Origin of the sequence: Cognatilysobacter xinjiangensis, assembly GCF_014651995.1 — a bacterium.
Classification (GTDB): domain Bacteria; phylum Pseudomonadota; class Gammaproteobacteria; order Xanthomonadales; family Xanthomonadaceae; genus Cognatilysobacter; species Cognatilysobacter xinjiangensis.
In genome coordinates this window covers 1-229,388 of the sequence record NZ_BMXY01000001.1, presented here as the reverse complement: position 1 = coordinate 229,388, position 229,388 = coordinate 1, and the positions used below count along the sequence as shown (strand labels likewise).

General features: G+C 70.0%; 200 protein-coding genes, 1 tRNA gene, 1 other RNA gene, 2 pseudogenes and 1 riboswitch (1 of these 205 running past the window's edge). Of the genes and pseudogenes, 62 read left to right on the top strand and 142 right to left on the bottom strand.

Going from position 1 to position 229,388, the window contains the following annotated elements; all coding sequences use genetic code 11:
- The 6 genes from IE066_RS01020 to IE066_RS00995 form a co-directional block, all read left to right on the top strand.
- Nucleotides 1-59, top strand: partial view of a putative bifunctional diguanylate cyclase/phosphodiesterase gene (locus IE066_RS01020; RefSeq protein WP_189446475.1) — the 3' portion only. 2,167 nt of this gene lie to the left of the window's left edge; the window shows 59 of its 2,226 coding nt (coding positions 2,168-2,226); its start codon lies beyond the left edge, outside the window; its stop codon occupies nt 57-59.
- The gene (locus tag IE066_RS01015) at nt 52-933 is read left to right on the top strand and encodes a CheR family methyltransferase (protein WP_189446474.1); all 882 of its coding nucleotides are present in this window, start codon (nt 52-54) and stop codon (nt 931-933) included. The genes IE066_RS01020 and IE066_RS01015 overlap by 8 nt, the downstream gene beginning before the upstream one ends.
- A complete protein-coding gene (cheD, locus tag IE066_RS01010) occupies nt 933-1,544 on the top strand; it encodes a chemoreceptor glutamine deamidase CheD (RefSeq protein WP_189446473.1) in 612 nt (203 codons plus the stop codon). The genes IE066_RS01015 and cheD overlap by 1 nt, the downstream gene beginning before the upstream one ends.
- Nucleotides 1,541-2,611, top strand: coding sequence for a protein-glutamate methylesterase/protein-glutamine glutaminase (locus tag IE066_RS01005; protein ID WP_189446472.1), 1,071 nt, complete (start codon nt 1,541-1,543; stop codon nt 2,609-2,611). The genes cheD and IE066_RS01005 overlap by 4 nt, the downstream gene beginning before the upstream one ends.
- 168 nt (nt 2,612-2,779) lie before the next feature.
- Nucleotides 2,780-3,949, top strand: coding sequence for a methyl-accepting chemotaxis protein (locus tag IE066_RS01000; protein ID WP_189448696.1), 1,170 nt, complete (start codon nt 2,780-2,782; stop codon nt 3,947-3,949).
- Between the two features lie 99 nt (nt 3,950-4,048).
- Complete coding sequence (locus IE066_RS00995) at nt 4,049-5,266, top strand: ATP-binding protein (RefSeq protein ID WP_189446471.1); 1,218 nt, start codon at nt 4,049-4,051, stop codon at nt 5,264-5,266.
- Here IE066_RS00995 and IE066_RS00990 read toward each other — a convergent pair.
- From IE066_RS00990 to gap, 12 genes are all read right to left on the bottom strand, one after another.
- On the bottom strand, nt 5,255-6,076 hold the full coding sequence (locus IE066_RS00990) for a TrmH family RNA methyltransferase (RefSeq protein WP_189446470.1): 822 nt from the start codon (nt 6,074-6,076) through the stop codon (nt 5,255-5,257). The genes IE066_RS00995 and IE066_RS00990 overlap by 12 nt on opposite strands.
- Nucleotides 6,077-6,160: 84 nt before the next feature.
- Entirely contained in the window at nt 6,161-9,286 is a 3,126-nt protein-coding gene (locus IE066_RS00985; RefSeq protein ID WP_189446469.1) for an efflux RND transporter permease subunit, read from the bottom strand.
- A 106-nt stretch (nt 9,287-9,392) separates the two neighbouring features.
- Nucleotides 9,393-10,466 (bottom strand): efflux RND transporter periplasmic adaptor subunit, encoded by a 1,074-nt coding sequence (locus tag IE066_RS00980; RefSeq protein ID WP_229790615.1) that lies wholly within the window; start codon nt 10,464-10,466, stop codon nt 9,393-9,395.
- 186 nt (nt 10,467-10,652) lie between these two features.
- Entirely contained in the window at nt 10,653-11,657 is a 1,005-nt protein-coding gene (locus IE066_RS00975) for a class I fructose-bisphosphate aldolase (RefSeq protein WP_189446467.1), read from the bottom strand.
- Between the two features lie 123 nt (nt 11,658-11,780).
- The gene (locus IE066_RS00970) at nt 11,781-12,329 is read right to left on the bottom strand and encodes an energy transducer TonB (RefSeq protein ID WP_189446466.1); all 549 of its coding nucleotides are present in this window, start codon (nt 12,327-12,329) and stop codon (nt 11,781-11,783) included.
- 55 nt (nt 12,330-12,384) lie between these two features.
- On the bottom strand, nt 12,385-13,851 hold the full coding sequence (gene pyk, locus IE066_RS00965; protein WP_189446465.1) for a pyruvate kinase: 1,467 nt from the start codon (nt 13,849-13,851) through the stop codon (nt 12,385-12,387).
- Between the two features lie 67 nt (nt 13,852-13,918).
- Nucleotides 13,919-14,554 carry an HAD hydrolase-like protein gene (locus IE066_RS00960; protein WP_189446464.1) on the bottom strand — a complete coding sequence of 212 codons (636 nt, stop codon included), beginning with the start codon at nt 14,552-14,554 and terminating at the stop codon, nt 13,919-13,921.
- Nucleotides 14,554-15,729, bottom strand: a complete 1,176-nt coding sequence (locus IE066_RS00955; RefSeq protein WP_189446463.1) for a phosphoglycerate kinase — start codon at nt 15,727-15,729, stop codon at nt 14,554-14,556. Before IE066_RS00955 ends, IE066_RS00960 begins: the two co-directional genes overlap by 1 nt.
- A gap of 91 nt (nt 15,730-15,820) precedes the next feature.
- Nucleotides 15,821-17,098 carry a DUF3999 family protein gene (locus IE066_RS00950; RefSeq protein ID WP_189446462.1) on the bottom strand — a complete coding sequence of 426 codons (1,278 nt, stop codon included), beginning with the start codon at nt 17,096-17,098 and terminating at the stop codon, nt 15,821-15,823.
- Nucleotides 17,095-19,794 carry a DUF2339 domain-containing protein gene (locus tag IE066_RS00945; RefSeq protein WP_189446461.1) on the bottom strand — a complete coding sequence of 900 codons (2,700 nt, stop codon included), beginning with the start codon at nt 19,792-19,794 and terminating at the stop codon, nt 17,095-17,097. The genes IE066_RS00950 and IE066_RS00945 overlap by 4 nt, the downstream gene beginning before the upstream one ends.
- 98 nt (nt 19,795-19,892) lie before the next feature.
- Nucleotides 19,893-20,324: a hypothetical protein gene (locus IE066_RS00940; protein WP_189446460.1), complete on the bottom strand. Its 432-nt coding sequence runs from the start codon at nt 20,322-20,324 to the stop codon at nt 19,893-19,895.
- Between the two features lie 164 nt (nt 20,325-20,488).
- Nucleotides 20,489-21,490, bottom strand: coding sequence for a type I glyceraldehyde-3-phosphate dehydrogenase (gene gap / locus IE066_RS00935; protein WP_189446459.1), 1,002 nt, complete (start codon nt 21,488-21,490; stop codon nt 20,489-20,491).
- 157 nt (nt 21,491-21,647) lie between these two features.
- On the opposite strand from gap, the gene IE066_RS00930 reads away from it, so the two are divergent.
- The 4 genes from IE066_RS00930 (at nt 21,648) to IE066_RS00915 (ending at nt 25,673) form a co-directional block, all read left to right on the top strand.
- Nucleotides 21,648-22,271 (top strand): OmpW/AlkL family protein, encoded by a 624-nt coding sequence (locus IE066_RS00930; protein WP_189446458.1) that lies wholly within the window; start codon nt 21,648-21,650, stop codon nt 22,269-22,271.
- A gap of 41 nt (nt 22,272-22,312) precedes the next feature.
- On the top strand, nt 22,313-23,125 hold the full coding sequence (locus tag IE066_RS00925; protein ID WP_189446457.1) for a S1/P1 nuclease: 813 nt from the start codon (nt 22,313-22,315) through the stop codon (nt 23,123-23,125).
- A gap of 83 nt (nt 23,126-23,208) precedes the next feature.
- Complete coding sequence (locus IE066_RS00920; protein ID WP_189446456.1) at nt 23,209-24,447, top strand: HD-GYP domain-containing protein; 1,239 nt, start codon at nt 23,209-23,211, stop codon at nt 24,445-24,447.
- Complete coding sequence (locus IE066_RS00915) at nt 24,444-25,673, top strand: putative bifunctional diguanylate cyclase/phosphodiesterase (protein ID WP_189446455.1); 1,230 nt, start codon at nt 24,444-24,446, stop codon at nt 25,671-25,673. Before IE066_RS00920 ends, IE066_RS00915 begins: the two co-directional genes overlap by 4 nt.
- Nucleotides 25,674-25,739: 66 nt before the next feature.
- On the opposite strand, the gene tkt is transcribed toward IE066_RS00915, so the two are convergent.
- The 13 genes from tkt to IE066_RS00850 all read right to left on the bottom strand — a co-directional run bounded on the left by tkt (nt 25,740) and on the right by IE066_RS00850 (nt 41,092).
- Entirely contained in the window at nt 25,740-27,731 is a 1,992-nt protein-coding gene (gene tkt, locus IE066_RS00910; RefSeq protein ID WP_189446454.1) for a transketolase, read from the bottom strand.
- An 87-nt stretch (nt 27,732-27,818) separates the two neighbouring features.
- On the bottom strand, nt 27,819-29,141 hold the full coding sequence (locus tag IE066_RS00905) for a dicarboxylate/amino acid:cation symporter (RefSeq protein WP_229790614.1): 1,323 nt from the start codon (nt 29,139-29,141) through the stop codon (nt 27,819-27,821).
- A gap of 51 nt (nt 29,142-29,192) precedes the next feature.
- Nucleotides 29,193-30,929, bottom strand: coding sequence for a BatD family protein (locus IE066_RS00900; RefSeq protein ID WP_189446453.1), 1,737 nt, complete (start codon nt 30,927-30,929; stop codon nt 29,193-29,195).
- The gene (locus IE066_RS00895; protein WP_189446452.1) at nt 30,926-32,632 is read right to left on the bottom strand and encodes a VWA domain-containing protein; all 1,707 of its coding nucleotides are present in this window, start codon (nt 32,630-32,632) and stop codon (nt 30,926-30,928) included. Before IE066_RS00895 ends, IE066_RS00900 begins: the two co-directional genes overlap by 4 nt.
- On the bottom strand, nt 32,614-33,618 hold the full coding sequence (locus IE066_RS00890) for a vWA domain-containing protein (RefSeq protein ID WP_189446451.1): 1,005 nt from the start codon (nt 33,616-33,618) through the stop codon (nt 32,614-32,616). Before IE066_RS00890 ends, IE066_RS00895 begins: the two co-directional genes overlap by 19 nt.
- Nucleotides 33,615-34,064 (bottom strand): DUF4381 family protein, encoded by a 450-nt coding sequence (locus IE066_RS00885; RefSeq protein WP_425488874.1) that lies wholly within the window; start codon nt 34,062-34,064, stop codon nt 33,615-33,617. Before IE066_RS00885 ends, IE066_RS00890 begins: the two co-directional genes overlap by 4 nt.
- Nucleotides 34,064-34,975 carry a DUF58 domain-containing protein gene (locus IE066_RS00880; protein ID WP_189446450.1) on the bottom strand — a complete coding sequence of 304 codons (912 nt, stop codon included), beginning with the start codon at nt 34,973-34,975 and terminating at the stop codon, nt 34,064-34,066. The genes IE066_RS00885 and IE066_RS00880 overlap by 1 nt, the downstream gene beginning before the upstream one ends.
- Before the next feature lie 11 nt (nt 34,976-34,986).
- Complete coding sequence (locus IE066_RS00875) at nt 34,987-35,988, bottom strand: AAA family ATPase (RefSeq protein WP_229790613.1); 1,002 nt, start codon at nt 35,986-35,988, stop codon at nt 34,987-34,989.
- A 139-nt stretch (nt 35,989-36,127) separates the two neighbouring features.
- Nucleotides 36,128-38,065 (bottom strand): type IV pilus secretin PilQ, encoded by a 1,938-nt coding sequence (locus IE066_RS00870; protein ID WP_425488873.1) that lies wholly within the window; start codon nt 38,063-38,065, stop codon nt 36,128-36,130.
- Between the two features lie 19 nt (nt 38,066-38,084).
- Nucleotides 38,085-38,624, bottom strand: coding sequence for a pilus assembly protein PilP (locus tag IE066_RS00865; RefSeq protein WP_189446448.1), 540 nt, complete (start codon nt 38,622-38,624; stop codon nt 38,085-38,087).
- 1 nt (nt 38,625) lies between these two features.
- Entirely contained in the window at nt 38,626-39,318 is a 693-nt protein-coding gene (locus IE066_RS00860; protein ID WP_189446447.1) for a type IV pilus inner membrane component PilO, read from the bottom strand.
- The gene (locus IE066_RS00855; RefSeq protein ID WP_189446446.1) at nt 39,315-40,034 is read right to left on the bottom strand and encodes a PilN domain-containing protein; all 720 of its coding nucleotides are present in this window, start codon (nt 40,032-40,034) and stop codon (nt 39,315-39,317) included. The genes IE066_RS00860 and IE066_RS00855 overlap by 4 nt, the downstream gene beginning before the upstream one ends.
- Nucleotides 40,034-41,092 carry a pilus assembly protein PilM gene (locus tag IE066_RS00850; protein ID WP_189446445.1) on the bottom strand — a complete coding sequence of 353 codons (1,059 nt, stop codon included), beginning with the start codon at nt 41,090-41,092 and terminating at the stop codon, nt 40,034-40,036. Before IE066_RS00850 ends, IE066_RS00855 begins: the two co-directional genes overlap by 1 nt.
- A gap of 236 nt (nt 41,093-41,328) precedes the next feature.
- Between IE066_RS00850 and IE066_RS00845 the strand changes: the two genes are divergently transcribed.
- Both IE066_RS00845 and IE066_RS00840 read left to right on the top strand, forming a co-directional pair.
- Nucleotides 41,329-43,854, top strand: a complete 2,526-nt coding sequence (locus IE066_RS00845) for a penicillin-binding protein 1A (RefSeq protein ID WP_189446444.1) — start codon at nt 41,329-41,331, stop codon at nt 43,852-43,854.
- A gap of 115 nt (nt 43,855-43,969) precedes the next feature.
- On the top strand, nt 43,970-44,629 hold the full coding sequence (locus tag IE066_RS00840; protein WP_189446443.1) for a hypothetical protein: 660 nt from the start codon (nt 43,970-43,972) through the stop codon (nt 44,627-44,629).
- Here the strand turns inward: IE066_RS00840 and IE066_RS00835 are convergent.
- From IE066_RS00835 to IE066_RS00790, 10 genes are all read right to left on the bottom strand, one after another.
- A complete protein-coding gene (locus tag IE066_RS00835; RefSeq protein ID WP_189446442.1) occupies nt 44,626-45,213 on the bottom strand; it encodes a hypothetical protein in 588 nt (195 codons plus the stop codon). The two genes, IE066_RS00840 and IE066_RS00835, sit on opposite strands and share 4 nt — an antisense overlap.
- 2 nt (nt 45,214-45,215) lie before the next feature.
- The gene (locus tag IE066_RS00830; protein ID WP_189446441.1) at nt 45,216-46,517 is read right to left on the bottom strand and encodes a citrate synthase; all 1,302 of its coding nucleotides are present in this window, start codon (nt 46,515-46,517) and stop codon (nt 45,216-45,218) included.
- Between the two features lie 258 nt (nt 46,518-46,775).
- Nucleotides 46,776-47,021, bottom strand: a complete 246-nt coding sequence (locus IE066_RS00825) for a type B 50S ribosomal protein L31 (protein WP_189446440.1) — start codon at nt 47,019-47,021, stop codon at nt 46,776-46,778.
- A gap of 95 nt (nt 47,022-47,116) precedes the next feature.
- Nucleotides 47,117-48,049, bottom strand: coding sequence for a nucleoside hydrolase (locus tag IE066_RS00820; RefSeq protein ID WP_189446439.1), 933 nt, complete (start codon nt 48,047-48,049; stop codon nt 47,117-47,119).
- A gap of 21 nt (nt 48,050-48,070) precedes the next feature.
- Nucleotides 48,071-50,176: an ATP-dependent DNA helicase RecG gene (gene recG, locus IE066_RS00815; RefSeq protein ID WP_189446438.1), complete on the bottom strand. Its 2,106-nt coding sequence runs from the start codon at nt 50,174-50,176 to the stop codon at nt 48,071-48,073.
- A gap of 1 nt (nt 50,177) precedes the next feature.
- A complete protein-coding gene (locus IE066_RS00810) occupies nt 50,178-50,561 on the bottom strand; it encodes a RidA family protein (protein ID WP_189446437.1) in 384 nt (127 codons plus the stop codon).
- 58 nt (nt 50,562-50,619) lie between these two features.
- A complete protein-coding gene (locus IE066_RS00805) occupies nt 50,620-52,806 on the bottom strand; it encodes a RelA/SpoT family protein (protein WP_189446436.1) in 2,187 nt (728 codons plus the stop codon).
- A 158-nt stretch (nt 52,807-52,964) separates the two neighbouring features.
- On the bottom strand, nt 52,965-53,261 hold the full coding sequence (gene rpoZ, locus IE066_RS00800; RefSeq protein WP_189446435.1) for a DNA-directed RNA polymerase subunit omega: 297 nt from the start codon (nt 53,259-53,261) through the stop codon (nt 52,965-52,967).
- Nucleotides 53,262-53,382: 121 nt separating this feature from the next.
- The gene (gmk, locus tag IE066_RS00795; RefSeq protein ID WP_189446434.1) at nt 53,383-54,006 is read right to left on the bottom strand and encodes a guanylate kinase; all 624 of its coding nucleotides are present in this window, start codon (nt 54,004-54,006) and stop codon (nt 53,383-53,385) included.
- A gap of 80 nt (nt 54,007-54,086) precedes the next feature.
- Entirely contained in the window at nt 54,087-54,935 is an 849-nt protein-coding gene (locus IE066_RS00790; RefSeq protein ID WP_189448692.1) for a YicC/YloC family endoribonuclease, read from the bottom strand.
- 82 nt (nt 54,936-55,017) lie between these two features.
- Between IE066_RS00790 and rph the strand changes: the two genes are divergently transcribed.
- Genes rph through IE066_RS00760 form a run of 6 tightly spaced genes read left to right on the top strand, consistent with a single transcriptional unit; the run spans nt 55,018 to nt 60,741 of the window.
- A complete protein-coding gene (gene rph, locus IE066_RS00785; RefSeq protein WP_189446433.1) occupies nt 55,018-55,761 on the top strand; it encodes a ribonuclease PH in 744 nt (247 codons plus the stop codon).
- 40 nt (nt 55,762-55,801) lie between these two features.
- Nucleotides 55,802-56,401 (top strand): RdgB/HAM1 family non-canonical purine NTP pyrophosphatase, encoded by a 600-nt coding sequence (rdgB, locus tag IE066_RS00780; RefSeq protein ID WP_189446432.1) that lies wholly within the window; start codon nt 55,802-55,804, stop codon nt 56,399-56,401.
- Nucleotides 56,398-56,901: a hypothetical protein gene (locus IE066_RS00775; protein WP_189446431.1), complete on the top strand. Its 504-nt coding sequence runs from the start codon at nt 56,398-56,400 to the stop codon at nt 56,899-56,901. The genes rdgB and IE066_RS00775 overlap by 4 nt, the downstream gene beginning before the upstream one ends.
- Nucleotides 56,898-58,079: a radical SAM family heme chaperone HemW gene (gene hemW / locus IE066_RS00770; RefSeq protein ID WP_189446430.1), complete on the top strand. Its 1,182-nt coding sequence runs from the start codon at nt 56,898-56,900 to the stop codon at nt 58,077-58,079. Before IE066_RS00775 ends, hemW begins: the two co-directional genes overlap by 4 nt.
- Nucleotides 58,080-58,117: 38 nt before the next feature.
- Nucleotides 58,118-60,385 (top strand): DUF1631 family protein, encoded by a 2,268-nt coding sequence (locus tag IE066_RS00765; RefSeq protein WP_189446429.1) that lies wholly within the window; start codon nt 58,118-58,120, stop codon nt 60,383-60,385.
- A 2-nt stretch (nt 60,386-60,387) separates the two neighbouring features.
- Nucleotides 60,388-60,741, top strand: a complete 354-nt coding sequence (locus IE066_RS00760) for a PilZ domain-containing protein (protein WP_189448691.1) — start codon at nt 60,388-60,390, stop codon at nt 60,739-60,741.
- On the opposite strand, the gene IE066_RS00755 is transcribed toward IE066_RS00760, so the two are convergent.
- The gene (locus IE066_RS00755) at nt 60,732-63,368 is read right to left on the bottom strand and encodes a bifunctional diguanylate cyclase/phosphodiesterase (RefSeq protein WP_189446428.1); all 2,637 of its coding nucleotides are present in this window, start codon (nt 63,366-63,368) and stop codon (nt 60,732-60,734) included. The two genes, IE066_RS00760 and IE066_RS00755, sit on opposite strands and share 10 nt — an antisense overlap.
- A 25-nt stretch (nt 63,369-63,393) precedes the next feature.
- Between IE066_RS00755 and pepQ the strand changes: the two genes are divergently transcribed.
- On the top strand, nt 63,394-64,719 hold the full coding sequence (pepQ, locus tag IE066_RS00750) for a Xaa-Pro dipeptidase (RefSeq protein WP_189446427.1): 1,326 nt from the start codon (nt 63,394-63,396) through the stop codon (nt 64,717-64,719).
- Here the strand turns inward: pepQ and crcB are convergent, their stop codons facing one another.
- Together crcB and msrB are read right to left on the bottom strand one after the other, a co-directional pair.
- On the bottom strand, nt 64,720-65,100 hold the full coding sequence (gene crcB / locus IE066_RS00745; protein WP_189446426.1) for a fluoride efflux transporter CrcB: 381 nt from the start codon (nt 65,098-65,100) through the stop codon (nt 64,720-64,722).
- A gap of 1 nt (nt 65,101) precedes the next feature.
- Complete coding sequence (msrB, locus tag IE066_RS00740; protein WP_189446425.1) at nt 65,102-65,524, bottom strand: peptide-methionine (R)-S-oxide reductase MsrB; 423 nt, start codon at nt 65,522-65,524, stop codon at nt 65,102-65,104.
- Between the two features lie 109 nt (nt 65,525-65,633).
- Between msrB and lptD the strand changes: the two genes are divergently transcribed.
- From lptD to IE066_RS00710, 6 genes and pseudogenes are all read left to right on the top strand, one after another.
- Nucleotides 65,634-68,060, top strand: a complete 2,427-nt coding sequence (gene lptD, locus IE066_RS00735; RefSeq protein WP_425488871.1) for an LPS-assembly protein LptD — start codon at nt 65,634-65,636, stop codon at nt 68,058-68,060.
- 4 nt (nt 68,061-68,064) lie between these two features.
- Nucleotides 68,065-69,470: pseudogene (locus tag IE066_RS00730) on the top strand (peptidylprolyl isomerase); the annotation flags it as partial.
- Nucleotides 69,442-70,428, top strand: coding sequence for a 4-hydroxythreonine-4-phosphate dehydrogenase PdxA (gene pdxA, locus IE066_RS00725; RefSeq protein ID WP_189446422.1), 987 nt, complete (start codon nt 69,442-69,444; stop codon nt 70,426-70,428). The pseudogene IE066_RS00730 and the gene pdxA, both read left to right, overlap by 29 nt.
- 35 nt (nt 70,429-70,463) lie before the next feature.
- Nucleotides 70,464-71,258 carry a 16S rRNA (adenine(1518)-N(6)/adenine(1519)-N(6))-dimethyltransferase RsmA gene (gene rsmA / locus IE066_RS00720; RefSeq protein WP_189446421.1) on the top strand — a complete coding sequence of 265 codons (795 nt, stop codon included), beginning with the start codon at nt 70,464-70,466 and terminating at the stop codon, nt 71,256-71,258.
- Nucleotides 71,259-71,304: 46 nt separating this feature from the next.
- Nucleotides 71,305-71,688 (top strand): Co2+/Mg2+ efflux protein ApaG, encoded by a 384-nt coding sequence (apaG, locus tag IE066_RS00715; protein WP_189446420.1) that lies wholly within the window; start codon nt 71,305-71,307, stop codon nt 71,686-71,688.
- A 4-nt stretch (nt 71,689-71,692) separates the two neighbouring features.
- Nucleotides 71,693-72,619: a symmetrical bis(5'-nucleosyl)-tetraphosphatase gene (locus IE066_RS00710; protein WP_189446419.1), complete on the top strand. Its 927-nt coding sequence runs from the start codon at nt 71,693-71,695 to the stop codon at nt 72,617-72,619.
- A 6-nt stretch (nt 72,620-72,625) separates the two neighbouring features.
- Here IE066_RS00710 and IE066_RS00705 read toward each other — a convergent pair whose 3' ends face one another.
- From IE066_RS00705 to IE066_RS00660, 10 genes are all read right to left on the bottom strand, one after another.
- Nucleotides 72,626-73,276 carry a hypothetical protein gene (locus tag IE066_RS00705; protein WP_229790612.1) on the bottom strand — a complete coding sequence of 217 codons (651 nt, stop codon included), beginning with the start codon at nt 73,274-73,276 and terminating at the stop codon, nt 72,626-72,628.
- A 14-nt stretch (nt 73,277-73,290) separates the two neighbouring features.
- Nucleotides 73,291-73,785 carry a dihydrofolate reductase gene (locus tag IE066_RS00700; protein ID WP_189446417.1) on the bottom strand — a complete coding sequence of 165 codons (495 nt, stop codon included), beginning with the start codon at nt 73,783-73,785 and terminating at the stop codon, nt 73,291-73,293.
- The gene (locus tag IE066_RS00695) at nt 73,785-74,579 is read right to left on the bottom strand and encodes a thymidylate synthase (RefSeq protein ID WP_189446416.1); all 795 of its coding nucleotides are present in this window, start codon (nt 74,577-74,579) and stop codon (nt 73,785-73,787) included. The genes IE066_RS00700 and IE066_RS00695 overlap by 1 nt, the downstream gene beginning before the upstream one ends.
- Nucleotide 74,580: 1 nt before the next feature.
- Nucleotides 74,581-75,453 (bottom strand): prolipoprotein diacylglyceryl transferase, encoded by an 873-nt coding sequence (gene lgt, locus IE066_RS00690; protein WP_189446415.1) that lies wholly within the window; start codon nt 75,451-75,453, stop codon nt 74,581-74,583.
- Nucleotides 75,454-75,532: 79 nt separating this feature from the next.
- Nucleotides 75,533-76,021, bottom strand: a complete 489-nt coding sequence (locus tag IE066_RS00685; RefSeq protein WP_189446414.1) for a TPM domain-containing protein — start codon at nt 76,019-76,021, stop codon at nt 75,533-75,535.
- Nucleotides 76,021-76,914: a TPM domain-containing protein gene (locus tag IE066_RS00680; protein ID WP_189448690.1), complete on the bottom strand. Its 894-nt coding sequence runs from the start codon at nt 76,912-76,914 to the stop codon at nt 76,021-76,023. The genes IE066_RS00685 and IE066_RS00680 overlap by 1 nt, the downstream gene beginning before the upstream one ends.
- A 178-nt stretch (nt 76,915-77,092) precedes the next feature.
- On the bottom strand, nt 77,093-77,821 hold the full coding sequence (locus IE066_RS00675; protein WP_189446413.1) for a LemA family protein: 729 nt from the start codon (nt 77,819-77,821) through the stop codon (nt 77,093-77,095).
- A gap of 84 nt (nt 77,822-77,905) precedes the next feature.
- Complete coding sequence (locus IE066_RS00670) at nt 77,906-78,628, bottom strand: TerC family protein (protein ID WP_189448688.1); 723 nt, start codon at nt 78,626-78,628, stop codon at nt 77,906-77,908.
- Nucleotides 78,629-78,668: 40 nt separating this feature from the next.
- Complete coding sequence (locus IE066_RS00665) at nt 78,669-79,061, bottom strand: diacylglycerol kinase (RefSeq protein WP_189446412.1); 393 nt, start codon at nt 79,059-79,061, stop codon at nt 78,669-78,671.
- 183 nt (nt 79,062-79,244) lie between these two features.
- Nucleotides 79,245-80,288: an isoaspartyl peptidase/L-asparaginase family protein gene (locus IE066_RS00660; RefSeq protein ID WP_189446411.1), complete on the bottom strand. Its 1,044-nt coding sequence runs from the start codon at nt 80,286-80,288 to the stop codon at nt 79,245-79,247.
- 367 nt (nt 80,289-80,655) lie between these two features.
- On the opposite strand from IE066_RS00660, the gene IE066_RS00655 reads away from it, so the two are divergent.
- Nucleotides 80,656-81,843 carry a S8 family peptidase gene (locus IE066_RS00655; protein WP_189446410.1) on the top strand — a complete coding sequence of 396 codons (1,188 nt, stop codon included), beginning with the start codon at nt 80,656-80,658 and terminating at the stop codon, nt 81,841-81,843.
- Between the two features lie 67 nt (nt 81,844-81,910).
- Here IE066_RS00655 and IE066_RS00650 read toward each other — a convergent pair whose 3' ends face one another.
- The 5 genes from IE066_RS00650 to IE066_RS00630 all read right to left on the bottom strand — a co-directional run bounded on the left by IE066_RS00650 (nt 81,911) and on the right by IE066_RS00630 (nt 87,501).
- Nucleotides 81,911-83,143 carry an ABC transporter permease gene (locus tag IE066_RS00650; RefSeq protein ID WP_189446409.1) on the bottom strand — a complete coding sequence of 411 codons (1,233 nt, stop codon included), beginning with the start codon at nt 83,141-83,143 and terminating at the stop codon, nt 81,911-81,913.
- The gene (locus tag IE066_RS00645; protein ID WP_189446408.1) at nt 83,140-83,886 is read right to left on the bottom strand and encodes an ABC transporter ATP-binding protein; all 747 of its coding nucleotides are present in this window, start codon (nt 83,884-83,886) and stop codon (nt 83,140-83,142) included. The genes IE066_RS00650 and IE066_RS00645 overlap by 4 nt, the downstream gene beginning before the upstream one ends.
- A complete protein-coding gene (locus tag IE066_RS00640) occupies nt 83,883-85,430 on the bottom strand; it encodes an efflux RND transporter periplasmic adaptor subunit (RefSeq protein WP_229790611.1) in 1,548 nt (515 codons plus the stop codon). The genes IE066_RS00645 and IE066_RS00640 overlap by 4 nt, the downstream gene beginning before the upstream one ends.
- 76 nt (nt 85,431-85,506) lie before the next feature.
- Nucleotides 85,507-86,778 carry a sensor histidine kinase gene (locus IE066_RS00635; RefSeq protein ID WP_189446407.1) on the bottom strand — a complete coding sequence of 424 codons (1,272 nt, stop codon included), beginning with the start codon at nt 86,776-86,778 and terminating at the stop codon, nt 85,507-85,509.
- A 12-nt stretch (nt 86,779-86,790) separates the two neighbouring features.
- A complete protein-coding gene (locus IE066_RS00630; protein ID WP_027081995.1) occupies nt 86,791-87,501 on the bottom strand; it encodes a response regulator transcription factor in 711 nt (236 codons plus the stop codon).
- Nucleotides 87,502-87,595: 94 nt separating this feature from the next.
- Here IE066_RS00630 and IE066_RS00625 point away from each other — a divergent pair, with 94 nt between their 5' ends.
- Nucleotides 87,596-87,934 carry a DMT family protein gene (locus tag IE066_RS00625; RefSeq protein WP_189448683.1) on the top strand — a complete coding sequence of 113 codons (339 nt, stop codon included), beginning with the start codon at nt 87,596-87,598 and terminating at the stop codon, nt 87,932-87,934.
- A 12-nt stretch (nt 87,935-87,946) separates the two neighbouring features.
- On the top strand, nt 87,947-88,249 hold the full coding sequence (locus tag IE066_RS00620; protein WP_189446406.1) for an Mpo1-like protein: 303 nt from the start codon (nt 87,947-87,949) through the stop codon (nt 88,247-88,249).
- A 31-nt stretch (nt 88,250-88,280) separates the two neighbouring features.
- Here IE066_RS00620 and mazG read toward each other — a convergent pair whose 3' ends face one another.
- The 3 genes from mazG to nudE are packed head-to-tail and all read right to left on the bottom strand — an operon-like array spanning nt 88,281 to nt 90,482.
- Nucleotides 88,281-89,105: a nucleoside triphosphate pyrophosphohydrolase gene (gene mazG, locus IE066_RS00615; RefSeq protein ID WP_189448680.1), complete on the bottom strand. Its 825-nt coding sequence runs from the start codon at nt 89,103-89,105 to the stop codon at nt 88,281-88,283.
- Nucleotides 89,106-89,107: 2 nt separating this feature from the next.
- Nucleotides 89,108-89,941 carry a 3'(2'),5'-bisphosphate nucleotidase CysQ gene (gene cysQ / locus IE066_RS00610; RefSeq protein ID WP_189446405.1) on the bottom strand — a complete coding sequence of 278 codons (834 nt, stop codon included), beginning with the start codon at nt 89,939-89,941 and terminating at the stop codon, nt 89,108-89,110.
- A complete protein-coding gene (gene nudE, locus IE066_RS00605; protein ID WP_189446404.1) occupies nt 89,934-90,482 on the bottom strand; it encodes an ADP compounds hydrolase NudE in 549 nt (182 codons plus the stop codon). Before nudE ends, cysQ begins: the two co-directional genes overlap by 8 nt.
- Nucleotides 90,483-90,526: 44 nt before the next feature.
- On the opposite strand from nudE, the gene bioA reads away from it, so the two are divergent.
- Entirely contained in the window at nt 90,527-91,954 is a 1,428-nt protein-coding gene (gene bioA / locus IE066_RS00600) for an adenosylmethionine--8-amino-7-oxononanoate transaminase (protein ID WP_189446403.1), read from the top strand.
- Complete coding sequence (locus tag IE066_RS00595; RefSeq protein ID WP_189446402.1) at nt 91,945-92,682, top strand: 16S rRNA (uracil(1498)-N(3))-methyltransferase; 738 nt, start codon at nt 91,945-91,947, stop codon at nt 92,680-92,682. The genes bioA and IE066_RS00595 overlap by 10 nt, the downstream gene beginning before the upstream one ends.
- 57 nt (nt 92,683-92,739) lie before the next feature.
- Here the strand turns inward: IE066_RS00595 and IE066_RS00590 are convergent, their stop codons facing one another.
- The 7 genes from IE066_RS00590 to pilG all read right to left on the bottom strand — a co-directional run bounded on the left by IE066_RS00590 (nt 92,740) and on the right by pilG (nt 104,841).
- Nucleotides 92,740-93,462 (bottom strand): chemotaxis protein CheW, encoded by a 723-nt coding sequence (locus IE066_RS00590; protein WP_229790610.1) that lies wholly within the window; start codon nt 93,460-93,462, stop codon nt 92,740-92,742.
- Nucleotides 93,463-93,472: 10 nt separating this feature from the next.
- The gene (locus IE066_RS00585; RefSeq protein WP_189446401.1) at nt 93,473-94,969 is read right to left on the bottom strand and encodes a chemotaxis protein CheB; all 1,497 of its coding nucleotides are present in this window, start codon (nt 94,967-94,969) and stop codon (nt 93,473-93,475) included.
- Entirely contained in the window at nt 94,962-101,333 is a 6,372-nt protein-coding gene (locus tag IE066_RS00580; RefSeq protein ID WP_189446400.1) for a hybrid sensor histidine kinase/response regulator, read from the bottom strand. The genes IE066_RS00585 and IE066_RS00580 overlap by 8 nt, the downstream gene beginning before the upstream one ends.
- 119 nt (nt 101,334-101,452) lie before the next feature.
- Nucleotides 101,453-103,474: a methyl-accepting chemotaxis protein gene (locus IE066_RS00575; RefSeq protein ID WP_189446399.1), complete on the bottom strand. Its 2,022-nt coding sequence runs from the start codon at nt 103,472-103,474 to the stop codon at nt 101,453-101,455.
- A 33-nt stretch (nt 103,475-103,507) separates the two neighbouring features.
- The gene (locus IE066_RS00570; protein ID WP_189446398.1) at nt 103,508-104,044 is read right to left on the bottom strand and encodes a chemotaxis protein CheW; all 537 of its coding nucleotides are present in this window, start codon (nt 104,042-104,044) and stop codon (nt 103,508-103,510) included.
- A 14-nt stretch (nt 104,045-104,058) separates the two neighbouring features.
- On the bottom strand, nt 104,059-104,424 hold the full coding sequence (locus tag IE066_RS00565) for a response regulator (RefSeq protein WP_189446397.1): 366 nt from the start codon (nt 104,422-104,424) through the stop codon (nt 104,059-104,061).
- Nucleotides 104,425-104,442: 18 nt separating this feature from the next.
- Nucleotides 104,443-104,841: a twitching motility response regulator PilG gene (gene pilG / locus IE066_RS00560; protein ID WP_189446396.1), complete on the bottom strand. Its 399-nt coding sequence runs from the start codon at nt 104,839-104,841 to the stop codon at nt 104,443-104,445.
- 171 nt (nt 104,842-105,012) lie between these two features.
- Here pilG and gshB point away from each other — a divergent pair, with 171 nt between their 5' ends.
- Complete coding sequence (gene gshB, locus IE066_RS00555) at nt 105,013-105,960, top strand: glutathione synthase (RefSeq protein WP_189446395.1); 948 nt, start codon at nt 105,013-105,015, stop codon at nt 105,958-105,960.
- Nucleotides 105,961-105,964: 4 nt separating this feature from the next.
- Entirely contained in the window at nt 105,965-106,843 is an 879-nt protein-coding gene (locus tag IE066_RS00550) for an energy transducer TonB family protein (RefSeq protein WP_189446394.1), read from the top strand.
- Between the two features lie 75 nt (nt 106,844-106,918).
- On the opposite strand, the gene tsaB is transcribed toward IE066_RS00550, so the two are convergent.
- From tsaB to mrcB, 4 genes are read right to left on the bottom strand one after another with little or no spacing between them, the layout of a single operon-like run.
- Entirely contained in the window at nt 106,919-107,626 is a 708-nt protein-coding gene (gene tsaB / locus IE066_RS00545; RefSeq protein ID WP_189446393.1) for a tRNA (adenosine(37)-N6)-threonylcarbamoyltransferase complex dimerization subunit type 1 TsaB, read from the bottom strand.
- Nucleotides 107,627-107,644: 18 nt separating this feature from the next.
- Nucleotides 107,645-109,720, bottom strand: a complete 2,076-nt coding sequence (gene yoaA / locus IE066_RS00540) for a DNA repair helicase YoaA (RefSeq protein ID WP_189446392.1) — start codon at nt 109,718-109,720, stop codon at nt 107,645-107,647.
- 1 nt (nt 109,721) lies between these two features.
- Nucleotides 109,722-110,243, bottom strand: coding sequence for a tetratricopeptide repeat protein (locus IE066_RS00535; RefSeq protein ID WP_189446391.1), 522 nt, complete (start codon nt 110,241-110,243; stop codon nt 109,722-109,724).
- The gene (gene mrcB / locus IE066_RS00530) at nt 110,240-112,687 is read right to left on the bottom strand and encodes a penicillin-binding protein 1B (protein WP_189446390.1); all 2,448 of its coding nucleotides are present in this window, start codon (nt 112,685-112,687) and stop codon (nt 110,240-110,242) included. The genes IE066_RS00535 and mrcB overlap by 4 nt, the downstream gene beginning before the upstream one ends.
- A 124-nt stretch (nt 112,688-112,811) precedes the next feature.
- On the opposite strand from mrcB, the gene IE066_RS00525 reads away from it, so the two are divergent.
- Complete coding sequence (locus IE066_RS00525) at nt 112,812-114,914, top strand: glycosyltransferase (RefSeq protein WP_189446389.1); 2,103 nt, start codon at nt 112,812-112,814, stop codon at nt 114,912-114,914.
- On the opposite strand, the gene IE066_RS00520 is transcribed toward IE066_RS00525, so the two are convergent.
- Complete coding sequence (locus IE066_RS00520) at nt 114,911-117,079, bottom strand: RelA/SpoT family protein (protein WP_189446388.1); 2,169 nt, start codon at nt 117,077-117,079, stop codon at nt 114,911-114,913. The genes IE066_RS00525 and IE066_RS00520 overlap by 4 nt on opposite strands.
- Nucleotides 117,080-117,137: 58 nt before the next feature.
- On the opposite strand from IE066_RS00520, the gene IE066_RS00515 reads away from it, so the two are divergent.
- Both IE066_RS00515 and IE066_RS00510 read left to right on the top strand, forming a co-directional pair.
- Nucleotides 117,138-117,629 (top strand): hypothetical protein, encoded by a 492-nt coding sequence (locus IE066_RS00515; RefSeq protein ID WP_189446387.1) that lies wholly within the window; start codon nt 117,138-117,140, stop codon nt 117,627-117,629.
- 7 nt (nt 117,630-117,636) lie between these two features.
- Nucleotides 117,637-118,086: a hypothetical protein gene (locus IE066_RS00510; protein ID WP_189446386.1), complete on the top strand. Its 450-nt coding sequence runs from the start codon at nt 117,637-117,639 to the stop codon at nt 118,084-118,086.
- Here the strand turns inward: IE066_RS00510 and hrpA are convergent.
- Nucleotides 118,083-122,264: an ATP-dependent RNA helicase HrpA gene (gene hrpA / locus IE066_RS00505; protein ID WP_268244869.1), complete on the bottom strand. Its 4,182-nt coding sequence runs from the start codon at nt 122,262-122,264 to the stop codon at nt 118,083-118,085. The genes IE066_RS00510 and hrpA overlap by 4 nt on opposite strands.
- A 93-nt stretch (nt 122,265-122,357) precedes the next feature.
- On the opposite strand from hrpA, the gene IE066_RS00500 reads away from it, so the two are divergent.
- Nucleotides 122,358-122,906, top strand: a complete 549-nt coding sequence (locus IE066_RS00500; protein ID WP_189446384.1) for a Dps family protein — start codon at nt 122,358-122,360, stop codon at nt 122,904-122,906.
- Between the two features lie 529 nt (nt 122,907-123,435).
- The gene (gene recQ, locus IE066_RS00495) at nt 123,436-125,247 is read left to right on the top strand and encodes a DNA helicase RecQ (protein ID WP_189446383.1); all 1,812 of its coding nucleotides are present in this window, start codon (nt 123,436-123,438) and stop codon (nt 125,245-125,247) included.
- Between the two features lie 3 nt (nt 125,248-125,250).
- On the opposite strand, the gene IE066_RS00490 is transcribed toward recQ, so the two are convergent.
- The 23 genes from IE066_RS00490 to IE066_RS00380 form a co-directional block, all read right to left on the bottom strand.
- Nucleotides 125,251-125,493 carry a hypothetical protein gene (locus tag IE066_RS00490; RefSeq protein ID WP_189446382.1) on the bottom strand — a complete coding sequence of 81 codons (243 nt, stop codon included), beginning with the start codon at nt 125,491-125,493 and terminating at the stop codon, nt 125,251-125,253.
- A 144-nt stretch (nt 125,494-125,637) separates the two neighbouring features.
- A complete protein-coding gene (locus IE066_RS00485; protein WP_189446381.1) occupies nt 125,638-126,795 on the bottom strand; it encodes a sialidase family protein in 1,158 nt (385 codons plus the stop codon).
- Between the two features lie 304 nt (nt 126,796-127,099).
- A tRNA-Lys gene (locus IE066_RS00480) sits at nt 127,100-127,175 on the bottom strand.
- Between the two features lie 45 nt (nt 127,176-127,220).
- Nucleotides 127,221-127,931, bottom strand: a complete 711-nt coding sequence (gene queC, locus IE066_RS00475; RefSeq protein ID WP_189446380.1) for a 7-cyano-7-deazaguanine synthase QueC — start codon at nt 127,929-127,931, stop codon at nt 127,221-127,223.
- A 182-nt stretch (nt 127,932-128,113) separates the two neighbouring features.
- Entirely contained in the window at nt 128,114-128,788 is a 675-nt protein-coding gene (gene queE, locus IE066_RS00470; protein WP_189446379.1) for a 7-carboxy-7-deazaguanine synthase QueE, read from the bottom strand.
- A 62-nt stretch (nt 128,789-128,850) separates the two neighbouring features.
- Nucleotides 128,851-129,672 (bottom strand): tol-pal system protein YbgF, encoded by an 822-nt coding sequence (gene ybgF, locus IE066_RS00465; RefSeq protein WP_425488868.1) that lies wholly within the window; start codon nt 129,670-129,672, stop codon nt 128,851-128,853.
- Between the two features lie 129 nt (nt 129,673-129,801).
- Nucleotides 129,802-130,326 carry a peptidoglycan-associated lipoprotein Pal gene (pal, locus tag IE066_RS00460; RefSeq protein WP_189446378.1) on the bottom strand — a complete coding sequence of 175 codons (525 nt, stop codon included), beginning with the start codon at nt 130,324-130,326 and terminating at the stop codon, nt 129,802-129,804.
- Between the two features lie 47 nt (nt 130,327-130,373).
- Entirely contained in the window at nt 130,374-131,681 is a 1,308-nt protein-coding gene (gene tolB / locus IE066_RS00455; protein ID WP_189446377.1) for a Tol-Pal system beta propeller repeat protein TolB, read from the bottom strand.
- Between the two features lie 163 nt (nt 131,682-131,844).
- Complete coding sequence (gene tolA / locus IE066_RS00450; protein WP_189446376.1) at nt 131,845-132,789, bottom strand: cell envelope integrity protein TolA; 945 nt, start codon at nt 132,787-132,789, stop codon at nt 131,845-131,847.
- The gene (gene tolR, locus IE066_RS00445) at nt 132,786-133,223 is read right to left on the bottom strand and encodes a protein TolR (RefSeq protein WP_189446375.1); all 438 of its coding nucleotides are present in this window, start codon (nt 133,221-133,223) and stop codon (nt 132,786-132,788) included. The genes tolA and tolR overlap by 4 nt, the downstream gene beginning before the upstream one ends.
- Before the next feature lie 3 nt (nt 133,224-133,226).
- Nucleotides 133,227-134,012, bottom strand: coding sequence for a protein TolQ (tolQ, locus tag IE066_RS00440; RefSeq protein WP_425488915.1), 786 nt, complete (start codon nt 134,010-134,012; stop codon nt 133,227-133,229).
- A 107-nt stretch (nt 134,013-134,119) separates the two neighbouring features.
- A complete protein-coding gene (ybgC, locus tag IE066_RS00435; protein ID WP_189446373.1) occupies nt 134,120-134,524 on the bottom strand; it encodes a tol-pal system-associated acyl-CoA thioesterase in 405 nt (134 codons plus the stop codon).
- A gap of 109 nt (nt 134,525-134,633) precedes the next feature.
- Nucleotides 134,634-135,668: a Holliday junction branch migration DNA helicase RuvB gene (gene ruvB / locus IE066_RS00430; RefSeq protein ID WP_189446372.1), complete on the bottom strand. Its 1,035-nt coding sequence runs from the start codon at nt 135,666-135,668 to the stop codon at nt 134,634-134,636.
- 41 nt (nt 135,669-135,709) lie between these two features.
- The gene (locus IE066_RS00425) at nt 135,710-137,638 is read right to left on the bottom strand and encodes a potassium transporter Kup (RefSeq protein WP_189446371.1); all 1,929 of its coding nucleotides are present in this window, start codon (nt 137,636-137,638) and stop codon (nt 135,710-135,712) included.
- A gap of 24 nt (nt 137,639-137,662) precedes the next feature.
- Nucleotides 137,663-138,259, bottom strand: coding sequence for a Holliday junction branch migration protein RuvA (gene ruvA, locus IE066_RS00420; RefSeq protein ID WP_189446370.1), 597 nt, complete (start codon nt 138,257-138,259; stop codon nt 137,663-137,665).
- Between the two features lie 159 nt (nt 138,260-138,418).
- Nucleotides 138,419-138,946 carry a crossover junction endodeoxyribonuclease RuvC gene (ruvC, locus tag IE066_RS00415; protein ID WP_189446369.1) on the bottom strand — a complete coding sequence of 176 codons (528 nt, stop codon included), beginning with the start codon at nt 138,944-138,946 and terminating at the stop codon, nt 138,419-138,421.
- A 14-nt stretch (nt 138,947-138,960) separates the two neighbouring features.
- Nucleotides 138,961-139,692, bottom strand: a complete 732-nt coding sequence (locus IE066_RS00410) for a YebC/PmpR family DNA-binding transcriptional regulator (RefSeq protein ID WP_189446368.1) — start codon at nt 139,690-139,692, stop codon at nt 138,961-138,963.
- Between the two features lie 80 nt (nt 139,693-139,772).
- On the bottom strand, nt 139,773-140,390 hold the full coding sequence (locus IE066_RS00405; RefSeq protein WP_189446367.1) for an alpha/beta fold hydrolase: 618 nt from the start codon (nt 140,388-140,390) through the stop codon (nt 139,773-139,775).
- Between the two features lie 37 nt (nt 140,391-140,427).
- On the bottom strand, nt 140,428-140,826 hold the full coding sequence (locus IE066_RS00400; RefSeq protein WP_189446366.1) for a lysozyme inhibitor LprI family protein: 399 nt from the start codon (nt 140,824-140,826) through the stop codon (nt 140,428-140,430).
- A gap of 29 nt (nt 140,827-140,855) precedes the next feature.
- Nucleotides 140,856-141,374 (bottom strand): GNAT family N-acetyltransferase, encoded by a 519-nt coding sequence (locus IE066_RS00395; RefSeq protein ID WP_189446365.1) that lies wholly within the window; start codon nt 141,372-141,374, stop codon nt 140,856-140,858.
- A complete protein-coding gene (aspS, locus tag IE066_RS00390; RefSeq protein ID WP_189446364.1) occupies nt 141,371-143,143 on the bottom strand; it encodes an aspartate--tRNA ligase in 1,773 nt (590 codons plus the stop codon). Before aspS ends, IE066_RS00395 begins: the two co-directional genes overlap by 4 nt.
- Nucleotides 143,144-143,371: 228 nt before the next feature.
- Nucleotides 143,372-143,725, bottom strand: a complete 354-nt coding sequence (locus IE066_RS00385; protein WP_189446363.1) for an FmdB family zinc ribbon protein — start codon at nt 143,723-143,725, stop codon at nt 143,372-143,374.
- Nucleotides 143,726-143,789: 64 nt separating this feature from the next.
- A complete protein-coding gene (locus IE066_RS00380; protein WP_189446362.1) occupies nt 143,790-145,640 on the bottom strand; it encodes an ABC-F family ATP-binding cassette domain-containing protein in 1,851 nt (616 codons plus the stop codon).
- 106 nt (nt 145,641-145,746) lie between these two features.
- On the opposite strand from IE066_RS00380, the gene IE066_RS00375 reads away from it, so the two are divergent.
- The gene (locus tag IE066_RS00375; RefSeq protein ID WP_189446361.1) at nt 145,747-147,417 is read left to right on the top strand and encodes a monovalent cation:proton antiporter-2 (CPA2) family protein; all 1,671 of its coding nucleotides are present in this window, start codon (nt 145,747-145,749) and stop codon (nt 147,415-147,417) included.
- Nucleotides 147,418-147,594: 177 nt separating this feature from the next.
- The gene (locus IE066_RS00370; protein ID WP_189446360.1) at nt 147,595-150,393 is read left to right on the top strand and encodes an autotransporter outer membrane beta-barrel domain-containing protein; all 2,799 of its coding nucleotides are present in this window, start codon (nt 147,595-147,597) and stop codon (nt 150,391-150,393) included.
- Between the two features lie 81 nt (nt 150,394-150,474).
- On the opposite strand, the gene clpB is transcribed toward IE066_RS00370, so the two are convergent.
- Entirely contained in the window at nt 150,475-153,060 is a 2,586-nt protein-coding gene (gene clpB, locus IE066_RS00365; RefSeq protein ID WP_189446359.1) for an ATP-dependent chaperone ClpB, read from the bottom strand.
- A 143-nt stretch (nt 153,061-153,203) separates the two neighbouring features.
- Between clpB and otsB the strand changes: the two genes are divergently transcribed.
- The 4 genes and pseudogenes from otsB (at nt 153,204) to IE066_RS00345 (ending at nt 158,462) form a co-directional block, all read left to right on the top strand.
- Complete coding sequence (otsB, locus tag IE066_RS00360; protein WP_189446358.1) at nt 153,204-153,974, top strand: trehalose-phosphatase; 771 nt, start codon at nt 153,204-153,206, stop codon at nt 153,972-153,974.
- The gene (locus IE066_RS00355; RefSeq protein WP_189446357.1) at nt 153,971-155,743 is read left to right on the top strand and encodes a glycoside hydrolase family 15 protein; all 1,773 of its coding nucleotides are present in this window, start codon (nt 153,971-153,973) and stop codon (nt 155,741-155,743) included. Before otsB ends, IE066_RS00355 begins: the two co-directional genes overlap by 4 nt.
- A gap of 81 nt (nt 155,744-155,824) precedes the next feature.
- Nucleotides 155,825-157,186: pseudogene (gene otsA / locus IE066_RS00350) on the top strand (alpha,alpha-trehalose-phosphate synthase (UDP-forming)); the annotation flags it as partial.
- 166 nt (nt 157,187-157,352) lie between these two features.
- The gene (locus tag IE066_RS00345; RefSeq protein WP_189446355.1) at nt 157,353-158,462 is read left to right on the top strand and encodes a saccharopine dehydrogenase family protein; all 1,110 of its coding nucleotides are present in this window, start codon (nt 157,353-157,355) and stop codon (nt 158,460-158,462) included.
- Here IE066_RS00345 and IE066_RS00340 read toward each other — a convergent pair.
- The 4 genes from IE066_RS00340 to rluD are packed head-to-tail and all read right to left on the bottom strand — an operon-like array spanning nt 158,459 to nt 161,106.
- Nucleotides 158,459-158,863 carry a thiol-disulfide oxidoreductase DCC family protein gene (locus tag IE066_RS00340; protein WP_189446354.1) on the bottom strand — a complete coding sequence of 135 codons (405 nt, stop codon included), beginning with the start codon at nt 158,861-158,863 and terminating at the stop codon, nt 158,459-158,461. The two genes, IE066_RS00345 and IE066_RS00340, sit on opposite strands and share 4 nt — an antisense overlap.
- Complete coding sequence (locus tag IE066_RS00335; protein WP_229790609.1) at nt 158,853-159,380, bottom strand: DUF4166 domain-containing protein; 528 nt, start codon at nt 159,378-159,380, stop codon at nt 158,853-158,855. Before IE066_RS00335 ends, IE066_RS00340 begins: the two co-directional genes overlap by 11 nt.
- Nucleotides 159,377-160,138: a peptidoglycan editing factor PgeF gene (pgeF, locus tag IE066_RS00330; RefSeq protein ID WP_189446352.1), complete on the bottom strand. Its 762-nt coding sequence runs from the start codon at nt 160,136-160,138 to the stop codon at nt 159,377-159,379. Before pgeF ends, IE066_RS00335 begins: the two co-directional genes overlap by 4 nt.
- Complete coding sequence (gene rluD, locus IE066_RS00325; protein ID WP_189446351.1) at nt 160,135-161,106, bottom strand: 23S rRNA pseudouridine(1911/1915/1917) synthase RluD; 972 nt, start codon at nt 161,104-161,106, stop codon at nt 160,135-160,137. Before rluD ends, pgeF begins: the two co-directional genes overlap by 4 nt.
- A gap of 133 nt (nt 161,107-161,239) precedes the next feature.
- Here rluD and IE066_RS00320 point away from each other — a divergent pair, with 133 nt between their 5' ends.
- Complete coding sequence (locus tag IE066_RS00320; protein ID WP_229790608.1) at nt 161,240-162,082, top strand: outer membrane protein assembly factor BamD; 843 nt, start codon at nt 161,240-161,242, stop codon at nt 162,080-162,082.
- 66 nt (nt 162,083-162,148) lie between these two features.
- Here the strand turns inward: IE066_RS00320 and IE066_RS00315 are convergent, their stop codons facing one another.
- From IE066_RS00315 to sucC, 3 genes are all read right to left on the bottom strand, one after another.
- Nucleotides 162,149-163,774 (bottom strand): NAD+ synthase, encoded by a 1,626-nt coding sequence (locus tag IE066_RS00315; protein WP_189446349.1) that lies wholly within the window; start codon nt 163,772-163,774, stop codon nt 162,149-162,151.
- Nucleotides 163,775-163,902: 128 nt separating this feature from the next.
- Nucleotides 163,903-164,778 (bottom strand): succinate--CoA ligase subunit alpha, encoded by an 876-nt coding sequence (gene sucD / locus IE066_RS00310; protein WP_189446348.1) that lies wholly within the window; start codon nt 164,776-164,778, stop codon nt 163,903-163,905.
- 171 nt (nt 164,779-164,949) lie between these two features.
- Entirely contained in the window at nt 164,950-166,119 is a 1,170-nt protein-coding gene (sucC, locus tag IE066_RS00305; protein ID WP_189446347.1) for an ADP-forming succinate--CoA ligase subunit beta, read from the bottom strand.
- Between the two features lie 177 nt (nt 166,120-166,296).
- Here sucC and IE066_RS00300 point away from each other — a divergent pair, with 177 nt between their 5' ends.
- From IE066_RS00300 to IE066_RS00260, 9 genes are all read left to right on the top strand, one after another.
- On the top strand, nt 166,297-167,883 hold the full coding sequence (locus IE066_RS00300) for a sensor histidine kinase (protein WP_189448665.1): 1,587 nt from the start codon (nt 166,297-166,299) through the stop codon (nt 167,881-167,883).
- Between the two features lie 73 nt (nt 167,884-167,956).
- On the top strand, nt 167,957-169,390 hold the full coding sequence (locus tag IE066_RS00295; RefSeq protein WP_189446346.1) for a sigma-54-dependent transcriptional regulator: 1,434 nt from the start codon (nt 167,957-167,959) through the stop codon (nt 169,388-169,390).
- 250 nt (nt 169,391-169,640) lie between these two features.
- On the top strand, nt 169,641-170,051 hold the full coding sequence (locus tag IE066_RS00290) for a pilin (RefSeq protein ID WP_189446345.1): 411 nt from the start codon (nt 169,641-169,643) through the stop codon (nt 170,049-170,051).
- Nucleotides 170,052-170,109: 58 nt separating this feature from the next.
- A complete protein-coding gene (locus IE066_RS00285; RefSeq protein ID WP_189446344.1) occupies nt 170,110-172,008 on the top strand; it encodes a hypothetical protein in 1,899 nt (632 codons plus the stop codon).
- Nucleotides 172,001-172,459, top strand: coding sequence for a GtrA family protein (locus IE066_RS00280; protein ID WP_189446343.1), 459 nt, complete (start codon nt 172,001-172,003; stop codon nt 172,457-172,459). The genes IE066_RS00285 and IE066_RS00280 overlap by 8 nt, the downstream gene beginning before the upstream one ends.
- Nucleotides 172,456-173,997, top strand: coding sequence for an NAD(P)/FAD-dependent oxidoreductase (locus IE066_RS00275; RefSeq protein ID WP_189446342.1), 1,542 nt, complete (start codon nt 172,456-172,458; stop codon nt 173,995-173,997). Before IE066_RS00280 ends, IE066_RS00275 begins: the two co-directional genes overlap by 4 nt.
- A gap of 106 nt (nt 173,998-174,103) precedes the next feature.
- Nucleotides 174,104-175,831, top strand: a complete 1,728-nt coding sequence (gene pilB, locus IE066_RS00270) for a type IV-A pilus assembly ATPase PilB (protein ID WP_189446341.1) — start codon at nt 174,104-174,106, stop codon at nt 175,829-175,831.
- 3 nt (nt 175,832-175,834) lie between these two features.
- A complete protein-coding gene (locus tag IE066_RS00265) occupies nt 175,835-177,088 on the top strand; it encodes a type II secretion system F family protein (RefSeq protein ID WP_189446340.1) in 1,254 nt (417 codons plus the stop codon).
- 3 nt (nt 177,089-177,091) lie between these two features.
- Complete coding sequence (locus tag IE066_RS00260) at nt 177,092-177,955, top strand: prepilin peptidase (RefSeq protein ID WP_189446339.1); 864 nt, start codon at nt 177,092-177,094, stop codon at nt 177,953-177,955.
- A gap of 4 nt (nt 177,956-177,959) precedes the next feature.
- Here IE066_RS00260 and coaE read toward each other — a convergent pair whose 3' ends face one another.
- The 4 genes from coaE to IE066_RS00240 all read right to left on the bottom strand — a co-directional run bounded on the left by coaE (nt 177,960) and on the right by IE066_RS00240 (nt 183,275).
- Entirely contained in the window at nt 177,960-178,580 is a 621-nt protein-coding gene (gene coaE / locus IE066_RS00255) for a dephospho-CoA kinase (protein ID WP_189446338.1), read from the bottom strand.
- A 25-nt stretch (nt 178,581-178,605) separates the two neighbouring features.
- Nucleotides 178,606-179,559, bottom strand: a complete 954-nt coding sequence (locus IE066_RS00250; RefSeq protein WP_189446337.1) for a Nudix family hydrolase — start codon at nt 179,557-179,559, stop codon at nt 178,606-178,608.
- 49 nt (nt 179,560-179,608) lie between these two features.
- Nucleotides 179,609-182,329, bottom strand: coding sequence for a preprotein translocase subunit SecA (secA, locus tag IE066_RS00245; protein ID WP_189446336.1), 2,721 nt, complete (start codon nt 182,327-182,329; stop codon nt 179,609-179,611).
- A 145-nt stretch (nt 182,330-182,474) separates the two neighbouring features.
- Nucleotides 182,475-183,275 carry a M23 family metallopeptidase gene (locus IE066_RS00240; protein ID WP_425488914.1) on the bottom strand — a complete coding sequence of 267 codons (801 nt, stop codon included), beginning with the start codon at nt 183,273-183,275 and terminating at the stop codon, nt 182,475-182,477.
- Between the two features lie 88 nt (nt 183,276-183,363).
- Between IE066_RS00240 and IE066_RS00235 the strand changes: the two genes are divergently transcribed.
- Nucleotides 183,364-183,813 (top strand): DciA family protein, encoded by a 450-nt coding sequence (locus IE066_RS00235; RefSeq protein ID WP_425488865.1) that lies wholly within the window; start codon nt 183,364-183,366, stop codon nt 183,811-183,813.
- 238 nt (nt 183,814-184,051) lie between these two features.
- Here IE066_RS00235 and lpxC read toward each other — a convergent pair whose 3' ends face one another.
- The 17 genes from lpxC to rsmI form a co-directional block, all read right to left on the bottom strand.
- A complete protein-coding gene (lpxC, locus tag IE066_RS00230; protein WP_189446334.1) occupies nt 184,052-184,972 on the bottom strand; it encodes a UDP-3-O-acyl-N-acetylglucosamine deacetylase in 921 nt (306 codons plus the stop codon).
- A 343-nt stretch (nt 184,973-185,315) separates the two neighbouring features.
- Entirely contained in the window at nt 185,316-186,551 is a 1,236-nt protein-coding gene (ftsZ, locus tag IE066_RS00225; protein ID WP_189446333.1) for a cell division protein FtsZ, read from the bottom strand.
- A 163-nt stretch (nt 186,552-186,714) separates the two neighbouring features.
- Nucleotides 186,715-187,950 (bottom strand): cell division protein FtsA, encoded by a 1,236-nt coding sequence (gene ftsA, locus IE066_RS00220; protein WP_189446332.1) that lies wholly within the window; start codon nt 187,948-187,950, stop codon nt 186,715-186,717.
- Complete coding sequence (locus tag IE066_RS00215) at nt 187,947-188,771, bottom strand: cell division protein FtsQ/DivIB (RefSeq protein ID WP_189446331.1); 825 nt, start codon at nt 188,769-188,771, stop codon at nt 187,947-187,949. The genes ftsA and IE066_RS00215 overlap by 4 nt, the downstream gene beginning before the upstream one ends.
- Nucleotides 188,768-189,736 (bottom strand): D-alanine--D-alanine ligase, encoded by a 969-nt coding sequence (locus IE066_RS00210; protein WP_189446330.1) that lies wholly within the window; start codon nt 189,734-189,736, stop codon nt 188,768-188,770. The genes IE066_RS00215 and IE066_RS00210 overlap by 4 nt, the downstream gene beginning before the upstream one ends.
- Nucleotides 189,733-191,169 (bottom strand): UDP-N-acetylmuramate--L-alanine ligase, encoded by a 1,437-nt coding sequence (gene murC, locus IE066_RS00205; RefSeq protein WP_189446329.1) that lies wholly within the window; start codon nt 191,167-191,169, stop codon nt 189,733-189,735. The genes IE066_RS00210 and murC overlap by 4 nt, the downstream gene beginning before the upstream one ends.
- Nucleotides 191,166-192,272 carry an undecaprenyldiphospho-muramoylpentapeptide beta-N-acetylglucosaminyltransferase gene (gene murG, locus IE066_RS00200; RefSeq protein WP_229790607.1) on the bottom strand — a complete coding sequence of 369 codons (1,107 nt, stop codon included), beginning with the start codon at nt 192,270-192,272 and terminating at the stop codon, nt 191,166-191,168. The genes murC and murG overlap by 4 nt, the downstream gene beginning before the upstream one ends.
- Complete coding sequence (gene ftsW, locus IE066_RS00195) at nt 192,269-193,606, bottom strand: putative lipid II flippase FtsW (protein WP_189448661.1); 1,338 nt, start codon at nt 193,604-193,606, stop codon at nt 192,269-192,271. Before ftsW ends, murG begins: the two co-directional genes overlap by 4 nt.
- A complete protein-coding gene (gene mraY / locus IE066_RS00190; protein WP_189446328.1) occupies nt 193,603-194,703 on the bottom strand; it encodes a phospho-N-acetylmuramoyl-pentapeptide-transferase in 1,101 nt (366 codons plus the stop codon). Before mraY ends, ftsW begins: the two co-directional genes overlap by 4 nt.
- Nucleotides 194,693-196,069: a UDP-N-acetylmuramoyl-tripeptide--D-alanyl-D-alanine ligase gene (locus IE066_RS00185; protein ID WP_189446327.1), complete on the bottom strand. Its 1,377-nt coding sequence runs from the start codon at nt 196,067-196,069 to the stop codon at nt 194,693-194,695. Before IE066_RS00185 ends, mraY begins: the two co-directional genes overlap by 11 nt.
- Nucleotides 196,066-197,523, bottom strand: a complete 1,458-nt coding sequence (locus tag IE066_RS00180; protein WP_189448656.1) for a UDP-N-acetylmuramoyl-L-alanyl-D-glutamate--2,6-diaminopimelate ligase — start codon at nt 197,521-197,523, stop codon at nt 196,066-196,068. The genes IE066_RS00185 and IE066_RS00180 overlap by 4 nt, the downstream gene beginning before the upstream one ends.
- Nucleotides 197,524-197,528: 5 nt before the next feature.
- Nucleotides 197,529-199,319 carry a peptidoglycan D,D-transpeptidase FtsI family protein gene (locus IE066_RS00175; protein ID WP_229790711.1) on the bottom strand — a complete coding sequence of 597 codons (1,791 nt, stop codon included), beginning with the start codon at nt 199,317-199,319 and terminating at the stop codon, nt 197,529-197,531.
- A gap of 125 nt (nt 199,320-199,444) precedes the next feature.
- Nucleotides 199,445-199,708: a cell division protein FtsL gene (ftsL, locus tag IE066_RS00170; RefSeq protein ID WP_189448653.1), complete on the bottom strand. Its 264-nt coding sequence runs from the start codon at nt 199,706-199,708 to the stop codon at nt 199,445-199,447.
- A complete protein-coding gene (rsmH, locus tag IE066_RS00165) occupies nt 199,708-200,661 on the bottom strand; it encodes a 16S rRNA (cytosine(1402)-N(4))-methyltransferase RsmH (RefSeq protein WP_229790606.1) in 954 nt (317 codons plus the stop codon). The genes ftsL and rsmH overlap by 1 nt, the downstream gene beginning before the upstream one ends.
- A complete protein-coding gene (gene mraZ, locus IE066_RS00160; protein ID WP_189446325.1) occupies nt 200,658-201,104 on the bottom strand; it encodes a division/cell wall cluster transcriptional repressor MraZ in 447 nt (148 codons plus the stop codon). The genes rsmH and mraZ overlap by 4 nt, the downstream gene beginning before the upstream one ends.
- Nucleotides 201,105-201,456: 352 nt before the next feature.
- Nucleotides 201,457-201,807, bottom strand: an RNA gene (gene rnpB, locus IE066_RS00155) — RNase P RNA component class A.
- A gap of 103 nt (nt 201,808-201,910) precedes the next feature.
- Complete coding sequence (gene rsmI, locus IE066_RS00150; protein WP_189446324.1) at nt 201,911-202,738, bottom strand: 16S rRNA (cytidine(1402)-2'-O)-methyltransferase; 828 nt, start codon at nt 202,736-202,738, stop codon at nt 201,911-201,913.
- Between the two features lie 61 nt (nt 202,739-202,799).
- Here rsmI and IE066_RS00145 point away from each other — a divergent pair, with 61 nt between their 5' ends.
- From IE066_RS00145 to IE066_RS00125, 5 genes are all read left to right on the top strand, one after another.
- Complete coding sequence (locus IE066_RS00145) at nt 202,800-204,182, top strand: penicillin-binding protein activator (RefSeq protein WP_229790605.1); 1,383 nt, start codon at nt 202,800-202,802, stop codon at nt 204,180-204,182.
- Nucleotides 204,145-204,552, top strand: a complete 408-nt coding sequence (locus tag IE066_RS00140; RefSeq protein WP_189446322.1) for a YraN family protein — start codon at nt 204,145-204,147, stop codon at nt 204,550-204,552. Before IE066_RS00145 ends, IE066_RS00140 begins: the two co-directional genes overlap by 38 nt.
- A complete protein-coding gene (locus IE066_RS00135) occupies nt 204,549-205,928 on the top strand; it encodes an FAD-binding oxidoreductase (protein ID WP_189446321.1) in 1,380 nt (459 codons plus the stop codon). The genes IE066_RS00140 and IE066_RS00135 overlap by 4 nt, the downstream gene beginning before the upstream one ends.
- Nucleotides 205,929-205,994: 66 nt before the next feature.
- Nucleotides 205,995-206,588, top strand: a complete 594-nt coding sequence (locus IE066_RS00130) for a uracil-DNA glycosylase family protein (RefSeq protein ID WP_229790604.1) — start codon at nt 205,995-205,997, stop codon at nt 206,586-206,588.
- A gap of 10 nt (nt 206,589-206,598) precedes the next feature.
- Entirely contained in the window at nt 206,599-207,387 is a 789-nt protein-coding gene (locus tag IE066_RS00125; protein WP_189446319.1) for an SGNH/GDSL hydrolase family protein, read from the top strand.
- Here IE066_RS00125 and thiL read toward each other — a convergent pair.
- The 10 genes from thiL to glyA form a co-directional block, all read right to left on the bottom strand.
- Nucleotides 207,378-208,379: a thiamine-phosphate kinase gene (gene thiL, locus IE066_RS00120; protein WP_189446318.1), complete on the bottom strand. Its 1,002-nt coding sequence runs from the start codon at nt 208,377-208,379 to the stop codon at nt 207,378-207,380. The genes IE066_RS00125 and thiL overlap by 10 nt on opposite strands.
- A 25-nt stretch (nt 208,380-208,404) precedes the next feature.
- A complete protein-coding gene (nusB, locus tag IE066_RS00115) occupies nt 208,405-208,872 on the bottom strand; it encodes a transcription antitermination factor NusB (RefSeq protein ID WP_189446317.1) in 468 nt (155 codons plus the stop codon).
- Complete coding sequence (gene ribH, locus IE066_RS00110) at nt 208,869-209,348, bottom strand: 6,7-dimethyl-8-ribityllumazine synthase (protein ID WP_189446316.1); 480 nt, start codon at nt 209,346-209,348, stop codon at nt 208,869-208,871. Before ribH ends, nusB begins: the two co-directional genes overlap by 4 nt.
- Nucleotides 209,349-209,413: 65 nt before the next feature.
- The gene (gene ribB / locus IE066_RS00105) at nt 209,414-210,520 is read right to left on the bottom strand and encodes a 3,4-dihydroxy-2-butanone-4-phosphate synthase (protein WP_189446314.1); all 1,107 of its coding nucleotides are present in this window, start codon (nt 210,518-210,520) and stop codon (nt 209,414-209,416) included.
- Entirely contained in the window at nt 210,517-211,116 is a 600-nt protein-coding gene (locus IE066_RS00100; protein WP_189446312.1) for a riboflavin synthase, read from the bottom strand. Before IE066_RS00100 ends, ribB begins: the two co-directional genes overlap by 4 nt.
- Before the next feature lie 129 nt (nt 211,117-211,245).
- Nucleotides 211,246-211,407: riboswitch (FMN riboswitch) on the bottom strand.
- 77 nt (nt 211,408-211,484) lie between these two features.
- On the bottom strand, nt 211,485-212,240 hold the full coding sequence (locus tag IE066_RS00095) for a class I SAM-dependent methyltransferase (RefSeq protein ID WP_189446310.1): 756 nt from the start codon (nt 212,238-212,240) through the stop codon (nt 211,485-211,487).
- Nucleotides 212,237-213,334 (bottom strand): bifunctional diaminohydroxyphosphoribosylaminopyrimidine deaminase/5-amino-6-(5-phosphoribosylamino)uracil reductase RibD, encoded by a 1,098-nt coding sequence (gene ribD / locus IE066_RS00090; RefSeq protein WP_189446308.1) that lies wholly within the window; start codon nt 213,332-213,334, stop codon nt 212,237-212,239. Before ribD ends, IE066_RS00095 begins: the two co-directional genes overlap by 4 nt.
- Before the next feature lie 179 nt (nt 213,335-213,513).
- The gene (gene nrdR / locus IE066_RS00085) at nt 213,514-214,038 is read right to left on the bottom strand and encodes a transcriptional regulator NrdR (protein ID WP_189446306.1); all 525 of its coding nucleotides are present in this window, start codon (nt 214,036-214,038) and stop codon (nt 213,514-213,516) included.
- Nucleotides 214,038-214,541, bottom strand: coding sequence for a hypothetical protein (locus IE066_RS00080; protein WP_189446304.1), 504 nt, complete (start codon nt 214,539-214,541; stop codon nt 214,038-214,040). Before IE066_RS00080 ends, nrdR begins: the two co-directional genes overlap by 1 nt.
- Nucleotides 214,538-215,800: a serine hydroxymethyltransferase gene (gene glyA, locus IE066_RS00075; protein ID WP_189446302.1), complete on the bottom strand. Its 1,263-nt coding sequence runs from the start codon at nt 215,798-215,800 to the stop codon at nt 214,538-214,540. Before glyA ends, IE066_RS00080 begins: the two co-directional genes overlap by 4 nt.
- A 189-nt stretch (nt 215,801-215,989) precedes the next feature.
- On the opposite strand from glyA, the gene ettA reads away from it, so the two are divergent.
- The 3 genes from ettA to pyrF are packed head-to-tail and all read left to right on the top strand — an operon-like array spanning nt 215,990 to nt 218,968.
- Nucleotides 215,990-217,648 carry an energy-dependent translational throttle protein EttA gene (gene ettA / locus IE066_RS00070; RefSeq protein ID WP_189446300.1) on the top strand — a complete coding sequence of 553 codons (1,659 nt, stop codon included), beginning with the start codon at nt 215,990-215,992 and terminating at the stop codon, nt 217,646-217,648.
- Between the two features lie 55 nt (nt 217,649-217,703).
- Nucleotides 217,704-218,132, top strand: coding sequence for a hypothetical protein (locus IE066_RS00065; protein WP_189446299.1), 429 nt, complete (start codon nt 217,704-217,706; stop codon nt 218,130-218,132).
- A 23-nt stretch (nt 218,133-218,155) separates the two neighbouring features.
- Nucleotides 218,156-218,968, top strand: coding sequence for an orotidine-5'-phosphate decarboxylase (gene pyrF, locus IE066_RS00060; RefSeq protein WP_189446298.1), 813 nt, complete (start codon nt 218,156-218,158; stop codon nt 218,966-218,968).
- Here the strand turns inward: pyrF and pncB are convergent.
- From pncB to gspG, 11 genes are all read right to left on the bottom strand, one after another.
- Nucleotides 218,952-220,136, bottom strand: a complete 1,185-nt coding sequence (gene pncB / locus IE066_RS00055) for a nicotinate phosphoribosyltransferase (RefSeq protein ID WP_189446297.1) — start codon at nt 220,134-220,136, stop codon at nt 218,952-218,954. The two genes, pyrF and pncB, sit on opposite strands and share 17 nt — an antisense overlap.
- A 19-nt stretch (nt 220,137-220,155) precedes the next feature.
- A complete protein-coding gene (locus IE066_RS00050) occupies nt 220,156-220,992 on the bottom strand; it encodes a glycosyltransferase family 2 protein (protein ID WP_189446296.1) in 837 nt (278 codons plus the stop codon).
- A 125-nt stretch (nt 220,993-221,117) separates the two neighbouring features.
- Complete coding sequence (gene gspD / locus IE066_RS00045) at nt 221,118-223,385, bottom strand: type II secretion system secretin GspD (RefSeq protein WP_189446295.1); 2,268 nt, start codon at nt 223,383-223,385, stop codon at nt 221,118-221,120.
- Between the two features lie 17 nt (nt 223,386-223,402).
- On the bottom strand, nt 223,403-224,164 hold the full coding sequence (locus IE066_RS00040) for a general secretion pathway protein GspN (protein WP_189446294.1): 762 nt from the start codon (nt 224,162-224,164) through the stop codon (nt 223,403-223,405).
- Nucleotides 224,154-224,936, bottom strand: coding sequence for a type II secretion system protein GspM (gene gspM / locus IE066_RS00035; protein ID WP_308427400.1), 783 nt, complete (start codon nt 224,934-224,936; stop codon nt 224,154-224,156). Before gspM ends, IE066_RS00040 begins: the two co-directional genes overlap by 11 nt.
- Entirely contained in the window at nt 224,933-226,096 is a 1,164-nt protein-coding gene (locus tag IE066_RS00030; RefSeq protein ID WP_229790603.1) for a PilN domain-containing protein, read from the bottom strand. Before IE066_RS00030 ends, gspM begins: the two co-directional genes overlap by 4 nt.
- On the bottom strand, nt 226,093-226,926 hold the full coding sequence (locus IE066_RS00025) for a type II secretion system minor pseudopilin (protein WP_189448644.1): 834 nt from the start codon (nt 226,924-226,926) through the stop codon (nt 226,093-226,095). The genes IE066_RS00030 and IE066_RS00025 overlap by 4 nt, the downstream gene beginning before the upstream one ends.
- 44 nt (nt 226,927-226,970) lie before the next feature.
- Nucleotides 226,971-227,609, bottom strand: a complete 639-nt coding sequence (locus tag IE066_RS00020; protein WP_189446293.1) for a prepilin-type N-terminal cleavage/methylation domain-containing protein — start codon at nt 227,607-227,609, stop codon at nt 226,971-226,973.
- Entirely contained in the window at nt 227,606-228,013 is a 408-nt protein-coding gene (gene xpsI / locus IE066_RS00015; protein ID WP_229790602.1) for a type II secretion system protein XpsI, read from the bottom strand. The genes IE066_RS00020 and xpsI overlap by 4 nt, the downstream gene beginning before the upstream one ends.
- 8 nt (nt 228,014-228,021) lie before the next feature.
- On the bottom strand, nt 228,022-228,510 hold the full coding sequence (gene xpsH / locus IE066_RS00010; protein WP_189446291.1) for a type II secretion system protein XpsH: 489 nt from the start codon (nt 228,508-228,510) through the stop codon (nt 228,022-228,024).
- Nucleotides 228,507-228,947, bottom strand: a complete 441-nt coding sequence (gene gspG, locus IE066_RS00005; RefSeq protein WP_189446290.1) for a type II secretion system major pseudopilin GspG — start codon at nt 228,945-228,947, stop codon at nt 228,507-228,509. Before gspG ends, xpsH begins: the two co-directional genes overlap by 4 nt.
- Nucleotides 228,948-229,388: the final 441 nt, after the last annotated feature.

Below are 229,388 nucleotides of genomic sequence, written 5' to 3'. Positions count from 1 at the left end.
CGCAGACCGCCAACCCTGCCGCCGCGCCCTGGCGCAGGCTGGAGGCGCAGGATGGCTGAGGGCCTCGCCCGGCAGCGCGGCGCCGACGCACCGGTCGGCGCGAGCCTCGAGCGCGTGTTCGCGTTCGAGGATCGCGACTTCGCGCGCATCGCCCGGCTCATCCACCAGCGCGCCGGCATCTCGCTCGGCCCGCACAAGCGCGACATGGTCTATAGCCGCCTCGTGCGGCGGCTGCGCGCGGGCGGGTTCACGCGCTTCGCCGACTATCTCGACGCGCTCGAGCACAGCGGCGATGCCGAGGAATGGCAGGCCTTCGTCAACTGCCTGACCACCAACCTCACCTCGTTCTTCCGCGAGGCCTATCACTTCGAAGCGCTGATCCGGCAGCTGCGCGAGGCGCCGCGCCCGCGCGCGGACGCACCGCTGCGTATCTGGTGCGCGGCGGCGTCCACCGGCGAGGAGCCGTGGTCGCTGGCGATCACCGCCTGCGAGGCCTTCGGCACGCTCGCGCCGCCGGTGCGCATCCTCGCGACCGACATCGACACGCAGGTGCTGGAAACGGCCGAGCGCGGCGTGTACTCGGTGGAGCGCATCGCCGGCCTGTCGGACGAGCGTAAGCAGGCGTTCTTCCAGCGCGGCAGCGGGCCGCACGAGGGCCAGTGCCGCATCAAACCGGCGCTGCGCGAACTGGTCGAGTTCCGCCCGCTCAATCTGCTCGAGTCGCCCTATCCGATCGCGCCGGGGCTGGCGGCGATCTTCTGCCGCAACGTCATGATCTATTTCGACAAGCCGACGCAGTACGGCCTGCTCCAGCGCATGCGTCCGCTGCTCGGCCCGGGCGGCCTGCTGTACGCCGGCCACTCGGAAAGCTTCAGCCACGCGACCGACCTGTTCACGCCATGCGGCCGCACCATCTACCGGCCCAAACCCTGATGTCCGCCGCACTGGCCATTGCCGATCCCGGCACCTATTACGACGAGGCGCTGCAGACGCACGCCTTCCGGCTGCTGCCGGCCGAGTATCGCGTCACCGACCAGCCGATCGCGCTGGTGACGCTGCTCGGCTCCTGCGTGGCCGCCTGCCTGTACGACCCTGCGGTCGGCGTCGGCGGCATGAACCACTTCATGCTGCCCGACAGCGAGCCCGCATCGATGGCCGCGAAGTCCGACGGCAGCGCGCGCTACGGCGCGCATGCGATGGAACTGCTGATCAACGACCTGCTCAAGCGCGGCGCGCGGCGCAACCGCCTGCAGGCCAAGGTGTTCGGCGGCGGCAACGTGCTGCGCGGCTTCACCAGCGATCCGATCGGCACCCGCAACGCGCGCTTCGTGGTCGACTATCTGGAAGCCGAGCGCATCCCGATCATCGCCCGCGACCTCGGCGACGTGCATCCGCGCAAGGTCTGCTTCTTCGTGCAGACCGGCCGCGCGCTGGTGCGCCACCTGCCGGTCACGCGCGACGAGGAGATCGTCAAGGCCGAGCGCGCGCTGTACGGCCGCCTGTCGCATACGCCGGTCGCCGGCAGCGTCGAGCTGTTCTCATGAGCGCCATCGCCCGCGCGCCCCGGGAGGGCCGCCGCATCCGCGTGCTGGTGATCGACGATTCCGCGCTGATCCGCCAGCTTATGACCGAGCTGCTGTCGGCCGATCCCGGCATCGTCGTCGTCGGCACGGCGGCCGATCCGTTCATCGCGCGGGAGAAGATCAAGCAGCTACGGCCCGACGTGCTCACGCTCGACGTCGAGATGCCGCGCATGGACGGGCTGACCTTCCTGCAGAACCTCATGCGCCTTCGGCCGATGCCGGTGGTGATGGTGTCCTCGCTGACGCAGGCGGGCGCGGGCGTCACGCTCGACGCGCTCTCGCTCGGCGCCGTCGATTTCGTCACAAAGCCCTCGATCGATGTCGCCCGCGGCATGGCCGAGTACGCGTCGGTGCTGCAGCAGAAGGTGCGCGCGGCGGCGTCCGCGCGCGTGGCGCGCGTCGAAACGCGTCCACTGACGGTCGAGTCGATCTCGGCGATGAGTTATCGCACCACCGATCGCCTGCTCGCGATCGGCGCGTCCACCGGCGGCACTGAGGCGATCCGCGAGGTGCTGTCGGCGATGCCGGCCGACGCGCCCGCGATCGTGATCGCGCAGCACATCCCCGCGCAGTTCAGCACCGCCTTCGCCGAGCGCCTGGACCGCCACAGCCGCATGACGGTGATGGAGGCGCAGGACGGCCAGCAGATCATGCCGGGTCATGCCTACATCGCCCCCGGCGGCCGCCACCTGCGCGTACAGCGCAGTGGCGCGCGCTGGCATTGCCGCCTCGGCGACGACAACCCGGTGAGCGGCCACCGCCCGAGCGTGGACGTGCTGTTCGAGTCGGTGGCCGAGCATGCCGGTCGCAATGCGAGCGCCGCACTGCTGACCGGCATGGGCGACGACGGCGCGCGCGGCCTGCTGAAGCTGCGCGAGGCCGGCGCGGCCACCATCGCGCAGGACCAGGCCACCAGCGTGATCTGGGGCATGCCCGGCGCCGCTGTGGCGCGCGGTGCGGCGATGGAGGTGGCGCCGCTCGGCGAGATCGCCCCGCGCCTGCTGGCGACGACGACCGGCACGAACTGACGCGCGGCGAGTACGGCGGATCCGGCGACGCTCCATACCCCGCCGCACCTGCCCGACGCGAAAAACACGCGCGAAAACACGGCCCGCGATGCGAAACCGCGACCGCCGCCACTAAAGCCCCCCTCGCGACGGCCGTTATCGCCCATGACCCTCTTCCAGAGAGCCGCGATGGACTCCCGCGTACTAATCCGAATCGCAGCGCCGGTAGCGCTCACCTTCCTCGTCATGCTCGCCGTCGGGCTGGACTGGCCGACCGCGGTGACATGGGGTGCGCTCGTCGCCATGACCGCCGCCTGGCTCGCCTTCGCCTGGTCGGTCAGCCATTCGGGCGGCAAGCAGGTCTCGATGGTGCGCGAGCAGACGCGCGTCCTCGAGGAACTGCGCACTTTCGTCACCGCCGAGATCGGCGGTTCGAAGAACGAGCTCGACCGCACCAAGGACCTGATCCGCGAGGCCGTCGCCAAGCTCGGCACGAGCTTCGAGGCGGTGAACCGCAAGTCGCGCGAGCAGAGCCAGATCGTGGCGCGCATCGTCGACCGCACCGGCGACAACGGCGGCGGCGTGGACGTGCAGCGCTTCGCGCAGCAGGCCAGCCAGCAGATGGAGCAGCTCGTCGAGGCGCTCGAGGCCGTGTCCGGCCAGAGCAGCCACACGGTCACGCACATCGACGCCATGGCCGAGCACCTCGACGGCATCTTCGCGCTGCTCGAGGACGTCAAGTCGATCGCCGACCAGACCAACCTGCTCGCGCTCAATGCCGCGATCGAGGCGGCGCGCGCCGGCGAGGCGGGCCGCGGCTTCGCGGTCGTCGCCGACGAGGTGCGCAACCTCTCCGAGCGCAGCACCGCGTTCAACGAGCAGATCCGCAAGCTGGCCTACAGCTCCAAGGACGCGATTCACAAGGTGCGCGAAACCGTCACCAACATGGCTTCGCGCGACATGGACCGCGCCCGCTCGGCGCGCGGCGAAGCCGCCGCGATGCTCGACCGCGTCGAAGTCATCAACCGCTCGCTGTCGACCGGCATGCGCGACATCTCCGACTGCGGCCGTGCCATCGACGGCTCGGTCTCCGAGGCGGTGCGCTCGCTGCAGTTCGAGGACATCGCGACGCAGGCGCTGGGCGCGGCGAACGTGCACCTCGACCGCCTGTCGGCAATCAACCGCGAGGCCGTCGCGCTGCAGGAACTGCTGCACCGGCCGCACCATGACGCCGAAGTGCAGCGCGCGCTCGGCCAGATCGCACAGCGCATCGCCACCATGCGCGGCGAGTGGGAGCGTCCGCCGCACAAGCCGGTGATGCAGCAGTCGATGGAGGCCGGCGGCATCGAGCTGTTCTGACCGCCGTCCGCACGACCCGAGCCGGGGCCGCCACCGCGAGGTGCGCGGCCCCTTTTTTCTTGCGCGCGCTAAAACCGCGACGCATGGCACACTTCACCGATGCCGACGGACGCCCCCGAGTCTCCGGGCGGCCCGCGCCGCCAGGCCGCACTGATGCTCGCGCCGGTGCTGCTGATCGCGCTGGGCCTGCCCTATGCCCTGCACCTGCCCGCACGTGCCGCCGCGGCCGTGACGGTCGGCGTGCTCGCCGCGGCCACGCTCGCCGCCTCGTCCATGCGGCGTGCGTTCGATACGCGTGGCGGCGCGGATGCCGCGCTGCCCGTCGACCTGATCGCGGCGCTGCCGCAGGCCGCCGTTCTGCTCGTCGACGGCCGCGTGCGTGTCGCCAACGCACCCGCACAGGCGCTGCTGGGCCTGCACGACACGGACATGCACGACGCGGATCCGTCCGCCTGGTTCGGCGAGCGCGGCGCCAGCCGCACACTGCTGCATGGCCCGTCGGGCGATCACGAGGCGACGCTGGGGCGTGGGGATACGCGCATCGACATACAGGTCTGCGCACGCGAGCTCGGCGGTCGGCAGCGGCTTCTTCTCATTCGCGAAGCCGATAACGACCTCGCCGCACGCGTCGAAGCGCAGCGCGCCGAGCTGCAGACGCTCGCGCGCCGCCTGATGACGGTGCAGGAGGACGAACGCGCCGCCATCTCGCGCGAGCTGCACGACGACATCGGCCAGGCGATCACCGCCATCAAGCTCTGCGCGACCTCGCTCGCCGAAGGTCCGGAGCCGATGCGTCAGGCGGTGGTGCTGGAAATGGCGCAGGAAATCGCCACCGTCGCCGACCAGACGGTCGCAAAGCTGCGGGACCTCTCGCTGCTGCTGCGTCCACCGCAGCTCGACGCGCTGGGCCTGGAAGCCGCGCTGCGCTGGCAGGCCGGCGCGCTGTTCCGCGGCGACCTGCCGCGCATCGAACTCGACATTCCCCCGCTGGACTGCCGCCCACCGCGCGACATCGAGCTGGCCTGCTTCCGCATCGCGCAGGAAGCGCTGACCAACGTGCTGCGCCACGCGCGCGCCGGCCGCGTCGCCCTGCACCTGCGCTGCGACGACACCGACCTGCGGCTGCGCATCGAGGACGACGGCTGCGGCATCGCGGCCGGCCATCGCGCGGGGCTGGGATTGATCACGATGCGCGAACGCGCTCGCCTCGTCGGTGGCGAGCTGACCATCGATAGCCGCCCGGGCCGTACGCGCATCGATGTGGTGTTGCCGCTGCCCGAGGACGGCGACGCCCGCAGCGGCCTGCTACAGGGCTGAGCGCGCGCGTCGGCGCCATTCCGCGAGGAGCACCGCCGTCGCCGAGGCCACGTTGAGGCTTTCGACGGCGCCGCTGCCCGGGATCGACAGACGCAGGTCCAGGTTCTGGGCGAACGTGCGATCCATGCCGCCGCCTTCGGCACCCATCACGTAGACCAGTCGCGGCGGCAGCTCGGCCTCGAAGAGGTCGTCGCCGCCCTCGACGAGCGTCGCGGCCAGGCGGAAACCGGCGCCGTGCAACTGCGCGATGGAATTGTCCGCGCGTCCCAGCCGCACCAGCGGCACGGCTTCGGCGCCGCCTTCGGCCACGCGTGCTGCCGCGCCCGAAAGGGTCAGCGTCGCTTCCTTCGGCAGCAGGATCGCGCCGACGCCGAAGTGCGCGGCCGAGCGCAGGATCGCGCCGAAGTTGTGCGGATTACCCACGCCGTCGAGCCACAGCGCGCACTGCGGGCCCGCGGGCAGGTCGCGAAGCCAAGTCGACAGCGGCATCGGCGGCTCGCGCAGCACGTCCGCCACCACGCCTTCGTGGTGCGAGCTCGACGCGAGCTTCTGCAGGTCGCCCTCCTCCACCACGCGGTAGCCGACGCGATGGGCGACGCACCACTTCAGCAACGGCTGCAGCGCCGGAATGCGCGCCTCGGCGAGGTAGACCTTGCGGATGGCTTCCGGACGACGCGCGAACACCGCCCGGATCGCGTTCAGCCCGTACACGCGCAGCTCGTCGCGGGCCTCGGCCGCCGGCGCGGCATCCGGTCGCGGCGTGCGCGGGCCACGGCCATAGGGAGACGGAGGTCGGTTCATGGCGGGCATCGCGTGGGGATTCGACGCGCATTGTCGTCGAAGCGGCGCACGCGGCGCGTGGCCGCGCCGCCGGAGCGACGCGGCCACATTCGGCTACGCGTGTCCGCCGGCCTGCGGCGTCGACGCTTCCAGCGCCTCGAGCTCCTGCGACACCGCCTCCGGCGAGCGCGTGTACTTCGCCAGCAGCACGTAGAACGCCGGCACGATGAACAGCGACAGCAGCGTCGAGAACGACACGCCGAAGATGACCACCACGCCGATCGCCGCGCGGCTCGCCGAGCCCGGGCCGCCGGCAAGCACCAGCGGCACCGCGCCGACGACGGTGGCGATCGAGGTCATCAGGATCGGGCGCAGGCGCACGGCCGAGCTCTCGACGATGGCCTGGTGGATCGAGCGGCCCTCGTCGCGAAGCTGGTTGGCGAACTCGACGATCAGGATGCCGTTCTTCGCCGCCAGGCCCACCAGCATCACGATGCCGATCTGGCTGAAGAGATTCAGCGTGCCGCCGGTCATCCAGATGCCCAGCAGGGCACCGAGCACGCCCAGCGGCACCGTCAGCATGATCACCAGCGGGTGCACGAAGCTCTCGAACTGCGCGGCCAGCACCAGGAACACCACCAGCAACGCGAGCGCGAAGGTCAGCACCACGGCGCCGCCGGCCTGCTGGAACTCGCGCGATTCGCCCTTCCAGTCGATCTGCGCCTGGTCCGGCAGTTCCTCGCGCACGGTGTTCTCGAGGAAGCTGATCGCGTCGCCCATGCGATAGCCGGGCGTCAGGCCGGCGCTGAGGGTGATCGCACGCAGGCGGTTGAAGCGGTTGAGGCTGCCGGGCTCTGCGATCTCGCGCAGCGTGACCAGGTTCGACAGCGGCACCAGCGAGCCGTCCGCCGCGCGCACCTGGATCGCCTGCAGGTCGGCCGGTGAGGCGCGCGTGGCGCGGTCGGCCTGCATGATCACGTCGTATTCCTCGCCGTTCTGCACGAACGTGGTGACGCGACGGCTGCCCATCATCGTCTCCAGCGCATGGCCGATCTCGGTGACGCTCACGCCGAGGTCCGAGGCGCGCGCGCGGTCGATCTCGACGCGCATCTGCGGGCGCGTTTCCTTGTAGTCGGAATCGACGCCGAAGAAGCCCGGGTTCTGCTCCATGCGCGCCTGCAGCGCATCGCGCCACTTCACCAGCTCGGCGTAGTCCGGCCCGCCCAGCACGATGTTGATCGGCTGGCCGCGCGAACGGACGAGGCCGCCGCCCACCTGCGCCGCCGCACGCACGCCGGGCAGCTTCGCGAAGTCCTTCTTCAGGCTGTCGGCGACGTCCGCGGTGCTGCGATCGCGCTTGTCCCAGTCCTGCAGGAACACCGCGATGCGGCCGGTGTGCATCTCCTCGCTGGCACCGAAGCCGCCGGGCACGCGCGGGTTGTAGCGCGCGATCTCCTTGTCCGGCCCGGTGCGCGCCGCGATGATCTGCTCGACCTGCTTGACCTGGCCGACGGTGTAATCGAAACCCGCGCCCTCGGGGCCGGTGATGCTCACCTGGAACGAGCCGCGGTCCTCCGCGGGCGCGAGTTCCGACGGCACCGCCTTGAACAGCAGGAAGCTTGCGACCAGCGCCGCCAGCATCAGCGCGCCGAAGATCCACGGGCGTTCGACGCTGCGGTCGAGGAAGCGCCGGTAGCGGCCGCTCACCGACTCCAGCCGCGTGTTCACCCAGCGCGTGACCGGGTTGGATTTTTCCTCGCTGTGCGGACGCACCAGCTTCGACGACATCATCGGCGTGAGCGTCAGCGCGACGAAGGCCGAGAGCGCGACGGCGCCGGCGAGCGCCACCGACAGCTCGCGGAACAGGCGACCGGTATTGCCCTGCATGAAGCCGATCGGCAGGAATACCGACACCAGCACCGCGGTGGTGGCGATGACCGCGAACGCCACCTGCTTGGTGCCGCGCGAGGCCGCGACGAGACGCGGCTCGCCGAGGTCCGCACGGCGCTGGATGTTCTCCAGCACCACGATCGCGTCGTCGACCACCAGGCCGATGCAGAGCACCAGCGCGAGCAGCGTCAGCAGGTTGATGGAGTAGCCGAAGGCGTACAGCGGGATGAACGCGGCCACCAGGCAGACCGGCACTGTCACCGCCGGGATCAGCGCGGCGCGGAAGCTGCCGAGGAACAGCCAGATCACCACCAGGACCAGCACGATCGCCTCGACCAGCGTGTGGTAGACGCGCTCGACCGCGGCGTCGATGAACGTGGTGGTATCGAATGCGACGAACATGTCGGTGCCGGCCGGCAGCGACGGGCGGATGTCCTCGATCGCTTCGCGCGCCGCGCGGGCCACGTCGAGGCTGTTGGCCGTGGACGTCTTCACGATGCCCAGGCCGATGTTGTTCTCGCCGTTGCTGCGGTAGTACGCGCGCCGCTCGGCGGTGGTGAGTTCCACGCGCGCCACGTCGCCCAGGCGCACGACGTAGCCGTCGGCGCCCTTCTTCACCGGCATCTGCGCGAAGTCCTGGGGCTTCTGGTAGCCGCGGGCCACGCGCAGGGTGAAGTCGCGCGTCTCCGATTCGATGCGGCCGGCCGGCAACTCGACGTTCTCGGCGCGCATCACGCCCTCGATGTCGCCGACGGTGATGCCGCGCGCGGCCATCGCGTCGCGATCGAGCCAGACGCGCATGGCATAGCGCTGCTGGCCGCCGATGCGCACCTGCGCCACGCCTTCCAGCGACGCGAGGCGGTCGACGATGTAGCGCTCCGCGTAGTCGGACAGCTGCAGCGTGTCCATCGCGGTCGAGCTCATGTTGAGCCAGATGATCGGGTCGGAATCGCTCTCGACCTTCGCGATCTCGGGCGCGTCGGCCTCGTCGGGCATGCGGTCGACGACGCGGCTGATCGCGTCGCGCACGTCGTTGGCGGCGGCTTCGATGTCGCGCGACAGGGTGAACTCGATGCTGATCGACGCTCGCCCGTTGACGCTGCGCGACTCGATCGTCTCCACGCCCTCGATGCCCGAGAGCGCGTCCTCCAGCACCTGCGTGATGCGCGTCTCCACCACGCTGGCCGACGCGCCCGGATAGGTGACGCTCACCGAGACGATGGGCGGATCGATCGCAGGCAGTTCGCGCAGGGTAAGGCGGCTGAAGGCCATCACGCCCAAGGTGATGAGCAGCAGGCTCATCACGGTGGCGAATACGGGGCGGCGGATGGAAAGCTCGGAGAGGTTCATCGCATCGGATTCCGGCGCGGCGCCCGGAGGCACGGACTACTGGGACGGGTCGCCCGCTCCGTGGGCGTCGCCGCGAGGAGGCGGACGGCGGCCTCGGCCGCCGTCATCAGCCGGCGGTCGCGGAGTTGTTGTCGCCGCCCTGCGACTTCGCGGCGTCGACGACCTTCGCGCCCGGACGCAGCTTGCCGGTGCCGTCGACCACGATCACGTCGCCCGCGGCGATGCCCGAGGCGATCTCGACCTGGCCGCCGGCGCGCGCGCCCAGCTTCACGTCGGCGCGCTCGGCCTTGCCGTCGCGCACGCGGTACACGTAGGACTCGGTGCCCACCTGCACCACCGCGATCTCCGGCACGAGCAGCGCCGGGCGCTCGGCGCGGGCGATCTCGACCTGCAGCAGCATGCCGGGCTTCAGCAGGCGCTCGGCGTTCGGAAACCGGCCGCGCACGGTGAGCGCGCGCGTGGCGGTGTCGATGCGTGCATCGACGGTGTCGACCATGCCCTCGAAGCGCCGTCCCGGATAGGCCGCGGCGGTGCCGGCGAGGCGCTGGCCCGCGGCGATCAGCGCGAGCTGGGTTTCGGGCACGGGGAAGTCGACGAAGACGGTGGAGATATCGTCCAACGTGGTCACCACCGTGCCCGGCGTGACCAGCGAGCCGGGGCTGACCTGGCGGATGCCGAGCACGCCGGCGAACGGCGCGCGGATCACGCGCTCGGCCAGCTGCGCGCGCACCTGGGCGACGCGTGCGTTGGCGGCATCGCGCGTGGCGCGTTGCGTCTCCAGTTGCGATCGCGCGATCAGTTGCTGGCCGGCGAGCTCGCTCTGGCGGCGATAGAGGCTCTCGGCCTCGCCCGCGGCGGCCTGCGCTTCGCGCAACTGCGCCTGCTGGGCATCGCCCACCAGCGTGACCAGCGGCGCGCCGGCGCGCACGCTGTCGCCGCTATCGAAATGCACGGCCTGGACCTTTTCGGAGACGCTCGCGGTCACCGTCACCGATTCACGCGCACGCACGGTACCCAGCGCCTGCAGGGTGTCGACGAAGGGTTGCGGGCGGACGGCCTGCAGGGTGACGGGGATCGGCCGGTCACCGCCCCCGCCCTGCGGGGCGGCATCCTGCTTCTTGCCGCAGCCGGCCAATGCCAAGGCGGCGGCGAGGGTCGCGAGCACGAGATACGGTCGCATGGACATCCGGACTACAGGGGAACCGCGGATTCTATCGGCCTCGTCCGTGATGGCCCGTGTCATCGGTACCACCCCGCGTGACCGGGATCGGACCTCAGCGTTGCAGGCACGGCGTCAACCGGCGCGACCGGCGGAAACGAAAACGCCGGCGCGAGGCCGGCGTCTTCGACGGTCATGGCAGGCCGATCAGCCCTGCCACTGGCCCAGTGCGGCGAGGCCGTTGTCGCGCGCACGCGCGAACACGGTTTCCTGCGCCTTGCCGTAGTTGCCCTGCATGTCCTGCGCCCAGAGCTTGAGCGCGGCCTGCTGCATGGCACGGCCATAGGAGAACGACAGCGGCCACGGGTGCGGGCCGGCCTTGTTCATGGCGTCGAGGTGCGCGGTGGCGTCCTCGTCCGACTGGCCGCCCGACAGGAACACGATGCCCGGCAGCGTGGCCGGCACGGTCGACTTGAGGCAGCGCAGCGTCGCCGCCGCCACTTCCTCGCGCGAGGCCTTCTCGGCGCTCTCGGTGCCGTGGATGACCATCGAGGCCTTCAGGATGGTGCCCTCGAGCATCACGTTGAACTCGTACAGCGAGCCGAACAGCGAGCGCAACACGACCTCGGTCACCTCGTAGCAGGTGTCGATGTCGTGGCCGCCGTCCATGATCACCTCCGGCTCGACCATCGGCACCAGGCCCTGCTCCTGGCAGAGCGCGGCGTAGCGGGCCAGCGCATGGCTGTTGGCCTCGATCGCACTGCCGGTCGGGATGTCGTCGCCGATGTTGATCACCGCGCGCCACTTGGCGAAGCGGGCGCCGAGCTTGTAGTACTCCTCCAGGCGCGCGCGCAGGCCGTCGAGACCCTCGGTCACCACCTCGCCCGGGAAACCGGCCAGCGGCTGCGGGCCCTTGTCGACCTTGATGCCCGGGATGATGCCGTTGGCCTGCATCAGGTCGGCGAAGCGCGTGCCGTCCTTGGTGCTCTGGCGCAGCGTCTCGTCGAACAGGATCGCGCCCGAGATGTACTGGCCGAGGTTCGGCGTCGTGAGCAGCAGCTCGCGGTACGCGCGGCGGTTCTCCTCGGTGTTCTCGATGCCAACGCCCGCGAAGCGCTTGGCGATGGTGGTGGTGGACTCGTCGATCGCGATGATGCCCTTGCCCGGGGCGACCATCGCCTGGGCGGTTTCGGCAAGCTGTTCGATGCTCATGGGGTCCTTCGAGCGGCTGGGGAAAGTCCGCCATTATAGCCGCCCGCGCCTGCGATCTTTTTTCAAACAGGCACTTACGCCGACTTCACCGCGACGCCAGTATGTCGCCCGGCGAAACAGCTTTCAGCGCGTGCGGCGCTCGATGCGATTGGTATTGAGGCGCCAGCGCGCCTCGTACAGGCCCTTCAATACCTCGTCCCATTCAACGCCATTGCGCAGCGCACGCGCGACGTCGCCCGTGCCGCATTGCCCCGCGGCCGCGGAGCCCTCGACACCGAACTCGACGATGCTCGCGGTGAGCGTGCGGCGTGCTTCGCCAACCGGCGCGTAACGCCACGTCGAGGCCGCGGCCGCGGCGGCACGCGCGAAGGCCTCGATGGCCTGGCGCTTGGCCAGCGGCGAGCGGCTGCTGGCCGCGGCATCGAGCGTGCGGAACTCGGACGTCGTTCCGTCGGGCTCGATCAGGTAGGCCAGCGTCACGCAGCCGGTCACATCACGCGAGGCGAGGTCGGCCGGATAGGGCACCGGCGCCTGCGCGGCGACGGTCCAGTAGGTCGGGAGCTCCTCCGGCCCGATCATGCGCGGGGCCGGCGACACTTCCTGCGCCTGCGCCGCGCCGGCCATGCCGACGGCGAGCGCGACGAGACTGCACAGCGAGCGGATGCGATCCATGACGCTCTCCCGTGGCGATGGCCCGACTCTACGCCCGCCCACCGAGGGGCCACAACTAGAGCTCGCCGAGGCCCTCGGCCGCGCCGCCGGGGCCGATCTGCAGCAGCCGCAGCGTATTGGTCGCGCCGTGCTGGTGCATGATCTCGCCGCTCGTGAAGATGATGCGGTCGCCCTCCTCGAGCAGGCCCTGCTCGAACAGCATGCGTGCCGCGCCGCGTGCAGCGACGCCCGCGCTCATGCCGGCGCTCTCGAACGACAGCGCAGTAACGTCGCGCATCAGCGCCATGCGGCGGCGCGCGGCCTCGTCGCTCGACAACGCGATCACCTGAGCCGGCGAACGGAAGCGCGAAAGGAAACGCGGCGTGCCGCCCGATTCGGTGATAGCGACGATCGCACGCACACCGATGTGCTCGGACAGGAACATGGCCGCCATCGCGATCGCCTGGTCGGCCCGATCGAGGTTGCGCGGCGCGGCCTCGAAGTCGGTGTCGTGCGTGAACTGCCGCTCGGCGCCGAGGCAGATGCGCGCCATCGCCTCGACCGCCTTGAGCGGGTACTTACCGGCGGCGGTCTCCTGCGACAGCATCACGGCGTCGGTACCGTCGATCACCGAGTTGGCGACGTCGAGCACTTCGGCGCGCGTCGGGATCGGGCTGTCGACCATCGACTGCAGCATCTGCGTCGCGGTGATCACAATGCGATTGCGGCTCAAGGCCTCGCGGATGATCTTCTTCTGCAGGCCCGGAAGCTCGGCATCGCCGATCTCGACGCCGAGGTCGCCGCGCGCCACCATCACCACGTCGCTGGCTTCGACGATCTCGGTCAGGTTCTCGATCGCCTCGGTGCGCTCGATCTTCGACACCAGCGCCGCATGGCTGCCGGCTTCCACCGCGATGCGTCGCGCGTCGTGCATGTCCTGTGCGTTGCGGCAGAACGACACCGCGATGAAGTCGACGCCGATGCCGGCGGCGACGCGGATGAGCTCCTCGTCCTTCGGCGTCAATGCACCCAGCGATAGGCCGCCGCCTTGCTTGTTCAGGCCTTTGCGGTTGGACAAGGCGCCGTCGTTGAGCACGGTGCAGACGATGCGCTCGCCCTCCACGCGCTCCACCTCGAGCTGCATCATGCCGTCGTCGAGCAGCAGCACGTCGCCGGCCGTGACGTCGCCCGGCAGGCCGAGGTAGCTCACGCCGACCTCGCGTTCGTTGCCGGCCGGCGCGTCCTCGCGCGCGACCAGGTCGAAGCGGTCGCCCCGCTTCAGCTCGACGCGATCGTTCTCGAACTTCTCGATGCGGATCTTCGGGCCCGGCAGGTCGGCGAGGATCGCCACCTCCCGGCCCGCGCGGCGTGCCGCCTCGCGCAACGCCTCGGCGCGCGCGACCTGGGCCGACGGATCGCCGTGCGAGAAGTTCAGCCGGACGCAGTCCACGCCCGCCTTCAGCAGCGAATCGAGCACGCCCGGCGCGTCGGTGGCGGGGCCGAGCGTGGCAAGGATCTTGGTACGGCGTGTCACCTGGGTCATGCAGCGCGGGCTCCTGTGCGAAGCCGGAACCTAGCATGGCCGCGACGGCGTGCGCCGCGGTACGGCCTCAGGCCAGCAGCCGCTGCAGATCGGCCGGCGCGGCCGCCAGCGCCGATGCACCGGCGGTACGGAGTTCATCCTCCGAGCCGAAGCCCCAGAGCACGCCGATGCCGCGCATCCCGTGGTGCACGGCACCCTCCATGTCCATGCGGCGGTCGCCGATCATCGTGCACTCCGCGGGTTCCGCACCGAGGCGACGCAGCGCTTCGGCGATGAGCTGCGGCTTGTGGCTGATGCGCCCGTCGACGGTCGCGCCGACGATCTCGACGAAGCGATGGCCGAACGGCAGCGTTGCGATGATCTTGCGCGCATGCGGCTCGTTCTTCGCGGTGACCACGGCGAGGCGATGCCCCGCCGCATGCAGGGACTCGATCACGTCCGCGATGCCGGGATAGACCTCGCGCTCGAGCCAGCCGTGGTGCTCGAAGCGGTGGAGGTAGTGCCCCACCGCCTGCTCGACGCGCGCATCGTCCTTGAGGATCGGCGCGAAGCTGACGCGCAGCGAGGGGCCGATCCAGGTGCGCAGCGTCGCCTCGTCCGGCACGGGCTCGCCCATCTGCTCGAAGGCATGCGCGACGCAGCGCGTGATCCCGACGGCCGAGTCGATCAGCGTGCCGTCGAGATCGAAGAACAGCGTCGCCATCAGGCGGCGCGTTCGGCGAGCGCGGCGACCGCCGGCAGCGTCTTGCCTTCGAGGAACTCGAGGAAGGCGCCGCCACCGGTGGAGATGTAGCCGACGTCGCCGGCGATGCCGTACTTGTCCACCGCCGCCAGCGTGTCGCCACCGCCCGCGATGGAGAACGCATTGCTCGATGCGATGGCGCGCGCCAGCGCCTCGGTGCCCTTGCCGAACGCGTCGAACTCGAACACGCCGACCGGGCCGTTCCACACCACGGTGCCGGCGTTTTTCACGATTTCCGCGTAATGCGCGGCAGTCTGCGGGCCGATGTCGAGGATCATGTCGTCCTCGCCCACGGCGTCGACCGCCTTCACCGTCGCCGGCGCATCGGCTTTGAACTCCGGCGCGACGACGACGTCCACGGGCATCGGGATCTCGGCGCCGCGCGCCTTCGCCTGCTCGATGATCCGCTTCGCGGTGTCGACGAGATCACGTTCGACCAGCGACTTGCCGACGCCATGCCCCATGGCCGCGATGAACGTGTTGGCGATGCCGCCGCCGACGATCAGCTGGTCGACGCGCGAAACGAGGTTGCCCAGCAGTTCCAGCTTGGTCGACACCTTCGAGCCGGCGACGATCGCGAGCAGCGGGCGCGCGGGATGTTCGAGCGCCTTTGCGAGCGCGTCGAGTTCCGCCATCAGCAGCGGGCCGCCGCAGGCGACTTTCGCCTGGCGGATGACGCCGTGCGTGGAGGCCTGCGCGCGATGCGCGGTGCCGAAGGCGTCCATGACGAAGACGTCGCAGAGGCCGGCATAGGCCTTCGACAGCGCCTCGTCGTCCTTGCCCTCGCCGACGTTCATGCGGCAGTTCTCGAGCATCACCACCTGGCCGGGCTTGACGTCCAAGCCCGCGACCCAATCACGCACCAGCGGCACGTCGACGCCGAGCAGTTCGGAGACGCGCGCGGCGACCGGCGCGAGCGAGTCGTCCTCGCTGAACACGCCTTCCTTCGGGCGGCCCAGGTGCGACATCACCATCACCGCCGCGCCCTTCTCCAGCGCCATGCGGAGGGTCGGCAGCGCCGCGCGGATGCGCTGCTCGGAGGTGATGCGGCCCTCGCTGATCGGCACGTTCAGATCCTCGCGGATCAGCACGCGCTTGCCGGCGAGGTCGAGGTCGGACATGCGGAGGATGGCCATGGGCGGTCTCTTCGAAGGAGGAAGGAGGCGCCCGCCGCGAGCCGTCGCGACGGGCGAAGCCGCCTATTGTCGCCGCTGGGCGCGTGTGCCGTCAGTCGACGGGGCGCGCGGGCTCGCGCAGCACACGCAAGGCGAAGCCCCCAACGGCCAGCACACCGAGCGCCAGCACGGCCCACAGGCCCCAGGTCTTCCAGTCGCGGGCCGGCGACAGCGCGGCCTCGCCGGCCCGCGCGCCGGAGGCGCCAAGCTGCGCAATCGCGGGCGGGCCGGCCGCGTCGATCGCCGCCTGCACCGGGCGCGGCTCCCGCTGCACGCGCAGGCTGCCGGCCACCAGCGTGTAGGGCGCGCGCCCGCCGGCGACGAACACGAGGCGCTCGGGCACGTAGCCGAGCCGCAGCGACGGCGCGTCGCCCTCGCCCTCGGGCACCAGCCGCCAGTAGCGGTCGCGCACGGGGGTGTCGAGCACGCGTGCGGGCGAGCGGCCCGTGCCGACCCGATAGACGACCCAGTGCGAAATCCTGTCGACCCAGTGCGCCTGCGGCGTATCGCGGCTCTGCAGGCGCCAGCTGCGCGCATCGTTGCCGCCGGTGTCGAGGTCGATCCAGCGCACGGGGTAGCGGCCGTCGAGGCGGAATTCGTAGGTGCCGTCGCCATCCGCGCGCGGTGGCAGCGTGAGCCAGCGCGGCGCCATGCGCGTGTCGGTCGAGATCGCCTCCACCGAAATGATGTCCGGCAGCGCCTGCGTCGGGTCGTCGGGCACGAGGCGCAGGAAGCGCGGCGGCTTGCCGCCGCCTTCGATCGTCAGCCTTCGCAGCTGCAGCGCGCGCCCCTTCTCGCGAATGTCGACCAGCCGGCCGCGGCCCAGGCCGTACCAGTGCTCGAAGTCGTCGCTGCCCTCGATGCGGTAGCCGGCGTCGAAGCCCGTGTCGGTGCGCCAGTCGAGTTCGAGCGCATGCGGGCGCCGGTCGAGCGCGGTCGCGTCGAGCAGGAGCGTCGTCGCCGGCTGCGCGGTCTGCGACGGCAGGCGTTCGACGCGCAGATGCCCGTCGGCGTCCACTTCGGCCATGAGCTGCCAGTCGGTTCGACGGGTCGTCGCCGGCATCCGGAACCAGGGAAGCGCGCGGCGGCGCTCGCTCGACGACGATGGCGGACGCACGATGCCTGCGGGTACGGGGCGGCCGTCGGCATCGAGCACGTCGAGATCGCGCAGGTCGGCGTGCTGCACGCTCGCATAAACCTCGGGCGTCAGCTCGACGGCGTGCGAGGCGGCGCGTGCATCGGTGTCGATCGGCCATTGCCGCGCGTAATCGGCGCTCGCGGCGGCGATGCCGCACAGCGATGCCAACAGGACGAACACCATGCGCCTCATGCGGCGGCCTCCTCGTCGCGCGGCGGCACCGGCGCGAAATAGCCGACCGCCGTGCACAGCAGCCCGAAGGCGATGAACGAGCCGATGCCGAGCAGGTTGCCGAGGTACTGGCGGTCGACGAGCACCAGCTTGGCGAGCACCACGCCCATCAGCACCGCGCCGATCGTCCAGAGCGCGCGTCGCTGGCGGCGCGATCCCGCCACCCACGCGGCCATGCCGATCACGCTCCAGAGAACGGTGAGCGAGGTCTGAACCAGGCCGGTCGAGAACATCGACGGCGACCACGGCACGCCGCCCCAGTGATGCGTCGCGCGCAACACGATCGACGTGGCGAGCACGAAGGCCGCGCCCGCCAGCGGCAGGCGCAGCGACGCCGCCTCCGCGGAAACGCGCAGCGCGAGCAGCAACGCGCCGAGTTGCACCAGCTCCACCGGATCGAGCAGCGGCACGTACGGCAGCGGCGACATGCGGCCTTCGCTGCCCAGGCCGACCACGAAGAAACCAGCGAAGGCGATCGACGCGACGGCGCGGAGGTTGCCGCGCCACCGCACGAAGTCCTCGCCGAACGGCGCCGCGATGCGCGCCGGGCGCAGCCACGACGTCGCCGAAAGCGCGAGCCACGGCAAGGCTGCCGCGGCGAACCGCCAGGCCTCGCCGAGGCCCGCCTGTTGCGCAAGCCGGGGCAGCGAGAACGACAGCACGAGCGCGATCGACGCCAGCCAGCCGACATGCGTCCAGCCACGCAGGCGCGAGTCCGCGTCGCGCAGCACGGTCAGCACACGCCAGCCGACGACGAGGTCCAGCACCCAGGCCACGGCGCCGAGCCCCGCCAGCGGCTGGCCACGCTCGCCGGCCTGCGCGACCGCGAAAGCGATCGGCAACAGCAGCGCGACGGCCGCGGTGGCGTGCAGTGCCCCGGCGCGGCCCCGTCGAGCGGCCTCCGCGGCAAGCAGGCCGGTGCCCAGCGCGAAAAGCATCAGCGCGTCGACTACCTGGTGCGGCGCCACGCTGCGCTCGATCTCCCAGACGCCCGCACCGACCCACCAGGCGAGGCCCCACAGGTAACCGCCCAAGGCGATGCGGTCGTCCTGATGAGCACGACCGGCCACCGCGGTCGCGAAACCGCCGATCGCAATGAGCAGCGCGGTCATGAAACTGCCGTTGAATACCGGCATCGGATCGACCGCGCGCTCCATGCCGAGGGCGAATGCCGCCAGCGCGGCAGCCTGCAAGGCGACGCCCGCGAGCTGCGCCAGCCCACGGGACTGCCGCAGGCCCAGCCAGACCAGCCCGGCGCCTTCGAGCGCGAAGATCGCGGCGGTCGCACGCGCCGACAGGGCGAGCGGGACCGCGAGCGTGGCGAAACCGACGGCGAGCACCGCGTATGGCGCGACCAGCGCGGCGAAGGTCTCGCGCCGACGCAGCATCGCGGCGAGCACCGCATACAGCGCCCCCACGCCGAGCGCGCAGAACGCGAGCGCCATGCGGTCGCCCCGCAGCATCGCGGCCTGCAGCGCGAACGCCACCAGCGGCGTGCCGAAGATCAGGCTGCCGTCGAAGATGCGTCGCTGCGCCGGTCCCTTGGCGGCGGCATAGAGGATCGGGATCGCGACGTACATCGCGAAGAACAGCACGAGGAACGGCTCCGTGCTGCCAAAGTCCTCGGGGCGATAGCTGAGCGCGCCCCACAGCGTGCCGATGCCGAAGGTGAAGGCGAAGCCCAGCAGGTTGAGCAGTCGCCACGGGCGGCGCCAGGCGATCGCCACGATGCCCGTGTTGAGCACCGCGTAGTAGCCGAACAGCGCGACGTGATTGCCCTGCCCGGTCGACAGCCAGATCGGCGCGAGGAAACCCGCGAGCACGCCGAGTACCGCCAGCGCCAGCGCCTCCTGCCGCACCGCGAGCACGCCCAGGCCCGCGACCAGCGCGACGCTGATGCCGAATGCGGCACCCGCAGGAATGAAGTGGTAGAGCTTGAATGCCGCGAAGGTGACAAGCAGCAGCACGCCAATCGCGCCGCCCTGCACTGCCAGACCGAACGCACGCCGCGATTCGCGCTGGCGCCAGCCGAAGCCCAGCGCGGCGATCGCCGCGAGTGCGATACCGGCGAGGCGCAGTTCGACCGGCAGGTTCAACTTGCCCTGATCGACCGCGTACTTGAGCAGTGCGGCGACACCCGCGAACAGCACCAGCACGCCGACCTTCACCGGCACGTTGCCCTCGGTGAACCAGCGACGCACGGTGTCGACGAGATCGTCGAAGCGCGAGCCGACCGCATCGGCGGGTTCGTAACGGGGCGATTCGTACCGCGGCGATTCGTACGGCCGCGGCGCGGGCTGCACAGGTGCCGCAGCGCGCGGCGGCAACGGCGGCGGCGTGGCGCTGCGCTCCTGCAGCGCGGGATCGGGCGCAGGAGGTGCCGGCCTCTGGATGGGCGGCGCCTGCCCGGGCGTCGACTGCCGCAGCAGCTCCGCCAGCGTAGGCGCATCGTCGAGCGGCTGCGCCTGCGTCCCGCTCGGCGCAGGCGCAGCCGCCTGCGGCGTTGCAGCGCCGGCCGCGCGGCCGCGCAGCCAGGCCACTTCGCCTTCGAGGTTTGCGACGCGGCGCCGCAGGCCGACCGTCCAGGCCAGCAGCACGACCAGCAGCACCGGGATACCGAGCACCGCGAGTACCGCGAGCACCAACAGGTTTTCCATCGTCCCCTCCGCCTCCCCGGCCGCGCCGGCAACGTAGCACGTAGCCCCGAACGAAAAAGCCCCGCGGATGCGGGGCTTTTCCTGCATGTCCTTTCGGATCAGTCGTCGCGGTAGCCGTCTTCGCTCGCGTCGTACTCGATCTTGATCAGCACCGCCTTGCCGTCGAAGTCGGACTGGTTGGTGAAGACCAGGCGCCCGAGGCCCTTGTACGCGCATTCCTGGCGAACCTTGTCGCCACCGAAGTGGAAGGGAATGAACGACTTACCGGTGAAGTACTGGCCGCACTCCGCGTCATCCTGCACTTTCGAGCCCAGGATGTCGGTGACCTGCTTTTGCGACATGCCGATCTCGAGCTTGGTGAACGGGCTGCCCGGGATCTCGTTGCCGACGATCTCGCCTTCGACGCCCTTGCGACCGGTGACCTCGCGGCTCGGCGGCTCGTCGGAATCCTTCTTCTTCGCCTCGGCCGTGGCAGCGGCGGAAAGGGCCATCAGTGCCACCATGCAGGCGGCGATCGTCTTGCGTGACATGGATTCTCCTCGTAATCCCCGTGCGCGGTTGCGCGACGGCAGTATCGCCAGCGCCGCCATCGTCGACAAGCCGGAACATCCGCCAGGCGGATGTAGGAAATGTCCGACGACGCAAACGACGAACCCCGCCATGAGGCGGGGTTCGAGGAAGGCCGCGTTAGCGGTCAGCGCGCCACGACGCGCGCCATTTCGAGGCACTTGTTCGAGTAGCCCCACTCGTTGTCGTACCACGCGACCAGTTTGACGAAGGTCGGGTCGAGCGCGATGCCGGCTTCGGCATCGAAGATCGACGTGCGCGCGTCGCCGCGGAAGTCGGTGGCCACGACCTTGTCGGTGGTGAAACCCAGAACGCCCTTGAGCGCGCCTTCCGACTGCGCCTTCATTTCCGCGCAGATCTCCTCGTACGAGGCCGCGTTGTTGAGCTCGACGGTGAGGTCCACCACCGAGACGTCCGACGTCGGTACGCGGAAACTCATGCCGGTGAGCTTCTTGTTGAGCTCCGGGATCACCACGCCCACGGCCTTCGCCGCGCCCGTGCTCGACGGGATGATGTTCTCGAGGATGCCGCGGCCACCACGCCAATCCTTGTTGGACGGGCCATCGACCGTCTTCTGCGTCGCCGTCGCCGCGTGCACGGTGGTCATCAGGCCGCGCTTGATGCCCCACTTGTCGTTGAGCACCTTCGCGAGCGGCGCGAGACAGTTCGTGGTGCACGAGGCGTTCGAGATGATCTGCTCGCCGGCGTACTTCGCGTGGTTCACGCCGTAGACGAACATCGGCGTATCGTCCTTCGACGGCGCCGAGATGATGACCTTCTTCGCGCCGGCCTCGAGGTGCTTGCCCGCGCTGGCCTTGTCGAGGAACAGGCCGGTCGATTCGATGACGACGTCGGCGCCCACCTCGTCCCACTTGAGGTTGGCCGGGTCACGCTCCTGGGTCAGGCGGATCTTCTTGCCGTTGACGACCAGCGCACCGTCTTCCACCGACACGTCGCCCTGGAAGCGGCCGTGCACGGAGTCGTAGCGCAGCATGTAGGCGAGGTAGTCGGGCTCGAGCAGGTCGTTGATGCCGACGATCTGGATGTCGTCGCCGAAGTTCTGCACGGCCGAGCGAAGCACGTTACGGCCGATGCGGCCGAAGCCGTTGATGCCTACCTTGATCGTCATGGAAAGCTCCTGCGTGGGGTCCGGCCCGGGCCGGAATCGACGCGCATTCTAGCAATCGCGCCCTGCCACGGCTTCGCGCCCGCTGCTTTGAGAATGATCAAACGCGCGTTTGGATCGCGGGAGGAGACTTCTCGCACCCCAACCACAGGTCCTACCCATGAAGACGTACCTCGGCCTTTCCGTGCTCGCGCTCGCCCTCGTCGCCTCGGCCGCGCCGGCCCTCGCGCAGTCCCGCGGCGACTTCACCCTCGGCGTCGGCGTGCACAACGTCGAGCCCAAGTCGAACAACGGCGCGCTGGCGGGCGGCACGCTTCCGCTGGACATCGGCTCGGACGTGCGCCCGACGATCACCGGCGAATACTTCCTGCGCGACGGCCTCGGCATCGAGGTGCTGGCCGCACTGCCCTTCGAGCACGATATTTCGGTCAAGGGCGTCGGTCGCGTCGGCAGCACCAAGCACCTGCCGCCGACGGTGTCCCTGCAGTACCACTTCAACAACGGTGGCAAGGTGTCGCCGCTGCTCGGCGTCGGCCTGAACTACACGACGTTCTTCCAGGAAGACACGACCGGCGCGCTGGCCGGCACGCGCCTGGAGCTCGGGGATTCCTGGGGCGCCGCCGTGCACGCGGGCGTGGACTTCCGGATCGGAACGCGCGGTGCGCTGCGCGTCGACGCGCGCTGGATGGACATCGACACCGACGTAAGGGTCAACGGTGCCCGCATGGGCACGGCGAACATCGACCCGATCGCCTACGGCGTCTCCTACATCCACGCGTTCTGACGTTAAGCGGGAAGTCGCGCGTAGCCGCTTAAGATCGCGCGATGAACCGTCGCCTCATCGCCGCAGCGCTGCTGCTCGCCATCGCGTCCCCGGCTTTCGCTTGGGGACGCCTTGGCCACCGTCTCGTCGCCGACCTCGCGCAGGACGAACTCACCCCGAAGACGCGCGCGCAGGTCGATGCGCTGCTCGCCGCCGAGCCGGGCGCCACGCTCGCATCCATCGCGCCCTGGGCCGACGAACTGCGTGCAAAGGATCCCGCACTCGGCAAGCGCAGCGCGCCCTGGCATTACGTCACCATCCATTCGCCCGACTGCAGCTACGACGCGGCGACCGACTGCAAGGGCGACAACTGCGTCGTCGGCGCCATCGAGAAGCAGACCGCGATCCTGGCCGACCGCAGCCAGTCGCAGGATGCGCGGCGCATGGCGCTGAAGTTCGTCGTGCACTTCATCGGCGACATCCACCAGCCTCTGCATGCCGGCAACCGCCCCGACAAGGGCGGCAACCTGGTGCAGGTGCGCCTGCCGACGGCCGCGGGCGGCGAGCGGGGCACCAACCTGCACAGCACGTGGGACAGCGGGCTGATCGAACTGACCGGCCGCGACGAGGCCGCGTACCTGCAGCACCTGCGCAGCCTGCCGCTCGCCGTCGCGGTCGACCGCCCGGCGCTGCCGCCACGCGCCGGCGAATGGGCCGACCTGTCCTGCGCCATCACCGAGCGTCCGGGCCTCTACCCCGACGGCGCGCGTCTCGACGCGGGCTACGCCCGCACCTGGACGCCGGTGATCGACGAGCAGATGCGCCGCGCCGGCGCCCACCTCGCGCAGGTACTGAACGCGGCGTTGGGCGACTAACGCGGAAGCCTTTTTTGCGGACGGCCGTCACAGAGTTACTCTTGGCCGCTGGCGTCCCCACGAGGAACGCCTGCAGGGGCGCCATGCAGATCGAAGAACGCGAGATCGAAGCGGATCAGGTGCGGCTGGGGATGTTCGTCAGCCGGCTCGACCGTCCGTGGACGGAGACCCCGTTTCCGCTGCAGGGTTTCGAGGTCCGTGAGCTCGACGAGATCACCCAGTTGCGGCACTACTGCCGTCGGGTGTGGATCGACGTCGAGCTGAGTGCGCTCGGCGGACGCATGCGTCCGCAGGTGCTGGCCACGCCGACGACCGCGGCCGCGCCGCAGCCGCCCGCGCCGCGCCGCGAGCGCGCCGACACGCGCATCGGCGCGGTGCGCTACGAGGACCGCGTCGAGTTCGAGCGCGAGCTGCCTGCCGCGCGCGACGCACTGGAGTCCGCCGTTGCCACGATCGGCGGCATGGTCGACCAAGCGCGCGGGCACCAGCCGATCCTGCCGGACGTCGCGCATGCGGCCGCCTGCCCGATCGTCGACAGCGTTCTGCGCAATGCCGACGCCGTGTTCTGGCTCAACTCGCTGCGCCGCCGCGACGGCTACGCCTATTCGCACGCGCTCAACTGCGCGACGCTGGCGGCCGCGTTCGGCCGCCATCTCGGCCTCGCGCAGGATTTCCTCGTCGAGCTCGCCATCGGCGCCATGCTGATGGACATCGGCAAGACACAGGTACCCGACACGCTGCTGCAGCACCCCGGACCGCTCGACGCCATGTCGATGGCGCGCGTGCGCCGCCATGTCGAGCTCGGCACGCAGGCACTGGGCGACGGCGCGTTCAGCCAGATCGTGCGCGAGGTCGTTGCCGGCCACCACGAGCGCATCGACGGCAGCGGCTACCCGCTGCGCCGCAGCGCCCGCGATATTCCGCTGCACGTGCGCATCGCCGCCATCATCGACAGCTTCGACGCGATGACCAGTGCGCGCCCGCATGCGCCGGCAATGGCCCGCCACGTGGCGCTGCAGGAGCTCTACCGCCTGCGCGACACGCGCTACCACGCCGAGCTGATCGAGCAGTTCATCAGCTGCCTCGGCGTGTACCCGACCGGCTCGCTGGCCGAGCTCAACACCGGCGAGATCGTCGCGGTCATGTCGCAGAACGCCGCGCGGCGGCTGCGACCGCGTGTACTGGTGCTCACCGACACCGACGGCAGGATGATGCCGAGCTTCCGTACCCTGGACCTGCTCGACACATCGACCGAAATAGAGATCCGCCGCCCGCTGCCGGACCGCCATGCGGGCATCGACCTCGCGGAGCTTTATCTGTGAACCGCCGCGCGCTCGCGCGACTTCTCGGCGAGCGCATCGCGCAGGCAGGCGACGAACGCTTCGGCATCATGCTGGTGCGCGTGCAGCGGCTGCAGGAATTCCGCCTGGTGCACGGTTACGACGCCAGCGATGCCGTCGGCGAAGCGGCGCACGCGCGCCTGCGCGAGGTGCTGCGCCCGGTCGACGAACTGGTGCAGGTCGCCGAGAACGAGTTCATCGCTTTGCTGCCGGCGCTGCTCAACAACGGCCACGCGATGCTGGCGGCGAGCCGCGTCGCCCGCGCGTTCGAAACACCGCTGCTGTTCGAGCACCACTCTGTGATGACGCCCGTCGCCGTCGGCGTGAGCATCCATCCCGAGCACGGCGTTGACGCCACCACGCTGCTGCGCCGCGCCGAGATCGCCCTGCGCGACGCGAAGCGGATGAGCGAGCGTTGCGCGCTGTACTCGCCCGGCAGCGAGCGGATGATGGTGCCCTACGAATGGCTGCACGAAGCGCTGCGCACCAACCGCCTGGAAGCGCATTTCGAGCCCATCCTCGACCTGCGCCGCAACGACGTCTGCGGCTACGAGTCGCTCGCGCGCTGGAACAACGTCGAGATCGGGCCGATCCGTCCCGACGTCTTCATCCGCCTCGCCGAAGACACGGGGCTGATCGCCGAGCTCACGCGATGGAGCCTCAACGCGACGTTCCGGCACGCCGCACACATCCGTGCGAAGGACACGCGCCTGCGCTTCTCGGTCAACATCTCGCCGCGCGTGTTCGGCCAGCGCGACCTCGTGCAGCAGATCACCAGCGCGCTGTCGGTCTGGGACATGCCGGCCGACGCGGTGACGCTGGAAGTGACCGAAAGCGCGCTGATGGAGGATCCGGACGCCAGCATCTCGATGCTGCACACGCTGCGCGAGGCCGGCCTCGGCATCGCGATCGACGACTTCGGCGCCGGTTACTCGTCGCTGGCCTATCTCAAGCAGTTCCCCGCCACCGAGCTGAAGATCGACCGCAGCTTCGTGGGCGACATGCGCCACGACGTCCGCTCCGCGCGCGTGGTGCGCGCGATCATCGACCTGGGGCATCAGCTCGACCTGCAGGTCGTGGCCGAGGGCGTGGAGGACGCGGAGACGCTCGAGGTGCTGCGTGCGCTGGGCTGCGACCGCGCGCAGGGCTTCCACATCGGTCGCTCGACGCCCGCCTCGTTCCTGCTCGACCGCATCGCCACGGTCTGAGCATTCCGCGGTGTCGAAGAAGAACGGCGCCACGTGGGCGCCGTTCTTCTTCGCACCGGTCGCGGATCAGCGCAGCGAGCGCGCCGCCTCGACCACGCGCTCGACGGTGAAGCCGAAGTGCGGGAACAGCTTCTCGGCGGGCGCGCTGGCACCGAAGCCGTGCATGCCGATCACCACGCCGTCCAGGCCGACGTACTTGAACCAGTAGTCGGCGGTCGCCGCTTCGATGGCGACGCGGCGGCGCACCGCGTTCGGCAGCACCGACTCGCGGTACTCCGGCGACTGGCGGTCGAAGATCCCGGTGCAGGGCATCGACACCACGCGCACCGTGTCGCCGAGCTGCTCGGCCGCCTGCATCGCGAGGCCGACTTCCGAGCCGGTGGCGATCAGGATCAGCTCGGGGGTGCCGACCGAATCCTTCAGCACGTAGCCGCCGCGCTCGATGTCCGCCACCTGCTGCGCGGTGCGATGCTGGTGCGGCAGGTTCTGACGCGAGAATACGAGGCAGCTCGGGCCGTCGTTACGGACGATCGCATGCTTCCACGCCACGGCCGATTCGACGGCGTCGCACGGGCGCCAGACGTCGTTATGCGGGATGTAGCGCAGCGAGGCGAGGTGCTCGATCGGCTGGTGCGTTGGGCCGTCCTCGCCGAGGCCGATCGAATCATGCGTGTAGACGTGGATGACGTGCGCGCCCATAAGCGCTGACATGCGCACCGCATTGCGCGCGTAGTCGCTGAAGACGAGGAACGTGGCGTCGTACGGAATGAAGCCGCTGTGCAGCTCCAGGCCGTTGCAGATCGCGCTCATCGCGAACTCGCGCACGCCGAAGTAGATGTAGTTGGCGTTCGGGTCGTCGGTGGCGACCGACTTGCTGCCCTTCCACAGCGTGAGGTTCGAATGCGCGAGGTCGGCGCTGCCGCCGACGAGCTCGGGCAGCAGCGGCGCGAAGGTCTCGATGGCCATCTGCGAGGCCTTGCGCGAAGCGACCGTCGGCCCCTCGGCCTGCAGCTTGGCGATGTAGGCATCGGCGGCCTCGACAAAGCCGGCCGGGCGCTCGCCGCGCACGCGGCGCTCGAACTCCGCGGCATCCTCGGGGAAGCGCGCGGCATACGCCTGCAGACGACGGTTCCACTCGGCCTCGCGCAGCTGGCCGGCGTCGTTGGCACGCCAGGCCTGCGCGATCGGCGCGGGCACCTCGAACTCGCCACCAGTCCAGCCGAGCGCGGCGCGCGTGGCGACGATCTCGTCCTTGCCCAGCGGCGCGCCGTGGCTGGATTCCTTGCCGGCCTTCGCCGGCGAGCCGAAACCGATCGTGGTGCGGCAGCAGACCAGCGTGGGCCTGTCGGTCGACTTCAGCGCCTGCTCGATCGCGTCCTTGATCGATGCCGCGTCGTGCCCGTCCACGCCGCGCACGACGTTCCAGCCGTAGGCCTCGAAGCGCGCCGGCGTGTCGTCGGTGAACCAGCCGTCGGTATTGCCGTCGATCGAGATCTTGTTGTCGTCCCAGAACGCGACGAGCTTGCCCAAGCCCCACGTGCCGGCCAGCGACGCGGCCTCATGCGAGATGCCTTCCATCAGGCAGCCGTCGCCCATGAACACCCAGGTGCGGTGGTCGACGATGGCGTGGCCGTCGCGGTTGAAGCGCTGCGCGAGCAGCTTCTCGGCGAGCGCGAGGCCGACGGCGTTGGCGAAGCCCTGGCCGAGCGGGCCGGTCGTGGTCTCGACGCCCGGCGTCATGAAGTTCTCGGGGTGGCCCGGCGTCTTCGATTCGAGCTGGCGGAAATTGCGCAGGTCGTCGATCGACAGGTCGTAGCCCGCGAGATGCAGCAGTGCGTACTGCAGCATCGAGCCATGGCCGTTCGACAGGATAAAGCGGTCGCGGTTGAACCAGCCCGGGTTGTTCGGGTTGTGGCTCAGGTAATCGTTCCAGAGGACTTCCGCGATGTCGGCCATGCCCATCGGCATGCCGGGATGGCCGGAATTGGCGGCCTGGACCGCGTCGATTGCGAGGAAGCGGATGGCGTTGGCGAGGTCGCGACGGGTCGGCGTGGTCATCGGGTCGGGATTTCCGGGATCACCGGAGCGGGCGGCGGGAGTCCGCCATTGTCCCATCCCTGCGCGCCGGACGTCGCCCCGTCGCGATCAGGCGGCCGTATCGGCGGCCGCCGGCTCCACGATTTCGCCCTTCGACACCACCGTCGCGGCGACGAGATCGCCGGTGACGTTGAGCGTGGTGCGGCACATGTCGAGGAAGCGGTCGACGCCGAGGATCAGGCCGATGCCCATCGGATCGACGCCCACCATCGCGCAGATCAGCGCGACGACCGGCAGCGAGCCGGCCGGTACGCCGGCGGTGCCGATGCCGCCGAGGATGCAGACGAACATCACCGTCGCCTGCTGCATCAGCGTGAGCTCGACGCCGAAGAACTGCGCCAGGAACAGCACGGTCACGCCCTCGAACAGCGCGGTGCCGTTCTGGTTCGCGGTCGCGCCCACGGTGAGCACGAAGCGCGAGATGCGCGGCGGCAGGCCGAGGCGGTGCTCGGCCACGCGCAGCGCGGTGGGCAGCGTCGCATTGGACGAGGCCGTCGAGAACGCCATCACCATCGCTTCCTGCGAGGCGCGGAAGAAGCGCACCGGCGAGTAGCCGCCGACGAACTTCAGCGCCAGCGAATAGGTCACGAACATGTGCAGCGCGAGCGCCAGCACCACCACGCCGACGTAGGCGCCGAGCCGCGCGAGAAGATCCCAGCCGAACAGCGCCGCCAGGTTGAACATGAAGCAGAACACCGCGTAGGGCGCGAGGCGGATCACCAGCCCGATCAGCGTCATCGAGACGTCGAACAGGCCCTCGATGCCGCGCTTGAGCGCGTCGGCGGCCTCGCTGCGGGTGAGCACCAGGCCGATGCCGAGCATCAGCGCGAAGAACATCACCGCGAGGATGGTGTTGTCGGCCGCCGCCTTGATCACGTTGTCGGGAACGATGCCGAGCAGCATGTCCAAGCCGGTCGGCGAGGTACCGGTGCTACCGACGATCGCGCTCGCGCGCTCGCTGCCCTCGGCGAGCATGCGCGCCGCGACCTCGCGGTCGACGCCGGCGCCCGGCTGCAGCCAGTTCACCAACAACAGGCCGATCACCACGGCGATAGCCGACACCACCACGGTATAGGCCAGCGTCTTCCAGCCCACGCGCCCGAGCGCGCGCACGTCGCCCATCTCGGCCACGCCGACCACCAGCGCCGAGAACAGCAGGGGCAGCACGAGCATGAAGATCAGCTTGAGGAACAGCGTGCCCGCGGGCTGCGTGACGTACTTCGTCAGCATCTGCACCCAGGTCGCGTCGGCGCCGGCACCGTAGTGCGCGACGAGGCCGAGCAGCAGGCCGAGGCCGAAGCCGATGGCCATCTTCCAGTGCAGGGGCATGCGCCGGCGCCCGTCGGCGTGGGTGGTGGTGGCGTCGGACATGGCGGTTCCCCGAAAAGCGATCGCGAAGGGTAGCAAACGCGCGATGCGCGCTCAGGCGTCGGGATAGAGGGGCGGCAGCGGATCTTCGCGACGCGGCGGCGGTGCGCGCCAGCGCGGCCCGCGGGCGAAGGCGTCACGCAGCTGCGCGCGCGCAGTGGCCGGGTCGTCGCCGGCCCAGCGCGCGCGGCGCAGGCGTTCGACCGCCTCGCGCTGCGCATCGTCGTCGAGGCGCGCGATCACGCCGTCCAGATCGATGACGCCATCGCCGGCGAGGCGACGCAGGGCCGCGTCGATGTCGGCGAGGTCGCCGAACTCGAGCAGGCGCTGCAGGTTCGGCGGGGCGTCATTCGTGCGTGCCGGCGTCGGCCCGGTTGGCGCTGCCGGGCCGCCGGGGGCCGGCGTGCCGCGCACGGGGGCTGCCGTCCCCGTCGCGGTGGACGCATAGGACGTCGCCGTGGCGTCGTAGGCGGGAATGGCGTCGAGCTGTGGGGCCTTGCCCGTCCCGTTCTGCGCGTGCGTACGCCGTCGCCAGAAAAGACCCGCGACGACGAGCAGTACGGCGAAGGCAGCGATGCCGACGAACAGCGCGACCGGCGTGCGTGTGGCCGCGGGCGCGCGAGGCCGCTCGGCCGGCGCGGCACTGCGCGCCGCAGGCGTCGCGCCCCGTGCAACCTGCAGGGTGATCGGCGGCAACTGCGCGGTGCGTGCGGCTCCGGCGCGACTATCCCACCAGTCGATGCGCGGGCCCGGCAGCACCAGCCGGCCGTCGCGCGTCGGCACGATGGCGATCCGTCGCTGCACGCGCACCTGCGGACGGCCGTCGACCATCGATTCGTCCGACTGCGCGCGCTCAGGGAACAACTGCACGCCGTCGACCGGCGCAAGGCGCACCTCGGGCAGCTGCGAGGCCGTCGCGCCGTCCGCCTGCACTTCGATCACGACGTGCGCAGCCTCGCCCGCCCGTGCCTGCGCGGGCGTGGCGAGATAGCGCATGGTCAGGCCGCGCAGCGGCAGCCAGGGCTGCGGCGCATCCGCGGGAATCGGCCGCACCTGCAGCACGCGCGGACGCCCCGTGGCCTGCAGCGCCGTCTGGCCGTCGCCGAAGAGCTGGTCGAACGCGTTTCCGGTGCCGCGACCCTCGAACTTCGCAGGCGGCACCACCAGCTCGCCGCTGCGCTCGGGGATCAGCAGGTAACGGCGCTCGGTGACCACGTACGTGCGGCCACCGACGCTGCGCCGGTACTGCACGTCGTCGCCCACACGCTGCAGCCCGGCGCCCGCGGGCTCGGGCTGCTCGAGCTGGCCGGCGATCAGCGGGATCGCCGAATACAGCCGGACCACCCACCCGACCGACTGCTGGACGTACGGGTCCTGGTCGTCGGCCTCGCTCTCGATGAAGACATCCGAATTGCCGGGCGCCACCGATGGCACCGGCGCACGCGTGACCAGCAGCACCAGTGGCGCGGTCACATCGCCGCCGACGCGCAACGGCGGCAGGCGCAGCAGGCCGTCGCGACGCGGTCGCAGCGCGACGGCGTGCAGCGTGCTGCTCGACACCCGTCCGTTCACCCACTGCACCTGCTGGCGGCTGGCCTGCGCACTGAGGTCGAAGTCGCGCACCAGCGGGCCGTAGTCGGGCGCGGCGCCCGCATCGGTTTCGATGTTGAGCGTGGCGGTTTCGCCGAGTGCGATGCGGTCGCGGTCCAGCCATGCACGCGTGTTCGCGCCGGCGAGCGCGGTGAAGGCGAGCAGCACGAGCGCAACGAGAAGGCGCGCGAGCCGCGTCATCGCCGCCCCCCGAGTTGTCGGCGCTCGTGCTCGAGCCGGAACTTCTCGCGCAGCAGGCTGCCGGGCTCGTCGGGCACGCGTTGCAGCGCCGCGTCATCGGACAGGCGTCGCTCGCGCTGGCGCGGATCGACGGGCGTAGTCGACGGTTTCTGCGCGGCTTTTGCCTGCTGCAGGGCGCGCTCCATGCGTTCGCGCTGCGCGGCGTCGGCGCGTGCCTGCCGGGATGGGTCGGAAGGCTTGGGTGGCTGCGGCGCCTGCGAGCGCTGTGGCTCGTTCCGCGAAGGTGCATCGGACTGCGGCGAAGGCTGCTTCGGCTGTGATTGGCAGGACGGATCGCCGGGCTTGCACGCACGGGGCTGCTGCGATTGCTTCGACGTCCCGCCCTTCTGGCCCTGTTGCTGGCCACCCGAGGGAAGCTTTCGCTTCAGTGCATTAAGCACGGACTGCCGATTCGCGACGGCATCGGGCATGCCGGGGCGGCGGCGCAGCGCCTCGTCGTAGGCCGACACCGCCTCCTGCAGGCGCCCGGCCTTCGCCAACGCATTGCCGCGGTCGTAATGCGCATCCGCACCGTCGGCCTTGGCGAATTCCTCCGCGGCTGCCTCGAAGTCGCCACGTCGATAGCGCTCGATGCCACGCTCGATCGCTCGATGCGCCTGCTGGTCGGGGCGAAGCCATGGATCGGCCGCGAACGAGGGCCGCGGCACGAGCGCGATCGCGAGCAACGCCACCGCCGCGCGTGGGCGTCGCACCAGCACTACGAGCGCAAGCAGCACCAGCGGCGGCAACAGGCGGAAGCCTTCGTCGGCCCAGCCGCGGCCGCCGCGTCCGTTCGCGCGGCCGCCCGTGGGCACGGCGGCGAACACGGCGTCGTCGCCGCCGTCCAGCGACAGGGGCGCGTACATGCCGCCGCCGCTGCGTGCGAGCTGGCGCAACGAGGCCTCGTCCAGCGCGACAGGCACGTCGCGTCCATTGCGCATGCGCACGGCTGCGCCGTCGCTGCTGCCCAGGCCGAGCGTCGACACCACGTGGCCCGCCGCATGCGCCTCCACCGCGGCCTGCTGCGCGGCGGCATCGGCACGATCGGTGACCAGCACGATGCGACCGCGCGGATAGCCCGCACGCTCGATCAGCTCGCGCGACCATTCGATCGCGCGTGCCGGCGACTGCCCGTCGACCGGCATCACGTCGGGTTGCAGCGCATCGACGAAGAGCGCGACGTTCGCAGCGTCGTCGGTGATGGGCGCGACGGTGAACGCATCGTCCGCGAACGCGACGAGGCCGATCGGGCCTTCGGGACTCGATTGCAGCAGACGCCTCAGCCGCGCCTGCATCTGCGCGACGCGGCTCGGTGCGACGTCGGTGGCGAGCGATGCGCTCGACAGGTCGACCGCCACCACCATCGGCAGCCGCGTCTGCCACAGCGGCTGCTCGATGCGCCGCCACGCGGGCCCCGCGAGCGCCACCGTCGCGATCAGGTAAGCAAGCGCCGCCAGCCACCCGAGCCAGCGCTGCCGCGACGCACGACCGGGCTCGAGCAGGAACGGCAGCAGGTGCGGATCGACCGCGCGCCGCCAGTCCGCACCGGCGTCACCCGTGCGGCGCAGCCACAGCGCCAGCACCGGCAGCGCGAGCAGCGCCCACAGCCACTCGGGACGCAGGAAATGAAGCGGGCCGAGGTCGATCACGATCGACGCCTCCACGCGAGAACGGCCAGCAACGCGAGCACGAACGACGCGGCCAGCGGCCACGCGTAGCGCTCGATGCGCGGCCGCACCGCGCGGCCGGGTTGCGGAATCGGCTCGAGCCGGTCGATCTCGGCATAGATGCCGGCGAGCTCGCGCGTGTCGCGCGCGCGGAACGAGCGCCCGCCCGTCGACGCGGCGATCGCGCGCAGCGTCGCCTCGTCGATGGGATCGTCGCCTGCCGTCATCGGCAGGCGGAAGCCGAACAGCGACAGCCCGCCTTCGCCGCCGAAGGCGACGGTATGGATGCGCACGCCGGAATCGGCGGCGATGCGCGCGGCCTTGCGCGGATCGAGCACGCCTGCGGTGTTGACGCCATCGGTGAGCAGCACCAGCACGCGCTCGCCCTCGCGCTGGTCGCGCAGGCGCCGCACCGCGAGGCCGATCGCATCGCCGATCGCGGTTTCCTGCCCCGCAAGGCCGACCACGCTGTCTGCGAGCTGCTCGCGCACGCTGTCGCGATCGAGCGTGAACGGCGTCAGCACGTGGGCCTGCCGTCCGAACACCAGCAGGCTGAGTCGATCGCCCGCACGCCGGTCGATGAAGTCCGACAGCACCGCCTTCGCCGCGGTGAGCCGGTCGACGACGCCGCCGCCGAGTTCCATGTCGGGCTCGTTCATGCTGCCCGACAGATCGAGCGCGAGCATCAGGTCGCGGCCCTTCACCGGCGGCTGCACCGGCGGCCCGAGCTGTTGCGGTCGGGCCGCGGCGATGCACAGTAGGATCCACGCAAGCGCGGCGAGCAGGCCCACGCCGTCGTGCGTGCCGCGCGTCGCGACGGCCGGCGCCAGCTCGCGGATGCGATCGGCGATCGGCAGGCGCAGCGCCGCGCCCTCGCGACGGGGCGCGGGAACGAAGCGCCCAAGCAGCCACGGCAGCGGAATCGCCAGCAACCAGGCGGGCCACTGCAACATGTCGTACAGGTCGCGCAGCGAGGCCATCATCGACGGCGCTCCATCAGCATGACGAAGCGCTCGCGCGCGAGGTCGAGCGCCGTCTGGGTGGCGTCGTCCGCGACGTCGCGCCGGAACGCGCCGTCGACGACCAAGCGCCCGGGGCCTTCGACAAAACGCGTACGCGGCGTGTCCAGGAATTCGAGCCAGGCGTCGCCGTCGAGGCGGTCGGCGTCGTCGTGCACGCGGCGCGAGGCGCGGCGCAGCAGTTCGGACGCTTTCGCGAGCCGCGACGGCGCGTCGTCCGCGGTGGCGATGGTCGAGTCGAACAGCGCGAGCGTGCGGGCGTGACGGCGCGCGCGATGGCGTCGCCACAGCAGCACGCCGACGACCACCAGCACAACGGTGGCGGCAAGCCACCACCAGCCCGGCGCCGGCGGCCACCACGGCGGCGCCGGCGGCCGATGCACGTCGCGCAGGACCAGTGCGTCCTGCATCAGGCCACCCGGGCCGTACGGCCGTCGAGCACCGCGAGGCAGGCCTCGCTCGGCTCGGTCGTCGAAAGCGCCATCACGCGCACGCCGCGTGCGGGCAACGACTCGTTCGCCTGCCGCAATGGCGCGGCGAAACGCGCGAGCCAGCGCTGCCGCGTCGCCGCGTCGTCCAGCGGCATCTCGACCCGCGCGCCCGCCGCCGCGAACGGAAGTCGCAGCGCCGGCGGCTGAGTTTCCAGCGGGTCGTGAAGCAGCACGACGGCGACGTCGTGATGGCGTGCGAGCGCGCTCCAGCGCGTCGCGGGCACAGCGTCCATGCTCGACGGATCGGCCAGCACGAGCAGGCGCGCGCCGGGTCGCATCAGGCGCTGCGCACGATCGAGTGCGAGCACGAGGCCGCGGTCATCCGAAGGCGGTGCCGCGTACCAGCGCACGAGCGCATCGATCACGCGGAGCGCGCCGCGCGGGCCGCCGGCAGGCGGCACCGGCGGCTCGCGCGGGCTGCCGCGCAGGATCGCGACGCGGTCGCCCTCACCCACCGCGTGCCATGCCGCGACTGCTCCCGCCCGCGCGGCCTGTACCGACTTGAAGCGCACGCGCGTGCCGAAATACAGCGCCGGGCTGGTGTCGGCGACGATCAGCGTCAGCCGTTCGCGCTCGGCATGGAAGACCTTGGTATGCGCGCGCCCCGTCCGCGCGGTCAGCCGCCAGTCGATATGCCGCGCATCGTCGCCGACCGCGTATTCGCGCGACTCCGCGTACTCCATGCCGCGCCCACGCATCGGCGAAGTGGCGAGGCCCGCGGCGCGCGTGCGGACACGCCGCAGATGGCGCGGGCTCGACGCCAACGTGCGCAGTGCCACAAGCTCCTCGATCGAGGGCAGGACGCCGGGAGCGGGCGGATCGGCGCGCATGTCGGCCGCGCTCAGGGCAGCGGCACCCGCGCCAGCAACTCGGCGACCAGCCGTCCGCCGTCCCAGCCTTCGGCCGTGGCCTCGAAGCTCGGCAGCACCCGGTGGCGCAATACGTCGGGCGCCACGCTGCGGACGTCGTCCGGCGTGACGTAATCGCGACCCGCCAGCCAGGCGTGCGCGCGCGCGCATCGCTCCAGCGCGATCGATCCACGCGGACTTGCGCCCCATGCGATGCGCCGCGCGAGCGCGGCGTCGTAACGCATCGCATCGCGCGAAGCGAGCACGATCTCGACGAGGTAGCGCTCGACCGCCGGCGCCACGTGCAGCGCGAGCACCTGTCGCCGCGCGGCGAACACGTCCTCGATCGCGATAGGCTCAAGTCCATGCGCGTCGGCGGATGCCGTGCCGTCGAGCAGGTCCTGCGCACGCTCGCGCGCCAGCCGCAGGATCTCCGTCTCGACCTGCGCGTCCGGGTAGCCGATGCGCACGTGCATCAGGAAGCGGTCCAGCTGCGCCTCGGGCAGCGGAAACGTGCCTTCCTGCTCGATCGGATTCTGCGTGGCCATCACCAAGAAGAGCGCGGGCAGCGGATAGGTCGCGCGGCCCACGGTGACCTGACGCTCGCCCATCGCCTCCAGCAGCGCCGACTGGACCTTCGCCGGCGCGCGGTTGATCTCGTCGGCCAGCAACAGGTGGTGGAAGATCGGCCCGGGCTGGAACTCGAAGCGCCCGTCCTGCGGCCGCCACACTTCGGTCCCGGTAAGGTCGGCAGGCAGAAGATCGGGCGTGAACTGCACGCGCGCGAAGTCGGCGGTCAGCCGCGATGCGAGCGCGCGGATGGCGCTCGTCTTGGCGAGTCCGGGCGCACCCTCGACGAGCAGATGGCCATCGGCCAGCAACGCGACCAGAAGCCGCTCGACCAGCGTCGCCTGCCCGACGATCTCGGCCTGCAGCGCGGCTCGCAGGCCCGCGAAAAGGCCATGCAGCCGGGCCGGGTCGGAAGCGGGTTCCATCGTAAGTTCCTGCGCGGTCATGGCCCCATTCTGACCGGCATGGCGACACGGAGTTCCGACGGCGTCTTCACGCCGTCGACGCGGGCCACAAAAACGAAACGGGGCCCGAAGGCCCCGTTTGTCGAATCGTCCGTAGCAATCAGCGCTGCGCGACCTTCAGCACCTTCGGTGTCACGAAGATCAGCAGCTCGGCCTTGTCCTTGGTCTTGCCGCGCTTCTTGAACAGGTTGCCGAGGAACGGTACGTCGGCCAGGAACGGCACCTTCGAAATGTCGCTGCGCTCGGTGAACTCGTAGACGCCACCGATGACCACCGTCTGCCCGTCCTCCACCAGCACCGCGGTGTTGACCTCGCGCTTGCTGATCTGCGGCACGTCGCCGACGTCCTGCACGCGCACGTAGCCGGCCACCTCGTCCTTCTTGACCGCCATGTTCAGGAACACGCGGCCATCGTTGGTGATGGTCGGGGTCACGCGCATCTGCAGCAGCACGTCCTTGAACTGCACGCTCGGGGTCGGCACGCCGCCCGCCTGTGCCGGCTGGATCGTCACGTAGCCGACTTCCTGACCCTGCGTGATCACCGCCTCGCGCTGGTTACTGGTGACAACGCGCGGGTTGGAGATCACTTCGCCGCGGCCTTCGGTCTGCAGGGCCGACAGCTCCATATCGAGCGCATAGCCGGCATTGAGAATCGACAGCGCCACCGAGCCGGCCGGGTTGGCGACGGCGAGGTTGCTCATCAGACCCTGCTTAATCTCCCAGCGCCCGTTCCTGTTCTCGTCGAAGCGGGAGTTGTAGGAGTTCTGAGTAGCCGTATTGTCTTCGATGTTGCCATTGAAGCCGATCTTGCCGTCCCGCGTGACGCCCGAGATACCGAAGCGCGCACCCAGTTCACGCGAGAACGAGTCGCTGGCGATCACGACGCGGGCCTCGATCACCACCTGATCGACCGGACGGTCGATCACGCGGATCAGCTCCTTCATCTGCCCGACCTTCTTCGGGATGTCGCTGATCATGAGCGTGTTGGTGCGCTCGTCTGCGACGAGGCGTCCACGCGGCGAGAGGAAGCCGGTGTCGTTCTCGGTGTTCGAGCTGCCGGAACCGCTCTGGCCGCTGCCACCGCCGCCGATGCCCTTGGCCTCGGTCAGCGCCTTATAGATCGCCGCGGCGTTGTGATAGTTGATCTGCACGTACTCGGTGACGAGATCGGTGCGGTTGTCGATCGCGATGCGGGCGTCTTCCTTGTCCTGCTCGTACTTGGCGATCTCGGCCTGCGGCGCAATCCACACCACGTTGCCGCTGCGGCGCTTGTCGAGGCCCTTGGCCTGCAGGACGATGTCGAGCGCCTGGTCCCACGGCACGTTGACCAGGCGCAGGGTCACGTTGCCCTGCACGGTGTCGGACGCGACGATGTTGAGACCGGATTCCTCGGCGATCAGCTGCAGGACTGTGCGCACCGGCACGTCCTGGAAGTTGAAGGTCACCGGCTTGCCCGAGTAGCGCACCGCGGCGTTCGCCGCGCTGACCTGCGCTGCTGCCGCACGGACGTCGGCGGTGCCGCCGACGGCGCGCGAGCTGGTCGCGGCCTTGGGCGTGATCTCGACGATGTAGTCGCGGCCGGTCTGGTAGGCCATCGAGTCGAACGAGCCGCTGGTGTCGAGCACGAGCTGCGTGCCCGCACCGCTGTTGCGCGGATCGATGCGGGTCACCGGCGTGGCGAAATCGCGCACGTCGAGCGTCTTGCGCAGGCTGTCGGGAAGCTCGGCATTGCCGATGTCGACCACCACGTTTGAACCGGTCTTGCGCAGGTCAGGCGTGGCACCTTCGCCGCTGAAGCGGACGACTAGGCGACCGGCGCCGTCGTCGCTGCGCTTGAAGTCGATATCGGCGACCGAGACCGTGCCCGGCAGCTGCTTGGCCGGGTCGAGGCTGGGCGCGGGCGCGATCGGCGCAGCGGGCGCCGGCGGCGCGGCCTGCACGCTGCCGAGCGCGGCCAGCATGCCGAGGGCGAGTCCCGCCAGCCGCACCCCGATCTGGGGGCGGGCCGTCCTTGCGGATTGGGCAGTATTCGAAATCATTTTCCTCATCCCCTCAGCATCACTTGTTGTCGTCGAGTGCCAGCGTGGCCGGCCGTTCCAGCCAGCCACCCGCCCCGTCGGGCACCAGTTCCACCAGCTCGATCCGGTCGTCGTGCACCGAAGTCACGCGGCCGTCGGACTGCCCCATGTAATCGCCGATACGGACGCGGTAGGTGACCTTGTCCGGCGCCATCACCAGCGCGATCAGTCCTGCGCCGCGGCCGAGCGTGCCGACCATGTCGAGGCTGTCGAGCGGAAAGGCCTCGAGCGCCTGCTTGCGGCGCGCCGAATCCGGACGCGGGCCGCTGCCGTTACCGTCGTCGGTGAACGCACGGCTGAAGGGATCGCGCAGGCCCTGCGCCGCGTACTCGAACGTCTCGAACTGCTGCATCACGGGCAGCGGCTCCAGAGGCGGCGCCGGTCGCGCCTTGACGTCGACGACCCACTTCTCGAGGTTCGGTGCTTCGCCGGGCGTGCTGGTCACGCCGCGGCCGCAGCCGGCGAGCGCGGCGGCGAGCACGAGGGCCCGGGCGATCACGGTATGCGTGGTCGTCTTCATGTCAGCCTCCGTTCCCGGCGTTCGCGGCCGCGCCGTTGGGCTGGCCCGCGGCTTGGGCCGCTTGGCTCGCGACTTCTTCCTCGTCGAGATAGCGATACGTCTTCACCGTGCCCGACAGCTCGAGCATGCCGTTGGCGACGGTCGCGGCGGTCGCACCCTCGCCGCCGCCCTTGGGCTTCAGCGAGATGTCGTGCATGGTCATGATCACGACGCGCGGCAGCGAGGCGACGCCGCTCATGAAGGCGCCGAACTGGTGGTACGAGCCGACCATGCGCAGTGCGATCGGCTTCTCCGCGTAGAACTCGCGCGGCTGCTCGTCGCCCGGCTGGAACAGCTCGTTGGTGATGCCCGTAGCCAGAGCGGTCTGCGAGATGTCGACGATCAGGTCGGGCATCTCGTTCTTGCTCGGCAGCTGGCGCAGCATCTGCTGCAGTTGCTGCTCCATCTGCGCGAGCTGCTGCTTGAGCGGGCCGAGGTTGGCGGCTTCGCCCTGCTTCTTCTCGAAGTCGGCGCGCAGCGTTGCTTCCGTCTGCTCGAGATTCGCGAGTTCCTCGCGCTTGTCGCTGACGAAAAGCACCCAGACCAGCACGACGATCAGCAGGCCGACGATGGCGCAGAAGACCGCCTTGGCCTGGCGCGGCCAGGAGCCGATGTTGTTGAAGTCGAGGCTCTTGAGATCCATCTTGCGGCTCACGACTTGCCTCCCGGAGTAGTCGTCGCGGTGGCGGCCGCCGGTGCGGCCGGGGCCGGGGCCGGCGTCGTAGCCGGTGCGGCGGCCTGCGTGGCGCCGTCGGTCGCGGCGGGCGCGGCAGCCTCGGGCGCGGGCACCGAATCCGGCACGCCGTCGCCATCGGTATCACGCGGCGCGTTCGGGTCGGCGAGCTTGACCTGCAGGCTGAACTCGTACGGCAGACCCTTGTCCTCGCCCTTGGCCTCGATGATCGAGAGCTGCGGGTCGGTCATCCAGCCCGAGCCCTCGAGGTTGCGCATGTAGGTGCTGACGCGTGCGTTCGACTGCGAGCGCCCGGCCAGCGTCAGCGACTGGTCGTCCTGCTTGATCGAAGTCAGCACGACGCCGTCGGGGATCGTGCGCACCAGCGAGTCGAACAGGTGGACCATCTGCGAGCGGCTGGCCTGCAGCTTCTCGATGACTTCCTTGCGGGCCAGCAGGCGCGACTTGGTCTCGTTGAGCGCCTTGATCTCCTCGTTCTGCTTTTCGACCTCGGCGATCTGCTCCTGGATGTACGCGTTGCGCTCGTTCTGGCCGTCGATCTGGGCGCCGTAGAACATGTTGATGCCCATCGCGAGCACCAGGGCGCCGATCGCGGTCGCGGCCAGCATCACGCCGAATTCCTTCTGGCGCTGCTTGCGGCGTTCGGCGCGCCACGGCAGCAGGTTGATCCTTGCCATCAGTCGAAGCTCCTCAGCGCCAGGCCGCAGGCGATCATCAGCGAGGGCGCGTCCTGGGCCAGGGCATGCGGCTGCACGCGCGGCCCCAGCGTCATGTTCGCGAGCGGGTTGGCGACCATGGTCGGCACGCCGAGCTGGTCCTCGAGCATGCGGTCGATGCCGCTGATCGAGGCGCCGCCGCCGGCGATGACGAGCTGGTCGACGCGATTGAATTCGCTGCCCGCGTAGAAGAACTGCAGCAGGCGGCTGATCTGCTGGACCATCGCCTCCTTGAACGGCTCCAGCACTTCGGTCTGGTAGCCCTCGGGCAAGCCGCCCTGGCGCTTGGCCTGGCCGGCTTCCTCGTAGGACAGGCCGTAGCGGCGCATCACCTCGTCGGTGAGCTGCTTGCCGCCGAAGACCTGTTCGCGCGAGTAGATCGTGCGGCCGTTTCGCAGGACGTAGAGCGTGGTCATCGTCGCGCCCGAATCCACGAGCGCCACGAGTCCGTCGCGCGGGGTCTTGAGCTGCTCGGACAGCAGCGAGAACGCGTTCTCGATGGCGAAGCTCTCGACGTCCATCACCCGGGCCGACAGTCCGCCGAGTTCCAGCGCGGAGGCGCGGATCTCGACGTTCTCCGAGCGCGAGGCCGCCAGCAGCACCTGCACGGTGTCGGGCGTGTTCGGCATCGGGCCGAGGACCTCGAAGTCGAGGTTCACCTCGTCGATCGGGTACGGCACGTAGTTGGCCGCTTCTAGTTCGACCTGGGCCTCCAGTTCGTCCTCGTCCAGGTCCGCCGGCATCGGGATGACCTTGGTGATGACGGCCGAGCCGGCGACGGCGGCCGCGGCCCCCTTGGCGCGGCTGCCGGAGCGGCCCATGGCGCGCTTGATGGCCTCGCCGACGGCCTCGACCTCGACGATGTTCTTCTCGACAACCGCGTTCGGTGGCAACGGCTCGACCGCGTAGTGCTCGACCCGGTACCGGTTCCCGGCCCGCGACAGCTGCAGCAGCTTCACGGCAGTCGAGCTGATATCCACGCCGACCAGGGCCGGCTGGCTCTTCGTAATCACGCCCACTTCGAATCTCCCCTGCCACAGGCGTTTAGGTGCGCTTCTTGCGGCACTGCCTAGATAACGGACTTTTCACTCCGTGGCAACCGGGACCTCACGATTCGTGATCGCCTCCGACAAAAAGCCGTCACCGGCCCGACGTGCCCTCCAGCCCGCCTGCCGACGGAATTCCGGCACCCCGTCGACGTCCCCGCGAGGGGCTCCTCTATACTCGGCTTACGATTTCTTTACGCGACTTCCCCATGCCCCGTTTCCGCCGCCTGCTCCGCTGGGCGCTGTTCGCGACTGCCGGCCTGATCGTCCTCGGCCTCATCGGCGCCGGTGCGCTGTACGCGGTGATCGCCCCGAAGCTTCCGGACGTGGAGACGCTGCGCGACGTGCAGCTGCAGGAGCCGATGTACGTCTATTCGAAGGACGGCCGCCTCATGGCTCTGTTCGGCGAGACGCGCCGTTATCCGGTCGACATCGAGAAGGTGCCGGACCTGCAGAAGAAGGCATTCATCGCCATCGAGGACTCGCGCTTCTACGAGCACCACGGCGTGGACTTCAAGGGCGTCGCGCGCGCGGTCTGGCTGCTGGCCACCACCGACGACAAGCGCGTGCCGGGCGGCTCGACCATCACCCAGCAGGTCGCGCGGCAGTTCTTCCTGAGCAACGAATACAGCTACACGCGCAAGCTCGCCGAGATGATGCTGGCCATGCGCATGGAGCGCGAGCTCAGCAAGGACGAGATCTTCGAGCTCTACCTCAACGTGAGCTTCTTCGGTAACCGCGCCTACGGCCTGGCCGCGGCCGCCGAGTACTACTACGGCAAGCCGCTGGAGAAGCTCTCGCTCGACGAGATGGCCTCGCTCGCCGGCATCCCGAAGTTTCCGTCCAGCGCGAACCCGATCAGCAACCCGGAGCGCGCGAAGATCCGCCGCGATTACATCCTCGATCGCATGGCCGCGCTGAAGTACGTCAGCAGCGCCGATGCGGCCGCCGCGAAGGCGGTGCCGATGCACGCCTCGCCGCACGAGCGCCCGGTCGAGGTCTACGCGCCCTACGTCGCCGAGATGGTGCGCCTGGAGATGATCGAGCGCTACGGCCCCGAGGCGCTGACCAAGGGCTACCACGTCTACACGACGATCGACCCGGAGCTGCAGGCGGCCGCCGACGCCTCGGTGCGCGACGGCCTGCATACCTACGACCGCCGCCACGGCTGGCGCGGCGCCGAGAAGCATTTCGAACTCGCCGAGGCCGAGGACGTGGCGGCCACCGCGCGCCGCCTCGCGTCGATTCCGGCGCAGGGCGAACTGCTGCCGGCGATCGTGCTGTCCGCACGCGCCGGCTCGGCGGAGGTGCTGCTGGCCGACAAGCGCACGATCACCCTTCCGGGCTCGCGCGCCTGGCCGGGCATGAGCCTGGGTTCGCTGCGCCGTGGCGACCTGGTGCGCCTGCGCCGCGTCGTCGCCGAGGGCGACAAGAAGCCCGCGACCGATGCCGATGCCGATGCCGTGTATCGCCTCGACCAGCTGCCGCGCGCGCAGGCCGCGCTGGTGTCGATCGACGCCATGAACGGCGCGCTTCGTGCGCTCACCGGCGGCTACAGCTTCGCCGGCAACAAGTTCAACCGCGCCACGCAGGCCAAGCGCCAGCCGGGCTCGAGCTTCAAGCCGTTCGTCTATTCGGCGGCGTTCGAGCGCGGCTTCAACCCGGCCTCGATCGTTCTCGACGCGCCGGTGGTGTTCAAGGACCGCGTCGGCCACCTCTGGCGTCCGCAGAACGACACCGGCAACTTCGCGGGCCCGATGCGCCTGCGCGAGGCGATGGTGCAGTCGCGCAACCTGGTGTCGGTGCGCCTGCTCGATGCGATCGGCGTGGACTACGCGCGCAAGTTCATCAGCAACTTCGGCTTCGAGATCGATTCGCTGCCGCCGAACCTGTCGATGTCGCTGGGCACCGCCTCGCTGACGCCGCTGTCGGTCGCGCGCGGCTATGCCGTGTTCTACAACGGCGGCTACCGCGTCACGCCGTGGTTCATCGACACGGTGAAGGACCGCAACGGCGCGGTCATCTTCAAGGAGAAGCCGGTCGTGGGCTGCCACGGCTGCGCGGTGGTGGCGACGCCGAACGGTGCGCAGCCGCAGGCGGCGACCACCGTGGTCGACGGCTTCGACCTCGGCCCCGCGCCCGGTGCCGCGACGGCGCAGGCCGACGACGCGAAGGCCGCAAAGAAGCCCGACGCCGCATTGCCCGCACCGAAAAAGCCCGACATGACCGGCATGGTGCTCGCGCCGCGCGCGATCGACGAGCGTATCGGCTACCAGGTGGTGTCGATCCTGCGCGACGTCGTGCAGCGCGGCACCGGCACCGCCGCCAAGGTGCTCAAGCGCGAGGACATCGGCGGCAAGACGGGCTCGACCAACGATCACCGCGACGCGTGGTTCTCGGGCTTCGGCGGCCCATACGTCACCATCGTCTGGGTGGGCCGCGACGACTTCAAGCCGCTGGGCTACGGCGAGTACGGCGGCCGCGCCGCGCTGCCGATCTGGATCGAGTACATGCGCGTCGCGCTCAAGGACAAGCCGATCCAGCCCAACGAGCCGCCGCAGGGCATGGTCAAGGTGACCGTGGGCGCGGGTGGCCGCCTGATCCCGGGCGGCGAAGGCGGCATCACCGAATGGGTAAAGGCCGAGGACCTCGAGCGAATGCAGAGCGACGTCGACTACGGCCCGTCGGCCGAACAGCAGGACGAAGGCTCGGAAGAATCGTTCGACATCTTCTGAGCGGCTGAACCGATGTCGACGCCGCGACAACGGGCGTCGACATCCGCGTGTTAGCGTGCAGGCGCCGGCCTTCGTCGGCGGCGGTCCACCGCCTTTGCCTGCCACGGAGCCCGCCATGCGCCCTGCCCGTCAGCACGCCCATCTGCATGCCCAGTCGCGCCTGCGCGAACGCCGCGAGCGACTCGCCGGGGAGGCGGCACGGTTGATGGCCGAAAGCGGCATCGCCGACTACCACCAGGCCAAGCTCAAGGCCGCCGAACGGCTCGGCATCCACGACGACGCCTCGCTGCCGCGCAACGCGGAGATCGAAGCCGCGTTGCGCCAGTACCAGCGCCTGTTCGGACGCGACAGCGCGGGCGAGCTGCAGCGCCGCCGCGAAGCGGCGCTCGAAGCATTGCGATTCTTCCGCGCCTTCGAGCCGCGCCTGGTCGGTCCCGTGCTCGAGGGCACCGCCGACGCGCGCACGCCAGTGCTGCTGCACCTGCATGCGGACGATGCCGACGCGGTGCACCGCTTCTTCGTCGAGCACGACATTCCGGCGCAGCCACGTAGCCGCCGGCTGCGGCTGGATCGCCACCGCGACGCCGAATTCCCCGTATGGGTATTCAGTGCCGACGACCTGCCCTTCGACGTGACGGTGCTTCCGCACGACGTGCTGCGCCAGGCGCCGCTGTCGCCGGTCGACGAGAAGCCGATGCGACGCGCGAGCGCGAGCCAGTTGCGGCAGATCCTCGCGGACGCGGAGATCGAGGGTTTCGAGCGCGGCTTCGGCTAACGCCTGTCCTGCGCCTTCGAGCCCCAGCCGAAGACGTTGAGCTCGATCACCCAGAACGCGACCAGCCAGAGCGCCGCGTCCCAGGTGTCCAGCCATGCGGCGCGGGGATCGTCGCCGGCGATGCCGCCCAGCAGCCAGGTGACCAGAAAGCCGCCGAGCGCGAGGTATAGCGCGCCCGCCGCATAACGACGCAGCCGATGCGCGCGCTTGAAGCGCGACGGCAGGCGCAAGTCGACTTCCAGCAGTGCGACCACGCCCAGCCACGTCGCCTCGTTCGCGAAGTCCAGCCACTCGCGTTCCATTGCGTAGCCGACGACCGCCACGACGACGCCGATCGCCGCCAGTGCACGAACGCCGTGCAGCAACGGGCGTGCCCGGGCCGGCAGGCCCCAACCGCCCGTCTCCCATTCGAACAGCAGCACCAGCACGACCCAGGCCGCCGTATCGAGCAGTTCGGTCGCGCGCCCGTACAGTCCGAACAGCAGTACATCGAGCGCCAGCAGCGCATAGACGCACCACTTGAAAACGACGAAGCCGCGGGCGGGCCGCGGCTTCGTGTCGGTGTCCGGGGACGCCGAAACCATCGTCAGCGCTTGTCGGCGCCCACGTAGTCGCGCTGCGCGGCGCCGGTGTAGATCTGACGCGGGCGGCCGATCTTGTTCTCCGGATCGTTCTGCTGTTCCAGCCAGTGGCTGACCCAGCCGGCGGTCCGCGCGATCGCGAACATCACCGTGAACATCTCGACCGGGATGCCGAGCGCCTTGTAGATGATGCCCGAGTAGAAATCGACGTTCGGGTAGAGCTTGCGCTGCACGAAGTACTCGTCTTTCAGCGCGGCCTCTTCCAGGCGCATCGCGACTTCGAGCAGCGGGTCGTCGATGTTCAGCGCGCCCAGCACGTCGTGCGTCATCTTGCGGACCAGCGCGGCGCGCGGATCGTAGTTCTTGTAGACGCGGTGGCCGAAGCCCATCAGGCGGAAGCCCGAGTTCTTGTCCTTGGCCTTGTCGACCGCGCTGCTCACGTTCTCGGGGCGGCCGATCTCGGCGAGCATCTTCAGTACCGCCTCGTTCGCACCGCCGTGCGCCGGGCCCCACAGCGCGGCGACGCCGGCGGCGACGCAGGCATACGGATTCGCGCCGGTCGAGCCGACGAGGCGCACGGTCGAGGTCGACGCGTTCTGCTCGTGGTCGGCGTGCAGGATGAAGAGCAGGTCCAGCGCCTTGGCGGCAACCGGGTTGAGCTCCAGCGGCTCGGCCGGCACTTCCTTCATCATGTGCAGGAAGCGCGTGGTGTACTCGAGCGAGTTCTTCGGATAGCGCATCGGCCAGCCGATCGAATAGCGATGGCAGGCGGCGGCGATCGTCGGCACCTTGGCGATCAGGCGGATCGCGGCCAGGCGGCGCTGCTCCGGATCGTCGAGGTCGAGATCGTTGTGGTAGAAGCTCGCCATCGAGCCGAGCATGCCGACCAGCATCGCCATCGGATGCGCGTCGTGGCGGAAGCCGTAGAGGAACGTGCGGAAGGCCTCGTGCATCATCGTGTGATGCGTGACCTCGTGCTCGAACGCGTCGAACTCCTGCTTGCTCGGCAGTTCGCCGTTCATCAGCAGGTACGCGACCTCGAGGAAGTTCGACTTCTCGGCCAGCTGCTCGATCGGGTAGCCGCGATACAGCAGCACGCCGGCGTCGCCGTCGATGTAGGTGATGGCCGACTTGCAGCTCGCCGTGGCGGTGAAGCCGTTGTCGTAGGTGAAGCAGCCGGTTTCCTTCGGCAGCTTGCTGATGTCGATGCACGGCGCGCCCAGCACGGGGTGCAGCACGGGCAGGGTCACGTTGGCGTCGCCGGCGGTCAGGTTGACCTGCTGGAGGCCGGAATTTGTATCGGACACGAAGCGCTCCTGGGGGGCAGGCGGCAGTGACGCCGCGGCTGAAGGAGAAAGGCCATCACGGATGAACCGCAAGCCACGGATTATCGCACATACGCCTGCGAACGCAGGCTGGCCATCGGTCCAGTGGTTTTCGTCGCTGGAACGCCCTAGGCCGCGAAACGCGCGCCGACACCGGGCGTTTTCCCGGATGACGGAAACGACGACGGCCGCACGAGGCGGCCGCGATCGACTCGATGCGGGCGATGCCCGCGGCGAGGATTACTTCTTGGCGTAGCGCTGACGGAACTTGTCGACGCGACCGCCGGTGTCGATGATCTTGTTCTTGCCCGTGTAGAACGGATGCGAGGCCGACGAGATGTCGACCTTCACCAGCGGGTATTCATTGCCGTCTTCCCACTTGACCGTCTCCTTGGAGGGGATGGTCGAACGGGTCAGGAAGGAAAAGTCCGTGGTGACGTCCTGGAAGACGACTTCGCGGTACTCGGGATGGATGCCGGTCTTCATGGCATGCACCATTCAGGGATTCGGGGAGCCCGGCAGTATAGAGACCGACCGGGCTCCGTGCAAGCCGTGTGAGGACGCGGTGGGCTGGACCGGCCTCAGGCGCCCAGCGCGCGGCGCATGCGGGCCTCGAAGCGGGCCTGGTCGTAGCGCATGAGGATCCGGCAGTTGTCGCCCGCCCCGCCCTCGCGGCGCCAGTCGACCACGGTGGCACCACGACTGTGGCGACCTTCGAGTTCGACCGCGACCGGGCGCTCGACCAGCTCCGTCGCTCCCTCGGGCTCGAGCGCGTAGGCCATGGCGAGGGCGTCGGCCGCATGCCAATGGTCGCCGCGGCGGTCGCTGGACCATTCGCGCGTCTTCTTCGAGATCGAGTCGTAGAAGCGCGCGAGCGGCGCGTCGGCCTGCAGCCAGCGCTCGACTTCATCGTGCGCGAAACCGTGGGCGACGGTGGCCTCCCAGTCGGCCAGGTCGATGTGCGGGAAGCCTTCGAACACGATGCGCGCCGCCTCAGGGTCGAAGTAGATGTTGAACTCCGCGGCCGGCGTGATGTTGCCGTGGCCGGTGACCGCACCGCCCATCACCACGAAGCGGGCCACGCGCGAGGGCAGCGTCGGATCGAGCTTCAGCGCCAGCGCGACGTTGGTCAGCGGGCCCAGCGCGACCAGCATCAGGCGGCCGGCATGTTGGTGCGAGAGGCGAAGGATGGCGAGCGCGGCGTGCTCGGCCTCGGCCTGCTTGGTGGCCTTCTCGTAGCCGGTATCGCCGAAGCCGTCGCGGCCGTGCACGTAGGCGGCGTCGCGCGCCGGATGCAGCAACGGCGAGGCGCAGCCCGGGAAGACGGGTACGTCCACGCCGGCCACTTCGCAGAGCTTCAGCGCGTTGGCGACGGTGTGGTCGAGGCCTACGTTGCCGGCGGCGATGGTGAGGCCGACGACGCGATGGCGCGGGTCGTCGAAGGCCATCAGCAGGGCCAGCGCGTCGTCCACGCCGGGGTCGGTATCGATGAGGAGCGGGATCTGTTCGGTCATCGACCGATTATGCGCGCCCGCTCAGGCCGAGGCGTAGCGCACGGCGCCACCGACCCAACGCGCGACGATGCGCCCGCCGAGTTGCGGCGCGCGCTCGGCGATGCGCTCGCCGAGGAGTTGCACGCGCGGCATGAGGTCGGCATCGCGCGTGAGGTCGGCGACGCGGAATTCGGCCAGGCCGGTCTGGCGCGTGCCGAGCAGTTCGCCGGGGCCGCGCAGCTCGAGATCGCGCTCGGCGATGACGAAGCCGTCGTTGGTCTCCCGCATGGTGGCGAGCCGCTCGCGCGCCATCTGCGACAGCGGCGGCTGGTAGAGCAGCACGCAGCTCGACTGCGCACTGCCGCGCCCGACCCGCCCGCGCAACTGGTGCAGCTGCGACAGGCCGAGGCGCTCCGCGTTCTCGATGATCATCAGCGAGGCGTTTGGCACGTCGACGCCGACCTCGATCACCGTCGTCGCGACCAGCAGGTCGATGTCGCCGTTCTTGAACGCGAGCATCGCCGCCTGTTTCTCCGCGGGCCGCATGCGGCCGTGCACGAAGCCGAGGCGCAGCTCCGGCAGCTGCGCGGTGAGCTCGTCGAAGGTGGTCTGCGCGGCGCGGGCGACGACCTCGTCGCTCTCGTCGATCAGCGTGCACACCCAGTACGCCTGGCGGCCTTCCGCGCAGGCGCGACGGATGCGCTCGACGAGCTCGGGGCGACGGTCGGCGCCGAGCACCACGGTCGTCACCGGCGTGCGCCCCGGCGGCAACTCGTCGATGGTGGAGACATCGAGGTCGGCGTACGCGGCCATCGCCAGCGTGCGCGGGATCGGCGTGGCGGTCATCACCAGCTGATGCGGCACGTTGCCGCGCGCACGCGGGCCCTTGTCGACCAGCGCCAGGCGCTGGTGCACACCGAAGCGGTGCTGCTCGTCGACGATGGCCAGCGCGAGGTCGTGGAAGGCAACGCCCTCCTGCATCAGCGCATGGGTGCCGACGACGACTTGCGCCTCGCCCGAGGCGACCTCCGCCAGCACCTTCGCGCGCGCCTTGCCCGTGACCTTGCCGGCGAGCCATGCCACGCGCACGCCGAGCGGTTCCAGCCAGCCGCGCAGGTTGACCAGGTGCTGCTCGGCGAGCAGCTCGGTGGGCGCCATGAGCGCGGCCTGCTGGCCATCGCCGACCGCGAGCAGCGCCGCCATCGCAGCGACCACGGTCTTGCCCGAGCCGACGTCGCCCTGCACCAGTCGCAGCATCGGCACCGGCTGCGCGAGATCGCGCGCCACCTCGGCGAACACGCGCGCCTGCGCGCCGGTAAGGCGGAACGGCAGGCCGTCGCGCAACGCGTTCGCAAGGCGTGCATCGCGCAGTGCCGGCGCCGCATGCGCGCGATGCGCACGACGCTGACCGCGCAGGCTCAGGTGGTGCGCGAGCAGTTCCTCGAGCGCGAGCCGGCGCTGCGCGGGATGACGCCCCGACAGCAGCGCGGGAATGTCGTCGCCGGCCTGCGGGCGATGCACGGTCACCAGCGCTTCGTGCAGCGACGGCAGGCCGAGGTCGGCCCACCACTCGACGGGCAGCAGTTCGAGAGCGGCATCGGGCGGCAGGCGATCGACGGCGAGCCCGATCAGCCGCCGCAGCGTGGCGGGCGCGACGCCCTCGATCTGCGGATAGACCGGATCGAGCACGCTGCCCAGCGCCTCGTCCGGCTCGACCACGCGATAGCTCGGATGCACGATCTCCAGCCCCTGAGGGCCCAGCCGCGGCGTGCCATAACAGCGCAGGCGCGTGCCCGGCTGGAACTGCGCGACCTGCGCTGCGCGGAAGTGGAAGAAACGCAGCACCAGGGTGCCGTGCGAGTCGTCCGAGATCGCCACCTTCAGCATCGGCCGGTAGCGGAAACCCTTCTCGACCGCCTCGACCACGCCTTCGACCTGCGCCGCAGCGCCGGCCTGCAGCTCGCGGATCGGCACGATCTTCGTGCGGTCCTCGTAGCCGCGCGGCAACTGCAGCCAGAGGTCCTGCACGGTGGAGAGCCCGCGCGTGGCGAGCTTCTCCGCGAGCGCCGGCCCGCAGCCGCGCAGCGACGTCAGCGGCGCATCGCCGGCCGGCGCGAGGGCAGGCGTCGGTCGCGCCGCGCGGGGCATGTCAGCGGAGGACGAGGATCGCGTCGACCTCGAACTGCGCGCCCTTGGGCAGGCCGGACACCTGGATGGTCGAACGCGCCGGATACGGCGCCTGGAAGTAGTCGGCCATCACCGCGTTGACCGCGGCGAAGTCGCCGAGGTCGGTGAGGTAGAGGCCGAGGCGCACGACGCCGTCCAGCGAGCCGCCGGCGGCCTCGCAGACCGCGCGCAGGTTGTCGAACGCGCGGCGCGCCTGCGCGGCGATGTCGCCCGCGACGATCTCGCCGGTCGAAGGATCGAGCGGGATCTGGCCGGACAGGAACACGGTGTCGCCGGCGCGCACGGCCTGCGAGTACGGGCCGATGGCGGCGGGAGCGAGGTCGGTCTGGATCGGTTGACGGGCCATGGCGGCGAATCCGGAGAAAACCCGGAGTGTAGCGAAGCCGTTCGCGAACGCTGAGACGCTAGATACGCTGCACGCCCAGCGCGACGCTCAGTTTGCGCACCTTGCGCATGACGTCGGCGAGGTGGCGGCGATCGGACACCTCGATGCCGAAACGCAGCACCGCGACGTTCGCATCGCGCTCGATGTATTCCACGCGATCGATGTTCGCCTTCGCCTCGGCGATGCCGGCGGCGATCTGCGCAAGCGCACCGGGGCGGTTGTCGACCTCGATCTTGAGCGCGGCGTGGAAATCGCCCTGCACCTGGCGGTCCCAGCCGATCGGCACCCAGCGGTCGGGCGACTTGCGGTACTCGGCGACGTTCGGACAGTCCAGGCGATGCACCACGATGCCCTTGCCGGCGGTGTGGTAGCCCATGATCTCGTCGCCCGGCACCGGCAGGCAGCAGGCCGCGAAGGAAATCACGCCCTTCTCGTTGCCTGTGATCAGGATGCGGTCGCGCATCGCGTGGCCCGGATCCTCGGCGCGCGGCTGCAGGTTCGAGCCCTGCTCGCGCACCAGCGCCAGCGCCACCTGCTGCGGCATGCGGTTGCCGAGCGCGATGTCGGCCAGCAGCGCTTCCAGCCGCGCGTAGCGGTTGTCGCCGAGGTAGGTCTCGAGCCGCGTGGCCGGCACGCGCTCGAGCGAGGTGTCGAGCGCTTCCAGCGCGCGGTCGAGCATGCGATGGCCGATCTGCACGGCATCCTCGTGCTCCAGCTGCTTGAGCTGCTGGCGGATCGCCGTGCGGGCCTTGCCTGTGACGACGAATTCAAGCCACTGCGGTTTCGGCGTCGCCGAGCGCGCGGTGATGATGTCGACGCGATGGCCGCTCGCGAGCTTGGTGCGCAGCGGGACCAGCTTGCCGTCCACGCGCGCGGCCACCGCCGTGTTGCCGATATCGGTATGCACGGCGTAGGCGAAATCGAGCGCGGTGGAATTGCGTGGCAGCGAAAGGATGTCGCCCTTCGGCGTGAACACGTAGACCTCGTCCGGGAACAGGTCGACCTTCACGTTCTCGAGGAATTCGAGCGACGAGCCCGCCGAGCGCTGCGATTCCACCAGGTTGGTCACCCAGTGGTGCGCGCGGCTCTGAGCACCGTTGAAGCCTTCGCCGCCGAACTTGTACGACCAGTGCGCCGCGATGCCGCGCTCGGCGATGAGGTCCATCTCTTCGGTACGGATCTGGACCTCCACCGGCGAGCCGTACGGGCCGAACAGCACCGTGTGCAGCGACTGGTAGCCGTTCGCCTTGGGGATGGCGATGAAGTCGCGGAAGCGCGAATCCAGCGGCTTGTAGGTGGCATGCGCGACGCCGAGCGCGCGGTAGCAGTCGCCCACGTTGCGCACCACGACGCGGAAGCCGAACACGTCCATCACCTGGCGGAAGCTCTTCTGCTCCGAGCGCATCTTGGTGTAGATGCTCCAGGGCGACTTCACCCGGCTCACCAGCCGATGGATGAGTTTTTCCTTCGCGAGCTTCTGCGCGAGGTTGGCCTCGATCTGCACGATCAACTCGCGGCGCATCACCGGCTGGGTGCGGATGCGCTTCTCGATCACCGCGTGCCGCCACGGATGCAGCGCGCGGAAGCCGTGGTCCTGCAACTCGGCCTTGAAGAGGTTCATGCCCAGGCGCTGCGCGATCGGCGCGTAGATCTCGATCGTCTCGCGCGCGATGCGCTTGCGCGATTCGGGGCTTTGCGCGCCCAGCGTGCGCATGTTGTGCAGGCGATCGGCGAGCTTGATCAGGATGACGCGCAGGTCGCGCGACATCGCCAGCAGCATCTTGCGGAAGCTCTCGGCGGCGGCTTCCTGGCGGTCGCGGAACTGCAGCTTGTCGAGCTTGGTCACGCCGTCGACCAGCTCGGCCACGGTCTCGCCGAACTCGGCGACCAGCTGCTCGCGCGAGAGCTCGGTGTCCTCGAGCGTGTCGTGCAGGATCGCGGCGATCAGCGTCTCGGGGTCCAGTCCCTGCTCGGCCAGCACCTTGGCCACCGCGACGGGATGGGTGATGTAGGGCTCGCCGGATTTGCGCGTCTGGCCCGCATGCGCCTCGGCGCCGATGCGCCAGGCCTTGCGCAGCAGCGCGCGCTGTTCCTCGCCCAGATAGGAGGCGGCACGCTCCAGCTCGAGGACGTACTCCGGCACCTCGTCGGCGGGAACCGGGACGGAGGCGGTTTTCGGGCTGGCGACGCGATCGAACGAACTCATTGCGACCGACTATACGGGCGCGCCCCTAGGGCGCAACGGTTTATGGCGTGGCCTCCGGCCGCCGGTTCACCGCCGTCCACGATCCGTGACGGACGTGCGGAAACGAAAAGCCCCGCCGATGGCGGGGCTTTCCGGGATCGATCGGCGGGACCGGTGGATCAGTCGTCGCCCTTCGACAGGTCGTCGTCGGCGACCACCTCGGCGGCGGCCCATTCCAGCGCCTCGCGCTCCTTGCGCTCGCGCTCGGCCTTTTCGACGGCGTCGATGTAGTCGTTGTCGATGCGGCGGGCGGCGATCTCGCGCAGCGCGAGCACGGTCGGCTTGTCGTTCGCGTCGTTGTCGAGCTGGGCGTCGACGCCGGCGGCGAGCTGGCGGGCGCGCTTGGACGCCATCATGACGAGCTCGAAACGGTTGTCGACGACCTGCAGGCAGTCTTCTACGGTGATGCGGGCCATGGGGCTCCCGGCGGCCGGACGGCGCGCCACGTGATGCGAAAGGGGCGAGAAGTGTAGGCCCGCCCGCCGAACGAGGCAAGCCTTTCCTTTGGAATCAGTCAGTTAGGCCGCGCCGGCCGGATCAGGATCTGTCGTCGGCCAGCAGCGCGCTGATCAGTCGGGCATGGCGGGCGACCTGGCGGTCGCGCAGCAGGCGGCTGGAAGTGAAGATCGCGCACATCTCCGACACCGCGGTGTCGAAGTCCTCGTTGACCACGAGGTAGTCGAACTCGCCGTAGTGGCTCATTTCCTCGCGGGCGGCGTCCAGGCGCTGGCGGATCACCGCCTCGCTGTCCTGCCCGCGCTTGCGCATGCGCTCGTCGAGCGCGGCGCGCGACGGCGGGAGGATGAACACGCTGATCGCGTCCGGCACCTTGGCGCGTACCTGGCGCGCGCCCTGCCAGTCGATCTCCAGCAGCACGTCGCGGCCGGCGTTCAACTGCGGCTCGACCGACTGCCGCGCCGTACCCTTCCAGTCGCCATGCACCAGCGCGTGCTCGAAGAAGTCGCCGGCGGCGACCATGTTCTCGAACTCGGCGGCGCTGACGAAGTGGTAGTGCTCGGCGTGCCGCTCGCCCGGGCGCGGTGCGCGCGAGGTAAACGAGATCGACAGGCAGATGTTCGGATCGCGGGCGAGCACCGCGTTCACGATGCTGGATTTGCCCGCGCCGGAGGGCGCCGCGACGATGAAGAGTGTTCCGCGCATGGGCCGGTTGGTGGTCTGCGGAGGTCGGCGGGGCCGGGCTGGCGAATGCTAACCGCTTTGGCGGCCCGCCCGGCGGGACGTCACTCGATGTTCTGGACCTGCTCGCGGATCTGGTCGATCAACACCTTGAGATCGATCGCGGCGGACGAGGTGCGGCTGTCGACCGACTTGCTGCCCAGGGTGTTCGCCTCGCGGTTGAATTCCTGCAGCAGGAAGTCCAGCCGGCGGCCCACCGCCTCGCGCAGCTTGAGCACGCGGCGCGCCTCGGCGAGGTGGGCATCGAGGCGATCGAGCTCCTCGTCGACGTCGAGCTTCTGCAGCGCCATCACCAGCTCCTGCTCGATGCGACCGGGATCGACCGGCACCGGCAAGTCCGCGAGGCGCGTCTCCAGTCGCGTGCGCTGGCCTTCGCGGATCGCCGGGATGCATTCGCGCACGGTCTCGCGGATGGTCGCGATTGCGTCGAGTCGGTCGACGATCGCCTGCGCGAGCTTGGCGCCCTCGCGCTCACGCGCGGCCACGAAGTCGTCCAGCACGCGGTCCAGCAGCGCCAGCGCCTCGGCCTGCAGCGCGGCGGCATCGGTGCCCTCGCCCTTCACCACACCGGGGATCTGCAGCAGCTGCGAGAAATCGGTGCGCAGGCCCGGGAAGTCGGCTTCGAGCTCGCGCGCCAGGCGCGACAGCTCGGCCAGCCGCTCACGATCGACCTGCAGCGCGCCCGCGCCCTCGACCGCGCGAAAGCGCAGGCTGACGTCGACCTTGCCGCGGCTGATGCGCGCGCCGATACGCTCGCGCAGCGCGGGCTCGAGCACGCGCAGCTCGTCGGGCAGGCGCGTGGCGATCTCGAGGAAGCGGTGGTTCACCGACCGCAGCTCGCAGGCGAGCGTGCCCCATGGCGTGGTCGTTTCGCCGCCGGCGAAGGCGGTCATGCTGCGGATGGACATCGCGACTCCTGCCGGGACGGCGGGGTGCGGATGGTACGCTCACGCGCCGTTTCACGGATATCGCGCCATGACCGCGGCAGTTCCCGCAGCCTTCGCACGCCCCTCCGGCCGCGCGCCCGACCAGCTGCGACCGGTGCGCATCACGCGTGGCTTCACCAAGCACGCGGAAGGCTCGGTGCTGATCGAGTTCGGCGAGACGCGCGTGCTCTGCACGGCCAGCGTCGAAGCCCGCGTGCCCGGCTTCCTGCGTGGCAAGGGCGAGGGCTGGGTCACCGCCGAGTACGGCATGCTGCCGCGCTCGACCAATACCCGTAACGACCGCGAGGCCGCGCGCGGCAAGCAGGGCGGCCGCACGCTGGAGATCCAGCGCCTGATCGGCCGTTCGCTGCGCGCCTGCGTCGACCGCCGCGCGCTCGGCGAGCGTACCGTCACCCTCGACTGCGACGTGCTGCAGGCCGACGGCGGTACCCGCACCGCAGCGATCACCGGCGCCTATGTCGCGCTGGTCGACGCCATGCAGTGGCTGCGAGGGCGCGGCGAGATCAAGCGCGATCCGATCGTCGGCGCGGTGGCGGCGGTGTCGGTGGGCGTGTATCGCGGTGTGCCGGTGCTCGACCTGGACTACGCCGAGGACAGCGACTGCGACACCGACATGAACGTGGTGATGAACGACGGCGGCGGCTTCATCGAGCTGCAGGGCACGGCCGAGGGCCATGCCTTCCGCCGCGACGAGCTGAACGCGCTGACCGACCTCGCCGAGGTGGGCATCGCGCAGCTGGTGGCGTTCCAGCGCGAAGCGCTCGCGCTCTGATCCACCCCGCCTACACCGCCCCGGCGAGACGATGGCTGCCATGAAAGTGGTCGTCGCCACCGGCAACCGGGGCAAGCTCGCCGAGTTCGAGCGGCTGCTGGTCCCGCTCGGCCTGGAATGCGTGTCCCAGGGCGAGCTGGGCATCGGCGAGGTCGACGAGACGGGGCTGAGCTTCGTCGAGAACGCGCTGCTCAAGGCCCGCCACGCCTCGCGGCTGACCGGCCTGCCGGCGCTGGCCGACGACTCGGGCCTGTGCGTGGACGCGCTCGACGGCGCACCCGGGCTGTATTCGGCGCGCTACGCCGGCGCGCTGGCCGATCCCGCCGCCAACATCGACAAGCTGCTCGGCGAGCTGGACGGCCGCCTCGAGGCCGAGCGCGGCGCATATTTCCACGCCGTCATCGTGCTGCTGCGCAATGCCGAGGACCCGCGCCCGCTGATCGCCGAAGGCAGCTGGCACGGCAGCATCCTTGAGGCGCCGCGCGGCGCCGGCGGCTTCGGCTACGACCCGGTGTTCCTCGACCCGGCGCTGGGGAAATCGGCCGCCGAACTCGATCCCGATACCAAGGCGCGCATCAGCCACCGCGGCCGCGCGGTCGAGGCGCTGCGCGCGCGGCTGGCGGAGTGGAGGGCAGGATGAGCACGCTGCGCGACACGCTCGACGTCGGCTGGCAGTCGCGCCGCATCGGCATCGCGATGGTGGCGGCCACCGGCGCCATCGTCACGCTGGCGACGCTGGCGGCGTTCGGGCCGATGCCGGGATTGATCGCGCTGCTGGCCTCGTCGCTGGCGGGCATGTCGCGGCTGCAGTGGGCGCTGATCGAAGGCCCCCTGCTGCATCTTCGCGAGGCGCGCGGCGGCTTCCGCTTCCATCCCTTCTTCGCGCGCCAGGCCAGCGGGCTGCGCTTGCGCCGTTGGCCCTTGCCATGGTGCCGGCTGCGCATCGTGCAGGACGACGATGGCGCGCACGTAGTGCTGAACGCGCCGTCGGCGCGGCATGCCACCTCGCGCGCGGTGACGCTGTGGATGATCGTGCACGGCCGACGCCGCGCACGCATCGACACGCGCCTGCTCGACGCGCTGGCCTCCATGCCCGAGCATGACGACGTCCGCCAGCCGCACGACGCATCGCCCGCATGAGCCTCGTCACCCCGCCCCTCTCGCTCTACGTGCATGTGCCGTGGTGCGTGAGGAAGTGCCCGTACTGCGACTTCAACTCGCACCAGGGGCGCGGCGAGTTGCCGATGGCGGCCTACGTCGACGCGTTGCTGGCCGACCTCGACTTCGACCTGCCGCTGGTCTGGGGCCGCACGATCCGCACCGTGTTCTTCGGCGGCGGCACGCCGAGCCTGATGCCGGCCGATCTCGTCGACCGCTTCCTGCAGCAGGCGTCCTCGCGCCTTCGCTTCGCGCCGGATTGCGAGATCACGCTCGAAGCCAATCCCGGCACCGCCGAGTACGGTCGCCTCGCCGATTACCGCGCCGCCGGCGTCAACCGCCTGAGCTTCGGCGTGCAGAGCTTCGACGACGGCTGCCTCGAGCGGCTCGGCCGCATCCACGATTCGGCGCAGGCCGAAGGCGCGATCCGCGCCGCGCAGGACGCCGGCTTCGCCGAGCTCAACCTCGATCTGATGTACGCGCTGCCGGGCCAGGACCTCGCGATGGCCGAGCGCGACGTCGAGCGTGCGATCGCGCTCTCGCCTACGCACGTCAGCCACTACCAGCTCACGCTGGAGCCCAACACCGTGTTCGCGGCGCGCCCGCCCGAGCGCCTGCCCGACGACGACCTCGCCTGGGACATGCAGGAGCGCTGCCAGGCACTGCTGGCGCAGGCCGGCTTCCAGCATTACGAGACGAGTGCCTACGCACGCCCCGGCCATCGCAGCGAGCACAACCTCAACTACTGGCGTTTCGGTGACTACCTCGGCATCGGTGCCGGCGCGCACGGCAAGATCACGCTGGGCGCCGAACAGACGATCCTGCGCCGCTGGAAGCACAAGCATCCGACCAAGTATCTCGAAACCGCCGGCACGCCCGCGGCCATCGGCGGCGACGAACGCATCGAACCCGCGCGCCGGCCTTTCGAGTTCATGCTGAATGCGCTTCGCCTGCACGAGGGCTTCGCGTGGACGCAGTTCGAGGCCCGCACCGGCCTGCCGCGCGCGGCCATCGCCGCGTCGATGTCGACCGCCCGCGAACGCGGCTGGCTGCAGGACGATGGCGAACGCGTGAGCCCTACGGAAACGGGGCGTCGCTTCACCAACGACGTGCTCGAGCTGTTCCTCGATGCACCCATCGAAGCTGACATCGGGGCCTGAGCGTGTTTAGATCGTCCTGATCGGCGGGGAGATCCGAGTTGTCCGTTCCCTTTCCACCCAATAGGCGGATACCTGCCGCGGACGCCCTTGCGTCCGCGTCGCTGCCCGCGCGGGTGCGCGAGGCGCTGCTGGTCGTCCATGCCGCCGTCTACGAGCTGGTGATCGATCCGCTCGACCGGCTCATCCCGCACATCGAAGCCCGGCTGATGCACGTGCGCGACCAGGGCGCGCGGCATTCGGTGGGCATCAGCTACCTGGACCAGGCACAACTGCTCGCGCGCCGACAGCGCGCCTTCATCGAACGTTTCGCGCGCAACGTCGACGAGGAATTCGCCGGCCTGCGCGACGCCTCGCGCGAGCCCCAGCGCCCGCTCGACACGCCCGTGGCGATGCCCGCGTTCGAGGACCTGCGCCTCGTCGACGAGGACGAGGCCGACGAGCAGACCGAGGTCAAGGCGATCGCGCTGCGCCAGGAATCGCGCGCGCCGCTGCCCATCCACCTGCTCTGCCAGCGCTTCGCGGTGCTGGCCGAAAGCCCGGCCTTCGATCCCGGCCGCCTGCCCGTCGGCCCGCGACGGCTCTGCGAGCTGATGCTCGCCGCCGCCGAAGCCAGCGGCTTCAGCCTCGCGCTTCGCGTCGCGCTGCTGCGCGAGTTCGATCGCGCCGTGCTGGCCGAATACGCGGGCATCGCCGAATCGATCAACGAGGCGCTGGCGCGCCTGCGCATCATGCCCGGGCTGTCGTTCGTGCCATTGCGTGTGCGTGCGAGAGCCTCCAGCGCCGATGCCGGCGACGACGCGACGCCGCCCCAGCCCGAGGGCGAGCGCCCGCACACGGGCTGGACCGCGACGCCGCCCAGCAGCGCCGACACGCCGACGTTCCAGTTGCTGCAGGACCTGCTGGCCGCGCGGCGTTCGATGGCCGACCGCTTCCGCGGCGGCGGTTTCGCACCCGGCACCGGCGCCGCCGCGACCGGTGGCGGCCTCGCCCTCGAGGGCGTCGGCGCCCCGACCATGCCCGGCCGCCGCGAGCTGCCGACGGCGGCCGTCCTGGAGATGCTGCGCGGTGCCGGCGACGACGTCCTCGGCCTCGACATCGACGCGATCCGCCAGTGGGTGCTGCTGCAGGGCCGGCATCGCCAGGGCGAGGCCGTCGCGCTGTCGCGCGAGGACGCCGACATCTTCGAACTGCTCGGGCTGATGTACACGCAGCTGCAGCGCGACGTACGCGGCGACAGCGCGGCCGCACTGATGCTCGAGCGCCTGCGGCTTCCGCTGCTGCGCCTCGCGCTTGCCGATGCAAGCTTCTTCCTGCGCGCCGCGCATCCCGCCCGCGAGGTGCTCAACGCGGTCGCCGAATCGGGGGCGCGCTGGTACGCAGCCGACGATGTCGACCCGCAGCTCCTGCTGCAGCTCGAACGCATCGTCGACGCGATCGCGCGCGCGCCGGACGACCTCGGCGCGGCGTTCCGCGCGGGCGTCACGGCGCTGGAGAGTCAGCTGCAAGCGGTCGCGCGGCGTTCGGAAATCGCCGAACGCCGCAACGTCGAGGCCGCACGCGGCAAGGACAAGCTCGCCGTGGCGCGCCGCCGCGGTACCACGGTCATCGACCAGGCGCTCGCCACCGTGCGCGTGCCCGCCTTCCATCGCGGCATGCTGCGCCAGGCCTGGGCGGACGTGCTTACGCTCGCGCACCTTCGCAACGGCGAGGAAGGCGACGACTGGCTGGCGCTGGTGGATGCGACGCACGAGCTGGTGCGCGCTGCCGCCGGCCAGGGCGCGGCGCCCGACCTCGTATTGCTCGTCGACCAGTGGCTGGCGACGGTGGGCTACCACGCCGACGACGCCGCCCGCATCGCACGCATACTCACCGGCACCGAGGACGAGGCCGGCGACGATGCCGCCTCGCGCACCGAGCTGGCGATGCGCCTGAAGGCGCGTGCGCGGCTGGGCGAGGAGACCGCCGTCGACGATGACAGCGGTGCGGATGCGCTGCAGGGCGAGGCGCGGGTGATGGCCGAGCGCGTGCGCGCGCTGCCGCCAGGCACCTGGTTCGACCTGCCGGACGAGGGCGGCCGCAGCATGCGTCGCCGCCTCTCCTGGCTGAGCCCCGTCACCGGGACCACGCTGTTCGTGAATCCGCGCGGCCAGCGCGTGGCCGACGGTACGTTGGATCGACTCGCGCGCGACCTCGCCGACGGCCGCGCCCGCATCGTCACCGCCGACGAAGGCCGGCTGGTCGACCGCGCATGGCGCGCGGCGCTGCAGTCGCTCGGCGATGGACGTCCGCGGGAGGCGAGTCGATGAACATGGCCAACGACGAATCGCGCCGCAGCCGCCGCCGCCGCGTCGAGGAACGCGTCGACGTGGTCGATGCGATGACCGACCACACCGTCGGCCAGCTCGGCAACGTCTCCGAAAGCGGCATGCTGCTGCTGGCGAATGGCCCGCTACAGGACGACTGCCTCTACCAGCTGCGCTTCGTGCTGTCCGACCGCGCCGGCGGCCGCCATGCCTTCGAGGTCGGCGCCCACCTGCTGTGGCGCAACGAGGCGGCGGCGCCCGGCCAGGCCTGGAGCGGCTTCCGCTTCCTGTCGTTCGAGGACGGCCAGCTCGAGCGCCTGCGCGACTGGATCGCCGCGCCGGGCGCCACCTACGTCTGACGGTGCATTACCACCGGCTCCGGCCGGTGCAGCGCGAAGCCCTGCGCATGGTCGACACCGACCTCGCGCAGTGCGCGGATGATCGCCTCGCTGTCGACCCACTCCGCCACCACCTGCAGCCCGCGCTGGTGGCCGATGTCGGTCACCGCACGCACGATCGCCTGGCTCATCGGGTCGCTAGTCAGGTCCTGCACGAACGAGCCGTCGATCTTGATGACGTCGATCGGCAGGTTCTTGAGGTAGCCGAAGGACGACATGCCGACGCCGAAGTCGTCGAGCGAGATGCGGCAGCCGGCCTTGCGCAGCTCGCCCATGAAGCGCGAAACCTGTGCGAGGTTGCGCACCGCGAGCGTCTCGGTGATTTCGAAGCAGAGCCGGCGCGGGTCGACATCATGTCGGCGGATCAGCTCGAGTATGTGCTCGACGAAGGACTCGTCCTCGATCGTGCCGCCCGACAGGTTGATCGCGACGAGCCCGAGCCCTTCGGCCGCCGGATGCAGGCGATCCATGTTGGCGAGCGCGGTGTCGACGACCCAGCGATCGATCGCGGGCATCATTCCGTAGCGCTCGGCCGCGGGAATGAAGGCGCCCGGCGGCACCAGGCGGTCGTCCTCGTCGACGAGGCGCAGCAACAGCTCGATCTTGGGGCCGCCCGACAGCGCGCCCAGCGGATGCACTTCCTGGTAGTACAGGCGCAGGCGGTCTTCCTCCAGCGCCCAGCGTAGGCGGTGCGCCCATTCCATCTCGCTGCGGCGCTTCGCGGTGGCGTCGTCGCTGGCGGAGAAGAAATGCACGCGGTTGCGGCCGGCTTCCTTCGCCATGTAGCAGGCGGTGTCGGCCTGCGCGAACAGCTCCTTCAGCGAGCTCGACGGGTCCAGCAGCACGCCGCCGATGCTCGCGGTGATGCCGTAGCTCGCCCGCTCCCACACGAAGGTGTAGCCGTCGATGTGCTGGCGCAGACGCTCGGCGACGAGTCGCGCGCCGGCTTCGTCCTGCACGTTGTAGGCGAGCACGCCGAACTCGTCGCCGCCGAGGCGGGCGAGGATGTCGCCCCCGCGCAGCTGCTCGCGCATGACCTGCGCGAGCTGGGTCAGCAGCTGGTCGCCGGCGGCATGACCGGAGGTGTCGTTGATCAGCTTGAACTGGTCGAGGTCGACGTAGAGCAACGCGCAGGCCGGGGTGTCGGCGGCATGCGCGAGCGTGCGCTCGACGCGGCGCTCGAACTCGCGGCGGTTGTAGAGCTCGGTCAGCGCATCGTGCGAGGCCTGGTAGCTCAGCAGCTCGGTGAGCTGCCGCTGGTGCGAGATGTCCGAAGCCACCACGAGCCGCTTGCGCCGCCCGTTGATGCTCACGCGCGAGATCGAGACGCTTGCCCAGAAGCGGTCGCCGTTCGTGCTGCGCAGCATCGCCTCGGCGTTCTCCCAGTTGTGCTCCTCGCCGTCGAGCAGTTCGGCGCGGCGATGCGGGTCCTCGAACAGCGCGTCGAGCCGCGCGCCGTCCACGCCTTCGCCCAGGCGGATGCGCGCGGCCTGGTTGGCGTAGACGATGCGACCGTCGGCCTCGCGCGCCAGCAGAACCAGCGCGGGCAGCAGCTCGTTGACGGCGCGGAAGCGCTCCTCGCTTTCGCGGTAGCGCCGGCTCATGGCCTCGCCGACCTCCATCGCCCGGCGCCGCGAGCCGGCGAGAGCGGCCGCCCACAACGCGAACACGATGCTGCCCGCGATGCCCGCGATCAGCAGCGGCAGCCCGTCGCGCGCATCGAGCACGCCGTGCTGCGCGTCGTGCAGCGTCACCCGCCATTGCCGACCGCCGACCGCCATCAGGCGTACGTCGTGCCAGCCGTCGACGCGATCTCCCGCCTGCTCCGGGCTCGAGTCGTAGACGACGGTGCGGGAGTCGACATCGTCGATGCGAAGGTGCAACGACCTGCGCCAGTCGGGGTGGAAGGATTCGCTGGCGAGTCGCGAGATGCGGAACGACATCGCGAGCGAGCCGACGAAGCGCTGGCGACGCTCGGCGACGGTCGTCGGCATGGCGCCCGGCGAGTACGCCGGCAGGCGCAGCAGCAGGCCGTCGGGCGGGTGCGAGGGGGCGTCCTGAACCAGCCGGAACGGCGCCGAGAGCATCGGCCGGTCCGCGTCGCGGGAGATTTCCAGCGCGGCGAGGTTGGCCGGCTGCTGGCGCACGTCCAGGCCGAACACGGCCTCGTTGCCTTGGCGCGGCGCGACCAGCGTGGTCGGATACGAGGTGCCGTCGGGGCCTTCCCGGCGTTCGGAAAACACCACGGCCTGCAGGCCCGGCAGGCGGCGGGCCATCTCCAGGCCGCGGAAGATGCGCTCGAAGGTCTGCGCGTCGACGCCATGGCCCAGGAAACCGGCCTGCAGAGCGCGCAGCGCGAGTTCGTATTCCTGCATCTGCGCCTGCAGTGCACGCATCTGGCCCTCGGCGAGCGCGTCGAGCTGGCGCGCGCGGTCGTCCTCGGCGCGCCCGCGCTGCCAGCCAACCAGGGCGGCGGTCAGCGCGAGCCCCGCGAGCAGCGCGAGCAGGCTGGTTACCCAGGGCCCGGAAGCGCTGCGCGGCAGGCGGCGGCGTTCGGGCACGTCCACGCCCGATGGGTCAGAATCCATGCCGTCGTTTCCTCCCCCTCCCGACATGACCGATCACGCTCCGGCCTCCCTGTACGCCCGCCACGTCGAAGTGCTGCAGGCCCGCACCGCCATCGCGCTCGAGCGCGCCGGCCTCGACCACCTCGTCGTGCCCAGCGGCAGCCTGCACTACCAGGCGTTCGACGACCGTGACTACCCCTACGCGGTCAATCCGCAGTTCAAGGCCTGGCTGCCGCTGGTGCGGAACCCGGGCAGCTGGCTGGTGATCACGCCGGGTTATCGGCCCAAGCTCGTCTATCTGCAGCCGCGCGATTACTGGCATGTCGTTCCCCAGGCGCCCAGCGGATGGTGGGTCGAGCATTTCGACATCGTGGTGGTCCGCACCGCGGACCAGGCCCTCGCCCATCTTCCCCCTGCGGGCCGTAGCGCGGTCATCGGCGAGCCGCAGAGCGCGCTCGGCGAGTATGCCCCGAACAATCCGGCCGCGGTCATCTCGTATCTCGAATACCACCGCGCGTTCAAGACGCCCTACGAGATCGCGATGATGCGCGAGGCCTCGCGCATCGGCGTGCGCGCCCACCGTGCCGCGGAAACCGCGTTCCGCGAGGGGCTGTCCGAGTTCGACATCCACCTCGCCTACTGCGCCGCCGCGCGCCAGGACGCCAACGACCTGCCCTACGGCAACATCGTGGCGCTGAACGAGCACGGCGCCGTGCTGCACTACACCGAGCTTGATCGCGAGGCCCCGCCCGAGGCGCGCAGCTTCCTGATCGACGCCGGCGCCGGCTTCGGCGGCTACGCCTGCGATATCACCCGCACCTATGCCAGCGACACCGCGGGCGAGTTCCAGGCGCTGATCGACGCGGTCGACGCCGCCCAGCGCGGCATGTGCGCACAGGTGCGCTCGGGCGTCGACTACCGCCAAATCCACCTCGACGCGCACCTCGCCCTCGCGCGCATCCTGCGCGAGCATGGCGTGTTGAAAATCTCGCCGGAGGCCGCGGTCGAGACGGGCGTCAGCGGCACGTTCTTCCCGCACGGCATCGGCCACGGCATCGGCCTGCAGGTGCACGACGTGGCGGGCTTCGCCGCGGCCGATTCCGGCGACGCGCGCATCGACAAGCCCGAGGGCCACCCGTTCCTGCGCCTCACCCGCACGCTGGCGCCGGGCATGGTGGTCACCATCGAGCCCGGCATTTACTTCATCGACATGCTGCTCGAGGACCTGCGCGGCGGCCCACATGCCGATGCCGTGGACTGGTCGCGCGTCGACGCGTTCCGCCCCTACGGCGGCATCCGTATTGAGGACGACGTGGCCTGCACCGACGGCGATCCGCTCAACCTCACGCGCGAGGCCTTCGCCGAAGGCTGATCAGCGCGGCAGCGCGATGGCCTTCATGCCGATCCACACGGCGATCAGGCCGAGCACCAGACTCGCGGCGACATAGGCCGCCGCGAGCGCCGTGTCGCCGCGCCGCAGCATCAGCACGGTTTCGAGGCCGAACGCCGAGAACGTGGTGAAACCGCCCAGCAGGCCGGTGACCAGCAGCAGCCGCGCCGGCCCGTTGAGCGACGGAATCGCCTCGGCGAACGCGGCGAATACGCCGATCAGCGCGCAGCCCAGCACGTTCACCGCGAGCGTGCCGAACGGAAAACGCGGCTGCGTGGCGAGCCCCATCAGCCAGCCGCCCATCGCGTGCCGCGCGAGCGCACCGACGAAGCCGCCAGCGCCGACGAGGAGCAGGTCGCGCATGTCAGCCGGTGGGCTCGGACACGAAGTCCAGCGCGGCGGAGTTGATGCAGTAGCGCAGGTGCGTCGGTGGCGGCCCGTCCGGGAAGACGTGGCCGAGGTGCGAATCGCAGCAGGCGCAGCGCACCTCGATGCGGCGCATGCCATGGCTGACGTCCTCGTGCTCGGTCACCGCTTCGGGCCGGGCTGTTCGCGTATAGCTCGGCCACCCGCTGCCGGAGTCGTACTTGTCGACGGACAGGAACAGCGCGGCGCCGCAGGCCGCGCAGGTATAGGTGCCGGCCGACTTGTGGTTCCAGAACCTGCCTGTGAAGGCGCGCTCGGTGGCGGAGCACCGGCAGACCGCGTACTGCTCGGGCGTCAGGCGCGCGCGCCATTCCTCGTCGCTGCGCTGCGTCGACGCGCCGGTCCTGTCGTCTGCGCTCATGTCGCCTCCACTCCGATCACCCGATCCTGCCGCGTTGCCGCCCCTGTGGGGATACGGCAAGCTACCCGCCCGATGGCCTGAACGCCATTCATAACGACGGATGACCCGCGTGCGCACGACTCTCCGCCTGCTCCCGTTATCGCTGTGCATCGCCTTCGCCCTCCCGGCGATGGCGGCCGAGGACGAGGAGGACTGGAGCCTGTGCCCGCTGCAGGACGCCGTGCCTGCCTTCGAAGGCGTGACCACGCCGACCGCAGGCAACTCGCAGACCCGCGTGCAGCAGCCCACCGACATCGAGGGCGACGCGCTGGAAGGGTCGGAAGATGCCGACACGCTGGTGCAGGGCAACGTGCAGCTGCGCCGCGGCGACCAGTTCCTCGGCACCGACCGCCTGGTCTACAACCAGACCACGGGCCAGTACCGCGCCGACGGCAGCGTGCGCTACCAGGACTCGGGCATGCGCATCGTCGCCGACAGCGCCGAGGGCAACCAGGACACCGACTCGCACACGATCAACGACCTGCAGTACCAGCTCGTGCGCCGGCGCGGCAACGGCGGCGCCGACCGCATCTCGCTGAACGACGATCGCGGCGCGCTCTACGGCGCCACCTACTCGACCTGCGATCCCGACCAGCGCGCCTGGGAGCTTCGCGCGCGCGAGATCGACATCGACCTCGCCAAGGGCCGCGGCGTGGCGCGCAACGCCACCCTGCGCGTGGGCAAGGTGCCGGTGCTGTACGTGCCCTACTTCCCGTTCCCGACCGACGACCGCCGCCAGACGGGCCTGCTGTATCCGTCGATCTCCAGCTCCAGCCGCAACGGCTTCGACTGGAAGCAACCGATCTACCTCAACCTCGCGCCGAACTACGACGCCACGCTCTACCCGCGTTTCATGAGCAAGCGCGGCGTGCAGCTCGGTGGCGAGTTCCGCTGGCTGTACGGCCAGGGCAGCGGCACCGTCTCCGGCGCCTGGATGCCGAAGGACGACCTGCCCGGCAACCGGCCCGAGCGCTACCTGCAGGACTTCAACGGCAACCCCATTCCCGGCGCGACCCTGCCCGAGGACAACCGCGGCCAGTTCGGCCTGACGGCGATCCACAATTTCGACTCCACGTACTACGCCAGTGCGAACCTCGGCTGGGTCAGCGACACGCATTACCTCGAGGACTTCAGCAACAGCCTCTACGGCGTGTCCAGCTACTTCGTGCAGAGCGATGTCGGTGTATTCGGGCGCGGCCAGTATTGGAACGCGGGCATCGCCGCGAACCATTACCAGCTCGCCGACTACACGCTCAGCGACGCGAACCTGCCCTACGATCGCCTGCCGCGCGTGTTCGGGCACTGGGCTCAGCCTTTCGGGCGCTGGTTCGAGGCCGGCGTCGATGGTGAGCTGGTGCGCTTCCGGCACGCCAGCTATGCCGGCCAGAACACGCTCTTCGACGGCTCGCGCCTCGACGTGAAGCCCTATGTCGCCGCCAACTTCGACGGCGCCAGCTGGTTCGTGCATCCCAAGCTTGCCTGGCGTTACTCGCAATGGGAGCTCGACAACGATTGGCAGTCGCGCGCTGGCTTGACCGAGCTGTCGCCCAGCCGCAGCCTGCCGATCACTTCGGTCGATGCCGGCATGTACTTCGACCGCAACACCACCGTGCGCGGCGAGCGCTACCTGCAGACCTTCGAGCCGCGCCTGTTCTACCTGCGCGTGCCCTACCGCGACCAGAGCGGCATCCCGCTATTCGATACCGCGCCAATGACCTTCAGCTGGGGCCAACTGTTCCGCGACAACCGCTACACCGGCCCTGACCGCCAGACCGACGCCAACCAGCTCACCATCGCCGCGACCACGCGCTTCATCAGCGAGGCCGACGGCCGTGAAAAGCTCGCGGTGAGCCTCGGCCAGATCCGCTACTTCGAGGACAGCCGGGTGATCACGCCCGGCGAATCGCGGGTGGCCGAGGGCAAGTCGGCGTGGATCGTCGATGCCACCTTCGCGCCCAGCGACCGCTGGCTGATCAACGGCGCCTACCAGTGGGATCCGAAGATCCGTGGCCAGGACCTCGCCTCGCTGCGCGCGCGCTACCTCGTCGGCGACCGCGGCATCGTCAACTTCGGCTACCGCTATCGCCGCAACATCAACTTCAATCCGGCGGTGCCGGGCAGTGAACCCGACCTGATCAAACAGGCCGACATTTCCTTCCTGTATCCGATCACCGAGAACTGGAGCGTGGTCGGCCGCTACTACTACTCGCTGCTGGACAAGAAGCCGCTGGAGCAGATCGCCGGCGTGCAGTGGGAAAGCTGCTGCCTGGCCGTGCGCGCGGTGGCCCGCCGCTACCTGCGCGACCGCTCCGGCGAGCTGAACGACGCTCTCCAACTGGAAGTTGAACTGAAGGGCCTGGGGTCGGCCGGGCAGAAGACGGAACGCGTATTGCGCCGTGCTATTCTCGGTTACGACCGCGACGACCTCTATCTCGTCCCGCCGCAGACGGTGAGTCCGCCCGTCACCAGCGGCACCCCCACGACTTCCGACTCCTGAGCCCATGACGACATCCTCCCGCCCGGTGAAGACGCTGCTCGCGTGCCTGCTGACCGCTTCGCTGCTCGCACCGGCCGTCGCGCCGCTGCCTGTCCACGCGCAGCAGCAGGCGCGGGAACTCGACCGCATCGCCGCGGTGGTGAACGAGGACGTCGTCCTGCGCAGCGAACTCGACCGCGCGGTGGCCAACATCCGCGCGCAGTACGCCGACCGCGCCGGCCAGCTGCCGCCGGACGACGTGCTGGAACGCCAGGTCCTTGAGCGCCTCGTGCTGACCAAGCTGCAGGTGGCGCGCGCGCAGGAGACCGGCATCCGCGTCAACGACGAGGAGCTGGACCAGGCCATCGCCGCCATCGCACAGCAGAACGGCGCGACCGTGGCGCAGCTGCGCCAGCGCGTGACGTCCGACGGCTCGACCTTCGACGAGTTCCGCGCCTCCATTCGCGAGGAGATGCTGCTGCAGCGCCTGCGCCAGCGCTTCGCGCAGGGCCGAATCAACGTCAGCGAGGCCGAGATCGAGGCCGCGATGGCCGCGACCGCCGCCACCGGGCAGCAGTTCCACCTCGCGCACATCCTGGTCGCGCTGCCCGAGGGCGCCACGCCCGAGCAGATCGCCACCGCGCAGAAGAAGATCGAAGGCGTCAAGGCGCTGATCGACAAGGGCGAGATGGACTTCGCCGCCGCCGCCGTGCGCTATTCCGACAGTCCGAACGCGCTGGAAGGCGGCGACCTCGGCTGGCGCAGCAGCGACGAAATCCCGAGCGCGTTCGCGCGCCTCGTGCAGAACATGCAGCCGGGCCAGGTCACCGACCCGATCCGCGGCCCCAGCGGCTTCCAGCTGCTGCGCGTGGTCGAGGTGCGCGACGCCTCGCAGGCGCCGGCGCAGATGGTCACCCAGTACCACGGCCGCCACATCCTGATCCGCGTCGGTGAAGGCAAGAGCGACGACCAGGCGCGCGCCGAGGCCGAGACGCTGGCCGCGCGCCTCGCCGGCGGCGCCGATTTCGCCGAGCTGGCTCGCGCGAGCTCGCAGGACCAGAACTCCGCCGCCCGCGGCGGCGACCTCGGCTGGTTCACGCCCGAGGAGTTCGGCCCCGAGTTCGGCGCGCAGGTCACGCTGCTGCAGGACAACCAGGTGTCCAAGCCGTTCCGCACGCAGGCCGGCTGGCACGTGCTGCAGCGCCTGGGCACGCGCCAGGCGAACGTCGGCGACGCGAACAAGCGTGCGCAGGTCGCCGAGACGATCGGTCGCCGCAAGCTCGAGGACGAGTGGAACCGCTTCCTGCGCGAGCTGCGCGGCGAGGCCTATGTCGACATGCGCGTCGGCAACGCAAGCACCACGACCAACGCTCCGGCCACGCCGGCCGCCACCGGCGGCTGAGTGCGCCCGCCGCGCCTCGCGCTGGTCCCGGGCGAGCCGGCCGGCGTTGGGCCGGAACTCTGCGTGCGGCTCGCCCAGCAGCCGCGCGCGCATTCCCTGATCGCTTTCGCCGACGCGCTCGTGCTACGCGATGCCGCCGCGCGCCTCGGGCTCGCGCTCGACCTCGTCGAGGCCGATGACCCGGCCAGCGACCGTCCCGGGACGCTCGGCCTCGTCGCGATCGACGCTCCGCGTCCCGTCCAGCCCGGTCGGCTCGACGTCGCGAACGCGGCGTCCGTCATCGATGCCCTGCATGAAGCGGCCCGGGGCTGCCTCGAAGGCCGTTTCGACGGCCTGGTGACCGGCCCGGTGCACAAGGCCGTGATCAACGACGCCGGTATCGCCTACACGGGCACTACCGAACTGCTCGCCGCGCAGGCGCACTGCGACGTGGTGATGATGCTCGGCCACGACGCGCTGCGCGTCGCGCTCGTCACCACGCACCTGCCGCTGCGCGCGGTGCCGGATGCGATCACCGCCGACGCCATCGAGCGCACGTTGCGCATCGTGGGGTCCGCATTGCGACGCGACTTCGGCGTCGCCCGGGCGCGAATCGCGGTGCTCGGTCTCAATCCGCACGCGGGCGAGGACGGCCACATGGGCCGCGAGGAGATCGACGTCATCGCGCCGGTCATGGCGCGGCTGTGCGGCGAAGGCTTCGACCTCGCCGGTCCGCTGCCGGCCGACACGGCCTTCCTGCCCGCGAAGCTCGAGGGTTTCGACGCGGTGGTCGCGATGTACCACGACCAGGGCCTGCCGGTGCTCAAGTACAGCGGCTTCGAGCGCGCGGTGAACATCACGCTCGGCCTGCCCTATCCGCGCGTGGCGGTCGACCACGGCACCGCGCTCGACCTCGCCGGTACGGGCCGCGCCGATCCTTCCAGCCTGTTCGCCGCGGCGGCGCTGTGCGCGAAGCTCGCCGCGCACCGCCTCGCGTCGACGGCCTGACCACCGCCGCACGCGCGCTGCGGGATAATCCCCCGATGACGCATTCCTTCACCGAACCGCCGAAGAAGCGCCTCGGCCAGCACTTCCTGCACGAGCGCGGGATCATCTCCAAGATCGTGCAGGCGGTGGATCCGCAACCGGGCGATCGCCTCGTCGAGATCGGCCCGGGCCAGGGCGCCATCACCTTCCCGCTGCTCGAGCGCCACGGCGAACTCACCGTCATCGAGTTCGACCGCGACCTCATCGCACCGCTGATCGAGGCTGCGCAGTCGCACGGCGTGCTGCACATCATCCATTCCGACGTACTGCAGGTCGACTTCACCGCGCTCGCAGACGGCGGCACGATCCGCTTGGTCGGCAACCTGCCCTACAACCTGTCCTCGCCGATCCTGTTCCACGCGCTCGACCACGCGGCGGTGGTGCGGGACATGCACTTCATGCTGCAGAAGGAAGTCGTCGACCGCATGGCCGCGGGCCCGGGCAGCAAGGTCTACGGCCGGCTCGGCGTGATGCTGCAGGCGTACTGCCGCGTGACGCCGCTGTTCGACGTGGCGCCGGGGGCCTTCAATCCGCCGCCGAAGGTCGATTCGGCCGTGGTGCGGCTGGTGCCGCGCCCGGCGTCGGAAATCGCCGTCGAGGATCGGGCCATGTTCTCGCGCGTGGTGCGCGACGCGTTCGGCCAGCGCCGCAAGACGCTGCGCAATGCGCTGTCGAACATCTGCGACGCCGATGCGATCGCGGCGGGCGGACTGGACCCGACGCTGCGCGCGGAGCAGGTGCCGGTCGACGGCTTCGTCGCGCTCGCCAACGCGCTCGCACGCGCGGCATGAACGCGCGCGGTTTCGCGGCCCACGCGCGGCACGTAAACTCGGCCGGATGAACGAACGGCTTCCCCATGCGATCGGCGTCGATGTGCAGGCCCGCTATCTCGAAAGCGAGTCGGCACCCGAGCAGGACCGCTATGTCTTCGCCTACACCGTGCGCGTGCACAACCGCGGTGCCGTGGGCGCGCGCCTGCTCGGCCGGCATTGGATCATCACCGACGCCCGCGGCCAGGTGCGCGAGGTCGACGGCGAGGGCGTGGTGGGCGAGCAGCCGCTGATCGAGCCGGGCGAGGCGTTCGAATACACGTCGGGCGCCGTGCTGGAAACCGACCTCGGCACCATGCGCGGCAGCTACCGCATGCAGGCAGAGGACGGCACGCCTTTCGAGGCGCCCATTCCCGCGTTCACCCTGACCGTGCCGCGCACGCTGCACTGACCGCATGACCGTCTGGGCCATCGGCGACCTGCAGGGCTGCTACGAAGCGACGCAGCGCCTGCTCGAGCGCATCGCCTTCGATCCGGCGAACGACCGCCTGTGGTTCTGCGGCGACCTCGTCAACCGCGGCGGACAGTCGCTGGAAACGCTGCGCCTCGTGCACTCGCTGCGCGAGCACAGCGTCGTCGTGCTGGGCAACCACGACCTCTCGCTGCTCGCCATCGGCGAGCGTCGCGAAGAGGAGCAACGCAAGGTCAACGCCGACCTGCAGCGCATCGTCACCGCGCCCGACCGCGACGAGTTGCTGGGCTGGCTGCGCATGCAGAAGCTCATGCACGTCGACCGCGAACTGGGCTGGTCGATGCTGCACGCGGGCATCGCGCCGAAGTGGACCATCGCGATGGCCGAGCGCCACGCGCGCGAAGTCGAGAAGGTGCTACAGGGCGATCAGTACGCGCGCCTGCTCAAGCACATCTACGGCGACGCGCCGGCTTGGAACCCGCGGCTCGCGGGCATCGACCGCTGGCGTGCGATCATCAACATCTTCACCCGGATGCGCTACTGCAGCCCGCGCGGCCGCATCTCGTTCGAGGACAAGGGCCCGCCGGGCACGCAGCCGGCCGGCCTGTATCCCTGGTACGAAGTGCCGGGGCATACGCCGCGCGACACGAAGATCGTCTGCGGCCACTGGTCCGCGCTCGGCCTGTTCATCGGCCACGGCGTGCACGCGATCGACACCGGCGCGGTCTGGGGCGGCAGGCTGACCGCGATCCGCCTCGACACCGACGAGCTGCAGCTCGCGCAGGTGAAGGGCCGCGACGTGCCGGCGCAGCCGCCGAAGGCGCGCCAGTACGGTCGTGATGGCCGGCACCGGCATGGCCGCGATCGCGATCGTGGACCGCGCCGCGACGCGCCGCCCGCCAAGCCCTGACGGGCGTCAGCGCGCGTCCTGCTCCGGTGCGTCGGCGATGCGTTCGAGCTTCGACCACGTCCACATGACGCGATCGGCCTGCGGGATTTCGCCCACCGACTGATCGCCCCATTGCACCGCCGGCGCGGTGCGATGGCCGATGCGCTCGACCGTGCCGATCGCGAGCGCGCCGTCCTTCAGCCGTTGCAGGACGAAGCCCTTGGTGCCCGTCGTGCCGCGCCCCCAGTCGCGCGACACGTCGATCTCGTGCGGCTTGAACTCCAGCCGCCCGCCCGTGCATCGATAGTCGGTGACGTAGTGCTCGACGTAGCCCCATTGCCGCGCAAGCCGGCCATTCGCGGGCGCGCGGCGCGTGCGCAGCACGATGCGACTGGACTGCACGTCCACCCAGAGCTGCATCGGGACGCGGTCGACGTAGGCCGGATAGCCGTCGGCCCACGGCCTGCGATTGGACGCGAAGCCACTGGCGAACTCGCCGGCCACCGGCGGCCAGCGATACAGCCCGCCGACATCGGCGCAGCCGAACAGGCGTCGCGCGGGCCGGCCGAAATCGGAAGGCAACGGGCCGTCGTCGGCGGAGCGGCCGCAGGCGGCGAGCGCGACGCACAGGCAGGACAGCGCGACGCCGCCGGCGAGCGCACGCGACGGCATCGTCATGGCGGGACGCATGTTCAACGGCGCCGCAGGTCGACGAAGTCGAACGCGAAGGCGTGCTTCGCGTCGGCCGGATGGTGTTCGCGCGCGACGTCGATCCACTCGGTCATGTCGATTGCGGGGAAATAGGCATCGGCACGCGGCACGGCGGTGTCGACGAGGGTGAGGTGCAGGTCGGTCGCGATCGGCAGCGCCTCGGCGAATACGCCGCCGCCACCGATCACCGCGAGTTCGTCCGCGCCTTCCTCGCGCGCGATGCGCAACGCCTCGTCCACGTTTGCCACCGCGCGCATGCCCTCGAACGGCACACGGCCGCTGCGCGTGAGCACGAGGTTGCTACGACCGGGCAATGCGCGGCCCAGCGACTCGGCGGTGAGGCGCCCCATCAGGATCGGCCTGCCGAGCGTGAGCGCCTTGAAGCGCTTCAGGTCGTCGGGTAGATGCCACGGAAGCGCGTTGTCGACGCCGATCGCGCGGTTGCGGTCATGGGCGACGACGATGGAGATCCGCATCAGACGGCGACAGGCGCCTTGATCGCCGGATGCGGGTCGTAGCCTTCGACCGCGATGTCGTCGAAGGTGAAGGCGAACAGGTCGTCGACGCCGGGATCGAGCACGAGCCTCGGCAACGCGCGCGGCTCGCGCGTGAGCTGCTCGCGCGCCTGGTCGACATGGTTCGCGTACAGATGGGCGTCGCCGAGCGTATGCACGAAGTCGCCGACACCGAGCCCGCAGACCTGCGCGACCATGTGCGTGAGCAGCGCGTAGCTCGCGATGTTGAACGGCACGCCCAGGAAGATGTCGCCGCTGCGCTGGTAGAGCTGGCAGCTGAGCTTTCCGTCGGCGACGTAGAACTGGAACATCGTGTGGCAGGGCATCAGTGCCATGTGCGGCAGGTCCCCCACGTTCCACGCGCTGACGATCAGGCGGCGGGAATCGGGATTGCGGCGGATCTCCTCGACGACCCATTTGATCTGGTCGATCTCCGAGCCGTCGCTGCCGGTCCAGCGCCGCCACTGCTTGCCGTAGACGGGGCCGAGCTCGCCGTTGGCATCGGCCCACTCGTCCCAGATCGTGACCTTGTTGTCGCGCAGGTACGCGACGTTGGTCTCGCCCTTCAGGAACCACAGCAGTTCGTGGACGATCGAGCGCAGGTGCAGCTTCTTGGTGGTGACGAGCGGGAAGCCGTCGGCCAACGGGAAGCGCATCTGCCAGCCGAACACGCTGCGCGTGCCGGTGCCCGTGCGGTCGGCCTTGACCGTGCCGTGCTCGAGGACGTGCTGCAGCAGGTCGAGGTATTGCCGCATGTCAGCCGGCCTGCGGCTGCAGCGTCGGCTGGCGGCGCGACCACGCGAGCCAGAACAGGCCCAGCGCGATCAGCGGCAGGCTCAGCACCTGGCCCATCGTCAGCCAGCCGAACGCGAGGTAGCCGAGCTGCGCATCGGGCTCGCGCACGAATTCGACGAGGAAGCGGAAAAGGCCGTAGAGCAGCGCGAACAGGCCACCGATGGCATAGCGCGGCCGCGGACGGCGCGAGAACCACCACAGGACCGACGCCATGACGATGCCCTCGAGCACCGCCTGGTAGAGCTGCGACGGGTGCCGCGCGAACGCGTCGAGCGCGCCCTGCGCATGCAGCTCGCGCAGTTGCGCCATCGTCGCGTGCTCGTATGGCGTGCCGGCGAGGCCGCGCGGGAACACCACGCCCCAGCCGCCACCGGTGAACTTGCCCCACAACTCGCCGCCGATGTAATTGCCCAGCCGGCCGAAGCCCAGCCCCAGCGGCACCAGCGGCGCGACGAAATCCATCGCGTCCATGAAGTGCAGGTTCTGGCGCCGGCACCACAGCCACACGCCGGCCATCACGCCGAGCAGGCCGCCGTGAAAGCTCATGCCGCCTTCCCAGATGCGGAAGACCATCAGCGGGTTCTGCAGGAAATCGCCGAACGCGTAGAACAGGATGTAACCGAGGCGGCCACCCAGCACGACGCCGAGCATCCCGTAGAACAGCAGATCGCCGAAGCCCTGCTCGTTGACGCCGGGCAGGCGCCCGGCGCGGATGCGGCGACGGCCCAGCAGCCAGGCGGCGATGAAGCCCAGCATGTACATCACGCCGTACCAGTGCACCTGCACCGGGCCGAGGTGGAGGGCGATCGGATCGATGTCGTGCAGGATCGTCATCAGGCTCGGCCACGGCGGGACGGCCGGTATTGTGGCCTGCCGGCGTGGCCGGCGTCACATGCGGATCGTCCTGCCGGCATCAGAGCATGTGCGGGCGATCGGGCAGCTCGTTGGTATCGACATAGCCCTCGCGGCGCGGGAAATGACGTTCCAGCAGCGCGGAGATGGCGTCCACGGCGCGCAGCACGCCGGCTTCGGTGTCGCCCGCGCGCATCGCCTGCTCGAGGTCGCGGCAGATCGCGGCCCATGCCTCGGTGTCGACGCGCCCGTTGAAGCCGCGGTCGGCGACGATCTCGATCGCATGGTCGGCCAGCAGCATGTAGACCAGCACACCGTTGTTGGCCTCGGTGTCCCAGACCCGCAGCCGTGCGAACACCTCCAGGGCGCGTTCGCGCGGACGATGGTCGACCAGCGCGAGACGCAGCGGCAGCGCGGCCTCGACCGCGAAGCAGATCTCGCCCGCATGGCGCGCTTCGCTGGCCGCGATCGCCGCGGCGACGCGCCGGAGCAGCGGCTCCGGGAAAAGGCGCGCCGACGATGGCGCGAAGAGATGCCTGAGTGCGCGCATCACCAGCTCCCCGAGGCGCCGCCGCCTCCGCTCATGCCGCCTCCACCGCCCCAGCCGCCTCCACCGCCGAAGCCACCGCCACCTCCGAAACCGCCACCGCCGAATCCACCGCCGCCCCACCAGCCACCGAGGCCGACGTCGCGCGCGTAGCGGACACGCCGCCCACCGGACAGGCCGAGGAAGAAGCCGATCAGGCCACCGATCGCGCCGAACAGCAGGCCCGCCAGCAGCGCGGCCACCGCGGCGGCCGCGACCCCACCGGCGATGCCGCGGAACAATGCCGGAGCGCCGCCGAACAGCCCGCGCGCCATCTGCGCGACGAAGAAGGCCGCGATCAACGCGAGCAACGGATTGCCGCCGCGGCGCGCGCCCGAGGCCGAAGGTTGCGCCATCGGCGGCGGCAGCGGCTCCTCGTCGATCAGCTGGGTGATGACGCGCGTGGCCTCGACCAGCCCGCCCGCGTAGTCGCCCTGGCGGAAATGCGGCGTCATGTACTCGTTGATGACGCGGATGGCGGTCGCGTCGGGGATCCGGCCTTCGAGGCCGTAGCCGACCTCGATGCGCGCACGGCGGTCGTTCTTGGCGATCACCACCAGCACGCCGTCGTCGACCTTCTTGCGGCCGAGCCGGTACTGCTCGAAGGCGCGTACGGCGTACTCCTCGATCTCCTCGGGCCGCGTGGTCGGGACCATGAGGATCTGCAACTGGGCGCCCTTGCGCTGCTGCAGCGCGAGTGCCTGCTGCTCGAGCTGGCGGCGCGACTGCGCGTCCAGCGTGCCGGTGGTGTCGACCACCGGCGAGGTCAGCGGCGGCACCGGTGCGAAGCCGTCGGGCGTCTCGGCCACCGGTGCGGGCATCGTCGCCTGTGGCGATGCCGGCACGGTGGCGGGCATCGCCGCAGGTGCCGGCTGCGCCGCGGGTGTTCCGGCAGGCGTCGTCGCGGGCGCCGCGCCGCCGAGTTCGCGCGGCGCGGTGCTGGGTGCGAGCACCTGTGCGCCGATCGGCAGCGCCGTCAGCAGCGCCAGCGCGACGGCGAACAGCAGGTGCGGACCGCGACGCATCGGGACGCGGTCAGCCCTGCGTCTGCGGCGGCGTGCTGGTCGGCGGTGCGGGCGCCGGCGTGGGTGCGGTCGACGGCTGCAGCGGAGCGTTGGACGGCTGCGGCGGCGCCGTGGCGGGCGGCATGGCCGACGGAGCCTGCGGCGCGGCGGCCGGCGGCGCGCCGAAGTCCACCGTCGGCGCGCTGGAGATCTGCGCCTCGTTCTCGACGGTGAAGTTCGGGCGGGGCTTGTAGCCGAACATCTTCGCGGTGATGTTGGTCGGGAACTGGCGGATGTAGGTGTTGTAGTCCTGCACGGTGCCGATGTAGCGCTGGCGCTCCACCGCGATGCGGTTCTCGGTGCCTTCCAGCTGCGCCTGCAGCTGCAGGAAGTTCTGGTCGGCCTTGAGCTGCGGGTACTGCTCGCTGACCACCAGCAGGCGGCTCAGTGCGCCCTGCAGCTGCGTCTGCGCGGCCTGGAACTGCGCCAGCGAGTTCGGGTCGTCGGCATTGACGTTGATGCTGCCCACGCGCGCGCGGGCTTCCGTCACCTCGGTCAGCACGCGCTCCTCGTGGCTCGCGTAGCCCTTCACCGTCGCGACCAGGTTGGGCACGAGGTCCGCGCGGCGCTTGTAGACGTTGAGCACCTGCGACCAGGCGGCGTTCACCGCCTCGTCCTTCTGCTGGATGGTGTTGTAGCCGCAGCCGCTCAGCAGCGTGGCGAGCATCAGCAGCATCAGGGCGGTGAGCGTCTTGCGCATGTCGGGCCTCGGTCGTCGTTTCGGCGGTGCCGGCGCGTCAACGTACCGGCTGTACCGATAAATACGCCGTGACGGCGCGCCCCGCTACTCCGCGAGGCGACGGGCGGCGCGTCGGCGGGCGACGAGGTTCAGCACCTCGACCACCGCCGAGAAGCCCATCGCGCCGTAGATGTAGCCCTTCGAGATGTGCAGGTCGAAGCCTTCGAGCACCAGGTAGCCGCCGACCAGCACGATGAAGGCCAGCGCGAGCATCTTGATCGTCGGGTTCTCGTCGATGAATCGGCCCAGCGGCTTGGAGGCCAGCAGCATCACGCCGACGGCGAGAAGGATCGCGCTGACCATCACCGCGCGCTGGTTCGCCATACCCACGGCGGCGATCACCGAGTCGAGCGAGAACACGATGTCGATGACCGCGATCTGCGCGATGACCATGCCGAACGAGGCTGCCGGCCTGGTGTGGATGTCGTCCTCTTCCGGCTCGCCGACGATGAGGTCGCGGATTTCGCCGACGCCCTTCACGACCAGGAACAGGCCGCCCACGATCAGCACCAGGTCGCGGACCGAGACGCCCTTGCCGAACACCTGGAACAGGTCGCTGGTGAGTCCGGCGAGCCAGGCCAACGTGAGCAGCAGCGCGATACGGGTGATGCAGGCCACCGCGATGCCGAAGCGGCGCGCGCGGTCGCGCTGCGCGTACGGCAGCTTGCTGACGGCGATGGAGATGAAGACGAGATTGTCGATGCCCAGCACGATCTCGATCGCGCTCAGCGTCACCAGCGTGATCCAGGTCTGGGGGTCGAGCAGCATCTCGATCACGGTCGTATCCGCAGGTCAGGGGTCGCGCAGTTTACGCGTCCGGAGCGATCAGGCGCGGGAGGAGGATCACGCCCCACGTCAGGAGCACGTTGAGCATCATCACGAACACCGCCGCCGAGCCCATGTCCTTGGCGCGTCCGGCGAGCTCGTGGAACTCGGCGCCATAGCGCTCGATCACCGCCTCGACCGAGGAATTGAGCAGCTCGACGGCGATCACCGCGAGCATCGAGCCGATCAGCAGCACGCGCTCCACGCCCGACTGCCCGAGCCACCAGGCCAGCGGCGCCAGCACGACGAACAACCAGACCTCGAGGCGGAACGAGGACTCGTGCCGCCAGGCCGCGCACAGGCCCTGGAACGACCATTTGGCGGCCTTGACGATGCGCAGCGGGTGGCGCGGCAGGTGCCCGACGGTGTCGGCCATGGCGGTGTCTCGTGGCGACGGTCGGGCCGGGGCTCCGCCGTGTCCTGCGACTGCGGGAGGCGGCGCGGATCCCCGGTCCACGCCGTGCGGGATTGTGGCACGCGGCGTTCCCGGCGCCGCCGGTCGATCGGCCGATCCGCGACCGCGGCCCGCAATCGCGTGCCGGCCGCGTCGCAGCCTGCCTCAGCGCGTCGTGCCTTCCCCGTGGATCGCCACGCCGCGGCTGCCGTCCGGGCGGATCCAGCCACGGAACATGCTGCCGCTGTTGAAGGGCATCGCGATGTTGCCCTCGATGTCCAGTGCGATCGCGCCGCCGTCGCCGCCCATCGCCGGGATCACCTTGTTGATCACTTCGTCCGCCGCCGCCTGCAGCGTCTCGCCGCGGTATTCGACGCGGGCGCAGATGTCGCGGGCGGCGCCGGCGCGGATGTAGAACTCTCCCCAGCCCGTGCCCGAAACGCCGCAGCCGGCGTCTGCCCAGGTGCCGGCGCCGATGATCGGGGCGTCACCGACGCGGCCCCAGCGCTTGTTGGTCATGCCGCCCGTGCTGGTGCCCGCAGCGATGTGGCCGTCGCGGTCCAGCGCCACCGCGCCCACGGTGCCGAGGTAGCGTCGGCCGTCGTTGCCGTCGTCTCCGGGTGCGCGAACGGCAGCGCGCTGCGCCTGCTCCTTGCGCTGGGCCTCTTCGAGCTGTCGACGGCGGTGCGGCGTGTCGAACCAGCCGTTGGGGACGCGTTCGATGTCCTTCTGTGTATCGGCGAAGGCTTCCGCGCCCTCGCCGGCCAGCATCACGTGCGGGCTGCGCTCCATTACCGCACGCGCCAGCCGGATCGGATTGCGCACCGTGGTGACGCCCGCCACCGCGCCGGCGCGCCGGGTATGGCCTTCCATTACCGCGGCATCGAGTTCGTGCCCGCCGCGCGCATTGAACACCGCGCCCTTGCCGGCGTTGAAGCGCGGCGACTCCTCCAGCACCAGGATCGCCGCCTGCACGGCGTCCAGCGCCGGGCCGCCCTTCTGCAGCACGGCGTTGCCGGCGTCGAGCGCGCGATTGAGGGTCTCGTCGATCTCCTTGCGGTCGGCGTCGGTCAGCGATTCCTGCGGCACGAAGCCTGCGCCGCCGTGGATGACCAGCGCGGTGCGGCCCGGAGCCGCGACGGGGAGCGACTGCGCGGCGGCGGCGGCGGCGGACGCCAGAGCGAGCAGCAGAAGGGGCGCGAATCGCATCAGCTTTCCTCGGTTGGACGCCCGCCGAGCATAGCGGCCGACGCTTCGCCCCGACCTGTCGAACGGCCGCAACGCGACGGTGCACCGCAACATCGATCTTGACGGGACCATCACGTAACTGACTGATCCGAGATGACTTCCACGGGCGCCAAACTGACCGAAACTCCTTATGGATCCGTTACTTGCGGCCGGCGCTCGTGACGGAAGCCCGGTCATATAACGCATTCGGCCAGCAAACCCGGCCATCTTTTGGTTGACATCGTTCAACCATCGTTTGGATTGTCCCCCGGCGCCGTGTTCCCGCCGGCGCAACGGCCGCCCTCCAGACCGATCGGCCTACTCCCCCTCACAGACTGATGGAGCAGCAATGAACGCCAAGCACGTCCTCGCCGTCGCTATTTCCCTGTCCCTCGTTTCGACCGCTGCCAGCGCCGGCACGCTGGTCCGCGCCCAGAAGAACCGCATCGAAGGACAGTACATCGTCGTTCTGAACCCGTCGCAGCTGCCCGTGCAGGCCAGCCTCGCACGCGAGCAGGGCCTCGCCCGCGCAGCCGAGAACGCGGCGGTCGACCTGGCCGCCAAGCACGGCGGCGACGTGCGCATGGTCTACCGCAACGCGGTGCAGGGCTTCGTGGTTCGCGCCTCGGAAGCGCAGATCGCACGCATGCTCAAGGATCCGCGCATCGCGATGATCGAGGAGGACGCGACGATCTCCATCAACGCCACGCAGAGCGGCGCCACCTGGGGCATCGACCGCATCGACCAGCGCTCGCTGCCGCTCAATGGCACCTACGTGTACGACTACACCGGTTCGGGCGTGCGCGCCTACATCATCGACACCGGCATCCTCGGCACGCACTCGCAGTTCAGCGGCCGCATGCTGTCGGGCTACAGCGCGGTCAGCGACGGTCGCGGCACCACCGACTGCAATGGCCACGGCACGCACGTCGCCGGCACGGTCGGCGGCTCGACCTACGGCGTCGCCAAGTCGGTGAAGCTGGTGCCCGTGCGCGTGCTGGGCTGCAATGGCTCGGGCACCAATTCGGGCGTGATCGCGGGCATCGACTGGGTGCGCACCAACCACGTCAAGCCGGCGGTGGCCAACATGTCGCTCGGCGGCGGCGCCTCCTCGGCGGTCGACACCGCGGTGAACAATCTCGCCAACGCGGGCGTGACCGTCGTGGTGGCCGCGGGCAATGACGCCTCGAACGCCTGCAACTACTCGCCGGCGCGCGCCTCGGGTGCGATCACGGTGGGCGCCACGACCTCGACCGACGCACGCGCGTCGTACTCGAACTACGGCTCCTGCCTCGACCTGTTCGCACCGGGCAGCTCGATCAAGTCGGCCTGGTACACCAGCACCTCGGCGACCAACACCATCAGCGGCACCTCGATGGCCTCGCCGCACGTCGCCGGCGCCGCGGCGCTCTACCTGCAGCGCGCGCCCTCGGCCACGCCTTCGCAGGTGCGCAGCTGGCTCAAGACCAACGGCACCGCCAGCAAGGTGACGAGCCCGGGCAGCGGCTCGCCGAACATCCTGCTGTACTCGCGCTGATAGCGTCGTAACGAAGGAAGGCGGCCTTCGGGCCGCCTTCCTTTTTTTGCCGACCGTGCGCCTGCGCCTACTGCGAACGCAGCGCCTCGATCGGATCCAGCCGCGACGCCTTGCGCGCCGGGTAGAAGCCGAAGAACAGGCCCGTCGCGATCGAGAAACCCGCGGCCAGCAGGATCACGCTGCCGTCGAGCTTCACCGGCAGCGAGCCGAACTTCTCGACCGCGAGCGCACCGCCGATGCCGATCAGGATCCCGAGCGCGCCACCGATCAGCGAGATCAGCATCGCCTCGGCGAGGAACTGGCGCTGGATGTCGCGCGGCCCCGCACCGACCGCCATGCGCAGGCCGATCTCGCGGATGCGCTCGGTCACCGAGACCAGCATGATGTTCATGATGCCGATGCCGCCGACGATCAGCGAAATGCTCGCGACGGCACCGAGCAGCAGCGACATAAGCCGCGTCGCCTGCGTACGCGTGGCGACCACCTCGGCGATGTTGCGCACGCTGAAGTCGTCCTCCTCGCCCGGCTGGATGCGATGGCGCTGGCGCAGAAGCGCCTCGATTTCGCCCTGCGCGTAGTCGAGATCCTTCGCGTCCGCCACGCCCACCGCGATCTGCATGACCGCGCCGGCCGGCAGGCCCATCGCGCCCATCAGGCGGCGACGCGCGGTCTCCAGCGGCACCACGACCAGATCGTCCTGGTCCTGGCCGAAGCCGCCCTGTCCCTTCGACTTGAGCACGCCCGCGACCGTGAACGGCACGCGCCCGAGGCGCACGGTCTGGCCGACGGCTTCCTCGTCGCCGAACAGCTCGCGACGCACGGTCTCGCCGAGGATCACCGACTTGCCGCCCGAGTAATCCGAACCGGAAAAGCCTTCGCCACCGGCCAGCTCCCAGCCGTTGATCGCGAACCAGTCTTCCTGCACGCCCTGCCAGGACGACTGCGTGTTGTTCTCGGCGAACACCACCTGCGTGCTGCCGCGCAGCGTACCGGTGACGCGCTCGACCTCGGGCACTTCCTCGCGGATCGCGGTCGCATCGTCCTCCGTGAGCGTGAAGAACGAGCTCGACGACATGCGCACGCCGCCCATGCCGCGACCGGCGCCCGGACTGATGTCGAGCCGGTTCGAGCCCAGGCCCGACACCAGCTTGTCGATCTCCGCCTGTGTGCCCTGCCCGACGGACACCATCACGATGACCGCGGCGATGCCGATGATCACGCCGAGCGAAGTCAGCGCACTGCGCAGCCAGTTACCGCGCAGCGAGAACGTCGCGGTGCGGAGGGTTTCGGTGAACTTCATGTCGCGCCCTCCGTCCACGGGCCGGTATCGGGCGGCGCGATGTCGGGCACGCGCGTCTCGTCGGTCTGCGGATGCAGCTCGCCGTCGCGCATCACGAACACGCGGTCGGCATGCGCGGCCACTTCCGGATCGTGGGTGATCAGCACGACGGTATGGCCGTCGTCGCGCAGGCGCTTGAAAAGCGCGAGGATCTCCTCTCCGGTTTTCGTATCGAGCGCGCCTGTAGGCTCGTCGGCCAGGATCACCGGCGGGCGATTGATCAGCGCGCGCGCGATCGCCACGCGCTGCTGCTGGCCGCCCGAGAGCTCGCTGGGGCGATGGCGCACCCGTGCGCCGAGGCCGACGGCTTCCAGCGCTTCCTGTGCGCGCTTGAGGCGCTCGCTGCGGGCGATGTCCGCATAGCCGAGCGGCATCGCGACGTTCTCCAGCGCATCCAGCCGCGTAAGCAGATTGAAGCCCTGGAACACGAAGCCGATCGTGCGCAGTCGCAGCGTGGCGCGCTGCTCGGCGTCGAGCGTGGCTACGTCGACTCCGTCGCAGAGGTAGACGCCCTCCGTCGGCGTGTCCAGGCAGCCGAGCAGGTTCATCAACGTGGACTTGCCCGAACCCGACGGGCCCATGATCGCGACGAACTCGCCGCGCCCGATCGACAGCTCGACACCGCGCAGCGCGACGACCTCGGCCTCGGTGCCGGGCGAATAGACCTTGCCGAGGCCGCGCGTCTCGATGACGGCAGCGGTCATTTCGCCTTGCGCTCCACGCCGGTGATCACCGTGTCGCCCGCCTTGATGGTGCCGGAGACCTCGGTGTACGAGCCGTCGCTCGCGCCGAGGCGCACCATCACCATCTTCGGCTTGCCCGCGTCCAGCACGTACAGCGGGGCGCGGCGCGCAGCCGCCATCTCGTCGAGCCCGCGATCCCAGGCCTGCTGCTGCGCGGGATTCAGGGTGGCGCGGAACGCGGCGAACTGCTGCGCCATGCGTTCGGCCATGCGCTGGCGCATCGCGCCCACGTTCTGCCCGCCCGCGCCGCCACGCGCGCCACCGCCAGGGCCGCCCGGGCCGCCGCCAAAGAGGCGATTACCGCCTTGCGCCTGCGCGCCCGCCTGCGCCTGCCGCGCCTGCATGCGATCGCGCATCTCCTTGATCGCCGCGTCGAAAGCCTCGCGCTGCGGTGCGGTGAGATCCAGCGACGTCGCCAGCTTCTGCAGGTCGTCGGCCATGCCCATGCGGCCACCGGCGGCACCCTGCGGGGGCTGGCCGGCCTGCGCCTGCAGCGCGGCGGCTTCCTCGTCGCTGGGCTTGTAGCGCAGCGCGGCATTGGCCACGCGCAGCACGCCGCTGCGGTTGCTGACCTCGATCTCCGCGTTCGCGGTCATGCCGGGCAGCAGCTTGCCGTCCTGGTTGTCGACCTCGATCACCACCGGATAGGTCACGACGTTGTTGGTCGTCGTCGCCGACAGCCGCACCTGCGAGACCTCGCCGTTGAAGCGGCGGTCCGGGAAGGCGTCGACGGTGAACGTGGCGCGCTGGCCGACGCGCACCTGGCCGATGTCGGCCTCGTCGACGGCCAGCTCGATCTTCATCTTCGACAGGTCTTCCGCCAGCTTGAACAGCTCGGGCGCCTGCAGGCTCGCGGCCACCGTCTGGCCGGGCTCGACGGTTCGCGTCAGAACCACGCCATCGACCGGCGAGCGGATCTCGCTGCGGCCGACGTTGAGGCGCGCCGTGCGCGTGCCGGCCTGCTGCTGCGCGATCTGCGCGCGGCTGGCGATCAGCGCCGCGCGCGCGCGCTCGAGCGTTGCGCGCGCGAGGTCGACGTCGGCCTGCGCGACGAGCTTGTCGCGGCCGAGTGCGGCCTTGCGCTGGTAGTCGAGCTCGGCGTTGCGCAGCGCGGCCGCGGCTTCGACGGAATTGGCCTGCGCCGCGCCGATCGCCGCGTTGCCCTGCGCGATCTGCGCCTCATAGGTGCTGGGATCCAGGCGCGCGAGCACCTGGCCCTTGGTCACGCGGTCGTTGAAGTCGACCAGTACGTCGGTCACGCGGCCGGAGACTTCCGAACCCACCACGACGGTCGAGATCGCGCTCAGCTGGCCGGTAGAGGAGATCACCACGCGGATGTCGCCCTGCTCGACGCGCGCCGTGCGGTAGCCGCCGGCGTCGTCCGCCGCGGCCTTGTGCGATTTCCAGTACCACAGGCCGCCCAACGCGATCAGGGCAACAGCGGCGATCAGGAGGGGGCCGCGGCGGCGCGCGGGACGGGGAACGGAAGAACCGGGTCGGCTCATGCGGGATCGTCGGATTCGGAATGCGGAAATGCGTCAACGATATGAACGCACCGATGCGCGTTCCGTTGACAGGAGCTCAGCGACGGAAGCGGATGATCGCGGTGGTGCCTTCGCCGGGCGCGCTCTCGAGCTCGACCGGCCAGCCGAACCGCTCGCCCAGCCGGCGCACGATGGACAGGCCGATGCCCATGCCCTCGCCACCGCCGTCGCGGTCGTGGCGGTAGAACGCGTCGAAGGCCTTGGCCAGCGTCTCGCGGGACATACCGACGCCGGTGTCGCGCACCTCGATGCGATCCGGGGCCAGCACCACCTCGACGCGCCCGCGCTCGGTGAAGCGCACGGCGTTGCTGAGCAGGTTGCCGACCATCAGCGAGAGCACGCGGCGCGGCGCGTCGATCACGCCGCCGCCGTCGTCACGCACCGCGATCTCGACCGGCTTCGTTCCGAGGAGCGTGCGCGCAAGCTCGACCTCGTCGTCGACCACCTCGTGGATGTCGAAGCGCTCGCTCTCGGCGTCGATCTCGGCGTCGCGGGCGAGGATGAAGAAGGCGTCGATCACCGCCTGCATGTCGTGGCCCGCGCGTTGGATCCGGCCGACCGCGCGGCGCGAGCGCTCGGGGATCTCCGGGTCGCCGGCCATGATGTCGGAGGCCACGCGGATCACCGTGAGCGGCGTGCGCAGCTCGTGGCTGGCGTCGCGGGTGAAGCGGCGCTCGCGGTCGACGAACTCGCCCACGCGCGTGGCCATGCCGCGCAACGCATGCGCAAGTCGACGCACCTCCAGCCCGGAATCCACCGGCAGGTTCTGCGGCGCGAGCGCGGCGGCATCCGGCGCGAGGGGATCCCAGCGCGCGACGATCCCGGCGAGCCAGCTCACCGGCGCCACCATGCGGCGCGAGATCCGGTAGGTCATCCAGGCCGCGAGATAGGTCGCCAGCAGCGCCAGCAGCAGGCTCAGGCCGCCGGTCCAGAACACGGCGTCATCGGTGAAGCGCGGATTGAGGCTCACATAGACGGTGCCGGCGGAGCGGCGGTCGACGATTACCGCCGGGCCGCCCCACCACGGGATGTGGTAGCCCGGCGCCAGCGCTCTCAGCTGGGCCGGCAGACCCGTGACCGGCGCATCGGCGGCCACGAAGTAGCTGGACATGCGCGAGTTGTACGGCAGCGTGGCACCCGAGCCGGCTTCCTCCCAGGCGACCCGGGCCTCGTCGGCCAGGCGCTCGCGCAGCAGCACCTGCCGGACGCCGAGCTCCGTGCAGGCGATGCCGAGCGCCATCACCAGGCTCGCGATGAGAGCCTGGATGATGAACGCGACCTTGATTTTCCGGGGAAGCCCGTGCGGCATGCGGTCGCCGGATTACTCCGGCGGCTGGGAAATGTCCGCGATACGGTAACCGGCCGACTGCACCGTGTGCAGCAATTGCTTGTCGAAAGGCTTGTCGATGGTCTTGCGCAGGTTGTAGAGATGGCTGCGCAGGGTGTCGGAGTCCGGCAACCCGTTGCCCCAGATCTCGCGCTCGATCTCCTGGCGGCTCACCACGCGGGGCGATTCGCGCATCAGGATGGTCAGCAGGCGCAGGCCGATCGGCGAGAGCTGCAGCTCGACGCCGCCGCGGGTCACGCGCAGGCTGGCCGGGTCGAGGACCAGGTCGGCGACCTTCAGCACCTCGCCACCGACCTGCCGGCGCTCGCGGCGGATCAGGGCGCGCAGGCGGGCCTCCAGTTCCTGGATCGCGAACGGCTTGGTCAGGTAGTCGTCGGCGCCGGCGGACAGGCCGGTGAGCTTCTCGTCGAGCGTGTCGCGCGAGGTCAGCATCAGCACCGGGGTCGACTTGCGGGCTTCCTCACGCAGCCGCTTGCACACTTCCACGCCGTCCAGGCGCGGGAGCATGAGGTCCAGCACGAGCACGTCGTAGCTGTTCTCGGCCGCCAGGCGGTAGCCGTCGAGGCCATCGGCCGCATAGTCCACCTCGAAGCCGCGGCTTTCGAGGTATTCGCCCATCATCTCGGAAATGTTGCGGTTGTCCTCGATGATGAGGACGAGGCCGCCGTCTCGGTTGGTCTGCATCAGGGGAGCCCTCCTTCAGTTTTGTGAAAGGTGCCCGGCTGCCAGTCTATGCGCCGTGAAGACGGTCCATTTCTCTCAACTCGTCCTGATCTCGATGAACGAACGCATCCTCAGTCCCCTCCTGCTCATGGCCGCCAACGTCTTCATGACGTTCGCCTGGTACGGCCACCTCAAGTTCAAAGGCGCGCCGCTGCGCTGGGTGATCCTCGCCAGCTGGGGCATCGCGCTGTTCGAATACTGCCTGCAGGTGCCGGCCAACCGGATCGGCAGCAATGTCTACAGCGCGCCGCAGCTCAAGGGCATGCAGGAGATCATCACGCTGCTGGTCTTCGCGGTGTTCTCGACCTGGTATCTCGGCCAGCCGCTGAAGTGGAACCACTGGGCGGGCTTCGCGATGATCGTCGTCGCCGGCTGGCTGATCTTCCTCGACTGACGGAGCCGATCGATGCGTCGCTTCTCGAGCTTCCGCGAGTTCTATCCGTTCTATCTGACCGAGCACGCGCATCCGATCAGCCGGCGGCTGCATTTCGTCGGCAGCCTCGGCGTGCTCGGTTTCCTCGTCGCCGCGATCGTCACGCGCGACGCGCGCTGGCTGATCGGCGCGCCGCTGTGCGGCTACGGCTTCGCATGGGTCGGGCACTTCATCTTCGAGAAGAACCGGCCGGCCACCTTCAAGCACCCGCTCTGGTCGCTGATGGGCGACTGGGTGATGTTCAAGGACATTCTTCTCGGGCGGGTAAAGCTCTGACACGCGCACCGATGCGGCGTCATCGCATCGCTTACTTCGCCGCCTTTTCCTCGGCTTTCGCGCGGTTCCAGTAAGCGTCCTGCGCATCGAGGTCGAGCTCCGCAAGATCGATCCCGTCGGCGGCGGCGAGCCGCTCCATCGCGCGGAAGCGCCGCTCGAACTTGGCATTGGCGCGACGCAGCGCCACGCCGGGATCCACCCTTCCGTGGCGCGCGAGGTTGGCGGCGACGAACAGCAGGTCGCCGATCTCGTCCTCCAGCCGGTCGCGCGCGGCTTCGTCGCCGTCCGCGAGCGCAGCGAACTCCACGCGCACTTCCTCGATTTCCTCGTGCAGCTTCCCGATGACCGGCGCAGGGCCCGGCCAGTCGAAACCGATGGTCGCGGCGCGCTTCTGCAGCTTCACCGCGCGCTGCCATTCCGGCAGGCCGCGCGCGATGCCGGCGAGCAGCGACGTGTCGGCCTCGCCCTTCGACGCACGCTCGGCACGCTTGATCGCTTCCCAGCTCGCGGTCTGCGCTTCGGCATCCTCGAAGCTGGCATCGCCGAAGACGTGCGGATGCCGGCGCACCATCTTCTCGTTGATCGCCTGCACGACGTCGCCAAAGGCGAAGCTGCCCTGCTCTTCGGCAATGCGCGCATGGAAGACCACTTGCAGCAGCAGGTCGCCGAGTTCGCCGCGCAGGTCGTCCATATCGCCGCGATCGATCGCGTCGGCGACTTCGTAGGCCTCTTCGATCGTGTACGGCGCGATGGTGGCGAAGTTCTGCTGCAGGTCCCAAGGGCAGCCGCCGTCGGGATCGCGCAGTTTCGCCATGATCGACAGCAGCGTGGCGACGTCGCGCGGATCACCGGGCATCGTCACGATGCGACCGCCTTCTGCGCGGCCGCGGCCCAGTCGCGCCACGGCATGTGCGGATCACCGATGGCGACGAAATCGCCGTTGAGCAGCGTGTCGCGTACGTTGTAGCGCAGCGGCCGGCCGCGCGGGTCGACGACCTGCCCGCCCGCGCCTTCGAGAATCGCCTGCCCGGCGGCGGTATCCCATTCGCAGGTCGGGCCGAAGCGCGGATAGATGTCGAGCCCGCCGTCGGCGATTCGGCAGAACTTCAGCGACGAGCCGAGGTTGAGCTGCTCGACCTCGCCGCGCGCGCGCATGGCGTCGATGAAGGCCTCGCTGCGGCCGTCGCGATGCGACCGGCTGGCCGCGACCTTGGTCGGCACGCCGGCGGGCGATTGCACGCGCAGCGCGAGGTCCTCACCGTCGAGGCGTTCGCGGCGGAACGCACCGAGAGCGCCGCCCCCGTGCCAGATCGTGCCGGTTACCGGCGCCTGGATCACGCCCCAGCTGGCCACGCCGTCCTCGACCAGCGCGACGTTCACCGTGAACTCGCCGTTGCGCTTGACGAACTCGCGCGTGCCGTCGAGCGGATCGACGATCCACAGGCGCCGCCATTCGCGGCGTATCTCGGGCGCGACCTTGTGCTCGGCCTCCTCCGACAGCACCGGGATATCGGGCGTGAGCCGCGCGAGGCCGTCGGCGATGCAGCGGTGCGAGGCGAGGTCGGCCTCGGTGAGCGGCGAGGCGTCCTTCTTGCGCTCGACGTCGAAGTCGTTTTCGTACACGCCGAGGATCGCGCGGGCGGCGTCGACCGCGAGCGCGATCACCGCCTCGCGCAGGGATGCATCAATCACGTTGCGACCTCAGCCACTCGCGGGCGATGAACAGCGCCGCGATCGAGCGGCCTTCGGAAAAATCCTCGCGCAGGATCAGCTCACCCAGCGCATCGAGCTTCCACGGCACCACGTCGAGCGGCTCGGGCTCGTCGCCGGGCAGGCGCTCCTCGTAGAGGTCGCGTGCGATGACCAATTGCGCCTTGTGGCTCATGTAGGTCGGTGCCAGCGACAGCTCGCGCAGCCGCAGCAGCGAGCGCGCGCCGTAGCCGGCTTCTTCCTTCAGCTCGCGATCCGCCGCCTGCTCGGCCGTCTCGCCGGCGTCGATGCGGCCCTTCACCAACCCGAGCTCGTAACGGTGGAAACCCGCGGCGTACTCGCGCACCAGCAGCACCGTCTCGTCGTCGAGCATCGGCACCACCACCACCGCGCCATGCCCGCGCCCGTGCAGGCGCTCGAACTGGCGGCGCTCGCCGTTGCTGAACTCGAGGTCGAGCCGCTCCAGGCGGTACGGCCCGGCGTCGTGCTCGGTCACGCCATGGATGGTCGGCAGCGTCTTCATGCGGGCCTCCCCGGCGGGCCGGCGCGACGCGGGATAATGGGGGAATGAACAGGCTCGATCACGATGCGCCCATCCTAGCAGGGGGCTGCGAACGTTCCGCCGACGCATGGCGGCGGCGCGACCTCGATGTCGTCTGGCACCCGTGCACGCAGATGCGCGAGCACCCCGACGTGCTGCCGCTGCTGCCGATCCAGCGCGGCGACCGCGAATGGCTACACGGCTTCGACGGTCGCCGCTATCTCGACGCGGTGTCGAGTTGGTGGACCTGCATCCACGGCCACGCCGAGCCGCGCATCGCCGAGGCGATCGCGGCGCAGGCGCGCACGCTCGAACACGTGATCCTCGCCGGCTGCACGCACGAGCCCGCGGTGACGCTGGCCGAGAAGCTGCTGGCGATCGCGCCGCGACAGGCCGGGCGCGCGCCGCTGTCGAAGGTCTTCTATGCCGACAACGGCTCGGCCGGCGTGGAAGTCGCGCTGAAGATGGCCTTCCACTGGTTCCGCAATGCGGGCGAGGCGCAGCGCACGAAGTTCGTGGCGCTGGAGAACAGCTATCACGGCGAGACGCTGGGCGCGCTCGCGGTCGGCGACATCCCGCTGTATCGACGCGTCTACGCACCGCTGCTGGCCGAGGCGCTGTTCGCGCCGTCGCCCGACGCATTTCAGGCAGCTGCCAACGAGACAGCGGAGCAACACGCGCACCGTGCCGCCGATGCGCTGGCCGCAATGCTGGCCGAGCATGGCGAAACGGTCTGCGCGCTGATCCTCGAGCCGCTGGTGCAGTGCGCGGGCGGCATGCGCATGCATCATCCGGCCTACCTGCGCCGCGTGCGCGATCTCTGCGACGCGCACGGCATCTTCCTGATCGCCGACGAGATCGCGGTGGGTTTCGGCCGCACCGGCACGATGTTCGCGTGCGAGCAGGCCGGCATCGCGCCCGACCTGCTCTGCCTGTCCAAGGGGCTCACCGGCGGCTCGCTGCCGCTGGCGGCGGTGCTGACGTCGCAGCGCATCTACGATGGCTTCCTCGACGACTCGCGCGAGCGCGCCTTCCTGCATTCGCACAGCTACACCGGCAATCCGCTGGGCTGCGCCGCGGCGCTGGCCTCGCTCGCGATCGTCGAGAGCGACGACGTCATCGCACGCAACCGCGGCACCGCGGCGAAGATGGCCGAGCGCGCCGCCGCGTTCCGCACGAATCCGAACGTGGTCGACGTGCGCCAGACCGGCATGATCGTCGCCATCGAAATGAGCACCGGCAGCGGCAAGGACGGCACCGCCGTCGAGATCTCCGGCAACCGCGGCCTGCGCGCGTATCGCGAAGCCATCGCCCGCGGCGTGCTGCTGCGCCCGCTGGGCGACGTTCTCTACTGGTTCCCGCCCTACTGCATCGGCGACGACGCGCTCGACCTGCTCGCCGACACCACGCGGCACGCCATCGACGCCGCCTTCGGAGACCCCACGTGCGCCTGACCCGTGTGTTCGTGCCCGATGCGCTGTCGCCGGGCGCCGAGATCGCATTGCCCGACGGCGCGGCCGCGCACCTCACCCGCGTGCTGCGCCTCGGCGTGGGCGACGCCTGCATCGTGTTCAACGGCGACGGCCATGACTACACGGCGTCGATCGCCGCGGTCGGCAAGCGCGAGGCGCGGCTGCGCATCGGCGAGGCGACGCCGGTCGAGCGCGAGTCGCCGTTGCGCCTGGTGCTGCTGCAGGGCGTGGCCAAGGGCGAGAAGATGGACCTGATCCTGCAGAAGGCCACCGAGCTCGGGGTGCACGCGGTGGTGCCGGTGTGGTCGCAGCGCAGCGACGTGAAGCTCGACGGCGATCGCGCCGCCAAGCGCCTGGAGCACTGGCGCAGCGTGGTGGCCTCGGCCTGCGAGCAGTGCGGCCGCGCGGTGGTGCCGGCGGTGGCCGCGCCGGTGTCGCTGCAGTCGGCACTGTCCGCGGCGGAACTGCCTGCCACGCGCCTGCTGCTCGATCCGCAGGGCGTGCATGCGCTGCCGTCGATGAGCATCGACCCGGCGGCCGGCATCGCGATCGCCGTCGGCCCGGAGGGCGGCTGGTCACCGCTCGATCGCGAGCAGTTGCGGGCGGCGGGTTTCGAGGGCCTGCGCCTGGGCCCGCGCATCCTGCGCACGGAGACGGCCGGCCTCGCGGCCATCGCGGCCCTGCAGGCCCGCTTCGGCGACCTCGCCTGAGGCTTGACGCAAAAAGGGCCGCCCAAGGCGGCCCTTTTCGACGCGTCCGCGGTCCGATCAGGCGGCTTCGCGCAACTCCCGCAGGCGCTGCTCGACCTGAATGAGGTCTGGCAGCAGCGCGGGCTCGTCGTTGAGCCGCACGTAGGCCTGCACGCCCGACGGCAGCATGTCCTGCGATTCGACACTCAGCGCGCTGCGCGACACGGTGACCAGGCGCGGGAAGCCCTGCGTCACGATGGCGAAGAACGGCGTGCGCAGATCGCCACCGAGCGCCTTGAGCACGGTGACCTTGCTGCCCAGGCCCGGTGTGTCGTCACCGATGCCCGCCAGGCGCGAGAACGCGATCAGCGGCAACTGCCAGCCGCGCCAGCGGAACTTGCCGAGCATCCAGTCCACCCCGGAGCCATCGGCTTCCGGCTCGGCGTAGGACAGCACCTCGGCGATCGTGGCGTTCGGCAGCAACAGCCGCCCGCCGCCGACCTGGATCAACACGCCTCGGATGTCGCCGGATTCCTGCGCCGCCCAGGCGGCGGGCTGCGGCGTGGTCACGACGGCTGGCGCCATAGGCTCGATCGGCGCGTCCGGCAGGTCGTCCTCCGGCGGCTCGATGCGGGCCATCGCCGCGGCATGCGCGAGCACGGCGTCGACTACCGGTTCGACCGTGTCGGCGGGCTCGACCGTCACGCCGGACGAGTCGATGCGGTCGTTGGCGACCGGCATCACCGGGGCGTTGGCCACCGCGGGCGACGACGGACGGCGATTGCGCTTCTTTTTGGACACGGCGATCTCCTCAGCGGCCCTGGCGGCCGGCGAGCTGTGCTGCGAGTTCGGAGGGCGGTGCGGACGTCGCACCGCGGGACGCGAGCGCTGAGGCTGCCGCGGCGTCATAGCAACCTTCCGGCGCCTGCGCACCGACGAAGGCGCCCTTGCCGATCAGCATCGCGATGCCGTCGGCGAGCGTCGGGTCGGCGCCGCTGAGCACAACGACGCCGCTGCCCACCGGCGGCAGGCGGTCGACCAGGAATTCGGTATCGCCGGAGACGAATGCGCCGGCCTCGTCGAGCCCGATGTCGTCGCCGAGCACGTAGACCTGCCCCGGCTGCGGCATCTGGCCCGCGTCGGCGAGCGTCACCGGCAGCGCACTGGCGCGCTGCAGCTGTGCGACGAGCTTGTCGTAACGCGCGCCGTCGAGGCGCTGGCGGATCAGCACGGCGCGGTCGAAACGCGCGGGCAGCGCGCCGAGGAACTGGCGCACGGCGTCCGGGCCGCCGATGCCGGCGAGCACCAGCACCAGTCCGGTACGACTGTCGTCGACCAGCTCGAGCGAGGCGATGCGACGCTCGAGGTCGCCGAGGTCGTGGGTGCGCGTCGGCGCGCTCGATACGTGCAGCGGCGCGGCGTCGTCGGCAAGGCTCAGCTCGCCGAAGCTCATGGCAGGCATCGGCGGCGGGACGGCCGGGGCTGGCGCCACGTCCTCGCTGGACACCTCGTCGGCGGGCACGAAGTCCTCGACGAGGCCGCCCTGCCAGTCGGCCTCGGGAAGCGCGGATTTGGGCAGCGGCAAGTCGGGCAGCTCGGCGTCGAGTTCCGCCAGCAGCGGGTCGAAGTCGCTCGCGGCGAAATCGGGGCCGGTCACCGGCGGCAGCGCGTCGTAGTCGCCGCCTTCGAGCGTCAGGCCCGCGTCGACCGCGGGGGGCGCGTCGTCGAACGCGGTCGCCTCGAGTTCGAGGCCGCCGACAGTCAGCGAATAATCACCGGCGCTGCCCTCGGCCGACTCGGCCGCGGCGGGATCGAAGATCGAGAAATCATTGCCGCCGGTCGCGAGCTCGGGGAGCGCGTCCTGCGCCGCCGGCGGGAAGTCCGGCTCGTCGGTGCTGATCAGCTCCTCGATGCTCAGGGAGAGCGCGTCGACCGCCGGCACCAGCTCGGCGCCGGCGACCGGCGGCAGCACGTCGTCGCGATGGTGCAGCTTGGCGGCGAGGTGGCGGCGCCAGCGTGCGGCCTCCCAGCCGTCGCGCGAGGCGGCAACGTCGGCCTCCTCGAACATCACCTCGATCTGCGGATCGCCCAGCATGCTGTCGAAACGGTCCAGCGCACCTTCGCTGACCGCGTCGAGCACGATCATCAGCACCTGCGGCGAGGACTCGCGGATCGCCTCGGGCGACGTCGCGCCCGGATCCTCCTCGGCGACGATGTCGGCGCCGACCTCCAGCAGGGCGCCGCGCACGCAGTCGCGGGCGGCGCCGGGACGCGCGAGCAGGGCGACTCGACGGCTCGTATCACTCATGTGCAGGCACCCGTCCGAGCAGCTCGTTGACGTTGCGCATCAGCTCCGGCTCCTGGTACGGCTTGCCGAGGTAGCGGTTGACGCCGAGTTCGAACGCGCGCTGGCGATGCTTCTCGCCGGTACGCGAGGTGATCATCACGATCGGCACGTCGCGCAGGCGCGAGTCGCTCTTCATCGCGGCCGCGAGCTCGTAGCCGTCCATGCGCGGCATCTCGATGTCGAGCAGCATCAGGTCGGGCACGCGCTCGGCCATGCGCTCCAGCGCATCGATGCCGTCCTTCGCCGTCGCCACCTCGTAGCCGTGGCGTTCCAGCACGCGGCCGGTGACCTTGCGCATGGTGACCGAGTCGTCGACCACCATGACCAGCGGCACCGCGCGATGCTCGACGGCCGGGGCCGGCGGCTCGATGACGCCGCGAGGCAGCGTCGCCTGGCGGCGCACCAGCGGGGCGACGTCGAGGATCACGACCACGCGGCCATCGCCCATGATCGTCGCGCCGAAGATGCCCGGCACCGAGGCGACCTGCGGGCCGACCGGCTTGACCACGATTTCGCGGTTGCCGATGACCTGGTCGACGGTGACCGCCGCGCGCAGTTCGCCCGCGCGGATCAGCAGCAGCGGCACCTGCAGCAGGCCGTCGGCCTTCGCCGGCGCCTGGCCGAGCAGGCGACCCAGGTCGTGCACGGCGTAGTCCTCGCCACCGTAGCGGAAGCTGCCGCCGTCCTCGCTCTCCATCGCCTTGGCGAGTTCGTCGCGCGAGATGCGGCCCACGCCGCGCACCGAGGCGATCGGCACCGCGAACGCGGTCTCGCCGATGCGCACGAACACGGCCTGGGTGACCGCGAGCGTCTGCGGCAGGCGCAGCACGAACGTCGTGCCGCGGCCCTTGTTGGTGTGGATGTCGATCGTGCCGCCGAGCTGGCGCACTTCCGAGGCGACCACGTCCATGCCGACGCCGCGACCGGCGAGGCGGCTGACTTCGTCGGCCGTCGAGAAGCCCGGCTCGAAGATCAGCATGTCGAGGTCGGAATCGGCGATCACCGCATCGCTGCGGATCAGGCCGCGCTCGATGCCGCGACGACGGATCGCTTCGCGATCGAGGCCGCGACCGTCGTCGCCGACCTCCAGCACGACTTCCGAACCCTCGCGGCGCACCGCGATGCGGATCGTGCCCTCCTCGGGCTTGCCGGCGGCGACGCGCGCGTCGGTGGACTCGAGCCCGTGCGCCACGGCGTTGCGGAGCATGTGCTCCAGCGGCGCGGTCATGCGCTCGAGCACGTTGCGGTCCAGTTCGCCCTGCGTGCCGTCCAGGCGCAGCACGACCTGCTTGCCCATCTCGCCGGAGGCCTGGCGCACGACGCGACGCAGGCGCGGCAGCAGGCCGTCGAACGGCACCATGCGCGTGCGCATGAGGCCTTCCTGCAGCTCCGAGGACACGCGCGACTGCTGCAGCAGCAGCGTCTCGTACTGGCGGGTCAGGTCGTCGAACGTGGTCTGCAGCGAGGTCTGGTCGGCCGCGGACTCGGAGAGCGCACGGGTCAGCTGCTGCAGCGTCGAGAAGCGGTCGAGCTCCAGCGGGTCGAACGTCGCCTCCGCCACGTCCTCGCGTTGGTAGCGGGCGACGATCTGTGCCTCCGTCTCGATTTCGAGGCGGCGCAGCTGGTCGCGCATACGCGTGTTCGTCGCTTCCATTTCCGCGATCGCGGAGCGGAACGCGCCGAGCTGCTGCTCGAGGCGCGCGCGGTAGATCGCCACCTCGCCGGCGTAGTTGACCAGCCTGTCGAGCAGGTCGGCACGGATGCGCACCTGCTCCTGCGGCGCGCGGACGGCGATGTCGTCCTCGTCCACCGGGATCGGCTGCTCGCCGATCGGCGCCGACAGCGGCTTGAGGTCCGCGACCGGCTCGGGCATCTCCGGTGCGCGCGGCGCTTCGGCGGGCATCGCCAGCACTTCGCCGCGGGCACGCGCCTCGAACTGCGCGATGAGCGCCAGCGGCATGCCGATCGCGCGGCGCTCGCCGACGCGGGTGACCATCGCGTGCAGGCGGTCGAAACCACGCTCGAGCAGAGGCACGCCATCGCGGCCGAGTTCGCCGCGATGCTCGACGACGGACTCCAGCAGCGACTCCATGACGTGGCCGAGTTCGCCCACGGCCATGATGCCGGCCATGCGCGCGCCACCCTTCAGCGTATGCAGGTCGCGCTGCAGGCCGACCAGCGTCTCGCGGTCGTCCGGATGCTGGCGCAACTGCGCGAGGAGGCCGTCGGAATGGTCGAGCAGGTCGACGCCTTCCTCGACGAAGATGTCGACGAGTTCGGGGTCCAGACCCGTGAGGTCGAGCGCGGATTCCGGGTCGGCCTCGTCGACGAGGTCGCTCGGCATCGCGGCGCCAGCCTGCACGGCGGCGGCCGCCGCGGCGATCGCCGCACGCACCTGCTCGGCCATCTTCTGTTCGGCGGCGATGCGCTCCAGACGCTCGCTCTCGGCGCGCTGCGCCTCGATGCGGGCCTGTTCGCGACGCTGCGCTTCCAGGCGCTCGGCCTCGGCGCGCTCGGCTTCCAGTCGCTCTGCCTCGAGACGTGCCTGTTCGGCACGCTCGGCGGCCAGCCGTTCTTCCTCGACGCGGCGCGCTTCCGCCTGCTCGGCGGCGACGCGTTCGGCTTCGATGCGCTCCTGTTCGAGGCGCTCGGCCTCGGCACGGGCCGCCTCTTCGGCGGCCATGCGCTCGGCTTCGGCCTGCTCGGCTGCGATGCGTTCGGCTTCGAGACGCTCGGCTTCCAGGCGTTCCTGCTCGACGCGCTCGGCTTCGGCGCGGGCGGCCTCTTCGGCAAGACGCTCGGCCTCCGCCTGTTCGGCGGCGATGCGTTCGGCTTCGAGACGCTCCGCCTCGAGGCGCTCGTTCTCCAGACGCTCGGCCTCGGCGCGTGCCGCTTCTTCGGCGGCCATGCGCTCGGCTTCGGCCTGCTCCGCGGCGACGCGCTCGGCTTCGACACGCGCGGCTTCTTCCGCCGCGATGCGCTCGGCTTCCTGCTGTTCGGCGGTGAGTCGCTCGACGCGTTCGGCTTCGAGACGTGCGGCCTCGGCCGCTTCCTCGGCCGCCACGCGCTCGGCTTCGACGCGTTCCTGCTCCAGTCGCTCGGCCTCGGCACGCGCAGCCTCTTCGGCGACACGCTCGGCTTCGGCCTGCTCGGCGGCGACGCGCTCGGCTTCGATACGCGCGGCTTCTTCCGCCGCGGCGCGTTCGGCTTCCGCCTGCTCCGTCGCGATGCGCTCGGCCTCGAGGCGCTCGGCCTCCGCCTGTTCGGCGGCGATGCGTTCCTGCTCGACGCGCTCGGCCTCGCGGGCCGCCTCTTCGGCAGCGATGCGCTCGGCTTCGGCGCGCGCGGCTTCTTCCGCGGCACGTGCGGCATCGGCGCGTTCGGCTTCCACCTGCGCGGCTTCGAGCTGCTCGAAATCCTCGTTCGCAGACGCCTCGATCGGATCGACCGGCGTCATGTGGCGCGCATCCGGCAGGCTGTCGCGCAGCGCGAGCACGCGCTCGGACAGGCCCTCGAAACGCGGCACGTGCGGGCGCTCGGCCTGCAGGCGCGCGAGGGTGGTGCGGATGGCCGCGGCCACGTCGGCGATCGCTTCGACGCCTTCCGGCGTTGCGGCATTGCCGCTGGCGAGCAGACGCTTGATGTAGGCCTCGGTCGGACCGGTGATCGCCGGAATAACCGGCACCTCGGTCATCGCGAACGCGCCGTTGAGCGTGTGGATGGAGCGCTGCAGGCGGTCTTCCGCCGGCTGCGGCTGGCGGCGCGCGTTCTCCAGCCAGTCGTCGATGGTCGCAAGATGCCCGTCGACCTCCGTCGCGAGGATCTCCAGCAGCACCGGATCGACATAGGCGGGCTCGCCGAGATCCTCGACGGGCACCTGCACCGGCGCGGCGACCGGCGTTTCGACTACGGGCGCAACCGCCGGAGCGGCCACGGGACCGGTGTAGAAGGCTTCCTCGCCCTTCTCCAGGCGATCGGCGATCGCTTCGAGACCTGCCAGATCCGCCGTCACCGACGCATTGCCGGCGAGCGCGGCGTGGAACTGCGGCAGCGTGTCGACCGCCTGGTCGATCAGCGCCGCGACCGCCGGGGTCGGCGGACGCGTGCCGTCGAGCACGCGGTTGAGCATGTTCTCGATCTTCCAGCTGAACTCGCCGAGCACCTTGGCGCCGACGAGGCGGCCGCTGCCCTTGAGCGTGTGGAAGACGCGTCGAACCGGGCGCAGGCGCTCGATCTCGTTCGGCACCGCCTTCCACGCCGGCAGCAGCGCGGCGAGGTTTTCCATCTCCTCGGACAGTTCTTCGAGGAACACCTCGCGGATGTCGTCGTCGATGTCGGCACTCGCCTCGAAGCCGCCGAAGATCGCATCGCCCGCAGGCAGCGCCGGCACGGCAGCGACCGCGTCGACGACATCGGCTTCGAGCGCGACCGGATCGTGCACGGTCGGCGTTTCCTCGTCGCGCGCCTGCAGGTCGATGACCGCGAGCGACTCGGCGATGTGCTCGAGCACGGCCTCGTCGTCGCTGCCGTTGACGACCGGCGCGGCGTGCGCGTCGGCGGTTTCCGGATGCAGCACTTCGGCGATGGCGGCATCGACCGCCGGCTCGGCGTCGACCGGCACGTCAGCGACCACATTGGCCACCGGCGCCGCAGCGGGCACCGGCCAGTAACCCAGCGATTCCATGCTCGACCTGGCGATGTCGAGCATGCCGTCGCGGTTCGGGCGATGGTCGCGCAGCGCCTCGAGGTAGTACTCGAGGCTGGCAAGGGCATCGGCCAGCGCATCGAGCTCGGCGCCGGTCGGGACGTGGCGGCGGTCGATCAGCACGTTCTGCGAGTAACGCGCGATGGCGTCGAGATACTGCGCGGGCACGGCGAGCTGCACCATGCGCATCGCGCCGGCGACCTCGTCCAGCAGGCGCGGCACTTCGGCGAGTTCCGCGTGGTCCCAGCCCGTCTCGACGAAGGCGACGAACGACTGGCGCGCGTCGCCGAAGTTGGCGATGGTCTCGCGGACGACGATGTCGAGCACCTTGCGCGATTCGCGCGCGAGCGCGTCGTCGCCGGTGTCGGCGTCTTCGAGGCCGAGGCGCGCGACCTGGTCGTCGAGCGATGCGTCGACGTAGAGCAGCGCACCGGCGATGTCGAGCAGCGCGTGCTCGTCGGCCGGGCGGCGGCCGTCGACCACGTCGGCCATCGCGTCGCGCTGCTGCATTACCACGCCGCGCGCGGTGGACAGGCCCATCATGCCGAGCGTGTCGCCGACCTGGGTCAGCGCGTCGACCTGCGGGCGCAGCTCGGCCACTTCGATGCGGCCGGTGCGAAGGTGGATGTCGAGCGCGTCCTTGACGCGCATCAGGTCTTCCTTGATCGCCGCCGACACGGTGTCGAGCAGCGCGCGGTTGCGGCCGCTCAGCGAGCCGCGCGCATGCGCGATCTCGCTTTCGCTCGGGCGCTGCGCGTCGAGGTCGAAGGTCTCGCGGATGTCGTCCAGGCGCGGATGCGAGGCGCCGCTGTGGGCGACGTGATACAGCAGCTGGCGGGTGGGCTCCGCCGCGGCATCGCCGGCCGACAGGGTCATGCCGTCATTCGAGGTGGCGTCGCGCGCGGCACGTTCGACGCCCGCGAACGCCTGCTGCAGGCCGCGGCTGCTGGGCATCGCGCCGTCGGCGAGCGACGTGGCCACGCCCTCGGCGACCCACAGCATGCGCTGCACCGGCTCGCTGCCGCCTGCGCGCATCAGCTCGCCCAGCGCCGCGACGACACCGTTCGCATCGGTGGGCTCGCCGTTCTCGGGCCAGCTCGCGATCGCGGCGGAGAGCCGGCCGAGCGCGGCCTGCGCATCGATGCCGGCATCGGCCTGCGCGGCGCCCGGCACCGGACGCTCGATGTCCGGCGAGAACAGCACGCTCTCGCTGAGCCCCGCCTCGCCCCTCGCCGCGCGCAGCTCGTTGAGCAGCGGTAGCAGCACGATCGGGATGTCGCGATGGCCGCCCTGCAGGCGCTCGAGGTAGTCCGGCAACTGCACGACGCCGCGCAGCAGCGCGGCGCAGGCTTCATCGCGATCGGCCACCTGCCCGGCCTGCAAAGCGCTGGCCAGCCGCTCCATCTCGGAGGCGACCATCGACGGCGCGTCGAGCTCGATCATCTGCAGCGTGCCGCGCACCTGGTGCAGGAGCGTGGCACAGGCGCGCATTGGCGCGGAGTCGGCGGGATCCTCCAGGAACGCCTCGATCTCCTGCCGCGCCTGGCGCAGGGTCTCGTCGAGTTCCGGCTTGATCCAGCCGAGCGTGGTCGTATCGATCACTTCGCGCATCGCGATCATCGTGCACCTCGCGCCGGGCCTGCCGCGGACGTCGCGCCATCCTCAAGGGAAGGCGCGCTCGATGCGCGGTGGCGGCCAGGTGCGTGCCAAGTCATTTCGTCGGTCGTCCGGATTGCAGGTCAGGCGGGCAGCTTGAAGTCGGCGACCGAACGGCGAAGATCCGCCGCCAGCTGCGCGAGGTTTCCAATCGAGGCGGCCGTCTGGCTCGCACCCTGCGAGGTCTGCGCGGTGATCGACTGGATCGTGGTCATCGTCTGCGTGATGTTGGTCGCCGCGAAGGACTGCTGCTGCGCGGCCTGCGAGATGCCCTGAATGAGGTTCGACAGGTCGGTCGACACCTTTTCGATCTCGCCCAGCGCGGTACCCGCGTCCTCGGCGAGGCGTGCACCGGCGACCACCTCGGACGTCGTCTGCTCCATCGACGACACCGCTTCGTTGGTATCGCTCTGAATCGTCTGGACCAGCGTCTCGATTCGCTTCGTCGCGTTGGACGCGCGCTCTGCGAGTCGCTGCACTTCGTCGGCCACGACCGCGAACCCGCGGCCCGCCTCACCGGCCGAGGCCGCCTGAATCGCGGCGTTCAGCGCGAGGATGTTCGTCTGTTCCGAGATGTCGTTGATGAGTTCAACGATCGAGCCGATTTCCTGCGACGACTCGCCGAGGCGCTTGATTCGCTTCGAGGTTTCCTGGATCTGGTCGCGGATCGAGTCCATGCCCTGGATCGTCTGGCGCACGACGCCGGCGCCCTTGGTCGCGATTTCCACCGAGCGCTGTGCCACTTCCGCGGACTCCGCGGAGTTGCGCGAGACCTGGTCGATGCTGGCCGCGATTTCGGTGATTCGCTCCGAGGCGGAACCGATCTCCTGCGCCTGGTGCTCCGCGGCTTCCGCGAGCTGCATGGCGGTGGCCTGAGTTTCCTGCGCGCTGGCCGCGACCTGCACCGAGGTGTCGGTAATCGTCTGCACGAGGCTGCGCAGCTGCTCGACCGCGAAGTTGATCGAGTCCGCGATCGCGCCGGTCATGTCCTCGGTGACCGTCGCCTTCACCGTCAGGTCGCCTTCTGCCAGCGAACCCATTTCGTCCAGCAGGCGCATGATGGCCTCCTGGTTGCGGTCGTTGAGTTCCTTCGTGGTCTGGTAGCGACGGTCCTGCTGCTTCTTCAGCGCGTAGAGCAGGCCGAGGATCGACAGCAGCGTCAGCGCACCGGCGGCGATCGAGATCCAGATGTTGCCGAGCAGGCTGGTGTCCTTGATCGAGCCGATCGAGGTGAACGCGCCGAACAGCTTCTGCGAGTCGGCGAGCATCCGGCCCGACTGCGCGGTGATGTCGTCGGCCGCCTTCTGCGCGCCGACGAGGTTGCCGGAGCTCGCGGTGATCGCGTCGAGATCCTTCCTCATCGCCGCCCACTGCTGCTCGACCTGCCGCAGCTGCGCGACGGCCGGACCGGCGGTCAGCGGCAGGATGCGATTGGCGTCGTCGCCCTTGTTCAGGCCGGCGAGCACCGTGGTGAACAGGTTGGCGTCGCGGCCGAGCGCGTCGCCCGCGGCCTGCGCGCCGGGGCCGCCGCTGCGGATTTCCGCGATGCGGCGCGCCATCGTTCCGGACAACACGACCTGGCGCAGCGCGATGTAGACCTGCGACGACGGCGAGCCCGACGCCGACATGGCGCGGACCAGCTCGTCGAGCGTGGCCTGGAAGTTCGGCAGCGTCTGGTTGAACTTGTCGGCATGGCCGGCGAGCTCGACGATCGCCTGCTCCGACCCCAGCACCTGCTCGGCCTTCTTGCCGACCTCGCCCCAGGTCTGCGCGACCTGCTGCACGGCGCCGCCGGCGCGGCTGTCGTCGCCCCAGGTGGACTTCAGCGATTCGACGTTCTGGTCGATGCGCACCTTGGTGTCGCGGAAGCTCTTGAAGGCTTCGGCGTTGCCGCCGACCGCCTCGGTGCCGCGCACCGCGAGCTGCTGCGAGAGCACCTGCAGTTCCGAGGCGCCCGACGAGGCGCCGCTGAGGCGGCCGGCCTTGTACGACGCGTAACCGACGTTCGCGCCGAGCACGACCAGCGAGCCGATCAGCAACGCCACCCAGGTGTTGACTTTGATGTCACGGCCTTTGCCGGCGACGTTATCCATCGTGGTGCTCATGAGTTGAACCTCAGGTCTTCGTGCTCGGGGCCGTCAGTTGGCGGCTTGTCGGAATTCGGGGGTGCGGGCGAGGCGGTCGAGGCTGAAGACGCCCCAGACATGCCCGCCCAGGTGGTAGGCGCGATCGACGAAATGCGCGTAGCGGCCCTGGGCCAGCGGCGCGGTGTCGTCCTCGGAAAGCTGCTGTTCCTCGACGAACGAGCGCTGGCCGAACAGCTCGTCGACCAGCACCGCGACGTCGCCGCCGGGCTGGCGCACCAGCAGCACGCGCATCGATTCGTTCAGAACCGTGCGCTCGCCCTCGAGGAACTGCTTGAGGTCGACGATCGGCAGCAGGCCGCCGCGCACGTTGGCCACGCCCAGCATCCACGGCTGCGTGCCGGGCACCGGCGTGATCTGCGGGACGGAAAGGATTTCGCGGACCTCGCCGAACTCCGAGGCGAGGCGGCGCGAGCCGACGCGATAGCCGACGCCGCGCCACAGGCCGGGCGCGTCGAGCTGTTCCGGCAGGCCCGCGACATGCGCGAGCGAGCGGCGCTCGTAGTCGACGAGCACGTCGAACGGGCTCATCGTGATGTCCATCGTCAGGCGCCCAACGCTTCGTTGATGCGCGCGATGAGCTCGTCCTCGCGCGGCGGCTTGACGATGTAGTCCTTCGCGCCCTGGCGAAGGCCCCATGCCTTGTCGGTGTCCATGCCCTTGGTGCTGACGATCAGCACAGGAATGGCCTTGGTGTCCGCGTCGCGCGAGAGCGCGCGGGTGGCCTGGAAGCCGTTCATGCCCGGCAGGACGACGTCCATGAGGACGAGGTCCGGCCGTTCGCGGCGGCAGGTCTCGATGCCGTCCTCGGCGCTGCCGGAGGTGATGACCTCGTGGCCGTTGCGCTCGAGCAGCTGGGACATCACCGCCGACTCGGTCGGCGAGTCTTCGATCAGGAGAATGCGTGCCATTGGTGCCCTACCCCCCGGTCAGGCGTTGACGTGCTTGCGGATCGCGTCGAGCAGTTCTTCGCGGGTGAACGGCTTGGTCAGGTACTGCTCCGAACCGACGATGCGACCGCGGGCCTTGTCGAACAGGCCGTCCTTGGAGGACAGCATGATCACCGGCGTGGCCTTGAAGTTCTGGTTGTTCTTGATCAGCGCACAGGTCTGGTAACCGTCCAGCCTGGGCATCATCACGTCGACGAAGATGATCTGCGGCTGCTGGTCCGCGATCTTCGCCAGCGCCTCGAAGCCGTCCGAGGCGGTGACCACGTCGCAGCCCTCGCGCTTGAGCAGCGTTTCGGCCGTGCGTCGGATGGTCTTCGAGTCGTCGATGACCATGACCTTGAGGCCGCCCAGGCTGCCGTTGCGGGCGTCATCCTGCATTCGTAAATCCCCCAGCGCCGCGTGAGGCGGCGCGCGACCCTATATTCCAAGCCGGGACGAGCCTGTCAAGCAGGCATTTTTCGTCACGACGAAACTGAAGAAGTGGCACTTTGCGTCAGGTCCCCACCTGCCCCACTGATACCATCGGCAGCCCCGACCGCGGCTTGAGCCATGCCCCTCGACATCGTCGTCGTGATGGACCCCATCGGTTCCATCAAGATCGCCAAGGATTCCACGTTCGCGATGCTGCTCGAGGCCCAGCGCCGCGGCCACCGGCTGCACTACGTGCTGCCCGGCGGGCTCGCGGTCCGCGATGGTCGCGCCTTCGCCGCCGTGGCGCCGCTGAAGGTGGTCGACGACCCGGCCGGATGGTTCGAACTGGGCGAGGCGTCACAGCTCGAACTGGGTACGGGTCACGTCGTGCTGATGCGCAAGGACCCGCCGGTCGACGACCAGTACATCCACGACACCCAGATCCTCGGCATCGCGCAGCGCGCCGGCGCGCTGGTGGTCAACGATCCGCAGGGCCTGCGCGACTACAACGAGAAGCTCGCCGCGCTGCTGTTTCCGCAGTGCTGCCCGCCGGCGCTGGTCAGCCGCGACGCCGCGGAGCTGAAGCGTTTCGTCACCGGGCACGGCCAGGCGGTGCTCAAGCCGCTGGACGGCATGGGTGGCCGATCGATCTTCCGCGCGCAGGCCGGCGAGCCGAACCTCAACGTGATCCTCGAGACCCTGACGCAGGGCGGCAGCCATCTGGCGATGGCGCAGCGCTACCTGCCGGAGATCGTCGACGGCGACAAACGCATCCTGCTGGTGGACGGCGTGCCGGTCGATTACTGCCTGGCGCGCATCCCGCAAGGGGATGAGTTCCGCGGCAACCTCGCGGCCGGCGGCCGCGGCGAGGGCCGCCCGCTGACCGAGCGCGACCGCTGGATCGCCGCGCAGGTCGGGCCGGAAATGAAGGCGCGCGGGATGATCTTCGTCGGCCTCGACGTGATCGGCGGGCATCTCACCGAGGTCAACGTGACGAGCCCGACCTGCATCCGCGAGCTCGACGCGCAGTTCGGCCTGAACATCGCCGGCCTGCTGTTCGATGCGATCGAGGCACGGGTCGGCTGACGCGATGGCGGCCGTCGTGACCGAGCAGGCGCCGGGCATCGTGGAATCGCGGCGGCTGGGCGTCACCCTCGCGATCTCGCTGGCGCTGCACCTGTTCGTGATCCTCGCGGTCGGCTTCGCGCCGGAGGCGGCGGCGCCGGTGGTGCCGACGCTCGATGTGATCTTCACCGAGACGCAGAGCGCGCTGACGCCCAGGCAGGCCGACTTCCTCGCGCAGGCCAGCAACGAGGGCGGCGGCGAGCACGAGAAGACCACGCGCCCGCGCGAGCCACAAGTCGGCACCGCACCGCAGGCCGAGCCGGGCGTCGCGCCGCGCGAGCTGCGCGCGCAGTCGCCCGCGCCAGCACCGCCGCCGCAGGCGCGCATCGTCAGCAGCGCGCGCGGCACGGCCACCACGCCCACGCCGCAGGCCACGCCGACGCCGACCGCGGTGCCCGCGCCGGTGGGCGACGAGAAGATCGAACGCGACGCGCGCATGGCGCGGCTCGCCGCGGAGCTGCACCTGCGCTCGCAGCGCTACGCCAAGCGGCCCAAGCGCAAGTTCGTCTCGGCGAGCACGCAGGAATACGTGTGGGCGGGCTATCTGCGCGAATGGGTGGACCGCGTCGAGCGCGTCGGCAACCTCAACTATCCCGAGGAAGTGCGTCGTCGCCGGCTGTCGGGACAGGTCGTCATCACCATCGCGGTGCGCCGCAACGGCAGCGTGGAACGCTCGGACATCGTGCAGTCCAGCGGCATTCCCGCGCTCGACCAGGCGGCGCTCCGAATTGCCGCGATGGCCGAGCCCTACCCGCCGCTGCCGCGCACCAAGGAAGACCCGGACATCCTGCACGTCACGCGTACGTGGTGGTTCCGGCCGGAAGGCACGCTGGTCGACGATTGAGGACGCGGGCGCGGCGCCGCCCGGTCCATCGCGAGTTCCGGATCCATCGCGCGAACCACGGCGCGCGATGGGCGATCAGCGGTTCTTCGATTCGCGGAACGCCTGCTGCTCGACCAGCGTCATCGCGACGTTGTTGCGCAGGTAGGCCGGCTCGACGAGTTCCGGCGCGATCGCGCCGCCGCTCGCGAAGACCTGCGCCGCGATGCGCACGACGTCGCCGGCATGCGGCAGTGCGGTGGCGTCGACATGCGCGAGTTGCGCGGCGAGGTGCGTCGCGAGCGCCGCGTCGCCCGCGCCGAAGCCGGTACCGACGCCGCGCCAGCCGTCCCCGTCCACCGCCACCTGCGACGCCGACAGCAGCGCCTCGTCGAGCAGCGGATCCAGCACGTTGTCCACGACGCGATAGCCGGCGACGTAGAGCTCGCCCATGCGCGCGTCGATCGCCGCGAGCACCGGCGCGCCGGGGTTCGCCCGTGCCGCAGGCAGCGCGAGCGCGGCCAGCGTCGACACCGGCACGAGCGGGCGATCAAGCCCCAGCGCCACACCCTGCGCGATCGCGATCGCCAGGCGCACGCCGGTGAATGCGCCGGGGCCGCGACCGACGGCGACGGCATCCAGCTGCGAGCGTGCGAGGCCCGCGTCGGCGAGCAGCGCATCGGCCCAGGGCAGTGCGAGCTCGGCATGGCGGCGCGGCGCGATCTCGAAGCGTTCGACGACCTCGCCGTCCACGCTCAGCGCGACGGAGCAGGCTTCGGTGGCGGTTTCGAAGGCGAGCAGTTTCATCGCGGCATGATCGCAGCTTCAGGCGAAGCCGAGCAGGGGCTGTTGCGGATCGTCGGCGTCGGGCAGGTCGGCGACGCCGAAGAATTCGCGCACCGGCGCGAGGTCGCGGGTCTTGGGAAACGGCGGCAGCGAGTTGAAGAACACGCGACCGTACTGGCGGTTGACCAGCCGCGGATCGCAGAGCACCAGCACGCCGCGATCGGTCTCGGTGCGGATCAGGCGGCCGACGCCCTGCTTGAGCGTGATCACCGCCTGCGGCAGTTGCTCGTCGCGGAACGGCACGCCGCCGTTGCGGCGGATCGCATCCAGGCGCGCCTCGAACACGGGATCGTCGGGCGCCGCGAACGGCAGCTTGTCGATGACGACCACGCTGAGCGCGTCGCCGGCCACGTCGACGCCCTCGCGGAAGCTCGCAGCGCCCAGCAGCACGCCATTGCCCGATGCACGGAAGCGTTCCAGCAGCACCGAGCGCGGCGCCTCGCCCTGTACGAACAGCGGCCACGGGCCGTCGCGCAACAGCTCGGCCGACTCGCGCAACGCACGATGCGAGGCGAACAGCAGGAAGGCACGGCCGCCGGAGGCCTGCAGCACCGGACGCACGGCGTCGATCACCGCCGCGGTGTAGTCGCGCGCCGAAGGCTCGGGCAGCCCGCGCGGCACGTAGCACAGCGCCTGCGACTGCCAGTCGAACGGGCTCGGCGCCAGCATCGTCTGCGGCTGCCACAGGCCGAGCTTGATCGAGAAGTGCTCGAAGCGGCCGCCGACGGCGAGCGTCGCCGACGTGAACACCCACGCCGCCTGCGTGCGCGCACGGTGCTGCGCGAGCGGGCCGGCGACGTCGAGCGGCGTGCGCGACAGTCGGAAGCCGCGCGCACTGAGCTCGTACCAGAGCACGCTGCCGTCGTTGCGGCGGCGCGGCGGTGCGTCGTCCGCTTCCGGTTCGTCGTCTTCGGCTTCGACCGGCGCATCGTGGTCGGCCTCGTTGCGCCAGCGATCGAGACGCCCGCGGAACTCGTCGGCGCGCGCGAGGCAGCTGTCGAAACCGGGCGACGCCGCCGCCAGCGGGCGCAGCGCGTCCTGCAACGCGGCCAGCGCGTCGTCGAGCGCGTCGAATGCGGCTTCGACAGCGAGTTCCTCCTGTGCGCGCCGACGCGTGCCACGCACGGGCAGCAGGTCCATCGACGTGCGCAGAAGTCGTACGCAGTGCTCGAGTTCGTTCGCCGGCGCCTGCAGACTGGCGAGCGCCGCCGGCACCTGGCGGCATTCGAGCAACGTGTCGCGCGCGAGTTCGACCAATGGCCGTGCGCTGAGCGATTCGCCGAAGAACTGCGCGGCGAGCTCCGGCAGCTGGTGCGCCTCGTCGATGACGAAGGCTTCCGCGCCCGGCAGGATTTCGCCGAAGCCTTCCTGCTTGAGTGCGAGGTCGGCCAGCAGCAGGTGATGGTTGACGACCACCACGTCCGCGGCCTGGGCGCGCTGGCGCGCCGCGACGACGAAGCACTCCTGGAAGAACGGGCATTCGGTGCCGAGGCAGTTCTCCGCCGTGCTGGTCACCAGCGCGTGCAGCGGCGAATCCTCCGGCAGGTCGGCGAGTTCGGCGAGGTCGCCCATGCGCGTACGGCCGGACCAGGCCACGATGCGCTCGAACTGCGCGGCCTGCTCGCGCGTGGAGAAGCGTGCGCCGGCGTCCTTCAGCCCGGGAACGAGATCCGCACCGCCCTGCGCCTGCCGCATGCGGTAATGGCAGAGGTAGTTCGCGCGCCCCTTGAGCAGCGCGCTGCGGAAGCCGACGCCGAGCGCGTCGCGCACGCGCGGCAGGTCGCGGTGGTAGAGCTGGTCCTGCAGCGCGCGCGTGCCGGTCGAGATGATCGTCTTCTTGCCCGACAGCAGCGCGGGCACGAGGTAGGCGAATGTCTTGCCGGTGCCGGTGCCGGCCTCGGCCAGCAGCGTGCCGCGCGTGTCGAAGGCCTCGGCGATCGCGGCCGACAGGTCCTGCTGCGCGGGGCGCGCGCGGAAGCCGTCGATCCCGCCGGCGAGCTGGCCGCCATCGGCGAGCGCCGCACGGCTCGCGTCGGCCAGGCGGGACGACGTCATCTCAGTACCGCGGCGGCGGCTTGACCGTGCAGGCGTCGCGCTCGCTCGCGAGCGCGTCGGCGCGCGCGGTCGCGGCGTCGTCGCCCATCTGCGCGCGGATGCGCTCGACCTGCAGCAGCGTCTGCACCGAGCGACGGCAGAGCGGGCCCACCGTCGGGCCGACACGCCGCGCGCGCTGGGCGAACGCGAATGCGGCGTCGGGCTGGCGCTGCAGCAGCGCGAGCTCGGCGCGCTCCTGCAGCACCGCGGGGTCGTCGGGGCGTTCGGCGAGTGCGTGGTCGAGCGCGGACGCCGCATCATCGAAACGCCCGGCCTGCTCGTCGGCGCGCGCCTGCTCGCGCAGGTCGGTGACCAGCGGATCCTGCAAGGGCTGCACGTCGAGTTCGGTCGGCAGCTCGGCCCCGGCAGCACGGATCGTGGCGACGGCAGCCGCGGCGTCGAACGCGGGCGCGGGGCTCGGCGGGGGCGACGTCGCGCAACCGGCGAGTACGAGCAGAAGGACGACGCAAAGTACGTGCTTCATCGCTGGCCTCCGTCGACCGGCGCCGGTGCGGGCTGCTGCGGCAGGCGCTTGGCGGGGTCGGGCTCGGCATCGGAGCCGCCGCCGAACAGGCGGCTCCAGAAGCCGCCGCCTTCGTCTTCGCTGCCGGCCGCTTCTTCGACGGCCGGCGCGCTCGGCGAGCCGTAGGGGCACGGCGTCGACGACGGCGCATAGCCCGGCACGAACGGGAAGCGCTCGGAGCCCGGGCAGCCGGGGTCGGTGGTGTGGCTGCCGGTCACCCAGCGCCAGTCCAGTCCCTCGTCCGGCACCGCCAGCGGCGCCGTGGGCAGTCGTGCGAACAGCGCGGACCAGACACGCATGGCGCCGGTCGCGCCGTACAGGCCGGTGGTCTTGTTCTGGTCGTTGCCGACCCAGACCACGGCGAGATGGTCGCCCGTGTAGCCGGCATACCAGCTGTCACGGCCGTCGTTGGACGTACCGGTCTTGCCGGCGGGCGACAGCCTGCCGAGGCCGTCGTTCACCAGCTGCCGCGCGGTGCCGCGGCTGACCACCTGCTGCAGGCCGACCGTCACCAGACGGGCCGCGACCGCATCGCCCGGCTGTGCGGGCGCCGCCGGCTTGTCGTAGCGATTGAGCGCGCGCCCATTGGCATCGAGCACGCCGCGCACCGCGCGCAGCGGCTGGATCTGTCCGCCCGAGGCGAGGAACTGGTAGAGCTGCGCCATCGCATACGGGCTCTGGTCGACCGCGCCGAGGATCAGCGACGGATTGACGTTGCCCTCGATCTCGATGCCCGCCAGCGTGCGGATCAGATCGGCCAGGCGCTGCGGCGTGACCTGCATGCCCACGCGCACCGTCGCCTGGTTCAGCGACAGCGCGAGCGCATCGACCAGGCGCACCGTGCCGCGACTGCGCCCGTCGGAATTGCCCGGCGTCCACGACTTGCTGCCCGGGATCTTCACCGTGATCGGCGCGTCCTCGACATAGCTCGCCAGCGACCACTTGTCCGGCTCGGCCAACGCCAGCAGGTAGACGAACGGCTTGAGCAGCGAGCCCACCGGGCGTTGCGCCTCGATCGCACGGTTGAAGCCGTGCTCCGACACCTGGCGCGCGCCGACCACCGCGACCACCTCGCCGCGGTGCACGTCGGTCACCACCATGCCGGTCTGCAGCTCGGGACGCTTCTTGGACTCGAGCGATTTCAGCGTCTTGGTGACCGCGCCTTCGGAATACGCCTGCGCCGACGGCGACATTCCGGTCATCACGCTGAGGCCGGCGCCACCCAGCGCCTCGCTCGGGTAGTCGCGCGCCAGCTGGCGCCGCACCAGGTCGACGTAGGCCGGGAAGCGGTTCGGCGCGAGCGAAGTCGGGTTCTCGGTGATGCCCAGCGGCGCCTTCTGCGCGCGGTCGTGCTCGGCCTGGTCGATCAGGCTGGTCTCGAGCATCTTGTCGAGCACGAAATTGCGACGCTCGCGCGCACGATCGGCATGCACGCGCGGGTCGTAGTACGACGGCCCGCGCACGATGCCGATCAGCAGCGCGATCTGCTCGGTGGTGAGGTCCTTGAGGTCGCGGCCGAACCAGAACTCGGCGCCGGCGGCGACGCCGCGGATCGCCTGCGAGCCGCGCTGGCCGATGTAGACCTGGTTGAAATAGGCCTCGAGGATCACGCTCTTGTCGTAGCGCGCCTCGATCAGCATCGCGTAGATGATTTCGTTGAACTTGCGCGTGAACGTCTGTTCCTGCCCGATGCCGAGCAGGCCCGAACGCGCAAGCTGCTGGGTGAGCGTGCTGGCGCCCTGGCGGCGGTCGCCGGTGCGCAGGTTGACGAGCACGGCGCGCGCCATGCCGGAGAGATCGATGCCGAAATGGCGGTTGAAATCGCGGTCCTCTACGGCCTGCAGGCCGGTGACGAGCAGGTCGGGCACCTCGTTGATGCGCACCAGCCGGCGCTCTTCCTGCTTCTGCCCGTAGAGCGTGGCGATGCGCGCGGGATCGAGGCGGTGCGCGCGCAACGTGGCTCGGCTGTCGGGATCGCGCAGGCCGAGCACGCGGCCGCCAGAGAGCGTTACCTCGACGCGACGCGCACGGACGGCGCCGTCGACGTCATTGAAGCCCCGGCTCGAGACCGTCCAGCGCGAACCGTCCTGCGCATAGGTGCCGGCGCGCCTGCCGTCGCCCGCGCGGTAGGCGGCGGCTTCAAGCTCGGTCCTGAGCGTGGCGGCATCGAGCGCGACGCCGGTCGCCAGCTCCAGCGGCCTCGCGTATACGCGCGTGGGCAGCTGCCATCGCAACTGGCCGAAGCGCTCGCCGACCTCGTGGTTGAGGTAGGTGACGTAGGGAATGAGGAAGCCGAGCCCCAGCCCCAGCACCACCAGCACGCCCGTGATCAGCCGACGCCGCCATTGCGGCCGGGTGCCGGCCTGGCCGGCATCATCGTCTTCGTCGTAATCGATTCGGGCCACGGAATGCGAGAATGATGGGCTGCGCCCGCCTGCCCGGAGTCTAGCGCAGGCGCCCGCGGCCACCGTCGGCGCGCGGGCGACGGTTCACGCGCAGTTGGAGGCAGCCACGTATGTGGGACATCGCATGGGGATGAGCTGGGCGGACCTGCGCTTCTCCATCGCGCGCGCGCGCGGCCTGCTGCGCCGTACCGCGACCAGCCTGCGCACGCGCGGGCCGGGGCCGACGCTAGAGCGCATCCGCGACCACCTGCGCGCGCCGCCGCGTGCGCCGTCGGTCGACCTCTACTTTCCGGCCGCCGCGCCCTTCGCGCCGTTCGCGCTGTCGACCTCCGACTCGCCGCGCGCGAGCATCGTGGTCCCGGTCTTCAACCAGTTCGACTACACGCTGGCCTGCCTGCGCGCACTGGCCGCGCATCCGCCGTCCACGCCGCACGAGGTGATCGTCGTCGACGACGGCTCGTCGGACGCGACGGCCGCATCGCTCGTGCAGGTCGACGGCCTGCGCTTCCATCGCCGCACGAGCAACGGTGGCTTCATCGCCGCGTGCAATGACGGCGCCTCGCTCGCCCGCGGCGACGTGCTGGTATTCCTGAACAACGACACGGTGCCGCAGCCCGGCTGGCTGGAAGCGCTGCTCGAAACGTTCGTCACGCGTCCGCGCACCGGTCTTGCCGGCTCACAGCTCGTCTATCCCGACGGGCGGCTGCAGGAATCCGGTGGCCTCGTCTTCGACGACGGCAGCGCCTGGAACTACGGGCGCTTCGGTGACCCGTCGGACCCGCGCTACGCGTATGCGCGCCGCACCGACTACTGCTCCGGTGCCGCGATCGCGATCGGCCATGCGCTGTTCGATGCGCTCGGCGGCTTCGATACGCGCTATGCGCCGGCGTACTACGAGGACACGGACCTCGCGTTCTCGGTTCGCTCGAAAGGCCTCGATGTACGCGTGCAGCCCGCGTCACGCGTGGTTCACTGCGAAGGCGCGACGTCGGGCACCGACCCGTCGCAGGGCGCGAAGGCCTATCAGGTGGCCAATCGGTCGAAGTTTCTCGACAAGTGGCACCACGCCCTACGCGCGCAGCCGGCGCCGGGTGGTGATCCGGACGCCGCCGCGCGCCCGGCCGGGCCGACGATCCTCATCGTCGACGCGCTGACGCCCGATGCAACTCGCGATTCGGGTTCACTGCGATTGATCGGGCTGATGCGCCTATTGATCGCGGAAGGTGCCCATGTCGTGTTCCTGCCTGCCAACCGCATGGACGCCGGAGCGGCCACCGCGCGCCTCCAGGCACTGGGCATCGAGTGCTGGCACGCGCCGCATGCGCCGCGTTTTCCCGCCTGGCTGCGCCGCCACGGCGCACGCTTCGATGCCGTCGTTCTGTGCAGGCACTACGTCGCGCGCGAATTCCTGCCACTGGTACGGCGCCATGCGCCGCAGGCCCGCGTGCTGTTCGACACCGTCGACCTCCACTACCTGCGTGAGCGCCGCGCCGCCGAGCTGTCGGGCGATCCAGCGGCGCTGCGCGCCGCCGCGCGCACGCGCAGGCTCGAGCTCGACGTGATCGAACGCAGCGACGTCACCCTGCTGGTCAGCGAGGCCGAGCGCGCGGTGCTCGCCGAGGACGCGCCGAACGCACAGGTCGAGATCGTCTCCAACATTCATGAGGTCGCGGGCGCGGGCCTGCCGTTCGCGCAGCGTCGCGATCTCGTGTTCGTAGGCGGTTTCCGGCATCCGCCGAACGTGGACGCGGTGCTGTGGTTCGTGCGCGAGGTCTGGCCGCGTATCCGCGCGTGCCGGGCCGACGTCGTCTTCCACTGCATCGGCGCAGATGCGCCGCCGGAGATCATGGCGCTGGCGACGGTGAACGGCGTGCGCCTGCATGGACATGTGCCGGATCTCGCGCCGTACATGGACGGCATGCGCATCGCGGTGGCGCCGCTGCGCTACGGGGCGGGCGTGAAGGGCAAGGTCAACCTGAGCATGGCGCACGGGCAGCCGGTGGTGGCGACGCGCTGTGCGGTCGAGGGCATGCACCTGGTCGACGGGGAGGATGTGCTGGTCGCCGACGATGCAGACGCCTTCGCCGACGGCGTGCTGCGTCTCGATGCCGACGAGGCGCTGTGGACGCGCCTGGCCACGAACGGGCTCGACAACGTGCGCCGGCATTTTTCCGCCGACGCCGCACGCGATGCGGTGCGCCGCGCGCTGGGCGACGTGTTGCCCTAGACGCGCCGCGCCTGTTCGACGCCGGGCAGCGCGGCCAGCCTGCCGAGCACCGACGACAGCTGACCGTAATCGGCGACGCGCAAACGCAGCCGCAACGTGACGCGACTGCCGCCGCGCGCGTGCTCCGTGTTCATGCTGCCGATCGCCACGCCCTGCTGCGCGACCACGTTGGTGATTTCCTTCAGCAGCCACTTGCGGTCGAGCGCGACGAGTTCGACATCCACGTCGTAGCCGGTGCCCGCGCGCTGCCATTCCACCGGCAGCACGCGCTGCGGCTGCGCGGCGGCGAGGCGCTGGAACGAGGCGCAGTCGGGCCTATGGACACTGACGCCGCGCATCCGCGTCAGGTAGCCAACGATCGCCTCGCCCGGCAGGGGCTGGCAGCAGCGCGCGATCTGTACCAGCAGGTTGCCGACGCCCTCGACGGTGAACTCGCCCGCGCGCGCACTTGCAGCCTTTCGCGTGACGGTCGTCGCGTGTGTCGACGGCGGCGCCGAGGTCGCTTCTCCCTGCGCACGCTCGTGCTCCAGCAGGGCGCGGCCCACCTGGTGCGGACCGATGTCGCCGAGCGCGACCAGCACGTACAGGTCGCCGTCGCTTGCCACATGGAAGCGCTCGCGCGCGGGCGCGAGGTCTGCGCCGAGCAGCGACAGCCGGCGCAGTTCCTTCTCCAGCATCTCGCGGCCGGCCTGCTCGTTGCGCGCGCGGTCGAGGCGGTTGAACCAGGTGCGCACCTTCTCGCGCGAGCGCGCGCTGGCGAGGAAGCCGTTCGATGCGACCAGCCAGTCGCGTCGCGGCTCGGACACCTTTCCGGTCAGGATCTCGACGTGGTCGCCGCTGCGCAACTTGTGGTCCAGCGGCACGATGCGGCCGTCGACCTTCGCGCCGCGGCAGCGATGCCCGACTTCGGTGTGCACGTGGTAAGCGAAATCGAGCGGCGTCGCGCCCGCCGGCAGGTCGACCACCTCGCCCTTGGGCGTGAGCACGTAGATGCGGTCCTCGACGAGCTCGCTGTCGAGCTCGCTGGCAAGCGTGCCCTCCTCGCCCGCGTTCTCCAGAAGGCGGCGCATCCAGGCGATCTTGCGCTCGAACGCGGCTGCGGCCTGCGCGCTGCTGCCGCCCGGCCCGCTGCCTTCCTTGTACTTCCAGTGCGCGGCCACGCCGAGTTCGGCCTGGCGGTGCATCTCGTGCGTGCGGATCTGCACTTCGAGCGTCTTGCCCTCGGGGCCGACGACGGCGGTATGCAGCGAACGGTAGTCGTTGCGCTTGGGTCGCGCGATGTAGTCGTCGAATTCGCTCGGGATCGGCACCCAGGTCGAATGCACGACGCCGAGCGCGGCATAGCAGGCGGCGAGATTATCGACCAGCACGCGCACCGCGCGCAGGTCGTAGAGCTCGCTGATCGGCACGCTCTTGCGCTGCATCTTCTTCCAGATGGAATAGATGTGCTTCGGCCGGCCGGCCACCTCGGCTTCGATGCCCTGCGCGGCCAGCGCGCCGCGAAGCACGTCCTTCACGTTCTCGATGTAGCGCTCGCGCGCGACGCGCTTCTCGTCGAGCAGGCGCGCGATCTGCTGGTAAGTGGCGGGCTCGAGGAAGCGGAACGCGAGGTCCTCGAGCTCCCACTTCAGTTGCCAGATGCCGAGCCGGTTGGCGAGCGGCGCGTGCACGTCGCGCGTCAGGGCGGCGAGCGCGCGGCGCTCGTCTTCGGGCAACGCCGCGGCATGGCGCAGGTGCGCCAGCTGGCGCGCGAGCAGGATCGGCACCACGCGCAGGTCGCGCACCATGGCGAGCAGCAGGCGACGCAGGCCCTCGCTGCCGCGCCCGTCCGGATGCCGCGCATGCAGCGCCGACACCGGCCCGGCCGCGTGCTGGCTGTCGAGCAGCGCCGCGACCGCGGGAAAACGGGTCGCGAGGTCATCGCCCAACGCGTCGGCGAGGCCGGGCCAGTCGTGCAGCAACGCGGCGGCGACCATGTCGGCATCGGCGCCCAGCGTCGCCAGCGAGCCGAGCATCGATTCCACGAGCCGCCAGGCGCCGCCGTCGATCGGTGCCACGTCGGCACCCGCGAGCGCCTCGCGCAGCGGCCCGGCCACCACCTGGGCGGCCGGATGGGCGAGCGCGTCGGCGAAGGAGTGCGTCGTCGTGGACGGCGGCGCGTTCATCGGAAAGCCGTGGGCAGGGCGGTCTACACTAGCCGGCATCCGTCCGGAGGAACAGTTCATGGCACTCGTCCGTTCGCGCGCCGTTGCACTCGCCGTCGCGCTCGCCTGCACCGCCCTCGCCGCCCACGCCGCGCCGCCGATCGAACAGCAGATGTCGCCCGAGGAGTTCAAGGCCGCCGGCCTCGACAAGCTGAGCGCCGACGAGCTCGTGCGCCTCAATACCTGGCTGGGCCGGACCATCGAGACCGAGAACGCGAAGGCCGCGGCGACGGCCAAGAAGCGCGTGGAGGACGAGAACCGCGGCTTCTTCAACTTCGGTTCGATGGACCCGATCCGCTCGTCGATCACTGGCGAGTTCCGTGGTTTCGGCATGGGCCGCAGCTACACGCTGCAGAACGGCCAGGTCTGGCGCCAGGTCGACGACGCCAGCCTTGCCGGCGTGCGCCTGACCGATCCCGAGGTCACCGTGTCGCCGAGCGTGATCGGCAACGCCTGGTACATCTCGGTGAAGGGTTACGCCACGCGCGCGAAAGTCACCCGGGTGAAGTGAGGACGCCATGCGCAACCGTTTCGCGATGCCGCTTTCGATCGTCCTCGCCGCGGCCGCGTTCACGACCATGGCCGCGCCGCCGGCTTACGTGCCGCTTGAGCAGCGCCTGACCGCGGAGCAGATGCGCAACACGGGCTTGGATGGCCTTAGCGAGGCGCAGCTGCGCGAGCTCAACGCGATCCTCGCCGCCGACGCGCGACCCGCGCCAGCCGCGCCCGCGAAGCGCGAGGCGACGCGCGCGCCGGTCGAGGCGCGCCTCGTCGGCCGTTTCACCGGCTGGCGCACGGGCACCGTGTTCACGCTCGACGACGGCTCGCGCTGGCAGGTCAGCGAAGGCAGCTTCGATGCGCGTCCGGTCGAGGCGCCCCGCGTGACGATCAAACCCGGATTGCTCAGCGGCTGGTACATGCACGTCGAGGGCCAGCCGGTCGTCGCCAGCGTGCGACGCGCCCGCTAGCCGCGCGACTTCCACTGCGCGAGGCGCGCGGCGAGCTTCTTCGCCGACGCGCCGCCGCGCCCGGCGAGTTCCTGCGCGAAGGTGGATACGCGCAGTTCCTCCAGATCCCAGCGGAACGCCTGCCATTCGGCGTCGTCGACCGGTGCCTCGTCGAGCGCCTGCACGAACGGGCGCAGTTCCAGCATCCGCGCCTGGTCGCGCGCGGGATCGCGCAGCGCGCGCTCGGCACGCAGCGACAGCGCCCTCAGGTAGCGCGTGTACTCGCGCAGCGCATGAGCCGGCGTGCCGCGCAGGAACCCCGGCGGCGTGAGGGACGCGAGGTGCGCGCGCATGTCGTCGAGGTTGCCGCTGGCCCAGCCCATCAGCGGCGACTCGAGCTTGGCGCGCACGTCGGCGACGGCCGCCAGGATGGCCTCCGCCTGTCGCAGGCGTTCGGTCGCTTCCGGGAACACGCCCTTGCCGACCTGCTCGCGACGCGCGGCGAACGCATCGCTATCGCGGATCGCATCCAGCCCGTCGACGGTCAATGCGTCGAACGCGCCTTCGACCAGGTCCAGCCGCAGACGGTCGCCTTCCTTCAGCGACGCCGCCTCGCCGGTGCGCGGCGCGGCGGATTCGATCGCGGCGTACAGCAGCGCCGTCTTCGGGGACACCGGCAATTGCTTGCGCGCCTGCCGCATGCGGTCGGCCAGCGCGATGCGCAGCAGGCGGCGTACGCCGGCCGGATGCGCGCGCTCGGCGTCGCTGCGCTGCGCGAAAACCTGCAGCGACGCCGCGTCGCCATCGTCCTGCAGCGCGGGAAACGCCGGCACGCCGCCGGCGCCGCGCACGCTGGCCGGAATCGGCGCGGACGGGAACGTGGTCAGGCCTTCGGCCGCGAGGCCACTCGATGCCTTCTCGGCGAATGCATCGGCGGCCATCGCGCCGAAGCGCTCGCGCAGGTCGGCCAGATCGCGCGATTCCGCCAGCACGCGGCGGCCGTCGCGATCGAGCAGGCGGAGGTTGACGCGCAGGTGCGGCTCGATCGTCGACTCGTCGAACTCGGTGGCGGCGACCGCGACGCCGGTGAGTTTGGACAGGAACCGCGCGAGCGTGCCGCCGAACGCATCGGGCTCGGACGGGCGCCCGCTCGACCACGCGCCGTGCGCCTCCGCGAAGGCCCTGGCGAAGTCCGGCGCCGGCACGAAGTTGCGGCGCTGCGCCTTCGGCAGCGAGCGAATCAGTGCCGCGGCCTTGTCGGCGACGAAGCCGGGCGCGAGCCACGACAGCTGCGGCTCGTCGAGCGCATTCAGAAGATGCAACGGCACCGCGATGGTCATGCCGTCGTCGGCGGCGCCCGGCTCGAAGCGGTACTTCACCGCGAGCTGCACGTCGCCCATGCGCAAGAACGGCGGGAAGCGCGAAGCGGTGCTGGCCTCGCCGATCATCAGGTCGTCGAGTGACCATTCCAGCGCGGCCTTGTCGGCCGGCGGCAGCCTGGCGTACCACGCGTCCAGCGCCTGCACGTTGTGCACATGCGCGGGCAGCCGGTCGAGGTACCACTGCGCCATCCACTCTTCGTCGACGACGAGGCCCGCGCGCCGCTGCTTGGCCTCCTCGTCCTTCGCCTTCGCGAGGGTGGCGAGGTTCTTCTTCAGGAACACCGAGCGCGTGTTGATCTCGCCGGTCACCAGCGCGTCGCGCGCGAAGATGACGCGGCTTTCCTCGGGAAACAGCGCGCCGTAGTGGATCGGCTTCTTCGGCGCGAGCACCAGGCCGAACAGCGAGATCTGCTCGCTGCCGATCACGCGGCCCTGCGAGCGCGACCAGCGCGGGTCCGACTGGCGGCGCGACAGCAGGTGCGGCAGCTCGTCGATCGCCCACTGCGGCTCGATCGTGGCGTTGGTCAGCGCCCAGACGCGTTCGGTATCGAGCAGCGTGGCCGACAGCACCCACGGCGGCGGCTTCTTCGCCAGCGGCGAGCCGGGGAACAGCTGGAACTTGCGGCCGCGCGGGCCGTCGTAACCGCGGTCCGCGCGCTGGCCGACCTGCGTCGGCAGGCCGGCGAGGATGGCGCGGTGGAGCTTGATGTAGTGGGCGATGGAGGCTTTGTGGTCGGGGGATTCGGCGTCGGCGACGCTCGACGGCGCACTTGCCTCGCCGGCCGACTGTGCCGCTTCCCGACGCTGCGGCGAGGGCGCGGGAGCCGCTGCGCCGTTTCGATTCGCACCGCGCCACCGTCCATGGCGCTGCTCGACCGACTTCGGATCGCCCTGCCCGGCCATCCTCGGCCGGGCGCTCGCGTCCGTGCGAGCCTGCGGCTCGATGACACGGCCGCTCGCCCATCCCAGTTCTTCCGCCATCAGCTTCAGCTGGCGGTGCAGCTCGCGCCACTCGCGCATGCGCAGGAAACCGAGGAAATTCTTCTCGCACCAGCCGCGCAGCTTCGACTGTGTCAGGTCGGCATGCGCCTGCTCGTAGGCGTCCCACAGCTTGAGGATGCCGACGAACTCCGAGCGTGGGTCGACGAACTGCGCATGCGCGTTGTCGGCCGCGGCGCGCTGGTCGGAGGGACGCTCGCGCGGATCCTGGATGCCGAGGAAGGCGGCGATGACCAGCAGTTCGCGCAGCACGCCGTGCGATTCGGCCGCCACCAGCATGCGCGACAGCTTCACGTCGACCGGAAGCTTCGCCATCAGGCGGCCGATGGCGGTGAGCGCGCGCTTGTCGTCCACCGCGCCGAGTTCGGCCAGCTGCTGCCAGCCATCGGCGATCGCACGCGGATCCGGCGGCTCGAGGAACGGGAAGTCCTCGATACGGCCGAGGCCCAGCGAAAGCATGCGCAGGATCACCCCCGCGAGCGCCGCGCGCCGGATCTCGGGATCGGTGAACTCGGCGCGCGACTGGAAATCGGCCTCGGAATACAGGCGATAACAGGTGCCTTCCGACACGCGTCCACAGCGGCCCATGCGCTGGTTCGCGCTGGCCTGGCTGACCGGCTCGATGTGCAGGCGGTCGAGCTTGGCGCGCGGGCTGTAGCGCTTGACGCGCGCGAGGCCTGGGTCGACGACGTAACGGATGCGCGGCACCGTCAGCGAGGTTTCCGCGACGTTGGTCGCCAGCACGATGCGCCGCTGCGGGCCGGGATTGAACACGCGATCCTGGTCGCGCGCCGACAGCCGCGCATATAGCGGCAGCACTTCGGTGTGGCGGTACTTGCGGCGCTCCAGTGCCTGGTGCGCGTCGCGGATCTCGCGCTCGCCGGGCAGGAAGATCAGCACGTCGCCGCGCGGATCTTCCGACGTGATCTCGTCGCAGGCGGCGACGATCGCCTCGTTGACCGTGCGCGCGCCGTCGCGGTCGGCCTCGTCCGCGAGCGGGCCGCGACGCGCACCCGACGGCGCGTTCGCCTCCGATTCGCCCTCCAGCGGCCGGTAGCGCACCGCGACCGGATAGCCGCGTCCCTCGACGCTGACCACCGGTGCATCGGCGAAATGCGCGGCGAAGCGTGCGGTGTCGATCGTGGCGGAAGTGATGATGACCTTGAGGTCGCGGCGCTTCTGCAGCAGCTGCTTGAGGTAGCCGAGCAGGAAATCGATGTTGAGCGAGCGCTCGTGCGCCTCGTCGATCAGCAGCGTGTCGTAGCGCGAGAGCCAGCGGTCGGACTGGATCTCCGCCAGCAGGATGCCGTCCGTCATGAACTTGACGACGGTGTCCTCGCCCACGTTCTCGGTGAAGCGCACCTGGTAGCCCACGGCGCCGCCCATCGGCACCTGCAGTTCCTCGGCGACGCGGCGCGCCACCGCGCGCGCGGCGATGCGGCGCGGCTGCGTGCAGCCGATCATGCCGGCGGCGCCGCGCCCCGCAGCTAGGCAGAGCTTCGGAATCTGCGTGGTCTTGCCCGAGCCGGTTTCGCCGGCGATCACCACGACCGGGTGTTCACGGATCAGCGCGACAATGCGATCGGCTTCGGCGGCGATCGGCAGCTCGTCCGGCACCGTCGCCGCCGGCAGGTTGCGGGCCCGTGCCTCGCGCCGGGCGATCGACGCCTCGAGCGCGTTCTCGAAGGCCTCGCGCTTCGCGGCATCTGCGGGCGCCTGGTTCCAGCGCGTCCACAGCCCCTGCAGGCGGCCGCGATCGCGCGTCATCGCCGCATCCAGGCGGCGGCGCGCGGCCTGCGGCTCGGACCGTGGTTCGATAGAGGGCGTGGATCGGTCCAAGAGAGAAATTCGATTTCACCAGAGCCGGCGTCACGACTATTGTCGCCGGTGTCGCGGCAAGACTTCGGGAGAATGAAAATGCAGAACGGATCCGACCTTGGCCAGACCGCCGGCAACGGCAACGTGCAGACCGCGGGCAGCATGCCGGCGGTGAATATCGGGATCGAGGAGGGCGATCGCAAGGAGGTCGCCGAGGGACTGTCACGCTTCCTAGCGGACGCCTTCACCCTCTACCTCAAGACCCACAACTTCCACTGGAACGTCACCGGCTCGATGTTCAACGCGCTGCACACCATGTTCGAGACGCAGTACACCGAGCAGTGGGGCGCGCTGGACGACGTGGCCGAGCGCATCCGCGCGCTGGGCTTCAATGCGCCGGGTTCGTATGCGGAGTTCATCCGGCTGACCTCGCTGCCGGAGGAGCCGGGTCTGACGAACACGGTGGACTGGCGGGAAATGGTGCGCCAGCTGGTGGTCGGCAACGAGGCCGTCTGCCGCACCGCGCGCACCGTGCTGTCGCGCGCCGACGACGCGGGCGACGACCCGACGGTGGACCTGATGACCCAGCGCCTTCAGACGCACGAGAAGTACGCCTGGATGCTGCGCTCGCTGCTGCAGTAAGCGGCGGAACGCGCCAGAATCGAAGGCAGTCGCCCCGGACGCCTGGTACCAATTGCTGAGCCCGCTCAACAACTGGACGTCCGGGGCGACGTCACTTTGTGTCTGACCAGCTGAATATCAGCTGCCCGCGGAAAGTGAATAGGACGACGTCCACAAAAAAGCCCCGGCGGGTAACCGGGGCTCATCTTCCTGACAGGGAAGCGGCCTGCTGAGGCCTAGAAAAAGCCTAATACGGACGAAAGATAAATTCTGTTAGGCGCGCGCCTGTTCATCATAACGCCTGTGCTTCTATTTATCGCGGGGATACGTTTCGTTCACTGCCCGGACAGGTGAACAGGCATTCGTCCAAGAAGCGGGCCCGCGACTGGCCTTGCGCGCGTATGTCCGGGAAGCCGATCCCGGCGACTGCGCCTCCGCCTCGCCCGATGAGATGCACAGGCCGGATAATTCCGACGCCGGCCCGAGCCGCGGCCCGGTAGGCGGCTCGACGTCGCGTCCCCATAGTCACGACACGACCGACCTGCCGCAGATGACCGACACCGCACTCGACCTGCTGCACCGCATCTTCGGCCACGGTGCCTTCCGCGGCGAGCAGGCCGAGATCGTCGAGCACGTGGCGGGCGGCGGCGATGCGCTGGTGCTGATGCCTACCGGCGGCGGCAAGTCGCTCTGCTACCAGATCCCCGCACTGCTGCGCGATGGCGTCGCGATCGTCGTGTCGCCGCTGATCGCGCTGATGCAGGACCAGGTGGAGGCGTTGCGGCAGGTCGGCGTACGCGCTGCATTCCTGAATTCCACGCTGGGCGGCGAGGAGGCCGCGGCGGTCGAGCAGCGGTTGCTCCGCGGCGAGCTGGACCTGCTCTACGTCGCGCCCGAGCGCCTGCTGACCGGTCGCTTCCTGTCGTTGCTCGAGCGCGCGAAGCTCGGCCTGTTCGCCATCGACGAAGCGCACTGCGTGTCGCAGTGGGGCCATGATTTCCGCCCCGAATACCGCCAGCTCACCGTGCTGCACGAGCGCTGGCCGGACGTGCCGCGCATCGCGCTCACGGCGACGGCCGATGCGCCGACGCGGCGCGAGATCGTCGAACGCCTCGGGCTGGAAGATGCGCGGCAGTTCGTCAGCTCCTTCGACCGCCCGAACATCCGCTACACCGTGGTGCCCAAGGACGGTGCCGGTACGCGCGCGCTGCTGGATTTCCTCGCGCGCCACCCGGGCCAGAGCGGCATCGTCTATGCGATGAGCCGCAAGCGCGTGGAGAGCGTCGCCGAGCAGCTGTGCAAGGCCGGCATGAAGGCCCTGCCCTACCACGCCGGCATGGACGCCTCGATCCGCGCCACCAACCAGCGCCGCTTCCTGCAGGAAGACGGCATCGTGATGGTGGCGACGATCGCCTTCGGCATGGGCATCGACAAGCCCGACGTGCGCTTCGTCGCGCACGTCGACCTGCCCAAGTCGATCGAGGGCTACTACCAGGAGACCGGTCGGGCCGGACGCGACGGCGATGCGTCGGAGGCCTGGCTGAGCTACGGCCTCGGCGACGTGGTGAGCCTCCGCCAGATGATCGAACAGGGCGAGGCCGGCGAAGAGCGCAAGCTGCTGGAGCTGCGCAAGCTCGACTCGCTGCTGGGCTTCTGCGAGACCACCGGCTGCCGCCGCCAGGCGCTGCTGCGCTGGTTCGGCGAGGAACACGCCGGCGCCTGCGGCAATTGCGACAACTGCATCAGCCCGCCGCAGAGCTGGGACGGCACCGAGGCCGCGCGGAAGGCGCTGTCGGCGATCTACCGCACCGGGCAGCGTTTCGGCGTCGGCCATCTGGTCGACGTGCTGCGCGGCGCGAAGACGGAGAAAGTGCAGCAGTTCCGTCACGACCAGCTCGCCGTGTTCGGCGTCGGTGCCGATCTCGACGACCGCCAGTGGCGCAGCGTGTTCCGCCAGCTCGTGGCGGGCGGGCATGTCGACATCGACGTCGAGCATTTCGGCGCGCTGCGGCTGACGGAGGCGAGCCGTCCGGTGCTGAAGGGCGAGGCGACGCTGCGCTTTCGCACCGAGCCGAAGACGGTGTCGCGCGGGCGTGGCAGCCGGCGCACGACCGAAGCCGAAGCATTCGACCTCGACCCCGACTCGCTCGCGCGTTTCCAGTCGCTGCGCGAATGGCGCTCGCAGGTGGCGCGCGAGCAGAACGTGCCGGCCTACGTGATCTTCCACGACGCCACGCTGCGCGCGATCGCCGAGGCCGATCCGGCCGATCTGGACGACCTTGCCCGCATTCCCGGCATCGGCAGCAGCAAGCTCGATCGTTACGGCGAGGCCGTGCTGCAGCAGTTGTTCGACGCCGCCTGAGGTTCAGGCCGGCGCGAAGGCCTCTGTCGGGCTGCTGCGAAGCAGCGCTTCGTCGGCCCCGTGCGCGACGGCGAAGCCGTGCAGGCCGATGTCGAGCACCAGCGCATCGCCGAGCACGGCGAGGTCCTGCCGCACGCTGCGGATGTAGCGCAGCCCTTCCGGCGCCGGGCCCGGAAGGCAGCGTGCGAACCGCGATGGGACGACGATGAGGGCGCCGTCGCTGCGTCGGAACAGGTCGAGCTTCACGGGATTCCAGGGACGGCCGCCGCGCGCGACCCGCCACAGGCTAGACGCCCGAATCGCAATGCCGGGTCCACGGCTGACGGGAGGCGCGTCGGATCCGACGGGCGGCGGGCTGCGTCGCGGGCGTAGTGCGTTCCGTGCTGACCGTCAGTGCAATTGTCGACCGCGCAGATGCGGCACTCCGTCGATGACGTCCGTCCAGACCGCATGGAGGCCATCGCCTGCGGACACCAGCCGCGGCCAGCCGGTGCCACGCCCGCGACCCACGAGGCGCGCCAGCGTACGCGTCGCGTCCGGATGCGCAGCGCCGTTCGCGACGCGCGCGAGCTGCAGCGCCTGTCCCTGCGCATCCTCCTCCAGCCACAGCACCCAGGTGCCCTTGGCGTCGCGCGCCACGTCGACGCGCCCGAGCACCTGTTCGCCCGCCGCCAACTCGACCGGCGCATCGAAACGCATGCCACCGTCGCGGCTCGCCGCATAGCGGACCATGGGGCGAGTCGAGTGCATGGTGTACCAGGCGACCGCGACGTCGCGACCGCGGGCGGCGATCGCGGGACCGTTGACCGGGCAGGCCTCGATGGCCCAGCCGTCAGCATGCAGCTGCCGCGGGGCCGACCAGCCCGCGGCGTCGCGGCGCAGCAGTGCGATGTCGCGGACCTCGCCGGGCAGGCGATCGCGATAGACCAGCAACGGCGCGCCGTCGACCGCGGCTACGTCCGTCTGGCAGCAATCGCAGGTGACGGTATCGATAGCCTTCTCATCGCGGCGCGACAGTCGTGCGTCGAACACGGCCGTACGCAGCATGGTGGCGCCGGCCTGCATGCCGTGCATCGCGTGCTCGCCGGTTTCGCGGCCATCGAGCCAGGCGATGCCGATCGCGTCGCGGCCCTCGGGCCAGAGCGAGGCGAAGCCGTGCTCGGTGGCGGTGCCGTCGAGGTTGACGCTCTGCGGCGCCGACCAGGTACGGCCGTCGTCCACCGAACGCGCGAGCACCAGGTCGCGCGCATGGCCTTCGCCGATGCGGCGCAGCCACGTTGCCCACAGCGCGCCATCGGCGGTCTGGCGCACGTGGGGCATGTCGGCGACGTTGCCGATGCCGCCGTCCACGACGATCGACTTCGGCGCGCTCCAGCGCCCGTCGCGCCAGCGTGCGAAACGCAGGTGCTGCGTGTCGGTGTCGCCTTCGATCCAGGACAGCAGCAGCGAGCCGTCGGGCGCGGCGGCGAGGTCGGGTTGCTGTGCGGCATCGACGGGCAGGCGCCAGTCCTGCCAAGCAGGTGCGGCGGCAGCCACTTTCGGCGTCACGCGATCCGTACAGCCTGCGACCAGCACGAGCGCGATGCAGAGAACCGCCTGCAACGACGCTGCGACGGAGCGGCGCAGCCGGCTGCCAGCGTGATCGGGGGGGCCGCCTACGAGGGCGGGCATTGCCGGGTGGCCGCGGAGGATGGAGGGCATGGCGCGATTATCCCCCGGCCGCCATGACAGCCAGCGATGCGCTCCCGCGATCGATCGGACGCCTCGGGTCCGGACGGCGCCGCGAACCGATATAGCGCCCGGCGTGCATTCGCGCCCGGCCGAAGGGCGGTCGATGGGATCAGGAGGAAATTGGTGGGCCGTGATGGATTCGAACCATCGACCAGCGGATTAAAAGTCCGATGCTCTACCGACTGAGCTAACGGCCCACGTGTCCGGCTCGGCCGGCGCCGGCGATCGCCGGGGGCGCGATCTTACCGCAGACGCCCCGGCCCTTCAGCCCGCGCGTAGCGGGTGGGATCGGCGACGCCGGCGGCATCGAAGCCCTGCGCGCGCAGGCGGCAGGCGTCGCATTCGCCGCAGGCGCGGCCCTCGGCATCGGCCTGGTAGCAGGACACGGTGAGGCCGAAGTCGACGCCAAGGCGCAGGCCTTCGCGCACGATGTCGGCCTTGCTCATGAACTGCAGCGGCGCGTGCACGCGCAGGCCGGCGCCTTCCACGCCCGCCTTGGTGGCGAGGTTGGCGAGCCGCTCGAAGGCCTCGACGAACTCCGGGCGGCAGTCGGGATAACCCGAATAGTCGACCGCATTGACGCCGCAGAAGATGTCGTTCGCGCCCAGCACCTCGGCCCAGCCCAGCGCGATCGACAGCATGATGGTGTTGCGCGCGGGCACGTAGGTGACCGGGATCGACGCGCCGGTGTCGCCATCGGTGGGCACGTCGATGTCGTCGGTGAGCGCGGAGCCGCCGATGCTGCGCAGGTCGACCACGACCGTCTTGTGTTCGACCGCACCGAGCGCCATCGCCACGTTGCGCGCGGCGTCGAGCTCGGAGGTATGCCGCTGGCCGTAGCGCACGCTCAGCGCGTGCACGTCGAAGCCCTGCGACTTCGCGATGGCGACGACGACGGCGGAATCCATGCCGCCGGAGAGAAGGACGACGGCTTTGCGGGGCGATGCGGACATGGCGACTCGTAACGTTTGCGGGATCATCCGTCGGCGACGGGACGGGAATCATGTTTCGGCGTGGATACTGCGACGGACGACGACGTCGCTCGATGTCTGCATGCGACAGCGCCCTGCGACGTGGCGCATCGGCGCTGCCCGCCGCGTCGACGCATAACGCAGCGGCGCAGTCGACGTACCGGTCAGCGACCCGGCTCGTCGCCCCAGAGGATCTTGTGCAACTGCAGCTGGAAGCGCACCGGCAGGCGGTCGTCGACGATCCACTGCGCGAGGTCGCGCGGCGCGACCTGACCGAAGCTCGGCGAGAACAGCACGTCGCAGCGCGTGCTCAATGCATGCTCGGCGACGACGGCGCGCGACCACTCGTAGTCCTCGCGCGAGCAGATCACGAACTTGACCTCGTCGCGCGGCGTCAGCAGCGGGATGTTTTCCCAGCGGTTGCGATGCACCTCGGCAGAGCCGGGCGTCTTGACGTCGACCACGCGCGATACGCGCGGGTCCACGCCGCCGATGTCCAGCGCGCCGGAGGTTTCGAGCGAGACTTCGAAGCCCGCATCGCACAGGCGCTGCAACAGGATCAGGCAACGCTTCTGCGCGAGCGGCTCGCCGCCGGTGACGCAGACATGGCGCACGCCCAGGCGCTCGACCTCGCGCACGATCGCGTCGATCTCCCACCAGTCGCCACCGAAGAAGGAATACGTGGTGTCGCAGTAATGGCAGCGCAGCGGGCAGCCGGTCAGGCGCACGAACACGGTCGGCCAGCCGACGGAATTCGACTCGCCCTGCAGCGACAGGAAGATCTCGGTCAGCCGCAGCCGTTCGGGGGCTGCGGCGGCCGTGGTGACGGGAGCGCTCATCGGGCGATTTTACCGCCCCGCCCCACCGGGCCGCCCGATGCCGCCCGCAACGGTTCAGCCCGTCAGCGTGCGCCCATGGCGCGCAGCCGGTCGCTGGCCGAGCGCGCGGCGTCGGTGCCCGGATAGCGCTCGACCACGCCGGCGAACGCAGTGCGCGCAGCGTCGTCCTGCCGCATGTTCAGGCGCGTCAGGCCGAGCTTGAGCAGCGCGCCGGGCGCCTTGTCGTGCGTGGGGAAGCGGTCCAGCAGCTGGGCGAACGGCTCGACCGCAAGCTCGTAGTTGCGCGTCGCGTAGTAGCTCTCGCCCAGCCAGTACAGCGCGTTCGGCGCGTAGACGCCGCCCGGGTAGCGATCGACGAAATCGGCGAACAGGCGCGAGGCATCCGCATAGCGGCCGGCCTTCAAGGCATCGAATGCGGTGTTGTAGGCGGCGAGTTCCGCGCCGGTGGGCGTCGCGCTGCCTGCGGCGGGGCGCGGTGCGGGCGTGGCGGGCTTCGACGTGGCGGCGGGCGGCTTGGGCGCCGCGGTGGTGGACGCTACCGGCGCGACCGGAGTCACCGCCGGCGTAACCGAGCGTGGCGCAGCAGTGCCCGCGCCCTCCAGGCGCTGCAGGCGGCCATCGACGTCGAGGTACTGGCTGCGCGAGGTCGCGCGCAGCTTCTCGTTGGTCTGCTCGAGCTCCTCGATCTGCGCGCGCAGGCTCTGCACTTCGGTGCGCAGCTGGTTGATCTGGTTGATCAGGTCGAGCGTCTGCTGCGGATTGGCGGCGCGCTGCTCCAGCGCGGCGACGCGGTCGGCGAGGCTGGCGCGCTGGGCCATGGCGGGCGATGCGAGTGTCGCGAGCGCGACGGCCACCGACGCGGCCAGCATGCGGTACTGGGTCATGCGATGTCCCCTGGTTGTTCGACGTCGAGTATGCCCGGGCGCCCGCGGTGGCCGGCTGTCGCGTCGATGAACGCCAAAAAAAAAGGCGGGCCGCCGGAGCGACCCGCCTCGTGTTCGACGCGAGGTCGATCAGCGCGCGCTGTAGCTGATTTCGACGCGGCGGTTCTTCGACCAGCAGTCCTCGCCCGAGTCCGTGCAGACCGGCTTCTCTTCGCCGTAGCTGTTGACGGTGATCTGCGAGCCCGAGCCGCCGGCAGCCTGCATCGCCGACGACACGGCATTGCCGCGGCGCTCGCCGAGGGCCATGTTGTAGTCGCGGCTGCCGCGCTCGTCGGCGTGGCCGTCGAGCGTCATGCGCGAGGACGGACGGTCGCGGAGGTACTTGGCGTGGCAGTTCACGATCGCCTGGAACTCCGGCTTCAGCGCGTCCTGGTCGAGGTCGAAGTAGACCGTGCGCTGGCGCAGGCAGCTGTCGGTATCGAGGTCGTTCGGGCCGTACATGCCGGCGCCGGTCGGGCCGGTGGTGCTCGGCACGGTGGTGGTGGTGCCGGTGGTGTCGGTCGGCGGCACTTCCTTGACCTTCTTCGAGCAGGCCATGGCGAGGGTGCACATGGCGGCGACGATCAGGACCTTGCTGGCGGAGTTGACGTTCATGGGTCGTTCCTCTGTTGGCGAATCAGTCGGACTGCGGCTCACGACGCTCAACGCGGCGTGCGGTAGGGGCCCCACGCGGGCTCGCGCACGTCGCCGTCGGCGAGAACCAGACGCTGGCGAACGCGTGCATCGGCCGAGACGGCGTACAGCACGCCACGGCCGCCTTCGCGCGCGGCATAGACCAGCATGCTGGCATTCGGCGCGAAGCTCGGGGATTCATCGAGGTTGCCCGGCGAGAGCAGGCTCCAGCGCGCGCTGCCGAGGGAGGAGTCCATCAGCGCGATGCGGTAGGTGTTGCCGGCGCCCTGCGCGGTGGCGATCTTCTTGCCGTCGTAGGAGACGGTGGCGCTCGCGTTGTAGCTGCCCTGGAAGGTCAGGCGCGAGGCGCTGCCGCCGCTGGCCGACACCTGGTAGATCTGCGGGCGGCCGCCACGGTCGGAGGTGAAGTACAGGCGTGAGCCGTCGGCGCTCCAGGTCGGCTCGGTATCGATCGAAAAGTGGTTGGTGACCTGCGTCAGCGCGCGGCTGCCGAGGTCCATCACGTAGATTTCGGGGTTGCCCGAACGCGACAGCGTCATCGCGATGCGGCGGCCGTCCGGCGAGAACTCGGGCGAGCCGTTGATGCCGCGGAAGTGCGCGATCTTCTCGCGCGCGCCGCTGGCGATGGTCTGGATATAGATGGCCGAGTTGCCACCCTCGAAGCCGACGTAGGCGATGCGCGCGCCGTCGGGGCTCCACGAGGGCGACATCAGCGGCTCGGTCGAGCGCACCACCGTCTGCGGGTTCCAGCCGTCGCTGTCGGCGACGACCAGCGCGTAACGCGCCGAGTTGCCGGCGCCGGTCTGGGTGACGTAGGCGATGCGCGTGTAGAACGCGCCGCGCACGCCGGTGATCTTCTCGTAGATGGCATCGGCGATCTGGTGCGCCACGTCGCGCATCTGGCCACTACGCGCGGTCATCGCGAAGCCGAGCAGGCGCATCTGCTTGGCGACGTCGAGCAGCTCGTACTCGACGCGGAAGCCGCCACCGCCGGCGTCGAGCACGCGGCCGACGACGACGTAGTCCTGGTTGATCGCGCGCCAGGCCGGGTAGTTCACCTCTTCGCTGCGCGCGGGGCGCTCGGGCAGGCTCTCGACGGGCAGCGACTTGAACTGGCCGGAGCGGTTGAGGTCGGCGGCGACGATCGAAGCCACGTCGGACGGACCGGTACCGTTCTGGAACGGCACCACGGCGATCGGCAGCGCGGCCGCGTTGCCGCCGACGATGTCGATTTCCAGCCCCTGCTGCTGCGCGGCGGCCATCAGCGGCAGCATGCAGGCGAAGACACCAGCGAGGAGGCGGAGCAGACGATTCATCGGACACCTCAGTACACAGGGCTGCGTACTGTTAACAGACCGTTCGTGAATCCTAGCTCACAGCTGAATCGTTTAGCTAATTGACGGTCGCTTCGTGCCGTGTACATCGCCGCCCGTGGCGCGCGAAGCCTTGCACCCGTCGAAAACGCAGGCTTGGCCGGGCTCAGGGTGCTCGGAAATTGAGGATCAGCGTGCGCTCGAACACCTTCTCGAAGCCGGTATAGGGCAGCGGCTGCGCCTTTCGGACTGCCGCCTCAATAGAGCGCTGTCCGAGGTCGTCGTAACTGCAGGGGGAACTCACCTGCACGTCCATCACTTCGCCGCCGGGCAACTGTCGGATCACAAGACGGCACAGCGACCCCGACTGCACGTTATCCGGACGCGTCCACTTCGAGCGGATTGCCTCCTGCAGGGCTGCCGCGTAACGGGCCCGGAGGCCGTCATCGTCGCCCGCACCGGCTGACGCCGCACCCGGCCCCGGCGTCGGGCTGCCGCCCGAGCGCGGCGCGGTGAGCTGCGCGAGGCGCTGCTCGGCCGCGATTGCCGCGCGCGATGCCGCGGCGCGCCGCTGGCGGATCTCGTTGAGCTGCTTCTCGCGTTCGGCGGCGATGCGCCTCTGCTCGACCTCCCTCGCCGCGTCGGCCTTCGCCTTCGCATCGGCCTGCGCCTTGGCCTGCGCGATGCGGTCGAGCTCGGCCTGGCGCTGGCGGTTCTTCGCTTCCTGCACCTTGGTCTCGGTGGCCTTCACCGGCGTCGGCGTGTCGACCACTTCTTCCTGCTCGACGGCTTCCGGCTGCGGCAGTTGCACCTGCGGCTCGGGCTGCGCGGGCGGCGGCACGACCTCCGGCTGCGGCTCCGGCTCGTCCGGCAGCGGCTCGGGCAGCGGTTCCTCGACGGGTTCCTCCACCGGCTCGGGCCGGTCGCGCAGCGTGCGCTGCATCGCCGCCGACAGGTCGCCCACCGCGACGACGTCCGCCGCGATGCCACCAGCGCTGGCCTGCACGGCATCGCTCGGGCGCATCGCCAGCCACAGCAGCGCGGCGAGGCCCAGATGCAGCGCGACCGCCAGCGCGATGGCGCTCGCGTCGTCGGTCGGGCGGGTCCTCACTTCGACTTGCCCTCGGGCGAGCTGATCAGCGACACCTTCTGCACGCCGGCCGCCTTGAGCTGGTCGATCGCGGTGGTCACCGTCTGGTAGCTCGCGGTCGCGTCGGCACCGATCAGCACCTGCGCCTCGTTGTTCTGCGCGACGATCGCCGCGAGCCTCGAGCGCAGTTCCTCGCGCGTGACCGCCTCGTTGCTGCCGGCCTTCACCGCGAGGAAGTAGTTGCCCTCGGCATCGACCTGCACCACCACCGGGTCCGATTTCTGCTGCAGCGACTTCGCGTTCGACTTCGGCAGGTTCACGTCCACGCCGAGGTTCAACAGCGGTGCGGTGATCATGAAGATGATCAGCAGCACGAGCATCACGTCGATGTACGGCACGACGTTAATCTCGGACTTGAGCTTGCGGCGGCGATGCCGCCTGAGCGAGAGCGACATGGCTCAGCCTTCCAAGTGCGACTGCCGCTGCAGGATCGACGAGAACTCCTCGGCGAAGGCCTCGTAGCGCGTCGCGAGCCGCTCCACCGCGGTAGCGAAGCGGTTGTAGGCCCAGACCGCGGGGATGGCGACGAACAGGCCCATCGCGGTGGCGAGCAGCGCCTCGGAAATGCCCGGCGCGACGTCCTTGATGCCCACCTGCTGCGAACTGGCGAGCAGCGAATGCATCGTCACCATGATGCCGAACACGGTACCGACCAGACCGATGTACGGCGACGTCGAGCCGATGTTGGCGAGCAGTTCGAGGTTGTGCTCCAGCGAATCGAGTTCGCGCGAGGCGGTCGCGCGCATGCCGCGCTGCGCGGCTTCCAGCTGCGCGTCGGAATCGGCGCCGCGGCGCTGGCGCAGGCGGTTGAAGTCGCGGAAGCCGGCTTCGAAGATCGCTTCCATGCCGCCGACGTCGCGGCCGCGCGAGGACGCGCCCTCGTAGAGCTTGCCGAGCTCGGCGCCCGACCAGAAACGCTCCTCGAATTGCTCGGCCTCGCGCTTGGCGCGACGCAGCAGCGCGGCCTTGCGGAAGATGATCACCCACGAGGCGATCGAGGCCACCACCAGCAGCAGCATGATCAGCTGCACCGGGATGCTGGCCTTGAGCACCAGGTCGAGCAGGTCGAGCGAATTCGCCGGCACCGCGGCGGCCACGTCGCCCGCGGCCTGCGCCGCGTCCGAAAGCGGCTGCGCCTCGATCGGCGCGGCGTCGGGCAGCGCGCTCGGGCTCGACTGCAGCATCAGCGACAGCGCGCTCATCGGGCGGCCTCCGGGCGGTAGCAGGAAGCGGACGTGCGCGGGGATGGCGATGCGGTCATGCGGGATCTCCGGTCCGTGACGCGGACCTGTCAGGTCGGGCTTTGCAGGGCGGCGAGCTGCGCGTGCAGCCCGGGGGGAATGGGAGCGGGACGGAACGTCGCGGCGTCGAGCGCGGCGATTCTGACCGTGGCGGCGAGCAGGCGTTCCCCGCCGCGCAGCACTTCCTGGCGGAACACGAGGCTGGCGCGGCGGCATTCGGCGAGCGCGGCGGTCACCTCGAGCGCATCGTCGAGGCGCGCGGGCTTGAGGAAGTCGACGGTCATCGCGCGCACCGCGAACACCATGCCGGCCTGGCGCAGCGACTCCTGCCCGTGGCCGTTCGCGCGCATCCACTCCGAACGCGCGCGCTCCATGAAGGCCACGTACTGCGCGTGGTAGACGACGCCACCGGCGTCGGTGTCTTCCCAATAGATGCGGACCGGCAGGCTGAACATGCGTTCCGTTCGGTGCGGCGGGGCGCGCCAGTCTACCCGCCGTGCGCGCACCCGTTCGACCGCGCGGTTCGCGCGGGGTTCAGTCGACGGCCGCTTCGAACCGCGGCGCTCAGCCCGCCGGCGGTTCGAACAAGTCCGGCGCCTTGGAGCGCGGGGTGAAGCCCATGTGCCGGTAGGCCTTGGGCGTCGCCATGCGGCCTCGCGCGGTGCGAATCAGGTAGCCCTGCTGGATCAGGAAGGGCTCGACCACGTCCTCCAGCGTGCCGCGCTCCTCGCTGAGCGCGGCCGCGAGCGACTCGACGCCCACCGGGCCGCCGTCGAAGGATTCGATGATGGTGCCGAGCAGGCGCCGGTCGAGCTCGTCGAAACCCTCCGGGTCGACCTTCAGCATGGTCATCGAGTCGAACGCGGCTTCCCTAGTGATCGTGCCGTCGCCGCGTACCTGCGCGAAGTCGCGCACGCGGCGCAGCAGGCGGTTGGCGATGCGCGGCGTGCCGCGCGAACGTCGCGCGATCTCCGCCGCGCCGTCGGGCGTGCACGGAATGCCGAGGATCTGCGCCGAGCGCTGCACGATCTTGGTCAGCTCCTCCGCGCTGTAGAACTCCAGGCGCTGCACGATGCCGAAGCGGTCGCGTAGCGGCGCGGTGAGCAGGCCCGCGCGCGTGGTCGCGCCGATCAGCGTGAACGGCGGCAGGTCGATCTTGATCGAGCGCGCCGCGGGGCCCTCGCCGATCATGATGTCGAGCTGGAAATCCTCCATCGCCGGATACAGCACTTCCTCGACCAGCGGCGAGAGACGATGGATCTCGTCGACGAACAGCACGTCGTGCGGCTGCAGGTTGGTGAGCAGGGCGGCGAGGTCGCCGGCCTTCTCGATCACCGGGCCCGAGGTCTGGCGCAGGTTCACGCCAAGCTCGTTGGCGATGACCTGCGAAAGCGTGGTCTTGCCGAGGCCGGGCGGGCCGAAGATAAGCACGTGGTCCAGCGCCTCGCCGCGGCGCTTGGTGGCCTCGATGTAGATATTCATCTGCTCGCGCACCGGCACCTGGCCGAGGTACTCGTCCAGACGCTTGGGGCGGATGCTGGCTTCGACCGCGGCGTCCTCGGTGGTGGCGCCGGCGGCGATGATGCGGGTCTCGGTCATGCGTTGATTATGGCCCGCTGTGGATCACCCGGTGCGACGCCTCAGATCTCGACCTGCGCACCCAGCTCGACCAGGCGGTTGCCCGGAATGCGGAAGAACGTGGTGGCCGGCGCAGCGTTGCGGTGCATCAGCGCGAACAGCTTGTCGCGCCAGAGCGGCATGCCCCGGTGCTTGCTGCCGACGATCGTCTCGCGGCTGGCGAAGTACGTGGTTTCCATGGGGTCGAAATGGATGCCACCGCGGTCGCAGGAGCGCATCAGCGCCAGCGGGACATCGGGCGTCTCCATGAAGCCGTACTTGATGGTCACGCGGTAGAAGTCCTCGCCGATCGACTCGATCTTCAGGCGCTTTTCCCTGGGTGCGATCGGGATGGTGAGCGTCTCCACGGTCAGGAAAACGTTGCGCTCGTGCAGCACCTTGTTGTGTTTGAGGTTGTGCATGAAGGCCTGCGGCACCACGCCGCGATCGGCCGTCATGAACACGGCCGTGCCGGGCACCCGCACCGGCGGCGACAGCATCAGGCCTGGCAGGAAGACGTCGAGCTGGATGCCCTCCTTGCGTACTTCCTCGTGCAGCAGCGCGCGGCCACGCCGCCAGGTGCGCATCATCGTGAATGCGCTGACACCGATCAGCAGAGGTACCCATGCGCCGATACCGGTCAGCAGCTTGGCGCCATTGGCGATCAGGAACGCCAGGTCGATCAGCAGGAACAGCCCGCACAGCGGCAGTATCCACTTCCGCGCATCGGGCCAGCGGATCCACGCCACCACGGCCAGCAGGAGCGTGTCGATCAGCATCGTGCCGGTCACCGACAGGCCGTAGGCCGTGGCGAGGTTGGTGGTCGACTGGAAGGACAGCGTGAGCACGATGGTCGCGATCAGCAGCATCCAATTGATCGACGGCACGTAGATCTGGCCGATCGTTTCGCGTGAGGTATGGCGGATCGACAGGCGCGGCAGGTAGCCGAGCTGAACCGCCTGCCGCGTCACGGAGAACGCGCCGGTGATCACTGCCTGCGAGGCGATCGCGGCCGCGAGCGTGGCGAGTCCGAGCATCGGCACCTGCGCCCAGCCGGGCACCGCCATATAGAACGGGTTTTCGATCGCCGCGGGCGTGCGCAGCAGCACGGCGCCCTGGCCGTAGTAGTTGAGGACGAGCGCGGGCAGCACGAAGCCGAACCAGCCCCAGCGGATCGGGCGTTTGCCGAAGTGGCCCATGTCGGCGTACAGCGCCTCGCCACCGGTGACGGTGAGCACCACCGCGCCGAGGATCAGCACGGCGTGCCAGTCATGCGTCGAGAAGAACACCCATGCCCAGTAGGGGTTCAGTGCCGTGAGCACCGACGGGTTGTGGCTGATATTCCAGATGCCGAGCCCGGCGAGCACGACGAACCAGGTCATCATCACCGGGCCGAAGGCCTTGCCGACCTTCGCCGTGCCGTAGCGCTGGAAGCCGAACAGCGCGAACAGGATCACCACCGCGATGGGCATGATGAAGGGCTCGAGCCGCGGCGATATCACGTTCAGGCCTTCGACCGCGCCGAGCACCGTGACCGGAGGCGTGATCATGCCGTCGCCGAAGAACAGCGACGCACCGAAGATGCCGAGGATGCCGACCGCGTAGCTCAGCCGGGATCCCTTCTGCAAGCTGCGTTGCGCAAGAGCGGTGAGCGCCATGATGCCGCCCTCGCCGTCATTGTCGGCGCGCATGATCACGATCACGTACTTCAGCGTGACCACGAGCATCAACGACCAGAAGCCCAGCGAAAGCAGCCCCTTAACCGTGGCCGCGTCGGGCGTTAGCCCGAAATGCGGATGGAACATCTCCTTGATCGTGTAGAGCGGGCTGGTGCCGATGTCGCCGAACACCACACCCACCGCCCCCACCACCAGCGCGGCCAGCCCTGCATGGCCGTGCCCCCCGCTTCCGCCATCAAGGGACGGAGTGTCGCTGCTTGCCGATACGCTCATGACGATCCTGATGCGGTCCCGGGCTCAACGGAGCGCGGACTGTAGCGCCTTGCGGATGATGGTCGCGGTGTCGTCGCCGGGTTGCGTGGCGTCCTTCGCCATGCGCGCGGCTTCGGCCGGCTTGTAGCCCAGCTGCTGCAGGGCGACGACGGCTTCCGTCTGTGGATCGGCCGGAATCCCGGTGTTGACGCCGAGCGTCGCGCCGACACCGGCGAGGTCGGCGGCGCGGTCGCGCAGCTCGACGACGATGCGCTCGGCGGTCTTCTTGCCGATGCCGGGAATCCGCGTGAGCGCGGTGACGTCGCCGGCCTGCACCAGCCGCGCGAACTCGTCGACGCTGACCGCCGACAGGATGGCCAGCGCGATCTTCGCGCCGATGCCGTTCACCTTCTGCACGTCGCGGAACAGCCTGCGCTCGCCCTCGCGCAGGAAGCCGTACAGCGCGACGGCGTCCTCCTTCTGCGCGTAGTGCGTGAACAGCACGACCTCGCGCCCGGCTTCGGGCAGGTCGTAGAACGTGCTCATCGGCGCCTCGAGCTCGTAGCCGATGCCCCCGGCCACTTCCACCATCAGCCACGGCGGCTGCTTGTGGATGAGGATGCCGCGCAGGCGCCCGATCATGCGGCGCGCTCCACGCGCATGACCGCCAGGTACGGGTAAGCGGGCCGGCGGCCCGCATTCGGGATCTTTCGCATTCCGATCTGTCCGGTCAGGGCCGCCGCCGGCGATCCGGCGGCGCGCATTGTGCGCCTATCGCGGCCAAGGTGGCAGCGCGACGTCTCAGCCGCCGCGCCGGCGCAGCGTGGCCACGTCGATGCCGGTGCGCCCGGCGGTCGCGCTCATGTGCGCATGGGTGAGCGCCACCGCGAGCGCGTCGCCAGCGTCGGCCTGCAGCTTCTGCTCCGGAATGCCCAGAAGCAGCCGCACCATGTGCTGCACCTGCTGCTTGTCCGCCGCGCCGCGCCCCACCAGCGACTGCTTGATCAGCCGCGGCGCGTACTCGCTGACCGGCAGGCCGCGACGCACCACGGTGGCGATCGCCGCGCCGCGTGCGTGGCCGAGTTTGAGCGCCGAGGTCGCCGACTTGTCCATGAAGACGGTCTCGATGGCGACCTGGTCGGGCTTCCACTCGTCGATCAGCGCATCCAGCCCGTCGCACAGAAGGCCCAGGCGCTTCGGGAAATCCTCCGCGTCCAGCAGCTTCAGCGTATGCGCCGAGACGTAGGTGCACTTGCCGCCGGGCGCGACGTCGACGAAGCCGACGCCGGTGCGCTGCGAGCCCGGGTCGATGCCGAGGATGCGGGTCACGATGGGCTACGCCGTCAGGCGTAGGCGTCCTCGCCGAGCTCGGCGTTGGAATAGACGTGCTGCACGTCGTCCATGTCCTCGAACCACGCCAGCATCTTGGCGACCTGCCTTGCGGTGTCGCCCTCGACCTTGACCATGTTGTCGGCGCGCATCGTCACCTGCGCCTCGCCCGGTGCGAGGCCCGCGGCCTCCAGCGCGGCCTTCACCTCGGCGAAGGATTCCGGCGAGGTGAGCACGTCGATCGAGCCGTCTTCCGGATACACGACGACGTCGTCGGCGCCGGCCTCGATCGCCGCTTCGGTGATGCGGTCTTCGTCCGCGCCCTCGCCGAACCAGATCACGCCGCGCTTGTGGAACATGAAGGCGACCGAGCCGTCGGTGCCGAGGTTGCCGCCGAACTTCGAGAACGCGTGGCGGACGTCGGCGACGGTGCGGATCTTGTTGTCGGTCAGGCAGTCGACGATCACCGCGACGCCGCCGGGCGCATAGCCTTCGTACCGGATTTCCTCGTAGGTGACGCCTTCGAGCTCGCCGGTGGCCTTCTTGATCGCGCGCTCGATCACGTCCTTGGACATGTTGACGTCGAGGCCGCGGTCGATCGCGGCGCGCAGCCGCGGGTTGCCGGCCGGGTCGCCGCCGCCCATGCGCGCGGCGACGCCGATCTCGCGGATGACCTTGGTGAAGATCTTGCCGCGCTGGGCATCGACGGCATTCTTGCGGGCTTCGATCGAGGGACCACGACCCATCGGGCACTTCCGGAACGCGGGAAACGGGCGGCGATTTTACCGGATCGGCCGCTGGCCACCGCAGCCGGCGGCTGCACGGTTCAGCGCTCGAAGCGCCCCTCGCGCAGGAAGGCGGCCACCTGCCGCGCCACCGGCGCCGAGAACACCAGCCCGGTGTGGCTGCTGGGCAACACGATGTGGTCGGCCACGCCCGGCAGGCGCGTTTCCACCACGCCGACCGCGCCGTCGTTCTCGCCCTCGATGCGGCCGAGCATGCGCCCGAGCCCCAGTGGGCGGTTGCCCGCGACCACGCCGACCTGCGCCCGCCCGCGCCAAGGCCTGCAGCCCGGACGCAGGAACGCGCGGCTGTGGCCGAGGCTCGCGCCCAGCACGGGCAGCCGCTCCAGGCGCGTCGCCGCTAGGCTTCCGCACAGCGGCGAGCCGAGGCAGACGACGCGTTCGACCGGCAGCACCGGCTCGGCCTCCAGCGCGTGCAGCGCGACCAGCCCGCCGAGGCTGTGCGCGACGATGTGGCAGGGGCCTTCGCGCAGCGCCCGCGAGACCCGCCGCACCGCCGCCGAGGCCGGCCCGCGCACGCTGGGGTAGCACACCGCCTCGCAGTCGAAACCGTCATGCGACAGGCGCCGCGCCAGCACCGTCAGATAGGCCGGCCGCATCCACAGCCCGTGGAGAAGCACTACGCGTCGCGTCGTATCCATTACCGACGGATGGGGCGTGCCATCGCGCAATGCAAGTTCAGCCCGCGCCGCCGCGCGCGATGGCTTCCAGCTCGAGCGTGCGCTCCGCAGTCATGCGCAGCACGCAGCCGTTGGCGGTGACGCGCGCGAGCGTGCCGCCGTCGGGATCGAGGTAGTAGTCGCAGTTCGCGGTGCGGTAGGTCAGCCACGCACGCTCGGCCCTGACCAACGCGTCGCGGCGTTCGGGCCGCTGCCGCAGCGCGATGCGGTAGGCCGCGTTGAGGCGCGCGTCGAAGCGCCGGTACTCGGCGGTGATGCAGGCCACCATCGACGCGGTGACGCCGCCGGCGCGTGACATGCACTGGCGGTAGCCGGCGCTGTACGCCGGTTCGGCCGCGACGGCCCGGATCGGAACGAGGATCGCCAGCGCGAGGGCGGCGGCAAGAACGACACGCATGGGGCGCTCCATCGACGGGAGCGCGCAGGCTAGCGTTGTCGGTCGCGCCGCAGGATGAATTCCAGGTCGACCACGCGGCCGACCGGAAAGCCGTAGGTCCCGACCTGCGCGAAGCCGTAGCGCTGGTAGAAGCGCTGCGCGCCGAGGTTCTCGCTCCACACGCCGACCCACAGCGTGCGCGGGCCGGCCTGCTGCAGCCAGGCCATCGCGGTGTCCATCAGTCGGCTGCCCTGCCCGCCCTGGAACTCGCGCAGCACGTAGAGGCGCTTGATCTCGCCGTCGCCGGGCCGGACGTCGTCATGCGGCAGGCCGCAGGGGCCCGCCGCGCAATGGCCGACGGGGCGTCCGTCCGCCTCGAGGAACCACACCGCGTAATCGGGATGCGCAAGGATCGTCGCCTGCTTCTCCACCGCGTAGGCATCGTCGAGGAAGGCCTGCAGGTCCTCGCGCTCGTAGAGATGACCGAAGGTCTCGACGAACGTGGCCGTGGCGAGCGACGACAGCGTCGCCGCGTCCTCGACCGTCGCGCGGCGGATCGCGAGGCTCACTCGGCCCTGGCCTCGCGCGGACGCACCGACACGTGCACCTCGGCCAGCTGCGCATCCGGGATCGGCGACGGCGCGCCGGTCATCAGGCACTGCGCCGACGTGGTCTTCGGGAACGGGATGACGTCACGGATCGATTCCGTGCCCGCCATCAGCGCGGCGATGCGGTCGATGCCGAAGGCAATGCCGCCGTGCGGCGGCGCGCCGTAGCGCAGCGCCTCGAGCAGGAAGCCGAACTTGAGCTCGGCCTCCTCGCGCGTGATGCCGAGCAGGTCGAACACCGCCGATTGCATCGACGAGCGATGGATGCGGATCGAGCCGCCACCGATCTCGTTGCCGTTGAGCACCATGTCGTAGCCGCGGGACACGGCCGTGCCGGCATTGGCGCGCAGGTCGGCCTCGTCGTCGATCTTCGGCGCGGTGAACGGGTGGTGCAGCGCGACGTAGCGCTGTTCCTCCTCGTCCCACTCGAACATCGGGAAGTCGGTGACCCACAGCGGCTTCCAGCCGTCCTGCACGAGGCCGAGGTCCTTGCCGAGCTTCAGACGCAGCGCGCCCATGAAGTCCGACGCGGTCTTGTAGGTCGCAGCGCCGAAGAAGATCGCGTCGCCGGTGTTGGCGCCGGTGGCGCGCAGGATGGCATCGAGCGTGGCGTCGTCGAGGAACTTGGCGATCGGCGAGTTGATGCCCTCGCGGCCCTTGGTCGCATCCTCGACCTTCATCCACGCGACGCCCTTGGCGCCGTACTTCGCGGCATGCGCGCCGAGCTCGTCGATCTGCTTGCGCGAGAGCTGCGCACCGCCAGGCGCGCGCAGCGCGATGACGCGGCCGTCGGCGTGGTTCGCCCAGTCGGTGAACACCTTGAACTCGCAGTTCTTCACCAGCTCAGCGACGTCGGTGAATTCAAGGTCGATACGCAGATCGGGCTTGTCCGAACCGAAGCGGCGCATGGCCTCGGCATAGGTCATGCGCGGGAATTCGGCGTCGAGCTCAACGTTTATCACCTCGGCGAAGACGCTGCGGATCATGGCCTCGACCATGTCCTGCACGTCGCGCTCGGACACCCACGCGAACTCCATGTCGAGCTGCGTGAATTCGAGCTGGCGGTCGGCGCGGAGCGCTTCGTCGCGGAAGCAGCGCGCGATCTGGTAGTAGCGGTCGAAGCCCGCCATCATCAGGATCTGCTTGAACAGCTGCGGCGACTGCGGCAATGCGTAGAACTCGCCCGGGTGCATGCGCGCCGGCACCAGGAAGTCGCGCGCGCCTTCGGGCGTGGCCTTGGTGAGGATCGGCGTCTCGATGTCCTGGAAGCCGCGCTCGTCGAGGTGGCGGCGCAGAGCGGCGACCAGCTTGATGCGCGTGCGCATCATCTGCTGCATCTCCGGGCGGCGCATGTCGAGGTAGCGGTACTTGAGGCGGATGTCCTCGCCCGCGTTCTCGTGCGCGTGGAACGGCAGCGGATCGGCCTTGTTCAGCACTTCGATCGAGGTCGGGATGATCTCGACGCGGCCGGTGCGGATCTTGTCGTTCGCCGCATATCGCGCGCGCACCGTGCCGGTGACACGCACGGCGTCCTCGTTGCCGAGTTCGGCCGCGGCCTTGAACAGCTCGGGCTGGTCGCTCTCGACGAGCACCTGCACCACGCCCTCGTGATCGCGCAGGTCGATGAAGGTCTGGTGGCTCTGGACGCGGGCGCTGTTGACCCAGCCGCACAGGGTCACGGTCTCGCCGATCAGGCGCTCGTCGACGAGGCCACAGAAATGGGTACGCATGGGAACTCCGGCAGCGCCCCGCCGCGGGGCGCGATTTGAGCCGGATAGTTTAGCTGGGCGCCGGGACGGCAGGCGGCCGCGACGAATCTGAACGCGCCGCCGCGCGCTGCGTTACCCGCTTGCGGCCGTCAACCGCCCAGGCGCGAGGACTCCAGACCTGCACGCCGCACGGACCACCAAGCGCGTTGCCCCACGAAAAGACCGGGCTCAGCCCACCCGGCGGCGCGCTCAGGTCGCGGCCGACGTGCCAGAGGAACCCGCGCCGCCGGACGCCGAGCCACTACTCGACGTCGAGCCGCTACCTGACGAGGCCGCCGGCTTCGCCTCGGACCCGCCCGAGCTGCCGCCCGAGTCCTTCGACCCGCCCGCGCCTTCGACGAGGTTGCGCTTCTTCTCGCCGTCCTTCTTGAAGTCGGTCTCGTACCAACCGCCGCCCGCGAGGCGGAACTGCGGCGCGGTCAGGCGGCGGCGCACCTGCGGCGCGCCGCACTGCGGGCAGTCGGTCGGGTCGGCGTCGCTCATCTTCTGCAGGCGATCGAAGTCGTGGCCGCAGGCGGAGCATTCGAAGGCGTAGATGGGCATGGCGATCGTTCGGAAGAAAGGGGAAGCCGGCGCGAGTGTGGGGCCGCGCGCCGGGGTTTCAAGCTCAGGCGTCGTAGAGCTCGAGATAGACGGCTTCGGCTTCGGCGAGCACGCGTGCGGCCGCCTCGCGCTCCTTGCCGAGCCGCGCGAAGTCCGCATGGCGCGCGGGATCGGCAAGCACGGCGTCGAGCTCGGCGACGCGCGCCTCGAGCTCGGCCACGCGCGCCTCGGCCTGCGCGAGCTTCACCGGGTTCGCCTTTTTCGCGGGCTTCACCGGGGCCGCCGGCGCAGGCGCCGGCTTCGCGGGCGACCCGGCAACCGGAGCCTTCGCGCTCTTGTCGTCGGCATCGCGCGTGCGCAGCCACACGGCGTACTCGTCGAGGTCGCCATCGAACGGCTGGGCGACACCACCAGCCACGCGCCAGAAGGTCTCGCAGACCAGGCCGATGAGGTGGCGGTCGTGGCTGACCAGCACGATCGCGCCGTCGAAGTCCGACAGCGCCTCGGCCAGCGCTTCACGCATGTCGAGGTCGAGGTGGTTGGTGGGCTCGTCGAGCAGCAGCACGTTCGGCTTGCCCCAGGCGATCATCGCCAGCGCCAGACGCGCGCGCTCGCCGCCGGAGAACCCGTCGACCGGTTCGAACGCGCGGTCGCCCGGGAACTGCCACTTGCCGAGGAAGTCGCGCAACTGCTGCGTGGCGACGCCGGGCGCGAGCTTGGACAGGTGGTCGATCGGCGTCTCGCCCTCGCGCAGCGATTCCACCGTGTGCTGCGCGAAGTAGCCGATGCGCAGGTCCGGATGGCCGCCGCGCTCGCCCGCGAGCAGCGGGATCTCGCCGACCAGCGTCTTCACCAGCGTCGACTTGCCGGCGCCGTTGGGGCCGAGCAGCGCGATGCGGTCGCCGGCTTCGAGGCGGAAGGTGATGTTGTCGAGAATCTTCGTGTCGCCGTAGCCGCAGTCGGCATGCGTGAGGCCGAGCAGTGAGTGCGGCAGCTTGTCCGGCACCGGGAAGTCGATGTGCAGCGAGCGCTCCGCGCGCACCGCCTCGGTACCGGCAAGCTTCGCGAGGCGCTTCATGCGGCTCTGCGCCTGCTTGGCCTTGCTGGCCTTGGCCTTGAAGCGGTCGATGAACTTCTGCAGGTGCGCGCGCTCGGCCTGTTCCTTCTCGTGCGCGATCTGCTGCTGGCGCAGCTGCTCGGCGCGCTGGCGCTCGAAGTCGGTGTAGTTGCCGGTGTAGAGCTTCGCCGTACCCGAATGCAGGTGCAGCATGTGGCTGCAGATGCCGTCGAGGAATTCGCGGTCGTGGCTGATCACGAACAGCGTGCCCGGGTACTTGAGGAGCCACTGTTCGAGCCACAGCACGGCGTCGAGGTCGAGGTGGTTGGTCGGCTCGTCGAGCAGAAGCAGGTCCGACGGCGTCATCAGCGCGCGCGCGAGGTTCAGGCGCACGCGCCAGCCGCCGGAGAACGTCCTGACCGCGCGGTCGTGCGTGTCCGACGAGAAGCCGAGGCCGTGCAGCAGCTTGGCCGCGCGCGCCTCGGCGTCATAGCCGCCCACTTCCTCCAGGCGATGGTGCGCCTCGGCGACGGCCTCCCAGTCCTCGCGCGCGGTGGCCTCGCGCTCGGCGGCGACCGCCGCGTGCACGACGGCATCGCCGGAGAGCACGAAGTCGAGCGCGCTGTCGTCCAGCGCCGGGGTCTCCTGCGCGACGCTGGCAATGCGCGCCTTGCCGGGCACGTCGATGTCGCCCTTGTCGGGCTCGACCTCGCCCTGCAGCGCGGCGAACAGCGACGACTTGCCCGTGCCGTTGCGGCCGACCACGCCCACGCGCCAGCCGGCGTGCAGGGAGAGGTCGACGTTGGACAAAAGCAGCCGCTCGCCCCGGCGAAGGGCGAAGTCACGAAATCCGATCATGCGGCCATTGTACCGGCCTGCCCGACGCTGCCCCGCTATCGCGCACAGCGGTTAATGTGATGAACGGGCGGCGGTCGGCGCGCCGCTTTCCTTTTCCGGGTCCTTCGTGCACCACACTTCGCTCATCGCACTCCTCGTCGCGGGCTTCGTGCTCGCCTTCGTCTTCGGAGGCATCGCGCACCGGTTCCGGCTTTCGCCGTTGGTGGGCTACTTGCTCGCGGGCGTGGCGTTGGGGCCGTTCACGCCCGGCTTCGTGGCCGACGCGTCGCTGGCGCCTCAGCTGGCCGAGGTCGGCGTGATCCTGCTGATGTTCGGCGTCGGCCTGCACTTCTCGGTCCGCGACCTGCTGGCGGTGAAGGGCATCGCTGTACCGGGCGCGCTGCTGCAGATCATCGCCGTGGGCTCGCTGGGCTGGGCGCTGGCGCACGGGTTCGGCTGGACCCACACATCGGGCGTCGTCTTCGGCCTTGCGCTGTCGGTGGGCAGTACGGTCGTCGTCCTGCGCGGGCTGGAGGAGCGGCGGCTTCTCGACAGCGGCCGCGGCCGCGTCGCGGTCGGCTGGCTGATCTTCGAGGACCTCGCGATGGTGCTCGCGCTGGTGCTGCTACCCGCGCTCGGAGGCAAGGCCCAAGGAGGCGTCGGCACGGCGCTCATGCTCACGGTGGCCAAGGTCGGCGCCTTCATCGTGCTGATGATGCTGGTGGGACGTCGCGTGATCCCATGGGTACTGGAGCGCATGGCCGGCACGGGATCGCGCGAGCTGTTCACGCTATGTGTGCTGGCGATCGCGCTCGGCGTCGCGTTCGGCTCGGCGGAGCTGTTCGGCGTGTCGTTCGCGCTCGGTGCGTTCTTCGCCGGCCTGCTGCTCAACGAATCCGAATTCAGTCATCAGGCCGCGAACGAGACGCTGCCGCTGCGCGACGCATTCGCCGTGCTGTTCTTCATCTCGGTCGGCATGCTGTTCGACCCGGTAATCCTGGTGGAGCAGCCGGTGCGCGTGCTGGCCACGTCGGTTCTCGTGATCGCCGGCAACGCGCTCGCGGCCTGGGGGGCGGCGCGCCTGCTCGGCGCCGGCGGGCCGACATCGGCGCTGCTGGCCGCCAGCCTGTGCCAGATCGGCGAGTTCTCCTTCATCCTCGCCGGCCTCGGCGTGTCGCTGGGGATGCTGCCCGAGGAGGGACAGGACCTGATCCTCGCCGCGGCCATCGTGTCGATCGTCGCCAATCCGCTGGTGTTCGTCCTGCACGATCGCTTCACCGCCCGCCGCGAGCGGCTTGACCCGCCCGCACCGCACGACGTCATGAGCCCGCCGTTGCCCGACGGCAGCCGCCCACACGTGATCCTGATCGGCTACGGGCGCGTGGGCAGCGAGCTCGGCCCGCTGCTGTCGGCCCAGGGTGTACCGGTGGTGGTGGTGGACGACGACGAGCCGCGCGTCCAGAGCGCCCGCGCCGCCGGCCTGCCCGCCGTGCGCGGCCACGCCGCGAACGCCGCGGTAATCGCCGAGGCGCGGCCCGATACCGCGCAGATGGCACTGATCGCCATTCCCAATGCGTTCGAAACCGGCGAGATCATCGAGCGCCTGCGCGACCTCAATCCGGCCATCAGCATCATGGCCCGCGCGCATTCCGATGCCGGCGTGCGCTACCTCATCGATCGCGGCGCCGACGGCGCGGTGATGGCCGAGCGCGAGCTCGCGCACAGCCTCGCGGAGATGGTGATGGCGTTGCCGGCGTTCCGCGGGGAAACCCCGCTCGCACCCGCGCGCGGCGGCTGATCGGCGCTTTTCGGATTTTTCCGATGGCGCGCACCGACGCGCCCGAACACACTCTGCGCCGCGGCGGAGTCCGCGCTTCACGACGGCACAGGACGTGCGCTCTTCATCGCCCACGACGCGAGCCCCTTGCGAGGCGTGGATCCGCACGCGGATCCGAAACCTTCCAAGGAGCTTTGAATGACCGTCCGTACTCCGGGCCGTCGGGCCATGAAGGCCCGTTGCCCGTTCCGCCCGACCGCCCTCGCCGTCGCGCTCGCGCTCGCCGGCGCCGCCTCGCCCGCCTTCGCACTGGGCTGCAAGCTCGACCGCGACGGCGACAGCGTGGTGCTGTCGCGCAATCCGCTCGAGCTTCCCGGCAACTACTCGTACTACGGCTTCGGCAGCAATCGCGTGGACGTGCCCTACGAAGCGACCGGGCTCGACCGTCTCGAGGTTCGCAACTGCCTGGTCGACGGGATCCTCCACGACGCGCTGGTCACCGACCGGCCGATCGAGCTCGTCTACGATAACGGCGACGTGCGTGGCGACGGCAAGAACTCCGCGGCCTGGAACACCACGATCGACCTGCACAACCGCACCGTGGTTCATGGCGCCGGCACGGGCCGCAACCGTTTCGTCATCAGTGCCGGTGGCTTCTGGTCCTTCCTCGGCCCGAGCGGTCCGGTGCCGCTGGACGTGGTCTTCGACGGCGGCAAGTTCGGCGGCGGCGGGCTCGGGCGTTTCGTTTTCGACCCCGCCGGCGTCATCCGCGACGACACGCTGACCGTCAACGGCGGCGTCATCGCGGATCCGGTGTACCTGGGCGGCGGCAACGACCGCATCGACATCCGCGGCGGCGACAGCAGCGAGCGAGGCACGATCTACGGCGACGGCGGCCACTATGCGGCGGCCGACCTCAATGCCTTCGGCAACCGATTCGACGACACGTTCACCCTCACCGGTGGCCGCATCGACACGCTGCACGGCGACAGCGGCGACGGCGAGGCGGTGCGCGATGCGACGGGCCGGTACACGCAGGACGGCAGCCCCGCGGGCAACGACCATTTCCTGCTGGACGGCGGCTGGGTACGCGACCTGATGGGCGACGACGGCGACGACCATCTCGACCTGCGCGGCACGTCCTCGCTGTACGAGTTCCGCGGTGGTTTCGGCAGCGACACCGTGGACGTCGCAGCGGGCGCCTCGCTCGACCACGTCTACGCCTTCGAAGGCGACTCCGGCAGCGGGACCGCGCTCGACATCCACCAGTCACGCAACACGGACGTCGACGTGATCCGCTTCCACGGGCAGGTCTTCGAGATCGCGTCCGACCACGACCACGGCTGCGCGAGCGGCAACAACTGCAGCAAGCACGTCGACGTGCACGGATTCGAGCGCATCGAGCTGCTCGACGGCGCCCGCGCGAGCCTCTACGCCGCCATCCCGGGTCTCGGTGGCCGGGTGCTCGGCGACGGCACGCAGGTGGCCGGTCATTCGCTGCTGATCGATGCGAGCAGCTCGCTGGCCACGCGCAACAACGGCCTGTCCGGCTCGACCCTCCATCTCTCGGTGGTCAACAACGGCACCATCGACCTCGGGCAGGACGCGGCGGGCGACACGCTCGACGTCAGCGGCGACTGGAGCGGCGGCGGCCGCGTACTGATGAGCACGGTGTTCGCCGGCGACACGTCGGCGAGCGATCGCCTGCGCATCTACGGCAACGCCAGCGGGCGCACGATCCTCGACATCGCGCAGGCCGCGGGCAGCGTCGGCGCGCAGACGGTCGACGGCATCCTCGTCGTCGACATGCGCGGCACGTCCACCGCCGACGCCTTCGTGCTGGCGGCGCCGATCACGACCGCCAATGGCCTGTGGCAATACCGGCTGGAGAAGGCATCCACCGGTATCAACGCCGGCAGGTTCGTGCTGACCTCCGCGGTACCTGCGAAGGACCCGCCGACCACGCCACCCACCACGCCGCCGCCGACCACGCCGCCGGGCGGCACCCCGCCGCCCGACGCGACGCCACCGCCGTCGGACGGCAATGCACGACTGCTCGCGCCGACCGTTGCGACCGTCGCCGGCACCGGCACGGCCGCACAGGCGTTGATCGTCGACGGCATCGCCGATGCCGATGCACGCGCCACCGCGCTGCGTGACCGGACGGGCGCTGGCCACGGCGATGCACCGATCTGGCTGCGGGCGCGAGGCGATCGCCTGCGCGCGCACGGCGAACGCTTCGGCGAGGACATGCGCCGCATGTCGCTGCAGGCCGGCATCGACCTCCAGCAGGACGACGACGTGACGCGTGGCGTGATGGTGCGTGTAGCGCATGCCGACGGCGACATCGAGGACCGCCTGCGCCCCACGCTGGGCGGCTTCGCGACCGCGCTCTCGCCCGATGTCGGCGACGTGCGCCTGCGCGCCTACACGCTCGGCGGCTACCAAACGCTGCGGTTCGCGCGGGGCCTGTCGTTCGACGTTACCGCCGAGGCCGGCCGCCTGCAGGCGCGCATGTCGCCCGAGAACGCGCTGCGCGTCGACACCGACGGCTGGGCCGCGGCGCTGTCGACCACGCTGGCGGGTACGTTCGGTGCCGGCGACTGGACCTGGCAGCCGCAGGCGCAGCTCATCGCCGCGCACACGAGTCTCGATGGCCTGGACGGCAGCGTCATTAGCGACCGCCTCACGCAGAACGCGCTGCGCGGCCGCGTCGGCCTGCGCCTTTCGAGTCGCGGCGATGCGACGACGCGTGTCTACGGCGTCGCCAACCTGTGGCGCGACCTGCGCGATGCGAACGATGTCGTATTCCACGGCGGCAGCGACTCGACGTCGGTGCAGGCCGGCAGCGCGCGCAGCTGGGTGGAAGTCGGCGTCGGCCTGGCCGGCGGTCGCGGCGACGGCGCGTGGTTCGTCGACCTGCGCAGCGAACGCGGCATCGGCGCCGGCGGCCGCGAGGCGATGGCGGCGCAGGCGGGCATCAACCTGCGCTGGTGATCGTCGGGTTGAAAAACGAACGGGCGGCTCTCGGGCCGCCCGTTTTCATCGCGCCTGACGACGCGGAGCCGCAGGGACGCCTCAGGCCCTGTCGAACGCCAGATGCCCGCCCTCGGTGCGCACCCGCACGGTGTCGCCCTGCGCGAACTCGCCCGACAGGATGCGCTGCGCCAGCGGGTTCTCCAGCTGCTGCTGGATCGCGCGCTTGAGCGGGCGCGCGCCGTAGACGGGATCGAAGCCGACGTTGCCGAGCAGCGTGAGCGCCTCGTCGGTGAGGTCGAGCTTCAGGCCGCGCTCGGCGAGCCGCTTCTCCAGTCCGCGCAGCTGGATCTTCGCGATCTCGCGGATCTGCGCCTTGTCCAGCGGGTGGAAGACCACGATGTCGTCAAGCCGGTTGATGAACTCCGGCCGGAAGTGCGACTGCACGACGCCCATCACCGCGGCTTTCATCTGCAGGTAGGCCTGCGGCGAATCGTCGCCGGCCATTTCCTGGATCTGGTGCGAGCCGAGGTTGGAGGTCATCACGATGACCGTATTGCGGAAATCCACCGTGCGGCCCTGGCCATCGGTGAGGCGGCCGTCGTCGAGCACCTGCAGCAGGATGTTGAACACGTCCGGATGCGCCTTCTCGACCTCGTCGAGCAGGATCACGCTGTACGGGCGGCGCCGCACCGCCTCGGTGAGATAGCCACCTTCCTCGTAGCCGACGTAGCCCGGGGGCGCGCCGACCAGGCGGCTCACCGCGTGCTTCTCCATGAACTCGCTCATGTCGATGCGCACCATCGCATCGGTGCTGTCAAACAGGAACTCGGCCAGCGCCTTGCACAGCTCGGTCTTGCCGACGCCCGTCGGGCCGAGGAAGAGGAACGAGCCCGACGGACGATTGGGATCGCTCAGGCCTGCCCGCGAACGGCGCACGGCATCGGACACGACCTTGATCGCCTCCTCCTGCCCGACCACGCGTGTGTGCAGCTGGTCTTCCATCTTCAGCAGCTTCTCGCGCTCGCCCTCGAGCATCTTGCTGACGGGGATACCGGTCCAGCGCGAGACGACCTCGGCGATCTCCTCGGCGGTCACCTTGTCCTGCAGCAGCGTGAAGCCCTTCGTTTCCGCTTCCTGCGCGGCGGCGAGCTGCTTCTCCAGTTCCGGGATGCGCCCGTACTGGATCTCGGACATCCGCGCATAGTCCTGCTTGCGCTGCGCGGCCTCCAGCTCCAGCCGCGCCGCCTCGATCTGCTCCTTGATCTTCGTGGCGCCCTGCACGCTGGCCTTCTCGGCCTTCCAGACTTCCTCGAGGTCGTTGAACTCGCGCTCGAGCGTGGCGATGTCCGCTTCCAGATCCGCGAGCCGTTGCTTCGACGCCTCGTCCTTCTCCTTCTTCAGCGCCTCGCGCTGGATCTTGAGCTGGATCAGGCGACGCTCGCGGCGGTCCAGTTCTTCCGGCTTGGAGTCGATCTCCATGCGGATCCGCGACGCCGCCTCGTCCATCAGGTCGATGGCCTTGTCGGGCAGCTGGCGGTCGGCGATGTAGCGGTGCGACAACGTCGCCGCGGCAACGATCGCCGGGTCGGTGATCTCCACGCCGTGGTGCACCGCGTAGCGCTCCTTCAGGCCGCGCAGGATCGCGATGGTGTCCTCGACGCTGGGCTCGCCCACGAACACCTTCTGGAAGCGACGCTCCAGCGCGGCGTCCTTCTCGACGTACTTGCGGTACTCGTCGAGCGTGGTCGCGCCGATGCAGTGCAGCTCGCCGCGCGCCAGCGCGGGCTTGAGCATGTTGCCCGCATCCATCGCGCCCTCGGCCTTGCCGGCGCCGACCATCGTGTGCAGCTCGTCGATGAACAGGATGATCTGGCCTTCGTTCTTGGCGAGGTCGTTGAGCACCGCCTTGAGGCGCTCCTCGAACTCGCCGCGGTACTTCGCACCGGCGATCAGGGCGCCCATGTCGAGGCTCAGCACGCGCTTGCCGCGCAGGCCTTCGGGCACCTCGCCGTTGACGATGCGCTGCGCGAGGCCTTCGACGATCGCCGTCTTGCCCACGCCCGGCTCGCCGATCAGCACCGGGTTGTTCTTGGTGCGACGCTGCAGCACCTGGATCGTGCGGCGGATCTCCTCGTCGCGGCCGACCACCGGATCGAGCTTGCCGCTCTCGGCGCGCGCGGTGAGGTCGACGGTGTACTTCTCGAGGGCCTGGCGCGCGTCCTCGGCGTTCTCGTCCTGCACCTTTTCGCCGCCCCGCAGCTTGTCGACGGCGGCTTCGAGCTTGTCCTTCGTCGCGCCGGTGGCCTTCAACGCGCGACCCAGGTCGCCGCCGTCCTCCAGCGCGGCGAGCACGAACAGCTCGCTGGCGATGAAGGAATCGCCGCGTTGCGACGCCAGCTTGTCGGTCACGTTGAGCAGGCGCGAGAGATCGTTGCCGACCGAGATGTTGCCGGCCTGGCCGGTCACCTTCGGCAACTTCTCCAGCGCCTCCCCGAGCCGCTCGCGCAGCGCGGCCACGTTGACGCCCGCCTGCGCCAGCAGCGGGCGCGTGCTGCCGCCCTGCTGGTCGAGCAGCGCGGTCATCAGGTGCGCGGGTTCCAGCACGGCATGGTCGCGCGCGACCGCGAGCGACTGCGCGTCGCCCAGCGCCTGCTGGAAGCGGGAAGTCAGCTTGTCCATCCGCATGGCGGGGTCCTCGTCGGATAAGGGCGGCGTGGGCCGCGATGCCCGATAGATGCGGCCTATGCGCATCCATTCAAGCGCCGTCCGGCGCCCCGAGCGGCCGCTGTCCACCTCGCGCTTACGAACCGGCAGCGAGAATGCCGCGGATGAGTGCGACCGCCCCGTTGGCCCTGCCGCCCCCGCCGCCCGTCCAGTCCGACTGGGCGCTTTTCCTCGACGTCGACGGTTGCCTGCTCGACTTCGCCGACGCCCCCGAGGCCGTCGTGGTACCCGAGGGGCTTGCCGACGCGCTGGCGCGCCTGTCGCGCGCGCTCGGAGGCGCGCTGGCCTTCGTCAGCGGGCGGCGCATCGTCCAGCTCGACGCGCTGTTCGCGCCGCTGCGCTTCCCGAGCGCGGGCCTGCACGGGCTCGAGTTGCGCGAAGCCGCCGACCTGGCGCACGTACCCGACGCGGCGCCCGAAGCGCTGCGGCAGGCGCGCGATGCCGCCGAGCGCATCGCCGCCGGCTATCCCGGCGCGCGCGTCGAGGACAAGGGCATCGCGATCGCGCTGCACTGGCGCGCCGCACCGGCGGCCCGCGCATCACTGGAGGCCACGGCAGCCGCGGCCCTCGCGCAGCTGCCCGGCTATCGCCTGCAGTACGGCAACTGCGTGGTCGAGCTGCGTCCCGCGCATGCCGACAAGGGCCAGGCCGTGCAGCGCCTGATGGGCGCCACGCCGTTCGCCGGCCGACTGCCCGTCTACGCGGGCGACGACCTCACCGACGAGGATGCCTTCGCTGCAACCAACGCGCTGGGCGGCGTGTCGGTACGCATCGGCCACCGCGAGCCGACATACGCCACGCACACGCTCGCCGATACCGCAGCGCTGCGTGCATGGCTGTCGGAGGCCGCGGCACGCCTCGGGGCACGCGCATGAGCTCGCTCGAACTCGGCCTGATCGGCAACTGCGGCATCGGCGCGCTGGTGGACCGGCGCGGCCGCATCGTCTGGGGCTGCGTGCCGGCCTTCGACGGCGACCCCGCCTTCTGCGCCCTGCTCTCGCCCGCCATCGATGGTGGCGACTTCACGATCGAGCTCGCCGACTGCGTCGCCACCGAGCAGCACTACCTCGAGAACACCGCGGTCCTGCGCACCGTGCTGCGCGACTCGAAGGGCGGCGCGATCGAGATCGTCGACTTCGCACCGCGGTGGAAACAGTACGACCGTTTCTACCGCCCGATCATGATGATCCGTAGCGTGCGACCGCTCGCCGGCGAGCCGCGCATCCGCATCCGCCTGCGCCCGCTGGCCGACTACGGCGCGCGCGTGCCGGAGATCACCTGGGGCAGCAACCACCTGCGCTACGTGCTGGGCGACTTCACCCTGCGCCTGAATACCGACGCGCCGATCCGCATGGTGCGCGAGGAAGTGCCGTTCCTGCTGGACCGCGAGCTGCATTTCATCCTCGGCCCGGACGAGACTTTCACCCGCTCGGTCGGGGACTACGCACGCGAGTCGCTCGAGAAGACCATCGACTACTGGCGTTCCTGGGTCCGTGCGCTGTCAATCCCGCTGGAATGGCAGGACGCGGTGATCCGCAGCGCGATCACCCTCAAGCTGTGCCAGTACGACGAGACCGGCGCGATCGTCGCCGCGATGACGACGTCGATTCCCGAGGCCGCGCACACGCAGCGCAACTGGGACTACCGCTACTGCTGGCTGCGCGATGCCGCCTTCGTCGTGCGCGCGCTGAACCGCCTCGGCGCCACGCGCACGATGGAGGAATACCTGCGCTACGTGTCCAACCTCATTCCCGAGGACGGCCACCTGCAGCCGCTGTACGGAATCGGGTTGGAGCGCGAGCTTCACGAAAGCGAAGTCCCGTCGCTCGGCGGCTACCGCGGCATGGGCCCGGTGCGCCGCGGCAACCTCGCCTGGGTGCAGCCGCAGCACGATGTGTACGGCAGCGTGGTACTGGCGTCCACGCAGCTGTTCTTCGATCGCCGCCTGAACCTGCCGAGCGGCATCGCGCATTTCCAGCGCCTGGAACGGCTGGGAGAGCGCGCGCATGCGTTGTTCGAGCAGCCCGATGCGGGGCTGTGGGAGTTCCGCGGCCGTGTCGAGGTCCATACCTACTCGGCCGTGATGTGCTGGGCCGCCTGCGACCGCCTGGCGAAGATCGCCGTGCAGCTGCAGCTGGTCGAGCGCGGCCGCCTCTGGCGCGAGCGCGCCGATCGCCTGCATGCGCGCATCAGCGAACTCGCGTTCGACGCCAACCGCGGCAGCTTCGTGGAGGGCACGCAGAGCGGCCGCATGGACGCGGTGCTGCTGCTGCTCGCCGACCTCGGCTTCGTACGCGCGGACGATCCGCGCTTCGCCGCGACGGTCGACGCGGTCGGCCGCGAGCTGGCGCGCGGCGACGGCATGCTGCGCTACGTCGCACCCGACGACTTCGGCGTGCCCGAGACCAGCTTCACCATCTGCACCTTCTGGTACATCGACGCATTGGCCGCGGTCGGCCGCGTCGACGAGGCGCGCGAGCTGTTCGAGCGCGTGCTCGCGCGCCGCAACCACCTGGGCCTGCTGTCGGAGGACATGTCGCTCGAGGGCAGCGAGATGTGGGGCAATTTCCCGCAGACGTATTCGCACGTGGGCCTCATCAATGCGGCGATGCGGCTGTCGCGCCCGTGGCAGGACGCGATCTGAGGCCCGTCACGCGAGGAAAATGCTTCGCGCGGCAGACTACGGCCGGTTGAAGGTCCGTGGGGACGGATCGCGAGGAGTGGCATGGGTCGTCTTGTCGTCGTATCGAACCGCGTCGCGTTGCCCGATGAATCCCGGGCCGGCGGCCTGGCGATCGCGCTGCTGGATTCGCTGCGCGAAGAGGGCGGGCTGTGGTTCGGCTGGAGCGGCAAGATCGATCCGGACGCCTCCGGCCGCCTGCACGAGCAGCAGGACGGCAACATCCGCTTCGTCACCATGGACCTGTCGGCGCAGGACCACGAGGACTACTACAACGGCTTCGCCAACCGCACGCTGTGGCCGCTGCTGCACTTCCGCATGGACCTCGTGGACTACAACCGCGAGACCTACGAGGGCTACCAGTGCGTCAACGCGCTGTTCGCCGGCAAGCTCGCGCCGCTGCTTCAGCCCGACGACATCGTCTGGATCCACGACTACCACCTGATCCCGCTGGCCAAGCTGCTGCGCGAGCGCGGTGTGCGCTGCCGCATGGGCTTCTTCCTGCACGTGCCGATGCCGTCGTCGGACCTGCTGGCCGCGCTCCCGAGCCACCAGCGCCTGTTCGAGGGCCTGTCGTCCTACGACCTCGTGGGCTTCCAGACCGAGCGCGACCTGGAGCGCTTCCAGGATTACGTGCGCCTGTTCGGCCGCGGCCGCGTACTCGATCGCGGCGTGCTGGAAGCGCCGAACGGCCGGCGCTTCCACGCGGGCGCGTTCCCGATCGGCATCGACACCGCACGCATCGCCGAACTCGCCGCCGATGCGGTGACCAAGTCGGGCGTCGAACGCCTCGCCGAGAGCATGTCGGGCCGCGCGCTCGCGATCGGCGTGGACCGCCTCGACTATTCCAAGGGCCTGCCCGAGCGCTTCAAGGGTTTCGCCAACTACCTTCAGCGCTATCCGCAGCAACGCGGGCAGCTCACCTTCCTGCAGATCGCGCCGGTCTCGCGTGGCGACGTCACCGAGTACCAGCAGCTGCGCGAAGAACTCGAGCGCCTCGCCGGCCACATCAACGGCCGTTACGCCGAGCCCGACTGGACGCCCGTCCGTTACGTCAACCGCAACTATCCGCATGCCACGCTCACCGGCTTCTACCGCATGGCGCGGGTCGGCCTGGTCACGCCGCTGCGCGACGGCATGAACCTGGTCGCGAAGGAGTACGTGGCGGCGCAGAACCCGGACGATCCCGGCGTGCTGCTGATCTCCCCCTTCGCCGGCGCCGCGCGCGAGCTCGATGGCGCACTGCTGGTGAACCCCTACGACCTGGACGGCGCCGGCGACGCGATCGCGCAGGCGATGACCATGCCGGTGGAAGAGCGTCGCGAGCGCTGGAAGAGCATGTTCGACCACCTCTCCACGCACGACATCACGTACTGGCGCCGCAGCTATCTCAAGGCGCTGCGCGAGGCGGACCTGGCCGCGGACGGGGCGGGCGCGGATCGTCTCGATGCGGTCGCCGGCAACGGCAATGGCGCCACGCGCGCGCCCTTGCGCGAGCGTCGTTCCGGCATCGAGCGTCGCCATCCGCCATCGGCGATTCCACCGCCGGGTTGAGCGCGGCTAGGCTGGGCGCATGCCCCGCTCCCGCATCCTGCTCATCGGCGCCTACGGCCAGTTCGGCCGGCGCATCGCAGTCGAACTCGCCCGCGACGATGTCGACCTCGTTCTCGCGGGGCGGCGCCTCGACCGCGCGCAGGCGCTTGCCGCATCGCTTGCGGGTGACGCGAGGCTCGAAACGGCCCGCATCGATGTCGAGGACGGGTCGCTCGCGAGCGACGTAGCCGCGCTCGCGCCTACGCTCGTCATCCATACCGCGGGCCCGTTCCAGCAGCGCGACTACCGCGTCGCCGAAGCGGCGATGGAGGCCGGCGCCGACTACGTCGACCTTGCCGACGGGCGCGAGTTCGTCGCGGGCGTCGCCAGGCTGGACGCGCAGGCACGAGCCCGCGGCGTGCGGCTGGTCAGCGGGGCCAGCAGCGTCCCGGGCCTGTCGGGCGCGGTGGTCGCTGCGCATGCCTCGCGTTTCGCGGAGCTGCATTCGGTGGAGTCGGCGATCAGCCCCGGCAACCGCACCGAGCGTGGACTCGCCACCACGCGCGCGATCCTCGGCTACGTCGGCCGCCCATTCCCGGCGCTGGTCGATGGCCGTCGCAGGGACGTGCATGGCTGGCAGTCGTTGCGCCGCATCCGCCATCCCGCCGTCGGCACGCGCTGGGTGGCCCGCTGCGACGTGCCGGACCTCGACCTGCTGCCGCACCGGTATCCGTCGCTGCGGCACTGCGACTTCCGCGCGGGGCTCGAGCTGCGCCGCATGCATTTCGGCCTCTGGCTCGGCTCATGGGCGGTGCGCACAGGCCTCGTCCGCGACCTGTCGCGCCATGCGAAGCCGCTGCTGCACATGAGCGAGTACTGGCTCGATGCAGGCAGCGATACCGGCGTCATGACCGTCGACCTCGCGGGCACCGGGCTCGATGGCGCGCCGCTGCGACTGCGATGGAGCGTGGTCGCGCGCGAAGGCAGCGGGCCGCAGATCCCCGCGACGGCCGCGGTGGTGCTTGCACGCCGATGGCGCATCGAACGGCCCGCCGCCGGCGCAGGCCCGTGTCTCGATCTGTTCCGGCTCGACGATTTCATGGCCGCGCTCGCCGGCTATCCGATCGACGCAGCGACGCTCGTCGTCTAGAGAAACCGCGCGCGCTCCGACGGCGGCGGCAGCACGCAGGCGTCGCGCCGGCCGAACCAGCGGTAACGGTTGCGCGCCAGATGACGGTACGCGGCGTCGCGCAGCCGCGGTGGCGTCAGGCGAAGTGCGAACGCTGCGATCGACCACGGCAGGCCGAGCGCGGCGAGCACGCCCGCGATCGCCTGCGTATCGGTCGACGCGGCGTCGCCATCGACCAGCAGGAACGATGCCGGGTCGTCCGGATCCAGCCCATGCGCGGAAAGCAGCGCGCGGCCGGTCTCGCTCTGCATGGCGGCGAAGCGGAAGCGTCGGCGACGGTCGTGCCGCAGCAGGAAGCGCACCCACCCATTGCAGAGCACGCACACGCCGTCGAAGACCACGATGGGGCCTTCAGTCGACATCGAGCCAACCCGTGTAGTGCACGAGCAGGCCCGCAAAGGGCAGCGTCGCACGCACGTCGAAGCGATAGCGGCCGTCTCGCTCGGACTCGATCGCCTCGACGCCTTCGAACCAGCCACGCGGCAGCGGCAGGCCGAAGACGTGCACGGCCGCGACCGACCAGCGCAGTTGGCCCGCGTCGACGTGCAGGTCGAAGTCGAACGTGACCAGCCCGAGCCGCTCGCGCAATCGTCCCGCATGCGCGCGAAGCCGGGACGGCATCGCATGGCCGGCGACGTGGCGGATCCAGCGCTCGCCGTGCCGATCGGCGTCGATGTCGACGTGGATGGGACCGGCGCCCGCCGGCGGCAGGCGCGTCGCCCAGGCACACAGCCGCGACAACGGCGACGCGCCGCGGCGTACCTCGACCTCGCCGACGTAGCGGCGTCGCCCGTCGCGCGCGTGCAACATGGCCACGCGCTGCGGCAGTCGCCGGTACGCGTCGCCGAGCAGGTGCCCGTAGAGCGTCGCCGGTATCAAGGGTCGATCCACACCAGCGAAGCGATGCGCCCGGAGCGTCCGTCGCGGCGATGCGAGAAGAAGCGCGCCGGATCGCCGATGGTGCACAGCCCGCCGCCGTGGATGTCGGCCGCGCGCAGGCCCGCGCGTTCCAGACGGCGGCGCGCGAGCGCATACAGGTCGACGCGCCAGTGGTGCGGGCGCGTCGACACGAACGCGCTGCCGCAGGGCCAGTCGTCGGCGACGAAGGCGTCGTAGACCTCGACGCCGACTTCGTAATTGTCCGGGCCGGCGGCCGGGCCGAGCCAGGCGATGACCTCGTCGGCCGGCGTGCGCATGGCGGCGACGGTGGCCTCGAGCATGCCCGCCGCCAGCCCGCGCCAGCCCGCGTGCGCCGCGGCGACCTCCGAGCCGTCGCGCGCGGCGAACAGCACCGGCAGGCAGTCGGCGGTGAGGATGGCGAGCGCCACCCCGCGATCGGACGTCACCGACGCATCGGCCTCCGGTTCCGGCGCGATGCCATCGTCGATGCCGAAGCGGATCACGCGCGTGCCATGCACCTGCCTGAGCCAGCGCGCCGGCGACGGAAGCGCGAGCCGCTCGGCCAGCTCGGCGCGGTTGGCCTCGACGGTCGCCGCATCGTCGCCGTCGGCGGCGAAGCGGTTGCCGAGGTTGAAGCTGTCGAACGGCGGCCGCGAGCGACCCGCGCCATGGCGCAGCGTGGTCAGCCCGTGCACGCCCGGCGGTGCGGGCCAGTCGGCCTGCAGGAACGGGCTCACCGGCCGCGTTCCTCGTGCTCGCGAAGATCGGTGCGCAGCGCGTCGACCAGCGCACGCAGGTCGGCCGGCACCGGCGCCGTGCAGCGCACCGGCTCGCCGCTGACGGGATGCACGAATTCCAGTGTCTCGGCGTGCAGCGCCTGGCGCTTGAAGCCGCGCAGCATCGCCACGGTTTCCTCCGACGCGCCGCGCGGCAGCTTCAGCGGCCCGCCGTAGAGCGGATCGCCGACGATCGGGTGCTTGAGGTGCGCCATGTGCACGCGGATCTGGTGCGTGCGGCCCGTTTCCAGCCGGCATTCGAGCAGCGTGTGCGCGCGGAAGCGCTCGCGCAGGCGGAAATGCGTGACGGCCTCCTTGCCGTCCTCGCGCACGGCCATGCGCAGGCGGTCGCGCGGGTGTCGGTCGATCGGCGCGTTCGCGGTCCCGCCCGACACCAGCGCACCCACCACGACGGCGAGGTACTGGCGATGCACCTGCCGTGCCGACAGCTGGTCGACCAGCGCGGTATGCGCCTGCAGCGTGCGCGCGACCACCATGACGCCAGAGGTGTCCTTGTCGAGCCGATGCACGATGCCGGCGCGCGGCAGCGCCGACAGCGAGGGGTCGCGGTGCAGCAGCGCGTTGACCAGCGTGCCGGCCGGATTGCCCGCGCCGGGATGGACGACGAGCCCGGCGGGCTTGTCGATCACGATGACGTCGGCGTCCTCGTAGAGCACGTCGAGCGCGATGTCCTCGGCCGGGGCGTCGGTGGCGATGCCGATCTCGGCCTCGACCGTGACGAGCTCGCCGCCGCGGACGGGGTCGCGCGGTCGGGCCTCGCGGCCGTCCAGCCGCGCCTGCCCGGCCTTGATCCAGCCGGCCAGGCGCGAGCGGGAGTGCTCGGGGAAGAGTTCGGCGATGACGGCGTCGAAGCGACGCCCGGCGCAGGTGTCCGGAACGCGCGCTTCCAGAAGGATGGTGTCGGGCATCGGAAAGGGCCTCGTGGCAGGGTCCACCAGCGCGGGCCGGTTAAGACAGGGCTGCTATTATCCGGCGTTCCTGTCTCCCGATCCGGCCCGCGTCGATCCCATGAGCCAAAGCTCCGCTTTCCGCCCGTCGTCCATGTCCGTCCTCCGCGGCGCGGCGGTCGCTGTCCTCGCGGTCTCGCTCCTCGCCGCGAGCGGCTGCGCGCGTTTCCGCGACCGCAAGGACGACGCCAACGAGGGCCAGCCCGTCGAGACGCTGTACGAGAAGGGTCACAAGTCGATGACCAACGGCAACTGGTCCAGCGCCGAGCAGACCTACCGCCGCCTCGTCGCCCAGTATCCGTACGGCCCGTACACCGAGCAGGCGCTGATCGAGACCGCCTACGCGCAGTACAAGTCGGGCAAGCACGAGGACGCGGTCAGCAGCATCGACCGCTTCATCCGCACCTACCCGACCCACCGCAACATCGCCTACCTCTATTACCTGCGCGGCCTGGTCAATTCGACCCGCGACACGGTGTTCCTGCAGCGCGTCTGGCACCTCGACCCGGCCCGCCGCGACCTCGCCACGCCGATGCAGGCCTACAACGACTTCTCGATCGTCGCCGAGCGCTACGGCAACAGCCGCTACGCCGCCGACGCGCGCGAGCGCATGGCGCAGCTGCGCGACGTGTTCGCCCGCTACGAGATGGACACCTCGCTGTACTACCTGCGCCGCGGCGCGTACGTGGCGGCCGTCGACCGCGCGAAGTACACGCTGGAGAACTATCCGCAGTCGCGCTACCAGAACGACGCGATCGCCGCGATGGCCGCCGGCTACAGCGAGCTGGGCAATACCGCGCTCGCCAACGACGCGCGCGCCGAGCTGCAGAAGGCCGACCCGAACCATCCGTACCTCAAGGGCGACTGGCCGGACTATCCGGGCCACCTGCGCCGCCTGAACCCGTTCGGCGGCGACGCTTCCGCGCTCCGCGACTGAGCCCGGAGCGCACCTACGAAAACGCCGCCTCCGGGCGGCGTTTTCGTGTGCGGCGGGGCCAACGGATCAGCGGTAGCGGTTGCTGATCGGGTAGCGGCGCTCGCGGCCGAATGCGCGGCGCGTGAGCTTCGGCCCAGGTGCGGCCTGATGGCGCTTCCATTCGGAGGTGCGCACAAGCTTCAGCACGCGGTCGACGAGGCCCGCATCGAAGCCTGCGGCCACGATCTCCTCGCGCGACTGCTCGCCGTCCACGTAGCGCTGCAGGATCGCGTCCAGCACGTCGTAGGGCGGCAGCGAGTCCTGGTCGGTCTGGTTCTCGCGCAGCTCGGCCGAGGGCGGGCGGTCGATCACCATCTGCGGGATCACCGCGTCGCCCACCGTGTTGCGCCATCGCGCGAGGCGGAACACGTCGGTCTTGTAGACATCCTTGATCGGCGCGTAGCCGCCGGCCATGTCGCCGTAGATGGTCGCGTAGCCCACGGCGTACTCGCTCTTGTTGCCAGTGGTGAGCAGCAGTCCGCCGAACTTGTTCGACAGCGCCATCAGCATCGCGCCGCGGATGCGCGATTGCAGGTTCTCCTCGGTGGTATCGACCGCGCGGCCCTCGAAGGTCTCCGCGAGCGTGTCGAGGAAGCCTTCGAACGGCTTGGCGATCGGCAGCGTCAGCAGGCGCACACCCTGGCGCTCGCACTGCTCGGCGGCGAGGTCGTTGGACATGTCGGCCGTGTAGCGCGACGGCAGCCGCACGGCGGTCACGTTCTCCGCGCCCAGGGCGTCCACCGCGATGGCCAGCACCAGCGCCGAATCGATGCCGCCCGACAGGCCGAGCCAGACCTTCTCGAAGCCGTTCTTGCGGCAGTAGTCGCGCGTGCCGCGCACGATGCCGCGCCAGGCCAGCGCCTCGCGGCTCTCGTCGCCGTCCTCGGTCCACTGCATCGCCGCGAAACGACGCGTGCCGGCGTCGAAGTCGACGACCAGCCATTCCTCGCTGAAGGCCGCGGCGGCGGGATGCACGTAACCGTCGCCGTCGGCCACGATCGAGGCGCCGTCGAACAGCACATGGTCCTGCCCGCCGACCACGTTGACGTAGGCGATTCCCGCGCCCGTGGCCTTGGCGCGCTCGGCCAGCACCGCGTCGCGCGCGGCATGCTTGTCGTGCTCGAACGGCGAGGCGTTCGGTACGACCAGCAGCTCCGCGCCCGCCGCGACCGTCGACGCGGCCGGCTCGGCGAACCAGAGGTCCTCGCAGATCACCAGGCCCACCTGCACGCCGTCGACCTCGAATACGCAGTCGCCGCCGTCGGGGTCGACGGAGAAATAGCGGCGCTCGTCGAACACCGCGTAGTTGGGCAGCTCGCGCTTGCGGTAGGTGTGCTCGATGCGGCCGTCGCGCAGCACGCTGGCGGCGTTGTAGACCACCGGGCCCGCGGTCTCCGGCCAGCCGACGACGGCGGTGATGCCGGTCGTGGAGGCGGCGATGCGCTGCAGCGCGTGCTCGCAGTCGGCGAGGAAGCTCGGGCGTAGCAGCAGGTCCTCGGGCGAATAGCCGCTGAGCGCGAGTTCCGGGAAGACCACCAGCCCGGCGCCGAACTCGTCGCGCGCGGTGGCGATCATCGCCTCGATCATCGATGCGTTGCCGGCGACGTCGCCGACGGGGAAGTCGAACTGCGCGAGTGCGATTCGCAGGGCCATGGCCGCTCCTGTGCAGACCCCGCGATTCTACGCGGGCGCCGCGGCGCACCTGTCGACACGCGATGCCACGCACGCCCACGAACGAAAAAGGCCGCCCGGAGGCGGCCTTTTTCCCGTACTGGACCGGATCAGCCGGCCAGGCGCTTGGCGATCGCCGCGCCGAGGTCGCCCGGCGACTTCACCGTGGTGACGCCCGCCTTCTCCAGCGCCGCGAACTTGCCTTCGGCCGTGCCCGAGCCGCCCGAGGCGATCGCGCCCGCGTGGCCCATGCGCTTGCCCTTCGGCGCCGACGCGCCGGCGATGAAGCCCACGACCGGCTTGGTCACGTACTGCGAGATGAACTCGGCGGCTTCCTCTTCGGCGCTGCCGCCGATCTCGCCGACCATGATGATGCCTTCGGTCTGCGGATCGTCCTGGAACCACTTCAGCGCGTCGATGAAGTTGGTGCCGTTGATCGGGTCGCCGCCGATGCCGATGCAGGTCGACTGGCCGAGGCCGACGTCGGTCGTCTGCTTCACCGCTTCATAGGTGAGCGTGCCCGAGCGCGACACGATGCCGATCTTGCCCGGCATGTGGATGTGGCCCGGCATGATGCCGATCTTGCACTCGCCCGGCGTGATCACGCCCGGGCAGTTCGGGCCGACGAGCACCGTCTCCGGATAGCCGTTCAGCACGTTCTTCGCGCGCAGCATGTCGAGCACCGGGATGCCCTCGGTGATGCAGACGATCACGCGGATGCCCGCGGCCGCGGCTTCCATGATCGCGTCGGCCGCGAACGGCGGCGGCACGTAGATGACGGACGCATCGGCGCCGGTGGCGGCGACGGCTTCTTCCATCGTGTTGAACACCGGCAGGCCGAGGTGCGTCGTGCCGCCCTTGCCCGGGGTGACGCCGCCCACGACCTTCGTGCCGTAGTCGAGCATCTGCTGCGCGTGGAAGGTGCCCTGCGAGCCGGTGAAGCCCTGCACGAGCACCTTGGTGTCCTTGTTGATCAGAACGGACATGTCTTGGAGTCCTTCGGAATTCGTAGTCGTTCGGCTCCGGATGCATCGGACAAAGGTGGATCGCCCTTGTCCGTCAGGAGTTGCTTCCACAACCCTGGCCCGTCGCTTCGCTCGGGGCCGCCCCCTTGGCTCAAGGGGGCTCTGAAAAGCATCGCGTCGCCGCGCGTGGGATCAGGCGGCGTTCTTGACGGCCGCGACGGCCTTCTTCGCGCCGTCGTTGATGTCGTCGGCCGCCGTGATGGCGAGGCCGGAGGTGCGCAGCAGCTCCTTGCCCGCTTCGACGTTCGTGCCCTCGAGGCGCACGATCACCGGCACCTTGACGTCGACTTCCTTGACCGCCGCGATGATGCCTTCGGCGATCATGTCGCAGCGGACGATGCCGCCGAAGATGTTCACGAAGATCGCCTTCACCTTGTCGCTCGACAGGATCAGCTTGAACGCCTCAGTGACGCGCTCCTTCGTCGCGCCGCCGCCCACGTCGAGGAAGTTCGCCGGCGAACCGCCGTTGAGCGCGATGACGTCCATCGTCGCCATGGCCAGGCCCGCGCCGTTGACCATGCAGCCGATGTCGCCGTCCATCGTGACGTAGTTGAGGTCGTACTTCGACGCCAGCACTTCGGTCTCGTCTTCCTGGCGCGTGTCGCGCATGGCCACGAGGTCGGCGTGGCGGAACGAGGCGTTGTCGTCGGAGTTGATCTTGCCGTCGAGCACGGCGAGGTCGCCGTTGGTGAGGATCGCGAGCGGGTTCAGCTCGACCAGCGCGAGGTCCTTGTCCATGAACAGCTTGAACAGGCCGGTCATGATCTTGGTCAGCTGCCCGACCTGCTTCGCGTTCAACCCCATCGCGAAGCCGACGTCGCGGCACTGGTACGGCTGCAGGCCTTCGACGTAGTTGATGTTGAGCGTGTGGATCGCCTCCGGCTTCTCGGCCGCGACCTGCTCGATGTCCATGCCGCCCTCGGCCGACGCTATGAACGTCACCGACTTGGTGGCGCGATCGACGAGCACCGAGAGGTAGAGCTCCTTGTCGATGTCCGTGCCTTCCGAGATCAGCACGCTGTCGATCGGCAGCTCGACGCCGGCGGTCTGGTAGGTGGCCATCTTGGTGCCGAGCATCGCCTTGGCGTACTCGCGTACCTCGTCATACGACTTCGCCAGCTTCACGCCGCCGGCCTTGCCGCGGCCACCCGCGTGGATCTGCGCCTTCACGACCCAGAGGTCGCCCGGGATCTGCTTGGCCGCCGCGACGGCTTCGTCCGGCGAACGGGCGACGATGCCCTTGGGAACGGCAATGCCGTAATCGGCAAAGAGCTGCTTTGCCTGGTACTCGTGGAAATTCATGCGTCACCGAAGGATGGACGTGGGGGCTCGCGCGCGAAAGCGCACCCGACAGGCCGGCGCGAGGGGGCGTTATTGTCGCCGATCGGGCCGGGCCGGGCAAAACGGCCCGCCCGCCGGGCCGGCCCCGGGACGGGCACCTATACTCCGGCGACCTGCCGCCGGACGCGCGCCGTGCCCCTGAAGACCGCCGTCACCCCGCTCGACGCCGACCACGTCCTCTACCGCGAGCTGCGGCTGTTCAATCTCTACCGGATCCTCGAAGCCGCGCTGCTGGTGCTGGCGGTGTTCGGCCCGGTGGCGGGCATGCTGGAGCTGCCGCGCCACGAGCTGCAGGCGCGCGCGGTGGTGATCGCCTACCTGTTCGTGTCGCTCGTGGTGTTCGGCCTCGGGCGACGCCTGGACGTGCGCGTCTCCGCCGGCATCGGCATCGCCGCCGACCTGTTCTTCGGCGTGCTGGCCATGCATGCGCTGCCAGCGGCGGGCACCGGGATCGCGCTGATGCTGATGTTCAACGTCGGCGCCGCCTCGTTGCTGCTGCCGCCGCGCTTCGCCTTCACCTTCGCAGGCATCGCGGTGCTGCTGCTGATCGGCGAGTTCGCCTGGAGCACGGCCGACGAGGGCACCGGGCGCTCGCTCGCCGAGCCGGTGATGTTCGCCATCGGCTACTTCGCGCTCGCCACGCTGATGAATGTGCTGGGCCGGCAGATGCGCGAGAGCTACGAGATCGCGGCGCTGCGCACCACCGAGAACGAGCACCTCGCGCAGGTCAACGAACTGATCATCCGTCGCCTGCGCACCGGCGTGCTGCTGGTCGACGGCGCCGGGCGCATGCGCCTGGCCAACGAGGCCGCGTCCGCGCTGGTGGGCGACGTGGGCGACGAGATCCACGGCTTCCGCGAGCTGGCCGTTGCGGTGCCGGAACTCGGCCGTCGGCTCGATGCCTGGCGCGAGAAAGCGGCGGTCGACGACACGCCGCTGCGCCTCGCTGTCGACCAGCCCGACGTGATCCCGCGCTTCGCCCGCCTGCAGGCCAACAGCGACCAGGTGCTGGTCTTCCTCGACGACACCTCGCTGGTCTCGCAGCGCGCCGAGTCGATCACGCTCGCCACGCTCGGGCGCTTCTCGGCGAGTCTCGCGCACGAGATCCGCAACCCGCTCGCGGCGATGAGCTACGCGGTGCAGCTGCTGGAGGAATCGGACGACATCCGCCCCGCCGACCGTCGCCTGCTGGAGATCATCCACCAGCACATCGTGCGCATGAACGGCATCGTCGAGAACGTGCTGGGCCTCGCGCGGCGCGAGCCGGCCAAGCCCGTCGTGGTCGACCTCGTCGAGTTCTCCCGCCACTTCGTCGACGACTACCTGGTCAGCCACCCGATCGAGGGCGACATGCTGACGAGCGCCTCCGCGCTGTCGACCCTGCCCGCGCTGTTCGACCCGCGCCAGCTGCACCAGGCGGTCACGGTGCTGGTCAGCAACGCGCTCAACTACGGCCGCATGCCCGGCGAACCCGCGCGCGTCACGCTGCGCGTCGGCGTCGACGGCGGCCAGCCGGTGCTCGATGTGCTCGATCGCGGCCCCGGCATCCCCGAGCCGCTGCGCGGGCGGCTGTTCAAGCCGTTCTTCACCACCTCCAGCCACGGCACCGGCCTCGGGCTCTACATCGCCCGCGAGCTCTGCCGCGCCAACCAGGCCACGCTGGACTACGTTCCCACGCCCGGCGTCGGCGGCTGCTTCCGCATCCGGCTGAGCGCACTGGGTTGACGCAGGCCTGACCCAAACCGCACGAAGTGGCCGCAGGCGGTCACTTCCGCTAAGGTGCGCAGCGGAGGAACCGATGGCCGAAACCCGTAGCGAACCCGCCCGCACCGCTCTCGTCGTGGACGACGAACGCGACATCCGCGAACTTCTCGTCATGACCCTGGGCCGCATGGGCCTGCGCTGCGACACGGCCGCGAACGTCACCGACGCCCGCGCCCTCCTTTCCAGGAACCGCTACGACCTCTGCCTGACCGACATGCGCCTGCCCGACGGCACGGGGCTGGAGATCGTGTCGGAGATCAACCAGAAGCATCCGACCACGCCGGTCGCGATGATCACGGCCTTCGGCAACGTCGAGGCGGCGGTCGAGGCGCTGAAGGCCGGCGCCTTCGACTTCGTCAGCAAGCCCGTGGACCTGGGCGTGCTGCGCGACCTCGTCCGCCAGGCGCTCGAGCTGCACGAGAAGCGCCGCGCGGCCAGCGAGTCGGGCATCTCGTCGCGCCTGTTCGGCGAATCGCCGGCCATGGCGAGCTTGCGCGCCACGCTGACCAAGGTCGCCCGCAGCCAGGCCCCGGTGTACATCTCCGGCGAATCGGGCGTCGGCAAGGAACTGGTCGCCCGCACCATCCACGCCGAGGGCGGCCGCGCCTCCGGGCCGTTCGTGCCGGTCAACTGCGGCGCGATCCCCGCCGAGCTGATGGAGAGCGAGTTCTTCGGCCACAAGAAGGGCAGCTTCACCGGCGCGCATGCCGACAAGCCCGGCCTGTTCCAGGCGGCCGACGGCGGCACGCTGTTCCTCGACGAGGTCGCCGAGCTGCCACTGCCGATGCAGGTCAAGCTGCTGCGCGCGATCCAGGAGAAGTCGATCCGGCCGGTCGGCGCCAATGCCGAGGTCAAGGTCGACGTCCGCATCCTCTCGGCCACGCACAAGGACCTCGCGGCGCTGGTCGAGGAAGGCCGCTTCCGCCACGACCTCTACTACCGCATCAACGTCATCGAGCTGCGCGTGCCGCCGCTGCGCGAACGCCCCGAGGACCTGCCGGGCCTGTCGGACGTCATCCTGCGCCGCCTCGCCGGCGCGCAGGGCCGCGGCGTGCCGCACCTGTCGCCCGATGCCGTCGCCGCCCTGCGCGACTACGGGTTTCCCGGCAACGTCCGCGAACTGGAAAACGTCCTCGAGCGCGCGCTCGCCATGGCCGACGGCGACACCATCCATGCCGACGACCTGAGCCTGCCGAAAGGCGGCCCGAAGCCGGCCGCGGCATCGACCGCCGCGCCGGCCGCGTCGACGCCTGCCGCCGCCCCATCGCCGCCGGCCGCCGACCCCCGCCTGCTCGACCCGCGCGACACCGCGACCAGCGCCCTGCCCTCCTACATCGAGGAGATCGAGCGCGCCGCCATCCAGCACGCGCTACAGGAGAACCGCTACAACAAGACCCGCACCGCGGCGGCCCTCGGCATCACCTTCCGGGCCCTGCGGTACAAGCTGAAGAAGCTGGGGATCGAGTAGGTTCGCCAACAGGTGACACGCCGCGTCACCCGATCGCGTAAGCTGACGTTCAGCGGCAGGCCGGGGACGAGATGCCTGCCGTCAAGCGTGACCGGGAGCCCGAAAGCCGCCCATACCCGTTGGCATGTCGCCTTGGCACGGGTTATGCGTATGTCCGGATGCACGGATAGCACGCACGGCGGACCGAAGGATCCGGCGAGTCGTCCGTAGTGATCCGTGAAGTTCCAAATCCACTCCTAGGGGATACACCATGAAGAAGCAGCAGGGCTTTACCCTCATCGAACTGATGATCGTCGTCGCGATCATCGCCATCCTGGCCGCGATCGCGCTGCCGGCTTACAGCGACTACACGAAGAAGTCGAAGGTGTCGGAAGTGGTGTTGGCCGCTTCGGCTGTGCGTACTGCCGTGGCGGAGTACGCCTCGTCGAACAACTCGCTGCCGCCTGCAGCGTGGGCCGGCTTTGAGGCGCAGTCGTCGAAGTATGTCTCCAGCGTCGCTTGGAATGGCACCACCATTACGGCAACCGCCAGGGGCATTGGTAGCGGCGTCGATACCAGCACCATCACGCTTACGGCTGCGCTCAACTCGGCCAATGGCACCGTTGACTGGACCTGCAGCGGCTCGATCCCCGCCAAGTACCGTCCTGGCAGCTGCCAGTAATTAATTAAGATGTAGAAAAGACCCCGCGTCCGCGGGGTCTTTTTTTTCGGAGATCAGCATGCTGGATCGCATGCACCGCTGGACGCCCTGGTTTTTTGCGGCTGCGCTGTTGTTATATCTCAAGCCCTACACCGGCATTCGCCACGACGCCCTGTTGTATCTCGGTCAAGGTCTGAATTTCCTGCATCCCGCGTCCTTCGCGCAAGACCTGTTTTTCGCAGCCGGCAGCCAGGCCGATTACACGCTTTTCCCACGACTGATCGCGGTGCTGTTGCGCCACAGCGAACCTGGCGCCGTGTTTCTATGGCTTTCACTGGTGGGGCGCTGTGCGTTTTACGTCGCCAGTTGGCTGCTGCTTCGCACCTTCATGCCGCAGCGATGGGCTTTTCCGGCCCTGCTGGCGCTACTGGTGATGCCAGGACGCTACGGCGCCTTCAGCATCTTTGCGTACGCCGAGCCGTTTCTTACACCACGCCCGTTCTCCGAGGCGCTTTCGCTCCTCGCGATCGCCCTGACTATCCGGAGGCGTCTACCCGCGGCAGCCGCCGCGCTCGCCTTGGCACTGGTGCTTCATCCTCTGCAAGCCATTTCGGCGGCAGTCGTTGCTTGGTGCTGGCTGGTCATTGGAGATCGGCGCTGGCTGTGGTGCATCACCGCGGTTCTTCCCGCGTTTGTGTTCGCCGCAATTGGCGTCAAGCCTTTCGACGGGCTACTGCTCCACGTCGATCCCGAGTGGTGGACCGTCATCCGAGCATTCAGTTCTCAAACCCTCTTGCAGGGTTGGAATCCGCGCGATTGGGCGATTGTCGTCACTGACATCTATTTGCTGCATCTCCTGATGGGCCATTGCGGCGACAGCGCAATGTCGCGAATCGCCAAGGCGTCACTCTCCGCAGCGCTGATCGGGCTCGCGTTAACGGGCGTTTTTGTGGACTTACTGAGGCTGCAGTTGCCGCTTGCTTTGCAGTTCTGGCGCACTCTTTGGGTAGCTCACTGGGTTGCGATGGCCGGCCTGCCTCTGCTGGTCGCAAGCGAATGGCAAACGGAAGCAGCACCGAAAGTACGGACACTGCTTCTCCTTGCCATTGCCGCTCTGGGTGCCAGCCTGCCTCGCATACCACTGCCTTTGGTTGCCTTGGCATTTATTCCACTGCACATGTTCTGGCCTGCGATGTCTCACTCTGTCTCGCACGGCATGCGGCGACTGCTGGCGGCAGTCGCACTGGCGGCGATCGCAGGCGGACTGGTTCGCTATGTCATCGGCAGTTCGATGGTCTTCGACATGTTCGGAGGGGACCTGTCGCGTGTCCGCCATGACGTGATCCTACTCGGATTTCCGGCGCTGACTGCCGCCCTCGTTTTTGCCGCGTTCGTCGTATACCGCAGGGTCAATGGCAATTGGCGAATCGCTACCACCCTGTCCGCTGCCTTGCTTCTCCTCGCCACTGGCATCCAATTCGACTCACGGAGTCAGTGGAGTCGGTTGGTAGAAAGCCACTCGGCCGATGGCTATGTGTTCGCCGGTCTTGTCCGGCCGGGCGCCACGGTCTACTGGCCATCGGTGGAAGAATCGCCGTTGGCGCCGTGGTTGGTAATGGGGCGCGCCAGCTATTTCACGCCTGGGCAGATGGCAGGGCAAATGTTCAACCGGGAGACTTCGATACTCGGCCTGAAGAGATTTACGCAGGTCGAGCCGATCCAGCAGCAGTTCACCTACTGCCTCACGCTTAATGCTATGAGCGGTGATGACAACGCGTGCTGGCTCGGAGACGAGGGCCTGAGCCACCTCTGCACGCCCCGAGAGGACATTGAACCTCCAGACTATTTCGTCGTCCCCTTCCGCCAGAAAAATCGTTTGTCATCATGGACAGTGAGGACAGGGGGCAATTCGGCAACAATCTTCCATCTGTATCGCTGCAGCGACTTTGCATCCAAGGAAGCGAGCGCACATGTATAGCACTGCCGAACACACCGGGTCGTTGACGCGGTCGCAGCGCTGGGCGCGTTCAGCCGTAGCGATACGCAAGTTGATTCGTTATTTTTTCGGCTCGGTAGCGGCGCTAGCGCTGGATACAGCGGTCTTCTCTGCTTGCATACGGCTCCTGGGTATGGCCTGGCCCATTGCGGCAACCCTCGGCTTCATTGCAGGCACGATCCTCCTCTACGCATATAGCGTCCACTGGGTATTCACCAGCCGCACGATGCGCGCGAATGCATTGACGGAGTTTGCCTACTTCGCTTCCGCAGGCGTGCTCGGGCTTGGACTGACTCAGGTACTGCTTTACGTAGGTATCGAAATTATTCGAATGCCCCCTGAAGCTGTCCGCCTTGCGGCGGCAGGTGTCACATTCGTCTTTAATTACTCACTGCGCACGTTTTTACTTTTCAGGAAGCTTCCGTCCGTATGACAGTTGTAATCGTTGGCGCGGGCCCCGCCGGGCTCACAGCCGCCCTTGAACTACAGGCCGCAGGTAAAACGGACGTCGTTGTTCTGGAGGCCGACAGCCTAGTTGGCGGCATATCCAGGACGGTTGACCACAACGGGAACCGTATCGATATCGGCGGCCATCGCTTTTTCTCCAAGTCAGACTGGGTCATGCAATGGTGGGCAGCACTTTTACCGGTCGAGAGTGGCACGGCGTGCGCAGGCTTGAACCTTCAGTACAAGGGTCAGTCACGAGATACGCTACCGGACCATACCAAGAGCCCGTCGGATGATGTCGATGAGGTAATGCTCCTTCGCAGCCGATTATCACGTATTTACTACAACCGGCAGTTTTTCGATTACCCGCTTAAATTGAACTTTGACAGCCTCCGAAAGCTCGGAGCGCTTAAGACTGTTGTGTTCGGCTTTAGTTACGTGGCTGCACGACTGAAGCCCATTCAACCCGAGCGATCGCTTGAGGACTTTCTGATCAACCGGTTTGGCGCCAAGTTATACCGCCAGTTCTTCAAGGAATATACCGAGAAGGTCTGGGGTGTGCCCTGCAATGAAATCAGCGCTGCATGGGGCGCACAAAGAATTAAGAGCCTCTCGGTGACGAAGGCTCTATTGCATGCAGCAAGGCAGATGCTCGGGCTTGGCGGGGACAGGGCTGAGCAGACATCCCTCATCGAAAGCTTCCTTTACCCGAAGTACGGCCCAGGGCAAATGTGGGAAGTGGCCGCGCGACGCTTTGTCGAGAACGGAGGTCGACTAATAATGGAGGCCCGTGTGACCGAGATCGAAATCGAACACGGCATGGCCCGCTCGGTCACTTATGTCAAAGGCGGCCGAGAAATCGCTGTCCAAGCATCGCATGTTATCTCCACCATGCCCGTTCGTGATCTGGTGTTTGCCTCGTCCAGCGCATGGCCCGAACACGTTGTCTCAATTGCGCGCGACCTAGCATACCGTGATTTCATTACCGTGGGTCTGCTTTACCCACGAGCCGCCCTGCCAAGGCCGCTAGACGACAACTGGATCTATGTCCAAGAGCCCGGGGTAAAGGTGGGCCGTGTTCAGGTATTTAATAATTGGAGCCCCTTCATGGTCGCGTCGCCTGACACTGTTTGGCTTGGGCTCGAATTTTTCTGCCGAGAAACCGATGAACTATGGCACATGGATGACCATGAGTTGATCGCTCTCGCACAGCGCGAAATGCTCGATATCGGACTTGTTTCAGTACGTCAGACTCTTGACTCCGTTGTTATCCGAGTCCCAAAGGCGTACCCGGGCTATTTTGGCGCCGCGTATGACCGCTTCGACGAGCTAAGGGGTGCGCTTGATTCGATAGAAAATCTTTTTCTGGTCGGCAGAAACGGTATGCATCGCTACAACAATCAGGACCATTCGATGCTTACCGCCCGGGAAGCTGCCCGCCAAATAGCACATGGTGAGGTTGATAAGTCGAAGATCTGGGCAATCAATATTGACGACGAATATCACGAGGAAAAGGCCGCCTGAGAGGCCAAACGGGCTGATCGTGATTCCATCCGCAGGTTGCGCATGGTCTTTCCATAGGGGGCGACTGATGCGGTAGAGTCCATCTGGGGAAATTGGGTGCCACAACATGTCAGCTATTGCCAGCCCTAACCTAGTGGGCATCACGGGCATTGCCCGCCGTCTGGTGCTTGACGGCGCCTTGGATGAGAGCAGCGCTCGAGACGCGATGAATGCCGCGACGGCAGAGAAGAAGCCGCTCGCGGCTTACCTTTCCGAGCGAAGGCTTGTCACGGCCGCCAGCATGGCTGCTGCGAACTCGGTCGAGTTCGGTGTCCCCTTACTGGATGCCAGCGCGTTCGACCCCGGTCAATCGGCCATCAAGCTGGTCAACGAGGAGCTGCTGCGCAAGCACGGCGTGCTGCCGCTGTTCAAGCGCGGCAACCGGCTGTTCGTGGGCGTCACCGACCCCACCAACTCGCACGCGCTCGACGAGATCAAGTTCCAGACGAACCTCGCCGTCGAGGCGATCCTCGTCGACGCCGACACGATCGCGCGCTGCCTGGACCGCTGGGCCGAGACCTCCGACAGCTTCGGCGACGACGGCGGCGACGGCGAAGGCCTCGAGAACCTCGAAGTCGGCAAGGACGACGAGGGCGGCGGCACCGGCGACGCCGGCGTGGACGCCAAGGGCGACGACACGCCGGTGGTGCGATTCGTCAACAAGGTGCTGGTCGACGCGATCCGCCGCGGCGCCTCGGACATCCACTTCGAGCCCTACGAAACCGAATACCGCGTGCGCATGCGCATCGACGGCATCCTCAAGCAGGTGGCCAAGGCGCCGGTGCAGCTCAACACGCGCATCGCCGCCCGCCTGAAGGTGATGAGCCAGCTCGACATCGCCGAGAAGCGCGTGCCGCAGGACGGCCGCATCAAGCTCAACCTGTCCAAGACCAAGCAGATCGACTTCCGCGTCAGCACCCTGCCCACGCTGTTCGGCGAGAAGGTGGTGCTGCGTATCCTCGACGGCAGCGCGGCCAAGCTCGGCATCGACAAGCTGGGCTACGAGGAGGACCAGAAGGAACTCTTCCTCAACGCGATCGCCAAGCCCTACGGCATGGTGCTGGTCACCGGCCCGACCGGCTCGGGTAAGACGGTGTCGCTGTACACCGCGCTCAACATCCTCAACGAGGACGCGCGCAACATCTCCACGGTCGAGGACCCGGTCGAAATCCGCGTGCCGGGCATCAACCAGGTGCAGATGAACGTCAAGCGCGGCATGACCTTCGCCGCCGCGCTGCGCAGCTTCCTGCGACAGGACCCGGACGTGATCATGGTCGGCGAAATCCGCGACCTCGAGACGGCCGAGATCGGCGTCAAGGCCGCGCAGACCGGCCACATGGTGCTGTCGACGCTGCATACCAACGACGCGCCGCAGACCATCGCGCGCCTGATGAACATGGGCATCGCGCCCTACAACATCACCTCGTCGGTGACCCTGATCATCGCGCAGCGCCTCGCCCGGCGCCTGCACGACTGCAAGCGCCCGGTGCACCTGCCCGAGCACGCGCTGCTGTCGGAGGGCTTCACCCCCGAGGAAATCGCCAACGGCATCACGCTCTACGAGCCGGTCGGTTGCGCCGACTGCACGGAGGGCTACAAGGGCCGTACGGGTATCTACCAGGTGATGCCGATGACCGACCAGATCCAGGCCATCATCCTGGAGGGCGGCAACGCCATGCAGATCGCGGAGGCCGCGCAGCGTTCGGGCATTCGCGACCTGCGGCAGTCGGCACTGCTGAAAGCCAGGAACGGCGTGACCAGCCTCGCCGAAATCAACCGCGTCACCAAGGACTAAACCATGTCCGCGAGTCGATCCGCAGCAAAAACCGCCCCGCGCGCCAATGACGGCCTGCAGACCTTCACCTGGGTTGGCAAGGACAAGCGCGGCGTCGTCATGAAGGGCGAGACGCCCGCCAAGAACATCAACCTAGTCAAGGCGGAACTGCGCAGGCAGGGCATCACCCCGCAGACGGTGAAGCCGAAGGCCAAGCCGCTGTTCGGCAGCGCCGGCAAGCCGATCAAGCCTGGCGACATCGCGGTCTTCAGCCGCCAGATCGCCACCATGATGAAGTCGGGCGTGCCGATCGTGGCCGCGCTCGAGATCATCGGGAATGGCAATAAGAACATTCGCATGCAGAAGCTCATCAATGCGATTCGCAGCGATATCCAAGGCGGCATGTCGTTCTCAGAGGCTCTCACAAAGCATCCGGTGCAATTCGACGAGCTCTACCGCAATCTTGTCCGAGCCGGTGAAACAGCAGGTGTGCTCGACACCGTCCTCGACACAATTGCGACCTATAAGGAAAACCTTGAGGCACTCAAGGGAAAAATTAAAAAAGCGATGTTCTACCCGGCAATGGTCGTTGCCGTCGCGCTCATCGTTAGCGCGGTCCTGCTTATCTTTGTTGTTCCCCAATTCGAAGACGTCTTTAAGAGTTTTGGCGCGGAACTTCCGGCATTCACGCAGATGGTCGTGAACTTGAGCCGATTCATGGTCAGCTGGTGGTGGGTGATATTTCTCGCGTTGGTCGGTTCTGTCGTGGGCCTCATCGCCTTCTACAAGCGCTCTGAGGCACTGCAGCACACGGTTGACCGAGTCGTGCTGAAGGTTCCGGTGATCGGACAGATCATGAACAACTCGGCGATCGCGCGTTTCGCGCGCACGCTGGGCGTCACCTTCCGCGCGGGCGTGCCGCTCGTCGAGGCGCTCGACATCGTCGCCGGTGCAACCGGCAATCGTGTCTACACCGACGCTGTGCGCCGCATCCGCGACGACGTCGCCGTGGGCTACCCGGTCAACCTGTCGATGAAGCAGGTCAACCTGTTCCCGCACATGGTCATCCAGATGACGGCCATTGGCGAGGAAGCCGGCGCGCTCGACACCATGCTGTTCAAGGTCGCGGAGTTCTACGAGCAGGAGGTCAACAACGCGGTGGATGCGCTGTCGAGCCTGCTCGAGCCGATGATCATGGTGTTCCTCGGCGTGATCGTCGGCGGCATGGTGATCGCCATGTACCTGCCGATCTTCAAGCTCGGCGCAGTGGTCGGATAAGCGGTGGCTTTTCTAGATCAGAATCCCGCCATCGGGTATCCCCTCGCTGCCGGCCTCGGCCTTCTGGTCGGCAGCTTCCTCAACGTGGTGATCCTCCGCCTTCCGGGGCGGCTGGAGTGGGCGTGGAAGCAGGACTCGCGCGAGGTGCTGGGCCTCGACGAGGTCTACGACCCGCCGCCGCCGGGCATCGTCGTCGAGCGCTCGCACTGCCCGCACTGCAAGCACGTGTTGAGCTGGTACGAGAACATCCCGCTGTTCAGCTGGCTCGCGCTGCGCGGCAAGTGCCGCCACTGCAAGGCGCCGATCTCGCCGCAGTACCCGCTGGTCGAACTGCTGACGATGCTGCTGTTCGTCGCCTGCGTGGCGCGCTTCGGCTTCGGCTGGCAGGGTTTCGGCGCGATGGTGTTCACCGCCTTCCTGGTGTCGATGTCGGGCATCGACCTGCGTACGCAGTTGCTGCCCGATTCGTTGACGCTGCCGCTGATGTGGCTGGGCCTGATCGCGGCCTCGGACAATCTCTACATCGCCGCCAAGCCCGCGCTGATCGGCGCGGCCGTCGGTTACGGCAGCCTGTGGTCGGTGTGGTGGCTGTTCAAGCAGCTCACCGGCAAGGAGGGCATGGGCCACGGCGACTTCAAGCTGCTCGCCGCCATTGGCGCGTGGACGGGCCTCAAGGGCATCCTGCCGACGGTGCTGATCTCGTCGCTGGTCGGCGCGATCATCGGCTCGATCTTCCTGGCCATGAAGGGCCGCGACCGCGCCACGCCGATTCCATTCGGGCCCTACCTCGCCATCGCCGGCTGGATCGTCTTCTTCTGGGGCGAGGCGATGATCGACGGCTACATGCGCTTCGCGAGCCTGCGCTAGCGCCTCAGGCCGCGACAGCGGCCAGTTGCCGGTAACGGCGATCCAGCGCCTCGATCCGGGGCGCCAGCGATTCCGGGCTTTCCGTGTTGACGAGAACATCGTCGGCGATCGCCAGGCGCTGCGCGCGCGTGGCCTGCGCGGCGATCATGCGGTCGGCCAGCGCGGGCTCGATGGCATCGCGGGCCACCAGGCGCGCGCGTTGCACCTCGACCGGCACGTCGACCACGAGGATCCGCGCGAAATACGGATAGGCGCTGCGCCCGCCGCCCTCGGCGAGCAGCGGAATGGCGGCGATGACGTACGGACCCCGCGCAGCGCGGCAGCGTGCCTCGATGGCCTCGCGCACGCGCGGGTGCACGATGGCCTCGAGCGCGAGGCGCTCGTCGGGCCGGTCGAATACGTGGCGGCGCAACGCCGCGCGGTCGAGGCGGCCATCGGGCTGCAGGACACCCGCGCCGAAATGCGCGACCAGCGCGGCCAAGCCGTCGGTGCCGGGCTCGACCACCTCGCGCGCGATCACGTCCGCGTCGACGACCTCGATGCCGAGCGCCTCGAAGCGGCGGGTCACCTCGCTCTTGCCCGAGGCGATGCCGCCGGTCACGCCGATGACGTAGGGCTCGGTCATGCCGATCTCCGCAGGGGTCGACAGCCTAGCGGACGACGGGGGCGTCGAAGAAGCCGCGGATCGCGGCGATGCCCTGCGCGCCATGCTCGCGCGCCAGCACGAGGTCCTCGCGCGCCAGTCCGCCGATGGCGTAGATCGGCAGCGAGGCGTGCTCGCGCAGGCGCGCGAAGCCGTCCCAGCCCAGCGGCGCCCGATCGGGATGGCTGGGCGTCGCGGCGACGTGGCCGACGACCGCGAAGTCGCAGCCGAGCCGCTCGGCGTGGCGCAGATCGTCGGCGCCGTGACAGGACGCGGCCACCGCCATGCCGTCGGGACGCGCGGGCAGCGTCGCCAGCTGCGCGGCGCGCAGGTGCACGCCGATGCCGAGTTCGCGCGCGAGGTCGATGTCGCCGTTGACCAGCACCTGCGCGCCTGCCGCGACGCAGCGCGCGACCGCCTGCCCGGCGACGCGACGCCATGTCGCAGGCTCGGTGCCCGGCGCGCGCAACTGCACGCGGCGCAGGCCGGCGGCGAGCGCGGCATCCAGCGTGGCCAGCCAGGCGGCTTCGTCCTGCAGTGGCGGGGTCACGGCGTAGAACGGCGGATCGAGCAGCGCGGCCACGACCGGGCGGTCGGCCGGCGGCATGTCGTAGAGCGCGAGCTTCTCGACCGGCACCCAGGCCAGCGCCTGACCCTCGCGGCCGCGCGCGGGCCCGTGCCAGGCCTCGACCTCGCGCACGTCCAGCACCAGCGTCTTGTCGGGGTACTGCTGCGGCACGCGGATCAGCGGCGCGCCGATGCGCGACTCGATGCCGAGTTCCTCGTGCAGCTCGCGCGCGAGCGCCTGCTCCGGCGTCTCGCCGGGCTCGCACTTGCCGCCAGGAAATTCCCACAGGCCGGCGAGATCACGGCCTTCGGTGCGACGCGCCAGCAGGACGCGGCCGCGGACGTCGCGGATCACCCCCGCGACGACATGGATCAATCGTTTCGCACTGCCCATTTCGCGCATCGAACGGCCGGCACGCGCGGAGCGCGCCGGCCGCGGTCCGTCAGGCCAGCTGGCCGTGGCAGTGCTTGTACTTCTTGCCGCTGCCGCAGGGGCACGGATCGTTGCGACCGATGTTGGCCGTCAGCGGATCGGTGGCGGCGAGCACTTCGCCGGCCTCGGTCTCGGTGCCGAGGCCGCCGACGTCGGCGTGCTGGAACTGCATCTGCCGCGCCTGCGCCTCAAGCTGCGCGCGCTGCGCGGCCTCTTCCTGCGCGATCTCCTCCTCGCTGCGGATGCGCACGCGCGCCAGCAGCGTGATCACGTCGCGCTTGACCTTCTCCAGCATCTCGGAGAACAGCTCGAACGCCTCGCGCTTGTACTCCTGCTTGGGCTGCTTCTGCGCGTAGCCGCGCAGGTGGATGCCCTGACGCAGGTAGTCCATGCGGGCGAGGTGCTCCTTCCAGCTCTGGTCGAGCACGTTGAGCATGATGTGCTTTTCCAGCATGCGCATCGTCTCGGCGCCGAGCTGCTCCTCGCGCTGGGCGAAGTGCGCGGCGACCGCCTCGTCGACGTGGCGCAGGATGCCCTCGGCGTCGAGCTCGTGCGAGGACTTGACCAGCCCGTCGAGGTCGAGCTGCACGCCGAAGTCCTCGGCGATGGTCGCCTCCAGGCCGCGCAGGTCCCACTGCTCGTCGATCGAATTCGGCGGCACGAACTTGTCGACGGTGTCGGCGACCACGTCGCCGCGGATGGCAGCGATGTTCTCGCCGACGTCGTCGGCTTCCAGCAGCTCGTCGCGCTGGCCGTAGATGACCTTGCGCTGGTCGTTGTTGACGTCGTCGAACTCGAGCAGGTTCTTGCGGATGTCGAAGTTGTGCGCCTCGACTTTGCGCTGCGCATTGGCGATCTGCTTGGTGACCAGCGGGGACTCGATGATGTCGTCCTCCTTCAGGCCCATGCGCGCCATCACCTTCTGCACCCAGTCGGCCGCGAAGATGCGCATGAGGTTGTCTTCGAGCGACAGGTAGAAGCGCGAGGAGCCCGGGTCGCCCTGGCGACCGGAACGGCCGCGCAGCTGGTTGTCGATACGGCGGGACTCGTGGCGCTCGGTGCCGACGATGTGCAGGCCGCCGGCGGCCTTGACCGCCTCGTGGCGGGCCTGCCACTCCGACTTCAGGCGCTGCTTCGTGACCTCGTCGACCTCGTTGCCGTCCGCTTCGAGCTGCGCGAGCTCGGCTTCCAGCGAACCGCCGAGCACGATGTCGGTACCGCGGCCGGCCATGTTGGTGGCGATGGTGATCGCGCCCGGGCGACCGGCCTGCGCGACGATGTGCGCCTCGCGCTCGTGCTGCTTGGCGTTGAGCACCTCGTGCGGGATGCCGGCCTCGCGCAGTTGCTCGCTGAGCATTTCCGACACCTCGATCGAGGTGGTGCCGACCAGCACCGGCTGCTTCTTCTCGTAGCAGTTCTTGATCTCGGCGAGTACCGCGCGGTACTTGCCGGCGCGGTTGAGGAACACCGCATCCGGATGGTCCTTGCGGATCATCGAGCGGTTGGTCGGGATCACGATGACCTCGAGCCCGTAGATCGACTGGAACTCGTAGGCCTCGGTATCGGCCGTGCCGGTCATGCCGGCGAGCTTGCCGTACATGCGGAACAGGTTCTGGAAGGTGATCGAGGCGAGCGTCTGGTTCTCGCGCTGCACCGGCACGCCTTCCTTCGCTTCCACGGCCTGGTGCAGGCCATCGGACCAGCGGCGGCCCGGCAGCGTGCGGCCGGTGAACTCGTCGACGATGACCACCTCGCCGTCGCGGATGATGTAGTCGACGTCGCGCTGGTAGATGGCATGCGCGCGCAGCGCGGCGTTGAGGTGGTGCACGACGCTGAGGTGGCGCGGGTCGTACAGCTCTTCCTCGCCTTCGAGGATGCCGGCCTTGCGCAGCAGCTGCTCGGCGTGTTCCTGGCCGGCTTCGGACAGGTGCACCTGCTTGCCCTTCTCGTCGACCCAGAAGTCGCCCTCGCCTTCCTCGGTCGCCTGGCGCACGAGCTGCGGGACGATGCGGTTGACCTTGATGTACAGCTCCGGCGATTCGTCGGCCGGGCCGGAGATGATCAGCGGCGTGCGCGCCTCGTCGATCAGGATCGAGTCGACCTCGTCGATGATCGCGAAGTTCAGGCCGCGCTGGACACGGTCCTGCTTCGACAGCGCCATGTTGTCGCGCAGGTAGTCGAAGCCGATCTCGTTGTTGGTGGCGTAGGTGATGTCGGCGGCGTAGGCGGCGCTCTTGTCCGACGACGGCATGCCCGGGTAGACCACGCTCGTGGTCAGGCCCAGCCAGCCGTAGAGCTTGCCCATGGTCGCGGCGTCGCGGCGGGCGAGGTAGTCGTTGACGGTGACGACGTGGACGCCCTTGCCTTCCAGCGCGTTGAGGTAGACCGGCAGCGTCGCGGTGAGCGTCTTGCCTTCACCGGTGCGCATCTCGGCGATCTTGCCCAGGTGCAGCACCATGCCGCCGATCAGCTGCACGTCGAAGTGGCGCATGCCCATCACGCGGACCGAGGCTTCGCGGCAGACCGCGAATGCCTCCGGCAGGATCTTGTCGAGCGATTCGCCGTTCGCGATACGCTGCTGGAACTCCGGCGTCTTCGCCTTGAGCGCCTCGTCGCTGAGCGCTTGCATCTGCGGTTCGAGGGCGTTGATCTTGTCGACGGAGCGCTGCAACTGGCGCAGGAGGCGTTCGTTGCGGCTGCCGAAGACGCGGGTGAGCAGGCTGTTGAGCATGACGGACCGGTTTGGAAAGGGCTGTGGCAGGACGACGGAGCGTCGCCACCAATAAAAAAGGGCGCTGGGCGCCCTTTTACGGCATCGCTGATTGTAGCTGGAGGCGGCCGGCGGCGTTTGCAAGCCGCCCGCCCCAGGCGTGGCCTCAGCCGCGCAGCCGGTTGCCCTGCAGGAACGGGCGTGGATTCACCACCCGTCCGTCCTGCCAGACCTCCAGGTGCACGTGCGCCCCGGTGGAACGGCCGGTCGAGCCGGCCTTGGCGATCTCGTCGCCCGCACGCACCAGCTCGCCGTTGCGACGCACCAGCCGCGAGTTGTGCGCATAGCGCGTCACGTAGCCGTTGCCGTGGTCGATCTCGACGGTATTGCCGTAGCCCGAGCGCTCGCCGACGAAGCTGACCACGCCGTCGGCGACGGCCAGCACCGGATCGCCGGTGTTCGCCGAGAAGTCGATGCCCTTGTGGAACTGGCCGCCGCCGACGATCGGGTCGGCGCGCAGGCCGAAGCCCGAGGTGACATAGCTGTCGATCACCGGCTCGCGCGAGGGCACGGCGCCCAGCGCATGGGCGCGGTCGGCGAGCAGCGTGTCGAGCACCGTCAGCTGCTCGCCCGAGGTCGTGAGCTGCTCCTGCAGCGCGCGCAGCGACTGGTCGAGTTCATCGCGCGGCATGTCGCGGACGGCCTCGTCACCACCGACGCCCACCGGACGCTTGAAGTCGAACTCGCCGTCCTTCAGTCCGCCGATGCGGGTCAGGCGCTCGCCGAGCGCGTTGAGGCGGTTGGCCTGTGCCTGCAGCTCGCCGACGCGTGCGGCCAGCGCGTTCAACTCGCGCTGGGCGCGGGCCTGGGTGAGCTGCGCCTGCGCGGCCTGGTCGGCCAGCCGCTGCTGGGCGATGGCCGCACCGGCCGCGCCGCCGGCGCCGAGCAGGGCGAGGCCGCCGGCCATGAACAGCGACAGCGCGAGCGCCGGGCGGCGCGCGGCGCGATCGCCGAGAAAGACGAGGGCGTCGCTGATGAGACTGCGGGGATTTACGATGCTCGAAACGGTCATAGGTCCGATGTCAGATTCCAAGCCCAGGCTCCGAAGGAAGGCCACCGGCCCGGCCCGCGCACCTCTGGATGCGCTGCTGGACGGCCCGGCGGGCGATCCCGTGCGTCGAGCGCTCTGGCTCGACGACCTGGACGGTCGATTACGCCCATGCCTGCCGCAGGGGCTGGCCGCGCATGCGCGGCTCGCGAACTTCGATCGCGGCAGGCTCGTGTTTGTCGTCGATGCCCCGGTCTGGCAGGCGAAGCTGCGCCTCGCCATCCCGGAACTCCTCCAAGCGGCCCGCTCCATCGGGCTTGCTGCGAGCGACGTCGTGATCAGGACGTCGCCGGGGACTGCCGTGGACCGCAAAACGGTGCTGGCGCCTCGTCCCATGTCGGCCGCGACGCAGCAGGCGCTGCAGGCGGCGCTGGCATCGCTGAGGGACCTCGACTAGTCCCGTACGCCTGATGCCGTGCCCCGTACGGCGACGTACGCCGTCGAGGTGGCGGCATGCTACCCACCGCCTCCCCCGAGGGTGTTAACGGATCGGTAAGCGAAGCGACGGTTTCGTTAAGAGCCGGTTATTCGTCACGACGGATTCACCGGCGTGACGACGAACGGTCGCAAAGCGGCCGCAGCAACCCGAAGGACGCTGCTAAGTCCTTGATCGATATGGGGCGCCTATGCGGCGGTCAGGCCCCGGCGGCGGCGAGGATCGGGCTGCCGAACACCACGGGCGTGGGCGCATCGCCGGTATAGGTCACTTCTTCCCAGGCGCCCTGCTCGGCCAGCAGCGCGCGGACCAGCTTGTTGTTGAGCGCGTGGCCCGACTTGTAGCCCTCGTAGGCGCCGATGATCGGATGCCCGGCGAGATAGAGGTCACCGACCGCGTCAAGGATCTTGTGGCGGACGAACTCGTCGGCGTAGCGCAGGCCGTCGTCGTTGAGCACGCGGAACTCGTCGAGCACGATGGCGTTGTCCATCGAGCCCCCGAGCCCGAGGTTGCGCTCGCGCATGTATTCGAGGTCGCGCATGAAGCCGAACGTGCGGGCGCGGCTGACCTCGCGGATGTAGGCCTCGGTCGAGAAGTCGACCACGGCGCGCGACTGCGAGGCCGGGATCGCCGGATGGTCGAAGCGCACGGTGAAGCCGATGCGGAAGCCCTCGTGCGGGCTGAAACGCGCGACCTTGTCGCCCTCGCGCACTTCCACCTCGCGCACGATGCGAATGAAACGTTTAGGCGCCTCCTGCTCCGCGAGCCCTGCCGACTGCAGCAGGAACACGAACGGGCCGGCCGAGCCGTCCATGATCGGCACTTCGGCCGCGGACAGCTCCACGTAGCAGTTGTCGACGCCGAGACCGGCGAGCGCGGACAGCAGGTGCTCGACCGTCTGGATCTTGCCGATCCCGCAGGTCAGGCCCGTGCACAGCGTGGTCTCGGTGACGAGGTCGGCGCGCGCGGGGACTTCGACCACCGGATCGAGATCGGTGCGGCGGAACACGATGCCCGTATCGGCCGGCGCGGGACGCAGCGCCATGAACACCTTCTCGCCGCTGTGCAGGCCGACGCCGGTCGCGCGGATCGTGTTCTTCAGGGTTCGCTGGCGCAGCATGGTGGGGGCGGGTCTCGTCGAGCCGGTCGAAAAGTTAGCACGCGCCCGGCTGAACCTGAACGGAAAAGCCGCCGCGCCGCGGACGCCGGAGGGACATTGGCCCGAGGCGTCGTGAATGCGGAGTCGAGCGACTGCCGTGGCCGACGGCCGGTGGGCACGGAAATGGCGGGACGCCGGATCGGCATCCCGCCCAAGTCATCGACCGACGGACAGGCGGTCGATGCGGCGGATCGCGACGGCAGCCGTCGGATCGCCCGCAACGCGCGCGGGGCGCGCGCGTCGTGTCACCTCGATGGACCGGCCGGCGCGTGGTACGGCCACGCGGGCGGCGGTCGCCAGCCCGTCAGTCGGCCTGGCGGCGCAGGAAGGCCGGGATGTCGAGGTAGCTGTCGCCACCGAAGTCGGCCACGGCCGGCTGCGCGGCGGGCGCCGACGGCGCGGCATCGGCGCGGGTGCGCAGGCCGCTGGTGAAGCTCGGCACGCCGGCCGACATGTTCGGCGACGAGTACGCGGTCGCCACCTCGTCGATCGGCAGGCCGGTGGTGCCGTCGCGCTTGCTGGCGACCACCTGCATCTGCGGACGGCGCTGCGGCTCGAACGTGCTCGCACGCACCGCGGCGCGGTTGAGGCCCGTCGCCACGACGGTGACGCGCACTTCGTCCTGCATGTCCGGATCGAGCACCGTGCCGATGACGACGGTCGCGTCCTCCGAGGCGAACTGCTCGACCGTGCGGCCGACCTCGTCGAACTCGGCCATCGTGAAATCCGGGCCGGCGGTGATGTTGACGAGAATGCCGTTCGCGCCCGACAGGTTGACGTCGTCGAGCAGCGGGTTCTGGATCGCGGCCTCGGCGGCAGCCTGCGCGCGATCGTCGCCGCGGGCGGCGCCGGTGCCCATCATCGCCAGGCCCATCTCGCTCATGACGGTGCGCACGTCGGCGAAGTCGACGTTGATCAGGCCCGGGCGGACGATCAGGTCGGCGATGCCCTGCACGGCGCCGAGCAGCACGTCGTTCGCGGCGCGGAACGCCTGGATCATCGTGGCGTTGCGGCCGAGCACGGTGATCAGCTTCTCGTTCGGAATCGTGATCAGAGAATCGCAGTGCTGCGACAGTTCCTCGATGCCCTTGAGCGCGACCTGCATGCGGCGGCGGCCTTCGAACGGGAATGGCTTGGTGACGACGGCGACAGTCAGGATGCCCATCTCCTTCGCCAGCTGCGCGACGACCGGCGCGGCGCCGGTGCCGGTGCCGCCGCCCATGCCGGCGGTGATGAACACCATGTCCGCGCCCTGCAGCGCATCCATGATGCGGTCGCGGTCCTCGAGCGCGGCCTGACGACCCACTTCGGGGTTCGCGCCGGCGCCCAGGCCCTTGGTGACGTTGCCGCCGAGCTGCAGCTGCAGCTTCGCGCCGCAGTTCTTGATCGCCTGCGAGTCGGTGTTGGCGGTGATGAACTCCACGCCGTCCACGCTGCTGTTGACCATGTGCGCGACCGCGTTGCCGCCGCCGCCACCCACACCCACGACCTTGATGACGGCGTTAGGAGCCATCTTCTCGACCAGTTCGAAATGCGCCATGTCCGTTGTCCTCGTTGGTGCGGGCATTCGACGTGTCCCCGATGCCCGCTTTATTTGATGTGTATTGTTGCTGAAGTACGAAACGCTGTGTGCTGCCGCTACGATTTTTTTTGCAGTTTTTTTCGTATTTCCCGCTTGCCGCATGCAGCGACGGGTTCCGCCGTCAGAACTCGCCGCGATACCAGTTCTTCAATCGACTCAGGAAGCCGACCGCGCGCCCGGCCGGCAGCATCGGCCGCCGCGGGTTCTCGATCTGGCTGCCCATGAGCAGAAGGCCCACGCCGGTGGCATGCACCGGGTTGCCGACCACTTCGCCCAGGCCCGTCACGTGCTGCGGAATACCCATGCGCACCGGCATCTGCAGCATCTCCTCGGCGAGCACGTCCACGCCTTCCATCTTCGAAGCGCCGCCGGTCAGCACCATGCCGGCACGCACGTGCTGCTCGAAGCCCGAGCGGCGCAGTTCGGCCTGCACCATCTCGAAGATCTCCTCGTAGCGCGCCTGCACCGCCTGCGCGAGCGAGGCGCGCGGCATGCGGCGCGGCGGGCGGTCGCCGACGCTCGGCACCTGGATCGATTCCTCGGCCGTTGCCATCTGCGCCAGCGCGCAGGCGTAGCGGACCTTGATCTGCTCGGCCTCGGGCGTCGGCGTGCGCAGCATGTGCGCGATGTCCTCGGTGACCTTGTCGCCGGCGATCGGCAGGCTCGCGCTGTGGGCGATCGCGCCCTGCACGAACACCGCGATGTCGGTGGTGCCGGCGCCGATGTCGACCAGCACGACGCCCAGCTCGCGCTCGTCCGGGGTCAGCACCGCCTGCGACGAGGCCAGCACCGACAGGATCAGGTCATCGACCGCCAGGCCGCACTTCTGCACGCACTTGCTTATGTTGGCCGCGGCCGACTGCGCGCAGATCACCAGGTGCGCATGCACCTCGAGGCGCACGCCGGTCATGCCGACCGGGTTGCGGATGCCTTCCTGCGAGTCGTCCAGCACGTAGTCGCGCGGGATCGCGTGCAGGATCTTCTGGTCGGCCGGGATCGCCACCGCCTTGGCCGCGTCGAGCACGCGGTCGAGGTCGCCGTAGGTCACCTCGCCCTCGCGGATCGGCGCGATGCCCTGCGAATTGCGGCACTGGATGTGGCTGCCGGAGATCGAGGCGTAGACCGAGCGGATCTCGCAGCCGGCCATCAGCTCGGCCTCCTCGATCGCGCGCTGGATCGACTGCACGGTCGAGTCGATGTCGACCACGACGCCGCGGCGCATGCCGCGCGACTCGTGCGAGCCCAGGCCGATCACCTCGATGGGCTGGCCGGGCAGGTATTCGCCGACCAGTGCGGTCACCTTCGAGGTGCCGATGTCGAGGCCGACGATCAGCGATTTGTCGCCCTTGCGGTTCATGTCAGAGAGGGAGCCGGAAATCGGAGAAGGGAAAGTGCGGCGGTCCACGGCGTGGACGCCGGGCTCGCGGGCGATTCAGGTACGCGCGCGGCCTTGGCCGGCGCCGCCGGCTTCGACCACACCAGCGCGAAGCCGTTGGTGTAGCGGAGGTCGGCGCGCTCGATGTGGCGCTCCGGGTTGACGCGCAGTTGCGGCAGCAGGCGCACGAAGCGATCGATGCGCGCGCGCGCCTCGTTGCGGCCGACCAGCACCTGCGTGGCGGTACCGCCGCGGCTGCGATCGAGCAGGGTGAGCGACCAGCTGCCACGCGGATCCATCGCGAGCGCCTCGACCTGCAGCCCCACCGGCGCGAACAGCGTGCGCGCCTGCTGGTAGAGCTCGACCACCTCGCGCGTGCGCGTTTCCGGCCCGTCGAGCATCGGCAGGCCCGCGGGCACCTTCGCGCCGCGGGCGTCGAACAGCGCGCCGCGATCGGAAAGCAGGCGGTCCTTGCCCCAGCGCGCGAACGGGCGGTGCTCGGTGATCGAGACTTCCAGCACGTCGGGCCAGCGCTTGCGCACCCGGGCCTGCTCGACCCAAGGCAGGCGCGCGACCGACGCCTGCGCGCCCCTGAGGTCGACGGCGAAGTAGCCGTGCTTGGCGTAAGGCAGCAGCGTGCGCTGCACCAGCGCGGGATCGACGCGCTCGAAGCGGCCCGTCGCGCGCAGGTGGGTGAGCGGCCAGCGGTCCGCGCCGATCCATCCGCGCAACACGGCGACCACCGGCAGCGCGACGAGCGCGACCGCGATCAACCAGGCTGCGAGACGGAGCATCGCGTTCACGCCGTGCGGCCTCCATCGCGATCGAAGGAGGACTCGAGCACGCGCCAGCACAGGTCGGCGAATTCGATGCCGATCTGGCGCGCGGCCTTGGGCACCAGCGAATGGCTGGTCATGCCCGGCGCGGTGTTCACTTCGATCAGTTGCAGACCGCGGACGCGGTCCCGCATTACGTCGACGCGTCCCCAGCCTGTGCACCCAGCTGCCTGGAACGCGGCGAGCGCGACGCGGCGAACCTCGTCCTCCTGCTCGCCCTCCATGCCGGGACACAGGTACTTCGTATCGTCGGCAATGTATTTGGCGTGGTAGTCGTACCACTCTCCCGCCGGCACGATGCGAACCGACGGAAGCGCTGCTTCCCCGAGGATGGCGACCGTGTACTCCTCGCCCTGAACCATCTGCTCCATCAGCAGGTCTCCCGGGTAACCGCGAGCGAATTCGATCGCTGGGTCGAGATCAGATTCCTGCAACACACGGAACACGCCGACGCTGGAGCCTTCGCTCGACGGCTTGACGAACACGGGAAGGCCCAGTTCCTTCGCCGCCGCGCGCAAATCGGCGCCCTTCGCGATGCGGCGGAACTGCGGCGTCGGAAGGCCGGAAGCGATCCATACCTGCTTGGTACGAATCTTGTCCATCGATAGCGCCGAGCCGAGCACGCCCGGGCCGGTAAACGGCACGCCGAGCGCCTCAAGCAACCCCTGGAGTACGCCGTCCTCGCCACCGCCCACGCCGCCGTGGAGGATGTTGAACACGCGATCGACGCGGCCTTCTCGGATCGCATCGACCAGTGCCGGGATTCCGTCGACGGCGAACGCGTCGACGCCCTTGGACTGCAGCGCCTCGAGCACGTTGCGACCCGAATCGAGCGAGACCTCCCGCTCGGAACTGCTGCCGCCCATCAGCACGGCGACGCGGCCAAAGGCGGCCGGGTCAGTGACGCGCGCGGGGGCGATGGTGATGCTCAAGACTCGGCTCCTTCGAAACCGTGGGCGGCGATGTGTTGCGCGGCATGGCCGATGTCGCCCGCGCCCATCATCAGCAGCAGGTCGTCGGCACGCAGGACGTCGGGCAGCACGCGCGCGAGATCGGCGGCGCGCGACACCACGACCGGCTCGGTGCGGCCGCGTGCGCGGATCGCGCGGGCCAGCGCCTTGGCGTCGGCACCGGCGATCGGCGCCTCACCGGCGGCGTAGACGTCGGTCAGCACCAGCACGTCGACGCCCGACAGCACTTCGGCGAAGTCGTCGAACAGGTCGCGCGTGCGGCTGTAGCGATGCGGCTGGAAGGCGACGACGAGGCGCTTGTCGCCCCAGCCGCCGCGCGCGGCCTTGAACACCGCGTCGAGTTCCTTCGGGTGATGGCCGTAGTCGTCGACCAGCGTGACCGTGCCGCCGTCCACCGGCACCTGCGCGAGCAGGTTGAAGCGGCGGCCGATGCCGGCGAAGTTCTCCAGCGCGCGGCAGATGGCGGGCTGCTCGACGCCGAGCTGCCAGCCCACCGCGGCGGCGGCGAGCGCGTTCTGCACGTTGTGGCGGCCGGGCATCGCCAGCGTGACCGCGCAGCGCACGCCGTCGGGCAGCACCAGCGTGAAGCGCATGCGTCCGCCCTGTTGCTGCACGTCCTCGGCGCGCACGTCGGCCTCGGGCGCGAAGCCGTAGGTCAGCACGTTGCGCGTGGTGCGTGCAGCGAGCTGCGCGACTTCGGGATCGTCGATGCACAGCACCGCGAGGCCGTAGAACGGCAGGCGGTGCAGGAATTCGTCGAACGCGGCCTGCACCTTGGCGAAGTCGCCGCCGTAGTTCTCGAGGTGGTCGGCGTCGATGTTGGTGACGACGGCGATCTGCGGATTCAGGCGCAGGAAGCTGCCGTCGGATTCGTCGGCCTCGGCCACCAGCCAGTCGCCGCCGCCGAGGCGCGCGTTCGCGCCGGCCGCGAGCAGCTGGCCGCCGATGACGAAGGTGGGGTCGATGCCGCCCTCGCCGAGCACGCTGGCGGTGAGCGAGGTCGTGGTGGTCTTGCCGTGCGTGCCGGCCACCGCGATGCCGCGCTTGAAGCGCATCAGCTCGGCGAGCATTTCCGCGCGCGGGACGATCGGGATGCGGCGCGCGCGCGCGGCCAGCAGCTCGGGGTTGTCGGACTTGATCGCGCTGGAGACGACGAGGCATTCCACGCCCTCGACGTTCGCCGCGTCATGGCCGCGGTGCACGGTGACGCCCAGGCGAGAGAGGCGGCGCGTGGTGGCGTTGTCGGCGCTGTCCGAGCCCGACACCTGGTAGCCGAGCGTGCACATGACTTCGGCGATGCCGCTCATGCCGACGCCACCGATGCCGACGAAATGCACGCGGGCGCCGCCCTGCTCCGGCTTGTCGAGAAGGCGGTGGCGTTGCGTGCGGCTCATGCGGCGCGGTCCATGTCGATCGTTTCCATCAGGAGGTCGGCGACGCGGCTCGCCGCGTCCGGGCGGGCCAGCGCGCGTGCGGCCTCGGCCATCGGCCGCAGTGCATCGCGCGAACCCAGCGATTCGAGGACGTCGGCGAGCTGCACGGCGAGCTGCGGGCCCTGCGGCAGCAGTCGCGCGGCGCCGCGCTCGACGAGGTAGTTGGCGTTCTTGGTCTGGTGGTCGTCGACCGCCTGCGGGAACGGCACCAGCACGCTGGCGACGCCGACCGCGCAGACTTCCGCGAGCGTCAGCGCGCCGGCGCGGCAGACCACGAGGTCGGCCCATGCATACGCGGCGGCCATGTCGGCGATGAAGGGCTCGACGGAGGCCTCGACGCCGGCGTCGCGATAGGCCGCGCGCGCGTCGTCGAGCATCTTCTCGCCGCACTGGTGGCGCACCTGCCAGGCCGCGCGATCGCGCAGCGAGGCGATCGCCTGCGGCACGGCGCGGTTGAGCGCGGCGGCGCCCTGGCTGCCGCCGAGCACCAGCAGGCGCAACGGGCCTTCGCGGCCGTCGAAGCGCGCGGCCGGCGGCGCGACGTCGGCGATCTCGCCGCGCACCGGATTGCCGACCACGTCCTCGCCCGCGAAGCTGCCCGGGAAACCGGTCAGCACGCGGCGCGCCATCTTCGACAGCACGCGGTTGGTCATGCCCGGCGCGCGGTTCTGCTCGTGCACGTACAGCGGAATGCCGGCGAGCTTCGCGGCGAGCCCGCCCGGTCCCGCGGCGAAACCCCCGAAGCTGATCACCGCGTCGGGGCGACGACGCGCGAGGACCGCGCGCGCCGCCGATACCGCCGACATCAGCTTGAACGGCGCCTTCAGCAGCGTCGCCACGCCCTTGCCGCGCACGCCGCGGATCGCGATCGTGTCGACGTCGATGCCGTGCTGCGGCACCAGGCGCGTTTCCATGCCGCCTTCGCTGCCCAACCAGCCGACGGCCACGCCGCGGCGGCGCAGCTCGTGCGCGACCGCGAGGCCCGGGAAGATGTGCCCGCCCGTGCCGCCGGCGAGCACCATCACGCCGCCGCGTCCGCCTGCATTGGCGCGTGCATCGGTCATGCGCTGTAGCGCCCGAAGGTGGGTTCGATGCGCGGACGCAGCCGGCTGGTGCCACGCGGATCCTGGCGCGTCGCGGCGGCGATCGGCGTCACCACCGGCGCGGCGGTCGCGGCACGCGGCGACGGCGCGGACGGCACCGGCGCGCCCGACGGCGCGGACGGCGAGCCGCCGAACGCGTCGCGGCGCAGCGCGACCTGTCGGCGCGCACGCTCGAGTTCGTAGGAGATGCGCAGCAGCAGGCCCATCGCGGCCATGGTCATCGCGATCGACGAACCGCCGTAGGAGATCAGCGGCAGCGTCAGGCCCTTGGTGGGCAGGATGCCGAGGTTCACCCCGATCGACACCGTGCTCTGGATGCCGATCCACAGCGCGATGCCGAAGGCGCAGTAGCCGGCGAAATGACGGCGCATTTCCACGCACTTGAGGCCGACCCAGAGCGCGCGCGCCACCAGGCCGGCGTACAGCGCGACCACGAGGCAGACGCCGACGAAGCCGAGCTCCTCGGCGATCACCGCCATGATGAAGTCGGTATGCGCCTCGGGCAGGTAGGACAGCTTGTGCACCGATGCGCCGAGACCGGCGCCGAACCACTCGCCACGGCCCACCGCCATCAGCGCGTTGGCGAGCTGGTAGCCGTCGCCGAACGGATCCTTGAAGGGATCGGTGAACGACGTCAGGCGCCGCACGCGGTAGGGCTCGAGCAGGATCATCGCGCCGAGGAAGGGCAGCAGCGCGACGATCGGCGTGATCAGGCGCGGCAGGTGCGCGCCGCCGAGCACCAGCATCGCGGCGGTGAGCGCGAGGATCAGCGCCGACGAGCCGAAGTCCTTCTGCACGATCAGCAGCACGCCCGCGAACGCGCAGGCCACGCCGATCACCTTGATGATCGCCTTCCACGAGGCGCTGACTTCCTCGGAGAAGCGCTTGAGGTAGGCGGCCAGCCACACCACCACCATCAGCTTCACCGCCTCGACCGGCTGGAAGTTGGTGATGCCGAGGTTGATCCAGCGACGCGCGCCCTTGACCGTCACGCCGAGGCCGGGGATCGCCACCATCAGCAGCAGTACCAGCCCGATGATCGGCAGCCACTGCGCGTAGCGCTCGACGGTCTTGAGCTCCGTGCGCATGACCCACGCGCCGGCGATGCCGCCGGCGGCAAGGAACACGAGATGCTTGGTGAGGTAGTAGGTCGGGCTCGTCGCCTGTGCGACCGAGCTGGAGCCGACCATTACCACGCCCAGGCACAGCAGCGCGCCGATCAGGCCGAGCAGCCAGGGATCGAAGCGGCCGGTGATGGCCTCGAGGCGGGTGGCCTGGCGGGTGGCGTCCATCAGCGCACCTTCAGCGTCGCTAGGCCGATGAGCACGAGCACCACCGAGATGATCCAGAAGCGCACGATCACGCGCGGCTCGGGCCAACCCTTGAGCTCGAAGTGGTGGTGGATCGGCGCCATCTTGAAGACGCGCCTGCCGGTGAGCTTGAAGCTGGCCACCTGGATCATCACCGAGAGCGTCTCGATGACGAAGATGCCGCCCATGATCACCAGCACCAGCTCCTGGCGCACGATCACCGCGATGGTGCCGAGCACCGCACCGAGCGCGAGCGCGCCGATGTCGCCCATGAACACCATCGCCGGATAGGTGTTGAACCACAGGAAGCCCAGCCCCGCGCCGGCGATGGCCGCGCAGATGATCACCAGTTCACCCGCGCCCGGCACCTGGGGGATCTGCAGGTAGTTCGAGAACACCGCGTTGCCCGAGGCATAGGCGAACACGCCGAGCGCACATGCCACGAGCACCGTCGGCATGATCGCCAGGCCGTCGAGGCCGTCGGTCAGGTTCACCGCATTGGAGAAGCCGACGATCCACAGGTAGGCGATGGCCAGGAAGAACACCACGCCTGCCGCGCCCACCAGCGGCAGCGCGACGTTCTTGAAGAACGGGATATAGAGCGTGACCGCCGCCGGTGCATCGGCGGTGAAATACAGGAACAGCCCCGCGCCGATGCCGATGATCGACTGCAGGGCGTACTTCGTGCGCGAGCGCATTCCGTTGGGATCGCGCTTGACGATCTTGATCCAGTCGTCCCACCAGCCGATCGCACCGCAGGCCAGCATCACCGCCAGCACCAGCCAGACGTACTTGTTGCGCAGGTCGCCCCACAGCAGCACCGAGGCGAGCACGGTGAGCAGGATCAAGGCGCCGCCCATGGTCGGCGTGCCGGCCTTCGAGAAATGCGTCTTCGGGCCGTCGGTGCGGATCGGCTGGCCGCCCGCCTTGAGCTGGCCGAGGCGGCGGATCACCGACGGGCCGATCCACAGCGACAGCAGCAGCGCCGTCAGCGCCGAGAGGATGCCGCGGAACGTGAGGTAGCCGAACAGCCCGAAGGTGCTCTGCAGCTGTTCCAGCCAGCGGGTGAGTTCAAGCAGCATGCGGGGTTCCGTGGAGAAGCGCGGCGACGATGCGATCCATCGCGCTGCCGCGCGAGCCCTTCACCAGCACGCGCACGTCGGCGGACAGGTCCACCCGCAACGCGTCGGCGAGCGACTCGTGGGTATCGAAGTGACGGGCGTTCGCACCGAATGCCTCGGCGGCGGCGGCGCTGAGCGGCCCGAGCGTGTAGAGCCGCGCGATGCCCGCCTCGCGGGCGCGCGTGCCGGCCTGCGCATGCAGTGCGATGGCATCATCGCCCAGCTCGCGCATGTCGCCGAGCACCAGCCAGGACGCGCCGGGCATCGCGGCGAGCGTGTCGATGGCGGCAGCCAGCGAGCCCGGATTCGCGTTGTAGCTGTCGTCGATCAGCGTCGCGCCGCTGGACAGGCGATGCGTGATCAGGCGGCCGGCGACCGGACGCGCCGCGCTGAGCCCGCGCGCGATCGTCGACAGCGGCACGCCGGCGCCGATCGCCAGCGAGGCGGCGGCGAGCGCATTGCGCACGTTGTGGCGGCCGGGCATCGCGAGCTGCACGTCGGCCTCGCCTTCCGGCGTGACCAGCACGAAGCTCGAGCCGTCGTCGGTGCCGCGGATGTCGCGCGCGCTGACGTCGGCGCTGGCCTCGAGGCCGAAACGGATCAGGCGACGGCCCGCGGCGCGCTCGGCGAAATACGGCGCGAACGCGTCGTCGGCATTGATGACGGCGACGCCGTCCTCCGGCAGCGCGTCGTAGATCGCGGCCTTGGTATCGGCCACGCCGAGCAGCGAGCCCATGCGTTCCAGGTGCGCCGGCGCGATGTTGTTGACGATCGACACGGCGGGCCGTGCGATGGCGGTGAGGTAGGCGATGTCGCCCGGCTGGCCGGCGCCCATCTCGTAGACGGCGAACTCGGCGTCTTCGGGCGCCTCGATCACCGCCAGCGGCAGGCCGATCTCGTTGTTGCGGTTGCCGGGGTTGCCGTAGGTGCGGCCGGCGAGCTCGAGGATCGCCAGCACCAGCGTCTTGACGCTGGTCTTGCCGTTGCTGCCGGTGATCGCGACCACCTTCGCGCTGCGCGAGGCCTGCAGCCCGCGTGCGAGGTCCGCAAGCGCGAGCTGCGTGTCGCCGACCTGCACCTGCGGCAGCTCGCCGACCACGCGCGACACCAGCGCGGCACCGATGCCCTCGTCGGCGGCGGCGGACACGTGGTCGTGGCCGTCGAAGCGCGCGCCCTTGAGCGCGACGAACATGCTCGACGCGCAGGCGGCTGGCTCGACGCAGCTGAGCCCGCGCGTGTCGGTGAGCAGTCGGTCGACGACGACGTCCTCGCCGATGACGCGGCCCGCGGTCATCGCGGCGATCTGGGAAAGACGCAACGGCCTCATGCGAAGACCTCCAGCGCGTCGCGCGCGATCGCGGTGTCGTCGAAGGGATGCTTCACGCCGGCGATCTCCTGGTAGGGCTCGTGGCCCTTGCCGGCGATGAGCACGACGTCGGCGTCGCGCGCCTGCGAGATCGCATGGCGGATGGCGGCGCCACGGTCACGCATGACCAGGGCGCGCTCGCGCCTGGCGAAGCCGTCGAGGATGCCGGCGACGATCGCGTCGCCGTCCTCGCCACGCGGGTTGTCGTCGGTGACGATGGCGACGTCGGCGAGTTTCTCGGCGATCGCGCCCATCTGCGGGCGCTTGCCGGTGTCGCGTTCGCCGCCGCAGCCGAACACGCACATCAGGCGGCCCTTGGTATGCGCGCGCAGCGTGGTGAGCGCCTGCTCCAGCGCATCGGGCGTGTGCGCGTAATCGACCACCACCAGCGGGCGGCCCGCGCCGCCGAGGCGATTCATGCGGCCGTGGATCGGCTGCAGCTGCGAAAGCGTGGCGGCGATGTCGGTCGCGCGCGCGCCATCGGCGTGCAGCACGCCGGCGACGGCGAGCAGATTGTCGACGTTGAAGCGTCCCAGCAGCGGCGAGCGCACCGTCGCGCTATCGCCATCGACGACGAGCTCGAAGGCGATGCCGTCGGCATCCAGGTGCGCGTTGCGCGCGAGCACCGTCGCGCCGTCCGCGCCGCGCGAGCTCAGGCCGATGCCGCGCAGCACCGGCGGCAACGCCGCGAACAGCTGGCGGCCGTATTCGTCGTCGAGATTGACCACCGCCGACTTCAGCCCCGGCCAGCCGAACAGGCGCGCCTTCGCGGCGCCGTACGCGGCCATGGTGCCGTGGTAGTCGAGATGATCGCGGGTGAGGTTGGTGAACACGCCGATGTCGAAGCGCACCGCGTCGACGCGGCCCTGGTCGAGCGCGTGCGAGCTCACTTCCATCGCGAGCGCGCTCGCGCCCTTGTCGCGTAGCCCGGCGATCAGCGCATGCAGGCGCAGCACCAGCGGCGTGGTGAAGCCGGTCGGCTCCACCTGCCCGTACAGCCCGGCGCCCAGCGTGCCGATGGTGGCCGCGGTGGTGCCGCTCAGCGACCAGGCCTGCGCGATCAGCTGCACGGTGGAGGTCTTGCCGTTGGTGCCGGTCACGCCGACGACGGTCATCGATTCGGTGGCGCGGCCGTGGAAGCGGTGCGCCATCTCGCCCATGCGCGCGCGCAGGCCGGGCACGGCGATGGCGTCCGCCGGCGCGGGCAGCTCGTCCGGCGCCGGCGGCTCGAACAGGATCGCGGCGGCGCCGCGCGCCTTCGCCGCATCGACGAAGCCGAGGCCGTGCGCGCCGAAGCCGGCGATCGCGACGAACGCATCGCCCGGCGCGACTTCGCGGCTGTCCTGCACGAGGCCGGACACGACGAGGTCGGCGGGCACGCCGTCGACATCGGGCAGCAGCTCGGCGAGCTTCATCGTGTTCATGGCGTCACCGCCATGACGCCGTCGTCGGCATCGATCGGCAGCGGCGCCGGTTGGAGCGGCGCGGCCGGTGCAGCCGACGTAGTCGCCGCGATCTGCATCGCGGCCGGACGGTCGCCATGCAGCGCCTTGTCCTGCGCGGCCATCCAGGTCTCGATGTCGTCCGGCGGCACGTCCATCAGGCGCAGCGAGCCTTCCATCACCGCCTTGAACACCGGCGCGGAAACGAGGCCGCCGTAGTAGCCCTTCGCCGGATCCGGATCGTCGACGACCACCACCATCGCGAAGCGCGGGTTGTCGACCGGCACGACGCCGGCGAAGAACGAGAGGTAACGACGCGAATAGCCGCCGCTCGCGTTGAACTTGCGCGCGGTGCCGGTCTTGCCGGCAACGTGGTAGCCGAGGATCGCGCCCTGCGTCGCGGTGCCGCCCTTCTCGGTCACCGTCTGCATCATTTTGACGACTTCGTGCGCGATCGCCGGCTCGAGCACCTGGCGCGTCTGGCCGCGCTCGCCCTTGACGAAGGTCGGCGTGGTCAAGGTGCCGCCATTGGCGATCGCCGCGTACGCCATCGCGATCTGCAGCGGCGTCGCCGACAGGCCGTAGCCGTAGGAGATCGTCGCCTTCTGCAGCCCGTTCCAGTTCTTCGGATCGGCGAGCACGCCCGAGGACTCGCCCGGGAAACCGCTGCCCGGCTTGCTGCCGTAGCCGAACTTGCGCACGAAATCGTAGAAGTAGCGATCGTCCATGCGCGCGGCGATCTTGGCGGCGCCGATGTTCGAGCTCTTGGTGATAACGCCGGTGACGGTCTGCAGGCCGTAGTTGTTGTGGTCGCGGATCGTGTACTTGCCGAGCTTCATCCAGCCCGGCGACAGGTCGATCGGCGTATTCGGCTTCACCAGCCCAGCGCTCAGTGCGGCGGCGACGGTGATCGGCTTCATCGTCGAGCCGGGCTCGAGCACGTCGGTCACCGCGCGGTTGCGGTGCGCGTCGCGATCGGCGGTGCCGACGGCATTGGGGTTGAACGTGGGCAGGTTGGACATCGCCAGCACCTCGCCGGTGCCGACGTCGAGCACCACCGCCGAGCCGCTGCTCGCGCCGGTGCGCAGCAGCGCGTTGCGCAGCTCGCGGTGCGCGAGGAACTGGATGCGGCGGTCGATGGTGAGCGTGAGGTCGCGGCCCGCCTCGGCCGGGCGCACCAGGTCGACGCTCTCGATGATGCGGCCGCGGCCGTCGCGCAGCACGCGCTTGGCGCCGGGCTTGCCGCGCAGCCATTCGTCGAATGCGAGCTCGAGGCCTTCCTGCCCTTCGTCGTCGATGTTGGTGAAGCCCAGCACGTGCGCCAGCGCTTCGCCCTGCGGGTAGAAGCGGCGGTACTCGCGCTGGCTGGCCACGCCGGGAATGCCGAGCGCGATGATGCGGCGCGCCTCGTCGGGATTGATGCGGCGCTTGAGGTAGACGAACTCCTTGCCCGCCTTCTGGCCGAGCTTTCGCTGCAGCACGTCCAGCGGCACGCCCAGCGCCTCGGCGAGCTGCGGCAGGCGATCGGGCGCCTTGAGCAACTCCTGCGGATTGCCCCAGACCGATTCGACCGGCGTCGACACCGCGAGCGGCTCGCCGTTGCGGTCGGTGATCATGCCGCGCGAGGTCGGGATCGGGATCTCGCGCAGCGAACGCGCCTGGCCCTGCGCGACGTAGAACTCGTTGTCGACGACCTGGATGTAGAACGCGCGCGCGACCAGTGCGAACGAGCACAGGCCCATCACCGCGCCGAGGCCGAGCAGGCGCATGCGCAGGTCGCTGCGCGCACGGCCGCGCGGGCCCTCGCCCGCGCCCAGCAGCGCACGCAGGCGACGCAGCGGATCGAGGCCGTCGCGTCGGGCGTTGGCATTGCGGCGCGTCTCGCCCGGATTCTTCATGGGCGGATCACCACGATCTCGTTGCCTTCGGGAAACTTCATGCCGAGCCGGTCGCGCGCGACCTGGTCGATGCGGTTGGACTCGGCCCAGGTCGCCTGCTCGAGCTGCAGGCGGCCGAATTCGATGTTGAGTTCGTCGCGCGCGCGCTCCAAGCGCGTGAACTGCACGAACAGCTGGCGATGGCGCTGGCGCGTCTCGACGATGGCGAGCGCGCTGACCACGTTCGCGGCGACGAGCACGGCGAGGACGACGCGCAGGATCATGCGACCGCCCCGATTTTCTCGGCGACGCGCAACACCGCGCTGCGCGCGCGCGGATTCACCGCGAGTTCGGCGTCGTCCGCCTTGAGCGCGCCGCTGACGTCGCGCAGCACCGGCGTGAACTCGACCTCGACCGGCAGGCGGCGATTGCCTGCCGGCGCCTTCGCGTGCTTCGCGATGAATTGCTTGACGATGCGGTCTTCGAGCGAGTGGAAACTGATCACTGCGAGCCGGCCGCCGGGCCTGAGGCGCGCGAGCGCGGCATCGAGGCCGTCCTCGAGGTCGCCCAGCTCGCGGTTGATGTAGATGCGGATGGCCTGGAACGAGCGCGTGGCCGGATGGATCTTCGAATCGCCGCGCGGCATCACCGACGCGATGAGCTCGGCGAGTTCCGCGGTGCGCGAGAACGGCGCCTGCGCGCGGCGGGCGACGATGGCGCGCGCGATGCGGCGGCTCTGGCGCTCCTCGCCGAACGTGTAGAGCACGTCGGCGATGGCCTTTTCGTCGGCCGTGTTGAGCCACTCGGCGGCGCTGACGCCGGACTCGGGGTCCATGCGCATGTCGAGCGGGCCGTCCTTGCCGAACGAGAAGCCGCGCTCGGCGACGTCCAGCTGCGGCGAGGACACGCCGAGGTCGAGCAGCACGCCGTCGAGGCCGGTAGCGGTCGCGTCCCACTGCCCGAGCTGCGCGAAGCTGCCGCGGAAAATGGACACGCGCGGATCCGCGCCGAACTCTCGTTCGGCGACGGCGATCGCTTCGGGATCCTTGTCCATCACGAGCAGGCGACCTTCCGGGCCCAGTTGCTCGAGTACGCCGCGGGCATGCCCGCCGCGACCGAACGTGCCGTCCAGATACGTTCCATCCCCAACGACACGCAGGCCTTCCAGGACCTGCGCATACATCACCGGGAGGTGGCCGGCGAGCGCACCGCGCTCGATGCCACCGACCGTCACAGCTCGAGTTCGAGCAGACCGTCGCTCAGATCGTCGTCAGAGATGGTCTGGCGGATCTGGGCGTGGTGGGCCTGCTCGCTCCACAGTTCGAACTTGTCGCCCATGCCCAGCAGCACGGCGCGCTTCTCGATGCCCACCGCCGAGCGGTGGCTCGCCGGCACGCTGATGCGGCCGTTGCCGTCGGGCTCGACGAAGGTCGCGGCACCGACCAGCTTCAGCTGGAAGATGCGGCTGGTGCGCTTGGTCTTCGGCAGCGCGTTGACCTGGTCGCGCACGCGCTCCCACACGGGCTGCGGGTAGAGATAGAGCGAGCCCGACTCGAAGGGGTTGTAGGTGAATACCAGGCGCCCGCCGCACTCACGCGCGATGACGTCCCGGTACGCGGTGGGCACCGCGAGCCGGCCCTTGTCATCGATGGTGATGGCGGTTTCGCCCTGGAACACGACTGGGTCCCCTCGGTCGCCCGTCTTCACGCGGGCTTGATGGCTACGGGAAAACCCACGAAACACCCGGTTTTCCCACGGGAATCCACCTTATGCCCCGCCCGAGGGGTTGTCAACAATCCGACGCGCTCATTTTCCTAAGTGAAGTCAACGACTTGCGGCGCACTTGAGATACTTGTTCAAGCTTTATCCACAAGCCGCTGTTTTGTCTCAAATCTTGAGACAACAGTCACTTGGATTCGAATGTTCACTGGCTGTCCACAGGCGCTACGGCCGCCTTCACGCGGGCGACCGCCCGTCGGCACGGCCGGCCTACGGCCGCTTGCGCCAAGTGGTTGACGGGAAAGGAAAGCGGCGGAGCCGGCCGGTAAGCCGGGTTCTGTCGTGGACAGTCATTCCTCTCGGCGAGGGGTCACCCCCTGCGCTCAAGCAACCTACCCGGAGGCACCGCGGGCCGCGGCATTGCCTCCCTATTTGGTCTTGCTCCCGGTGGGGTTTGCCGTGCCGGTCCGTTGCCGGACTCGCGGTGCGCTCTTACCGCACCGTTTCACCCTTGCCTGTGCCCGTGAGGGCCATCGGCGGTCTGCTCTCTGTTGCACTTTCCGTCGGGTCGCCCCGCCCAGGCGTTACCTGGCACCGTGCCCTGTGGAGCCCGGACTTTCCTCGGCATCGTTTCCGATGACGCGACTGTCTGGCCGGCTCCGCCGCGGCGCAGTGTACGGGATGCCCGCACGCGCGCCCGGGCGGCATGCGTACTCGTTCAGTTGCGACCGCCGCCGCGGGTCAGCGGCGCGGGCCGGATTCCACTACTCCCCACCGCCACCGTAGAGCGCCTTGCGCGGCGCCCCGGTGAGCTCGGCGGCCACCTTGGCCGCCTGCGAGGGCTTCATGTGCGCGCACAGCGTGGCGTAGACGCGACGGCCCTCGGCGAGCGTGGCGTCGGCGTCCTCCGGCGCGCCCTCCACCACCAGCACGAATTCGCCCTTGCGCTGGTTCGGATCGGCCGCGACCTGCGCCTGCAGCGACGCGAGGTCGCCGTCGAGCACCGTCTCGAACAGCTTCGTGAGCTCGCGCGCGAGCACGGCGCGGCGCTCGCCGAATACCGCGACCAAATCGGCCAGCGTTTCCTCGATGCGATGCGAGGCCTCGTAGAAGATCAGCGTGCGCGGCTCGCCGACCAGCCCGGCCAGTCGCTCGCGACGCGCGGCGGCCTTGGCGGGCAGGAAGCCCTCGAAGGCGAAGCGGTCGGAGGGAATGCCGGCCACGCTGAGCGCCGCGATCGCCGCGCAGGCGCCTGGAACCGGTGACACGCGCAGGCCCGCCTCGCGCACCGCGCGCACCAGCCGGAAGCCCGGATCGCTGACCAGCGGCGTGCCGGCATCGCTGACCAGCGCCAGCGACTGCCCCTCGCGAAGGCGCGACACGAGTTGCGCGGCCTGCGCGTCCTCGTTGTGCTGGTGCAGCGCGACGAGCGTCTTCTCGATGCCGAAATGCGCGAGCAACTGCCGCGTATGGCGCGTGTCCTCGGCGCAGATGGCGTCCACGCTGCCGAGGATCTCGAGGGCACGGGCGCCGAGGTCGCCGAGGTTGCCGATGGGGGTGGCGACGACGTGGAGCGTGCCTGGCGTCTGCATCATGGTCCTGCACGGGGGCGCGGGTAGAATCCTAACCCGGTCCACGCCGTCGCCCGAGCGCATGCCCATCGCCCCGATCCGATTCCTGTCCCGTTTCGCCGCGTTCGCGCTGGCGACGGCCCTCGTGTTCGGCTGCGCGCAGTCGCCGACCCGCACCACGGCACCGGTCGCGGCCGAGAACGCGGCGGTGCGCGATGCCGTGCGCGAAGCGCAGCAGCTCGCGCAATCGGTCGCCACGCAGACGGGTGCGCAGCGCCGCGACACCGAGGCGCGCATCGACCGCCTCGTGCAGCAGCTCGACGACGCCTCGCTGCAGCGCGAGGCCGCGCGGCTGGCCGAGGGCGATCCGCTCTACGACTACGTGGGCCGTGCGCTGCTCGGGCGCGGGTTGCCACTGCCACGCGCGTTCGCGCGCGCCGGCTGGAATTTCGACGACCGCCCCGCTGCCGATCGCGACGGCTATCGCCCGCCGGTGAAGCTGGCCGTGCTGCTGCCGCTGTCGGGCAGCCTGTCGGCGGCCGCCGGCTCGGTGCGCGACGGCTTCCTCGCCGGCTACTACGGCGAAAGCCGCCGTCGTCCCGAGGTGCGGTTCTACGACACGGCCGGCACGCCCAACGGCGCCCTGTCGGCCTACGACCGCGCGGCGGGCGACGGCAACGACTTCATCGTCGGCCCGCTCGGCCGCGACGAGGTCAGCGCGCTGTTCGCGCGCGGCGAGCTGCCGGTGGCGACGCTCGCGCTCAACCGCGGCACGCAGGCCACGCCGCGCGGGCAGTCGAGCTTCTCGCTGTCGCCGGAGGACGAAGGCGTGGCCGCCGCCGACTACCTCCTGCGCAGGGGCGCGAAGCAGGTGCTGGTGATCGCCGCCGACGACGACACCCAGCGCCGCGCCGTGGCCTCGCTGCGCGAGCGCCTGAGCGCGCGTGGCGGCGAGGTGGTCGCGGTGGCCGACGACAATGCCGCCGAGCTCGCGCCTTCGATCGCCGGTAAGCAGGTCGATGCGGTGTTCCTCGCGACCAAGGGCAGCGTGGCGCGCGCCGTGGTGGCGCGCCTGCAGCTGGCGGGTCTGGGCGACAAGCCGCGCGTGGCGACGTCGCAACTGCTGTCGGGCACCGGTAAGGCCGCCGAGGATCGCGTGCTCGACGGCATCGCCTTTCCGAGCGAATCCTGGCTGACGCGCGGCGTGCACGGCCTGTCCGGCGCCGAAGCCACCGGCGCGCGCCTGGCGAGTGCCCGGGGCGCCGCCGGCCGCCTGTTCGCCTTCGGCTTCGACGCCTGGCTGCTGACGGCCTACCTCGACCAGCTCGGCCGCAAGCCCGATGCCGCGGTCGAAGGCGCAACCGGCGTGCTGCGCCTGGACGGTTTCGGCAACGTGCAGCGCACGCCGGCCTGGTCGACCTTCGTCGATGGCGATCCGGCACCCCTCGCCGACGCCTCGCGCTGACGCCTCGACGCGTGCGCGCGGCGCGCGCATCGAGGCCGCCGCGCAACGTCATCTGGCGCAGGCCGGCCTGTCGGCGGTCGCGGCGAACGCCAATTACCGCTTCGGCGAACTCGACCTGGTGATGCGCGACGGCCCCACGCTGGTGTTCGTCGAAGTGCGCTACCGCGCCGATGACCGCTTCGGCGGTGGCGCGCAGTCGATCACATCGACCAAGCGGCGCAAGCTGGTGCAGGCGGCGACCGCGTTCCTGGGCGCGCATCCGCGCTGGGCGGAGGCCCCCTGCCGTTTCGACGTGGTCGATGCGAGCGGCGACATCGAGGCACCCGCGCTCACCTGGATCCGCGACGCGTTCCGCGCGGACGACGCTTGAGCGCGCTGCCCGCTTCGCTCGACGCCCGGCTTGCCGCGCTGCTCGGCGACGGCTGGCGCACCGATCCCGCCGAGCGGCTCACCTACGGCTACGACAACTCGCGGCGCGAAGCCATGCCCGACGGCGTCGCCCTGCCCCGCGATCGCGACCAGGTGGTCGAACTGGTGCGTGCCTGCCGCGGGTTCCGCGTGCCGATCGTCGCGCGCGGGCGCGGCACCAACACCACCGGCGCCGCGGTGCCGATCGCCGGTGGCGTGGTCGTCTCGTTCGAGCGCATGGACCGCATCCTCGACATCCGTCCGGGCGATCGCTGCGCGGTGGTCGAGCCGGGTGTGATCAACGGCGACCTGCAGGCCGCGCTCGCGCCGCATGGCCTGTTCTGGCCGCCCGACCCCACCAGCGCCGCCTTCAGTACCGTCGGCGGCAACCTCGCCTGCAATGCGGGCGGGCCGCGCGCGGTGAAGTACGGCGCCAGCCGCGATAACGTGCTCGCGCTCACCGCCGTCACCGGCGCGGGCGAGCTGATCGTATGCGGCAGCGCGACCACCAAGGGCGCCACCGGCTACGACCTGCAGCGCCTGCTGGTCGGCAGCGAGGGCACGCTCGCGCTGATCGTCGAGGCCACGCTGCGGCTCACGCCGAAGCCGACCGCACGCCGCGCGCTGCGCGTGATCTATCGCGACGTCGCCAGCGCCGCGCGTGGCGTCGCACGGCTGATGGCGCAACCGGTCACGCCGTCGATGCTCGAGTTCATGGACACACAGGCGGTGCGGCTGGCGCGCGATGTCGGCGGCGCCGATCTGCCGACGGATGCCGGCGCACTGCTGATGATCGAGGCCGATGGCGAGCCGCACATGCTCGATGCGGCCATCGCCGCGCTCGCGGCCGCGGCGAACGGCGATGGCCTCGTCGCGCTCGACGATGCGCCCGACGAGGCCGCGCGCGGGAAACTCTGGGCCGCGCGCAAGGCGCTGTCGCCCGCGCTGCGCACGCTGGCGGCGGGCAAGATCAACGAGGACGTGGTGGTGCCGGTATCGCGTATTCCCGAGCTCGTCGACGGCGTGCAGGCGATCGCCCGGGCGGCTTCGCTGCCGATCGTCTGCTTCGGCCATGCCGGCAACGGCAACCTGCACGTCAACATCCTCTACGCGCCCGGCGACGCCTCGCAGTGCGAGCGCGCGGACGCGGCCTTGTCGCAGGTGTTCGCGCTCACCGTGTCGCTGGGCGGCACGCTGTCGGGCGAGCATGGCATCGGGCTGGCCAAGCGCGATTTCATGCCACAGGCCGTTGCCGCGCCGACGCTGGCGCTGATGCGGCAGCTCAAGGCCGCGTTCGACCCCGACGGCATCCTCAACCCGGGCAAGCTGCTGCCCTGATCGCCTGGTATAGCGCCGGTTCCGGCGCAGCGGTGCATGGTGTGGTCCCGGAAACACGCTGCTCCGATGGCTCTCGACGCCCTGCTCGACTCGATCCGCGCCTGCCGCCTGTGCGAAGCGCAACTGCCGCTGGGACCGCGCCCGGTGCTGCGTGCATCGCCGACGGCGCGGCTGCTGATCGTCGGCCAGGCACCGGGCACGCGCGTGCATGCGAGTGGTATTCCCTGGGACGACGCCAGCGGCCGCCGGCTGCGCGACTGGCTGCAGGTCGACACGGACACGTTCTACGACGCCGCGCGCATCGCCATCGTGCCGATGGGCTTCTGCTATCCCGGCCGCGCCGGCAGCGGCGACGCGCCACCGCGTCCGGAATGCCGTGCCACGTGGCACGGGCGGCTGTTGCCGCTGCTGCCGCGCGTGGGCCTCACCCTGCTGATCGGCCAGTACGCGCAGGCGTATTTCCTTGGCGATCGTCGCAAAGGCACGCTGACCGACACCGTGCGCGCCTGGCGCGAGTACGCGCCCGGCGTCATCCCGCTGCCGCATCCCAGCCCGCGCAACGTGGCCTGGTTCAAGGCCAATCCGTGGTTCGAAGGCGAGGTGCTGCCGACGCTGCGCACGCACGTCGCGGCACTGCTGTCGGCGCCGTGCGGCGTGTAGCGTGCGCTCCATGCGCGCCTTCGCCCTCCTGCTACTGATGCTCGCCTGTGGCTACGCGCAAGCGCGCGAGCCGCTGCGCGTGCTGATGATCGGCAACAGCCTCACCTACACCAACGACCTGCCCGCGATGCTGACTGCGGTCGCCGCATCGCAACCGTCGGGCATCGCGATCGAAACGACCAGCTTCGTCGAGCCCGGCGGCTCGCTGGCGCGGCGCTGGCTCGACGGCGCGGCGGTGCGCGCGCTCGAGTCCGCGCACTGGGATGCCGTGGTGCTGCAGGAACGTGGCGGCGTCGAAGCCTGCCTCGTCGACGACGTGCAGCGCAGCGGTGACGAATGCCGCGCGAGCATCGTCGCGCATCGCGCGTTCGCGAAGCTCGCCCGCGAACGCGGCGCGCGCGTGCTGTTGCTGGAGACCTGGTATCCGACCGAGGCGGCGCAGGCGCGTCTGCACGAAGGCACCCTGCGGTTCGCGCGGCAGCCGGTGGCCAGCGTCGTGCATGCAGGCGATGCGCTGCAGGCGCTGGCGCGTCGCGACGGCCGCGCGTCGACCTTTCCCGACGGCCTGCATCCGGGGCCTGCGGCGTCTCTGGTGATGGCGGCGCAGCTCTACCGCACGCTCACCGGCGAGGCGCCGGTGCCGGCCACGGTCCGCATCGATTTCGCGCTGATGCCGGCCGCATCCGACCCGGATCCGCAGCGTCCGCTGGAAGCGCAGCACGTGCCGGCGCGACAGCCGCTCGTATTCGCGCCGGAGGCCGTGCGCCCGCTGTTCGAGCTCGCGGCGCGTTATCGCTGATCGGCGGCGAAGTGCTGGTAGCCCGTGCGCGCCGGCTGCCAGTGGCGCCCCTCGGCATCGACGGGCCGCACGCCCTCGCCCGCCGTTACGTCGCCGACGCGCGTGACGGGGACGCCGCATTCGCGCGCCATCGCGTCGATCGCATCGCGTGCCGATGCCGGCGCGGTGAAGCAGAGCTCGTAGTCGTCGCCACCGGCCGCCTGCAGCAGGCGACGCGTATCGGTGTCGGCACTGCGCGCGAGCGCTGCGGATGCCGGCAATGCGTCGACATCGATGCGGAGTGCGGCGCCGCTCGCACGCCCGATGTGCGCAGCGTCCGCGAGCAGGCCGTCGGAGATATCGATGCAGGAATGGGCGACGCCGGCCAGCGCCGCGCCGAGCGCGACCCGCGGCTGCGGGCGTGCGAGGCGAAAAGCGAGCGCATCGCGGTCCTCGGTGCTCGCCTCGATACGATCGACGCCGGCAGCCGCTATGCCCGCAAGCACCAGACCCGCCGCAGCATCGCCCGGCGTGCCGCTCACCCAGACGTCGTCGCCGAGGCGCGCGCCGTCGCGGCGCAGTGCGCGTCCCGGCCCGACGAAGCCATGCGCGGTGACGCAGACCGACAGCGGGCCACGCGTGGTGTCGCCGCCGACAAGCGCGATGTCGTGCATCGCGGCGAGCATCGAGAACCCGTCGAGGAAACCGTCGAGCCAGCGCGCATCCGCCTCGGGCATCGACAGCGAAAGCGTGCACCACGCGGGCGCCGCGCCCATCGCGGCGAGGTCGGACAGGTTCACCGCCAGCGCCTTCCAGCCGATGTCCGCTGCGGGCGTGCCGAGCGGGAAATGCACGCCCGCGTTGAGCGTGTCCATCGCGACGACGAGCTGACGGCCCGGCGGCGGTGCCAGCAGCGCGGCATCGTCACCGATACCCAGCACCACGTCGCCGCGCGCGACGACGCGGCGGCGGATGCGCTCGATCAGTTCGAATTCGCCGGGCGCGGCGCTCATGCGGGCGATCGCGCCGCAACGCGCCTCAGCGCGGGCGCCTGGCGGCCTGCACTTCCGGCGCGCGCCATTCGGCGGCGGCGCGGTCGAGCACGCCGTTGACGTAGGTATGGCCGTGCTCGGCGCCGAACTTCTTGGCGGTCTCGATGGCCTCGTTGATCACCACGCGGTACGGCACGTCGGGGCGCATGCGCAGCTCGTAGGCGGCCAGTCGCAGTACCGCGCGCTCGACCGGATCGACCTGGTCGATGTCGCGGTCGAGGAAAGGCGCCAGCGCCTCGTCGAGCGCGTCCTGGTTGGCGTCGACGCCGCGCACGAGGTCCTCGAAATACTCGAGGTCGGCCTGCTCGCGGGCCTGCTCGTGCGCGAACTGCGCGATGACCTCGCGCACGCCGGCGCCCGACATCTGCCAGGCGTAGACCGCCTGCAGCGCGCGGCGGCGGGCGCGGGAACGCAGGACCGGGTCGATGCCGTCCTTCCGGGGATGCTTGTTCATTCGTCTGCTCCGGGCAGCTGCATCAGCAGGTGCGCCATTTCGATGGCGACCAGCGCCGCTTCTTCGCCCTTGTTGCCATGGCTGCCGCCCGCGCGCGCCTCGGCGTCCTCGAACCGCTCGACCGCCAGCACGCCGTTGGCCACCGGCACGCGCCAGTCGAGCGCCACGCGCATCAGGCCGTCGGAGCAGCCGTCGGCCACCTGTTCGTAATGGCGCGTGTCGCCGCGGACCACGCAGCCCAGCGCGACGATGCCCGCATGCGCGCCGGCCGCGGCCAGCCGCGCCGCGGCGACCGGGATCTCCCAGGCGCCGGGCACGCGGATGACGTCGATGGCGGCCTCGTCGACGCCGTGGTCGGCGAACGTCCTGCGCGCGCCGGCGACCAGCGTGTCGGTGATGCGCGGGTTCCAGCGGCTGGCGATGATGGCGTAGCGCGCGCCCGGCGGGCTGCGCAGGTCGCCTTCGATGTGGGGCATGGATCGGGTTCCGCGAGGGGCTGCGAAGTTTACCGGCTCGCGGTGGAGCCGGCGGTAAGGCGCGCTCAGGCGGCCGGGTCGACGTATTCCACGACCTCGAGGCCGAAGCCGGCGAGGCCGATCTGCTTGCGCGGCGTGCCGATCACCCGCAACCGGCCGAGGCCGAGGTCGGCCAGGATCTGCGCGCCGGCGCCGTTGCGACGCCATTCGGCCAGCCCCGCGCCGCGGCCTTCCGGGTCCGGCGCCGGCTGCTCGCGGATGCGCGCGAGCAGCGCGTCGGCGCTGGCGGGCTCGGACAGCAGCACCAGCGCGCCGCGCCCCTCGGCGGCGATGCGCGCCAGCACGTCGCCCACCGCCGGGCCGAAGTCCGGCCGGCGCCAATGCACGGCGTCGGACAACGGATTGAGCATGTGCACGCGCACCAGCGTCGACGCCGCCGGGTCCGCCTCGCCGCGCAGCAGCGCGAAATGCAGCGCATGGCTCACGCGGTCGCGATAGGCGTGCAGGGTGAACTCGCCGTGCTCGGTTTCGATCGGACGCGTTTCCACGCGCTCGATGGTGTGTTCGTTCTCGAGGCGGTAGCGGATCAGCGCCTCGATCGAGCCCATCTTCAGGCCGTGCTCGCGCGCGAAGGCCTCCAGCTCCGGGCGGCGCGCCATCGAGCCGTCGGGATTGAGGATCTCCACCAGCACGCCGGCCGGCTCAAGCCCCGCCAGCAACGCGAGGTCGCTCGCGGCCTCGGTGTGGCCGGCGCGGTTGAGCACGCCGCCGGGCTGCGCCATCAGCGGGAAGATGTGGCCGGGCTGGCTCAGGTCGGCCGCGCTCGCATCGGGCCGCACGGCGGTGCGCACGGTATGCGCGCGGTCGTAGGCCGAGATGCCGGTGGTGACGCCCTCGGCCGCCTCGATCGACACGGTGAAGTTGGTGTGGTGCGGCGAGGTGTTGTCGCGGACCATCGGCGGCAGGCCGAGCTGCCGGCAGCGCTCGCGCGTGAGCGACAGGCAGACCAGCCCGCGCGCATGCGTGACCATGAAGTTGATGTCCTGCGGCCGCACCAGCTCGGCGGCCATGATCAGGTCGCCCTCGTTCTCGCGGTCCTCGTCGTCGACGATGACGACCATGCGGCCGGCGCGGATCTCTTCCAGCAGTTCGGGAATGGTGGCGAAGCTCATGGCAGATCCTTGTTGAGCAGGCGCTCGACATAGCGGGCGACCAGGTCGATCTCCAGGTTCACCGCATCGCCGACCTGGGTCGACGAGAACGCGGTATGCGCGACCGTATGCGGCACCAGCGCGACCTCGAAACCGTCGGCATCCACCTCGTTGACGGTGAGGCTGACGCCGTCGACGCAGATCGAGCCCTTCTTCGCGATGTAGCGCAGCAGCGCCGCCGGCGCCGTGAAGCGCCAGCGCTGCGCGCGCGCGTCGTCGTGGATGGAGGCGACAGCGCCGACGCCGTCGACGTGGCCGCTGACCAGATGCCCACCAAGGCGGTCGTTCGGACGCATCGCGCGCTCGAGGTTCACCGCCGCGCCCACCGCGAGGTGGCCCAGCGTGGTGAGCGAGAGCGTCTCGGTGGATGCATCGGCCTCGAACGAGGCCGCGTCGAACGCGACGACGGTCAGGCAGATGCCGTTGACGGCGATGCTCTCGCCCAGGCGCACGTCGTCGAATGCAAGCGTGCCCGCGGACACGCGCAGGCGCACGTCGCCGCCGCGCGGCTCGATCGATGCGATCGCGCCGACGCCCTCGATGATGCCGGTGAACATCAGCAGGCCTCCGTCACGGAGGCGGTGGAGCGGGTGTCGTTGGACATGAAACGTTTCTCGCGAGGTGACTAAAGCGAAAAACGCCCCAAGGCACGAGGCGATGCACGCACGGCACGCGCCGCGCGAGGACACCGTCTTCTTTCATCCGGACTTTCCGGGATCTTCCGATCCCGACCGTCGGCCCCGGCATTGGACCGGGTCTGCTGACCCTCCGCATCGCGGAGGCGCTCGCGGGCTCGCGCTGTCGCGCCTACCGCCGGTGGGGAGTTGCGCCCCGCCCTGAAGACGTCATGGAAGCCGGCGAACCGGCGCGCGCAGTTTACCACCGGGCCTCCGGGCGCCCGGCGGACGCTGCGTTGCGACGGTGCTCAGTCGGGCTTGCGGCGCAGGTGCATGAACAGCGGCCAGCGGATGCGGCGGATCGAGGCCGGATCGCCCCAGGCCTCGCGCAGCGCATCGAGGTGCAGCGCGACCGGGTCCTCGCCGGTGCGCGCGCGGTGCTGTGCGGTGGCCGAGAAGCTCGAGAGGTAGCCGGCGAAGCGCTCGAACGGCCAGTCGACCTCCAGCGCGAGCGCGGGCGCTTCGAGGCGATCGAACGGCCAGTCGAAGTCGGCGTAATGACGCTTGATGAAGTCGCGCTCGGGCGGCCAGTCCTGTTCGATGCGCGCCCGGAACGGCGCAATCGCGTCCTCCATCCCCGACGGCACATCGAAGTCGTCGTAGCCCCAGGCCGCGAGCACGCCGCCGGGGCGCAGCACGCGGTGGCATTCGCCGAAGAAGGCCGGCACGTCGAACCAGTGCATGGCCTGCGCGACGGCAACGAGGTCGACCGAGTCGTCGAACAGCCAGGTGCTCTCGCCCGGCTCGACGGCGAGCGTGACGTTGGCAGCGCCCTCGCGCGCCCAGTGCCGCGACAGCTGCTGTTCGCTCGGATCGGTGGCATGCACGTGCGCGAAGCGCGCGGCGAGATCGCGCGTGGCCTGCCCGCTACCGCAGCCGGGCTCCCACACGTGCGCGCGCGGCGACACGTGCGCCGCGACCGCGTCGTAGAGCGCGTCCGGGTAGTCGGGACGCGCCGCGGCATAGGCCTGGGCAACGCCGGAGAAGTGGTCCTGCACGCTCATCGCACGGGCCTCAGCAGCAGGCGCAGGTCGTCACCGGTGTGCCGGTTGTCGACGACGCGCATGGCCAGCCGCTCGCTCATCTGCTGGATGTCGAAGCCGTCGAACAGCGGACGCGCATGCGCGCCCAGCAGCACCGGCGCGACATAGAGCAACAGCTCGTCGACCAGCCCCGCCGCGACGAACGCGCCGGCCAGCGTGGCGCCCGCCTCGAGCTGCACCTCGTTGACCTTGCGCTCGCCCAGCAGCCGCAGCACGGCGTCGAGCTCGAAGCGGCCGTTGCGCACGGGTGCTGCCGCCATGTCCGCATCGCAGTTGCGCGGCAGGCGTGCGTCGGGCGCGTGGATGTAGAGCGTCGGCGCGTCGCCTTCGCGCACGCGGCCGCGATGGATGGTGGCGAGGCCCGGATCGAGCACGATGCGCAGCGGCGGCACGAAGTCGGTGTCGTCGCCCAGGCGCACGGTGAGCTGCGGATCGTCCGCGAGCACGGTGCCCGCACCGGTCATCAGGGCGGACGAACGCGCGCGCCAGCGTTGCACGTCCAGCCGCGAGCCCGGCCCGCTGATCCACTTGGACTCGCCGCTGGCGAGCGCGGTACGTCCGTCGAGGCTCATCGCGAGCTTCACGCGCATCAACGGCCGGCCGCGTTCCACGCGCGACAGGAAGCCGCGATTGAGCTCGCGTGCCTGCGCCTCCATCAGTCCCACGCCGACCTCGATGCCCGCCTCGCGCAGGCGCGCGAAGCCGGCGCCGTCGACCTGCGGGAACGGGTCGCGCATCGCGCCGACCACGCGCGCGACGCCGGCCTCGATCAGCGAATCCGCGCATGGCGCGGTGCGCCCGGTATGCGAGCAGGGCTCGAGCGTGACGTAGGCGGTGGCGCCGCGAGCGCGTTCGCCCGCATCGCGCAACGCGAAAACCTCCGCGTGCGGGCCGCCGGTGCGCTGGTGGAAGCCTTCGCCGACGATCTCGCCGTCCTTCGCCAGCACGCAGCCGACCATCGGATTCGGCTTGGTGGTGTAGGCGCCGCGCTCGGCCAGGCGCAGCGCGCGGGCCATCATCGCGTGGTCGAGGGCGGAAAACGGGGCGTCGGACATGGCGGCTCGCGGGTGTCGTCCTGGTCAGGAAAGTCGAGGCGACGGCGCCCGGTGGCGCGCGTCTTCAACCCGCGGCGCGGCGTCGCCGGCAGGCGCGACGCAGAGGGGCAGCGGACATGCGACGGCGGCGGGCGACCCGCGATGCGAGGCCACGCGCAGGCCTGCACGGGCCGGCGGCATCAGCGCCGACGCCCCTTCTCGGGCCTGGGCTCGTCCTCGCCCAGCAACGGCAGCTGGCCTTCCACGGGCGCCACGTCGCGCTCCAGCCGATCGAGTTCCTCGCGGAAATCGGCTACGTCCTCGAACGCGCGGTACACCGACGCGAAGCGCACGTAGGCCACGTGGTCGAGCTTGCGCAGCTCGCCCATCACGAATTCGCCGATGCGGCGCGACGGGACTTCGCGCTCGGTAGTCATGCGCAGCTGGTGCACGACCGCGCGCACCGCGGCTTCGATCTGCTCCTCGGCCACCGGGCGCTTCTGCAGCGCGCGATCGAAGCCGATGCGGAGCTTGCGCGCGTCGAAGGCCTCGCGCCGGCCATCGCTCTTGACGATGGTCGGCAGCTTGAGCTCGACGGTTTCCAGCGTGGAGAAGCGCTCGGCGCAGACCTCGCAGACACGGCGGCGACGGATCGTCGCGCCGTCCTCGGACACGCGCGAATCGATCACGCGCGTGTCCTGGTGCTGGCAGAAGGGGCAATGCATCAGGGCTTGCGCGGCGGCTCGCCGACGCGCCAGGTCACCAGCGCGACGCCCGTGCCGGCCGCGCCGTCGAACGTGGCCGCGCGGTAGCTGCCCTTCATCGCCGCCGCCTCGACCGGCGCCACGAGCGCCTGCGTCGACGCGCACAGCACCTTCGCGCGCAGCGGCTTGCCCTGCGCATCGACCAGTACCGCCGACGTGGCCACGCCCTGCCCGTTCTGCGCCGGCCAATCCACGCGGCCGAGGCTCACCGGCTGTGCCGGCGTGCGGCGCGCGGCCTGGGGCTGCGCCGGCCATTCGGCGCCGAACAGCTGACCCAGCGTGCGGCCGGCGGCCACGTCGACCTGGCCCGGCCGGCAGCGCATCGGCACGTCACGCATGCGCGGATCGGTGGCATCGCGCTGCGGCGCGGCGGGCGCGGCCACGGGCTTGGGCGGCGCCGGCTGCTGCGCGAAGGCGGCGGTGGAGAGAACGAGGCCGAGCGAGAACGGAATTGCGCGGATCATGACGCACCTCCATACACGGGGAACTTGCGGCACTGTGCCTTCACGGCCTCGGCGACCCGGGCGATCACCGCCTCGTCCTTCGGGCTGTCCAGCACGTCGGCGATCCAGTTGGCGAGGTCGACGCATTCGGTCTCGCCGTAGCCGCGCGTGGTCACCGCGGGGGTGCCCAGGCGCAGGCCCGAGGTGACGAACGGCGAGCGCGGATCGTTCGGCACCGAGTTCTTGTTGACGGTGATGTGCGCGCGGCCCAGCGCGGCTTCCGCGTCCTTGCCGCTGACGTCGCGGCCGATCATGTCGACCAGCATCAGATGGTTCTGCGTGCCGCCGGAAACGATGCGGTAGCCACGCTCGATCAGCGTCTTCGCCATCGCCTGCGCGTTCTTCACGACCTGCTGCTGGTAGGCCTTGAAGTCGCCATCCAGCGCTTCCTTGAACGCCACCGCCTTGGCCGCGATCACGTGCATCAGCGGGCCGCCCTGGATGCCGGGGAACACGATGCTCTGCAGCTTCTTGGTCAGCTCTTCCGACGGATTCTTGGCAACGATGATGCCGCCGCGCGGGCCGCGCAGGGTCTTGTGCGTGGTCGACGTCACCACGTGCGCGTGCGGCAGCGGCGACGGATACACGCCCGCGGCGACGAGGCCGGCGATGTGCGCCATGTCGACGAAGAACAGCGCGCCGACGGAATCGGCGATCTCGCGCATGCGCGCCCAGTCGACGATCTGCGAGTACGCGGAGAAGCCGGCGACGAGCATCTTCGGCTTGTGCTCCTGCGCGAGGCGCTCGACCTCGGCGTAGTCGATCAGGCCGTTCTCGTCGACGCCGTACTGCACGGCGTTGTAGATCTTGCCGGACAGGTTCACCTTCGCGCCGTGCGTGAGGTGGCCGCCATGCGCGAGGCTCATGCCGAGAATCGTGTCGCCCGGATTGAGCAGCGCAAAGTAGACGGCCTGGTTGGCCTGGCTGCCCGAGTGCGGCTGCACGTTCGCGTAGTCGGCGTCGAACAGCTGCTTGCAGCGGTCGATCGCGAGCTGCTCGGCGACGTCGACGTATTCGCATCCACCGTAGTAGCGCTTGCCGGGATAGCCCTCGGCATACTTGTTGGTCAGCACCGAGCCCTGGGCTTCGAGCACGCGCGGGCTGGCGTAGTTCTCCGACGCGATCAGCTCGACGTGGTCCTCCTGGCGCCGCGCCTCGTTCGCGATGGCCTGCGCCAGTTCGGGGTCGAATCCTTCGATACGGGCATCGCGAGCGAACATCGGGGGCTCCGGAGGGGGTCGGTCGGACGTGAATTCTAGCCCGCCGCGCCACCGGGCCGGGCCCGCCCGTGGGCCGCGGGCCTTATAATTTCGGGCTATTCCGAATCCTCGCGGCCCCTGCCCCCGTGCAGGCGGCCGCCGCCTGCCCCACGCGGCGCCATGCGCCGTCCGACCGGAGCCCCGAGCCCCATGCAGTACATCTACACGATGAACGGCGTCAGCAAGACCGTTCCTCCGAAGCGCCAGATCATCAAGGACATCTCGCTGTCGTTCTTCCCGGGCGCCAAGATCGGCCTGCTGGGCCTGAACGGCGCGGGCAAGTCCACCGTGCTCAAGATCATGGCGGGCGTCGACACCGATTTCTCGGGTGAGGCGCGCCCGCAGCCCGGCATCAAGGTCGGCTACCTCGCGCAGGAGCCGGAGCTGAATCCCGAGCACACCGTGCGCCAGGCGGTCGAGGAAGGCCTTGGCGAGATCATCAACGCGCAGGCCGCGCTGGAAGCCGTGTACGCGGCCTACGCCGAGGAAGGCGCGGATTTCGACGCGCTGGCCAAGGAGCAGGAACGCCTCGAAGCGATCCTCGCCGCGGGCGACGCGCACACGCTGGAGAACCAGCTCGAAGTGGCCGCCGACGCGCTGCGCCTGCCGCCGTGGGACGCGATCGTCGGCAAGCTGTCGGGCGGCGAGAAGCGCCGCGTCGCGCTGTGCCGCCTGCTGCTGCAGAAGCCGGACATGCTGCTGCTCGACGAGCCGACCAACCACCTCGACGCCGAATCGGTCGAATGGCTGGAGCAGTTCCTCGCGCGCTACACCGGCACCGTGGTGGCGGTGACGCACGATCGCTACTTCCTCGACAACGCCGCCGAGTGGATCCTCGAGCTCGACCGCGGCCGCGGCATTCCGTGGAAGGGCAACTACACCGAGTGGCTCGTCCAGAAGGAAGAGCGCCTCAAGCAGGAAGAGAACCAGGAAAAGGCGCGCCAGAAGGCGATCCAGAAGGAACTGGAATGGGCGCGCAGCAACGCGAAGGGCGGCCGCTCGAAGGGCAAGGCGCGCCTTGCGCGCATCGAGGAGCTGCAGTCGGTCGACTACCAGCGCCGCAACGAAACCAACGAGATCTTCATCCCGCCGGGCGAGCGCCTCGGCCAGAAGGTCATCGAGTTCAAGAACGTGTCGAAGAAGTTCGGCGACCGCCTGCTGATCGACGACCTCTCGTTCTCGGTGCCGCCGGGCGCGATCGTCGGCATCATCGGCCCGAACGGCGCAGGCAAGTCGACGCTGTTCAAGATGATCACCGGCAGGGAGCAGCCGGATTCGGGTTCGATCGACATCGGCCCGACCGTCAAGCTCGCCTACGTCGACCAGAGCCGTGACACGCTGGAAGGCAACCACAACGTCTTCCAGGAAGTGTCGGGCGGCCTCGACATCCTCAACATCAACGGCATCGAGATCCAGTCGCGCGCCTACATCGGCCGCTTCAACTTCAAGGGCCAGGACCAGCAGAAGATCGTCAGCACCCTTTCGGGCGGCGAGCGCGGACGACTGCACATGGCCAAGACGCTGCTGCAGGGCGGCAACGTGCTGCTGCTCGACGAACCGTCGAACGACCTCGACATCGAGACGCTGCGCGCGCTCGAGGACGCGCTGCTCGAGTTCCCGGGCAACACGTTCGTGATCTCGCACGACCGCTGGTTCCTCGACCGCATCGCCACGCACATCCTCGCCTTCGAAGGCGACTCGCACGTCGAGTTCTTCCAGGGCAACTACCGCGAGTACGAGGAAGACAAGAAGCGTCGCCTCGGCCAGGACGCAGGCCCGCACCGCCTGCGCTTCAAGGCGCTCAAGTAATCGCGATAGCCCCACGCCCGCCTTCCCGGCGGGCGTCTCGCATGCGGAGTTCGACATGGCACCGGACGTCAATCGAATACTCGTGCTCGCCGCTGCGCTCAGCGCGCTCGCGGCGCTGCTGCATGTCGCGGTGATCGCGGGCGGGCCGGACTGGTACCGGTTCTTCGGCGCGGGCGAGCGAATGGCACGCCTGGCGGAGGCACGCAGCGTGGTGCCGGCCGTCGTCACCCTCGGCATCGCACTGATCCTGGCGGCGTGGTCGGTCTACGCCGCATCCGCCGCGGGGCTGCTGCGGCCGCTGCCGCTCACCGCGGCCGCGCTCGTCGCGATCACCGCGGTGTACGTGCTGCGCGGCCTCGCGCTCGTGCCGGTCGCGCTGATGCCGGCCCTGCGCACGTCCTTCAACCTCTGGAGCTCCGCGATCTGCCTCGCGATCGGCCTTGTGCATGCCGTCGGCCTTTGGCAGGTGTGGAAGCGCCTCTGACGATCGATTCCGGGAGACGACCGATGAGCTTCATGACCGCCCTGCGCGAGCGCTGGCAGACCGCCAACACACTGGTCTGCGTCGGCCTCGACCCCGAGCCCGCGAAATTCCCGGCGCGCTTCGCCAACGATCCCGACTCCGTCTTCGCCTTCTGCCGCGACATCGCCGACGCCACGGCCGATTACGCCTGCGCCTTCAAGCCACAGATCGCGCACTTCGCCGCGCTGGGCGCGGAAAATGCACTCGAGCGACTGATCGCACACATCAAGTCGAACCACCCGGCCATCCCGGTGATCCTCGACAGCAAGCGCGGCGACATCGGCAGCACCGCGCAGCACTACGCGACCGAAGCCTTCGACCGGTACGGCGCGGATGCGGTCACCGCCAACCCGTATCTCGGTCACGACGCGCTGCAGCCGTTCCTCGATCGCGCAGACCGCGGCGTGATAATCCTCTGCCGCACGTCGAACCCGGGCGCCGGCGAACTGCAGGACCTGCTCGTCGCCGGCCGCCCGCTGTACCAGCACGTGGCCGAGAAGGCGGCGGTCGAGTGGAACTCGAACGGCAACATCGCGCTCGTCGTCGGCGCGACGTGGCCGGAGCAGCTCGCGGACGTGCGTGCACTGGTGAAGGACATGCCGCTGCTGGTGCCCGGCGTCGGCGCTCAGGGCGGCAATGCCGCCGCGGTGGTATCGAACGCGAAGTCCGCCGACGGCACCGGGCTGATGATCAGCTCCTCGCGCGCCGTGCTCTACGCATCGCACGGAGACGATTACGCCGAAGCGGCCGCGACCGCGGCACGCGCGCTACGCGACGCGATCAATCCGCATCGCTGACCGGTTCCGGTGGCAGGCCGAACACCTGCCGCAGGTAGGCCATGTAGCCGGGATCGCCGCCCATGCCCTTGCCGGGCGAATCGCTGATCTTCGCCACCGGCTGGCCGTTGCACTCGACCATCTTGATGACGACGTTGATCGGCTTCGGCCCGAGGTCGTTGGTGAGATTGGTGCCGATGCCGAACGCGAGCTTGGAGCGCGCGCCGAAGCGTTCGTGCAGACGCAGCACGAGCTCGGCATCGAGGCTGTCGCTGAATACCAATGTCCGCTGGCGCGGGTCGATTCGATGCTGCTCGAAGTGCGCGATCACGCGCTCGGCCCATTCGAACGGATCGCCCGAGTCGTGGCGCACGCCGTCGAAGAGCTTGCAGAAGTAGAGATCGAAATCGCGCAGGAACGCAGCCAGCCCGACGACGTCCGACAGCGCCACGCCGAGATCGCCGCGGTACTCGTGCACCCACGCTTCCAGCGCCGCCTTCTGCGAATCGACCAGCCGCGGGCCCAGCGCCTGGAACGCCTGCAGGAACTCGTGCGCCATCGTGCCGTGCGGCGTCATGTCGTAGCGACGCGCGAATTCGACATTGCTGGTGCCGGCGAAGCGCGCACCGAGGCCGTCGCGCAGGATCGGCAGGATCTTCGCGTGCCAGTCGTGCGAGTAGCGCCGCCGCGTGCCGAAGTCGGACACCGTGCAGTCGGGCAGCGCCTGCAGGCGCTCGATCTTGGCTTGCAGGTGTCGCAGTCCCTCGGCCTCGTCGGCGGGCGGTTGGTGGCGGAACCAGACCTCGTTGACGATGGCCAGCAACGGCACCTCGAACGGGATCGTGTGCAGCCAAGGCCCCTCGATCTCCAGCCCGATGCCGCCCGAGGCGCCCGGCACCGCCTCGAGCCGCACGTAGCGCGCGTCGAGCTGGAACAGACGCAGGAAATCGACGAAATCGGTCTTGATGTAGCGCAGGCCGCGCAGATACGCGAGTTCGTCGTCGGCAAAGCGCAGCGTGCACAGCGCGTCGATCTCGGCGCGGATCTCGTCGATGAAGGGCGACAGATCGACGCCCGGCGTGCGGCAGCGGAAGCGGTACGCGACCTGCGCGGCCGGGTGCTGGTGCAGCACCGCCTGCATCATCGTGAACTTGTAGAGGTCGGTATCCAGCAGCGACCGGATGATCATGCGCCCGCGCCCTCGTCGATCAGCGGCCTGCGAGTATCGACAGGGTGATCGACAGCGCGCGTGAAGCGAAGCGCGCCGAGATCGCGGCAAAGACGCCCGCGCGCACCAGCAGCCCGCGACGCGGTGCTTCGAAGCGCGCGAAGTAGCGCCACAGGCCGCGATGCTTGTGCCACTCGACGAAATACGGCCGCGCGCGGCTCGACACGCCGCGGATGTGCACCACGCGCACGTCGTTGGCGATCGCGACGTCGCCACCGGCGTCGCGTACGCGGCGGCAGAGGTCGAGGTCCTCGGCGTGCAGGCGGTAGCCCTCGTCGAAACCGCCGATGCGCTCGAACAGCGCCCGCGGCAGCAGCATCAACGCGCCCGATACCGCGTCCACACGCTGCAGCGGCGAACCGTCCGAAGGCAGCGATAGATCGGTGCCGCGGCCCGCGAGCATCGCGCCGAACTCGGGATCGCGCCGGCGCGCGGCCGGGTCGGGCATGCCCTCTTCGTCGACCAGTTCGCAGCCGAGGAGCACGGGCGTGCCGCCGGCGAGATCGCGAAGGCGTGCGAGCGTGTCGGGCTCGACCATGCAATCGGGATTCACGAATGCCAGCCAAGGCGCGTGCGCGGCGCGCGCGCCCTGGTTGCAGGCAACCGCGAAGCCGGGATTGTCCGGGTTGGCGATGAACTTCAGGCGCGGCTCGCCCGCGGCGATGCGCTGCACGATCGCAAGCGTGCCGTCGTCGGAACCGTTGTCGACCACGCGGATCTGCGCGACGCCGTCCGCCGCGCGCAGCCGCTGCAGGCAGAGCTCGATCGTCTCGGCGCTCTGGTAAGTGACGACGACGGCGGCGATGGCGTCGTTCATGGCGTGGCAATGCGGTGCAGGTCGATCAGCGCAGTGCGGGCGTGGCGCATTCGCATCCGTGCATGGCCGCGATGCGAGGCGACGCCCGGCGCGCCGCCCACGGGCGGACGCGGGGCGTGCACGACTCAGCGCACCTCGGTGCCGGTGGACTTCGGCTTGCGGTGCAGCGGCTCCATCGCGCGGAAGCGCTGCGTGTACTCGTCGGTGAGGTTGCGCACTTCCTGCGGGTTGCGCACGACCGTTGGCGTGAGCAGCACGATCACCTCGTTGCGGTCGGTGCGCGAGCTCTGCCGGCCGAACAGCCCGCCGACGATCGGAATGCGGCTCAGCCCCGGCACGCCCGACGAGCCCTTGGTCACGCCGTCGCTGATGAGGCCCGCGAGCATGATGGTGTCGCCGCTCTGAACCGCGGTTTCCGTCTTCACCTTGCGCGTATTGATCGTGACGTTGCGTGCATTCGCGTCGCGAGCGCCGGGCGAGCTGACCTCCTGCACGATGTCGAGGAACACCATGCCGTCGCGGGTAATCCGCGGACGCACCTTCAGGATCACACCGGTGTCGAGGTACTGCACCTGGCTGTAGGTGGTACCGGTGCCGTTGCCCGGATCGACCGTCACCGATTCGATCGGAATGCGGCTGCCGACGTTGAGCGTGGCTTCGGCGTTGTTGCGCACGAAGACCGAGGGCGACTGCAGCAGCTGCAGGTCGGTAACTTCGTCGAGCGCGCTGATCACCGCCGCGGCATTGCGGCCGAGGAACGTCCACGCGAGACCGGGATTGGCGACGTCGCCCGGGCGCAGGCTGCCGCGCAGGTCGCCCCAGAAGCCTCGCCCGGCCGCGTTCGGAAGGCCCGCGCCGCCGCTGGCCACCGGATCGCTCACCGCCTGCTCGAAGAACCAGTTGACGCCGTACTGCAGCGCGCCGGAGAGCTGTACCTCGACGACCTGCGCCTCGATGTGCACCTGCATCGGCATCACGTCGAGACGCTCGATGACGTCGCGGATCGACTTCCAGGCCTGCGGCGTCGCGCGCACCAGCAACGAGTTGGTTTCGTCCACCGCCGACACACCGACGCGCTGGCCGTCGACTTCGAGGCTCACGCTGCCGTTGCCGCCGCTGCGCGGATTGAGCGACAGCGTCGACGTCATGCCATTGCCGCCGGTGCCCGTGCCGGTGTCGCCGGTCGTGCCTGAATCGCTGCCGCCGATGCTCGCGGTCGCGCCGTCGTCGGTATCGCGCAGCTCGGTGGCCTCAACGCCGGGCATCAGCGTCGGCCGCCCGCCGGTGTCGCCGCCGCCACTGCGGCTGCCGCCGCCGAACACTTCCGACAGGCGATCGGCCAGGTCCTTGGCCTTGATGTACTTGAGCTCGTAGGAGAACAGGCGCGCGTCGCCGCCCGCGCCGTCGATACGCTCGAGCCACTGCTGGATGTCGTCGAGGTAGTCGGCCTGCGGCGTGATCACCAGCACCGCGTTCGCGCCTTCCAGCGGCATGAAGCGGAACATCCCGGCCACCGGCGACTTGCTCTGCTCGCCGAACACGCGCTCGAGGTCGGCGACCACGCGGCTGGCGCGGCCCGACTGCAGCGGGAACACGCCCACCGACATGCCCGACAGCCAGTCGACGTCGAACGTCTCGATGGTGCGCAGGTAGTTCTCGAGCTCGGTGCGCGTGCCCGCTACGGTGATCACGTTGCGCGCGTTGTCGACGGTGACGATCGCGTTCGGACGCGCATACGGCTTGAGGATCTTCTCCATCTCCGTCGCCGACACGTACTTCAGCGGCACGGTGCGCGCCTCGAAACCACGCGCGGTGGAGGCCGGGCCGGTGCGCGGCGCGACGGTGCCGGCGATCGCCTGGTCGGCCGGCACGATGTTGTAGCGCCCGCCGCTGTAGACCATGCGCGCGTTGTTCCAGCCCAGCACCATGTCGAGCAGGTTCAGCGCCTCGGCGGGGCTGACCGCTTTCGGCGTGCCCAGCGTCACCGTGCCCTGCACGCCCGGCGCGATCACGTAGTTCTGCCCGAGCATGTCGCCGAGGATGGCCTTGACCACGCCCTGCAGCGATTCGCCCTCGAAGTTGAAGCGCGCCTCGCCCGAGCTGCCGCCGAGGTTGGACGGCGGGGCGCTGGCGACGCGGCGGTTGATCACCTCGCCGGTGCCGCGGCGGATCTGCGCGCGCGGCGCGGCATCGGCCTCGGGCGCGCCGAGCGGCGTCGTCGTGACGCCATCGGCGGCGGTGGCCGACGAGGTGCCCGCGACCGGGCCGTCGAGCCGGCCCTCGCGCTGGAGCGTAGGCACCGGCGCGGTGGCGCAGCCGGCGAGCGTCGCGGCGATGGTCAGCGCGATGAGGCTCTGGCGCAGGACCGGGCGGAAGGCGGGAACGGGCGTCATCGGGGTCATCGCGGGGCTCAGCGGGTCGCGGGCGCGGGCGGCGCGACCGTGGCGGGGGGATTGGCGTTCTGCGCGCGGCGGCGCATCTCTTCGCGGCGCGCTTCGATGCGCTGGCGGATCTGGTCGATCTGCTGCGGATCCGGCATGGAGGCGGCGTCGGCCATGGGCGGCGTCGGCGTGGACGGCATCGGTGCGGGGCGGGCGGTGGCGCCCGATGGCGGCGCGCCCGGCATGCCCGGCGGCGGCGCGGCCGAGGCCGACGGGGGCTCGCCGCCCTTGCCGTCGAACACGCGCAATGCGAGTTCCTTGCGGCCTTCCGGCCCCTGGAATACCGCGCTGCGCGGCGCGAGGTCGACCAGCGTCCATGACGGCAACGCATCCGGCGCCTCGCCGAGCTTCACCCGCCAGGACTCGCTGCCATCGGGCTTCTGCACGATGGCGATGCGCACCTGCGGGGTGATCAGCACGCTGGTCAGCACGAGGTCGAAGCTCGGCGCCGCCTCGGCCTGCCCGTCGACGTTCGGCAGCAGGAAGGCGTGCGGACGGCGATCGGTGGCGAACAGCGGGCGCGCGACGATCTGGTCGTACTGCGCGAACGGGCCGAGCGTGGGCGGGGCCTGTTCCGGCAGTTCCGGCAGGCGGCTGCCCTCGATGGTGCCGCTCTCGCCGTCCGGCAGTTCGCGGCCCATGCCGGCGAGCGCGAGCACCCAGGCAAGCACCGCCCAGCCGGCGAATACGCCGAGCAGCAGCGTGCGCGGGGCGATGTCGTCAAGGCGCACCGGGGCCTCCCGTCATGCCGGCCGGTAAAGCGGGCGTCGGTGCGGCCGGAACGGGCGCGCCCGGCGCGGCACCGGGCATGCCGGCGGGCGCCGGCGTCGCGGGCGTCGGCATCGCCGGGACGGGCATCGCGGCGGGCGGCGCGGTGGTCCCCGCCGTCCCGGCGGGCCGCAGGTAGCCGACGAGATCGAAACTCACGTCGATGCCACCGTTGTTGCCACTGCCACTACCACTGCCGGGCATTCCGCCGTCCGACTGCAGTAAGAAGCGCTGCGCGAGCACATTGAGGTTCTCGACGAACAGCCGCGGCGTGCCGGCCTCGAGCGCATGCAGCACCACCCCGAGTTCCGGCGTGCCGCAGCGCAGGCGCACCTGCACGGCCACGCGGGTGTAGGGCTCGCGGCCCTCGCCCTGCAGGGGCGAGCGGTTGCTGATCTGGCAGCTGCGATTGCCGGGGCTGGCCTGCGCCACCACGGTCTCGAGGCGCTGCACGAGGCCGGCCATCGCCAGCTCGGCCGTCGCCTCGGGCAGGAAACCCGGGCGCGTCGCCAGGCGCTGCTGCGCGTCCTGCAGGCGGGTGCGTACTGCCGGCGCCTGCGCGACCGCCGCGGCGAGGCGCGCGCGACGTTCCTGCAACTGCGCGATGTCGGCATCGACCGCGCGCATCGGCACGGTCCACCACGGATGGATCAGCACGCCGTAGGCGAGCAGCAGCGCCGCGACCAGCAGGCCCAGCGCGAGCCAGCGCTCGCGGTCGGTGACGACGGGCGTCACCGCGTGCCTCCCGCGTTCGCGGCGTTCGCGGCGGGCGCTGGCGCGCGGCCCAGCTGCGCGGTCAGCGTGAAGCCCTCGCGGCGCGACTGCGGATCGGGCTGCAGCGCGCCGGCGAACGCAGGCGAGCGCCACAACGTCGAGCCTTCGAGCTGCGCGATCAGCGCCGGCGCCTGGTTGCTGAAGCCGATCAGCGTGAGGCGGTCGCCTTCCATCGCCAGCTTTTCCAGATAGGTGCCGTCCGGCAGGCGCCGGCTCAGTTCGTCCATCACCTCGATCGCGGTCGGCGTCTCCGCGCGGCGGCGGTCGAGGAAGGCCTGGCCGGCGACGAGGTCGACCAGCGCCTGACGTTCCTGCGCGGCCAGGCGAGCCGGACGCGCGAGATCGTCCACTTCGGCCTTGAGCGCGGCCGCGGCCTCGCGTCGGTTGTCGAGCACGGTGGCGAGCATCGCCGCGAACGCGACCACCCCGACCGCTAGCAGCACGCGGTTCCACAGGCGCCAGGGATCGCGCTGGCGGCCGCGTGCACCGGCGTCCAGAAGATTCGCGCCGCGCGGCTGGCCCGTCGCGTCGAGCACGTCGATACCGGCGAGGCGCCCGGCCAGCGGGCCGAGCGCGGCCAGCACGGGTTCGGCGCGCAGCCGCGGCGTGGCCACGAGTTCGACGTCGAGCTGGCCGTCAGGGCGCAGGCCGACGAGGCGCGCGTCGTAGAGCACGTCGTCGGCGGCGAACGGGGTCTGGCGGTCGATCTCGAAGCGCATCACGTCGCGCAGGCGATCGGCGGCGGCGGCGGGCAGCGCGAGGCGGCGCACCAGCACGCTCGTGGGGGGCAGCGCCAGCCAGCGCGGCAGGTCGAGAGCGGTCGGGCCGAGCACACTGGCGAGCGGATCGTCGACTGGCAGGTCGACCGGGGGCGGCAGCAGGCCGAGCTCGTGCAGCTCGCCGTCGCGATGCAGGCGCAACTGCACCTGCCCGTCGTCGCGCGGCATCAGCAGCAGGCGCCCGCGATCGACGCCGAGCGCGCGGCGCATGCGCAGCGGCAGCCAGGCGGCGAGCGCGCGGCCCCACCAGGCGAGCAGGCCGCGCAGGCTCGTCGCCTGCGGTCCGAGACGCGCGGCAAGGCGCCCGAGGCCGCGCATGCGGCCTTCCAGAACCGACGTCATCGTGACTGAGCCCCCTCCTCCCACCGCAGCGGCGTGTAGGCCATTCCGGGAACGGAACCGCCCCCGATACGGACCACGGCGGCGAGCGTGGCAGTGCGTCCGCCACGGAGCCGGGCCGTGCTCTCGATACTATACGTTCCGCTTCCGGACGCCTGAAGGCCGCCGATTCCCGGGATGCCCGGCATGGGCTGGCCGCGCGACGGATCCCAGGCCTCGCGCCGCTGCACGATGTCCTTGCCGTCCAGTCCCATCGCGGTCAGCACGGGGGCCGAGGCGAACGCCGTCTCCGGCCGCGCCCGCCCGCTGTAGACGGTCACGTGCGGGAGCAGCCGTCGCACGTCGTCGGCGGCGAAGCCCAGCACCTGCAGCAACTCGGCGCTGCTCTCGAACTCGGCGTCCTTGGCGCCCCAGGGCAGTCCGGCGGACGCGTAGTCCGGGTCCTCGGCGCCACCGGAGGGCTGCGTGAGCGGATCGGGGTCGCGCCAGTCGATCACCGCGCCGGCCAGCTTCTCGGCGCGCGTTCGCGCGATGCCCACCGCCTCCATCAGCCCGACCAGCAATCCGTTGTCGGCCTGGTTGAGGTCGACCTTGGCGTCCTCGTCGACCAGCCGCACCTCGACGCCCGCGTCGGCGAAGTTCCAGCGATAGGTGCGGCCGTCGGGACGCCACTGGCGCCGCGGATCGGTCTCGCCGACGCGCGTCAGCGCGTATTCCAGGCCCGCGCGCGCGGCCTGCTCGGCCTGCACGCCGTCGACCAGCGCGCGGGCCTGCAGGTTCTCCGTGCGCGCGGTCAGCGAGAACGCGCCGACCAGTGCGATCAGCAGCACCATCAACCACAGCACCAGCAGCAGCGCGGCACCGCGCGCATCGCGCCTCACTGCGGCACCCCGGTGGCATAGGCGCCGGCCAGGCGAGGTGCGACCGTCAGCACGGGCCAGGCTCGGCCGTCGTTGCCCGTGATGCGGACCTGCACGAGCAGCGGCAACTGCTCGATCGCGGTCCATTCGTCGCGCCATTCGCCCAGCGCGCCGTTTTCGCCGAGGCCGCGGTAGCGGAATTCGACGCGACGCAGGTCGTCGGCCAGCAGCTCGGGGGCTCGCTCGCGTTCGGGCACCGGCAGGCCGGCCTGCACGACGGCGAGATCGAGCATCAGCCGCACGCCGTCGCCCGCGGGCCGGCGCTCGATGCGCAGGTCGTGCACGCTGGGGCCGCCGCGTCCGATGTAATCCGGCAGGTCGGCGACGAAACGCATGCGGTCGCGCTCGCCGGAAAAGCGGATCGGCAGTCCATTGGCCTCTTCCACGCCGAACGGCACCGCCCGCGCGCCCGCCAGCCGGCGCCGCAGGAAACCTTCCACCGCGCGGATGTGCTCGTTCTCGCGCGCGACCTCCTCGCCGCGCCGCGCCGCGCCCGTCGCGCCGGTGATGGTCGCGAAGGCGAGCGTGAGCCCTGCCGCGAGCAGCACCGTCGCGATCAGCACCTCGACCAGCGTGAAGCCGCGCGCGCGCCTCATGTCGTCGGCCCCGCCGCATTGGCCGGCACCAGTCGCAGCGATCGCAGCTCGAAACGTTCGCGTGCGCCGCCCGCGCCCCATTGCAACGTCAGGTCGACGGTGAACAGCGCGGGCGCGGCGGGATCGACGGGCTGCCCGACGCGGGTCGGGTCCTCGAAGCGGCGCACGCGCATCGTCCAGCGATAGCGCCCGTCCTCCAGCGCGCCGCTGCGTTCGCCCTCCCTCCACGGGCCGTCGAGGTCCGCCTGCTCAAGCACCGACTGCGCGAGCAGCGCGGCGCGCCCGGCATCGGCCGACCAGCGCACCTGGCGGCTCGCGTTGGTCAGCGTGCCGAGCAGCAGCGTCAGCGCGAGCGCGAGCACCGCGAACGCGACGATCACCTCGATCAGCGTGTAGCCGCGCATGCACCGCATCAACGCTGCGCCTCCGCGCGCGCGAGCTTCACCTCACCCGTCAGCCAGGCGACATCCACGTTCCAGGCCGCCGTTTCGCGCGAGAGCTGCACGCGGCCGCCGGTGGACGCGCCGTCGGCGAAGAACAGGATCGCGCCCTCGCCGCGCGCCGGCCGGTCATGCCGCGCGCCGGTGAACGCGACACGAAGCGACTCGGGGATCTCACCGTTGCGCTCGCCCGCCGCGCTCCAGACGTGCCGCTGCGGATCGATCACGAAGCGCTGCGTCTGCCCGGTGGCGATCGCGCGCGTGCGCGTGAAGCGCAGCTGCGCGGCGATTTCCTTCGCCGACGAGCGCAGTTGCATGCCCTTGAAGCCGCCGCCCATCGCCGCGGCGGCCAGCAGGCTCATCACCGCGACCAGCGTGATCACGATGACGATCTCGATGAGCGACACGCCGCGCGCACGACGGGCGGGCGGTGCCGGCCGGCGTCGCGCGCGGTAGATCATTCGTAGCGCACGTCGCCGTCGTAACTGCTGCCGCCGGGCTTGCCGTCCTTGCCCAGGATCACCAGGTCGAACGCACGGCCGTCCTCGCCCGGGGCGCGGTAGCTGATCGCATTGCCCCACGGATCCTTGAGCTCGGGCTCCTTCGCGTACGGGCCGAGCCAGCCCGCGGCGCCCTGCGGCTGCGAAACCAGCTCGGACAGCGAGCCCGGCAGGCGGCCGGTATCCATCTGGAACTGCTCGACCTTGCCCGCCAGCGTCTGCACCTGCGACTTGGCGAGGTTCGCCTTCGCGCGATCGGCGCCACCGAGGATGCGACTGCCGACGAAGGTCAGCACGATGCCGATCAGCACGATCACGATGATGATCTCGATCAGGCTCATGCCGCGCTGCAGCGCGCGGCGTGCGGGCGAGCGGGTCAGGGAACGGCGGTTGCGCATGGCGGCGTGACTCGGGGGAAAGGCGAACTGTTTACCAAATTCGCGACGTGAAGCGCGAATGCTGGCCGGATTGTTCAGGGTGTCTCGTCGGAGCTGCAGGGCTCGGACCGTGCAGGGCGAAACCGGTTCCGCGCTTGGTTCGAAGCGTCAGGTCGTGCTGCGGAGTCGGAGCGGGATGAGGCGGCCGGCAGTCGGCTCGGCTCCAGTGCCTTGCAGTCTCTCCCGGGGGCGGTCGCTTCACGTACGTCGCGCGGTCGGGCATGAGGTCGTCGAGATCCGTTACGACGCTTCCGTTCGTGCGCGACGCTCGAAGCGCGGTGGTGCGACGCGGCAGTGCGCGCCTTCGGTCGGTGGTTAGCTGCGATCTGATGCGTCGCTTCCGGCCCGGCGCAGCGCGCCGGGCGTTCGCGATGCCCACGCGGCGATGCGCGCCTGCGGATG

Excerpts from the sequence above, each read along its gene's own strand:
- IE066_RS00755 (WP_189446428.1), bottom strand. The coding sequence starts at position 63,368 with ATGGATTCTGACCCATCGGGCGTGGACGTGCCCGAACGCCGCCGCCTG.
- hemW (WP_189446430.1), top strand. The coding sequence starts at position 56,898 with ATGAGCCTCGTCACCCCGCCCCTCTCGCTCTACGTGCATGTGCCGTGG.
- ribH (WP_189446316.1), bottom strand. The coding sequence starts at position 209,348 with ATGCCCCACATCGAAGGCGACCTGCGCAGCCCGCCGGGCGCGCGCTAC.
- nrdR (WP_189446306.1), bottom strand. The coding sequence starts at position 214,038 with ATGCATTGCCCCTTCTGCCAGCACCAGGACACGCGCGTGATCGATTCG.
- rdgB (WP_189446432.1), top strand. The coding sequence starts at position 55,802 with ATGAAAGTGGTCGTCGCCACCGGCAACCGGGGCAAGCTCGCCGAGTTC.
- IE066_RS00845 (WP_189446444.1), top strand. The coding sequence starts at position 41,329 with ATGCCCCGTTTCCGCCGCCTGCTCCGCTGGGCGCTGTTCGCGACTGCC.
- IE066_RS00125 (WP_189446319.1), top strand. The coding sequence starts at position 206,599 with ATGCGCGCCTTCGCCCTCCTGCTACTGATGCTCGCCTGTGGCTACGCG.
- ettA (WP_189446300.1), top strand. The coding sequence starts at position 215,990 with ATGCAGTACATCTACACGATGAACGGCGTCAGCAAGACCGTTCCTCCG.
- IE066_RS00265 (WP_189446340.1), top strand. The coding sequence starts at position 175,835 with ATGTCCGCGAGTCGATCCGCAGCAAAAACCGCCCCGCGCGCCAATGAC.
- IE066_RS00235 (WP_425488865.1), top strand. The coding sequence starts at position 183,364 with ATGCTCGAAACGGTCATAGGTCCGATGTCAGATTCCAAGCCCAGGCTC.
- nusB (WP_189446317.1), bottom strand. The coding sequence starts at position 208,872 with ATGAACAAGCATCCCCGGAAGGACGGCATCGACCCGGTCCTGCGTTCC.
- IE066_RS00065 (WP_189446299.1), top strand. The coding sequence starts at position 217,704 with ATGGCACCGGACGTCAATCGAATACTCGTGCTCGCCGCTGCGCTCAGC.
- recQ (WP_189446383.1), top strand. The coding sequence starts at position 123,436 with ATGACCGACACCGCACTCGACCTGCTGCACCGCATCTTCGGCCACGGT.
- IE066_RS00285 (WP_189446344.1), top strand. The coding sequence starts at position 170,110 with ATGCTGGATCGCATGCACCGCTGGACGCCCTGGTTTTTTGCGGCTGCG.
- IE066_RS00025 (WP_189448644.1), bottom strand. The coding sequence starts at position 226,926 with ATGGTGCTGCTGATCGCACTGGTCGGCGCGTTCTCGCTGACCGCGCGC.
- IE066_RS00700 (WP_189446417.1), bottom strand. The coding sequence starts at position 73,785 with ATGCGGATCTCCATCGTCGTCGCCCATGACCGCAACCGCGCGATCGGC.
- IE066_RS00950 (WP_189446462.1), bottom strand. The coding sequence starts at position 17,098 with ATGAGGCGCATGGTGTTCGTCCTGTTGGCATCGCTGTGCGGCATCGCC.
- xpsH (WP_189446291.1), bottom strand. The coding sequence starts at position 228,510 with ATGATCTACCGCGCGCGACGCCGGCCGGCACCGCCCGCCCGTCGTGCG.
- gap (WP_189446459.1), bottom strand. The coding sequence starts at position 21,490 with ATGACGATCAAGGTAGGCATCAACGGCTTCGGCCGCATCGGCCGTAAC.
- IE066_RS00665 (WP_189446412.1), bottom strand. The coding sequence starts at position 79,061 with ATGGCCGACACCGTCGGGCACCTGCCGCGCCACCCGCTGCGCATCGTC.
- IE066_RS00995 (WP_189446471.1), top strand. The coding sequence starts at position 4,049 with ATGCCGACGGACGCCCCCGAGTCTCCGGGCGGCCCGCGCCGCCAGGCC.
- IE066_RS00975 (WP_189446467.1), bottom strand. The coding sequence starts at position 11,657 with ATGAGCATCGAACAGCTTGCCGAAACCGCCCAGGCGATGGTCGCCCCG.
- IE066_RS00685 (WP_189446414.1), bottom strand. The coding sequence starts at position 76,021 with ATGCGCGCACTCAGGCATCTCTTCGCGCCATCGTCGGCGCGCCTTTTC.
- gshB (WP_189446395.1), top strand. The coding sequence starts at position 105,013 with ATGCCCCTCGACATCGTCGTCGTGATGGACCCCATCGGTTCCATCAAG.
- gspD (WP_189446295.1), bottom strand. The coding sequence starts at position 223,385 with ATGACGCCCGTTCCCGCCTTCCGCCCGGTCCTGCGCCAGAGCCTCATC.
- crcB (WP_189446426.1), bottom strand. The coding sequence starts at position 65,100 with ATGCGCGACCTGCTCCTCGTCGGCGCTGGCGGCTTCGTCGGTGCGCTC.
- queC (WP_189446380.1), bottom strand. The coding sequence starts at position 127,931 with ATGTCCGCATCGCCCCGCAAAGCCGTCGTCCTTCTCTCCGGCGGCATG.
- IE066_RS00705 (WP_229790612.1), bottom strand. The coding sequence starts at position 73,276 with ATGACGATGCCGTCGCGTGCGCTCGCCGGCGGCGTCGCGCTGTCCTGC.
- ruvB (WP_189446372.1), bottom strand. The coding sequence starts at position 135,668 with ATGACCGAGACCCGCATCATCGCCGCCGGCGCCACCACCGAGGACGCC.
- IE066_RS00425 (WP_189446371.1), bottom strand. The coding sequence starts at position 137,638 with ATGAGCGTATCGGCAAGCAGCGACACTCCGTCCCTTGATGGCGGAAGC.
- rph (WP_189446433.1), top strand. The coding sequence starts at position 55,018 with ATGACCGCGGCAGTTCCCGCAGCCTTCGCACGCCCCTCCGGCCGCGCG.
- lgt (WP_189446415.1), bottom strand. The coding sequence starts at position 75,453 with ATGACGATCCTGCACGACATCGATCCGATCGCCCTCCACCTCGGCCCG.
- IE066_RS00955 (WP_189446463.1), bottom strand. The coding sequence starts at position 15,729 with ATGGCCATCCTCCGCATGTCCGACCTCGACCTCGCCGGCAAGCGCGTG.
- IE066_RS00655 (WP_189446410.1), top strand. The coding sequence starts at position 80,656 with ATGAACGCCAAGCACGTCCTCGCCGTCGCTATTTCCCTGTCCCTCGTT.
- IE066_RS00250 (WP_189446337.1), bottom strand. The coding sequence starts at position 179,559 with ATGGGCAGTGCGAAACGATTGATCCATGTCGTCGCGGGGGTGATCCGC.
- IE066_RS00565 (WP_189446397.1), bottom strand. The coding sequence starts at position 104,424 with ATGGCACGCATTCTCCTGATCGAAGACTCGCCGACCGAGTCGGCGGTG.
- IE066_RS00340 (WP_189446354.1), bottom strand. The coding sequence starts at position 158,863 with ATGTCGACTGAAGGCCCCATCGTGGTCTTCGACGGCGTGTGCGTGCTC.
- yoaA (WP_189446392.1), bottom strand. The coding sequence starts at position 109,720 with ATGACGTCGTCCCGCCTGGCCGACGCGAGCCGTGCGGCGCTCGCCGAT.
- tkt (WP_189446454.1), bottom strand. The coding sequence starts at position 27,731 with ATGACCACGCCGACCCGTCGCGACCTCGCCAACGCCATCCGCTTCCTC.
- IE066_RS00380 (WP_189446362.1), bottom strand. The coding sequence starts at position 145,640 with ATGATCGGATTTCGTGACTTCGCCCTTCGCCGGGGCGAGCGGCTGCTT.
- IE066_RS00520 (WP_189446388.1), bottom strand. The coding sequence starts at position 117,079 with ATGAACGCGCCGCCGTCCACGACGACGCACTCCTTCGCCGACGCGCTC.
- ribD (WP_189446308.1), bottom strand. The coding sequence starts at position 213,334 with ATGTCCGACGCCCCGTTTTCCGCCCTCGACCACGCGATGATGGCCCGC.
- IE066_RS00080 (WP_189446304.1), bottom strand. The coding sequence starts at position 214,541 with ATGATCCGCGCAATTCCGTTCTCGCTCGGCCTCGTTCTCTCCACCGCC.
- tolB (WP_189446377.1), bottom strand. The coding sequence starts at position 131,681 with ATGAATCGTCTGCTCCGCCTCCTCGCTGGTGTCTTCGCCTGCATGCTG.
- IE066_RS00570 (WP_189446398.1), bottom strand. The coding sequence starts at position 104,044 with ATGAGCCCGTTCGACGTGCTCGTCGACTACGAGCGCCGCTCGCTCGCG.
- pal (WP_189446378.1), bottom strand. The coding sequence starts at position 130,326 with ATGAACGTCAACTCCGCCAGCAAGGTCCTGATCGTCGCCGCCATGTGC.
- pilB (WP_189446341.1), top strand. The coding sequence starts at position 174,104 with ATGTCAGCTATTGCCAGCCCTAACCTAGTGGGCATCACGGGCATTGCC.
- IE066_RS00275 (WP_189446342.1), top strand. The coding sequence starts at position 172,456 with ATGACAGTTGTAATCGTTGGCGCGGGCCCCGCCGGGCTCACAGCCGCC.
- coaE (WP_189446338.1), bottom strand. The coding sequence starts at position 178,580 with ATGACCGAGCCCTACGTCATCGGCGTGACCGGCGGCATCGCCTCGGGC.
- apaG (WP_189446420.1), top strand. The coding sequence starts at position 71,305 with ATGAACGAACGGCTTCCCCATGCGATCGGCGTCGATGTGCAGGCCCGC.
- pncB (WP_189446297.1), bottom strand. The coding sequence starts at position 220,136 with ATGATCATCCGGTCGCTGCTGGATACCGACCTCTACAAGTTCACGATG.
- xpsI (WP_229790602.1), bottom strand. The coding sequence starts at position 228,013 with ATGCGCGGCTACACGCTGATCGAGGTGATCGTCGCGTTCGCGGTGCTC.
- aspS (WP_189446364.1), bottom strand. The coding sequence starts at position 143,143 with ATGCGTACCCATTTCTGTGGCCTCGTCGACGAGCGCCTGATCGGCGAG.
- IE066_RS00990 (WP_189446470.1), bottom strand. The coding sequence starts at position 6,076 with ATGCCCGCCATGAACCGACCTCCGTCTCCCTATGGCCGTGGCCCGCGC.
- IE066_RS00525 (WP_189446389.1), top strand. The coding sequence starts at position 112,812 with ATGGGGATGAGCTGGGCGGACCTGCGCTTCTCCATCGCGCGCGCGCGC.
- IE066_RS00875 (WP_229790613.1), bottom strand. The coding sequence starts at position 35,988 with ATGGAACCCGCTTCCGACCCGGCCCGGCTGCATGGCCTTTTCGCGGGC.
- pyrF (WP_189446298.1), top strand. The coding sequence starts at position 218,156 with ATGAGCTTCATGACCGCCCTGCGCGAGCGCTGGCAGACCGCCAACACA.
- tolR (WP_189446375.1), bottom strand. The coding sequence starts at position 133,223 with ATGTCGCTCTCGCTCAGGCGGCATCGCCGCCGCAAGCTCAAGTCCGAG.
- IE066_RS00095 (WP_189446310.1), bottom strand. The coding sequence starts at position 212,240 with ATGAGCGTGCAGGACCACTTCTCCGGCGTTGCCCAGGCCTATGCCGCG.
- IE066_RS00925 (WP_189446457.1), top strand. The coding sequence starts at position 22,313 with ATGAACCGTCGCCTCATCGCCGCAGCGCTGCTGCTCGCCATCGCGTCC.
- otsB (WP_189446358.1), top strand. The coding sequence starts at position 153,204 with ATGAGTGCGACCGCCCCGTTGGCCCTGCCGCCCCCGCCGCCCGTCCAG.
- IE066_RS00835 (WP_189446442.1), bottom strand. The coding sequence starts at position 45,213 with ATGGTTTCGGCGTCCCCGGACACCGACACGAAGCCGCGGCCCGCCCGC.
- tolQ (WP_425488915.1), bottom strand. The coding sequence starts at position 134,012 with ATGCTGCAGTCGAGCCCGAGCGCGCTGCCCGACGCCGCGCCGATCGAG.
- IE066_RS00870 (WP_425488873.1), bottom strand. The coding sequence starts at position 38,065 with ATGATTTCGAATACTGCCCAATCCGCAAGGACGGCCCGCCCCCAGATC.
- IE066_RS00710 (WP_189446419.1), top strand. The coding sequence starts at position 71,693 with ATGACCGTCTGGGCCATCGGCGACCTGCAGGGCTGCTACGAAGCGACG.
- IE066_RS00050 (WP_189446296.1), bottom strand. The coding sequence starts at position 220,992 with ATGAACGACGCCATCGCCGCCGTCGTCGTCACTTACCAGAGCGCCGAG.
- IE066_RS00840 (WP_189446443.1), top strand. The coding sequence starts at position 43,970 with ATGCGCCCTGCCCGTCAGCACGCCCATCTGCATGCCCAGTCGCGCCTG.
- IE066_RS01005 (WP_189446472.1), top strand. The coding sequence starts at position 1,541 with ATGAGCGCCATCGCCCGCGCGCCCCGGGAGGGCCGCCGCATCCGCGTG.
- IE066_RS00185 (WP_189446327.1), bottom strand. The coding sequence starts at position 196,069 with ATGAGGCCGTTGCGTCTTTCCCAGATCGCCGCGATGACCGCGGGCCGC.
- IE066_RS00645 (WP_189446408.1), bottom strand. The coding sequence starts at position 83,886 with ATGACCGCTGCCGTCATCGAGACGCGCGGCCTCGGCAAGGTCTATTCG.
- ftsA (WP_189446332.1), bottom strand. The coding sequence starts at position 187,950 with ATGAACCGCAAGGGCGACAAATCGCTGATCGTCGGCCTCGACATCGGC.
- IE066_RS00650 (WP_189446409.1), bottom strand. The coding sequence starts at position 83,143 with ATGAAGTTCACCGAAACCCTCCGCACCGCGACGTTCTCGCTGCGCGGT.
- IE066_RS00775 (WP_189446431.1), top strand. The coding sequence starts at position 56,398 with ATGAGCACGCTGCGCGACACGCTCGACGTCGGCTGGCAGTCGCGCCGC.
- IE066_RS00900 (WP_189446453.1), bottom strand. The coding sequence starts at position 30,929 with ATGACGCGGCTCGCGCGCCTTCTCGTTGCGCTCGTGCTGCTCGCCTTC.
- IE066_RS00825 (WP_189446440.1), bottom strand. The coding sequence starts at position 47,021 with ATGAAGACCGGCATCCATCCCGAGTACCGCGAAGTCGTCTTCCAGGAC.
- IE066_RS00620 (WP_189446406.1), top strand. The coding sequence starts at position 87,947 with ATGCGTCGCTTCTCGAGCTTCCGCGAGTTCTATCCGTTCTATCTGACC.
- mraY (WP_189446328.1), bottom strand. The coding sequence starts at position 194,703 with ATGCTGCTTGAACTCACCCGCTGGCTGGAACAGCTGCAGAGCACCTTC.
- IE066_RS00680 (WP_189448690.1), bottom strand. The coding sequence starts at position 76,914 with ATGCCCGCCACCGTGCCGGCATCGCCACAGGCGACGATGCCCGCACCG.
- ybgC (WP_189446373.1), bottom strand. The coding sequence starts at position 134,524 with ATGTTCAGCCTGCCGGTCCGCATCTATTGGGAAGACACCGACGCCGGT.
- secA (WP_189446336.1), bottom strand. The coding sequence starts at position 182,329 with ATGCTCAACAGCCTGCTCACCCGCGTCTTCGGCAGCCGCAACGAACGC.
- IE066_RS00030 (WP_229790603.1), bottom strand. The coding sequence starts at position 226,096 with ATGACGTCGGTTCTGGAAGGCCGCATGCGCGGCCTCGGGCGCCTTGCC.
- IE066_RS00985 (WP_189446469.1), bottom strand. The coding sequence starts at position 9,286 with ATGAACCTCTCCGAGCTTTCCATCCGCCGCCCCGTATTCGCCACCGTG.
- murC (WP_189446329.1), bottom strand. The coding sequence starts at position 191,169 with ATGAGCCGCACGCAACGCCACCGCCTTCTCGACAAGCCGGAGCAGGGC.
- IE066_RS00515 (WP_189446387.1), top strand. The coding sequence starts at position 117,138 with ATGGCACTCGTCCGTTCGCGCGCCGTTGCACTCGCCGTCGCGCTCGCC.
- IE066_RS00635 (WP_189446407.1), bottom strand. The coding sequence starts at position 86,778 with ATGCCGCACGGGCTTCCCCGGAAAATCAAGGTCGCGTTCATCATCCAG.
- IE066_RS00945 (WP_189446461.1), bottom strand. The coding sequence starts at position 19,794 with ATGGAAAACCTGTTGGTGCTCGCGGTACTCGCGGTGCTCGGTATCCCG.
- msrB (WP_189446425.1), bottom strand. The coding sequence starts at position 65,524 with ATGAGCGCAGACGACAGGACCGGCGCGTCGACGCAGCGCAGCGACGAG.
- IE066_RS00905 (WP_229790614.1), bottom strand. The coding sequence starts at position 29,141 with ATGTCCGACGCCACCACCACCCACGCCGACGGGCGCCGGCGCATGCCC.
- bioA (WP_189446403.1), top strand. The coding sequence starts at position 90,527 with ATGAACAGGCTCGATCACGATGCGCCCATCCTAGCAGGGGGCTGCGAA.
- IE066_RS01015 (WP_189446474.1), top strand. The coding sequence starts at position 52 with ATGGCTGAGGGCCTCGCCCGGCAGCGCGGCGCCGACGCACCGGTCGGC.
- IE066_RS00575 (WP_189446399.1), bottom strand. The coding sequence starts at position 103,474 with ATGAGCACCACGATGGATAACGTCGCCGGCAAAGGCCGTGACATCAAA.
- IE066_RS00585 (WP_189446401.1), bottom strand. The coding sequence starts at position 94,969 with ATGAGTGATACGAGCCGTCGAGTCGCCCTGCTCGCGCGTCCCGGCGCC.
- IE066_RS01000 (WP_189448696.1), top strand. The coding sequence starts at position 2,780 with ATGGACTCCCGCGTACTAATCCGAATCGCAGCGCCGGTAGCGCTCACC.
- IE066_RS00865 (WP_189446448.1), bottom strand. The coding sequence starts at position 38,624 with ATGAAGACGACCACGCATACCGTGATCGCCCGGGCCCTCGTGCTCGCC.
- IE066_RS00790 (WP_189448692.1), bottom strand. The coding sequence starts at position 54,935 with ATGACCGCCTTCGCCGGCGGCGAAACGACCACGCCATGGGGCACGCTC.
- IE066_RS00295 (WP_189446346.1), top strand. The coding sequence starts at position 167,957 with ATGGCCGAAACCCGTAGCGAACCCGCCCGCACCGCTCTCGTCGTGGAC.
- mazG (WP_189448680.1), bottom strand. The coding sequence starts at position 89,105 with ATGCCCGGTGATCCGCGCGACGTCGCCACGCTGCTGTCGATCATGGCG.
- IE066_RS00355 (WP_189446357.1), top strand. The coding sequence starts at position 153,971 with ATGAGCTCGCTCGAACTCGGCCTGATCGGCAACTGCGGCATCGGCGCG.
- IE066_RS00660 (WP_189446411.1), bottom strand. The coding sequence starts at position 80,288 with ATGCGATTCGCGCCCCTTCTGCTGCTCGCTCTGGCGTCCGCCGCCGCC.
- IE066_RS00240 (WP_425488914.1), bottom strand. The coding sequence starts at position 183,275 with ATGGCCGGCGGCCTCGCCCTGCTCGGCGCCGGCGGCGCGGCCGGTGCG.
- pepQ (WP_189446427.1), top strand. The coding sequence starts at position 63,394 with ATGACCGATCACGCTCCGGCCTCCCTGTACGCCCGCCACGTCGAAGTG.
- IE066_RS00510 (WP_189446386.1), top strand. The coding sequence starts at position 117,637 with ATGCGCAACCGTTTCGCGATGCCGCTTTCGATCGTCCTCGCCGCGGCC.
- recG (WP_189446438.1), bottom strand. The coding sequence starts at position 50,176 with ATGCCCCGCGCGGCGCGACCGACGCCTGCCCTCGCGCCGGCCGGCGAT.
- IE066_RS00930 (WP_189446458.1), top strand. The coding sequence starts at position 21,648 with ATGAAGACGTACCTCGGCCTTTCCGTGCTCGCGCTCGCCCTCGTCGCC.
- IE066_RS00320 (WP_229790608.1), top strand. The coding sequence starts at position 161,240 with ATGTCCGTCCTCCGCGGCGCGGCGGTCGCTGTCCTCGCGGTCTCGCTC.
- IE066_RS00675 (WP_189446413.1), bottom strand. The coding sequence starts at position 77,821 with ATGCGCAAGACGCTCACCGCCCTGATGCTGCTGATGCTCGCCACGCTG.
- IE066_RS00180 (WP_189448656.1), bottom strand. The coding sequence starts at position 197,523 with ATGAAGCTCGCCGAGCTGCTGCCCGATGTCGACGGCGTGCCCGCCGAC.
- clpB (WP_189446359.1), bottom strand. The coding sequence starts at position 153,060 with ATGCGGATGGACAAGCTGACTTCCCGCTTCCAGCAGGCGCTGGGCGAC.
- IE066_RS00625 (WP_189448683.1), top strand. The coding sequence starts at position 87,596 with ATGAACGAACGCATCCTCAGTCCCCTCCTGCTCATGGCCGCCAACGTC.
- IE066_RS00100 (WP_189446312.1), bottom strand. The coding sequence starts at position 211,116 with ATGTTCACCGGCATCATCGAGGGCGTCGGCGCGATCGCATCGATCGAG.
- ribB (WP_189446314.1), bottom strand. The coding sequence starts at position 210,520 with ATGAGCTTCGCCACCATTCCCGAACTGCTGGAAGAGATCCGCGCCGGC.
- ftsZ (WP_189446333.1), bottom strand. The coding sequence starts at position 186,551 with ATGGCGCATTTCGAACTGGTCGAGAAGATGGCTCCTAACGCCGTCATC.
- IE066_RS00280 (WP_189446343.1), top strand. The coding sequence starts at position 172,001 with ATGTATAGCACTGCCGAACACACCGGGTCGTTGACGCGGTCGCAGCGC.
- IE066_RS00550 (WP_189446394.1), top strand. The coding sequence starts at position 105,965 with ATGGCGGCCGTCGTGACCGAGCAGGCGCCGGGCATCGTGGAATCGCGG.
- IE066_RS00400 (WP_189446366.1), bottom strand. The coding sequence starts at position 140,826 with ATGCGTGTCGTTCTTGCCGCCGCCCTCGCGCTGGCGATCCTCGTTCCG.
- rluD (WP_189446351.1), bottom strand. The coding sequence starts at position 161,106 with ATGCCCGACACCATCCTTCTGGAAGCGCGCGTTCCGGACACCTGCGCC.
- rpoZ (WP_189446435.1), bottom strand. The coding sequence starts at position 53,261 with ATGGCCCGCATCACCGTAGAAGACTGCCTGCAGGTCGTCGACAACCGT.
- IE066_RS00885 (WP_425488874.1), bottom strand. The coding sequence starts at position 34,064 with ATGCAGGACGCACTGGTCCTGCGCGACGTGCATCGGCCGCCGGCGCCG.
- IE066_RS00970 (WP_189446466.1), bottom strand. The coding sequence starts at position 12,329 with ATGGATCGCATCCGCTCGCTGTGCAGTCTCGTCGCGCTCGCCGTCGGC.
- IE066_RS00940 (WP_189446460.1), bottom strand. The coding sequence starts at position 20,324 with ATGTCACGCAAGACGATCGCCGCCTGCATGGTGGCACTGATGGCCCTT.
- IE066_RS00140 (WP_189446322.1), top strand. The coding sequence starts at position 204,145 with ATGGCGATCCGGCACCCCTCGCCGACGCCTCGCGCTGACGCCTCGACG.
- IE066_RS00855 (WP_189446446.1), bottom strand. The coding sequence starts at position 40,034 with ATGGCAAGGATCAACCTGCTGCCGTGGCGCGCCGAACGCCGCAAGCAG.
- IE066_RS00580 (WP_189446400.1), bottom strand. The coding sequence starts at position 101,333 with ATGATCGCGATGCGCGAAGTGATCGATACGACCACGCTCGGCTGGATC.
- rsmA (WP_189446421.1), top strand. The coding sequence starts at position 70,464 with ATGACGCATTCCTTCACCGAACCGCCGAAGAAGCGCCTCGGCCAGCAC.
- IE066_RS00980 (WP_229790615.1), bottom strand. The coding sequence starts at position 10,466 with ATGCGACCGTATCTCGTGCTCGCGACCCTCGCCGCCGCCTTGGCATTG.
- queE (WP_189446379.1), bottom strand. The coding sequence starts at position 128,788 with ATGAGCGCTCCCGTCACCACGGCCGCCGCAGCCCCCGAACGGCTGCGG.
- IE066_RS00640 (WP_229790611.1), bottom strand. The coding sequence starts at position 85,430 with ATGAGCCGACCCGGTTCTTCCGTTCCCCGTCCCGCGCGCCGCCGCGGC.
- IE066_RS00670 (WP_189448688.1), bottom strand. The coding sequence starts at position 78,628 with ATGCTGCTCGACCCCCAGACCTGGATCACGCTGGTGACGCTGAGCGCG.
- thiL (WP_189446318.1), bottom strand. The coding sequence starts at position 208,379 with ATGAGCGCCGCGCCCGGCGAATTCGAACTGATCGAGCGCATCCGCCGC.
- IE066_RS00410 (WP_189446368.1), bottom strand. The coding sequence starts at position 139,692 with ATGGGTCGTGGTCCCTCGATCGAAGCCCGCAAGAATGCCGTCGATGCC.
- IE066_RS00890 (WP_189446451.1), bottom strand. The coding sequence starts at position 33,618 with ATGATGGCCTCGCTGCGCGACCTGTACGACATGTTGCAGTGGCCCGCC.
- IE066_RS00695 (WP_189446416.1), bottom strand. The coding sequence starts at position 74,579 with ATGCGGCAATACCTCGACCTGCTGCAGCACGTCCTCGAGCACGGCACG.
- IE066_RS00290 (WP_189446345.1), top strand. The coding sequence starts at position 169,641 with ATGAAGAAGCAGCAGGGCTTTACCCTCATCGAACTGATGATCGTCGTC.
- IE066_RS00820 (WP_189446439.1), bottom strand. The coding sequence starts at position 48,049 with ATGACCGAACAGATCCCGCTCCTCATCGATACCGACCCCGGCGTGGAC.
- IE066_RS00810 (WP_189446437.1), bottom strand. The coding sequence starts at position 50,561 with ATGGCCCGTCAACCGATCCAGACCGACCTCGCTCCCGCCGCCATCGGC.
- IE066_RS00960 (WP_189446464.1), bottom strand. The coding sequence starts at position 14,554 with ATGGCGACGCTGTTCTTCGATCTCGACGGCACGCTGATCGACTCGGCC.
- IE066_RS00345 (WP_189446355.1), top strand. The coding sequence starts at position 157,353 with ATGCCCCGCTCCCGCATCCTGCTCATCGGCGCCTACGGCCAGTTCGGC.
- IE066_RS00630 (WP_027081995.1), bottom strand. The coding sequence starts at position 87,501 with ATGCAGACCAACCGAGACGGCGGCCTCGTCCTCATCATCGAGGACAAC.
- gspG (WP_189446290.1), bottom strand. The coding sequence starts at position 228,947 with ATGCGCAACCGCCGTTCCCTGACCCGCTCGCCCGCACGCCGCGCGCTG.
- IE066_RS00130 (WP_229790604.1), top strand. The coding sequence starts at position 205,995 with ATGGCTCTCGACGCCCTGCTCGACTCGATCCGCGCCTGCCGCCTGTGC.
- IE066_RS00175 (WP_229790711.1), bottom strand. The coding sequence starts at position 199,319 with ATGCGCCTGCTCGGCCTCGGCGCGGTGATGGGCCTGTGCTCGTTCGCA.
- IE066_RS00805 (WP_189446436.1), bottom strand. The coding sequence starts at position 52,806 with ATGAGTTCGTTCGATCGCGTCGCCAGCCCGAAAACCGCCTCCGTCCCG.
- gmk (WP_189446434.1), bottom strand. The coding sequence starts at position 54,006 with ATGCGCGGAACACTCTTCATCGTCGCGGCGCCCTCCGGCGCGGGCAAA.
- sucC (WP_189446347.1), bottom strand. The coding sequence starts at position 166,119 with ATGAATTTCCACGAGTACCAGGCAAAGCAGCTCTTTGCCGATTACGGC.
- tsaB (WP_189446393.1), bottom strand. The coding sequence starts at position 107,626 with ATGAAACTGCTCGCCTTCGAAACCGCCACCGAAGCCTGCTCCGTCGCG.
- pilG (WP_189446396.1), bottom strand. The coding sequence starts at position 104,841 with ATGCAGGATGACGCCCGCAACGGCAGCCTGGGCGGCCTCAAGGTCATG.
- rsmI (WP_189446324.1), bottom strand. The coding sequence starts at position 202,738 with ATGCAGACGCCAGGCACGCTCCACGTCGTCGCCACCCCCATCGGCAAC.
- ruvA (WP_189446370.1), bottom strand. The coding sequence starts at position 138,259 with ATGATCGGGCGCCTGCGCGGCATCCTCATCCACAAGCAGCCGCCGTGG.
- IE066_RS00535 (WP_189446391.1), bottom strand. The coding sequence starts at position 110,243 with ATGAAGCACGTACTTTGCGTCGTCCTTCTGCTCGTACTCGCCGGTTGC.
- sucD (WP_189446348.1), bottom strand. The coding sequence starts at position 164,778 with ATGTCCGTTCTGATCAACAAGGACACCAAGGTGCTCGTGCAGGGCTTC.
- IE066_RS00405 (WP_189446367.1), bottom strand. The coding sequence starts at position 140,390 with ATGGATACGACGCGACGCGTAGTGCTTCTCCACGGGCTGTGGATGCGG.
- IE066_RS00880 (WP_189446450.1), bottom strand. The coding sequence starts at position 34,975 with ATGCGCGCCGATCCGCCCGCTCCCGGCGTCCTGCCCTCGATCGAGGAG.
- IE066_RS00145 (WP_229790605.1), top strand. The coding sequence starts at position 202,800 with ATGCCCATCGCCCCGATCCGATTCCTGTCCCGTTTCGCCGCGTTCGCG.
- IE066_RS00500 (WP_189446384.1), top strand. The coding sequence starts at position 122,358 with ATGAAAATGCAGAACGGATCCGACCTTGGCCAGACCGCCGGCAACGGC.
- IE066_RS00370 (WP_189446360.1), top strand. The coding sequence starts at position 147,595 with ATGACCGTCCGTACTCCGGGCCGTCGGGCCATGAAGGCCCGTTGCCCG.
- IE066_RS00920 (WP_189446456.1), top strand. The coding sequence starts at position 23,209 with ATGCAGATCGAAGAACGCGAGATCGAAGCGGATCAGGTGCGGCTGGGG.
- IE066_RS00020 (WP_189446293.1), bottom strand. The coding sequence starts at position 227,609 with ATGAGGCGCGCGCGCGGCTTCACGCTGGTCGAGGTGCTGATCGCGACG.
- nudE (WP_189446404.1), bottom strand. The coding sequence starts at position 90,482 with ATGAAGACGCTGCCGACCATCCATGGCGTGACCGAGCACGACGCCGGG.
- murG (WP_229790607.1), bottom strand. The coding sequence starts at position 192,272 with ATGACCGATGCACGCGCCAATGCAGGCGGACGCGGCGGCGTGATGGTG.
- IE066_RS00315 (WP_189446349.1), bottom strand. The coding sequence starts at position 163,774 with ATGGCCCTGCGAATCGCACTCGCGCAGTTCGACTTCCCCGTCGGCGAC.
- cheD (WP_189446473.1), top strand. The coding sequence starts at position 933 with ATGTCCGCCGCACTGGCCATTGCCGATCCCGGCACCTATTACGACGAG.
- lpxC (WP_189446334.1), bottom strand. The coding sequence starts at position 184,972 with ATGCTGCGCCAGCGAACCCTGAAGAACACGATCCGCGCGACCGGCGTC.
- IE066_RS00385 (WP_189446363.1), bottom strand. The coding sequence starts at position 143,725 with ATGCCCATCTACGCCTTCGAATGCTCCGCCTGCGGCCACGACTTCGAT.
- ybgF (WP_425488868.1), bottom strand. The coding sequence starts at position 129,672 with ATGACCCAGTACCGCATGCTGGCCGCGTCGGTGGCCGTCGCGCTCGCG.
- glyA (WP_189446302.1), bottom strand. The coding sequence starts at position 215,800 with ATGTTCGCTCGCGATGCCCGTATCGAAGGATTCGACCCCGAACTGGCG.
- IE066_RS00760 (WP_189448691.1), top strand. The coding sequence starts at position 60,388 with ATGGCCAACGACGAATCGCGCCGCAGCCGCCGCCGCCGCGTCGAGGAA.
- pyk (WP_189446465.1), bottom strand. The coding sequence starts at position 13,851 with ATGACCCAGGTGACACGCCGTACCAAGATCCTTGCCACGCTCGGCCCC.